The sequence below is a fragment of the Acinetobacter sp. RW6 genome, assembly GCF_041956835.1.
In the GTDB taxonomy this organism is placed as follows: domain Bacteria; phylum Pseudomonadota; class Gammaproteobacteria; order Pseudomonadales; family Moraxellaceae; genus Acinetobacter; species Acinetobacter calcoaceticus.
Window position 1 is genome coordinate 346029 of the sequence record NZ_CP167121.1, and the last position, 230686, is coordinate 576714.

A 230686-nucleotide genomic window follows, 5' to 3' on the forward strand; every position below is an offset into this window, starting at 1 on the left:
AGAAGTTGCTACAGAAGCAACAACTCAGGTAAAAGAGGCAATTACTGAGACTCAAGAGCAAGTCAAAGAAGTTTTAAGCGAGACTCAAGAGAAAATTGAAGCTGAAACTCACGAATTAAATAAGAACATTCAAAATCAATTTGTTCAAATTAAACAAGATATTCTACAGCGTCTGGATGTGATTAAAGCTCAATTTAGTACTTCACAAGAAGGATTGTCTGACCTTAAAAATGCTTTGAAAGCAGAAATTAATGCACTTATTGAAGATTTAACGAAAGTGAGCAAAGAGCTTAAGGGTGATATTAGCCAGATTTCTTTGAAACACAAAGATTCTCTAAGTGAAAGTATTAAGCGTACTAAAAGTAATGCAGTCGAAGCTTGGAATAAAGCACGAGACAATTAATGATCTCTGCTTTGATCCAGCTATAAAAAAGCGAGAATTAATTTCTCGCTTTTTTATTTTTAGAACTGATGTAACCAGTCACGTTTATTATGGAAATCTGCACTTTTTCCACTATGCTGCATTGCATAGTACTGCATACCTTCTTTGGTCTTTAAAACTGTAGTCAAACCTAAATAAAGGTTTGCCCATTTCAAGCGATGCTGTTGCATAAATTGTCCTAAATCAAGACTAACATTTAAGCCATAGTGAGTACGCTTGAGATGATTCAGTTCAATATCGTAAGCAGCAAGGGGAGGTATACTTTCTGGATAGCGATATTCTTCAAACTGATATGACTGCCATGCTTGAGAAGGGGAAAGATTAATTTCCCGATAATAATCTTCACCATGCACGCCAACAAAAATTTCGAAACAAGTTTCTTCCCACAAAAAATCTTGACGAGGATGAGCCGCGACTTCTTGAGGCCAGATAATAAGTTGATTTGGATCACGAATCCAAAAACCGATATTTAAGGTATAGGGTGCTTGCTGTTCAATTGCGCCAACAACGGAAACAGCTTGAAAACGATCAAAAGCTGAAAGTTCGTAACTTGCCATAGTTTGTCAAATTAAATTAGTTTGCTAGATGAGCGTGACGAACAAGATTAGACAAATGCTGGTTTTGTTTAGCTGCCTTTTTGTAAAGCAAAACAATTTTACCAATTTTTTGCACAGCTTGAGCACCTGTTGCTTCTACAATTGCGTCAATTGTTGCAGTACGCGCTTCACGGTCTTCACCAGCAATCTTAACTTTAATAAGCTCATGGTCATTTAAAGCACGAAGCGTTTCTTCGATTACCGCGTCTGTTAAGCCTTGTCCACCAATCATGACAACCGGATTAAGCACATGACCAATTTGACGTAAACGTTTACGTTCATGGATAGATAAAGCGGCCATTAAAAATACCTGATTTTAAAAACGGCTTAGTATAGCAAAAAACTTAAATCCAGATGTACGAAAAACTGTATAAATAATCGATCAACATTATTGGAAAAAAACTGTAAAACTTAGTGAGATTACGCTACATCCGTACTGTAATGAGAGTAATTTTCACGTACAATGAACGATCAGAAGTTTTTTTGATATTTAGTGAGTTATGGCAACACGCATTACAAACCAGAAATTGTCGAAAAGTAGTCGTGTATGGATGAGGGAACATCTTGACGATCCTTTTGTAAAAAAAGCACAAAAGGAAGGATATCGTGCTCGAGCAGCCTATAAACTTCTTGAAATCCAAGAAAAATATAAGTTGATCAAGCCAGGCATGACTGTAGTGGATTTAGGCGCGGCTCCTGGTAGTTGGTCTCAAATCGCTGGGAAACTCGTTGGTAGCAAAGGTTTAGTGGTTGCTTCCGACATTTTGCCTATGGATGCTTTGCCTGATGTCACTTTCTTACAAGGCGACTTTAGAGAAGAAGATGTATTTGAAAAATTGTTAAATATTTTAAATGGGCGACAAGTAGACATTGTAATTTCTGATATGGCCCCCAATACATCAGGTAATAGGGCCGTTGATCAACCTAGACAGATTTACTTATGTGAATTGGCTTTAGATTTTGCTCAAAAGGTTCTGGGTCCTAATGGACAATTTGTTGTTAAAGTGTTCCAGGGCACAGGATTCGATGAGTTTCGTAAACAAGTAGTTGATAGTTTTGATGTGTTAAAGACAGCAAAACCAGCAGCTTCTCGGGCGCGGTCTAAAGAGGTTTTTTTGATTGGACAAGGGCGTAAGAAAGCATTGCAATAAAGTTTACTTGCCAAGCTCCTAAAAATTGTGCATTTTGTACTTTTAGGTTATCTGCAAGCAATACAGTTGCTGCTTTTATGACGATCGGCCAAGATTGGGCATGATCAAATTAGATCGATATGGGAATAAAGCTTTGAGCGATTACTTCAAGAATGCCGTATTGTGGCTAATAATACTTGGTGTTCTGATTTTAATTTTCAGTAATATCAGTGACCGCAATAAGCCTACTGCGATGAAATATTCAGATTTCGTTGCAGCGGTGAATAGTGGCCAAATTAAGCAAGTCACAATTGACGGTTTAAATATTAATGGTGAAAAAACTAACGGATCACAGTTTGAAACTGTTCGTCCGCAAGTTGAAGACACTGAGCTTATGCCAAGCTTAAATAAACAAAATGTTGTTGTAGAGGGAACCGCTCCACAACGTCAAGGCATTTTGATGCAACTTCTCATTGCTAGTTTCCCTGTACTGTTAATCATTTTGTTATTCATGTTCTTTATGCGTAACATGGGTGGTGGTGCAGGCGGAAAGAATGGACCGATGAGTTTTGGTAAATCAAAGGCAAAAATGCTTTCTGAAGACCAGATTAAACTCAATTTTTCTGACGTCGCCGGCTGTGATGAAGCAAAACAAGAAGTTGTTGAAATTGTAGATTTCTTAAAAGACCCTGCAAAATTCAAACGTTTGGGCGCTACTATTCCTCGTGGCGTACTTATGGTTGGCCCGCCGGGTACTGGTAAAACGTTATTAGCTAAAGCAATTGCTGGTGAAGCCAAGGTTCCTTTCTTCAGCATTTCAGGCTCTGACTTTGTAGAAATGTTCGTGGGTGTGGGTGCGTCCCGTGTCCGTGATATGTTTGAGCAAGCGAAGCGTCACGCACCATGTATCATCTTTATTGATGAGATTGATGCAGTAGGTCGTCACCGTGGTTCAGGTACAGGTGGTGGTCATGATGAGCGTGAACAAACCTTAAACCAAATGCTTGTAGAGATGGACGGTTTTGAAGGTAATGAAGGCGTAATTGTTATTGCTGCAACTAACCGTGCTGATGTGCTTGATAAAGCATTATTGCGTCCGGGTCGTTTTGACCGTCAAGTAATGGTTGGTTTACCTGATATTCGTGGTCGTGAGCAAATTCTGAATGTACATTTGAAAAAGTTACCTTCAGTCACGGGTGTGGACATGCAAGTCTTAGCGCGTGGTACACCAGGTTTCTCTGGTGCGCAGTTGGCAAACCTTGTTAACGAAGCTGCATTATTTGCTGCACGTCGTAATAAGAATACTGTTGACATGCATGACTTTGAAGATGCAAAAGACAAAATCTACATGGGTCCAGAGCGTAAGTCGATGGTTCTACGTGAAGAAGAGCGTCGTGCTACTGCTTATCATGAAGCTGGTCATGCAATTGTTGCAGAGATTTTGCCAGGTACAGATCCTGTTCATAAAGTAACAATCATGCCACGTGGTTGGGCTTTGGGTGTAACTTGGCAGTTACCTGAACAAGACCAGATTAGTCATTATAAAGACAAGATGCTAAACGAAATTGCGATTTTGTTTGGTGGTCGTATTGCTGAAGAAGTGTTTATCCAACAGCAATCTACTGGTGCTTCAAATGACTTTGAGCGAGCTACTAAAATGGCGCGTGCAATGGTTACTAAGTACGGTATGTCTGACAAAATGGGCGTAATGGTTTACGAAGACGAAAACCAGAATGGTTTCTTTGGAAATGTAGGTAGTCGTACTATTTCTGAAGCAACTCAACAGTTGGTTGATGAAGAAGTACGCCGTATTCTTGATGAGCAATATAAAGTTGCGCGTAATATCTTGGAAGGTAATAAAGATATTGCACACGCAATGGTAAAAGCTTTGATGGAGTGGGAAACCATTGATCGTGATCAAATTCGTGACATTATGGAAGGTCGTGAACCACAACCACCTAAGGTCTATGTTGCTGAAAATCCAGTGGCTGCATTTGAACCACCAAAAGATGGTCCATCTACACCACCACCATTACCAGCAATGAACTAAACCAGTTAAAAAAAAGAGCCACTATCATGTGGCTCTTTTTTTATGCGTGTATTTCAGACAAAGCCGAAAAGAAATCAACAGTATATCGAGCAGAGACTTGTTAAAATGTTGCCGAATATTAAATTGGAGCTTGTCATGCAGTTAATGCCTTTACCTCAGCAAATCCTACAATGTGGAAAGCTTCAGTTAGATTTATCACAACCTCACGTTATGGGCATTTTAAATGTCACACCAGACTCTTTTAGTGATGGTGGAAAGCATAATCAGTTAGATCAAGCTGTGGCGTATGCATTAAATATGATTGAACAAGGCGCCACAGTTATTGATATTGGCGGAGAATCTACTCGACCAGGTGCATCTGAAGTAAGTGTAGAAGAAGAGGTGCGACGAGTTGTTCCTGTAGTTGAAGCTTTAGCTAAACATGATGTGGTTCTATCGATTGATACAAGTCAGCCTGATGTCATCCGTGCAGCGAAAGAAGCGGGGGCACATATTTGGAATGATGTGCGTGCGCTTACTCGACCAGATGCATTAAAAACAGCAGCAGAGTTAGATATACCTGTAGTGATCATGCATATGCGTGGGGAGCCCACCACAATGAATCAGCTAGATCAATATACGGATGTTACATGGGATGTGATGCAAGAGCTTCAGCAGCGTATTAATGAGGCTCTAGCCGCTGGTGTGAAAAAGCATAATATTATTATTGATCCGGGATTTGGTTTTGCAAAAAATGCACAGCAAAATTTAAAACTATTAAAAGAGTTTTGGAAACTTAATGATATGGGTTATCCAATTTTATCGGGTCTTTCTCGTAAACGTTTTATTGGTGAAGCTTTAAAGGGTGTAGCAGCAGACCAACGCGCAGTAGGAAGCGTTACAGGGCATTTGCTTAGTATTCAGCAAGGAGCATCCATTGTTCGTGCACATGATGTAAAAGCCATGCATGATGCAATTCTCGTTTGGAAAGCGATGGAACAAGCTTGAAGAAACAGGCTTTTATAATCAGATTATGATTAATTAATTGCATGGATTGGATGATTGAGTCAGGGAAAATTGTCGTTATTATTTTGAAAATATGTTATAAGCGGCAGGTTTCTGCTGCTGTGTAAACTTTTGTATGTTCGAAGACTTACTTCTCCCAATGTTTGATGATGAGTATTATCCAGATATTTTAGTCGCTGAACTCAAGCAGTTAATTGAACAATTTGCCAAAAAAGTTCAAAAGTCTGCTTTAGCTGATCAGGATATCTATCGATATGCTCATCAAACTGTTATTGAAATTAATGAAATGAAACCACAGTTCGAAGATCTGGATTCTTCACTAGATGATAGTGCTGCTGACTATATTGCTGAGGCAATGATGATGGTGGCACAGGGTGCAGGATATTTAGATCTTGAGATGGAAGAGCTGGTTGTGAATCGAGAGTGGTGATTACTCTCGATTCTCAATATTTTCAAATGCATCTAATAAATGACAAGATGCCTTTGAATGAATTTCGTTTATTTCTTTAATTTTTAAAACTAAAACACCATTCTCTTGATAATCGGCATCTGCTAATAAACTGATCCAATAGGTTTCTCGTTTTTGTTGTAATGCTTTGAATTTATCTATGATCTGCTCAGGTGCTTTAATTAAGTAATCATCTTTGGTGATAGAGCAGCGTGAAAAGTACCAGTTGTTATCTTTGAAAGAAATAGTGCCGGAAAAAAGATCTGTAGCGTAAACCTTGGATATAGAAAGGATGCTACATAGAAGTAATAATATTCTTATCATAAAATTCATTTTAATTAGGCATAAAAAAACCAGCTTACGCTGGATTCTTTGTAACACCAAATTCAATATTTGAAAATGGTGCCCGGGGCCGGACTCGAACCGGCACGCTTTGTGGGCGGGGGATTTTAAATCCCCTGTGTCTACCTATTTCACCACCCGGGCATGTGCGCAATAATAGATGACAAGACGGCGATTGGCAAGAGAAAATCGGATAGTTTGCTTTATTTTCAATCAGTTCGTGCATGTATTTAAAAAAAAGATCTACTTAAGTCATAATTTCTTCATCAAATTGAGATCAGTTGTTCATCTTATCTACTTAAGTTTAATGCACTCATTGCTTAAAACTTAGGTAGTTGTATGTCAGAGAGAATTTCACGCCGAGAATTAATTCAAAAAAGTCTATTCGGTTTTGGGGCGCTGTCTTTGCCTGTAGCTTTTACGGGTTGTAACGATGGCTCAGACGATGAAAGTGCAGAGGCACAAGCAGATTTTTTACATGGAGTTGCCAGCGGCGACCCTTTGCAAGATAAAGTGATTTTATGGACGCGATTAACACCAGTAGATCTTGGTGCGCGCCTTAAAGTTACGTGGGAAATTGCCACTGATAATCAATTTAAGCAGAATTTAAAGACGGGGATGGTTGAAACGACCAAGACTGACGACTTCACGGTAAAGGTGGATGCAACAGGGCTACAGGCGAATACCATTTATTATTATCGTTTCCGTTTTGGAAATAAAATTTCATCTGTTGGTCAAGCTAAAACATTACCAATAAGTACTAATAAAGTTACTTTTGCCGTATGTTCTTGCTCGAACTATCCGGCAGGTTACTTTTATGTTTACCGTGAAATGGCAAAGCAGAATGTCGATGTCATTATTCATTTAGGTGATTATATTTATGAATATGGGGCAGATGGCTATGCGGCGGAAGATGCAGCAAAACTTGGTCGAACCTTACCAACAGATAATAATAAAGAAATTATCAAACTAGATGATTATCGCAAACGTTATGCACTTTATCGTCAAGATAAAGACTTGCAAGCAGCTCACCAGCGTCATCCTTTTATTGTAATTTGGGATGACCATGAGTTAGCAAATGATACTTGGCGTGATGGGGCTGAAAATCATCAAAGTGATGAAGGGTCTTTTTCTGATCGTAAATTAGCTGCTCTACAAGCTTATTTTGAATGGATGCCTATTCGCCCAGTTTCTAACACAGATCATCTAAATATTTACCGGCAGTTTAATTTTGGTTCATTGGTTGAGCTGACGATGCTGGATACACGTATTATTGCGCGGGATAAACAGCTTGAATATGCTGATTATATGACAGCTGCTGGTTTGAATGCTCAAAAGTTTCAGGCTGACTTAACTGATCCAAAGCGTACTTTAATGGGCTATACACAAAGGGATTGGTTGGTTGATAAATTGAAGCAATCTACAGCAACATGGAATGTGATTGGTCAGCAAGTTCTAATGAGTAAGATGTGGATTCCTGCTGAGTTATTGTTGTCTTTAGGGCAAATTACTTCAGGTGGGGCTTCGGCTGAAACCTTGGCTAAAATGAATGCTCAAATTACAGAGTTAGTCACCTTGAAATTGCGGTTAGAACAGGGCGATCCAACATTAACTGCTCAAGAGAAAGCGCGAGTCACAACAGTAGTGCCATATAACCTTGATGCTTGGGATGGTTATTATGCTGAACGTGAAACTGTATATGAAAACTTAGCTAGTTTAAATAAGAAAGTTATTGTTCTGGCAGGCGATACTCATAATGCATGGGCATCTTATTTGTATAGCCAAAAAGGTCAATATGTTGGGGTTGAGTTGGCGACAAGTTCAGTTTCTTCACCCGGCCTTGAAAAATATTTAAGTATTCCAATAGCTCAACTACAACAATTTGAATTTGCCTTTACTACGCTTATTGATGAATTGGCGTATTGTAATTTAAATCAGCGGGGCTATTTATTGGTTACGCTAGATCAAGCACAGGTGCAGTCGAACTGGATATTTGTAGATTCAATTAAAAATGCAGAATATAAAGTAGATACAAGTCGACAATATCAATTGGTGTTAGATATGAATTTGATACCTGAAAAAGATAAGCAAAAAACCGCTTAGATATATTGGGTAGGGTAAGGGGTGCTAAGCAGCATCCTTTATTTTTTTATAGGCATAAAAAAACCAGCTTACGCTGGATTCTTTATGGCACCATTTTCAATATTAGAAAATGGTGCCCGGGGCCGGACTCGAACCGGCACGCTTTGTGGGCGGGGGATTTTAAATCCCCTGTGTCTACCTATTTCACCACCCGGGCTTTACCAAATTTGGAGGCGGAGGTCGGAATCGAACCGGCGTCCACGGAGTTGCAGTCCGCTGCATGACCACTCTGCCACCCCGCCTACATTTGGTGATGCACATATTAGCAACCTTTACAGAAAAAACAATACTGTTTTTAGTGAAGATGAACATAAAAGCAACATCTAGAATAAAATTGTCCAAATAATCATGTATTATTGGCATATTAAATTCATGTCTACCTTGGAGATGTGCTGTGGCATTGGTTTTAGACGGTCGTGCATTAGCAAAGCAAATTGAAGAAAATTTGTCGGTACGTGTTGAAGCTTTAAAAGCTAAAACAGGTCGTACCCCGATTTTGGCGACTATTTTGGTTGGGGATGATGGCGCATCTGCAACTTATGTACGCATGAAAGGAAATGCCTGCCGTCGAGTAGGGATGGATTCTTTAAAAATTGAATTATCACAAGAAACAACAACAGAACAATTATTAGCAGAAATCGAAAAGCTTAATGCCAATCCAGATGTACACGGTATTCTTCTACAACATCCCGTACCTGCACAGATTGATGAACGCGCATGTTTTGATGCGATTTCGTTAGCTAAAGATGTAGACGGCGTGACTTGCCTCGGTTTTGGTCGTATGGCAATGGGTGAAGCTGCATATGGTTCAGCAACTCCAGCTGGCATTATGACTATTCTAAAAGAGAACAACATTGAAATTGCGGGCAAACATGCAGTTGTGGTTGGTCGTTCAGCAATTTTAGGTAAACCAATGGCAATGATGCTTTTGCAAGCTAATGCAACAGTAACGATTTGTCATTCACGCACACAAAACTTACCTGAGCTTGTGAAACAGGCTGACATTATTGTTGGTGCTGTAGGTAAGGCTGAACTTATTCAAAAAGATTGGATTAAACAAGGTGCAGTGGTTGTCGATGCTGGTTTCCATCCTCGTGATGGCGGTGGTGTAGGCGACATCCAGCTACAAGGTATCGAAGAAATTGCTTCTGCATATACACCAGTACCAGGTGGTGTAGGGCCAATGACAATTACAACTTTGATTCGTCAAACTGTTGAAGCTGCTGAAAAAGCTTTAGGTTAATTTAATTAACGCTAGGCTGTTATTGATATGCGTAACCGTTATCCGCAATTGTTTGAGGCAGGATTACATTAAAATTTAATGTTTCTGCGATGCTATCGAGTGTAGATAGTATTTGTCGAGTTTTGCGGATGACAATGGTTTTGCTTACTTTTCCCGAAAGAAAAGTAGGTCTAACTGAAGGTTATTCTAAAAATTCAAATCATAATGGAATGACTCTGTTATGCCTGTTATAAAAACGAATTAAAAGAAATCTGATGAGCTGCACCTTTCAACTTACCAAAGCCCCTGAACATTTACTTCAAGCCTTGCATGAAGTCATCCCTCATTGTGAATTAATGGTACAACAGTTACCAGAAACACCTATTTCTTTATGGTTGATTCCGCCAGTTTTTCCAACTGATCGCTTAGATGATGAAATTATTCGCCGTATTTGGAATGACACGCCGTACTGGATTTTTTGCTGGGCATCTGGTTTAGCAATGGCGCAGTGGTTACTTGCAGAGCCACATCATGTCAAAGATAAGGTTGTTCTCGATTTTGGTGCAGGCTCTGGTGTTGTTGCAATTGCAGCAAAAATGGCTGGCGCTAAAAGAGTAATTTGTTGTGATATTGATCAAGTTAGTCTTGCAGCCTGCCGTGAAAATGCTTTGTTAAATGATGTTGAGCTGGAATATTTAGACGATTTATATAAAGCAGAGCAAGTTGATATTTTATTGGCTGCTGATGTGCTATATGACCAGTGCAACTGTTTCTTCTTAGATGAGTTTTTAAAGTTTGCGCCAGAAGTCTGGGTCGCAGATAGCCGTGTTAAAAACTTTAGCCATCCTAAATATCAAAAAATTGATGAAAGAAGTGCATCAACATGGCCAGACCTTGATGAAGCTAAAGAATTTAGAAATGTAAGTTTTTATAAGACGCTGTAAAAGAACAGCGTCTTATTTAAATTATGAGCAGGTATAGCGAACGATTTTTAGCGTACTCGGGCGTGCTTCAAGCGCTTGGCGAGTCGCATAATCTTCACCATTGTTTAAGCTTGGTGTATTAGATAAACCAAATGAGGCACGAGTTTCACCCAATTGAACACCATAATGTTCTTGTTGAGCTGGGTTTGAAATCTCATTAATGCTGAGAACTGACAATTTATAAACTTTTTGGGCACCTAATACATTTTGACAAGCACGTTGCAATTTACGTTCATCTAACTGCTGATTAGTGCGGCTAGCCAATGTATAAGCTAAAGTTGCAGAAGTTTTTGTTTGGTTTTCAATCTGATAGCCAGTTGAGCCATTATATTGTCGAGGGGTGGTCTGACAAGCAGTTAAAATAAACATGCTGCTTAATGCCAAACATAAAATACTTCTATTCATCAGTATCATCCTTATATTCTTATCTCTAGTATCTCATAAACACAACGATTGTTGGGGCTTAATCGCACGATTTAAGCTAACATCGGCCGATGATATTAGCGCTTATTGGTAAAATATTAATGTTCTTTAATTTTTGAATGATGCTTAGTATCTTTCATAAAAATATAAATAATGAGTGAAATGAAGATCATAATAGTTACATAAATAAAGTACCAAGATTCATGACCAGCCTCTTTAAAACTCAAAGCAAAGAACTCTGCTGTACCGCCAAACAATGTATTGGCAATCGCGTAGGGTAAAGCTACCCCTAAAGCCCGAATATGAGCAGGGAAAAGTTCAGCTTTAACCACGGCATTAATTGATGTATAGCCCGTTACCATAACTAGACCTGCCAAACATAACCAGAAAGCAGTCCAATAGTTGTGTGTGGTTGCAAGGGTATTAAATAAAATATAAGTAAATAAAACCCCAGTTACACCAAAGGCAATCATCAGTGGTTTACGTCCGATTCGGTCTGACAAAGCACCAGCTACAGGTTGTAAGCACATGAAAATAAATAGCGCTAAAGTGGTAATTTGAGTGGCTTCGGGTTTTGTGAATCCGGAAGTATTCACTAAATATTTTTGTAGGTAAGTGGTGTAAGTATAAAAAGCTAAAGTTCCGCCAGCTGTTAAAAATAATACTGTAAAAGCTTCTTTGGGGTAGTGCTTGAATAAAGCAAACATGCCTGATTGCGGCTGGTCTTTTTCAGCTTGAGCATTTTTAAAAGATTGTGTTTCTAATAAGCCACGACGAATACGGAACACAACAATGGCGAGTAAAGCGCCAATAAAGAATGGAATACGCCATCCCCAATCATGCAACTGTTGTTCGGTTAATACGATTTGTAATATTAAAAGAACACATAGAGCCGTCAATTGTCCGGCAATTAAAGTTACATATTGAAAGCTTGAGAAAAAACCACGTCGATTTCTTTCAGCCATTTCACTTAAATAGGTGGCGCTTGCACCATATTCACCGCCTACACTTAAACCTTGAATTAAACGTGCGACAACTAAAAGTAGTGGAGCGAATACGCCAATGCTTTCATAGGAAGGGGTGACTGCAATGAGTAGAGAGCCGACACACATTAAAGTGACGGAAAGCGTAAGACCTGCTTTACGTCCTTTACGGTCTGAGTAGATTCCCATAATCCATGCACCGATTGGGCGCATCAAGAAACCTACTGCAAAAATTGCAGCAGCTTGAAGAAGCTGAGCGGTTTGACTTCCTTTTGGGAAAAATGCATGAGCAAAATAGAGGGTAAATGCGGCATATACATACCAGTCGTACCATTCGACAAGGTTACCAGCAGAACCACCCAAAATTGATTTTAGGCGAGTTTTTGTATCTAAATGAGGTTGTGGAGTTGTTGCTGTAGAGGGTTGATCAACCATGGGTCGCTCCATGTTTCGCTTGGGTTGAATGCTAAAAAAGAGAGAATTTATTCCGTTTTTACATATTATCCAGAGGAGTATTTCACTTTATTTTTTTTATGTCTGTAAAACAATGTTTATTATTTGAGCAAAGGGATGGGTTGAATATTTATGTGATTTCAAATTAGACAATTCGCATGTTCTTGTAGCTAAATTTTGACTTACTGCACATTATTTTCCCATAAAGATAAGAAAATTGATAAAGAATGGCCAATGTTTAGTTTAAGAAGCAATATATGCGTTAAAAACAATGATATATTCCAAAGAAAATTTTGAATAATGCAGTTAGACATGATGTTTTATCGTCATGAGCTAGTGTGTGTAAATAATGAAAGGGACGTTCAGATGTCAAATTGCCCGAAAAAATATATTGTCGCTTTCGATCAGGGAACAACAAGCTCAAGAGCAATTGTTTTAGATCATGATGCTAACGTTGTAAGTATTGCTCAAAAAGAATTTACCCAGATTTATCCTCAACCAGGTTGGGTGGAGCATGATCCTATGGAAATTTGGGCGACACAAAGTGCGGTATGGGTCGAGGCATTGGCTCAAGCTGGCATTAAGAGTGAGCAAGTTGCAGCAATTGGGATTACAAACCAGCGAGAAACCACAATTGTATGGGATAAGAAAACAGGAAAACCTATTTACAATGCAATTGTTTGGCAAAGCCGTCAAACTACAGAGATATGTAATCAATTACAAAAGGCGGGTTTGCAAGATCACGTCCGTAAAGTGACAGGTTTGGTGATTGACCCTTATTTTTCTGCCACCAAAATAAAATGGATTCTAGACCATGTAGAAGGAAGCCGTGAACGGGCCGAGCGGGGGGAGTTATTATTTGGTACGGTTGATACATGGTTAATCTGGAAGTTAACCAACGGCGCAGCCCATGTCACTGATTTCACCAATGCTTCGCGGACGATGCTGTTTGACATTGAAAAGCTTGAATGGGATGAGAAACTTTTACAAGCTTTAGATATTCCTAAAGCAATGCTACCAGAGGTACGTAGTTCATCTGAAGTTTATGGTTATACACATACAATTAGTGGGCAAGAGGTAGGAATTCCAATTGCAGGTATAGCAGGGGATCAACAAGCTGCACTTTTTGGGCAAATATGTGTAGAGCCTGGGCAAGCAAAAAATACCTATGGCACAGGCTGTTTTCTTTTAATGAACACGGGTAAAAAGATTGTCCGTTCAGAGCATGGCTTACTGACGACGATTGCTTGTGGTGCAAATGGTGAAGTGAACTATGCCTTAGAGGGCGCCGTGTTTAATGGCGGCTCTTGCGTACAGTGGCTTCGTGATGAGCTGAAGGTAATTAAGAACGCTAAAGACTCGGAGCTTTATGCAACACGTGTAAAGGATAGTAATGGCGTATATGTAGTACCTGCCTTTACAGGTTTAGGTGCTCCATATTGGGATCCGACCGCTCGCGGAGCAATTTTTGGACTCACTCGTGGAGCGAGTATAGAGCATATTATTCGTGCAACTTTAGAGTCAATTGCTTACCAGACAAGAGATGTACTTGATGCGATGCAGCAAGATGCAGAAGAAGAGCTTCGAACACTCCGAGTCGATGGTGGAGTAACAGCTAATAATTTCTTAATGCAATTTCAGGCTGATATTTTAGCCACTCCAGTTGAAAGACCCACCATGAAAGAAACAACAGCTTTAGGTGCTGCTTTTCTTGCTGGACTGGCAACGGGTTTTTGGCAAGATTTAAATGAATTAAGGAATAAGTCCGCAATAGAAAAGGTTTTCGAGCCACGTACTAGTCTTGAAGAAACTGAAGTCATGTATAAAGGTTGGTTGAAAGCAGTTCAACGTAGTCAAAATTGGGCAGAAGATTGATTTCTTCTTAAATTAATTAAATAGCAGAGTAATCAATGACGGACTAACCTAGTAGGTATTTAAAATTGATTATTCTACTTTTTTGATTGTTGTTTCATCAATTTGATGTTTTAATTTTTAATAACATAAACAATAAAAAGAAAACGAGAAATGATAGTACAGGCTAATGATTATTCAAAAATATATGATATTGCTGTGATTGGTGGCGGTATTAATGGTGTCGGTATTGCTAATGATGCAGCAGGCCGCGGATTATCCGTATTTTTATGTGAAAAAGACGATTTAGCTAGCCACACCTCATCTGCGAGCAGCAAACTAATTCACGGTGGTTTACGCTATTTAGAACATAAAGAATTTCGGTTAGTCAGAGAAGCTTTAGCAGAGCGTGAAGTCTTGTTGACTAAAGCACCTCATATTATTAAACCAATGCGTTTTATTATGCCTCATCGACCACATTTACGTCCTGCATGGTTAATTCGGGCAGGCCTGTTTTTTTATGATCATTTAGGCAAACGAGAAAAATTATTAGGGTCAAATCTCATTTATTTCAAAGAAGATAGCCCCTTAAAGCCAGCTATAACCCGTGGCTTTGAATATTCTGATTGTACTGTAGATGATGCACGTCTTGTCGTATTAAACGCGTTACAAGCGAAAGAGAATGGGGCTAAAGTTGTAACACGAACACGATGTATTAAGGCTTATAGACAACAAGAGTTGTGGCATCTGGAATTACAAACTGGGGCTGAGCTTTATCAAATACGTGCAAAAGCCTTAGTGAATGCAGCAGGGCCGTGGGTCGAGGAAATTATTAGTGAAAATCTACAATTAACATCGCCATATCAAATTCGGCTTATACAAGGAAGTCATATTGTTGTGCCTAAACTGTATGATTGCCATAAGGCCTTTATTATGCAAAATGAAGATCGACGTATCGTGTTTGCCATTCCTTATTTAGAACAATACACATTAATAGGTACGACAGATCAGGAATATTTGGATGATCCTCAAAAGGTAGAGATTACAGAAGTAGAAATTGATTACCTTTTAGCAGTGACAAATTCACATTTTAAAAAGCAGCTCACCCGCGCAGATATTGTAAGTCAGTTTTCTGGAGTTAGAGCTTTATGTGATGATGAGTCAGATAATCCTTCAGCAGTGACCCGTGACTATACTGTGGCGTTGCAAGTGGAAGATAAAACCACTCCCTTGCTGTCTGTATTTGGTGGAAAGATTACGACTTACCGGAAATTAGCGGAATCAGCTCTGGAACAACTTAGCCCATTTTTCATAGAAATGGGAGAGGAGTGGACCGCAAATGAAGTATTACCTGGTGCAGAGAATTGGACCACACTTGAAGATTTAGTTATAAGGATTCAAAACCAAGTGGAAGGGGTAACTGAGCAGCTTGCTACGCGCTGGGCAAATGCGTATGGCTCTAGAGTTTGGAATATTTTGCATGAGCAAAAAACTCTTGAGCAGTTAGGACAAGATTTTGGTCACGGTTTATTTGAATCTGAAGTTCAGTATTTATGTGAAAATGAATGGGCAAATACGGCAGAAGATATATTGTGGCGTAGAACTAAGCTAGGTTTGGCATTTGATGAAAAACAAGTAAAAAATTTGGAAAGCTATTTGGCTGGACGTCGACAAAAAGATGATGCCGCATAATAAAAAAGATCGCATATAGCGACCTTTTTTATATTTAGCAATTAGAAGCCAGTTTTTACAGCTTCAAGTAAAGCTGTTTGACGTTCTTTTAATGCTTTTGGTAAGCGTTCACCAAGTTTATTGAATAACTCAGTGTGGCTTTCAATTTCAGTAACCCACTGATCTTTATTTTGAGCTGTGATAAGGTCAAATTCTTCTTTAGAGAAATCAGTACCTTCCCAGTTCAAGTCATCGTAAGTTGGAACAAGACCAATTGGTGTTTCAACAGCGTTTGCACGACCTTCACAACGATCAATGATCCACTCAAGAACACGCATGTTTTGACCGAAACCAGGCCATACGAAGTTGCCTTCAGCATCACGACGGAACCAGTTTACGTTGAAGATTTTTGGTAATTTATTACCAGCAGCTTCAGCTTTTGTACTTACTTCTTCACCAAGGCTTAACCAATGATCGAAGTAGTCAGCCATGTTGTAGCCAGCAAATGGAAGCATCGCGAATGGGTCACGACGAACAATACCTTGTTGACCAACAGCAGCAGCAGTGGTTTCTGAACCCATAGTTGCAGCTTTATAAACGCCATCAACCCAATCAAAAGCTTCAGATACTAAAGGAACCGTATCTGCACGGCGACCACCGAAGATAAATGCAGAAATCGGAACACCTGCTGGATTTTCCCAGTCAGCATCGATAGAAGGGCATTGACCAGCAGCAACAGTGAAGCGCGCATTTGGATGAGCAGCTTTTTCACCATTTACATGTGGTTGACCTTTCCAGTTAGTTAAGTTAGTTGGGACTTCTTTAGAAAGACCTTCCCACCATACTTGACCATCATTAGTCACCGCAACGTTTGTATAGATAACGTCTTTGTGAAGAGTTGCCATACAGTTAGGGTTAGTTTTGGTATTTGTACCAGGAGCAACACCAAAGAAGCCAGCTTCTGGATTGATTGCGTATAGACGACCATCTTCACCTGGTTTGATCCAAGCAATATCGTCACCTACAGTCTCAATTTTCCAGCCTTCATAGCCTGCTGGTGGAATTAACATTGCGAAGTTTGTTTTACCACATGCAGATGGGAACGCTGCAGCGATATAGTGTTTTTCACCTTGTGGGTTAGTCACACCAAGAATAAGCATATGTTCAGCTAACCAACCTTGTTCGCGTCCCATAACAGAAGCAATACGAAGTGCTAAACATTTTTTACCAAGTAATGCGTTACCGCCATAACCAGAACCGTAAGACCAGATTTCACGAGTTTCTGGATAATGAACGATGTATTTTTCAGGGTTACAAGGCCATGCAACGTCTTTTTGCCCTTCAGCGAGTGGAGCACCTACGGTATGAATACAAGGAATAAATTCGCCGTCTGTACCTAACACATCGTAAACCGCTTTACCCATACGTGCCATTTTGCGCATGCTAACAGCAACGTAAGGAGAATCAGTTAACTCAATGCCGATATGAGCAATATGGCTTCCAAGTGGACCCATAGAGAAAGGCACAACGTACATTGTACGACCTTCCATTGACCCTTCAAACAAACCATTTAACTTTTCACGCATAACAGCTGGTTCTTCCCAGTTGTTGGTCGCACCAGCATCTTCTTTCTTTTGAGAGCAAATGTAGGTACGATCTTCAACACGCGCAACATCAGATGGATCAGAATTTGCAAGATAAGAACCAGGATGTTTTTCTTGGTTTAATTTCTGCATGGTGCCGTTAGCGATCATCAAGTCGATTAGACGTTGATATTCTTCTTCGCTTCCGTCACACCATTCGATTTTTGCTGGTTTGGTTACGTTTGCAATTTCTTCAACCCATGCGATAAGCTTAGGATGACGAACGAATTCTGGTGCGTTCACTGTGGTCATGGTGAGGCCTATTCAAAATATGTACAACAATGTACAAGTCATTCATTGAGGTACAATGAAAGATCAAATAAAAAAGTGGCTGTATTAAAGCATAAAATCATAAAAAAAATAAGACTAAAGAATAAGAAATAGATATTTTGATTTTTAAATTTTTTTGATTAAAATCATGAGTTTATTGTTTTTTGGTGTATTTTATTCTTTACATTTTTATGTTGTATGTGTGTTATTTATATTATTTATTTATTTTAAAATCAATAACTTGATGTTTAAATTTTTCTTGAGAATTATTATTGATTAAACAAATGATCATCATTCGAAATTTACATAAAGAGACTTTTATTAGGCGATTTTCTATACAAAATATAGGGTAAATCCTCTCTAAGATAATAAAAATGCGGACTTTAAAACCTCTCTCTATCATCTACAACCAGAAATCGGGTTTTCATGCTTCGAAACATGAAGATATGTATGAACAATTAATGACTGTACTCACTGAGTTTGGTTTTGAAATACAAGTTTTTGAATTAGCAGAGGAGGTCACCTTTGATGATTTGATGAATAAAGTCATCCATCGGCATAGTCAAAGTGCAAATTTAGGCGTTGTTGTTGCAGCTGGTGGGGATGGGACGTTAAATGCAGTCGCATCAAAACTTCGACATACCAATATCCCTATGGGAATTTTACCTTTGGGGACTTTTAACTATGTCGCTAAAGTTTTAGATATTCCTTTAGATTTGTTAGAAGCTGCTGAAGTCATCGCTACAGGTACACCACGTTCTGTACATATTGCGACGATTAACGATCATATTTATTTGAACAATGCGAGCTTAGGCCTTTATCCATTGTTTATAAAAAAACGCGAGCTCTACAATAAATACTTAGGTCGTTTGCCTTTACATGCCTATACCTCGGCTTTGGACGTTTTATTAAGAGAAAATAAATCAATGAAACTCTCCGTCACGGTTGATGGTAAGAAATATCCAGTCAAAACACCTCTAATTTTCTTTGGTAATAATCAATTGCAACTATGTGATATGAAACTAAGAATTGCGGATTGTGCTGCACAAGGGCGAGTCGCTGGAGTGGTCATTACAAAAAGTGATAGGCTTAGTTTATTAAGCATGCTATGGCAGTGGATTCAAGGCAAAGTAGAAGAGGCACAAGATGTTTATAGTTTTTGTGCAGACCATGTGATGGTAGATTGTGCAAAAAGATCAAAACTTACCGTGGCTTTAGATGGTGAAATATTAGAGATGAAAACACCATTAAATTTCACTGTAGAAAAGAATGCTTTAAATATTATGGTGCCAAATGTTACTACATCTGTCTGATTTGCATTTTGGAACAGAAATTGAGGCCTGTTTAGATGCGATTCGGCTTTTTTGTACCCAACATAGACCTGAAGTTATTGTTGTGAGTGGAGATATTACTCAGCGTGCCCGATATCAACAGTTTTATAATTGTCGACAATTTTTAGATAGTCTTAATATTCCTTATCTTATTGTACCGGGTAATCACGATATTCCTTTGTATCATGTCTGGAACCGTTTTTTTTCTCCATTTACTCGCTATCAATATTTTTTTGGTCAGCTTGAACCAACATTAGAAACTGAGCATTTTTATATTGTTGGCGTAAATAGTATACGCCGCCGTTATCACACACGTGGGCATATTTCGATTGAACAAATACAAGCTACATATGAGCGATTACAGCAAGGGCCAGCGAATAAAATCAAGTTAGTGGTTTTTCATCAGCCTTTTTATACTCCACCTGATGACGAGCACGGTATTAAAGATTGCCCTGTATTAGGAAAAATGGCACTCGAAAAATGGAGCATGACAGGGCTATTCGGTATGTTACATGGGCATCTACATAAAACTGCTGTATATGATTTGACGCAGATCTATCATTTAGAAATAGATCATCCTATTTATGACATTCATGCAGGAACAGCGACATCTAGCCGTTTGCATTATCATGTTCCGAATAGTTTTAATGTCATTTCAAATGAGGGAAAAATTGATCATTATTGGTTTAATTACGATTTAAAGATTTTTCAATTAATTTAATTTATAAAAATTCTATAAGACATTTAACTTAAGAGTAGATTGATAAAATTTTATCCATTACAATGCCTAAGCTTTAAATTCTATATATGGGGAATAGAAAAACATTCTAAATGTTTTATCATTTTAAAATAATATTAATGGATACATAAAAATTTTTAACTATATAAAAAGCCGTAATTTTTATGCAGCTATAATAGGGGTTTAGTGTTTTATGATCTTTAATAATATTTTATAAAAATGAGTGTCTATTTTACTTAATATTTTAGAAAAACTTAATAATTATTTAAAATTTCATGGTGGAAAAATGGTACAAGTATCATTAATGGCAAATACTGCTTCAAAAAATAATACAGTTGATATTAATGTAGGCCAGACAAAAAATATTGTAGTAGATCCTAAAGAAATCGCAAAAATTGATATAAGCCCAGAAAAAATTGCCTCAATAACAAGAGAGGGAAATAATGCAATTATTCATCTAAAAGATGGAACTGAAATTGTTTTAGAAAACTATTTTATTAGCGAAAATCCGCAAATTCTTTTAAATGAAGGGCAGAGTTATTGGACTGCCAGTTTAGGTGAAGATGCTACCGGACAGACTACTGTTAATTATTTAGAAGTAAAAGATGCACCAAAGTTTATAGACTCATCATCTTCTGTACCTCTCTGGACTGGGGTGGTCAGTGTTTTGGCTGGTGCAGGAACAATTGCTTTATTGTCACGGAAAGATCCTAAAGACACGACCCCTCCTGAGCCAGGTAATTTGATTCTCAAAAATCTTTTGGAGTCAGGTGCCTCAACAATGGACCAGATCACTCAAGATAAAAACTTCAATTTAAAGATTGAAGGGCAGGAAAATGGCAGCCGAGTAACGTATTGGGTCTCTATCGATGAAGGTAAGACTTGGCAGGAAACAACAGTAACTCAAAAAGATTTAGCTGATGGAAGTTATCTTTACAAAGCTGTAGTGACAGACCGAGCTGGAAATGCATCGGAAACCGCTATACAAAAAGTAGTGGTGGATACCACAGCGCCGAAAGCAGGCGAACTGACTTTATCTGATTTGAGCGATACAGGTGTTTCGACAACCGACCAGATTACGCAAGATAAAACTTTTGATTTAAAGATTAACGGACAAGAAGTGAATGGCCAAATCACTTACTGGATATCGAAAGATGAAGGAAAGACTTGGCAGGTAACAACAGCTGATCAAAAAGATTTAGCTGATGGTGTTTACCAATATAAAGCTGTGGTGACAGATCTTGCAGGTAATACATCTGAAACCGCTGTACAAAAAGTAGTTGTGGATACTACAGCACCTCAAGCAGGTGAAGTGACTTTATCTGATTTGTCTGATACAGGTGTTTCAGCAACAGACCAGATCACACAAGATAATAGTTTTACTTTGAAGTTAGCCCAACCGGTTGTTATCGGCGAACAAGCAGCTTTACTAGATCATTATGAAATTTCTAAAGATGACGGAAAGACTTGGCAGGAAACAACAGCTAATCAAAAAGATTTAGCTGATGGTGTTTACCAATATAAAGCTGTGGTGACAGATCTTGCAGGTAATACATCTGAAACCGCTGTACAAAAAGTAGTTGTGGATACTACAGCACCGAAAGCAGGTGAACTAACTTTATCTGATTTGTCTGATACAGGTGTTTCAGCAACAGACCAGATCACACAGGATAATAGTTTTACTTTGAAGTTAGCCCAACCGATTGTTATCGGCGAACAAGCAGCCTTACTAGATCACTATGAAATTTCTAAAGATGACGGAAAGACTTGGCAGGAAACAACAGCTGATCAAAAAGATTTAACGGATGGTGTTTACCAATATAAAGCTGTGGTGACAGACGTTGCAGGGAATACATCAGAAACTGCTGTACAAAAAGTAGTGGTAGATAACTCTTTAAATATTGAAGTAAGTACAGTAACTGTTAAACCAATTACTGAAGATAATAAGATAAGTCTAGTTGAAAAAGATCAGATTATTTCGATAAAACTGGAAATCGATAATCTACCAACAGATTTAAACAGCGCGCTGACTACAGTAAATACTACCTTAAATGATGTTCTTTATAACTTTCATTTTGATGAAGTAATCCAAGAATGGGTTGCCGAAATTCCAGCAGAGCTTCTGTGGTCAGAACAGTTGGAAACTACTATATCAATTGATATTAGCCTTACTGATCAAGCTGGTAATACAGCTATTATTCAACAGGACCATAGTTATAGTGTAGACCATACTCCGAATTCGCCAATACTAGATTCTTTAACTTTCAACAATATAGATGGAGCTATCATTTCAGGTAGTGGTTATAAAGGAAGCAAGATTGATATCTACAATAAAAATGGTGATTGGCTTGCAAGTACAATAACTAATGATGAGGGTAAATTTACTCTACAAGACCTTTCAATTAGTTCAAATGAAGAAGTTTATGCAGTCGCTACTTATAATGGATACAGCAGTGAACACTCATTAATTGGCCTGGTTACTGAAGTTCCAGCTCTTAGTATTTTACGAATTAGTCCAGAAGGTGTAATCAGCGGTTATGCGACTGAAGGTAGCCACTTTATTGTAAAAGATCAGAATGGAAATATTCTGCAAGAGTTTAATTCAATTGCATTTGATAACTCTGGTATTACTCCATTTAGTGTAATGGCATTAGGTGAAGTAAGACCATTTACTTTGTCTCTCGATCAGCCGTTAGAGGAAGGGACTCATATTATTATCTCTACAGATAAAGATAATATTTCAGGCCATCCACAATATATTACCGCAGACTATACCCCTGCAGTATTTTTAGAAAATCCACAATTTGATATCAGTGGTGAAACTTTATCAGTACACGTTAATGAACCTAACAGCTTTATTCGTGCATTTTCTGGAGAAGGTAATTTAATTGCTACAGGTTTTGTAGATGAGCAAGGTTTTGCAAGTTTACCTGTGTTCCAATTTTTAAAAGAAGGCGAATCGGTTACCGTACAAGTAGTGGATAAAAATCAAAATACGAGTGAAACCCTAATTGAAGTTCCAAATTTTGCTTATATTCCACATGTTGAACGTATTACACAAGAAGGTCTAATTTCTGGGGTTGCTGAAGATAATAGTACGGTAATTGTGCGAGATGCTGAGGGTAATGAATTAGGAAAAGTTACATTAGGTGATGATAATAGTGGGAGTGACTTTAGTCATTTTAGCTTGAGTGTAAACCGTCCTTTAATTGATGGAGAGCAAATTTCTGTTCAAATTATTGATAATAAAGGTTTGATGAGCACTGAGCAGAATATCATTGTAGATCTGACTCCTCCACCTGTTCCAACAGATTTAAATTTCAATGATGTTGGTGATCTAGTTTATGGTCATGCAGAACCTTTCTCTGAAATTTTGGTTAAAGATGGACAAGGAAACATTCTTAATAAATGGTTTTGGAATAACTGGACCGACGAGAGTGGAAGTTTCTCGATAGAATTAGGTATGTTTTTAACCAATGCTGAGACAGTTTATGTCACGGCTACAGATGTAAATGGAAATGTAAGTTTAGCTGCTCAGATACAGGCGCCTAACTATGCTTTTGCCCCATATGTAGATAGCTTTACTTCAGACGGAGTGATAAGTGGGCAAGCTGAAAATAATAGTACTCTCATTGTTAAAGATGCCAAAGGTGAAGTCGTAGCTGAAATTAAAGTCGGTGAAGATAACGGCTGGAATGGATCAAGTTATTTTAAACTCCAGCTTGACCGCCCTCTTGTTGATGGTGAGCAGTTGTTCTTATCAATTAAGGATGCTCGTGGACAAGTAAGCACCGATACTGTAATTACCGCTGATACAGTTCCTCCTACACCAGCCAGTAATTTAGTTTTCTCAGAAGATGGTTCATATCTTACGGGTGTAGCAGAACTGAATACTACGATTCAGGTTTTTGATCATAATGGTCAGCCATTGAATATATGGAATAATACCGTTAACTCGGACGGTACATTTACTGTTTTTTTAGGTAGCAATAATTTACATGGAGAGGCATTCACGGTCACTGTTAAAGACCAAGCCGGAAATGTGAGTGAAGCTGTTTCAATTAAAGCTCCACTTGATGATATCGCACCAAATCCAATTAAAAATATTTTACTTGATGCAAACGGTCAAAACTTTACAGCGCAAGCAGAAGCAAATAGTCAGATTGAAGTTTTTGATTCATTAGGTAATCAGATGGGTTGGGGCTCTACAGATAGTGCTGGTAATGCTTCTGGTTCTTTCAATCAAACCTATTTACATGGTGAGGAACTTACTTTTGTTGTCATAGATCGAGTTGGTAACCGAAGTGTCGAATTTAAGCAAAATGCTTTAATTGATACCATTGCACCAAATGCGATTGAAAATATCATCTTTAACGAAAATGGCCAAAGCTTTACAGCTCAGGCAGAAGCTGGAAGCTCTATTGATGTATTAGATCAGGCTGGAAATAAGATTGGTTTTGGCTATACCGATAGCTCAGGTAATGTATCTGGTTATTTTCAGCAAGTTTATTTACATGGTGAGGAACTTACTTTTGTCGTGATAGATCGAGCGGGTAACCGTAGTGCAGAGGTCAAGCAGAGTGCTTTGAATGACGATATCGCGCCAAATCCGATTGAAAATATTGTATTCGATATCAATGGTCAGAACTTTATAGCTCTGGCCGAAGCAAATAGCCAAATTGAAATTAAAAATACCAATGGTGACGTCATAGGTTATGGGTCAGCAGATAGTACAGGCAATGTTTTTGGTTACTTGTATCAGGTCTATTTACATGGCGAAGAGCTCACTTTTGTTGTCGTTGACCGAGCAGGTAACCGCAGTACAGAAGTTAAGCAGAATGCTTTGATTGATGATATTGCACCAAATCCGATTGAAAATATTGTACTCGACTCAAATGGTCAAAACTTTACAGCACAAGCGGAAGCAAATACTCAAGTTGAAGTTAGAAATGCTGCAGGTGAGGTCGTAGGTTCTGGTTATGTAGATGGCGCTGGTAATGTGTCAGGTTATTTATACCAAGTCTATTTACATGGAGAAGAACTCACTTTTATTGTCGTTGACCGAGCTGGTAACCGTAGTGCAGAGATCAAGCAAAACGCTTTAACTGATGATGTTGCACCAAATCCGATTGAAAATATTGTACTTGATGCGAACGGACAGAACTTTACAGCTCAGGCAGAAGCAAATACTCAAATTGAAATCAAAAATGCTGCTGGTGAAGTCATAGGGTATGGTTCAACCGATAGCATGGGCAATGTTTCAGGTTACTTATATCAGGTTCATTTACATGGAGAAGAAATTACTTTTGTTGTAATTGACCGAGCTGGTAACCGCAGTGCAGAGGTTAAACAAAATGCTTTAATTGATGATATTGCTCCGAATGCGATTGAAAACATCATCTTCAATGAAAATGGTCAAAACTTTACAGCGCAAGCAGAAGTAAATACTCAAGTTGAAGTTAAAAATGCTGCGGGTGAGGTTGTAGGTTCAGGTTATGTAGATAGTGCTGGTAATGTCTCAGGATACTTGAATCAAGTTTATTTAAAAGGTGAGGAACTCACTTTTGTTGTGATTGATCAAGCTGGTAATCGTAGCGTTGAAGTAAAACAAACAGCCTTTCTTGATAATACTGCACCGGAAAATGCGACTAATTTAGTATTTAGCGAAGATGGTTCATATCTAACTGGTATGGCTGAACCCAATGCTACGATTCAAATATTTGATCAGAATGGTCAATTAGTAAATCTTTGGAATAATAATGTTAATTGGGATGGAACATTTAGCGTCTCATTAGATACTAATTACTTGCATGGCGAAGAATTTAAGGTGGTTGTAGTAGATCGGGCTGGTAATTTGAGTAGCGCGGTTACTGTAAAAGCGCCACTTGATGATATTGCTCCCGCGGCTGCGAGTAATCTCACGTTCAGTGAAGATGGCTCATCTCTTTCTGGTGTAGCTGAGCTAAATACCTTCATCCAGATTTTTGACCAAAATGGTCAGCAAGTGAATACGTGGAACCATAGCGTAAACGCTGATGGTACATTCAACATTTCTCTAGGTAACTACAATTTACATGGTGAAGAATTTACAGTCATTGTTAAAGACCGAGCTGGAAATGTGAGTGAAGCTGTTTCGGTAAAGGCTCCACTTGATGATGTTGCTCCAAACCAAATTAAAAATATTATTTTTGATGCGAATGGTCAAAATTTTACAGCACAGGCAGAAGCCAATACTCAGGTCGAAGTTAAAAATGCTGCAGGTGAGATTATCGGTTCTGGTTATGTGGATGATGCTGGTAATGTGACAGGTTACTTCTATCAAGTATATTTACATGGAGAAGAATTAACTTTCGTTGTCATAGATAGAGTTGGTAATCGCAGTATCGAATTTAAGCAAAATGCTTTGATGGATACCATTGGACCAAATCCGATTGAAAATATTACCTTTAATGAAAATGGTCAAAGCTTTACAGCGCAGGCGGAAGCAAATAGTTTTATTAGTGTCAAAAATGCCGCAGGTGGGTTTGTCGGTTATGGTGATGTCGATAGTACTGGAAACGTGACAGGTCACTTCAATCAGGTTTATTTAAAAGGTGAGGAACTCACTTTTACCGTTATAGATAGAGCAGGTAATCAAAGTATTGAATTTAAGCAAAATGCTTTAATTGATGATATTGCACCGAATCCGATCGAAAATATTATATTTGATATCAATGGACAGGACTTTACAGCACAAGCAGAAGTAGATAGTCGAATCGAGGTTAAAAATGCTGTCGGTGAAGTGGTAGGTTCTGGTTATGTTGGTATCTTTGGTAATGTATCGGGTTCCTTGAACCAGGTGTATTTACATGGTGAGGAACTTACTTTTGTTGTAATTGACCGGGCTGGTAATCGTAGTGCTGAAGTCAAGCAGAATGCTTTAATTGATGATACTGCACCAAATCCGATTGAAAATATTGTACTTGACTCAAACGGTCAAAACTTTACGGCACAAGCAGAAGCAAATAGCCAAATTGAAATTAAAAATGCCAATGGTGAAATCATAGGTTATGGTTCAGCAACTAGCACAGGCTATGTTTCAGGTTATTTTAATCAAATCTATTTACATGGCGAAGAGCTTACTTTTGTTGTAATTGATCAAGCAAGTAACCGAAGTATTGAGGTTAAACACAATGCTTTAATTGATGATGTCGCACCAGCAGCAGCTACAAATATTACTTTAAGCTCAGATGGATTGCTTTTTGGTGAGGCTGAGCCTAATGCAACTATTGAAATTATTGATCAATATGGTGCAATTATCACAACAACTAATGGCGGATATTATGGAGGCTTTTATCAATGGATCAATCTGAGTCAATATCAAACACAAAATTTAAGTATTGTTGTCAAAGATATAGCTGGTAACCGCAGTGAAGCTGTTCACGAATTAGTGCCAGTATTTACGAACTCACCAATTGCTGCAACAGAGCTAAAATTCGATATAGATAATCATATTTTGACAGGAGTGGCAACAGCGGGAATGACAATTACCGTTACATCCACTAAAGGTCAGAGTATTAGTTGGTTGGGAAACAGTATAGTTAATGAAGATGGTAGTTTTACTATTTCGTTCAATGATTATCATGATTTACAAGGACAGACATTACAAGTTCGAGTTTATGACCAGAATACGAATCAATATAGCCCAATCACTGAAATTATTGCCCCCTTAGATAATATTGCTCCAGTGATTGATAAACTGGTGATTAGTAATTATGGAGATAGTGTTACTGGATGGGTTGATTCAAAAGCAACTATTAAGATAGTAGATATGGATGGGGATGTAAGAGCAGAGTTCCAAACAGATATGTCTGGAAATTTCAATGTTGGTATTTATCCACCATTATTACGTGGAGAGCAGTTATTTATTACGGCTACGGATTTAGCTAAAAATATAAGTACTCCATTTAATATTACTTTTAATGCAGATACTAATGCCCCACCCTCAGCAGATCATGTTGTCGTATCTGAAAATGGTTTGTTTATTGAGGGAAGTGCTGTAACAAATAGTGAGGTGCGGATTTTTGATGTACATAGTAATGCTATTGCCAGTGGTTATGTAGATGAAGTAGGAAACTTTAATATCCAGTTATACCCACCTCAGGCAAGTGGACAGACTTTACGTGTGGTTGTGGAACAAAATGGTTATCAAAGTACATATACAGAAATTATTGCACCCATAGACATAGTTGTACCAAGTGCAGCAACGCAGCTTGTTTTGGAAGATGGAAATATTCTTTCAGGACAGGCAGAAGCCTATTCAACAGTTAATATTTTTGATGTTAATAATAATCAGGTTGGTCAAACTACAGTTAGGATTGATGGAACTTTCTCAATAGAGTTACGGTCTCATTATTGGCATGGTGAAACATTGACGGTAAAAGTAGTTGATGCTAATCAAAATGAGAGTGAGGGTACAACAATTGTTGCTACAAATGATACAACAGCACCGAATGTAGCCACGCAGCTTGCCATTAATGATTGGGGAAATATGTTGGTTGGACATGCTGAAACCAACGTTGCTATTGAAGTCACTTATCATTTTGCTGACCAAGAATCGTATGTAGATATTACTTCAACATGGCCAGATGGAACTTTCTCTCTTTATATATATGACAATGCGACATCATTTGACATTACTGTTATTGATCGTGCAGGAAATCGTAGTGAAACTATCAGCAAAGCGATTACTGATTTACATACGATCACTGTCGATCAGTTTAAAGGTGATTCTGCTGATAATACTTATATAGTTGATCATATAAGTGATTTTGTTCAAGAGTATGGGGTTGCTACTGTTAATGTACTTCAGGATGTCTGGATAGATACAAGTCATTATGAGGAGCAATGGGTAGCTTCCGGTTATACTGATTATATATGGGTAGATACAAGCCATTTTGAGAATGTTTGGATTGACACAAGCTATTCCCAAGATATTTGGATTGATACGAGCTATTATCAAGATACATGGGTCGTTGATGGCGTAATAGACGTCTACATGGACTCAAATGGCATAAATTACTATTCAGATGATGGTTCGTATAATCAATATGTGAATACCTACTATGATTATAATTTAAATCAGTGGCAGTCAGGATATGAACTATCGGGTCCTAATACTCTAGAGGTTGGACATCTTGAACAACAACTCGTTCAAGATGGGCACTATGAATCTCAATGGATTGAACAGGGTTATTATGAGCAACAATATGTGTTTGATGGTCATAATGAAGAGACTTGGGTAGATACGAGCCATTACGAAAACGTGTGGATTCAAAGTGGTTATTCAGAAACACAAATAGTTGGGTCTGAACTTAAAGATACGGATTTTGGTGGGCACGATAAAATAATTAGTTCTGTTAGTTTTAGTCTAGTAGGTAATTCTCAATGGATGACCAATAATGAAACAGGTGAATCAATATTAATTGAAAGCGGTCGTTATGTAGAAGACTTGGAGCTGGTTGGTTCTGCTCATCTAAATGCAACAGGTAATGCTTTAGATAACCTTTTAACAGGTAACTCTGGTAATAACGTTTTGAATGGGCGTGAAGGTAACGATACCTATATGACTAATGATAGTGCTGATACCATCTTGTTCCAATTGCTAAATAGCCAAGATGCGACTGGCGGAAATGGACATGATACGGTGTTAGATTTTACTTTAGGTGATGTAAGAACTGATACTCAAGCTGACAAAATCGATTTAAGTGAACTATTAATTGACTATTCTAAAGATGTGAGCACATTGGCGAAATTTATTAGCGTAGAACAAGACGCTGGAAACACGACTATTAGTCTTGACCGAGATGGTGAAGGTACAATGTTTAGTAGTATTTCATTGATTACTTTGAATCATGTAAATACAACATTGGATGAATTGTTAAATAACCAACAACTTGTTGTTTAATATTGTTATTTTTATTAATAAAAGGGGCTATGAAAATAGTCCCTTTTATTTTGTGCTTTAAATTTAATAAAAACTCTTCACAACCTGTTAAAAAATGATCAAAAAAGAGAAGTTTTTTTTCATGTTCCCCTTGAAGCGTTTTTTTTCATCCCCACAAAAGTGACATCTAAATATTTTGTTATTGCTCTGGATTATGGCAATAACGATTAATCAAAAAGACTTAGTCTGGTGGAGTTAATTATGAGCAACATTCGTCCATTACATGATCGCGTTGTAATTCGTCGCGTAGAAGAAGAAACCAAAACTGCTGGTGGTATTTTACTTCCAGGTTCTGCTGCTGAGAAACCTTCGCAAGGTGAGGTAATTGCAGTAGGTAATGGTCAAATCACTGAAAATGGCGTACGTGCTTTGGATGTTAAAGTTGGTGACAAAGTATTGTTTGGTACTTATGCAGGTACAACAGTGAAAGTAAGTGGTGAAGAACTCTTAATCATGAAAGAGTCAGATATTTTAGCTGTGTTGGAAGGCTAATCAATCCATAACTCAATCCATTATCAGATTCAGTATTTAAAAAGATTCGGAGTTTAATATGTCAGCTAAAGACGTAAAATTTGGTGATTCAGCTCGCTCAAAAATGATTGCAGGCGTAAACGTACTTGCAGATGCTGTTAAAGTGACTTTAGGCCCTAAAGGTCGTAACGTTGTTATTGACCGTTCTTTTGGTGCTCCGCACATTACTAAAGACGGTGTAACTGTTGCTAAAGAAATTTCATTAAAAGACAAGTTTGAAAACATGGGTGCTCAACTTGTTCGTGAAGTTTCTAGCAAAACTAACGACATCGCTGGTGACGGTACAACAACTGCAACAGTACTTGCTCAAGCAATTTTAAATGAAGGGATCAAATCTGTAACTGCAGGTATGAACCCAATGGATTTAAAACGCGGTATCGATATCGCAGTAAGAACTGTAGTTGAAAATATCCGTTCAAATGCAAAACCTGCTGATGATTTTAAAGCGATCGAACAAGTTGGTTCTATCTCTGCAAACTCTGATACTACTGTTGGTAAACTTATCGCTCAAGCGATGGAAAAAGTAGGTAAAGAAGGCGTAATCACTGTAGAAGAAGGTTCTGGCTTTGAAGACGCTTTAGACGTTGTAGAAGGTATGCAGTTTGACCGTGGTTATATCTCTCCGTACTTTGCAAACAAGCAAGATACTTTAACAGCTGAGCTTGAAAACCCGTTCATTCTTCTTGTTGACAAAAAAATCGGTAACATTCGTGAATTGATTTCTGTCTTAGAAGCAGTTGCGAAAACTGGTAAACCACTTCTTATCATCGCTGAAGATGTTGAAGGCGAAGCACTTGCTACGCTTGTTGTAAACAACATGCGCGGCATTATCAAAGTATGTGCTGTTAAAGCTCCTGGCTTTGGTGACCGTCGTAAAGCAATGCTTCAAGACATCGCAATCTTGACTGGTGCAACTGTTATTTCTGAAGAAGTTGGTATGTCTTTAGAACAAGCAACTCTTCAAGATTTAGGTACTGCACACAAAATCACTGTTTCTAAAGAAAACACTGTTCTTGTTGATGGTGCTGGTGATGCAGCTGCAATCGCTGAGCGTGTTCAACAAATCCGTGCTCAAATTGAAGAATCTTCTTCAGAATATGACCGTGAAAAATTACAAGAACGTGTTGCTAAATTAGCAGGCGGTGTTGCTGTAATTAAAATCGGTGCAGCAACTGAAGTTGAAATGAAAGAGAAGAAAGACCGTGTAGACGACGCGCTTCATGCAACTCGTGCAGCAGTTGAAGAAGGTGTAGTCGCTGGTGGTGGTGTTGCGCTAGTACGTGCAGTAAATGCATTAGACGGCTTAAAAGGCATTAACGAAGATCAAACAGCGGGTATCAATATTTTACGCCGTGCGATCGAAGCTCCACTTCGTCAAATCGTTTCAAACGCGGGTGATGAGCCATCTGTAGTGATTAATGCAGTTAAAGCTGGTGAAGGTAACTTCGGTTATAACGCTGCAACTGGCGAATATGGCGATATGTTAGAAATGGGTATTCTTGACCCTGCTAAAGTAACTCGTTCTGCACTTGAACACGCTGCTTCTGTAGCTGGTTTAATGTTAACTACAGAATGTATGATTACTGACATTCCAGAAGATAAACAAGCTGTTCCAGATATGGGCGGTATGGGTGGTATGGGCGGCATGATGTAATAACACATCAACGCTTTAACCTAAAAAAATCCCTGCAAATGCAGGGATTTTTTATTTTTCACGTAATTTTAAGAAATCGTTAAGTTCAATAACTTATATTAAAAACAGGAACAGCAGCTAGAAGTTCCTCTTTGTTACAGCCATGCTTATTTATTTATAAGCATGGTTTTTTTTATCCTAATAAAATGAACAACCATGTAATGGCAATAATAGAAAGTGCGACAAATTGAGCAGCACTTCCCATATCTTTTGCATTTTTAGAAAGCTGATGTTTTTCAAGAGAAACTCGGTCAACCACTGCTTCAATAGCTGAATTGAACAGTTCAACGATCATTGCAAACAAACATACAATAATGAGTAAGACATGTTCACTGCGGGTTACATCAAGAAAAAAACTGACTGGAATTAAAATAAGATTAATAAAAACAATTTGACGGAAAGCTGCCTCATTTTTATACGCTGCTTTAAATCCGGAAATAGAGTAGCCCGTTGCATTTAATATACGCTTAAGACCAGTTTTGCCCTTATAAGGAGAATAGCTATTCATTTACTTATATTTCTGACACATTTCATGCATTATACAATTTGGGTCTTAAAAAATTATTAAATCTTTTTTAAAGATTTTGACTTTATAACTGAATAGAGAAGAAGAGATGAAAAAATTATGTGTAGCTTTGGGTCTTGCATTTTGTAGCATGAATGCAACGTATGCCGAGCAAGCTCCTACCCAACAAGTACCCGGTTATTATCACCATCAATTTGGCAAATATCGTTTAACTTCTTTACTTGATGGCACGATTTATTTAAATCCTAACTTGTTTAAAAACTTAAATCAGACTCAGAAAACTAAAATATTAACTAAATATGCTGCTGTGAATGAGAAGGGTATTCAAACTTCGGTCAATGCATTTTTAGTAGATGATGGCAAAAGTTTGACGCTTGTAGACAGTGGCGCAGCAAGCTGCTTTGGTCCACAGCTTGGCTCGATTGCAAAAAATATTGAATTGGCAGGTTATCAACTGGCAAATGTAAAAACAGTATTGCTCACGCATTTACACCCAGACCATGTATGCGGTATTGCTCAAAATGGAAAAGCTGTATTTCCAAATGCAACCGTTTATGCACATGAACGTGAGGCTGATTATTGGTTAAATCCAGCTTCTGAAAAAACAGTGCCAGCAGATAAAAAAGAAAGCTACTTAGGTACTGTGAAAAATGTAAAAACGGCTCTTGCTCCCTATCAAGCAAAAAAAGCATTTAAGACATTTAAAGATGGTGATGTCATTCAAGGCTTTGAAGTGATCGATACGCGTGGTCATACGCCTGGTCATCACAGCTTTCGCTTAAAGAGTAATGATCAGCAAATCATTTTTGTTGGAGACATCGTTCACTCACATTCTTTGCAGTTTGATGCTCCAAAAACAGGAGTGGATTTTGATGTGAATTCTGAGCAGGCGATTAATACCCGTTTAAAAATGTTCGCTGAAATTTCAAATAAGCAGCAATGGGTCGCAGCACCACATTTACCATTCCCAGGCATTGGTCATGTTTATAAAGTAAATGCTGAGCAATATCAGTGGATTCCTCTATACTTTGATAATGTCGTAGAAAAATAAAAAAACAGGGCATTTATTGCCCTGTTTTTTTATTAGAAACTTTAATTATTTTGTTGCTTTTTCAAAGTTGTTAACAGCTTCACGGCCCAGTGCAGGGTCATCTGTAAAGACGCCATCAACACCTGCTTTGAAATATGCTTCAAACTCTTTTAAAGCACCAGATGGGCAGCGCTCAGCTGGTTTATCTTGACTGCATTTTAAAGGCGCTGGTAAAAAATTATTTTCTGGACGGAAAGTATAAGGATGTACTTTTAAGCCAGCCGTATGTGCATCAGAAATAAATGAAGTCGTTTGAACGGAGCCATTGTCATTAAAGCTCAGAATATAGCCTTTACTTGGTCCTACACCATTTGCATATTTAGCAACGTCTTTTAATCCTTGTGACGTGGCTAAATCGGCATAAGTTTTAGTTTCTCCAGATTCAACAAAGTCAGCTGGTTGAGAGGTTTTAGCATCATATAATTGAATGATTTGTGCGTGTTTAATGGTTTTATGAAGGTCGAGTTGATCTTTTAGATATTTTAAATTGCTGATTTCAAAAGACTGTAAATAGACAGGTGCAATATCACGTGTATATTTATATTTGGCTAATGTTTTAAGAAGGGTATCTTCCATTGCCAGATTATGATTTTTAAAGTAAGTCGGATGTTTAGTTTCAATATATAAACCAATAATTTTTCCAGTTTTTTTATAATTTGCTTCAGCCAGCTCAATCACTTGTTCTAGAGTTGGGACAGGGTAAAGGTCGTTATAAGCTGTGTTTGCCGGTCGGAACTCTGGAATACGCTCACGCGCTTTAAGTTGCTGCAATTCACTTAAAGTGAAGTCTTCTGTAAACCAACCCGTTAAGTCTTTACCATCAATATTTTTTGTTATTTTACGGTCTGCAAACTGGCTTAAGGTACTTACATTGGTTGTGCCGCCAATCTCATTTTCATGGCGAGTAACCAATACACCATCTTTTGTAGACACTAGATCAGGTTCAATAAAATCTGCACCATCGTCTATGGCTTTTTGATATGAAGCTAGGGTGTGTTCTGGACGTAAAGCGCTAGCTCCACGGTGTCCTACTACTAGAATTTTAGGAAGTTGATATTCTGGCGTAGTTGGTGTGTTTTCAGTTTTATCATCGTCATTACAACCAACTAAGCTAATTAAACTTAAGCATAAAATTGCTTTTTTAAACATAATTCTACTCATATTGTTTTAGTCTAAACGAAACTAGTCTCCCGATTGAACTTGACATGATCATGAAGAATTCATGAATTTTTAGTGACACTTGTTAAAACCTTGTTTATGGGTTTGTAGGAAATGCCCATTCTGGCTTTGTTTTTGTCTTAATTGCATTTATTGTGTTAATTCTACTTGTCTTTTATATATCGCTCGTTGATGATCAAGATGCCAAATTGGGTATTGCCACCTGTTAATTGACGACTTAATTCTGAGCAGCCATGCTATCTAAATTTTTTATTCAGCGTCCTATTTTTGCCAGTGTCTTAGCAATTATTGTTATGGCATTTGGTATTTTCTCGGTGCTGAATTTACCCGTAGAACGTTATCCTGATATTGCACCTCCAAAAATTACAGTATCGGCAAGTTATAGTGGGGCAGATGCACAAACGGTTGAGCAAAGTGTTACTCAGATTTTAGAACAGCAAATACAAGGTATTGATCACTTACTTTATTTCAGTTCGACCAGTGATTCATCAGGACGTAGCCGAATTACGATTAGTTTTGATAATGGAACAAATCCTGATACGGCACAGGTGCAAGTACAAAATAGTATTAGTGGCGTCATAAGACGTTTGCCCGATGAAGTGCAACGCCAAGGGGTGACGGTAAGTAAGTCACTCGGCGACACTTTTATGGTGGTAGGTCTATATGACTCTACAGGTAAAGCGGGCAATATTGAGCTATCGGACTATTTAACAACGCACGTGGTAGATGACCTAAACCGTATTGAAGGGGTGGGTGAGTCTGATGTTTTCGGTTCGCAATATGCAATGCGAATCTGGCTAAACCCCGATAAATTAAAACAATATAATTTAATGCCAAGTGATGTTGCCAGTGCAATCACCGCTCAAAATACACAAGTGGCTGCGGGTGCGATTGGTGATTTACCTGTTATTGATGGGCAGTATTTAAATACGAAAGTTACAGCAGGTTCTCGACTAAAAACAGTCGAAGAGTTTAAAAATATTGTAGTGAAATCAAATCAAACAGCGAGCTATGTCTATTTAAAAGATATTGCCAGAGTTGAGTTGGGTGCAGAAAATTATCAGTCTTTTAATACCATTAATGGCTATCCTGCTGCTGGTTTAGGTATTTCGCTATCTTCAGGTGCGAATGCAATTCAAACCTCTAAGCTTATTCATCAAACTCTAGATCAGGTTACAAGCAAGTTACCAGCCGGATATAAAATTGTTTATCCACGAGATAACACGCCGTTTGTTCAAGAGTCGATTAAGGAAGTTGTAAAGACGCTTGTTGAAGCGATTATTTTAGTTATTTTGGTGATGTTCCTATTTTTACAAAGCTGGCGTGCGACACTCATTCCGAGTATTACTGTGCCGGTTGTTATTTTAGGAACTTTTGCTGTCTTATATGTGCTTGGTTTTAGTATTAACACTTTAACTTTATTTGCACTGGTACTCGCCATTGGCTTGTTAGTTGATGATGCCATTGTAGTGGTGGAAAACGTTGAACGGCTCATGCATGAACAGCACTTAACACCGAAAGAAGCAGCCATTGAGTCGATGGGAGAAATTAGTGGGGCTTTAATTGGGATTACATTGGTTTTAACTGCTGTTTTTATTCCAATGTCCTTTTTAGGCGGCTCAATTGGGGTGATTTACCGTCAGTTTTCTATTACTTTAGTTGCCGCTATGGCGTTATCGCTCGTCGTTGCATTAGTCCTAACACCTGCTTTGTGTGCCCTAATTTTAAAACCTAACCCTAAGCCTATGCGTTGGGCGGTTTGGTTTAACCAAAAAATTGATCAACTTAAAAATCAATATATAAAGATCGTACAAACAAGCATTCGTTACAGTAAATCGGTTGTTGTGATTTTTGTGGCTTTGATTGCTGTTTTCGCCCTGTTCTATAGCGGTTTAAAAAGTGGATTTATTCCTAAAGAAGATCAAGGCATTTTAAGTGTTCAAATTAAACTTGTTGATAGTGCCCCAATTTCTCAAAGTCAGAAAATTGGTGAACAAGTTCGTCAATATTTCCTGACTCAAGAAGATAAAAATGTCGACTTGGTTTTAATCCGTTATGGCCGAAATTACTCGGGTACAGGACAGAACTTGGCACAAGGATTTATTGCTTTAAAACCGTGGGATGTGCGTACTGGAAAAGATGATTCGGCAGACGCTATACAAAAGCGTGCGATGAAATATTTTAGCCGTTTTAATAATGCTCAAATCAATGTGACTTTACCTGCTTCAGTCAATGGTTTAGGTCAAACTGATGGCATGGATTTATGGATTCAAGATTTAAATGGGCAGGGTCAAGATTTTCTAGATAGCACCTTCCGTCAGTTGCAAACACAGAGCAAAAGTTACTCAACTTTCGAAAATTTTGATAAGCAATCAACCAACAGTAAAGCAAACCTCAATATCAAGATTGATCAAAAACAAGCATTAGCCAATGGATTAGAGCTACCTGCGATTAATAACACCCTGTCGAGTGCATGGGGTGGAACTTACGTGAATGACTTTATCGATCGTGGTCGTATCAAGCGTGTCATGATTCAAGGTGATGCTGAGTTTAGATCGAAACCGGAAGATTTATATAATTGGTCTGTACGTAATAACCAAAATGAAATGGTGCCTTTTAGTTCATTTGCTAACTTTAGCTGGGGCGGAGCTCCTGAAATCGTAAAACGCTATATGGGATATAGTGCTTTACAGCTACAAGCAGATGTTGCGAGTGGCAGCAGTTCAGGTCAAGCAATGAAAGATGTTGAACAACTCGTAAATCAGCAAAAGGATGTAGGTTTAGCATGGACTGGCTTATCTTTTGAAGAACAGAAGTCGACAAATCAGGCCGTCTGGTTATATTTAATCTCGGCAGGCTTTATTTTCTTATGTTTAGCTGCTTTATATGAAAGCTTGAGCATTCCCGCGGCTGTGATGACATCTATTCCGCTTGGCGTAGGGGGAAGTGTAATTTTCTCTTATATTTTTGGACTACCAAATGACGTGTATTTCCAAATCGCAATGTTAACCACGATTGGCCTATCGTGCAAAAACGCAATTTTGATTGTTGAGTTTGCAGCATTGGCTCAAGAAAAAGGTAAGAATGCAATTCAGGCAGCTTTAGAAGGCGCTAGCTTGCGTTTAAGACCCATTCTAATGACTTCCTTAGCCTTCGGTGCTGGAGTAATCCCTTTGGTCTTTGCTCAAGGCGCAGGGGCTGTGAGTCGCCAAGAAATCGGTATTAGTATTTTAGGTGGTGTTATGTTTGGTACTGTGCTGGTTTTATTCTTTATTCCAGTGATGTACGTGTTACTTCGTTCATTGTTTAGATCGAAAGCTTCTAGTTAAAAGTAAACAATTTTAAAAAGAGGTATTAAATCAAGTATATTAAGTTTAACTTCTCTTCATATATTTGATTTAGATGCCTCAAGAAAAAAAATTAACAGAGCAGCAGGTCATCGCACTAGAACGAGACCTTGCCAAGTTTGCCACCATGATGGACAGCGCAGTGCGTATCCCTTTTACAAAGCAGGGTATTGGTGCTGATGCTGCATTGAGTACGATTCCAATTGCTGGTGATGTTGCTGGTTTCGCGCTGACGTGCTATGCCATATATAAAGCCAAACAGATTGGTGTACCTCAACATAAATTAACTCCAGTCATTAAACTGGCAGTTGTAGATGCTGTAGTGGGCTTTGTTCCAGTTGCAGGAACTATTTTTGATATATTTATACGACCTAGTAGAAAAGCATTAGATGTGGTGCATACGCATATACGCGAAGAATATGCGATTCAAAGTGATATTCATGTCGTTCATCCATATTTACATGAAAAGCTTGAAAAGAAGCAGCAGCACTCAGCCTTCTGGCGTAATCCTGTGGTGAGTTGGTTATGGTTACATATACCCGATTTATTAGGTGCCTTTGTACTGCTTTTAATTGGCTTGGCTGTTTGGTGGGGAGCAAGTTATCTGTGGAGCTTTTATCAATCAATGTCATAAAAATAAAGCCTCCGATTGGAGGCTTTATTTCTTCACGTTAAACGTTTTATGGGCAGTCTAATTGATGTAAAGCTGCTACACGTTGTTCAATTGTTGGGTGGGTTTGGAACAAAGCAGCTAAGCTGAAACCTTGTTCTTTACCTTCCGCAATCGCAAAAGCTTTCATTTCTTTTGGCATTTGATCTGGCATTTCTGTCTCAGCTTGTAGACGTAATAATGCAGAAATCATTGCTTGTTTACCTGCTAAACGCGCACCTGCTTCATCAGCACGGTATTCACGATAACGAGAGAACCACATCACAATCGCCGAAGCGAGAATACCAAAGACAATATCTAATACCATGGTAATGAGGAAATAACCCATACCTGGGGCTTGATCATCTTGACGACCAAAAACATTACGGTCGATAAAATCACCGACTACGCGAGCAAAGAACATAACAAAGGCGTTCACGACACCTTGGATGAGTGCTAGGGTAACCATATCACCATTCGCAACGTGACCAATCTCATGCGCAAGCACAGCACGTAGCTCATCTTTATTCATACGCTCAAGTAGACCGGATGAAACGGCAACTAAAGCATCATTTTTATTCCAGCCTGTTGCAAAGGCATTGGATTGATATGATGGAAAAATACCAACCTCTGGCATATTAATACCAGAACGTTGAGAAAGTTCAGCGACTGTTTGCAATAACCAGCTTTCAGCTTGGTTACGGGGAGCATTCGGGTCGATCAGTTCTGTACCGGTCGTTTTCTTAGCCATCCATTTTGACATGAATAACGAGATTAAAGATCCCACCATACCAAACACAAAACAGATCACTAAAAGGTTGCCTAGATTCAAGCCACCCGCGCCATGGTAACTACCGACACCGAAGAGTGACAAAATAATGCCAGCTACAACCAGTACCGCGAGGTTGGTAAGCAAAAACAAACCAATCCGCATCATTGAGAAAACCCTCTTATAAATAAAATGTTATCTGATTTACAAATTCTAAATCATGCAGCTAATATGCGGGGCTTAGGGGAAAAATTCAAGAAAAAAATAAGGAATTGATACATTCTTTCACGAAGTAGAATGTACCTAAATTTAAAGAATTATTGGCTAAATTCGCCTAAATGGTAAGGATCAGGTAATAGATCTTTACAATTTAAAGCACAGAAATTTGACGGAATAGATCCGTCATTAAAAGTTCTTATTCAATTCGAATATGTGCAATAGCCGTGGCGTTGTTCGTGACATAAGTACCCGTAGGCGCATCAGTAAATGTCCCATTAGATAAAGTCACAATTTGACGAGAAGAGGAATATTTAGGTGCTGGCGCTGCTATTTGAGCTGTTGTGCTTTCCGTTAAATTAGAAGACTGAGAAGAGACTTGCGCTGAAGTATTAGAAGAATTAGTAAAAGATGAAAAACCTGAACCAGATGAATATAAGTTTTGATATCGACTGGTTACACGGCGAACGTAATCTTGTGTTTCGCGAAAAGGTGGAATACCGCCGTATTTATCAACGTTACCTTCACCTGCATTATAAGCAGCAAGTGCCATTTGTGTATTGCCACGAAAACGCTTGAGCAACCAGCTTAAATATTTTGCACCTGCAAAAATATTTTGTTGAGCATCGAAGGCATTGGTCACGTTAAATCGACGTGCAGTCGCAGGCATAAGTTGCATAAGGCCTTGCGCCCCAACTGGAGACCGAGCATTTACATTAAATCCTGACTCGGTATGCATGACGGCCTTAATTAAGCCTTCTGATACGCCGTGTTGCTGTGCAGCCTGTTTAATAATGTGGTCAAAAGCGTTTTTATTTTTATTGTAGCTTGGTAGAACAGAGGCCTCTGAGGCTCCCCAGTTCGTATAACTATGAATATTACTGTCAGGGTAATAGGTTACTTTTACTTTTTTAAGTGATTGATCATAACTTTTCCGATTCGTCAGTAAAGTACTACCATTTTTATCTTGGTAAATATACATCTGACCTGCTGAAGTCGACATTATGCTGACCGAAAAAGTGGTCATCCCCAGTAAACAAGAAAAAAGAAATTGAACCGGTTTTTTCATTTTATGTTATTCACAATTTTAAGATATTCAAAACTTGTCGAAGAGTTTATCAAAAAATATTACAGAAAGAACTTTTGTGTAATTTTTTTTATTTCGACTCTTTCAAAAAATCAAGCTGTTTTGTTCGAATGCTCATCAAAAAAAATTAAAAATTATTTTTAAAATGATTCTATTGACTTGACTAACATATTGATATTTAAAGGTAAAAAACATTGGTTAAAAAATGATCAATTTAAATAAAACCCTTAACAGAAGGTCTAAACAGTTTGTCAAGTACGAAGAAATCCACAATTTTATCCACAGGTTTTGTGGAAAACTGTGGAAAAGTCCAAAAAGTAAGCACTTTGCACAAATTTTGAACGCACTAGTCAAAATAAAGCACGACTTTTGCATCATGCAGGAGCAATGTGACGACTTCAAGAATTGAAACTATTCTTTTGATGCGATTCTCGTCCGAATCATATAAAATTGCGCGGTATTTTTATTTATGGGTATATCTCGTCTATGTACGCGCCAGTTGAGTCTAATCAGGGATTTAATTTTAAGCCTGAACTTCCAACAAGCTCGGCCTATTACCGTTTGCTCAAGAAGCTTCGCCGTCAAGTTGGGCATGCTATTCGTGACTTCAATATGCTTGAAGAGGGCGATAAGGTCATGGTGTGTGTGTCTGGTGGTAAAGACAGTTATACCTTGCTCGATATCATGTTGCAGTTTAAACGTATTGCACCAATCAATTTTGATGTTGTTGCGGTTAACCTTGACCAAAAGCAACCAGGCTTTCCTGAAGATGTCTTACCTCGTTATATGGAAGAAAATAACATTCCATATTACATTTTAGAAAAAGACACCTATACCATTACTAAGCGTTTAACACCGGAAGGTAAAACCTACTGTGCAGTATGTTCGCGTTTACGCCGTGGTTCTTTGTATGGCTTTGCACAAGAAATTGGTGCGACTAAAGTTGCTTTAGGACATCACCGCGATGACATTCTTGCAACGTTCTTCTTAAATCTGTTTCATGGTGGCAGTTTAAAGGCGATGCCTCCAAAGCTTTTATCATCAGATAAGAAGAATATTCTAATTCGTCCATTGGCATATGTTGAAGAAAAAGACATCATCAAATATGCCGAGTTACGTCAGTTCCCAATCATTCCATGTAACCTTTGTGGTTCGCAGGAAAACTTACAGCGTGCCATGCTTAATGACATGCTACGTGATTGGGATAAACAATATCCGAAACGCTTACACAGCATTTTCGGTGCGTTACAAAACGTATCTCCGTCTCAGTTAGCGGACCGTGAATTGTTTGATTTCGAAGCGCTAGATTCTCAGCGCGAGCTGGATTTTAAAGATCCAGAAGAGCTTAAGAATCGCTTAGATGTTGTGAACTTAAGTTTTGCTGCTGAGTAAAACTACTTGATAAGTCAATTAAAGGCACTTTATAAACAAGTGCCTTTAATGTATCAAAATACTAAAAAATGAATGTTCCGTACAAAAAGTCATAGCCCAAAATTTAAATTACATGCTATAACAACGCTCAAGCAGAATTGCTTCACATGATGTTGTCTGGATAGGCAACTAGAGAAATTGAACAAATAAATTTGAGGAAGAATCATGCCTGCATTTTTAACTGAAGATTGGTTTGCTACTGTCGAAAAATTAACTGCTGAAGCAGGGGATCTTAATTTGCCACCCGCTCTTGCGAATTTGGCAATTAATTTAGTAGTTACAGATGCTTCTGGAAATACCGAATTAGCTTTAGATGGGGGTAAAATCAAAAAAGGTTTGTCTTCAAATGCCAAAACAACTTTAAACATGGATGCTGAAACTTTACGTAAAGTATTCTTAGAGTTTGATATGGCTGCTGCTATGCAGGCATTCATGACTGGTAAAATTAAAGTTCAAGGCGATATGTCTCAATTGATGGCTTTGCAAACAGCTAAGCCAAGCCAAGAACAAAAAGATTTGTTCAAAAAAGTGTTAGAGCATACAGCTTAAATTTCAAAGAATTCATATAAAAAGCTTACCTATAGAGGTAAGCTTTTTATTTATACAAACAATGAATTTATCAACTTTTAAACAATAAAAATTAGATATTGATTCGTGTTTGCGCCGTTTTGATATGTTCAAGATAAGCACGAATACGAGTGACATATTGAACCGCTTGCTTATATCGACCATTACGCGCTTTATTACTTTGCAAATAATTGTAGAGATTAACCCACTGATTTGGATCTTTCCCTTGTGCTTGCAAGCGCTTCTGAATCTGGTTTACCGCACCAGGTCCCATATTATAGGCTACAAGTGCATACCAGTTCCGATCAGGGAAGGGAATATCATCATATTCACTTAGCATCTGGTCGTAATACTTCGCGCCACCTTGAATGCTTTGAGCTGGATCACTACGATTGCTCACACCCATTGCTCGAGCAGTGCTATTGGTGAGCATCATTAAGCCACGAACACCTGTGGGAGAAACAGATTCTGGCTTTAAATATGATTCTTGATAACCAATGGCGGCAAGTAAATGCCAGTCAAGATCATATTTAGCTGCACTTTGTTTAAAGCTCGCTTTATAAATCGGTAAACGCGTCGTTAAGTCACGTTGAATGGTTGACCAAGCTTCTGGTTTCACCACATTACGGTTATAGAAAGAAGCAAGTTGCTGAGTCACACCATTTTGCTTACTTTGGCATACAAAGCCACTAGCAGTCTGGGTGAGGGGGTCATCAGCTTGTTTAAACACCCAGCTTAACTCAGAATTTAAACCGTTTTTCTGCAAATTGACTGTGTCACCACAACTTGCAGAAAAGGACATCAAACCTTTGTTCTCGATGGTACTTAAACCAGCGGTCGTCATCGCAAAGTTTGCTTTACCTTGCTGAACCCATCTAAGTGCAGTGGCATTGTCTGCCACGATTTTAAAGTCCAGCTTTACATTAAGGCTTTGTGCATAGTTACGTGCTAAGTCGTAACCAAAACCATGTAAGAACTGATCTTCTTTGAAAACGGTTGTCGGGCTTTCTACCGCAACAACAGTTAGAGTGTTTGTATTTACTACAGTATTGTACTGTAGGGTTTTTCCTGCATTAATACTATGAAATGGAAAAAGCATAGTACTGAGTGCAAGTGCTTTTAACGGGAGAGAAGAAAATAAAGAGTTAAGGCAAAGCCTCGACCCTGAACTTGAATTACTGTGCATGTTGTCTCCGCTACAGATAATTTATGCCCAAAAAGTCAGACAATAAGCTGCCATAACTTTTAAAAGTTGATAAATTCAATAAGGGGTGGGCAGTCATGACGTCATTCAAAATGACATGAAATGAAAAAAACAAACTGTGTAGAAAATCTACATAGTTTTCTAGAAGGTTAAAAAATGCTCAACATTTAATCTGCGCGCATCATAGTATTGAAAAAAAGTATTGTCAAATTTCGTACAATTAAATATTCGATATATCATCATAAACACATGAATTTTTTAAGGAAGAAAATTTATACACTTCTGATATGAGAAAATAGGGTATAAAATGCTACATCTTGTAATTACTATGTTAGTCGCTTGTTAATTTATTCTAAGTAATAATTATATTATTAATCAGAAATTTATTTAAAAATAAAATTGTTAGATGAAGTCAGTTTGAATAGAAAATTTCAGAATTTTATAGTTTTATTGGCTAAATAAAAGATACTTTATTGAAAGTATCTTTTATAAATTTAAAGTATGGGAAATTTTTTAATCTTTAAATTTTCAATAACATTACACCAATTTGATACCCGGCTCCTAAGGACCAGAAGACAATAATATCACCATGTTTAATAAGTGATTTTTTTAATCGGTTGTTATAGGCAAGAAAAAAACTACTTACTCCCGTATAACCATATTTATCTCCAACATATTCAATTTTTTCTGTTTAATTAAATTGTAATATTATTTTTGCAATTTACTAATCAAAAAATCTATAAAGACTCTAGTTCTTTTAGGCAAATGTTTATTAGATGGATAAATGATAGAAAAAGGTCTAGATGATTGAGAAAATTGATTGAGTACTTCTTTTAAACTTCCATTTTCTAAATCTTTTTCCACTAAAAACTTATATGTTTGTAATAATCCAGCAGAGTTTTTAGCTAAAGTTATTGTTGCTAAAATATCATCAGTACACATAAAGCTCCCTTTAGTATTAACCTGAACTATTTTGTTATTAACTTCAAATAGCCAAGGCACTTGTTGTCCTGTGCTAGGAAGTAAAAACTGTATACATTCATGTTTAGATAAATCATGTATGTTTATTGGTATTCCATTTTCTTGCAGATAATGTGGAGTCGCAACAACAATTAAATTTGCATATTCAAGAGGACGAGCAATGAAGTTTGAATCTTTAAGTTCTCTAGCTCTTATGGATATATCAAATTTTTCTTTTATAAAATCAATATTATTATTCCCCACGTGAATTTTAAAGTTAACTAACGGATGAAGTCTTTTAAATTCTGATAAAAGAGGTAAAACGCGATAGTGACCATAAGTAGTGGGCAAACTGATCTTTATAGTCCCTGCTAAAGTTACTTGAGATTGAGTTAATTTAATTTCAATATTATTTAAGCTCTCTATAGCTTGTTTGCATGTTTCATAATATTCCATACCTTCTGCGGTAAGGTTAATTTTTCTGGTTGATCTTTGAAATAATTGTACACCAAGTCTCTTTTCTATTCTGTTTATAGATCTACTTACTGCAGCTGGAGTTAAGCTAGCTGCATATGCTGCTTCTGTGAAATTTCCTTTTTCGACTGTTAAACAAAATAATTCAACGCTACTCAGCATTAAATTGTCAAAGTTTCTCACTATTTATTACCTCGTGTAATAGATGATTTTAATTAAAGTCTATTTATTGTCTCTAAAAATATAACTATCTTGTATATAACATTTTAATTTGATTGTAAAAAATGAAACTATACTACTCACCAGGCGCATGCTCTCTTTCACCACATATAATTATCAAAGAATTAAATTTAGATATAGATTTAATACAAGTTGACCTTTCAACTCATACAACAGGATCCGGAAAGAATTATTTTGAGATCAATTCTAGAGGGCAAGTGCCTCTTCTAGAGTTGGATAATGGGGAAACTATTACAGAAGGTCCTATTATTACTCAATTTCTTGCTGAAAAATCAGATAATAAATCAATTTATCCAGCAAATGGTACTTTAGAACGATATCGAGTACACGAATGGCAAAATTATATAACCTCTGAATTACATAAGTCTTTTGCGCCACTTTTTAATCCTGATTTTGATGAGGAGAGTAAAAAACTACACTCAAAAATTTTATTAAAAAAATATGATTGGATTAATGAAAAGCTTAAAACGCTTAAATTTTTAACTAATGATAATTTTACAATTGCAGATTCCTATTTTTTTACAGTTACGAATTGGGCTAATTTTGTCAATTTAGATTTGAGCCATTTAGAGCATCTGCAAAACTATTTAAAAAGAATCGCTGATAGACCATCTGTGCAAAAAGCGCTCAAAGCAGAAGGTTTAGTGCCGAGTACATAGTTTTAATAATTAAATTTTAGCGACATAAATTGTCGGTTAGTGTGATCCAATTATATCATTTATTATAATATAATTATATTGTTTATTATAATATAATGTGTATAGTTGATCACACTTTTAGTTGGTTGTAATAAATGTATATTTACTAAACAACTAACTAAATAAAATGATAAGTTGTATTTAACTTTATAAAAATACTTTTAAATTCAAATGAATGCCTAATATTTATAACATATGGAGTGTACAGTGTTAAGAAACATTCAGAAATCGACAGAATTATTTCATGAAAATTCAAATTATACGCCAGATGGAGTGAGCTCTCCTATGAGAGCATTTCGTCAAGTTGGTAGTAATCCAATTAGCCTTTCTGCTGGAAAGGGATCTTTAGTTTTTGATATCGATGGAAATGAATATGTAGATTTCTTAAGTTCGTTTGGAGCATGTTTGCTTGGTCATGCACATCCCAAAGTTATTGAAAAAATTACTATGCAAGCCCAAAAGGGAACAGTTTTAGGATTAACATCGCCGTTAGAGCATTTATTGGCAGAAAAAATAGTAAAAAGTACATCAGCTCTCGAACAGATTCGTTTTGTATGTAGCGGAACTGAAGCTGTAATGACCACTGTGCGTATAGCAAAAGCTCATACTGGGCGTGAAAAAATTGTTAAATTCATTGGTTCGTATCATGGTCATTCAGATGTGCTTCTTGCCACACCAGCTACTTGTGGGTTAAAAACAAAAGGTGTAACTAAGGGGATTTCTGAATATTTAGGTAAAGATATTTTATTATGTGAATATAATGATAAAGAACATCTAACTGCATTATTTAGTCAGTTTGGATCTGAAATTGCGGCAGTAATTGTAGAACCATATGCGACAAATATGGGATTTGTCGCGGCCAAAGATGGTTTTCTACATAAAATTAGAGAGCTTTGTACTTCATATAAATCACTATTTATATTCGATGAGGTAGTCACAGGTTTTCGGTTTAATTTTGGTGGCGTTTGCAATTTAATGGATATTGATCCAGACCTAATTACCTTTGGAAAAATTATAGGAGGTGGATTGCCAATCGGTGCATATGGCGGAAAGGCAAAATATATGAGTCACGTTAAAATCGGTGGCGATGTTTTTCAATCTGGTACATTTGCTGGAAATCCAATGACAATGACAGCAGGACTTGCTGCTTTAGAAATTATGGAACAAGATAATTTTTACGAAGAGCTAGAAGAAAAAGGAAAAACTTTAAAAACAAGTATTGAAAATGAATTTGCTAAACATAGTCTTCCATTTATATTTACACACTATAAAGGATTAGGTGGAATCGCATTTAGAAACGATACTGAAAGTATGTCTAATTATGCTGATGTAAAAACTCAACGATATGATATTTACAGCAAGACTCATCAAAAGCTTTTAGATAAAGGTTACTTATTAGCACCATCATTGGAAGAGCCTATTTTTATAAATGCAGCTCATACTCACGAACAATTAATTGGCTTAGCTAAAGCTATTGCAGATTCAATTCATGAGGTTTTTTATGAAGAAGAAGAACGCATTAACTACGCACCTGCAATGTAAATAATTAAGAGTTTTAAAGTGAATACAATGAGTTCATATCAAGAATTTATGAAGACAGTTGAAAAGTGGTATGCATCTGCAACTGTTAAAAATAGTCAACGACATTATGTCCCTTCTGATGCTAAAGATGAATATGTTTATCCTACTTCAAAAGTAATTATCAGTACGCATCCCCTAGTTAAAGCGAAAGGTGATGAAGTGGTAAAGTATGCAATTGCACAAATGGCATACAATTATATGTATGGAATAGGGTTGCTTGAAACTAGATTTGTTATTGATTGCGGTTTGAATATTGCTAATAACCTGATTAAAGGCTTTAGTGAAGCTGATAAATTAGCAGCATTAAGAATAGTCATAGATGAGGGCTATCATGCCCATGTAGCGCTCGATTATATTCTACAAATGAAAGAAATTACGGGTATTGAACCGCTCAATGTTCCTGAAACAAATGGAAATTTATCAGCTGTTAATAGAGCCTTCGAAATCTTACCAAAAGATATTCATTATGATTTTCAACTTATCTCAGTGACATTAGCTGAGCATACTCTTACTAAAGACATGATTAGTATTGGTCGAGATAAAGAAATGTCCAAAACTTTTTCGAGTGTATTAACAGATCATGTTTCTGATGAAGGGGTACATGCTAGTTATTTTGCACGATTAATGAAAGAGCATTGGGCAAGATTAAGCGAAGATACTAAGGATATTATAAGTGAAATGTTACCAAGCTATTTAGATGATTACTTAGCATATGATAGTCATCGTGATTTTGAACGTAGTGTGTTAAAAAATTGTGGACTAAGTGAGATAGAAATAGCAAAAGTAATTGAGGATACGGATCCCATTTTTATTTCTAAATCAGAAGATTATTTTGCTACAACAAAAAGTAATTTAATTAATTTACTAAAAAGATCTGGTTTTTTTGAACATAAAAAACTGAAAGAATCTTTTGAAAAAGCTGAATCACAGAAAATTTTGAAAATTTAATAAGTTTTATTTAGCCAATGCCTTTTCTCAGTCGACTTAATATGTTGGCTTGGGGAGGGCATGTCCAAAAAAACTAAATAATGGAATATAGAAATGTTATTAGATAAACTTTTAGAATATTCAAAGAATATCCCGAATGATTTAGCAGTAGTAGCAAATGATGAGATTCTAACTTATTTTGAGTTGGAGCAAAAATCCTCAATTTTAGCAAGTAATATACTACAGGATAAGTATATAAATGGAGAAAGTCCTAAACAATTATTAATAGGTATTTATGGACAAAGGAATATAGACTCCATTTGCTTAATGTTTGGTATCTTAAAAGCAAACCATGCATATACATTTATTGAAGAAGAAGGAGATATCGTAGAAAATTACAATAAAATAAAATTAATGAATTTAGATGTAGTAATTTGTAATAATATTCATGCTCAAAGTTTAAAAGAAATGGGAGTCTATACAATTTCAAAAGAGAGCATAATAAATAGTAAAATAAATTACCAAATATATGAAAATCAATCACTAGATAATACAGCTTATGTTCTATTTACTTCAGGTTCTACTGGCCAACCTAAAGGAGTAATGGTAACTGCTGGTAATATAAATCATTACTGTATTGCAATACTTGATAAGTTAAATATTACTGAACAATATAATTTTGCATTAGTAAGTACTTTATCTGCTGATTTAGGAAATACTTCACTATTTCTGTCATTGATCACAGGAGGAACATTACACCTATTAAATAGCGAGAATCGAAAGGATCCTTTGCTATTTAAAAAATATTGTGATAATTTTGATATTAATTTTATTAAAATAACGCCATCACATTGGAAAGCTATTTTTAGAAATGATTTGCCAAACTTAGAATATTTGGTGTTTGGTGGAGAATCATTACCTACTAAAATGGTTAAAAATATTATAAGTACAAATAAAGTAAAAAAAATTTATAACCATTATGGACCTACAGAAACGACGATAGGTGTGGCGTTATTACAAATTGATGAATCATCTTTAAAAAATGAAAATGAGCAAGAAACATTACCAATAGGATATATTTTTGGTGAGAATATTGCTTATGTAAAAGATGATAAAGGTGATTATCTAAGAAGAAACTCAATTGGTGAGTTATTGATCTGTGGGCCTTCTGTATCAAAAGGATATAGAATGGATAAAGAAAAAACAGAAGAAAAATTTGTTTATTTAAATCCAAATAATGAATTTGAAAGTGAGCAAGTATTTTATAAAACAGGTGATTTAGTAAGAATTGATGAAAAAAAATGTATTCATTTTTTAGGAAGAATAGATCGCCAAGTTAAAATTAATGGTTATCGTGTCGAATTGGAAAACATTGAAGCCATTCTAAAAAAATTAACTAATGTACGAGATGCTGCTATTTTTTATATTGAGCATTTTCAGAAAAAAATTTTAGTTGCTGCAATTGAAACAGATGAACTAAAAATTTCAATTAAAAATATAAAAGATGAAATGAAAAAGTATGTTCCAGAATATATGATTCCGGGAGTAGTAATCAATTTTAATGAATTTGATGTAACATCAAATGGTAAGAAGGATCTAAATAGTATTCAGACTAAAGTTGTAAATTACCTAAAAGAAATAAAAAGTAACGCAATAAATACTGGTGATGATCTTGAATCATTGATTGAAAAAATATTCAAAGAAAACATTGAATTTATTGATGGAGTTTATGATAGAAATAGTAATTTTTATGATTTAGGTGGAAACTCTTTAGGTGCTATTCAGTTAATTGCTCAGTTACAAGACCTTGGCTATTTTGTAACAGCATTATCATTTTTTAAAGAACCAACGGTAAATGGTCTGGTTAAACTTATTAATAAAGGTTCAGAGAATGAAGAGAAAACACACTATTTAAATGAAAATTTAGAAAAAACAATATTGTCTTCAGCGCAAAATGAATTTTACTCGCAAAAACTGAAAAATCCAAATTTTTATAATCAAAGTATACTTTTAGATTGTGGAGATAGTAAAGTAAATGTTGATTCTTTGTATAAAGCAATCAATAAGTTATTATTAGATAATCCAATATTAACGACAAAATTTTTTGAAAAAAATATGGCAGAATTCCCTCTTAAATCAGAGGGGAAAAACTATTGTGATAATTTAAGTGTTACATATTTAAATGCTATAAGTGATTTTGAGATTCAAGAACATATTAATAGTATTTCAAATTCATTGAATAATAGTATTTCATTGGAGAAAGGGGATTTATTTAAAGCTCATCTTTTTAAATGCGAAGAAAAGCAAGACTTTTTATTAATCGTTTGCCATCATATGGTTGTTGATTTGGTGTCTTGGTATATTATTTGCAGTCAAATTAATAGGAATTATACAAAAATAGAAAATTGTGATTTAAATGAAAATTTTACTCAAAAAATTAACTTTTGGGATTGGACGAAACATGTTGAAAATAATAAATCTAAAGTTGTAGAAGATAGTTGGCTTCAACATACAAATATTAAAAGTAAAATATCTTATAATATAAATGATCCAAAAAATACAGAAGGTAATGCAAGTACTGTTTGGTTGGGTTTCTCAAAAAGTGAAACTAAGGAATTAAAAAATTATTTTTTAGAGAATTTTAAGATTCCTTTACATATTGCGGTACTGTCAGTAATTGTTAAATCATTGAAAAAAAATTATCTGAAATCAAATGAAATTGCAATTGATATTGAAAGTCATGGAAGAGTTACTTTTGATGATTCAATCGATATAAGTCGTGTAATTGGATGGCATACATCCACATTTCCTATATTTGTTGACATTCAGGAGTCATCACATACTACAGATATTTTTAATGAATTAAACAATAAAGTTAAAGAGGTGCCATTTTCTGGTATTGGATATGGATTATCTAATTCAAATGCTGAAAATGAATATAAACCAGTTAGTAGTATCTGTTTTAATTTCTTAGGTAATATTGATTTTTCATCAAAAGGGTTGTTGAAATTTAATCCTAGTTTTTATGAATATGGAGCATCGCGTCATGAAGAAAATAATAGAGGATATGATATTAAAATAACAGGTAAAATTATTCATGATTGCTTGTTGTTAGATACTTCCTTCTCTAATAGTATTGAAAAAAATAAGATTATAAATATCTTGGAAGATGTAAAGGAATATTTTACTTCACTTCTTCAATTGTCGACAAGTCATGCATCAATATTGTATGAAAAAGGAACGAAAACTGGACAATTAAATTATGCTCCAAGAGCATTAATGGATAAGCTTTTTATTGAACAAAAGCGATCATATGAAAGTATATTGATAACTGGAGTGACTGGTTTTATTGGTGCACATGTACTTAAAGAAATTTTAGAAAATACAACTTCTAATTTATATTGTTTACTAAGAGCTACAGATGAAGCTCATAGCTATTCTAAGCTATATTCTACATTTTTACATTATTTCCCTGATTTTTATTTATCCGATTATATTCATCGTTTAGTTTTACTTCGTGGTGATGTGTCGGAAAATAATTTTGGACTAGATGAAAAAGACTATGAAGTAATATCAAATAAAGTTGATGCAATATATCACTTTGCCGCTGATACTAGACTAATTGGTAATGAAGAAGATTTTTCAAAAACAAATTTGAAATCTGTAGAAAATTGTATTGATTTATCTTTAATTAATAAAATAAAAGATATTCATTATATGTCTACATTGGCTGTAAGTGGAGTTAATAGAAATAATGAGTTGGTGGCGTTTACTGAGTTAGATTTAGATATTGGTCAAGAGTTTCAAAATTTTTATGAAGAAACTAAGTTTAACTCTGAGAAGTTGTTAAATAAATTTAAGGATAAAATTAATATATTTATTTATCGAACTGGGAATGTTTCAGGATCAACAACTAATGCAAAGTTTCAAAAAAATGCATGTGATAATCGTCTTATTCAGTTTTTAATTGCATGTTCAAAAATTAAAAAAATCCCTAAAGATTTAGGTGAAAATATAGTTTTATCACAAGTGGATGTAGTTGCAAAAAGTGTCGTAGCTATTTCTTTAAATAAGATTTGTGATCCTGATATTTATCACTTGGAAAGCCCATATTCAATATCTATGAGACGTGTTTTTGAAGCTCTTAAAGAAAATGATTTTGAATTTATTGAACATGATTATTTAAATTTTAATGAATTATTTAAACTATATAAATCCACAAAAGATAAGAATATTGCTCTTGGAGCTTTTTGGGTTAAACGAGGAGGAAGAAATGTTAAGTATCGTAGTGAGCGGACTTTAAAATTGTTGCAGCTTATGAATTTAGAGTTCACTGAAATAAGTGATGAATGGCTAAATTTGTTTTTTGAAAATTTGAGAGAAGATATTTTAAATAATATTCAATCATCAAATGAAAAATTATTATCTTTTAATTAAGGAGCTATGAATGAACGCATTAAATTTAGATTATATTCTTTCTGAGAAAGATGTAGAAAATTATAAAAAAACTGGTTTTCTTTTAATGAAAAATTTTTTTTCAGAAAATTTTATTGAATACTTAAAAGTAAAAGTAAAAGAACAGTTGGAAACACCAACAGATAACTATCAAAAGGGTTTTGATAAATTACGTTATGACTTGTGTAATAATGATGAAGTTATATTAGATTTAATTGGTCAAACAAAATTTAAAGAAATAATGAGTCAACTTCATGAGTGTAATCTTTTCTTTACACAAGGCGTTGGATTTGGTTTAAAAAAACAAGTTAGCAAAGGATTTACATGGCATATTGAGTCACAAAGTTTTGGTTTTAATAGGTCAGAAGATTTTAGTACAACCCTATGGATTCCTTTACATCCTATTAATACGAAAGAACAAAGAGGTGGTATGCGTTACGTTCCAAGAGATGTTATCTCTGGTGAGTTTATGTATGACTTTATTGATCCCGCTGTTTTTCGATGCATGGAAGAGAAAATTAGTCAAGGTGGTATTGAGTTTGAGGATTATGTAAACCTCAGAGATGAGCCATTGAATTCATCAGGTATTGAAAGATTACTAGAATACTATTCTATTGAAGATGACTTTGAATTAGGTGATGCTTTAATTTTTGATAAATATGTAATTCATCGTAGTGTCCCTTTAGATGAAGGTACTTTAGATTGTAGAGATGCATTTTCACTAAGATTTATTGATGCTAATTCAAGATATGATTTAAAACGTGCTCATAGTATTGAAATTCCACGCAACTATTACGGTTATGAAGGTCCTACTAAGTTTCATTTAGAAATTTGTAAAGAGGATAATAGTTTAATTGTGGATAGTAAATATTTTGACGAAGATAGAGAAAAGCGTTTTGTAAATTTATAATAATTTAATTTATGTGCTTGTGGAGAATAATATGAATCAATCACAAATTAATTTTTATGAAAATAAATTAAAATATGAGATAGATTCTTGGGATTTATTTGAAGCGCAAAAGAACAATCAGGATATTGTAATACTAGATATGCGTTCTTTTGAGTCTTATAAAATAGAACATATTGTTGGTGCAATTAGTTTTCCTCATTCTCAGATTTTTGATCATACTACTAATTCCTTATCAAAAGATAAGAACTACGTAGTATATTGTGATGGGATAGGTTGTAATGCTTCTACAACTGGTGCTTTAAAAATGTCGCGTCTTGGATTTAATGTTAAAGAGTTAATTGGTGGATTAAATTGGTGGATAGATCATAACTATCCTACAAATAAAATTAAAGATTTTACAATTGATACTAATTCAAAAGATAGCTGCTCTTGTGAATAATTAGGAAATTATACATGCCATATGTAAATATTAAAATTACTGATACAGCCGTTACAGCTGATGAAAAACACAAACTTATAAAAGGAGTTACTGACCTTTTAAAGGATGTATTAGATAAAGATCCTCAGAAAACCTTTGTGGTTATTGATGAGGTGAATTTAGATAATTGGGGAGTGGCAGGAGTCCCTGTTAGTAAGAGAGTTGGTAAATGAATAAATTTAGTATAATAGATATAATTTAATATTTTTATCTAATAGTTTTTATTTTAAAATTATATATTTGATGATCGGAAGAGGAATAAATGAAATTCCTCTTCTTTTATCAAGTGATTTTTATTATAAAATTTAAATGAATAAAATGTTTTTTGTTGTTTTATATTAATTTTATTTTTGTGTATTTTATTATTAGTGAGGTAAATAGAAATGTTAAAGAGCCTTAATTTTTCTATTTTAAATGCTGGTTTTTTAACTGTTTTGGTAGGTTTTACTAGTTCGGTTGTATTAGTTTTTCAGGCTGCTCATACATTATTAGCAAATACTGAGCAGATTGGGTCTTGGATATTTTCATTGTGTTTGGGTATGGGGTTAGTTGGAATATTTTTATCATGGAAATACAAGGAACCCATTGTTTTAGCATGGTCTACTTCAGGTGCAGCTGTAATTGTAAGTACTAATAATATTACTCTTCAAGAAGGAATAGGAGCTTTTATTGTTTCCGGTATTTTAATAATTTTAAGTGGTTTTAGTGGATGGTTTAGTAGGATCAATACATATATAAGGCCTGCAATTTCATCAAGTATTTTAGCTGGAATTCTATTCCCATTTTGTTTTAATGCATTTCTTGCCTTAAAGTCGAATCCCTTTCTACTATCTTCAATGCTCGTGTTATATGTTTTAGGTAGGAAATTGTTTCCACTTTATTCTGTAACATTAATATTAATTGTTGGCATTATTATTTCTAGTTATCAAAATACATTTAAATTTGATGAGGTTTCCCTAGAGCTTGCTAAGCCAATTATAATGATGCCTGAATTTTCATTTCAAGCAATCATAACTTTGGCTATTCCTTTATTTATTGTAACATTAATATCCCAGAATATACCTGGTTTAGCTGTGTTGAGAAGTGAAGGTTATAAGGCTCCCAGCAATTCATTGGTTGGCTGGACTGGAATAGCTACAACACTTTTAGCTCCATTAGGATGTTATGCACTGAATTTAGCAACAATTACTGCTGCTATATGTTCTGGAAAAGACGCACATCCAGATCCTAATAGAAGATATATTGCAGCTATATTTGCAGGCTTTTTTTATATACTAGTTGGTTTGTTTAGTACGACAATTGGTTATTTACTGTTAGCTTTTCCTAAAGAATTAGTAATTGCCGTAGCAGGTATTGCTTTATTGAGTACATTGGCAAATGCTCTTACAATTTCATTAAATGATAGTGAATATCGAGAAGCTTCTATAGTTGCTTTTTTTGTGACCATTTCAGGTGTAAGTTTTTTTGGAATCAACTCTGTATTATGGGGGTTACTAGCAGGATTAGTGACTGGTTATTTACTTAAAAAAAGGTAACCTTGATTTAAATAAAATAGGATATTTATTATTTGTATATTTTAATAAAAATGAAATTAATATCATCAGGAAATTACTGATAACTTATTTTTGTTATATACCAAATCATTTTACCTTTCGGCGTTTGAACTTGTATTTCATCATCTACGGCTTTACCTAAACAAGCTTTTACCATAGGTGATTGCAAAGAGATATAGTCTTTACGACCGTAAATTTCTTCATCGCCAACAATACGGAATTTTGTAGTTTCACCCTCATCATTTTCTAATTCGACCCATGCTCCAAAGTAGGCTCGGCCATCTTGCTCTGGTCGGTATTCTACTTTTTGGGCAATTTCAAAAAGTTTGGTGAGGTATCTAATCCTACGATCAATTTCACGTAGCTTTCTTTTGTTGTAATGATAATCTGCATTTTCTGAACGATCGCCAAGACTGGCTGCCCATGACACAATTTTAGTAATCTCGGGACGTTCTTTTCTCACTAGATCATTTAGCTCATCTTGTAGTCTTTGATAGCCTTCAGCTGTTAATAGTTTGCGGTTCATCATATGCTCAAACTTTTTTCATCTTCATATAGATAGTTCCGTTAGAAACTACGTCGGTAATTAAAAAACAGTATTAGTAATTGCAAAGGGGAAGATGCTCTGAGTAAAGCGTAAAGCTTCTTATCTTTATGAGTATGTTATCAAAAAGATAGACCAGTATCATATAGTTAAGCGAAGGGGTAATGAGGGTGAAAGACTATTAACAATCTCAAAATACAGATAAGTTTAGGTACAAAAGTATTAATAAGTAGATAAAATTCAAAATTTAAGGTTTTTTTGTTTTTATTTTGAGCATTCGGATAAAAAATTAAATAAAAGGTTTGCCAACTTGGCTTTTTGTTTATATGATAGCGCTCGTTGGAAGCGTGGCAGAGCGGTTTAATGCACCGGTCTTGAAAACCGACGAGGGTGTGAGTCCTCCGTGAGTTCGAATCTCACCGCTTCCGCCAAATTCTTAAAAAGCCCTTGTTAATGACGAGGGCTTTTTTTATGCCTGTTTTTTATTTTCTCGGCTTATATCAATTTTGAATAAAGCTATTTAAATTTTATTGAAATACGTGCCTATATTTTTCCTTATTGTCATTCCAATTTGATTTATAAGTAATAAAAATCGATTGCTCTTTTAATTAAATAACTCACTCCTCAATCTTAAAAGAAAATCTTTAATCTTCATTTAAGTTCAACTCTTTAATTTGTCGCCTAACAATTGATTTCTTTAATAAGTCATAAAAATCCAAACATGACTGTATTTAGGTTAAATCAAAAACTTAAAGAGAGTTATAAAAATGAACCAATGCGTAACAAGCTCGAAAAATATTATTCGTGGTAAATATCACCCTGAGTTTTTACAAGATGAAGTACTGGCCGATATTTTTATTCAAACTGCTCAAAATCTCTCAGATAAAACAGCTTTAATTGAAGCAAATAAAACGCTGAACTATGGAGAGTTATATCAGCAAGCTTTCGTTATGGCGCAACAACTGACTTTAAATGGGGTAAAAGCAGGGAATATTGTTGGGTTATGGCTACCAAGGGGTATTGAGCTTTTAAAAGCACAACTGGCAATTTGTTTGAGTGGTGCAGCGTGGCTTCCTTTTGATATGGATACGCCAGCAGACCGAATTGCAGTTTGTCTTGAAGATGCTGAAGCTGTAGGAATGATTACTACAGATGAATGGTATAAACATTTAGCTGAAGTGCCACAAACCAAATGGACAAACACTGAGCTACAACAGCCTGTTATTAAAGAAGTAAGCTTACCGAAAACTACCCCAGATCAACCTGCCTATATTATTTACACTTCAGGCTCAACTGGAAAGCCCAAGGGTATTGTGATTACCCAGAAAAATATTTGTCACTTTCTGCGTAGTGAAAACAGTATTTTAGGGATTCAAGAGCAGGACAAGGTCTATCAAGGTTTTTCAGTCGCTTTCGATATGTCGTTTGAAGAAATCTGGCTTTCGTATTTGGTTGGGGCAACATTATGGATTGCTCCAAAAAACTTGGTGAGTGACCCTGAACGTTTATGCCAAACATTAAAGCAGGAAAAAATTACAGTATTGCATGCTGTACCAACATTACTGGCTTTATTCCCTGAAGATGTACCTAACTTAAGAATTATTAACTTAGGTGGGGAAATGTGCCCGGATTCACTCGTTGACCGTTGGGCATTACCTCACCATCAAATGTTTAATACCTATGGTCCAACTGAGACTACGGTTACTGCAAGCCTTGAGTCTTTAGAACGTGGTAAACCTGTCACGATTGGGAAACCTTTACCAAACTATGGCATGTTAGTCATTAACGCTGAAAGAGAATTACTGGCTCAAGGTGAAACAGGTGAGCTCTGTATTTTTGGCCCAAGTGTGGCACCAGGCTATTTAGGGCGACCTGATTTAACGGCTGATAAGTTTATTGAAAACCCTTGGGCTATGAGTGCGGATGAAGAGTTACTTTACCGTACTGGTGATTTGGCAAAAATTGATGAATTTGGTCAGGTGCACTGCTTAGGGCGTGCCGATGATCAGGTGAAAATTCGTGGTTTCCGTGTTGAACTCGGTGAGATTGAAGCGGCGCTTTGTGATATTGACGGTATTGGTACAGCAGCGGTAATTTTAAGACAAGAAGATGGAATTGATCAGCTGATTGCTTTTATTGCACCTGAACTTGATGCAAAACAGCCTATCGAAATTAAGCAGCTTCGTCATACTCTAGCTCAACGTTTACCACCATACATGGTGCCGAATCGTTTTGAGATTATTGAAGAAGTACCGCGTTTATTGTCTGGGAAAATTGACCGTAAAGCTTTAAAAGCAAGACCGCTCACTAGTGTAATTGACCGTAGTGAGTCTGACCAGCCGCAAAATCCAGCTGAAGAAATCTTATTTGAAATTTTGACTCGCTTGTTTCCAAACATGCCGATTAAGCTAGATTCGGACTTCTTTGATGATTTAGGTGGGCATTCACTTTTAGCAGCCGTTTTAATTTCAAACCTGCGTGAACATCCTCAATATAGCCATCTTACAATTCAAAGCTTATATCAAGCCCGAAGAGTGGGGGCTATTGCAGCTTTAATGTTGGAGCAATCAGAGCCTACTTTATTTGATAGCCAGATTGGGCAAGACAACCCGCGTAATCAAACTTATAAATGGTTATGTGGTATTGCTCAGTTTGCAACTATTCCCATTTTAATCTCGATTAATATTTTGCAGTGGTTGGCACCATTCTTTACCTATCACTATTTTACAGGTGGAACCCGAGATAGCATCCCGTATGCGATCTTGTTGTCTCTATTGGTCTATGTCAGTGTCATCATTAGCAGTTTTGTACTTTCAATTACTGTAAAACGATTATTAATGTTGGGCATTGGTGCAGGACGTTATCCACTTTGGGGAATGACTTATTTCCGTTGGTGGTTAGCAGACCGTATTAGCAATATTTCACCAGTTTATCTTTTGTCGGGTTCAACTTTACTTAACCTCTATTTAAAAGCACTGGGCGCGAAAATCGGACATGATGTCACGATTAGTTCGGTTCATATTCGCATGCCATCTTTGTTAACTGTTGAAGACGGTGTGAGTATTGGTTCTCAAGTGAATTTAGAAAATGCCAAAGTCGAACATGGTTATTTGGTGTTAGGTTCAATTCACCTTAAACAAGATAGCTATGTGGGTTCGTATACTGTATTAGAAGAAAATACAGTGTTAGAAAAACAAGCTCACGTAAATGCCTTAACTTCAATTGAATATGACACAGTTGTACCAGCCGGAGAAATCTGGGATGGAACACCTGCTAAAAAAATAGGGCATGTCGATGAGCATGCTAAATTGCCTGAGCGTCCTAAATTATCGTTTATTCGTAAGATTGCTGAATATGGATATTATGGTGTTAGTGCTTTAATTATTGCTTGTATCTTCTTTATTCCGATTTTTCCAAGTTTCCTTTTGGTCGATTGGTTAGATGTAAACGTATTTAATATCAACCCAAATAACCACTTCCAAATCGCACTTTATTATTTTGCTTTAGCCATTCCAGCTAGTGCAATGATGATGATGATTACTGCTGTAATTTCTTCTGGGCTACGCAAAATTGTATTACCGAGCCTTGAGACAGGAACCTATGCAGTTCATGGCGGAACTTACTATCGTAAATGGTTTGCGGCTCAAATTTTAGAAACAAGCTTACAAACACTACATGGCCTATTTGCTACCATTTATGCGCCAACATGGTTCCGCATGTTAGGGGCAAAAGTCGGTAAAAATACTGAAATTTCTACAGCAACGGGCGTGATTCCCGAAATGCTGACTCTGGGCGAAGAAAGTTTTATTGCCGATGCGGTAATGTTGGGTGATGAAGAGATCAAAGGCGGTTGGATGTCGTTAAAAGCAACCAAAATCGGAAATCGTAGTTTTGTCGGAAACAGTGCTTATATTGCTGATGGAACTGTCTTACCAGACAATGTCTTAATTGGCGTACAGTCAAAAACACCAGATAACCTTGAAATGTATGATGGTCAAACTTGGTTTGGTTCGCCGCCATTATTATTGCCTGCACGTGAAGCTGCTGAAAAATATCCTGACCATTTAACGTTTAAACCAAGTTTCAAGCGCCGTTTCATGCGTGGTTTTATTGAAGGACTTCGTGTTGTATTGCCAGCCGCACTCGCAATTGGCGTAGGTTATATGATTGTATTAGATGTTATTGATGTTATTAATAACTACGGCATAGCGAAAGGGCTATTAGCATTAACGATTGCAGGGCTGCTCTATGGCGTCGGCTGCTTCATTATTGTTGCATTGATGAAGTGGATCTTGATCGGACGTTATCAACCACGTTCAGCACCAATGTGGACCATGTTTGTATGGTTAAGTGAAGGAATCACCAGCTTATATGAATCGGTTGCGATTCCAAACTTCCTGAATTACTTAAGAGGAACGCCAATGTTGCCATTCTTTTTGCGTATTTTAGGTGTTCGAATTGGTAAAGATGTTTACATGGATACGGCTGATATCACAGAATTTGACTGTGTGAGCATTGGTGATCGTGCTGAGTTTAATAGCTTTTCAGGACCGCAAACTCACTTGTTTGAAGATCGTATTATGAAAATTGGACAAGTGAATGTTGGAAATGATGTGGTCGTAAATTCGCGTAGTATTATTTTATATAACGCAAATGTTAGCCATCATACAGTGTTAGGACCACTAACATTAGTTATGAAAGGTGAAAATATTCCTGCTAAATCTGCTTGGATTGGCTCGCCAGCTGTGCCTTGGGTTCATAAATAATTGAAATTTAATATAACCATCTAATTTAAAAAAGTCCTTGTGAAAACAGGGGCTTTTTTATGCATAGCCTATAAATTAGCGTCATAGTTAGCTTAAATATTGCTAACAAATCCTGAAAATTTCATATAAATCAAATAAGTATATATTTTAATCAAAATTGTTTTATTTATATAATATGTTTTTTATTTTCAGTGCCTTACCGACAACGTGTCTATATATCAAAATCGAACAAGTTATTTGTAGAATATTCACTTATTGATATATGATGAACCCATATTTAGAAACTGATTCAAAACATAATTCTATTGTTCAGCGAGCAAGATCAAGGAAGAAATTAGGCTGAATTCAGGCTTCTAAACCCTTATATATCTGGAAATTATTTCCAGCCAAATATTGCATTTCGACCCAATGGTTGGGAATGTCTCACTTTTTTAGAGTAGGCGTTTCCTATTTTAGGATGTATCTATGAAAAAATTATTTAGTGTCCTGTTCAGCGCATCTGTACTCACACTGACTGCATGTAATAAACAACCTGCACAAACTGAAAATACAGCACCAGCTAAAGACAAAACTGAGTCAGTACGCACAATTAAACTTGTTTCAACAGGTTCAGACACTGACGTATGGAAATATGTTGCAACGCTTCCTGAGACTAAAGAAGCGGGTATTAAACTTGAAGTGACTAATCTGACTGACTACGTTGTGTTAAATACATCTGTAGCAAGTGGTGAGCAAGACGTAAATGCGTTCCAGTCATTTAACTATTTAGCTGCTTACAATGCCTCAAATACAGCTAAAGTTGCTGCTGTTGCGACAACTTACCTAGAGCCAATGGGCCTTTATGCAAATAAAGTTAAAACTGTTGATGAGTTCCCACAAGGCGCTACAATCGCGATTCCAAATGATACTGCTAACGAAGCGCGTGCATTAACATTATTACAGTCTGCTAAACTGATTAAACTTAAACCAGACTTTGACCCTGTAAAAGGGACGACCAATGACATCGCTGAAAATCCTAAAGGTTTAAAATTAAAACCAATTCAAATGACTACAGCAGTTCGTGTTAAAAACGACGTAGATGCAATTGTATTGGGTAACACATTGGCACTTGAAGGCGGTTTAAACGTACTGAAAGATTCTATCTTCCGTGAGCCTATTGACCAGTCTACAAAGCTTTATGTGAACTTATTGGGTGTGGCTGAAGCGAATAAAAATGACCCGATCTATACGAAATTAGGTGAACTTTACCACTTACCTAAAGTACAAAAGTTTGTGAGCGAAAAATTTGCTGGTACAAAAGTTGAAGTGAACAAACCTGTATCTGAGTTTACAGACATCAAATAAGTAATTTTTTAATTAAAATTATTTTCAAAAGCTAAGTCTCGGTAATCGGGGCTTAGCTTTTTCTATGGTATGTTCTGTTTCAGAGTAATGAGCTCTTAACAGATTTAAGAGCCTCTAGAAAACACGCTATTGAGATGCAAATAATGCAATAAATAGATCAAAAGAAATGGCTAAAATATATGAAAATGGGGTTCTTATGATCCAATAATAATTTTAGAGCCATACATAAGCTTATCAATATTAACAAAGGCTTAATTACTCTTGATCCAAATCTTACCGCAAATTTTGCGCCAATCGAAGCCCCAATAAAAGCTCCACCAGCCATTACTAAAGCGATTGGAAAAATGACATATCCTTTAATGATGAAAATAGATAAAGAACCTAGGTTACAAGCCACATTTGCCAATTTTGTATAAGATAAGGCGCTTACTAACTTAAAACCTAATAATAGTACAAATGCAACTATGAAAAATGAACCGACTCCAGGACCAAAAACTCCATCATAAAACCCTAGTAATGGTGCGACTAGAAGTGCAAATAGAAAATAAGGAATAAGTGGTTTTTTATCTACATCGCTTAGTTTTGGTGAAAAAATAAAATATAAGGCAACTAAAATTAAAAGTATTGGAACAATAGTTAAAAGTACATTTTTAGGCATGAGGGTAACTGAAAGTGCCCCTAATATTCCACCTAAAAAAGACATACAAGCTATAGGGATTGCTTTACGCCACTCGATTAGTCCTTTTCTTGCGAAACTAATAGTTGCTGAAAGTGTTGCAGAGGCAGCTTGCAATTTATTGGTTGCTATTGCAGATACAGGAGGAACCCCTGATAAGAGCAATGCAGGTAGAGTGATTAAGCCACCCCCACCTGCAATAGCATCAATAAATCCAGCTACCATAGCCACTAAGCCTAAGATAAGTAGGAGTTCAAAATTCAATTCATTAGCCTTTCACAATAAGAGGATTTTTTTTCAGTACAATATAATCAAGATTTTTTCTATAACCAAATAAACGAACTAATGTTCTCCGGTTATCTTTAATAGTATCTCGGCAATGTAAGCATAAACTATTATTAATAATTAAAACGGTATTAGGATTTAAATTAATAGAATCAACAATACTAGTTTTTCGAACAATTGATTCAAATTTATAAAAAGCATTTTTAATTTTTATAGAGGCATTCTCATTTGGAGTGAATCTATATGAATTGTATTTCATGGCTTTATAACCATATTTATCTACTTCTAGGATAGAAACATTTTCTCCTCCAGATCCTTGGCCCTCATTAAATGTTTCACTTCTTGTGAAATTAAAACTTTCTGTTGTTAAAGCCAGTATCTCTTCAATAGTTAATTGGCTTAACACTCTTGATATTGGAATTAAACTTGTAGGTTCATTTAAGGGATTCCATCTTGCTGTTAAAATTAAGGAAGAAGGAGCTGGTGAATGATTGTTAACAACTTTAGTAACTGTATGGTAAGGCGCTTCGGTGTGCGCAGTTAATTCTATACCTGAATGTGAACTCTTATCAGGATTCTCATTATCAATTTTTGTAGCTCCACCGCCTTTTAAGTTTGCAACAACTCTAACGATTTTACCCACATTATCAATATCAAATGCAAAAGCATCTTCCTCAAGGAGTGCCAATATTATTTGTTCAGAAGACGCTAAGGTTAATATATCTATATCTTTTTCGAGTGTTTCAAGGGGTGGTAGTTGAGTTGATTGAGTAATATCAATTTTACTTCGATCTAGTTTTTTAATATTTAGCCCTTCAAGTACTAGGTAAGGTATTTCTCTATGAATATATTTTTCTATCATACTTTTTTCATATGAATTTAACTTTGTACTTAGTGTTTCCTTAAAAGCCAGAATCCTTTCTTGAACATATAAAGAATCTGGACCTCCTAATAACGCCAACTCATATGACATTTCATTAATTAAATGAGAAATCTCGGAAGAAAGATGAAGGTGATAAGTTTCTAAGTTCTTAACTATTTGATTCATGGCTAGTTTATTGTGATTAAAATTCTGCTACAGACTAGAGTGTCTCTTTTGAGAAATCAATATTTTTTTTAATATTATAAGTTTTTATATTTTTTAATAGATAGTGATCTTTATCTTTCTCAATTATTAAATTAAAGTTAGCTTTTCGCATAGAAATTTTTTTAAATGTTTGGACTATCTCATAGGGAATTGGAGAATACTGAGTCATACCATTAATTTCATAAAATCCTTTTGACTTTCCATCATTCGTTTTTATTCCATCCAATTCTCCATAGAATATTAATACTTCTCTTTTATACGCCATTAAAAAATGCCAAATTGATGATGAATAAAAACTATAAGGTTTAGAAATTTCACTCTTAAATTCATTTCCATAATTTTTGTTTACTGCTTGATCTGAATATATAGCTGGACATAATAAAATTAATTGATCTATTTGAAATTTTTTTGCTAAATTAATTGAAATATAACCACCCAAACTATATCCAATAACAATATCCACCTTTTTTAAGAGACTGTAAAAAGCAATGCTTTCATTTATATTTTGAGATAAAGATGATTTTGTTTTACTCGTACTATTTAACCCACTTAAATTAAATGAAAGCGTTGCAATATTTTCCCTTCTAAGTAGATCTTCTAAAGGACTTAAAGAGCTTAAGTCAGAGTTACCACCATGTATAAGTAAAGCTATTTTTTCTGGAAAACCATCACAATAATTGAATTTGGCTTCTAATTCATAAGTACCAAAATCATGTACAAAGAAGAAAGAGTTTTCATTTTCGAAAGGATTATTGTTTTTTAGCTCATGTGTGGGCTGGTTTGTTACTTTAGAAATGGTATTAGAAAGATATTTATGAGCAATTGATATCTTATCCTGCTTTTGCATGACTTATATTCCTATTAGAAGTGTTAAGGAGTTTAAAGAAGTTGTACAGAACTAAAAGAATATTCTAGAGTGGGATTTAAATTTTTTATTTTTCAGTTTAAGAATATTATTTCCTAGAAAAATAAACTCCTAACATAAGTATAAGAGTAATCAAAACTCCCACGCCTACGCTGATAGTTACTAGTTCTAAATTAAATATCTCTTTCCATAACCCATGTGCTCCCCAATCACCATCTACCCCTCGATTATTAGATTTACGGCCATAGGTAGCTGCTACGCCAAAACCTAAAGTAGAAAACAAGAAACAAGCTAAAGAAAGTTTTAGGGGGTTAAACCTTGAAAATAAAGGGATTAATATTGTTGCAACAATAGTCACAACAACGGCGGTGATGATATGCTTCCAGTTATCCATAACTTCTCATTAAATCTTATTGTTTATAGCATGTAGGAGAAAACATTCTCCTAGACATCGGTATATTTTATCTTGTATCAGTGGCGGAATATATAACAGATGGCTGGATAAAACAAAAACTCTAGAGCATAGAAATAGGAGTATATTTTCCCACAGGAAAATTCCATTTTTATCTGAAAAATTTCTATACATTAAATTTTTACCATACAATCAAAAATCACAATAAAATTAAGGTGAAATAATGAAAAAAAATATATTGATTCTTAGCTTATTAATTATCAGTGTACAGAGCTGGGCCGAGTGTAAAATTGGTGATCTAGAGATTGATCCAAGCGCTTCACAAACACCAGAAGGGACACCAAATCCAAGCAACTATATAACAATAACTGGACAGAAAGTGTTAACTAAGGCATTGGCTAATATAAACATAGGAACACTAATAAAAACTAAATCTGATACTAATATTGCTCAGTCTAATGTTGTTGCTTTTGAATATATTTTCAAGAAACCAATAAATCTAAATTCAAATGAGCTAGCTTCAGGATTTATCACGGGAACAAGTAATTTTGATGGTATCGTTTTTGCCGCTCCAAGTTTTGGAAGTGCGTATGGTTCACAGCAAAATTTATTTATGAGTTCTATTTCTGGAAACATAACCCCAACTCAGACACAAAATGAAGTTTTAGCAAATGAAACAGTGAGAGTTGGGGTTTATTACAATCAAATCACTAAAAAAATTGGTTATATTGTAAATGGAGTTGATAGAGGATACACATGGAGTTATACAACTCCATTAAGCAAAATGAAGTTTGGTATAGCAATTGAACAAGGGTTTTACACTTCCAACTCTAGTGCCCTTGGAAAAGAAATATCATATGAAATAGTATCTGATCATTCGAAACTACAATTTACCTATCCAACAGGCACTACGGATATTTGTGGAACACCTCTTTAAAAGTAAAACACATATCCAAAACTGCCTCACCACTTTAGTGAGGTAGTTTTTATTAATATATTGAATAATCCATGTCTATGTTCAGAATCAGATAAAATAACTTATATACTTTGATTTTCTGCTGATTTGTTTTTTAATAAAATTGAAGCTAAATTTTATTTTCTTGGGCGAGTATAGTACAAAAGTCTGCTAATAAATTACTTCCTATAACTACTTCTTTATTATTTTCATCTATGTATTTTAAACAAAATTTACCCTGTTCTTTATCTAAAGAAGTAGATCCATCTATAATTCCTAAAATTGTACTCGTTGTATCAATAATAGTCTGCTGGATAATTGAAAATAGAATTTTTTGTTCTTTTTCTTCTAGTTTTTTAAATAGATATAAAGCATCTTTCCAATATTGAATTGTATTATCTGGTATATCTTTAGTGTTGAATGTTTCTATGTAAAATTCCATAGCCTCATCAAGAACACTATTTTTAAGTCTATTAATAAAATCTTCAGGTTTCATAATTAATCCTATTTTCTTAAACTAAGTGGGATATCTAGCTTTATTCGTTTCAAAAAGTTCCTGTAGGAATTTATTAGGAATATCAGAATATACTCTATTTTCAATAGTCTGTTTCCATCCTAAATGAATTGAACATCCTAGCTCTAGGCTGTTTCCCCCCCTTTATAAACCCTCATTTAACAATAACTCACTCATTATTTATCCTTACTTTTTAATGATCTAATTTAAAACAAATGTCATTTTGTGTGCTTGACTGAAAAAGGGCAGAGCACTATCCTTTGCCTGCTGGCCTACATTGCCAGTCGGTTTTAGCAGACCGTACTCAAGAGCATTGAAAAAACTCGTTTTTTTAATGTGAACTCGTTCGTCTCCCTTTTGTTGCGGTAGGACGGAAGGGGGACACCTTCGGGTGTGCTGGGTCTTGAGCCAGTCTGCTAACCCCCTTTCGTTCTGCCACCATAATTCCTATTCATGTCTGGCGGAACTCCCAATAAAAAGGAGTTGGCTTTGCACATTCTTAATTTCTTGGCAGCCTTTGCCAAAGTTTATATCGACACGACTTAAACTTTTAAAGCAGTTTGATTACCTAAGGGTTTTCGGGCTTTAAATCGCTTCGTCTAAAAAACTTAATCAACAATAAAACTTGAGATGTGCCACGCACAGTCTTTACGGCTTTGCTATGCCTTTTTTCTCCCTAAAAGGCAGCGGATTTTATATCTCATTTATATACAACAAAAATTTAATTTATAACGGTAAAACTATGCCACATTCAGATCTTCCATTTCGTGCTTTAAGCGTGCTTCATACCTCCCGATTTCTTTTTAATACATACGGGTTTCATAAAGTCGGAGTAGACCGAATTATTGAATCGTCAAAAACGCCTAAAGCCACTTTTTATAATTACTTTCACTCAAAAGAACGTCTTATTGAAATGAGTTTAACCTTTCAAAAAGATGGACTTAAACAAGAGGTCATTTCAATCATCTACGTTCAAAAAGACTTAACCCTGCTTGAAAACCTTCGTAAAATTTACTTTTTACATGCAGATTTAGATGGACTTTACCATTTGCCTTTTAAAGCCATTTTTGAGATTTCAAAAACACATCCCAAGGCGTATCAGGTGGTCGTTGAATATCGAAATTGGTTCATTAATGAAATCTATAATTTACTTTTAACAACCAATGAAAATGCTTCAAAACAAGATGCGCACATGTTTTTGTTTGTGATTGATGGAGCGATGGTTCAACTTCTAGACCCAAATAAGGCAGGGGAAAGGGAGAGATTATTAGATTATTTTCTGATCCAGTTTAAATCGGTGTAGCATGTATTTCTCTTCGCTTTTTTTGTTTAATTCCTCATTTAAAAAGCCCTTTTTATCATAAGGGCTTTTTGTTAGAAAACTATTCTTTATATTGCCATGCTTTTAAAAAGGTTCGGCAAACCTCTTCATTTAACTGTTGTAGTTCTTGTTGGGTTGGGACATTTCCACCTATCAGTGTGGCTGGATATGCATATCCCATAACAGCACCAAGAAAAGCTTTTGTTGCTTCATCTGGATCTTCAATTTTAATCAGACCAGTATTGTTAGCTGTTTCCAGAATTTGGCTTAAAGATCGTTTAATATTTCCTTGAGCACGTTGCTGAATTTTTGGAAGAATTTCAGGCATTTCAACTAAAGCAATAATAAGTAATCTTTGCAGACGAATTACATCAAGATTGTAAAAGTGATTTTGTACAGCTTGTCCAATTTCTAATAGCAGTTGATCTAGTCGCTTATTCTTCAACTCATATTGTTCAATGAATGGCATTACCATTTCTGTTTTTAAATGCTCAAAAACTTCAATAAGTAGGGCCGTTTTGGTCGGGAAATGGTTGTAGAGGGTTTGTCGATTTGTTCCTGCTTTAGTAGCAATCATTTCTAGGCGGACTTCTAATCCATGTTCGAGAAATAATGCACGTGCTGCTGCCACAATAGTAGGGCGAATTCGAGAGGGGCGACCTGGAGATTTTTTTAACATATTGGGGGTTTCTTGCACATCCTATTTATTTACTTTACAGTAAAGTAAATAAATTGTCTATAAGTCTAGGGTGCCAAAATATGTTTGGTTTGGGTTTTTTTTATCATAAGTCCTTGTGGTTATTGCCTTTACTACTTTTTCTTAATGGGTGTGATTCTGATAAGCCTATTACTAAAAATATTCAACAGGTGGGCATTATCACTATAAAGCCAGAAACAATTGAATCTACTTATCAATTGGCTGGAAGAACGGTAGCCTCTGAAATTTCTCAGGTACGTCCACAAGTGAACGGGGTGGTTGTCGAGCAATTGTTTAAAGAAGGGTCTCAAGTCAGCAAGGGGCAGCCACTTTATAAGATTGATTCTTCACTTTATCGAGATAGCGTTGATGAAGCTGCGGGGAACCTTGCACTTGCTAAAGCAACAGTAAATTCGACTCGTCTGCAAGCTGAGCGCTATAAAGAATTAATTAAGGTAAATGGCATTAGTCAGCAAGAACTCGATAATGCTCAAAGTGCATATGAACAAGCGAAGGCGACTGTTGCAGTAAATGAAGCTGTACTAAAAACAGCACGAACCAATTTACGTTATACACAAGTTGCTGCGCCTATTTCAGGACGGATAGGGCGCTCTTCGATTACACGCGGAGCTTTAGTCACTTCTGCTCAAACAGATCCTTTAGCAACGATTCAAAAACTAGATCCAATGTATGTCGATTTGACTCAGTCTAGTGATGAATACATGGCATTGTGTAAACAGCTTACTGAAAATGGAATAAAACCCGCTGAACTTTCAGTTCAGTTACAGCTTAATAACGGGACAGCCTATTCCCAAAAGGGAACCTTCAAGTTTAGTGATATTGCTGTGGATGAAGCTACTGGAAGTGTCACCTTACGTGCTGCATTTTCTAACCCGAATAATGCTTTATTGCCGGGAATGTATGTGCGCGCAGAACTGGAAACTGGTACACGTCCTGAAAGTATATTGATTCCACAAGGTGCACTTTTTCGAGATGCCAATGGGAACGCTCTTGTATGGGTCGTTGGAAAAGATAATAAAGCCGAACAACGAAAAATTACTTTAGGGAATGCCATAGATAATCGTTGGTTAGTGATATCTGGTTTGAGGGCTGGAGATCAGGTCATCGTTGATAGCCTGCAAGGTTTAAATGCTGGTATGACCATTGACCCTACCCCAATTCGCTGAGGATTCCATATGTTGTCGAGTTTTTTTATTGCACGACCTATTTTTGCTTGGGTCCTCTCTATTTGTATTATGGCGTTAGGGACGATTTCTATTTTAACTTTACCCATTGAGCAATATCCTGATATTGCACCACCTGGAGTGAATGTTACAGCGAATTATCCGGGAGCATCGGCCAAAACTGTTGAAGATAGTGTCACCCAGATTTTGGAGCAACAAATTAAAGGGATTGATGGCCTCCTTTATTTTTCATCAAGTAGTAGTTCGGCAGGCCAAGCACGAATAAGTCTTAGTTTTGATCAAAATACCAATCCTGACACTGCTCAGGTTCAAGTGCAAAATGCGGTGAATCAGGCCCTTAGTCGCTTACCCCAAGAGGTTCAGCAACAAGGGATAACAGTAACAAAGTCACAGGGTGATAGCTTATTAGTCTTTGCACTTTATGATGAAAGTGGCGCCAGATCTTCTGTAGATATATCCGATTATATGGTGAGTACACTTCAAGACCCATTAAGTAGGGTAGATGGAGTGGGGGAAATCACCGTATTTGGTGCCCAATACGCAATGCGAATCTGGCTTGATCCGCATAAATTAAATAGCTATGGTTTAATGCCTTCAGATGTTAGAACCGCGATTGAAGCACAAAACACTCAAATTACAGCAGGAGAGTTGGGCGCATTACCCACGCGTGATGGACAGGCTTTAAATGCAACTGTGACGGCATTATCTCGGCTACAAACCGTCAGCCAATTTGAAAATATTATTTTGCGTACACAAACAAATGGTGCGGTCGTATTACTTAAAGATGTTGCCAGAGTCGAGCGGGGTGCTGAAAGTTATCAGACTTCTACACGTCTGAATGGAAAGCCAGCTTCGGGTATGTCTATTCAACTTGCGTCTGGTGCCAATGCATTAGAAACGGCTGAACGAGTTAAAGCTGAAGTTACACGACTAACTGCTGCTATGCCAGCGGGTTTAAAGGTTGCATACCCACGAGACAGTACTCCGTTTGTTGAAGCTTCTGTTAATGGAGTCATTACAACTTTAGCGGAAGCGATTGTTCTGGTCATTATTGTCATGTTCTTATTTTTACAAAGTTGGCGTGCTACCTTAATTCCAGCGATTGCAGTTCCCGTTGTGTTATTGGGGACATTTGGTGTATTGAGTGTGCTTGGGTATAGCATTAATACTTTAACTTTATTTGCGATGGTTTTGGCAATTGGTTTGCTTGTAGATGACGCAATTGTGGTCGTAGAAAATGTTGAACGAGTCATGCACGAGCAAAATCTTGACCCACGGCAAGCCACATTAGTTTCAATGCAAGAAATATCAGGCGCGCTCGTGGGTATTGCAATGGTACTCGCGGCGGTATTTCTACCTATGGCATTTTTTGGCGGTTCGGTCGGGATTATCTATCGTCAGTTTTCGGTAACGCTCGTATCAGCCATGGTACTTTCAGCAATTGTTGCATTAACACTATCGCCCGCTTTATGCGCTACGTTACTTAAGCCTGTGAATGGAAAACATAAGCAGAGAAGATTTTTTACTTGGTTCAACCGTAAAGTCGAACAAGGACAAACTGGGTATCGTAAAAAATTACTCGCGATTTTAAAAAAACCAAAAATATTCATGTTCATATTCTTAGGTATTACTACGCTATTGGCTTGGCAATATACACGCATGAATACGGGTTTTTTACCACAAGAAGACCAAGGTTCAGTTATGGTCCAATTTAGTACCCCAGTAGGCACTACATTATCTGAAACAGAACGTATAGGTAATCAGATATCAGATTATTTTTTGACGAAAGAAAAGGATAATCTCAATGTAATTTTTATGGTCATGGGTAGAAATAATGCGGGCAGTGGGCAAAACGTTGGAATGGCATTTGCCGGACTCAAACATTGGGATGACCGAAAGGGCAGTGAAAATACAGCAGAAGCGATCATCGCTCGTGCAAACGCACATTTTAAATCATTACGTGAAGCACGAGTACAGGTACTTTCACCTGCCGCTGTAAGAGGTCTTGGACAATCAAGTGGTTTTGAACTTTGGTTGCAAGATGCTGAAAATAAAGGACGTGATGCTTTACTCGCTGCACAAAATAATGTGCTTAAAGAAGCAAATGCTGATTCTCAATTAGCAGCAGTTCGTTTGAATAGCCTAGAGGATAAAGCTCAGTTACAGGTTGATATTGATCAAAGAAAAGCGAGCGCTCTTGGGTTAGCTCAAGCAGATATTAGTAATACATTATCCTCTGCTTGGGGCGGATCTTATATTAATGACTTCATTGATAGAGGACGTGTAAAACGCGTTTATTTACAAGGAGATGCTATCTATCGTTCTTTACCTCAAGATATTGGGCAATGGTATGTTCGTGGGGCAACTGGCGAGATGACGCCATTTTCTAGTTTCTCTTCTGTGAAATGGCAAATGGGACCTCAAATGTTGCAACGCTTTAATGGTCTTTCATCTGTGCAAATTCAAGGGGCTGCCGCAACTGGTGAAAGTTCTGGTGGAGCTATGGATAAAATGCAGCAGTTAATTGATAAACAACAAGGCTTTAATCTTCAGTGGAGTGGATTGTCTTATCAAGAAAAGCTAGCGGGTAGTCAAACGATCTGGTTATATTTGGCATCTATTATCTTTATCTTTCTGTGTCTTGCAGCACTTTATGAAAGTTGGTCTATTCCACTTTCAGTGCTACTTGTGATTCCACTAGGGCTTATTGGAGCAGTAATTGCTGCAAGCCTCGCAGGGTATGTCAATGATATCTATTTTCAAGTGGCTATGCTCACAACCATTGGGCTTTCTGCCAAGAATGCTATTTTAATTGTTGAATTTGCGGCAGCTAAGTTAGAGGCTGGTCATACATTAATGGAGGCCATTATTGAAGGTGCGGGTCAGCGATTAAGACCAATTATTATGACCTCTCTTGCCTTTGTTGCTGGCGTTCTGCCTTTGGCTGTGTCCACAGGGGCGGGTGCTGTGAGCCGAAAAGAAATTGGTATAGCAGTGACTGGAGGTATGATTTCAGGAACACTACTTTCTATTTTCTTTGTGCCTTTATTTTTTCTTTTAGTGCGTCGTCTAACGAATAGGTTAAACACTAGACTAGAAAAATGATTCCACAAAAATAAGAATGTCATTAATTAACAGTTAGGCCCTCATGCCATAAATAGCGTGAGGGCCTAAAAGTTTAATAACTTAGAATGTATTTTTAATAATTACATCATCAAAAGGAAGTTTGCCCACACGAGGGTAAGGCTGAGTCGCTGATTTACCAACCGCAATCATTAAACACACCACATGATCTTCAGGTAAGTTAATTAACTTCGCCATCGCATCAAAATCAAAACCATCCATTGGGCAACTGTCTAAACCATGCTCTTGAGCAAGAAGCATTAAGGTCTGAGCAAAAATACCCGCACTACGCATAACTTCGTCACGTTGAGTTTGTGGGCGGTCACGATAATATTGATCAATTGCACCAACCATAATATTTTGAACTTCTGGAGCAGCCCCATCCCACACACGTTTAGCATCAGTTTCCCACGAGCTTACTTTTGCGCATAAAACAATGAGTAAGGATGCTTCAGTCACTTGTGGTTGGTCCCACGCAATAGTACGAATTTTTTGTCTTAGTTCAGCATCTTCAATTACAACAGGGCGCCAGTGCTGCAAATTAAATGCACTTGGTGCATTTGCTAAAACTTCATGTAATAACTGTTGTTTATTTTCTTCAGAGAGTTGAAATGAAGGGTCGAAGCGCTTAATAGCACGACGTTTCTGAATAGCATCAATAACGTTCATAAGACATTCCTATTTGTTGGTTTAACCGTTTTAAAGATTACTGGGTAAATTGTTATGGTTGCTTCAGATTAAACTTAATTAATTTCGCAATATCAATTGTTCTATCGAAAATGAGTTCTGCTGCTTGTTCGCAAGCTTGTTCTAATGTGATTGGACCATTTGTCAGTGAAAAAGCAGCCGTAACGCCGTGTTGATAAAGCGCTTGGTAGCCTTCGCCTAAAGTTCCTGCAATCACAATAACAGGTATATTTTGCATTTTCGCGACTCGACTAACCCCAAAAACTGTTTTGCCATTTAACGTCTGTCGGTCAAATTTGCCTTCACCTGTAATGACCCAATCTGCATTGGAAATTTTACTGGCCAGTTGGTTGAGTTCAGCCACAACTTCGACTCCAGCCTTAAACTCAGCATTTAAATAACTTTTGGCCGCAAAGCCTAAACCTCCAGCCGCACCAGAGCCGGCTTCATCTCTTTTATCGAAACCGAGTAAGTGTGCAGAGACATCGGCAAAGTGGGCAAGAGCTTGATCAAGTAACTGTACTTGAGCAGGGGTAGCACCTTTTTGTGGACCAAAAATATAAGATGCCCCGTTTGGACCGCAGAGTGGATTTGTAACATCGGCAGCCAATAAAAAACGTGTTTGCTGAATACGCGGGTCGAAATGAGTTAAATCAATCTTAGACAATGTTTCTAAAGCGAGGCCGCCATTGGGTAAAACGTGTTGCTCTGAGTCTAATAAACGTGCACCTAAGGCAGTTAATAAACCAGTGCCACCATCGTTGGTTGCACTACCGCCGACTGTTAAAATAATGTCTTTTGCACCTGCGTCTAAAGCATCTAAAATAAGCTGTCCTGTTCCAAATGTTGTGCTCTGGCAGGCATCACGTTCTGACGGTGGCACTAACTGTATGCCGCTTGCTTGTGCCATTTCAATCATGGCTATTTTTTGTTTTTCTAACCATCCCCATTTTGCCTGAACAGGTTTACCTAAGGGCCCAATTACAGTTTTTTCACGCCATTCACCTTTGCAGACTTCTAACACTGCTTCAAGTGTGCCTTCACCCCCATCTGCCATAGGGCATAGAATTGTTTCGGCTTCAGGAAAAACCTCTTGCCATCCTTGAGCAATTGCCTGAGCTACGCCTAAAGCCGACAGGCTGTCTTTAAAAGAGTCTGGCGCAATCACAACTTTCATACGTTCTCTAAATCTGTTTTTTTCAATTAATTTATACTGCTTAAACCAATAAAAACCTACTTAAAATGACGTAAATTTCAGTTCATCACATCATTTCTATTTGTGAAAAATATAAAGTTAATTATGTTTTTATCTGTAAAAAATAGATCTTTCTGAGGTTAAGGTATTGTTATTATTTAATTTAAATTATTTTTTAGATTTGGCTAAATTATTGTAATTATAAAAAATATGGCACATATTATAAGAACGATTGAGCCAGCTTTTAAAATATTGGGAATAGTATAAAAAGCGGACTCTACCCATAAGCTAGACAGCAGATAGCGTAGATATAACCATAATGAAGTTGTGAATTTATTGCATCTGTTGAATGTGTAAAAAGAAATAAGAGGATGACAAAGTGGATAATTCAGAAGAACAAAAGCATATACAAGAAAATAACGGCTTTGCACGAATTGAACCCTACACTCATCCTGCTGGGGGATGGGGGGCACTACTCAGTGTTGCTCGGAATCTAAAGCGACAAGATATTTTAAAAAAAGGTTCGATTACCTTACTCAATATTAATCAGCCTACAGGCTTTGATTGTCCGGGCTGTGCATGGCCTGAAAAGAAAAATGCTCATGCCTTTAATTTCTGTGAAAACGGAGCAAAAGCGGTTGCATTTGAAGCAACTAGTAAAACAGTTACTCCTGAATATTTTGCAGGTCATACAGTCAGTTGGTTATCCGAACAAAGTGATTTTTTTCTTGAAGATTTAGGTCGCTTAACTGACCCAGTTCGCTACGATGCGGCAGCTGATAAATATGTAGCCATTTCATGGGATGAAGCATTTCAGATTATTGCTAAACATCTTCATGCGCTAGACAACCCAGACCAAGCGGCATTTTATACGTCTGGTCGCGCCAGTAACGAAGCGGCATTTCTATATCAACTGTTTGTACGAAGCTTTGGTACAAATAACTTCCCTGATTGTTCGAACATGTGCCATGAAACCACAAGCGTTGGGTTACTTGATTCGATTGGTTTAGGAAAGGGCACAGTCACCCTAGAAGACTTTGATTTAGCCGATGCAATTTTTAGTTTTGGGCATAATCCCGGAACCAATCACCCGCGTATGTTAGGTACTTTGCGTGAAGTGTCTAAACGTGGCGGCAACATTGTTGCGATTAATCCAATTAAAGAGCGAGGATTAGAGCGTTTCCAAGACCCACAAGCACCACTTGAAATGATGACCAATGGCAGTACACCGATTAGCCGTTATTATTTCCAGCCTAAAATTGGTGGTGACTATGCACTGATGTTAGGTATTTTAAAGCACTTAAATGAGTGGGATAAAAAAGCCATTGCCTCAGGAAAACCAAGTGTTTTTGACCGAAACTTTATTGCGGTCAATACCATTGGTTTTGATGAAATGATTGCTGAGGTTGAAAAAACTGAATGGGCAGATATTTATAAACATTCAGGTTTGTCTGCTGAACATTTAGAAAAACTAGCCAAACTCTTTTTAGATTCTGAACGTTCAATTTTTTGTTGGGGAATGGGCATCACTCAGCATCGCCATGGAACAGCCAACGTACATATGTTAGCGAATTTATTGTTGGCACGTGGTCAAATTGGTCGACCGGGTGCAGGCCTATGTCCGGTTCGTGGACACAGTAATGTGCAAGGCGACCGAACCATGGGGATTAATGAACTACCTAGCCCTAAATTACTCGACAACATTGACCGTGTGTTTGGAATTAAATCCCCTAGAAAAAATGGGCATGGTGTCGTCGAAACCATTAAAGCGATGGCTGAAGGCGAGGTCAAAGTCTTTATTGGTCTAGGCGGAAACTTTGCAGTTGCAACCCCTGATACACCGTATACCCAAGAAGCACTTAGAAAGTGTAATTTAACCGTTCATGTTGCCACCAAGTTAAACCGTAGTCATTTGGTGTGTGGTAAAGAGGCACTCATTTTGCCATGTTTAGGCCGTACTGAAATTGATGAACAGCTTCATGGTCCGCAGGCGATTTCAGTCGAAGATTCGATGAGTAATATTCATTTGTCGGCAGGGCGTAATACTCCAATTTCTGAAAATATTTTGTCTGAGCCAGACATTGTGGCAAGAATGGCAGAGGCGGTGTTACCAGACAGCCAAATTAAATGGAAATGGTACATCGAAAGCTATGACCGTATTCGTGATTCAATTGCCGATGTTTTTGATGAATTCCATGATTTTAATTTACGGGTCTATGAACCAGGTGGATTCCACTTAGAACATCCAGCCAATCAGCACATCTGGAATACAAAAAGTGGTAAAGCACAGTTTATGATTACGCCACTTAATGAAGTCTATGGCGATAAAGAAAATCAATATGCTGCTGCCTATACCGAGAGTAAAGTTTATACCTTAATGACGACTCGTTCTCACGATCAGTACAACACGACGCTATATGGTCTTGATGACCGTTACCGTGGGGTCTTTGGTCAACGCCGTGTATTGTTTATGAATCAGGCCGATATTGATGAAGCTGGCTTCGAAGCAAACCAATGGGTCGATATTGAAAGTGTTTTCTCGGATGGCGTTAAACGTATTGTGCAAAGTTTCCGAATTGTGCCTTACAACATTCCACGGGGCAGCTTAGCCGCTTACTATCCGGAAACCAATCCTTTAGTGGCCTTAAGCAGTCATGATAAATATGCCAAGATTCCGGCTTCAAAAAGTGTTCCTGTTATTTTGCATGCCGGTGATGCACCTGAACACTTTAATTTAGCAACAGCAGTTGACCCTGAAGATGCAGATAGAAAAGTAAGCAGCCTTTAAATCAAAGGTGATATTAGAAATGTAATTGAAACAGATGGCGCTTCCGAAAGGCGCCATTCCAATATAAAGGAAATTATTTTGACACCACATTCTTATGGGGTTGAAACATTACAAGTACAGCGGTTTAATAAAACCGAATCTGAAAGTGTTTTAGATAATATTGTTCAAGAGTATCCAATTGCTTTGGTATATAACGGTATTTCTCATGCAGTGATGATGGCAACACCTACCGATGTGAGTCTGTTTGCTAAAGGTTTTAGTCTCTCTGAAGGAATTTTAACGAGCTTAAAAGAGTTGTATGCCATTGAGGTGCATCAAAGTGAATTAGGTATTGAAGTCGAAATGACGATTTCATCTAGAGCATTTGCCACATTAAAAGAACGTAGACGAATGTTAGTCGGGCGTACGGGCTGTGGTTTATGTGGTATTGAAAGTTTAGAGCAGTTTCACCTCGATGTTCCTAAAATTACAACCGAACCTTCTAAAGAATGGCTTGCACAAATTCCAATGGCGATTGCTCATTTAAAGAATCGGCAAGAAATTACTGCTTTAACAGGAGGCGCCCATGCAGCAGCTTGGGTTGTTGACGGCCAAATTGTCGCTTTATTTGAAGATGTGGGACGTCACAATGCTTTAGACAAATTACTCGGTTATTTAGCCCAAGAAAACTATGACACCAGTTCTGGTTTTGTTGTCATGACCAGTCGTGCAAGCTATGAATTAATTCGTAAATGCGCTCAGTTAAATATAGGTTTATTGGCTTCAATTTCAGCTCCAACGAGCATGGCTATTCGGCTGGCAAAAATATCGGGTCTAACTTTGGCTAGTTTTTGTCGTGGTGATGGCTTTGTTTTATATACTGAAGTATGAAGCCTTAAAATAACCATTAAATAAACTCTCATTAAAAGAATGATCAAAAAAATAGAAATTTACATTTCTATTTTTTCTAATTTTAAGCTAGGCATGAGTTTTATACTTTATTATCAGACTTCGGTAGGTTGGAGTGAGTCCCAATGTCTTGGTTGCAGTCTCTAAAAGATTGGGCAAAACATCTAAAAAAACAAATTATTATGCTGTGGTTTGCATCGAAGCACCCGCAAATGCCGTTGTTACCAAAAATTATTGCTGTTGTGGCGGTAGCTTATGCTTTTAGTCCTATTGATTTTATTCCAGATTTTATTCCTGTTTTGGGTTTGCTTGATGAGGCTTTAATTTTACCAATACTCATTTGGTTAGCTGTTCGCTTTACGCCCAAACACGTTATTTTAGAGGCGGAACAACAAGCTGAAGAATGGCTTGAACAACAAGAACGCCGTCCCCAAAATTATTTGGTTGCTGTGTTGATTATTCTAGTTTGGATAACTTTGGCTATGATGGCTTATTTCTATTTTAGCGGTGGTTTATAAGTTCTAAAGGTTCAAGATATAGAGTACTAATTTAAAGGCATTAACATTGTACTTTGCTACAACTCAAAGGATAATAACGTTTTTATAAGCTATGAGTTGCAGACAATGAAAATCGTCGCAGATGAAAATTTGGCATTTACCGATTACTTTTTTTCAGAGTTTGGCGATATTCAACACCATGCAGGGCGTACCTTAACTCATGCAGATGTAAAAGATGCAGAGGCTTTACTGGTTCGTTCGGTAACCGCAGTTAACGAGAGTTTAATTCAAGACACTTTAATAAAATATGTAGGTAGTGCCACAATTGGTACCGATCATTTAGATATTCAAGCTTTAGAAAAACAAGGAATTACGTGGGCAAATGCAGCAGGTTGTAATGCACAGGCGGTTGCTGAATATGTAATTACTGCTTTGCTGCATTTAAATGCCAACCTTTTAGAACAACAAGAAAAATTTACCCTAGGCATTGTAGGGCTCGGAAACGTTGGTAAACGTTTAGCATATATGGCTCAGTTGCTTGGCTGGCGTGTGATTGGCTTTGACCCCTATGTACAGTTAGATTCAATTGAAAATGTAAGCTTAGAAACGCTTTTGAAACAAGCGAATGCAATTTCAACTCATGTGCCTTTAACTAAAAATGTTGAGCATGCAACGTATCATCTTTTTGATGAGCAAGCTTTTGCAGCACTTCAACCTAACACGATTTTAATTAATAGTGCGCGTGGTCCAGTCGTTAAAGAAGCGGCTTTAATCGAAGATATTCAACGTACCAAACGTAAAGTTGTGCTGGATGTATTTGAACATGAGCCAGTCATCTCAGAAGAGCTTATAGACATGTTGGCTTTGGCAACACCGCATATTGCTGGTTATAGCCTCGAAGGGAAGGCCCGTGGTACGCAAATGATTTACGAAGCGTTTTGCCAAAAGTTTGGGTTCGATATAAATAAGCGTTTCGAGACACAGTTGCCTGCGTATGACGACTATTTCTCAGGTAATGACTTTAAAGCTGTGTTAAAGCAAAAATTAACTCAAATTTATGATATTGCTCAAGACGATGCCAACATACGTGCTTGTATTAAAGACGGCAAAGTAGAGCAAAAAGCATTTGATTTATTACGTAAAAATTATCCACTACGTCGGGAATGGGCTGCACATGGGGGGCCGCAGGCATGAGTTTAAGTTATCAACCTAGTTGTTCAATTGATGCCTTAAAAGCACGTGCCAAGCTCTACACCCAAATTCGTCAGTTTTTTGCTGAACGTAATGTCATGGAAGTTGAAACACCGATTGTTTCACAAGCAGGTGTCACCGATGTGCATTTAGCTTCGGTTCAAGCTTTGCGTCATATCAATGGCAAATTGCAAACTCAATATTTACAGACTTCACCTGAGTTTGCCATGAAACGTTTATTGGCGAGTGGTAGCGGACCGATTTATCAGATTTGTAAGGTTTTTCGAGATGATGAACATGGGCGTAAACACAATAGTGAGTTTACGATGCTCGAATGGTACCGCCCGAGTTTTGATCTAAAAGCTTTAATGCATGAAACCGCCAATTTATTGCAAAGCTGCTTGCAGCATCGTTTTGGAGAAGTTCGTCCGTTTATTTTAAGTTACAAGCATGCCTTTCAAGATCGTCTAGACATTAATCCATTACAAGCAACGTTGAAGCAACTTAAAGATACGGCAAATCGTGTGGGCTTAAACCTTGATTTAGGTGACGACCGTTTAGCTTATATCGATTTATTATTCTCGCATTTTGTTGAACCAAGTTTGGGGTTTGATGCACCTGTCTTTTTAACTGACTTTCCACCAGAAATGGCATCTTTGGCAAAGGTAAAACTAGATGAAGATGGGGAAGAGGTTGCTGCCCGTTTTGAGGTTTATATTGAAGGTTTAGAGCTGGCAAATGCCTATGACGAATTGCTTGATGCTGAGGTGTTACGTTCACGCTTTGAAGCAGACAATGCAGAGCGGGCTAAGCAAGGCCTTCATGTCATGCCTTTAGATGAACACCTATTAGCTGCTTTACCTCATATGCCAGAGTGCTCAGGAATTGCTTTAGGTGTAGACCGTCTATTAATGGTTGCAATGGATCAGGTCAAAATTGAAAAAGTCATTACATTTCCCGCAGACATTGCTTAAAAAACTAACAAATAAAAAAGCCACAATATTGTGGCTTTTTTATTTAGAGCTTATTCAATTTAAGCTTGTTGAATACCAGCAACTACCCAGTCTTGCTGAGAGCCAGCAGGTTTAACAAAGTGCCAGATTTCAGTAAATGGTTGTGGCAAGCTGTTTAAATCTTCACTCACGTTACCTGTGAAGCGTACGCTCACAACGTATTGACCATTTTCAGTCGAACTGTCTACAACCATCGCATTAAGATTGCTAAATTCAGCAACGTCTTGATCTTGGTTTTCCATGATGTCGTTATACATAGAAGTATAAAGTTCTGGTGTTAAGTAACGGCGAATTTCTTCAATGTTACTTGCAGTATTCATCGATTGGATGTGGTTAAAACGTTGACGTGCGATACGCAAGAACGCCGCTGGTTCACTACCGTCTGGAAGTTGGTTGCCATTGCTGGTTGTTACACCGCCAAAAGGAGCTTGGGTTGCAGCACCACCAGTCACAGACTGACCAAAGATGTTTGTATTATCCCCAGCATTACGTGGTGTTGCTTGTGGTGCAGCAGAACGGCCAAATGGGTTTTGACCGCCGTTGTTTGGTGCGTAAGGATTATTACCCGCTAATTTTTTTTTTGCGCCCAATTTGCGGAATACAAAAAAGGCTAAAGCTGCTGCAAGTAAAACCCAAATCCAGCCAGGGATACCACCTTTTTTCTCTTCTTGTGCTTGAGCAGCTTGGTCTGTTCCAGCTTGAGTTGCTTGATGTTCAGTTGATGTTGGTTTGTCATCAGCTAAAGCATTTGCTGCAACAGCACCTACGGCAGCACCAGCCACACCAGCTGCAACCATTGACCCCACACCTGGACCAGATCTTTGAGGTGCAGTAGCAGGTTGTTGAGCAGGAGTCACTTGACGAGGTTGTTGATAAGACTGGCTTGAAGTAGTAGAGCGTGCCATACCGTGGCTTTTACCACCACCTGCACGTTTAGCTTCAGCAAGAGGCGAAATTGCTAAAGCAGCCATTAAAATACCGGTAATCAAGCCACGCTGGTGTACTTCCATAGGAAATTCCTGTTTAAAATTAAATTGTAATAGTATTTATGAAGGTATTTGCGCTAAATTTCAACTATAAAAGTATGTTTTTTTATGTCAATTCATCACTAAGTTGCATTGCTTCGGTCAATGCTTCATGCAGGCGGGCAACCGCAATGACTTGCACGCCTGGAATTGCTTTTTGCGGCGCATTACCTCTTGGTAAAATGACATATTTAAAACCATGTTTTGCAGCTTCTTTTAAACGTTCTTGACCATTAGGGACTGGACGAATTTCACCCGAAAGACCAACTTCTCCAAAAACGGCAAGTTGTTGAGGTAAAGCTTTAGTACGTAAACTTGAAGCGCATGCTAACAAAACTGCTAAATCGGAACCTGTTTCGGTAATTTTTAAGCCACCCACAATATTGACATAGACGTCTTGCCCCGTGGTTTGGACACCGCCATGACGATGCATGACAGCAAGGAGCATGTTTAAGCGGTTTTGTTCAAGACCTAATGCGACACGTCGTGGTTGGCCTTGTGCATCGTCAACTAAAGCTTGTACTTCGACCAAAAGAGGACGAGTCCCTTCACGGCTAATCATGACAATTGAACCGGGGATGGCTTCATCATAACGACTCAAGAAAATGGCAGAAGGGTTAGCAACTTCACGTAACCCTTTATCTGTCATGGCAAATACACCCAGTTCATTGACTGCACCAAAACGGTTTTTAACAGCACGAATCATTCGATAGCGTGAGTCGGATTGACCTTCAAAATAAAGTACACAATCCACCATGTGCTCTAAAACACGAGGGCCAGCAAGTGCACCTTCTTTGGTCACATGACCAACAAGAAATAGCGCCGTGCCACTATTTTTTGCATAGCGTGTAAGTAATGCAGCAGATTCACGAATTTGAGAAACACCACCTGGTGCCGATTGAAGTGTTTCGGTGTAAAGCGTCTGAATAGAATCTAAAATAGCCACCGCAGGCTTTTCTTGTTCTAAAACCTCACAAATTCGTTCTACACAAGTTTCGGCCATGGCCTTTAATTTGTCAGTAGGCAAATCAAGACGTTGAGCACGAAGAGCAACCTGAGATAAAGATTCTTCACCCGTAATATAAAGTGCAGAGCTTTTCGCGCTTGCCATGTGGGTCGCTGTCTGTAACAGAATAGTTGATTTACCAATACCAGGGTCACCACCGATCAGTACAACTGAACCAGTAACTAAGCCTCCGCCAAGTACACGATCAAATTCGCTAATCCCTGTCTGTAAGCGGGTTTCATGGGAAACTGAGACTTTATTTAGTGTTGTAATATTGGCAGCTTGGCCTGCATAGCCCCCAGTTTTGGGACGTGCTCGGTGCGCAGTGGTTGGTTCTACTCTGACTTCACTAAGACAATTCCATTCACCACACTCTGAACATTGACCTGCCCATTTAAGGTGGTCAGCACCACATTGTTCGCAACGGTAAACAGTTTTGACTTTGCTCATATTCGACTTCAGCTAAAAACTTCATAATCAGTAAAAACACAGTATAGCAAAAAGCGAAATAGAGAAATTGACTGATGTGGAATACATTTTGCTTAATTTAAAACAACGTAAAAATCAGGTCTTTGTCATGTGTTAAATAATCTAAAAGATTAAGATCGAGCAGGGGTGTTTTTTAATAAACAGATGAAGGACTGAAATGAAATTGAATATTAGAGAAACAATCAAATCGAGTTGTCTTTTTAATTTAAAAATCAGACCAGTTCAAGTCATGTTTTTAGACCGTAAAGTGCGTTGTATTGCTATGGGCTTGTGCGTATTATCAGATTTAATTGTATGTAGCTTGAAATCATCAGCAATACAGATAAAAATCGGTTAGCTGAAAAATTGTCAAAAAATATACATTTAAAAGATACCTGCAAATGGTGCGATATCGTCTTTTTGATTTTAGCTAACGGACTAAAAAAAATTACTGGAGTGTATTGATAAGATGTCGAATCAAAATCTGAGTGAGTCTCATGAACAAGGTGAGCTCCATCGTAGCCTTTCAAATCGGCATTTACAGCTGATCGCGATTGGCGGTGCAATTGGTACGGGATTGTTTATGGGATCAGGCAAAACAATTAGTCTTGCTGGCCCCTCAATCTTATTCATTTACCTGATCATTGGTGTGATGGTGTTTTTTGTCATGCGTGCGCTTGGCGAATTACTTCTTTCAAATTTGGCCTATAAATCATTTATTGATTTTACAACAGATTTAATCGGCCCATGGGCAGGTTATTTTGTAGGCTGGACGTATTGGCTATGCTGGATCACAATTGGTATTGCCGATCTTTCTGCAATTATCTATTACTTACAATTCTTCAATAATGGTCTACCTTTCTCGCCTGTCGAAGGTGCCATGATCAGTGTTGCTGCCATCGTATTCATTATGGGCTTGAACTTGTTAACAGTTCGCTTGTTTGGTGAATTGGAGTTTTGGTTTGCGCTTATTAAGATCCTTGCAATTATTATTTTAATTGCTGTGGGGTTATGGATGATTTTTACGGGCTTTACCTCTACTACAGGTGAAGTTGCATCCTTTACTCATCTTTGGGCCAATGGTGGTTTCTTCCCAACAGGGGTGCATGGTTTCTTGGCAGGCTTCCAGATTGCGATTTTTGCTTTCGTTGGTGTAGAACTAGTCGGAACAACAGCTGCGGAAACTAAAGATCCTGAACGTAATTTGCCTAAAGCAATTAACTCAATTCCAATTCGTATCATTATTTTCTATGTGTTTGCATTAATTATTGTAATGTCAGTAACACCATGGAACAGAATTGATCCAGCCATCAGTCCGTTTGTAAACTTGTTTAGTCAAGCAGGTGTTGCAGCAGCAGCAATCTTGATGAACTTAGTCGTGTTGTCATCAGTGATGTCATCAATGAACAGTGGTGTGTTTTCAACAAGTCGTATGTTATTTGGTCTATCACGTGAAGACCAAGGGCCTAAAGCTTTTGGTAAATTGAACAAACGTGCAGTACCTGCAAATGCATTGTATTTCTCTGCTGCCTGTTTACTGTTAGGCGCCGCTTTACAGTATTTTGTACCAAATACTGTTGAAGCATTTACGCTTGCAACGACGCTTTCAACGATTCTGTTCATTTGCGTATGGTTGTTAATTATTTGGAGTTACATCCGCTATTACACTACGCGTCCTGAGTTACATGCCAAGTCAACATTTAAATTACCGGGTGGTTTATTTACATGTTGGATCACGATTATTTTCTTTGTCGGTATGATTTACGTGTTGTCTTTAGAGCCTGACACATTTAAGGCGCTTAAGGTCAGTCCAATCTGGTTTATTATCTTGCTCATTGGTTATTTCTTCTTCTATAAACCACGCAATAAAAAATAATTAAACTTATTTGGTTATGACTAAACGCTGGCTGAAAAGCTGGCGTTTTTTATGCATATTGTTTTTCTCTTTAAGTTTACTCTTTAGCCGCTTGCATGATCACGGTATACTGCATCGAATTGTTTAAATCAGGTGCTCAGATGCGTCGTGTCATTTGCCTCATCAGTTTATTGAGCAGCAGTGTTTTGCTTAGTGCTTGTGGTCAGTCAGGAGTATTACAACTACCTTCTGATCCAAATTATGACAAACGTGCAAAATACTTGCTCTATCGTAATAAAGAATCAAAACAAGTTGTGCAAAACGATGAAAAGGCTGAACAGTCAGCCGAATCTTCAACAGCTCCAACCCAAACAACATCACCTTAAGCTTTGAAATAAGGACACATTCATGAGTTTCACCCGCATTAATGGAGTATTGCACGCAGAGCAATGTTCTCTGGAGCAGCTTGCGCAGCAATTTGGCACACCGTTGTATGTTTATTCAAAAACAGCTTTTGAAAAACATTATCTAGATATGGATCGTGCTTTTGACTTTATTGATCATCAAATCTGTTTTGCGGTGAAATCTAACTCAAATTTAGCTGTTCTTAATGTATTGGCAAAACTTGGTGCGGGTTTTGATATCGTATCTGGTGGTGAACTTGCACGTGTTTTAAAAGCGGGCGGAGATGCATCTAAAATTGTTTTTTCGGGTTTAGGCAAAACTGAAGTTGATATTGAAACATCATTAAATGCGGGTATTGCCTGCTTTAATGTAGAGTCATATGCAGAACTAGACCGTCTTCAAAAAGTTGCGGCTCGTTTGGGTAAGAAAGCTCCGATTTCTTTACGTGTAAATCCTGATGTAGATGCAAAAACACATCCTTATATTTCAACAGGCCTTAAAGAAAATAAATTTGGTATTCCTAGTGATACCGTTTATGAAACCTACCAATATGCTGCATCTTTACCAAACCTTGAGATTATTGGAATTGACTGCCACATCGGTTCGCAATTAACCGAGACTAAGCCATTTGTTGATGCTTTAGATCGCGTCATGTTAATGATCGATGAATTGAAAAAACTTGGCATCAATCTTAAACATATTGATATTGGTGGCGGTTTAGGCGTTTGTTATAAAGATGAAACACCGCCAAGTGTTGAAGAATATGCCAACTCAATGAAACCTGCTTTAGAAAAGTTAGGTCTCAAAGTTTATATGGAGCCGGGCCGTAGCATTAGTGCGAATGCAGGCGTGCTTTTAACAAAAGTTGATTTGCTCAAGCCAACGAGCCACCGTAACTTTGCCATTATTGATGCTGCAATGAACGATTTGATTCGTCCTGCATTATATGAAGCATGGATGGATATCCAGCCTGTGGTACCAAGTTCAGATACTGAAGAAAAAACTTGGGATCTTGTTGGTGCAATCTGTGAGACAGGTGACTTCATTGGTAAAGATCGTTCATTGGCTTTAAAAGAAAATGACTTGTTAGCTGTTCTCGGTGCTGGTGCTTATGGTTTTGTAATGAGCTCAAATTACAATACACGTGGACGTGCCGCTGAAGTAATGGTATCAGGCGATAAAGCCCATTTGATTCGTGAACGTGAAACAGTTGAATCCCTTTGGGAAAAAGAACGTTTATTGCCTGAGGAGTAAATGAGATGTTATTAGAATTTACTAAAATGCATGGCTTAGGCAATGACTTTATGGTGGTTGATCTGATTAGCCAACGTGCTTATTTAGATACAGAAACAATTCAACGCTTAGCTGACCGTCATTTTGGTATTGGTTTTGATCAGCTATTGATTGTTGAACCACCAGATTTACCAGAAGCGGATTTTAAATATCGTATTTTTAATGCTGATGGTTCTGAAGTTGAACAGTGTGGTAACGGTGTGCGCTGTTTTGCTCGTTTTGTCCATGAGCGTCATTTAACGAGCAAAACCAATATTACTGTTCAAACCAAAGCAGGTATTGTAAAGCCAGAACTTGGGCAAAATGGTTGGGTACGCGTGAATATGGGTTACCCGAAATTTTTACCAAATGAAATTCCATTTGTTGCTGAACAACCGGAAGCTTTATATACACTTGAGTTAGCCAATGACCAAAACATTAGTATTGATGTGGTCAATATGGGCAATCCTCATGCTGTAACTATTGTTCCAGATGTACTCACAGCAGATGTTGCTGGCATTGGCCCACAAGTTGAGTCACATAAACGTTTTCCTGAGCGTGTTAATGCTGGTTTTATGCAAGTAATTGATGAAAACCATGTGCGCCTTCGTGTATTTGAACGTGGTGTAGGTGAAACACTTGCATGTGGTACAGGTGCTTGTGCTGCTGCGGTAAGTGGTATGCGCCGTGGCTTACTTGCTAATTCTGTAGAAGTTGAATTGGCTGGCGGTAAGCTGCAAATCGAATGGCAAGAAGGCGATGTGGTCTGGATGACTGGTCCAACAACCCATGTGTATGATGGGCGTTTGGATTTACGTTATTTCCAAGGCTAATAGCGTTACCTAAATAGAAGCCTCTTTTAATCAACTAAACTGATAAAAGAGGCTTTCTTTTATATGTACAATAATATTTGATTTAACTACTTTATAAGAAATATGAATAATTTAATTTTCCTTCCCGGTGCTTCAGGGAGTACTACATTCTGGCATCCATTAATTGAAAAACTACCTCAGCAGTATCATACAAAAATTATTGGTTATCCGGGCTTTGGAGATACACCAGAATCTGTAGAGGTTAAAAATTTTAAAGACTTAACAAACTATGTTCTTAATCAAATTAATGATGAGTCTGTAATTATTGCTCAATCTATGGGAGGAATTTTTGCTGTTGCCGCAGCGTTGCAAAAACCTCAACTGGTTAAAGGGCTGGTCTTGATTGCAACTTCCGGTGGAATTGATCTCTCTGCATTTAATATTCAAGATTGGCGTGAAGCATATCGCCAAGCATTTTTAAAATATCCAGATTGGTTTGTTACTACCAATATTAACTATGAAGAATTTTTGTCAGATATAAACGTCGAAACTTTACTAATTTGGGGCGACCAAGATTCAGTGAGTCCAGTTGAAGTCGGGACACACTTAAATCAGATATTTAAAAGTTCAACATTGCATATTGTTAAAGGGGGAGATCATCAGTTGGCAGAAAAATATGCAGATGAAGTTGCAATCCAAATAAAAGACTATTTAAAAAAGCTAAAGTAACTCTTTAAGTTATATTAAGCGTGCTAGGTGCCAGCACGCTTTTTAGGTTTACTTTTTGCTCAAAGCCAATTTCAAAGCAAACAACACAAAAATACTGCCTGTAATACGGTCCATATATTTCACAAATTTAGGTTGCTTTAGATAACGTGACAGTGGTTGCATGGCTAAAATTAACAGAGTTGACCATAACATTCCAATTACTACATGAATCATTACAAGCCCCATGACCCAAGTAACAGCTGATGCTTGCGGTGGAATAAATTGGGGAAGAAATGAAATATAAAAAATGCCAACTTTGGGATTAAGTAAGTTACCCAAGAAACCTTTAATGAACCAATTTTGTGAAGTGGGTATATTTGAATTACTCCCTTGCATATCTGCAAGTTGACTACGCGGTTTTAAAATCATATTCAAACCCAGCCATGCAAGATAAGCGGCCCCCATCCATTTCAATATATTAAAAGCTAAATCAGAAGCCATGAGCAAAGCACCCAGACCGCAAGCAACCACAATTCCCCATGCAATACAGCCAAGGCTAATGCCTACTGCTGCTTGGAATGCTTTGGATTTACCTTCAAGTGTAGCAGTACGAATAATTAAAGTCGTATCTAGACCAGGGGTAAGCGTAAGTAAGGTAATTGCAAGTAGATAGGGTATGAGTATGGTGGTCATGGCAGCAAGGTTCCGACAAATACTTGAGCTAAAGTGTAATACATATATAAGGTAGTTAGTTGTTATGCTGTAAGATCTCAATTTTCCTGATCAACTACTTTTTGGTACACTGAAAAAAATAAAATGAGCAAATAAATGGAGAGCAATTTGGATTTTGCATTACAACTGCTCTCAATGTGGTTAAAAGAAAGAAAAATTCAGAACCAGTCTGAGCACACGATTACTGCTTATGAAAGAGATGTTAAAAGCTTTCTTGAGTTTTGTGATCTCAAACAAATTGATTTAAGAAATGTTGAAGCTTCAGATTTAAGGGAATATTTGGCCCAGCGTGTTGAGCAGGATCAGTTAAGTTCAAGCAGTATGCAGCGTCATCTCACTTCAATTCGCCAGTTCATGAAATGGGCTGAACAAGGAAAATATCTAGAAATTAACCCTACAGATGATTTTAAGCTCAAACGTCAGCCTAGACCTTTGCCCGGTATGATCGACATAGAAACAGTTAATCAGATTTTAGATCAACCTATGCCTGAAAAACCGATTGATCAGCAATTGTGGTTACGTGATAAAGCCATGTTGGAGTTACTTTACTCAAGTGGTTTGCGTCTGGCTGAACTGCAAGGTTTAACAATTAAAGATATAGATTTTAATCGGCAACTGGTCCGTATTACGGGTAAAGGAAATAAAACCCGTATTGTACCGTTTGGAAAAAAGGCGAAAGAAAGCCTATTGAATTGGCTAAAAATTTATAAAATCTGGAAAGGCCATTTTGATCAAAATGCTTTTGTTTTTATTTCTCAAAGAGGTGGCGTGTTAACCCCGCGACAAATTGAAAAACGTGTAAAGCTTCAGGCGCAAAGAGCCGGTGTAAATGTGGATTTACATCCTCATTTATTACGCCATTGTTTTGCTAGCCATATGTTATCAAGTAGTGGTGATTTACGCTCAGTGCAAGAAATGTTGGGGCATAGTAATTTGTCTACGACACAAATTTATACGCATATTGATTTTGATCATTTGGCACAAGTCTATGATCGAGCTCACCCAAGAGCACAAAAGAATGAACACTAAAGAACGTTTGATTTTATCACTTGATCAAAATGCATTTAGGCAATGTAGTATTTTTATTGAGACAATTTTGAAGAAATATCAAACTATTATTGATAGGGATTATCAAGGATACTTAAATCACTGTAAACGTGTGGCTGCATGTTGTTTAATATTAAGCCAAGATAGTAGTGAAGACACTATTCGTAAAATAGCGATTGCAGTTGCTTTTCATGATATTGGCATATGGACAAGTAAAACAATTGATTATTTAGAGCCATCCGTCAAAGTGATGTTAAGTTATCTTACTTTGCATCGGTTATTAGATTGGCAAATAGAAATAACATTGATGATTACAGAGCATCATAAATTAACAACGACAAAGTGTTCAGAATATCCATTGGTTGAATATTTTAGACAAGCTGATTATGCAGATTTTTCTATAGGTTTATTGCGTTCAAATATTCCAAGAAGCGAGTTTAAAAAGTTAACGAGTCAATATCCAAATTCTGGATTCCATAAAACGCTAGTTTATTTAGGATTAAAACGTTTTTTACAAAAGCCTTGGAGTCCTTTACCTATGTTTAAATGGTAACTTAATGTTATGTTTTTAATAGAAATATATGCTGAGATATTAAGTGATTAGCAGTAAATGGCTTTTTATTTTGTGTAACATTATTTTATGGATGTTCTTACCTAATTGCCAGTTTTTCAGAGTACCTTAAGTACTTTCATTGGGTGAAAAAATGATGTTTTTGTTGTTTTTCTCCTCACTAGAATTAAAGAGTTTTAAGCTGCCATATTTTTTAAAATATCAAGAAATTCAAGGTTTAAAATTTATTTAGCTGATTTGCTAAATTCATTGAGCGAATAAGCAATTTGAATTAGTGAACTGGGCATTTCATCTTTTTTATAGCAGTAGCGAAAATTGTGACTTGACCGAAATGCCAAACACATTGCAAGATAGGGCACCTAAAAAATTTTAATTGAAGAGTTAATATACTTTTCTCAACATTTACTTTTGCTAGAACAGCCGAGGATTACATGAAGGCTCTTGTTGCTGTAAAACGCGTGGTTGATGCCAACGTCAAAGTTCGTGTTAAGCCGGACAATAGTGGGGTTGACCTAACTAACGTTAAAATGTCAATTAACCCATTTTGTGAAATCGCAGTGGAAGAAGCGGTTCGCTTAAAAGAAAAAGGAACAGTAACAGAAATCGTTGTTGTTTCTGTAGGTCCTAAAGAAGCTCAAGAACAAATCCGTTCTGCAATGGCTTTGGGTGCAGACCGCGGTATTTTAGTTGAAACTACTGATGAAATTGGCGCTTTAGAAGTTGCTAAAATTTTAAAAGGTGTTGTGGACGCTGAAAAACCAGAACTTATCCTTCTTGGTAAACAAGCAATTGATGATGACTCTAACCAAGTAGGTCAAATGCTTGGCGCATTATTAGGTGCGGGCCAAGGTACATTCGCTTCTGAAGTGAAAGTTGATGGCGGCAAAGTACAAGTAACTCGTGAAGTTGACGGTGGTTTACAAACTGTTGAACTGGCACTTCCTGCAATCATTACAACTGACTTGCGTTTGAATGAGCCACGTTATGCAGCTTTGCCTAACATCATGAAAGCTCGTAAGAAGCCACTTGATACTAAATCTCCTGCTGATTATGGCGTTACAGCTGGTACTAAGCTTAAAACTGTTAAAGTTGAAGCTCCAGCAGAACGTAAAGCTGGCGTACAAGTGAAATCTGTAGATGAGCTTGTTGAAAAATTGAAAAATGAAGCGAAAGTGATCTAATACGGAAGGATAAAATCATGAGTATTTTAGTTATCGCTGATCACAACAACCAAGTACTTAACGGTGCTACTTTAAACGTTGTTGCTGCAGCACAAAAAATCGGTGGTGATATTACTGTATTAGTTGCTGGTTCTGGTGCTCAGGCAGTTGCTGATGCTGCTGCTAAAGTTGCTGGTGTAAGCAAGGTTTTACTTGCTGACAACGCAGCTTATGCAAACCAGTTAGCTGAAAACGTAGCTGCTTTAGTTGCTGATTTGGCTAAAGGTTACAAATACGTATTAGCTGCTTCTACAACAACTGGTAAGAACATTCTTCCACGCGTTGCAGCTCTTCTTGATGTAAGCATGATCACAGATATTATTTCTGTTGAATCTGCTAACACATTCAAGCGTCCGATCTATGCAGGTAACGCGATTGCTACTGTTCAATCTGACGAAGCAATCATTGTTGGTACAGTTCGTGGTACAGCATTTGATCCAGTAGCTGCTGAAGGTGGTTCTGCTACCGTTGAAGCAGTAAGTGAAGCGAAAGATGCAGGTATTTCTAATTTTGTATCTGAAGAAATCGTGAAACTTGACCGTCCTGAATTGACAGCTGCTCGCATTGTTGTTTCTGGTGGTCGTGGTGTAGGTTCTGGTGAGAACTACCATAAAGTACTTGATCCATTAGCTGACAAGCTTGGTGCAGCACAAGGTGCTTCACGTGCAGCAGTTGATGCAGGCTTTGTACCTAACGACTTCCAAGTTGGTCAAACTGGTAAAATCGTTGCACCTGATCTTTATGTTGCTGTAGGTATTTCTGGTGCGATCCAGCATTTGGCTGGTATGAAAGATTCTAAAGTTATTGTTGCAATCAACAAAGACGAAGAAGCGCCAATCAACAGTGTTGCTGACTACTGGTTAGTTGGTGATTTGAACACTGTAGTACCAGAGTTGGTAAGCAAGTTGTAATTTACAGCTTGTCACTTATTCGAAAACGCCCTTGTGCTATAAATAGCCAAGGGCGTTTTTATTTAGATCAACATTATGAATATCAATTTTTCTACTTTCGTAGAAGCTCATCAATTGCATCAATCACTTGTGAGATTGGCAAGAGCAGATATGGCGCGAGATTATTTGTGTATTCGATCTAAAAATCAGCATGGCCTGTCAAATATTAAAGTGAACCAGTTACACATGGGCATCATTTTGCATGGTCAACAGCAACTAAATATTCAAACAAAACAAATCAATTTAAGTGCTGGCCAGCTGTATATCGTGAAACCCGATACGATTATTGATGCAGTTAATCTGCCAGATCCAGTGACAGGTGAATATTTAACTATTCTTGTACCCATGTGTGAAGAGGTGATTCAAGCTGCTCAGATGATTTGGGCTAAACCAGTTATAGATAAAACTGGAGCCATATTAAAATTTTCAATCGATGATTTTGCTACACATCTAGCTGAGTGGCAGACGGCTTTGTTTGATAATGATCTGGTGAAAGCCCGTTTATGCATTGCTTCTATACTGGTACAGTTATGCCAACAGCATTATTCAGATGTATTAATTCTGCCTCCACCTAAATTGGCAAAAATAATTCATGACTGGGTAATAGAGAGTCCACAGCACCATTGGCAATCTAGCGAGATTGAAATGCGTTTAGGTTTGAGTAGTGCAACACTTCGCCGCAAACTTAAGCATGAAGAAACATCCTTAAGAGAAACGATTACTCAGGCACGTCTTGCTTATGCACTTGAGCTGTTATATTCAAATAAGTTGCCTATGAAAACTATTGCAGCAAAATCTGGATATCAAACTGTTGCTATTTTTCGTGAACGCTTTATGCAGCGTTATGGTGTAGACCCAACTGTACTAGCTGCCTAATAATTCAATTTGAGCGTTTCTTATCGCTTATTGAGCGATTTGAACAGATAAAAGTCGATAGAGTTAAAGTATTAAAATATTAAGGGCTCTATGATGAAATCATTAAAATCAATTGCGATATTATTGCTAGCAAGCGCCAGTGTTATCACACATGCTCAACAAAATTCCAGCGTTCATCAGGTTGATGGTTATTTTTTACAACCTGTAGGCAATCTCAAAGTAACAGCATTATTTGATGGAGAACTAGGATTACCCCGAAGTGATTTATTGGGTATTTCAGCTGAAAAAGCCAATCAGTTGTTTACAGAAAATTATGTTCCTGTAGATGAACATAATCATATTGTCACAGATTTCTCTGCCTATCTTGTACAAACACCTACACAAAACATTTTAATTGATGCAGGGACTGCAAAATGTTTTGGCCCAACTTTGGGTTTTGTACGTGAAAATTTGAAGAAGGCGGGCGTACAACCTGAACAAATAGATACGATCTTGATTACACATGCTCATCCTGATCATTTATGTGGTATTACCCTCGATGGGAAAATGGCTTATCCAAATGCGAAAGTTTATTTGGCTAAAGAGGATGTGGACTACTGGACATCGACTGTTAATGAAGCAAAAGCCACTGATTTTTTTAAGCCAATATTTAAAATGACCAGAGACGCATTAAAGCCTTATCAGGAGGCTGGCCGATTGATTGCTTTTACTAAAGCTTCTTTTAACGTACCTAATGTTCAACTCATAACGACTCATGGACATACGGAAGGTCATTCATCTTATTTGGTAGATGGACAGAAAGGGCAAAAGTTCTTAGGTTTAGGTGATGTTGTACATTATGCGGCAGTACAATTTTCTTACCCCGAGGCAAGTTATAAACCTGATACTGACTCTAAGCATGCGGTAGCAGTCCGTAAAAGTATTTTTGAGCAAGCCTATAAAAACCAATGGTGGGTGGGGGCGGCACATGTTGCTTTTCCTGGCATAGGACATATTGGTAAAAATTCAAAAGGATATCAGTGGGTTCCTGCTCAATATCGACCTGTAAAATAAAAACTCTAAAATGATTTTTAAAGAAATCAGAAGAATAATAGATTTGACTAAAAGCAAGAATGTTCAAGCTAAATATCGTTGAACCAAGCTAATTAAAAAAGTTTTATTTTTAAGAATAAATAAAAAGTGCTCTCTAGGGAGCACTTTTGTGTTGGTTGTATTTTAGTCGAATTGTGCAGTTTTTAAAAATACATTTAAAAGCAGAAATGTCTAATTTTAACTTGTTAATTCTAATGGAATTTTTATTGTAAAAAAATGCTATTTTCAGATTGTTAAACTCCCAGTTAATGAGCAGTTTGTGCTATAGTATACAGCTATATTTTTTTCGACTTTAGTTCAGTTTTCGGAACTAAATTTTTTGCAAGATCAAGACATATAAGCAGATGGAAATTTCTATCTGTAAGAAGGAGTATGCATGAGCGTATCGGAAATCCGACCGATTGCCATTGAGGATGAACTCAAGCATTCATATTTAGATTACGCGATGAGTGTAATCGTATCTCGTGCATTGCCGGATGTGAGAGACGGTCTAAAACCTGTTCACCGTCGTGTACTATTTGCCATGCACGAATTGGGCAATGACTATAACAAAGCCTACAAGAAATCTGCACGTGTTGTTGGGGACGTAATCGGTAAATATCACCCTCATGGTGACTCAGCTGTTTATGAAACCATTGTACGTATGGCTCAGGACTTTAGCTTACGTTATTTATTGGTAGATGGTCAGGGTAACTTCGGTTCGATTGATGGCGATAGCGCAGCTGCAATGCGTTATACCGAAGTCCGTATGACAAAGTTAGCGCACGAACTTCTTGCAGATCTAGAAAAAGACACTGTTGACTGGGAAGATAACTACGACGGATCTGAGCGTATTCCTCAGGTGGTTCCGACACGTGTTCCAAACTTGCTAATTAATGGTGCTGCCGGTATTGCTGTTGGTATGGCAACAAACATGGCACCACACAACATGACAGAAGTTGTGAATGCATGTTTAGCCTATGCCGACAATCCGAATATCTCGATTGAAGGATTGATGGAATATATTACTGGTCCTGATTTCCCTACAGGCGGTATTATTTACGGTAAATCAGGTATTGTTGATGCATACCGTACAGGTAAAGGCCGACTACACATTCGTGGTAAGTACCATTTCGAAGAAGATGAAAAGACAGGTCGTATAACCATCGTCTTTACTGAAATTCCATATCAAGTTAACAAAGCAAGAGTTATTGAGCGTATTGCCGAGTTAGTTAAAGAGAAAAAACTTGAAGGTATTTCAGAGCTTCGTGATGAGTCTGACAAAGACGGGATGCGTATTGCGATTGACTTGAAACGCGGTGAAAACGCCGAAGTCATTGTAAATAACTTATTCTTGAATACACAGCTTGAAAACTCATTCAGCATCAACATGGTTTGTCTTGATAATGGACAACCAAAATTGATGAATCTGAAAGATATTATTGCGGCATTTATTCGTCACCGCCAAGAAGTAGTGACACGCCGTACCATGTTCGAATTGCGTAAAGCACGTGAACGTGGTCATATCTTGGAAGGCTTAACCGTTGCCTTAGCCAATATTGATGAAATTATCGAAACCATTAAAACTTCTGCTAACCCAGCTGAAGCGCGTGAGCGTTTACTAGCAGGTGAGTGGGCTGGTGGTGGTGTCGTTTCTTTACTCGAAAAAGCTGGTGCTATTTCTGTTCGTCCAGATGAAATCGAAGGTGAAAACCCAGATCGTCCATTTGGCTTATCTGAAGCGATTTATCGTCTATCTCCAACGCAAGTAGGTGCAATTTTAGAGTTGCGTTTACATCGTTTAACGGGTCTTGAGCAAGATAAATTACATGCTGAATATACTGAAATTTTAGGTCAAATTGCTGAACTTACGGCAATTCTTAATGATTTCAATTTATTGATGGCTGTGATTCGTGAAGAATTAGCACAAGTTTTACAACAGTATGGTGATGGACGTCGTACGGAAATTATTGAATCGCGTATTGATTTTAGTCGTGAAGATTTAATTCCAGAAGAACAAGTTGTATTAACGGTTTCACAAACAGGCTACGCAAAAACTCAACCGCTTTCTGACTATCAGGCTCAGCGCCGTGGTGGACGTGGTAAGTCTGCAACTTCAATGAAGAGTGATGACTTTATTCAACATCTAATCGTGGCTTCAAATCATGCGACTGTGTTGTGTTTTACTAACGTAGGTAAAGTATATCGCCTTCGCGTATTTGAAGTGCCTCAAGCATCACGTGGTGCAAAAGGCCGCCCGATTATAAACTTGTTACCTTTAGATGCGAATGAAACAGTAACTGCGATCTTGCCGTTAACCGAGTTCCTAGAAAACCATTACGTATTTATGGCAACAGCTTCAGGTACAGTTAAACGTGTTGATTTGGAGCAATTCTCTAACATTCGTTCAAATGGCTTACGTGCAATTGAACTTAATGAAGAGGATACCTTAATTGGTGTTGCGATTACTGATGGTAATCAGCAAATCATGTTGTTCTCGAATGAAGGTAAGGCAATTCGTTTTGCTGAAACCGATGTGCGTTCAATGGGTCGTACTGCTAAAGGCGTCCGTGGTATGCGCGTTAGCATTGCAAGCAACACTTTAAGTGAAGAAGATGCAGAAATTGAACATGATGAATCTGATGATAATGAAGATTCAGCAGAGTTAAGTGTAGTAAGTCGCATCGTATCGCTTGTTGTTGTTCCTGAAACGGGTGAAGTGCTGTGTGCGAGTGCCAATGGTTATGGTAAACGTACTCCTGTAAATGACTTCCCAACCAAAAAACGTGGTGGTAAGGGTGTTATTGCAATTAAGACAAGTGAACGTAATGGTGAGCTTGTGGGTGCGGTATCTATTGATGAAAGCAAAGAACTGTTGCTTATTTCTGATGGTGGTACATTAGTTCGTACTCGCGCGGCAGAAGTTGCAATGACTGGTCGTAATGCACAAGGTGTACGTCTAATTCGTTTAAGCGAAGAAGAAACCTTGGTGGGTGTTGTGTCTATTGAAGCGGTTGAAGATGAAGAAGAGTTTCTCGAAGGAGAAGTGGATACTTCAGAATTAGATACCGAAGATGCAGTGTCTACGAATGACGATGCATCAGAAGAATAAGTCGTAATTAAATAAAAAAGGAAGCGTAAGCTTCCTTTTTTATTTTATGAAGAAGATTTTTTAACAAGTCGATAATAAGCTAAGCACATTAATAGTAATCCGATTGTCGCAAGAAAAATCAGTTTTGGTATAACCGTGGCTAAAGGAACACCCATCTGGTTAAGTTGCACAAACATTTGTACCCCATGTGTTGATGGTAAACACCATGCAAACCATTGTAACCACTCAGGCATTGCTTGATGAGGCCATGCAGCTCCGGTTAATAAGAATAAAGGTATAGAGCTAAACACAATAATATGTCCAGCACGTTCTGGCATGTCTAAAAGCGGACCGATCAACATGCCTAATCCAATCACACAACTAATAAAAATAGGAACGGCGACTAGCAAACCAGTAAAGTTCCCACCGTGTGGATAGTCATTGAACCATAAGGTAAAACCGAAGAGATAAAAACACCCTAAACAGCCAATGGTAAATATACTTGCAAAAATTCCAGCGAAGCGAACACCTGTAATTTTTTGGTGTTGTTCACGGTAGCTTGCGATTAGCATCGCTAAACCTAACACAATAGTTTGATGGATAATTAAACCTGCAACAGCTGGAAAAATATAACTTCCATATCCTGAAAGCGGGTTAAATAACGGGACTTGATGAATAGAAAGCGCAGGTTGGAAATGTGTGCGCTCTCCAAATCTTTCAATATATTCTTTTAATGTGGCTTCAATGGATGTAGCTAAGCCTAAACCAATTTCTTTAGTTTTTAAAAAGTTTGTTGTGCTTAGATATAAGCCAATTCCGCCTGTTTCTCCTCGACGCAAGCTTTGAGTTAGGTTGCTTGGTAAAAGTAAAATACCATCGGCCTTTTGTTCACGAACCATTTGTTCAGCTTGTAAAAAATTACTTGTAACGGTAACAATATGAACATGCGGGCTATTTGCACTTTGGCCGATTAATTGAGAAGTTAATAGGCTTTGTTCTTCATCAACAATTACAATTGGAATTGATTCAGCACGTTCTGCTTTATAGGCGGTAGGATAAAAAAAGCTATAAAGAATGACCGATAAAATCAGAGTTGTGAAAACCGAGCTATTACTAACAATATCTTTAAATGTTTGCCCATAAGCCTTTAAAAACTCTTTCATGGTGTTGCTCCCCTAATTAATTTTTTAAGCAGTAGAGAACTTAAAAAGAAGTAAATAAGGCAGTAACCCAGAAGTATTAAAAAGGGAGTCATTGAAATGAAAAGTGGGCTACCAATGACCCATTGTTCGGTTTGGAGCTTTGCATAAGGTGTATAAGGGATAATGAGTGACCAAAATTTAGTGAAAATCGGTGCATTATTTAAAGGCAAAGTAACGCCTGCAAAACTTAAAGATGAGCCACCATAGACGGCAATAAAGCCAAAAGTTTTACTTAAATTCTTGGTCGCAAGAATAACGGTGCTGCTAATCAAAGCGTAAGCAAAATAAAGTAAGAACTGTGCGCATAGCAATAAACTTAAGGAACCCGCTACAAACCAGCCACGAATTTCAACTAGCCAAAACATCCATAGCCATGTCCATACACAAAAAATAAGGCTATAAAGCAAATTTTTAGCCAATAAGCCTTGAATAAAATTATCTCGGTTTACCCATTGAGTGAGGGTATTACGTTTTAGTTCTTGTCCAATTGCAAAAGCAACACAGCAGCATAGCAACAGATGCAATACGGCAGGAACCATAAATGGCTCTAAATAAAACTCATAGCTCATGCTCGGGTTGTAAAGCGTTGATACTTTTACATGAGCTGTAGGTACATCTAAATAGGGAATATTATTTGCAAGATAACTTTGGCCTGCATAGTCTGCTAAAGCATTGAGGGTACTTACCAGCATTGCTGAAGAAATCGTATTTCCCACGCTAAAGAAAGACTGGTTAAAAGCAATGCTGATTTGAGCATCTTGCGCTTTCACAAAACGCTTTTCAGCACCGTCTGGAATGAAAACATAACCCCAGATTTTAGTTTCGTTAAGTAATTGTTCCGCTTCAGTAGAACTTGCCGTAATCGTTTTAATATCTACCGTATGATTCAACGAAAGATACTTTTCAATATTGCGGCTGAGTTCACTTTGGTCCTGGTCAATAATGGCAATGGGTAAATGTTCAGCTTTACCTGCGTAAAACATGCTGCTAAACAAAAAAATGATAAAAGCAGGGATAAGTGTCACCATGCACAAATCCCATTTATTGCTTTTTAGATAGTTTAGTTCACGTAATATACTGGCAAACATGCGTTATTTTTCTTCTTTAATTTTAAATAGAACACTCATGCCAACTTTTAAATCTTGCACTGGTTTTTCAGGTACAAGATGAAGTTTAAAGCTACGAATATCATAACCTCCAGTTTGGCGAGTAGTTTTTATAGTGGCAAATTCACCTTCAGCATCAATATTTTTAATTTTAAAAGTCACATTCTGATTCAGTGCAGGAATGAATCCTTCAAGGGTTTTGCTTTTATAAACAGAGGCATATTGATTTTCGCCTACATTTAAACTCACCCATAAATCATCATCTTCTAAAATGCTGACAACAGGTACGCCCATAGCAACTAACTCAGAAGGCTTGCCGTAAGTTTTTGAAACTGTGCCCGAAATAGGAGAGAATAAACGTGTCTCTGCTTCTAGTGCTTTTGCTTCGCCTACAGCTGCTTTTGCAATTTCAACCTGTGCATCTGCTGTAGATTTTTGCTGACTCGTACTACCTCGTTTTGCACGAGCATATTGTTGATAAGAGGCTTCACTTAATTCTTGGGCAGAAGTTTGAGCCGCTAGCATTTCATCTCGTCTTTGGCGTGAAATAACACCTTGTCTATATAAATTTTCACCACGTTGGTAAGTGGTTTTTGCAAGGTTTGCTTGTGCTTTAGTGCTTTGCCAGTTGGCATAGAGAGTATCGATATTTTCTTGCTGAGAACCGCGGTCTACCGTAGATTGAAATGCTAAAGCTGATTGTAAAGCTGCCAAGGCTTGTTGCTTTTTAGCTTCTATTTCTGGGCTAACCAAGCGAACAAGTGGCTGGCCTTTGGAAATTTTCTGGCCTTCTTGCACATAAATTTCTTCAATACGACTTGGAACTTTTGTACTTACGTGAATAGTTTCGGCTTCAACGCGGCCTTGTAGTTCAATAGGTTTAGGCTGATAACTTTTCCACAAACCAAAAATAATTAAACCTAATAGCGCAATAATTACTAAGCCAATAATCAGTTTAAGCTTGGAGTTTTTAGGTGGTTGAGAGTCGCCGTTATTTATGTTTGATTCAGGGGTGTCACTCGCTTGATCGTTTTTTTGAGATTGGTTAATTTCTACCGTATCCGCAGCAAGAGAATCCTGTTCTGAATGAGATGATTCTTGATTCATTTTATACTCCTATTAACGGATATAGTCGGTATGTGGTTGATTAACGTAAGCTTTAAATTGATCAATTGAACCGTGACTTTGCAATAGAGTCGCGAGTGACATGACATATTTATAGGCATTTAAAGCCATTTCAGTTTTTAAAGCACTTAAAGCATTTTGTGCATCAATCACTTGTGTTGCTGTACCCATTCCTTCACGGAAAGAAAGCTCTTGAATACGTAAGTTTTCTTGAGCGGCATTTACGTTTCTTTGTAAGAGTTGATGGCTTTGCTGAGCAGAGTTGAGTTCGTTATATGACTTATTCAGAAGTGCCTCAATTTCTTGCTTGGTACGTTCGGTCATAAGTTCAGAAGCATAACGCTTTAATTCAGCAGCATGGATATTCTTATTTTTATCTACACCAGAGAATAGGTTGTATTTTGCCATTACACCGACAATCCAGTTTTCATTTTCATCAAGAGCATATTCACCAAATGCAAAAAGACTTGGTTTTTTCGCGGCTTGTTGAGCTTGAATATTTACATTAGCCAGTTGAGTATCCATCTGCATTTTTTGTACAAGGCTAGATTTTTGCGAATAACTAGTTAAAAGTGATTCTAGAGTTTGGCTTGGAGTATTATTTACAAATAAGGGTGTACTTAAATCTACATTATTTTGTTGATGTAGAAGATTATTAAGGCTAAAGCGACTGGCATTTAAGTTGGCTTGAGTACTTTGTAAAGTACGTTCCGCATTATTACGCGCGACTTCAAACTGCATGCGTTGCCCTTTACTAATAAACCCTTGTTGTTCGAGTTTTAGCGCATTGCTGTAATGTTTTTGCATAGCATTAAAGTTGAATAAACTACTTGCTACCAGTTGCTGCTGTAATTGAACATTAAAATAACTTTGTACAACTTCAAACCGCTGTACATCTTGTTGCTGTTGACTTGAAAGTTCCGAACGCTGTGCTTGAATGTTGGCTATTTTTTTTGCACTGCTGGTTAAACCACCTGTATATAGGGGCATAACGACCGAAATAGAAGGGCGTACAACCTGATCTTCTATAGTCAGGTTCGCATAGTCGGGAAAGCGATTTATACCATCATGAATGGTTTGATTTGCACCTTCTTGAACTTGTCCCAGCACATCCGATGGAATGACATTGTTCCACTGTGAAAGTTTATCGTTGAACCCCTGACTTAAATCATTCTCAAGCTTTTGTTTAAAAGAGGCGAGGGGTACGTCTGTTTCGCTATGAAAGGCATATGCTCTAACATTTAAATCTACTCGCGGTAACCCGAGTCCTTTTACTGCTTCAGCTTCTAGTTGAGATGCTTGCTGCAAAGCTTGATTAGCTTGAGTGCTATATGAACTCTTCAAAGCTTGTTGTTCTGCTTCAGCATAGCTTAAGCTTTGAGCATATAAATGATTTGTGAAAAAAAGTCCTAAGGCCAAAGCAAGATGCTTGGGTTTAAAGAAAAAGGGGCAAATAGACTGTCTATATCGATGTACTGGCATTTTAAATAACAATTTCTGGCATCCCTTATAGTTTAAATTTCTTGTTATTAAATTCAATTATCATATTGTTTCTTATACATTTGTATAAAAACAAGATAGTTTAAGCTCCCTTTAATTTTTAAATATTATAAAGCCCATATTTTTTACTACATATCAAAGTATGTGAAATCATAATCACAAGTCAAGTTGATCTTTACTCAATGAAAATGTTTTAAACTGATAAAATCACAAATAAAAGCAAAGAAATAAATACAACAATAATTGAAAAAATGATCCTAAATACAGTCCAGCATTGAAATATTTACTTGAGAAGCTGCTGCAAGCTTAAGCAATCTGTGGTTAAATGCCATTTTTATTGTGTTTGACTTTATACAAGGGAAAAATCATGCGCGCGTACAATTTCTGTGCTGGTCCTGCTGCATTACCTACTGCCGTTTTAGAAAAAGCTCAACAAGAAATGTTGGATTGGCATGGTAAAGGTCTATCCATCATGGAAATGAGTCATCGTAGTGCTGACTATGTTGCTATGGCTGAAAAAGCTGAGGCAGATTTACGCAAGTTAATGAATATTCCAGAAAACTATAAAGTACTGTTTTTACAAGGCGGTGCGTCATTACAATTTTCTGCGATTCCTTTAAACCTTTTGGGTAAGAACAATAAAGCTGATTATATTGATACTGGCATCTGGTCTGAAAAAGCGTTGAAAGAAGCAAAACGTTATGGCGACATTAATGTTGTAGACGCTGGTATTAAAGTAGATGGTAAGTTCGCAATTTCTGAACAAAGCGAATGGAACTTGTCTGATGATGCAGCCTATGTACATTATGCCGATAATGAAACGATTGGTGGCTTACAGTTTGCAGGAATTCCTGATGTAAAAGCACCACTCGTTTGTGACTATTCATCAAGCATTTTATCTGCTCCATTAGATGTAACCAAGTTTGGTTTGATCTATGCTGGCGCACAAAAAAATATTGGTCCTGCTGGTTTAACAATTGTCATTATTCGTGATGACTTACTTGATCAAGCTAAACCAGAAATTCCAAGCATCTTGAAATATGGTGACCAAGCGAAAAATGGTTCTATGGTGAATACACCATCAACTTACGCTTGGTACTTGTCTGGTTTGGTATTTGAGTGGTTACTAGAGCAGGGTGGGGTAGATGCTATCCATAAAGTTAACCTTGCAAAAGCTCAGTCATTATATGGTTATATCGACTCAAGCGATTTCTACAATAACCCGATTGCAATTCCAAACCGTTCAATTATGAATGTACCGTTTACCTTGGCAGATGAAGCTTTAGAAAAGCAATTCTTAAAAGAAGCAGAAGCAAACCATTTATTAAACTTAGCTGGACATCGCTCTGTCGGTGGTATGCGTGCAAGTATTTATAATGCCGTACCATTAGAAGGCGTACAGGCTTTAATCAACTTTATGGATGATTTTGCAAAGCGTAATGGTTAAGTAAATCAAAAATAAAGCCCTCAAATGAGGGCTTTATTTTGAATAAATTTTATAAACTAAAAAGGAACTAAACCAAACTGGTGCATGAATATGGCAGCTAAAAACATACCCAATACAAAAAAGCAAAACGCACCAGTATCGACCTTTACGCGCAGGCTACTAGATTGAATGAGGCTGGTAGTTTGTTCGGGTATAATCTTCATTCAATAACCTAATTATTAAAATATTAGTGAAATTCAATTAGTTTCACCCTTTTTAGCACAAATAGTCGCCTGAATCCAGATATTACCGCGAATATATTCGCCAATATTAAAGTTTTTATACAAATCGTTTTTGGTTGCAATGCGCACTAATATGGCAGGAAGATCATCTTCTAAAACCAAAGTAACATCATAAAGGGTATATTCTGCCCCCATAAATGTCATAGAAGTTTTACCAACGATATTACCTTGGAACCATGCTTCATCTTCTTGACCAAGATTTTCACCATATAAATAAGCAACCATTTTAGAAAAATCAACGGTTACAGGTTCTTGATCTTCTGGAGTTTTTGGTTGCCATTCATTAATGAGTTCCTGTAAATTTTCAGGAGCAACTCCATTATGTTCAGTCAAAATCGCATTTAATGCACGGTGATGTTTAATAGAGGCTGGGTCATCAACAACGATTTTTTCGCCTGCTGGAACAGGTTCTAATTCATAAGCCCATGCATTAAATTGAACTTGATAATCTTTAGTTTTGTCATATTGACAAGCGTTAACGCTAAATAAATTATCAAATGCATAAACCGTTGTATCTTTATTTAGTTTTAAGCTTAAAACAGCTTGTGTCGAAGAGTCACAAGTAATGATACGTTCAATTTTCGCATTATATTGATATGGACTTTCAAAACTTGGAAAGGCTGTTTTGAGTGCGCGAGGTTTCTGATTTTCAACCGCAATAATCTGGTTGATTGTAACTTTTTGGTTTTGTGGGCCTTGAATCAACCAAAAAGATTGATCCATATCTTCTTCATGTTCGCATAAGCCCATTGGCATTACGGGTGCATCAAGTGCTAGTCCTAACCATTTTGGTACATCTGTTTCGGGATGGCACGTCAATAGATTCCAATGTTCGCCATGACTACCAAAATTTTGGTCATTTACTTTAATAACTTCTGGACTGTTTTGATTTTTCATAAGCATGATGCTGTTGGGTTCACATTACTTGTTATATTAAATCGAGGGTGTTTGCTATTTTTCAAGTCACCATATGTAAATTCTCTTGTAAAAGCACATATTTAGTCATTGAAAGATAGATATTACTGCTAATTATAAAATAAAAGGTAGATCTGGCTCTTAAAAAACTTAAACACTAAATTAAAAATAAGTTTAATGTTTATTACTATTCACCTTAGAAAAGCATCTGTTAGACTTATATTTTTAATGGAAATAGAGAATAACTTGCTGCCATTTAAGCTATGGGTAGATGCAGATGCTTTACCAAGAATATTACGTGAAGTGATTTTGCGCGCATCAGATCGTTATCAATTAGAAGTCATCTTTGTTGCTAATCAAAATGTTGGGATTACGCCTTCTGTTCGCATCAAGTCAATACAGGTTTTAAGTGGTGCAGATCAGGCCGATAAAGAAATAGTTGATCGTATGATTGAAAATGACATTGTCATTACGCAAGATATTCCACTAGCGGCTCAAGTAATTGAAAAGGGTGGCGTTGCTATTCACCCCCGAGGTGAGGTTTATACAACCGCGAATGTTAAAGCGCGGTTACATCTACGTGATTTCATGGATACGCTTCGTGGCGCAGGAGTACAAACTGGCGGGCCGCCCCCTATTTCAGAGCGGGATAAGCGTGAATTTTCGAGTGCATTAGATCAAACAATTTTAAAGCAAAAACGTAAAATAGCTAAGTGAGCATCGCATGCCATCGCAAACCAATTTGGCTTTAACCTATGCCTTGTTAGTGTTTATATGGGCAACAACTCCATTAGCCATTGTTTGGAGTGTGTCCGATTTACATCTTATGTGGGCATTGTTGTTACGCTTTTTTATTGCATTGCCTTTGGCCGTGACTATATTACTGATTTTAAGAACACCTTTTCCAACTCATCGACAAGCAATTCATAGCTACATTGCCGGATCTTTTAGCTTAATTGGTTCTCAAATTTTCACATATGCTGCTACCCAATATTTAAGTTCAGGCATGATTGCGCTTATGTTTGGTTTAGCTCCCATTATGGCTGGACTAATCGGTCGTTTTGCATTCGGTCAGCAACTTTATAAGTTGCAATGGTTAGGTATGGCTATTGCCGTAAGTGGTTTAGCGATTATTTGCTTGAATGGATCGAATCAGCATGTGCATCCGTTTGGCATAGTTCTCATGCTGATCAGTGTTTTTGTCTATTCTTTCTCAATTTTTTGGGTTAAGAAAGTTAATGCACAAATTCAGCCTATGGCTCAGGCAACGGGATCTATTTTAGTTTCTTCGATTTTGGCAAGTTGTCTTATTCCATTTATTTGGCAATATGCACCAACACATTTACCAGAGGCCAAATCTTTATTTGCCTTAATTTATACGGTATTGATGGCCTCATTAGTCGCCATGTTTTGTTATTTCAAGCTTATACAAAACATTCAGGCAACGACTTTATCTTTAACGACAGTTATTACGCCAATGTTAGCCATGATGATTGGAGCTGCTTTAAATCATGAACAACTTTCGATTATGGTTTTTGTGGGTGCTTTAATTATCCTGTTTGGGCTATTTTTATATTTCTATAAAGACATTCAAGCAAATCGAAATTTTGTCCGACATATTAAGCCTAAATAGGAGAAGATTTGGGTAATTTGTTGAGCTTATTCATTAAATTGTTCTAATTCGTAGCGAAATGCATGATCAAATTGATCTCCCAACTTAAGTAGTAGAAAATAGCGCAGCAATATAATATTAGGATTGTTAAGGAAAGATCAGAACTTACTGATTTTTAAACCTTAATACAGCATCTAACGATATGGCCAAATAGTAGATGTGGATGCGATTTGACATGAGCATCTGCTATTTCCCATCAATCACCTTGGATTTAGAAGGTATGTTTAAACCAATCTCACTGTATATAGGGTTGAGATATACTCGCGCAAGACGCAGTAATCATTTTATTTCTTTTATTGCATTGGTTTCGATGATCGGTTTGACACTAGGTGTCGCTGTGCTGATTACGGTACTTTCTGTGATGAACGGTTTCGATCGAGAACTAAAAAACCGTGTTTTGGGAATGGTTCCGCAAGCGACAGTTTCATCTACACAAATCCTCACGGATTGGCCTGAACTGGTAAAACGAGTTGAACATCATCCACATGTAACTGGGGTTGCACCTTTTACCCAATTGCAAGGTATGTTAACCGCGCAAGGGCAAGTCGCTGGTATTATGGTGACGGGTATTGATCCAAAATATGAAAAGAATGTGTCTATTATTCAAAATCATATTGTTGCAGGTAGCTTAGATTCACTTAAAAAGGGTGAGTTTGGTATTGTCCTTGGTAAAGATATGGCCGATTCATTAGGCTTACGTCTAAATGACAGCGTGACATTGGTTTTACCTGAAGCAACGCCATCTCCAGCGGGTGTGGTGCCTCGTTTCAAACGCTTTAAAGTGGTTGGTATTTTTAGTGTAGGTGCTGAAGTCGACTCTATGGTGGGGTATATCGCCCTATATGATGCGTCAACTCTATTACGCTTACCAGATGGTGCTCAAGGTGTCCGTTTAAAACTAGATGATATTTTTGCCGCGCCAAAAGTTGCGGACGACTTGGTAAAAAGTTTACCAAGTAATTTCTACGCGACGAACTGGACCTATACGCATGGCAATCTGTTTAATGCCATTCAAATGGAAAAAACACTAGTTGGTTTGTTACTTGTACTTATCATTGTGGTTGCAGCATTTAATATCGTTTCGTCTTTAGTGATGGTTGTGACTGATAAAAAATCAGATATTGCCATTTTGCGTACATTAGGGGCGTCACCATCGATGATTACTAAAATATTTATGGTGCAAGGTACTGTCATTGGTGTGATTGGGACAGTTGCGGGTACGGTTTTAGGTGTAATTTTGGCTTTAACCATTAGTGACATCATTTCATGGTTTAACAATGTGTTGGGCCTAAATCTATTTGATGCTTACTTTGTGCATTACCTACCTTCTTATTTAAGATGGCAAGATGTGACGATTATTGTGATTGTGTCTTTACTTTTAAGCTTCTTGGCAACTATCTATCCGGCACTTCGTGCGGCCAAAGTTCAACCTGCCGAGGCACTGCGTTATGAGTAAAATTGTTTTAGAAGCGAAAGAAATATATAAACATTTTGATGATGGTAAATCTAAGGTTGAAGTCATTAAAGGTCTTTCTTTACAAGTTGAAGCAGGGCAGTTTGTTTCGATTGTTGGTGCGAGTGGTTCAGGCAAAAGTACTTTGCTTCATGCACTAGGCGGTCTAGAGCAACCAACGCAAGGACAAGTATTTTTAAATGGTCAGCGTTTTGATAATTTAGGTGAAGCCGAACGTGGTTTTCAACGTAATAAATATCTAGGTTTTGTTTATCAATTTCACCATTTGTTACCTGAGTTTACTGCGCTTGAAAATGTGGCAATGCCTCTTATGCTTCGCCCAGAGAGCCAATACAAATCGGTAAAAGCACAAGCTGAATATTTACTAGATCGAGTGGGTTTATCTCATCGTATGGATCATCAGCCAGGTGAGCTTTCAGGCGGTGAGCGCCAACGTGTCGCTTTGGCTCGTGCTTTGGTCACTCAACCTGCAGTTGTTCTAGCTGATGAACCTACAGGAAACCTAGATCGTAAAACAGCTTTAGGCATTTTTGAATTACTGACCGATCTTAAGAAAGAATTAAATATGGCGATGCTCATTGTGACTCATGATGAGCAGTTGGCGCAGGCAGCAGATTCAATCTTGCATATGGAAGATGGTCTTTGGGTGAGCGGTTCTTAAAAAATTGTCATTAAATCACATTGTTAAAGCCCACTCAGTTGGGCTTTAATTTTGCCCCTAAAAAGATAACGATATGATTTTAAATGTTAAAGCTTATTTTAGTGGGGTGGGTTGTAGGTATTGCATTTATGGGAATAGATCTTCCCCTAATAACGCAATATGGTTGGGCTGGTAAAGTTCTCCTCTTTATCAGCTTTATTTTTTATATTTTTAAGCAGTATATCGTTGTAAATCGACCTATATTAAAAGCAGTTTACTGTTTAGTTTGTGGTCTAAGCCTTTTTGTTATAGGTCATCAATATGCTCAGCATGCTTTAAATGAAAGACTACAACTACGGGAGATGCAACCTGAGTCTTTAAACATTGTTGTGTATATAGATCGAATAAGTGAAGAAAAAGATAATAAGACACAGCAACTCGCTCAGGTTCTAGGGCGGTCATCCCATGTAGTCAATTGGCTATTATATTTAAAAAATGAAAATGAGAAGGCATTGATAGAGGGTCCAAAATTACAATTAGGCCACTACTATCGGATTTCGGGTAAAACCAGACCTGCCCATAGTTACGCAGTATCAGGTGCTTTTGATCAGGAACAATGGTTCATTCAACGAAATATAATGTCAGGTTTCAGTGTTCAGCATATTGAACCTTTAAGCTCTGATGAAATTTATCGGTTGGGTTATCAAAGTCACTTAAAACAGCAACAAAATTTTTTGACTGGACAACAATTAAATATAGAAAAACTACGCCTAAAATTTAGAGTGATGCTAAAAAAAGCTCCCTTACAGAACAAAGGACTGTTATTAGCACTTCTAACAGGAGATGAAAGCCTGTTAAATGAACAGATTAAAAATCAATTTAAGCAGTTAGGAATCTCTCATTTGTTGGCCATTTCAGGGCCTCATGTCCTTATTTTTGCAATCATGTTGTCTTGGGGATTACATCAATTAGTACGACGTTATTATCCTCAGCTTTATTTGTGGCAACCCAAGCAAATATTGACAATGATTTCGTTATGTTTTGGAGTTTTGATTTATACGGCTTTTGTAGGCTTTGAAATTCCAGCCTTAAGAACTTTACTTTCAGTATTTTTATTCGCCTTTTTATTGTTGGTAAAACTACCTGTTAAGCCATTTTCGCTCTTGGTTTTCAGTGCAAGTCTACTTTTACTTTTCGACCCATTTAGTATCTTATCGGCAGGTTTTTGGCTCTCTTATGGTTCTTGTTTTATTTTATTACGCATTTATCAAACTATAGTACAGACTCCAAATCTTTCTTCAATTAGTGTGTTATCTAGAATAATTCTTTTAAGTAAAACCCTCATTGAATCTCAGGGAAAAATATTTATCGCCCTATGTCCTTTAATGCTGATTTTCTTTCAACAAATTTCATGGGTTGCACCTCTCACAAATATTATTGCAGTTCCTTTGCTAGGAGGAATTATTGTTCCTTTGAATATTTTTGCTGCTTGTGTGTGGCTTATTTTTAATTCAATTGGAAATGCACTCTTTCAGATTAATGATATTTTGCTCAGTATAGTGCTGACATGTTTTAGTTTTTTAGAGAAGTTATCTCTACCGTTGCAAGGTTTTAGCCTGACACCACTTGCTTTGTTATGTCTGAGCTGTGCCATTATTATCTTATTTTTACCACGTGGTGTTTTACCGAAATCTTGGGGTCTCATATGTTGTTTACCATTAATCATTCCAAATAAGTCATCCCAGCAAATTCAATTAAATATTATAGATGTAGGCCAAGGCCAATCTATTTTTTTACAATATCCAGAGCAGACATGGTTAATTGATACTGGCGGTTCTTATGATGAGAAGGCTTTTAGTATTGGCCAAAATGTAGTGATTCCATATTTACGTCACAAAGGTATTAAACAATTAGATCATGTCGTGTTATCTCATCTTGACCAAGATCATAGTGGTGCATTTCCTTTTATCGCTCAGGCTTTTCCTATCAAACAAGTCATATCAAATGAGCTATGGGCAGAGAAGGTGAAAGAACCATTTACCTATTGTCATCAAGGGCAAAAATGGCAATATCCCCAGTTAGATATTGAAATACTTTGGCCTAAAGAAAATGATTTAAATTTAGTTCCTTCTAATCAAAATCAATATTCTTGTGTCGTTTATATTCATTTAAAACAAGTAAAGGGTTATCAAAATTATTTAATTATGGGGGATGCTGGATGGGAAGCAGAATATCAATTGATAAAAGAATATCCTGATTTAAAGGTAGATGTTTTGGTATTAGGTCATCATGGTAGTAAACATAGTTCTGCCTATGACTTCTTAGCGACTTTAAATCCCAAGCTTGTTGTTGCCTCTGCCGGTTTTAATAACCGATACGGTCATCCAAGCAAAGAGGTTTTAGCCAGAATACAAGCACTTAATATTCCTTTTAAAACCACAATCGAGCAAGGAACATTAAGTTTTGTATCTCGTAATCATCAAATGGTTTTATACACTCGACGTTTTGAGCGGACTTGGCTTCACAGAACTTTGTGAAGCTTCGGCTTTAAGTCTATCTACAATTTGAAGTGCTTCATTTGGATCAATATTGTAAATATTATCTAAAGCAGGATTTGCCTTAAAACGTTTATAGCTCCAGTGATAGTGTTCTGGATAACGCTGGATGAGTTGTTCAATAGCCTGATGAATGACATAAGTTCCATCATCCGCACTACCTTCGTAGATCTTCTCATCCATAGGTTCAATGTGCATCGTAAAGCCATCATTTTCGTTACGAATTGCGTAAAGAAATAAAGCTTTTGCTTTAGTTTTTTGGATGAGCTTGGCACTTAAATTACTTGAGGCAAGTGGAACGCCAAAATAATTGATCATATCACCACCAACATTTGGCGTATGGTCAGGTAAAATTACGGTGGTTTCACCTTGTTTTAAAGCTTTAAAAATTTGTCTTACACCAGTTTCATCGGTAGGGACCAAATTGGCTTGCTCACGACTACGTGCTTCTCGAACAAAACGGTCTGCATCTACATTTTTTACAGGCTTGTATAAAATTGTCATTGAAGTGAACTGTGAACACCAGGCATTCATGATTTCCCATGTACCAAAATGTGGAACAATTAAAACAACCCCTTTTTTTGCTGCAAGTGCTTCATGAAAGTAATGCTTACCTTCAATATGGTGAATTCTCTCAATATTTGTACTATTTGATGATCCCCAAATACTGAAAAATTCAAAGTATGAGGTTATTTCATTACGAATAGCTTGCTGTGTAATGTCTATTCGCTGCTGTGGCGTTAAATACGGAAGAGTAATTTGTAAGTTAAGTTCTATACTTTTTGATGTTTTAGTAATTTTTAAAGTATTGATTAACCCTGCCAACATACGAGCAAAAAAACGTCCAAATTTAATTGGCTGGCGGCTAAAAGTTTTGAGTAGGTAATAGTTCATGCTTTTTATATCTAATTTGGTCATCTATCGCGGGAAAAAGGAAGCAATAATTAAAAAAAGATAAAATTATTATAAATGAAATCATATTATTTAGACAGTTTTTATCAAATCAACGTATATAATGACATCATTTTAGATTAATTTGGATTGGAATTTTATGTCCGATTGGCCGCCAAAACCACAAAATGAACCTATAATCCCTAAACAAAATGGACCAGAATGGCAAATTCTCGAGAAGGCTGTACTTGCCTCTGTAGAGGAACAGCGTCGAAGTCGCCGTTGGGGTATCTTCTTTAAAACATTAACTTTTATTTATTTGTTATTCATTATTGTACTCATGGGTAAAGGCTGCTCAACCAGTAAAGAAGGATCTGCTGTAAGTAGCAGCAGTGCTCATCTGGCAGTGGTAGATATTATTGGAACTATTGACGCTTCAAGCAATCAATCTGTGAATAGTGAAGACACGAATAAAGCGCTTAAGCGTGCTTTTGAGGCATCAAACAGTAAAGCTGTTGCACTTAATATTAACTCACCTGGCGGTTCTCCAGTTCAGTCTGATGAAATCTGGCAGGAAATTCGTTATTTGAAAAAACAGCATCCTGATAAGAAGGTTTACGCCGTTATTGGTGATATGGGTGCATCGGGTGCATATTATATTGCTTCTGCTGCAGATGAGATTATTGTTAATCCATCGAGTTTAGTGGGCTCAATTGGTGTCATCATGCCTAACTATGGGATTACTGGTTTAGCTCAGAAACTTGGTATCGAAGATCGCACTTTAACAGCAGGAACGAATAAAGACATTTTAAGTATGACAAAACCGATTGATCCTGCACAAAAGCAGCACATTCAATCAGTGCTTGATAATGTTCATACTCACTTTATTACTGCAGTTAAAGAAGGACGTGGAAAGCGTTTGAAATCGAATGATCCAGCTATTTTTTCTGGTTTGTTCTGGACTGGTGACCAAGCAATCCAGTTAGGTGTTGCTGACCGTTCAGGTAACATTACGAGCTTGATGCGTGAGCTAAACCTTGATAATAAAGTTGACTACACAATTGAGCGTAACCCATTACAATCAATTTTAGGTCGTATGGGTGCACAAATAGGGCAAGGGGTAAGTGAATCTATTGCTCAAGAAGTGCAGACTCGTCAAAGCGCAAAATTACAATAAAATCTGTTTTAGGATAGCGGTATGTCAATGAAACCAGTTATACACTTTGCTCATGCGAATGGCGTACCCTCAAAAGTGTATCAAAAACTGTTTGACCAGTTGAAAGGGGAATATGACATTATTTATGTTCCCCTGATTGGTCCTGATAAGCGTTATCCTGTGACTAACCATTGGCCTTCTTTGGTTGATCAGGTGATTGATAGTATTGTGCGGCAGGCGAAAGGACGTAAAGTCATTGGACTTGGACATTCTCTTGGTTCAGTTTTAACTTTGATGGCATCTTTTCAGCGACCTGAACTCTTTTCTCAAGTGATTATGTTAGATCCACCTCTTATTTTAGGGCGATATTCATTTGCTTTTCATATGGCAAAATTATTTCGTCCCAAATTAGTTGATGCGATGACACCAGCAGGCTTATCTGCACGTCGTCGTGAACATTGGGAATCGAGAGAACAGGCGGCCGAATTGCTGCGTCCTAAAGGCTTCTATAAAGATTTTGATGAAGATTGTTTTCAAGCTTACATTGACTATGCTTTAAAAGAAGACTCGGTCCGCGGTGGTGTTACTTTAACTATTTCCCGTGAAGATGAAGTTGCAATTTTCCGTAAAAATCCTTCTTGGTGGTGGCTACCTATGCCAAAACCTAAGATGCCCGTACATTTAGTGGTGGGGGAAAAAAGTGATTTCTTAAAAAGAGGCTTTCCTCAAATGGCAAAGCGAAAAATGGGAATCCCATTTACTGTAGTTGAAGGGGGACATATGTTCCCTCTAGAACATCCTATTGATACAGTGAACTCTATAAAGAAATTGATTCATACTCAGCCAAATTAATTTTTAAAATTATAAAAAAAGGACATGCTAGCATGTCCTTTTTTTATTTTTGCTTTTAAGTAAAATGCTTTACCAATTTGCAAAACGAATAGGGTGCTTAAGAACTTGATCACGGAAATAAGCTTGGCCATTTTTCCATGTAAGTTGACCGTTACATATCCACTCTGCTACTTGTGGGTAGATAAAGTGCTCAAGTGTATGTACTCGATCTGCTAATGATGCGGCAGTATCATGTTCTTTAACTGAAATAGCGGATTGGGCAATTGATTGACCAGAATCCAGTTCAGCCGTTACAAAGTGTACGGTACAACCATGTAAACGATCACCTGTGTTTAAAACACGTTGATGAGTGTTCACGCCTTTGTAAGCTGGAAGAAGTGAGGGATGTATGTTCAGCATTTTCCCTTGCCATTTATTGACAAAGGTGGGAGTTAAAATTCGCATGAAGCCGGCTAAAATAACTACATCCACTTGCCAAGCCAACAGTTGTTGATGCATTGCTTCATCAAATACTTCACGAGTTGGAAAGTCTTTATGGGAAATGACTGCCGTAGCAATATTGGCTTTTTGAGCACGCTCTAGGGCATAAGCATCTGCTTTATTAGACAGTACACCTACAATTTGCCCTGATAGATTTGCATCTATCAAGGCTTGTAAATTACTGCCGTTCCCAGAGACTAGAACAGCAATTTTTATCATGCAAAGATCACACGAATTTTTTCGTCTGCACCTTCCACTGATTCAGCATTTTCTTGGATGTGTCCGATTTTCCAAGCTTTTTCACCTTGAGCATTAAGCACTTCAATTGCTTTTTCTGCATCATTTGCATCAACAGCAATGACCATACCTACGCCACAGTTAAACGTACGGTACATTTCAAAGCGTTCTACATTGCCTTCGCGTTGTAGAAGTTGGAATAATTCAGACCATTCCCAAGAAGCTTCATCAATGACAGCTTGTGCGCCATTTGGTAATACACGAGGTAAGTTACCTGGCAAACCGCCACCAGTGATGTGTGCCATAGCATGTACATCAACTTGTTTGCATAGCTCAAGAACTGGTTTTACATAGATACGAGTTGGCTCCATTGCTACATCAGCAAGAGGACGGCCATCAATCGTTTGAGTTAAATCAACATTTTTAACGTCTAAAATTTTACGTAATAATGAATAACCATTTGAGTGGGCACCACTTGATGCAACACCAATAAGCACATCACCAGACTTTACTTTAGAGCCATCAATAATTTTACTTTGCTCAACAACACCAACAGCAAAACCAGCAAGATCGTAATCTTCACCTTCATACATGCCTGGCATTTCTGCGGTTTCCCCACCTACAAGTGCGCAACCTGCAAGCTCACAACCTTTACCAATACCAGTAACAACATTTGCAGCAACGTCAACATTTAAGTGACCAGTTGCATAATAATCAAGGAAGAATAATGGTTCTGCACCACAAACTAAAAGGTCGTTTACACACATAGCCACAAGATCTTGGCCGATTGTGTCATGACGATTAAGATTAAGTGCCAAACGTAATTTAGTTCCTACACCATCGGTTCCAGAAACTAAAACAGGCTCTTCATAACCTTTAGGAATTTTGCATAGTGCACCAAAGCCACCAAGTCCGCCCATTACTTCAGGACGACTTGTACGTTTAGCGACTGACTTGATACGATCGACCAGTGCGTCGCCCGCTTCAATGTCGACACCCGCATCTTTATAGCTTAAACCGGTATTTGGGGTAGAAGTTGAGTTGCTCATAAATGAAGTCTCCGCATTGGCGGCAGATTATAACCTGAATATACGAAACTCTTATGTTATTTATGCTCGAAAATGCTATCTTTAATAAAAATATTTTTTCATTTATAACGATTAAATCAAAAAAGGCTAGATTTTATGCAAGATCGTATACTGCGCCGTATTTTTTTACTCGCAGGTATTGTATTGCTGGTATGGGTATTGTACTTACTCAAGCCTGTAGTCATTCCTTTTATCGGCGCTTTTTTCCTGGCTTATTTATTCAGTCCACTTGTTGATGTTCTGGTAAAAATCAAATTGCCTCGCTGGTTAGCAATTAGCGTGGTGTTTATAGGAATAGGTGTAACTCTAACCATCGCTTTGTGGTATTTGGTTCCTCTAATCTGGAAACAATTGGTTTATGCCCGAGATAGTATTCCAGCTGGTATTCACTGGATTAACGCCACCTTTTTGCCTTGGGTATCTTCAACTTTTAATCTCCAGGCAATGGAAATTGACACAGAGCAGATGTCAAAAGCTGTGATGGAATATGTTCAAACCAATTATAGTGCCGATAGTATTCAGTCAGTGTTATTAAAATTGGCCCAGTCTGGTTTGAATTTTATTCAGATTGGTGGAACAGTTGTTTTAATTCCAATTATTGCTTTTTATTTTTTACTAGACTGGGATCGTATGTTACAGAACTTACGTCGTCTCATTCCACGTCAATATGAAGCAACTACCTTGCAAATCGTTGGTGAATGTCATAGCGTTTTAGGGGCATTTGTTAAAGGTCAGTTTCTCGTCATGCTGTTGCTAGGCATAGTATATGCGGTTGGTTTGCAGCTCATTGGTTTGGAAGTTGGTCTTATTATTGGTATGGTGGCTGGCCTTGCCAGTATTATTCCTTATTTAGGATTTGCAGTAGGTATTATTGCAGCGGTTATCGCAAGCTTGTTCCAGTTCGGATTGGACTGGATGCATTTATTACTCGTTGGTGTAGTTTTTATGATTGGCCAAGCGGTAGAGGGCTATATTCTACAGCCATTCTTACTGGGCGATAAAATTGGTCTATCTCCTGTAGCAGTTGTCTTTGCAGTATTAGCAGGTGCACAACTTGCAGGTTTCTTGGGAATGTTAATTGCATTGCCTGTTGCGGCTGTTATTGTAGTGTTGTTGAAACATTTAAGAGATAACTATGAAAAAAGCTCACTTTATGCTTCACCGTCTACGTTCGTCATACAACAAGGTGATATTAAGCAAATTCATGTAGAAACCGAAAGCACTAAGCTTGATCTTGAGGTTAAAACACAGCAAGATACAGATAAACTGAAACCATCTGACCAGAAATAATTTCAAGGTTAATTCGATATATGCGTCAACTCCAACTGGATATAGAACCTCAACTTGATGCCCGAATCAGTGATTTCTCGGGACCAAGTTGGGGGAATGTAGTCGATGCTGTGCGTCAACTACATGCTGGTCTGGTCAGTAGGTTTTATATCTACGGTGGGGCAGGGACAGGTAAGAGTCATTTACTTTCGGCAATTTGTGACTCTTATTTAGAAATAGGCAAATCTGCGATTAAAGTTTCTTTGCTTGAACTCCTTGATGCTCCTATCGAAGCAATTACTTCTTTAGAGCATTATGACCTTGTTGCTCTGGATGATATTGAATCGATTAGTGGTGTTCCTCATTGGCAAAAAGCTGTCTTTCATTTAATGAATAATCACGAAGGGCAGTTGGTATTTTCTTCGCGTGTAGCGCCTATCGAATTAAAGTTGGAATTACCAGATTTACAGTCACGACTTACCCAAGCTGTCAGTGTTAAAGTGCCGAGTGGAAGTTTATATGCGGACCGCTATGCTTTGGTGACATCTGTAATGTCTAGACGTGGTATTCATTTTGATCAGCAAATTGTTGACTATTTATTGATGCATGGTCCTCACCAAGCCTCTCTTTTACTACAGACAGTTGCCCAATTAGAAAAATTGCTCAAAGGCGAAAAAACAAAACTTTCGAATGCAACTTTAAGGCAAATTTATGCTTTGATTGATGAATATCAACAATAGAAATTCTTTCGTTTTGGCTTATTGCTTTGTCTAAACTTATAAAAACCTATTAAAAATAGAGTCTCTGGCACAAGATTTCTAATTTCAAAACACTTGCTTGCATATCTTTTCAAATCTCTTTCTAATTTTTAATGGTTCACATTTTTGTATTTAAAAAAGTTTTTTAAATGTATGAAGCTTTTTGTAATCTGGTTCAAAAATGACTCTATAGACCGACCAAAATGTCTTGAGAAATTCTACTTGCTGTGACAAAGTACGCACAAAGGATGCGATTGCAAAAGCGGAAATTTTGCAATTTTGACAAAAAAAATGAAAAAAAGATGTAAGGAGATGGGTATGCTCAAACGGAGCATTGCTTTTGCTTTATTGGCTGTTGCTGGACAGGCTTATTCTGCCGATATTCAAGTTACAACTACAGTTGATGAAGACGTCGATAATAAAGTCTGTTCATTACGCGAGGCTGTAGAACTGATAAATAAGCGTAATTCAAGTGATTCTACCGTTGTTGCTTCTGTAAAAGATGGTTATCGCGGGTGTGGAAGTAAAGACGCCTCTTCAAATATTATTTTGCAGCGTGATAAAGAATATACCCTAAATAAAAGTATAAAGATTTCTGCGGCTTTAACTATTAGTACAGCAAAGAATGATTCTACTCTGGTTGAGGAAGGAGCACCCAATTCTCATAATGCAACTATTAAAATGATAGGTACGGATCAATTATTCCGTATAGATGATGATAGTGTTGAAAAAGCCTCTTTTACAGTTTCATTTATTGATGTCAATTTAAAAGGTGCTGGCTCAAAAAGTGCAGTCCCTCAGGGTAACGGCGGATTAATTTATAATCATGAACAATTGGTTATTCAAAATTCGCGTTTAATGGATGGGTATGCAACAAGTGGTGGAGCAATTTATAACGCTGGTAATTTATCGAATACTACAAAAACAGCAGGTTCGGTAATGATTACTAATAGCCTGATGCAGAATAATAAAGCGAGTCAGGGGGGAGTTTTATATAGTGATATGCCACTTTATTATATCAGTCGCTCTGTAGTGCGTGATAATGAGGTAACGGCAGCAGATGGCGCATTGTTCCACGCACAAACTAAATTTGCAGATGAAAGTACAGGGGGGTATTTAACTTCTCGTGTTATTGGTTTGAGTAATAGTACGATTTTCCATAATAAAGGTAGTTTTATTGGCAATGTCCGAGATGGGATGGTGATCAATAACATTACAATGATTAAAAACGTGGGTGGGCTATTTTTTGATGCTCCACAAGGAAAAGCTTCCGTTTCTAATAGTATATTAGTAGGCAATACAACAAACTGTCAGACATCTGCAACAGATAAAACGATTGTACAGAGCAATTTGGTGACTGCGGAATGTAACCGTAATGCTTCAGCAACACTTCCTAACATTATTTATTCAGCCAGTGAAAAACTAATTGCAGGGAATGCAGATGAAGGAACCTGCGATGTACCACCTGCAGATGGATTGCTTTGTCCTTATTCAACACCAAGTGATAGTTTCTTAGGTTTTTTTAAACCCCGAATTCTTGATAAATATACAAGCCTCTCACAGTCATTGTTAATTAACAAAGGTCGTTTATATAGTGATGGAACTTCTGTCGGTTTAGCAAGTTGTGAAAAACAAGACCAACGTGGAAAAAATCGAAGTGCTTATGATGAGCTATGCGATTTAGGTTCAATTGAATTAATAATTAACCGTGATGATATTAGTACGCATGGTCAAGATATTAAATATGGAGAAATTGCCAAATTTAATATTGCTGATGTTGTAGGTGATGGTGAATTAGTCTCTCCACAAACATGCGAAAAAATGTTTGGAAAAAGAACAGATGGTAAAGCATGGCAACCAGGCTGTATGAAAGTGGTTCAAACAAGCACATCATCTAAAGGAACTTTGTCGATTGATACACAAGGAAACTTAACTTACGTTCCAAATGGTAACTGGCATGGGGCAGATGTTTTTAATCTCTTGGTCGTCACAACAACAACACGTTTTAATGACGCTGCAGATGTTTATTTAACAGTTGCAGTTCAAATTGTACAAGATCCACCGTCGGGAATAGAAGATAAATCAGTGAGTACTGGTGGAGGAAGCGTTGGTGGTGGTTTAATTTTAGGTTTATTTGGCTTAATTGCTTTGCGACGTTTAAAGTCATAATCAAGGATGATAAGGCTATGAAAAATTATAAAAAGGCTTTTTTAGCATTAGCTGTGCTTGCTGCAATGCCATTATTTGCAGATACCACTAATGGAAGAATTGATGTTACAACTTTTGCCGATGAAGATGGTGACAATACCAATGCCTGTTCATTGCGTGAAGCGATAAAGACTGCTGAGTTGCGTAAGTCTTATGGTGGCTGTACAGTTATTGATACACGTGAGACTACACAGAAATCTATTCAGCTTAAAGCAGGAACTTATAGTTTAACCAAGGAGTTAGTTCCTAATGCCAATATTGCTATTTTTGGTGCTGACCCCGTAGATTGGCAGAAGAAAAGTGTTTTAACTAATGATTATCCTGCACAGCTTGCATTACAAACGTATATTGATGCTCAAGGTAAATCACGTATTTTCAATACAACTACCTATAAGCAACCCTTAAGCTTAAATAATGTCATTCTCGCAAATGGCGTTACAACTGGTCAGGGTGGGGCGATTTATGCCGGTGCTGATATTGCTTTACAAAATAGCCAGATTTTATCATCACGAGCAACAGGTGGTGGAGCAATTTATTTAGCTTCACCTAATATTACTTTGTCAGTAAATCATTCATTACTGAAAGGTAATAGCGCAACACAAGGCAGTGTTTTATCAATGGGGTGTTTTAGTGACACCGTCTATGCGCCACGTACCATTACCCTTACATCAAACAGTATTGTGAATAATGGTAATACAGCTTCAACAAGTACATTTGAGTTTTGTGGTAAACCTAGTGCGACATTGTCAGTTAATACTATTGCAAAAAATATAGCGAATAGTACTAATGGTAGTATTATTAAGTTTACTGGTGATACCAATAACCCAGTCAATACATCAAGTATTTTAAGCTCGAGCAGTAGTCTAGTACTTTTAAATAATACAATTGTTGAAAACAACGCGAATAGTACTTTCCTTTACGACAAACTGGGCACAAAAAAGCTTAGTTTTAACGTACTGGCTTATAATACTGGAAGTTATGCTTGTAAATATCTTTTAGGCGCGGCAGCAGAGCAAAAGAGTGTAGGTTTAACGCTGAGCTTCAATGCCCTTGACTGGACGTCTACGATAGCAAAATGTGATGTACCAAAAGAATCTCTGCCAGATGGTCACACGAATATTAACATCAGTACACAATCATTTAGCAGTTTATTAAGCCCACAGGATGCAACGGCTGATACAGGCTGGTTACCTATTTATTATCCAAAAGAGATTACTGACCCTCAGCAAATAGATTTAATTGATGTTGATAAAGATGGTAAAGGAAGCTGTGCTACAGCTGACCAACGCGGTTTAAATCGTTTGACAGATGGCACATCATATTACCAATCAGGAAGTCGTAATAGCTGTGATATTGGTTCTGTGGAGTTAATGAAATTAACAGCAGGTGATTTAGAGGATGTTAGTAATATTTCATTAACAACTTTAATTGATACTTATCAAAAAAATTATGATTTATTTGATAAGTATATTAAGGATCCTAAGACGCCTTCTAACTTTATTACTTATTATAAAGTACGTTTAGCAGAGTTTAAAAACCTGATTGATACAACCAAGGCAAATCTTAAATATCGTGCTATATATCTTGATTTAAAGAGCTATGATTTACCTTTGCCGGCCGAAGATGCTAATCATGTGTTGAAGTTCTTCAATACAACTGACTATCGTATTACAACAGAGGCATTGGGTATTGGGTCACTTGATGACAAATATGATGAACAACAAGTTAAAGACTTGTCTGATGAAGATAAGGTATTCTGTGAGTGGAATAGTGCTTTACAGCAAATTGTTTTTTATCGCAAAGACGATACGGTGACTCAAGCTGGTACCTATGCTTATTGCAAATATACAATTACAACAGCCGATAATAAACTAAGCTCAAGCGGTTTGATAAAAGCTCGTTTTAATAATATTGAACCAGTTTCTGGCGATGGAACAATTACATTTAAATATCTTGCAAATGAAACTATTCCTTTAAATTTGCTTAAATATGCGAATGATGATGGTGATGGACCTATAAAGACGCTTTTAAAATCTAGACCCCAATTCTGGGTAAATGAAGACGGTGTAGAGTTGCCAATTTATTTACCAAGCAAAACATCGAAAGATGGTATTTTTAAAGTAGTTAAGGCTGATCGAGAAGGGCCATGTCCGAAAACTGACAAAGATAAAACTTGTTATGGTGGGAATATCTATATTCAGGCAAATAACGTCTTTAACGTTTTCAATGATTCATTAAGCTATAACGTTTATGATGCTGATGGTAAAATTTCACCTAAAGCTGGCACAATTAACCTTGTAAGTACTGCAACTACCACAGACGATACACGTGGCGGAGGCGGTGGTGGTAGCTTAGGAATTTTGTCTTTAGCATCTTTACTGAGTTTAGTCGTCTATAGACGCTACCGTAAATAAACTATATAAAATAAAAAGCCTCCAATTGGAGGCTTTTTATATAAAATTATTTAAGGCATTAAATCTACTACATACGAATTTTACAGAGTTGTATTTAATGTTCTAAATACTTGTTCATATACTCTTCACGAATAGCTGTTCTTTCTTCACCATTTGCTTTAAGCATACGCTGACGTAAATCATTACGCTCTTGTGTACTCATTTTTTGCCATGCTTCACGCATTTTTTCTTTTTCAGCATCGGGGAGCTGAGTAAACCAGTCCATACGTTGCTGTAGGTTCGTACTTTGATTCGCTGGTAACTCTTTTAAGCTCTGGTAACGTTTAATAACTGCACGTTGTTCCTCTTCAGAAAGGGCATTCCATGTATCATCAACTTGTGTATTGGCATCTTTAGAAAAAATCCAAAATCGTTCAAAACCTGCAAAACTGGTTTGCAAGAAACTTAATGAACAAAGGATAAGAGCTAATTTTTTAGCTGCCATGTTGTACTTTATCCTCACCCAAGACCATTAGCATTTCTAAATCTTCCACCATTTGTGGGGATAATTTAGGATTTACAATCACTTGATTTTGCGGCTTATCAACAATATCTGCTGAATTAGGTAAAATTACAAAACCTGTGATCGCTGCTGCAAGTGCAAAACCAGACATTTTCCAGACACTATAAAAAGAGGCTGGTTTTTGTTGAATATGGTCAAGCACATGATTCATGACCACTGTTTTATTTTTATGGTGATGTGCCAAACTATCAAGTTTAGACGTCACCTTTTTAGTGAAATCATCATGATTCATCAGAACCTCCCAAGGGATTTAAATGGGCCAAGTACTCTCTAAGTCCCTGAATTGCTCGGTGATAATGGGTTTTTACACTACCTTCGGTACAGTTCATGATCTGAGCTGTTGTGTGTGTGTCAAAACCTTCCCATGCACGTAACATAAATGCCTGTTGTTGACGAACTGGTAGCTTTGAAATCGCTTCTCGAATTTCTTCGATAGTCACTGCTTGATCGAGAAAATCCGCAGGATTAATGGCTTTTTCATCAACTACATCAATAATTTCGTCGTCGTCATTGTCCAGACTAACTTTTTTGAAGAATGAAAATGGGTTTGCTCTACGAGATTCTTTGCGGCGCCAATCCTGAAGTTTGTTGTTTAAAATCGTATAAAACAGGGGATACCATTCTTCAGTACTTTTATCGGCATAAGATTTGTGTAAAGCAATAAATGCTTCTTGAACCAAATCCATTGCAATACCTTGCTGACCTTGGGTAGCACTCTCCATCATCACCAAAGCACGACCAGTTACATCTTGCATGAAAACTTTCAGGCGTTGCTCTGCCGTGCTTGCATGAGCACTAGATGCTTCCGATCGAGACTTTTTCGGTGCTAAATCCATGGAGATGGAAAATCCTGTCATTGGACATACCCACCTTATCTTCAATATATCTCTTATATAACGTTGAAAAGAGGTGGGAGGTTGACAACAATCGGCTATTTTTTACTAGTGTAATTGATTTTTTTCACAAATATGTGAGATGTAAAATAAATTAACGTTTTATTGGCGTTGACGAACCATCTCAAAAAAACAAATAGATCCTGCAATTGCTACGTTTAATGACTCTTGTCCACCTGGTTGAGGAATAGTCACTGATTGTGAGTGATCTAATGCGTAATCACTAGCACCTTGACCTTCGTTTCCTAAAATCCATACACAGGGTTTTGAAAGATCTTGTGAATAGAGGCTTGTTGAGTGATGAGAGCTCGTAACAAAAACTGGAATTTGAAATTTTGGAAGAATATCTGTGAGTTGGAAGTTTTCAAAACAATGTAAGCTAAAATGAGCTCCCATACCTGCTCTTAAAACTCGTGGAGACCAAAGTGATGCAGAGCCTTGTGTGCAAATGATTTGTTTAATATTTGCTGCTGCTGCTGAACGTAGTAAGGTGCCTACGTTACCTGGATCTTGGATGTTTTCTAAAATCAGGGTATCTACGTTGTAATCGATTGTTGATGAAGTTTTAGGCAGATCGATAATAGCCAAACAAGGAAGACTCGTACCTAATGTACTCAAATCTCTATATAAAACTTCACTAATAACAAAGATATGACCTTGATGCAGTTCGATTATTTCTTTTAAATCTGCGTGTTCTAATGCTTGTTCTGTCGTAAATAAAGAGAAAAGCTTCTTCTGTTGCTGTAGCCAAGCTAAACAAAGATGGGTACCTTCAAGGACTGTTTGCTGGTGTTTTTTTCGGGCGTTACTAAGTTCGATTAATCCACGCAAATGTTTAATTTTTGCATTGTCTTTTGATTCTAAAAAAATAACAGCCATAAGGAAATATCCAACAAAAGGGCACCATCATACTATGATGCCCTAAGTAATTAAAATTATTAATGATAACTTGTTACGCGTTCAACTTCATTTTTAGAACCAATAATCACAGGAACTCGTTGATGAAGTTCTGTTGGTTCAATGTCTAAAATGCGAACACGGCCTGTAGTTGATGCACCACCAGCTTGTTCAATGAGCATACTCATTGGATTTGCTTCATACATTAAACGTAAGCGACCCGCTTTTTTCGGATCTTTTAAGTCATATGGATAAAGGAAAATACCACTGCGGCATAAAATACGGTGAATATCACCCACCATACATGCTACCCAGCGCATGTTGAAATCTTTTTCACGAATAGAGTTTTTACCTGCAAGTAATTCATCAATATATTGTTTTACAGGATCTTCCCAATGACGTTGATTAGAAGCGTTAATTGCAAACTCTTGAGTATCTGCTGCAACTTGAACGTTGTCAGTAGTGAGCAAGAATGTTTGAGTTTCTGGGTCTAAAGTAAAGAATGCTACGCCATTTCCAACTGTCAAAGCCATCATGGTTGATGGGCCATAAAGTACATAACCAGCAGCAACTTGCTGTGTACCAGCTTGCATGAAATCTTCTGCTTGTGTTACCGCATTTTTTGCCGGCAGAATAGAGAAAATTGTACCTACACACATATTAATATCGATGTTACTTGAACCATCTAATGGGTCAAACAAAACTAGATATTTACCATTTTCTTGGGCTGGTGTGAATTCATCAAGCTCTTCAGAAGCAAGACCACCTACTTGTGGATGAACTTTTAATGCATCGATTAAATAGTCATTAGAAATCACATCAAGTTTTTTCTGTGTTTCACCTTGAACATTTTCATTACCAGCACTTCCTAAAATACCAGCGAGCGCACCTTTTTGTAAGGCTAGATCGATAGTTTTACAGGTTGTGGCGATAGTATCGATGACTTGAGCCAACTCCGGTGTTAGATTCCCTTTTTGTTGTTCTAAAAATTGGGACAAGGTGAGGTTGGACATAGAAAATAGCTCCTGTGCTTCAAGCATCAAAATGAGTCAGATAAATACGTGGCATATTCTAGATGAGAATGTCACAAAATAAAAATTATCTTACTTTATTTGTGTTGGATTTATGCTTACAACCCCCATTTTAAGTGGTATGTTGATTATATAACAACGGACTGTATATTTTAGGAGAATCGAAATGACAACAAAGAAGTTTGATGCGACCCCAACGGCAGGTGAACCAATCAATCTAGATGAAATTTCGAAAGAGAATGTTCAGGATGCTTGGAAAGATTATGAGGCAAAACCTGAATATAAAGATTTTAATAAGCATGATTTGATTGAATCGATGCAACATTCTGAAGAAGAAAAGAAATCTTCCTAAGTTTTGTTGTTATAAAAAAACGCTCATAAAAATATGAGCGTTTTTTTATGCGTATTCTTTATTTTAATAAAGGGGGTACTGCTTCGTAATTAATTTCAACGCGGCGGTTTTCTTTCCACGCAGATTCATCATGTCCTGCATTAACAGGAGCTTCTTTACCATAACTTACAGCTTCAAGTTGCTGTGGGTTGACGCCATTGGTAATTAAGTAACTTTGTACAGCTTTAGCACGACGCTCACCTAACGCCATATTGTACTCACGTGTACCACGTTCATCTGTATGACCAGTTAAAGCAACTTTTGAATTTGCATTTGCCATAAGAAATTGTGCGTGAGCTTGGAGAGTTTGATAGTCTTCAGTAGATAAGTCACTGCTGTCATAATCAAAATGAACAACGCGTTTAGCCAAAGCAGCTTTATTTGCCTCAGTTACACCTTTAGATGAAGCACCAGCTAAATTTTGAGCATTTAATGCCGCATCTTCACTTAAACCAGAAGTGTTTACCGTACTTGGATTTGTACCAGTTGTTGTAGTCGCTGCCGGTTTGCGGCTAGCACAACCTGTCATCACAAGTGCTACGCTAAGAAAGGGTAAGGCTAAATATTTGATTGATTTCATGATCATCTCCATCAATGGAATTAAAAGTTATTTTGGTGCCCAAGCCGGTTCACGTACTTCACCTTGTTCACTCGGTAAATTCATACGGAAACGTCCATCAGTAGACATAATAGACAACAAGCCACGGTTGCCTTCACGAGTTGCGTAGACCACCATTTGCCCATTTGGTGAGAAACTTGGTGACTCATCTAAACTGGTTGGGGTAAGAATATTGGTGATGCCAGTATTAATGTCCTGAATTGCAACTTTATAACTGCTGCCACTTGGGCGATGAACAAGAGCAATCTTTTTGCCATCTGCACTCAGAGTTCCACGTGCATTAAATGAACCTTTAAACGTTAGACGTTTTACTGAGCCATCAGCAAAGGTATAACGATAGATTTGGGCAGAACCACCACGGTCAGAAGTGAAAATAAACGATTTTCCATCTGGTGTATAACGTGCTTCAGTATCAATTGCCGAGTCGTTCGTCATACGTTTGACTTGGCGAGTTGATAAATCCATTTGATAGATTTCAGGGTTGCCATTCATAGATGCTGTAAATAGCATTGATTGGCCATCAGGTGAAAAACTCGGTGCGCCATTTAGACCTTTGAAACTAGTAAGAACTTCACGTGTGCCTGTAGATAAATCTTGTAAATAAATTGCTGGACGTTTGGTTTCAAACGAAACATAAGCAATTTTCTTGGCGTCAGGTGTCCATGCTGGAGAAAGAATTGGATCACGAGATGACAAAACAGTTTTTGGTTGTTCACCATCCGTATCTGCAATTTGTAAAGTATAACGTTCTGCAGGAGTTGCCGGATTTCTGAGTACATAAGCAATACGGCCACTAAAATCACCCGGAATGCCTGTAAGTGCCTGATAAATAGCATCACTTACCATATGGCCAGCTTGACGTATGCGTGAAGCTGGTACATTTAAAAGTTCATTTAAAATGTATTGCTGCTTTTGTACATCATAAAGTTGGTAATGAACTTCAAAACCCGTAGCTGTTTGTTTAATTTGTCCAGTAACTACATATGGAATTCCGGCAGCTTGCCAGTCAGAAGCTTGAATCTGATTGATTGCAGCATTAGCAGGTAAATTTTTAGATGAGCTTGTAAAGCGTCCAGAACGGTTTAAGTCAGTTTCAACAATAGGAGAGAGCCCATTGTCATTGTTAAACGGGACAATAGCAATTTTAGGTGCCTGATCTGGTGCTTTAGCAATTTCCAGATATAACTGGGCAAAAGCAGTTGTAGAAGCTAGGGGGCTTAATGCGGTGATCAATGCTAAAGATAGCAGGTGTTTGCGGCTCGTATTCATAAGTTTAAAGTCATAGCTGGTATTTTTGTGACTGTTGATTTTGTAGCATAGTTACATGCCTTAAACTATTTAAAGCATGTAACTCTTTCAAAATTATTGCGCTCTAAATGTAGAGTTAACACTTCTTGCTTCGCGCCTTGCATCTGGGTCTGATGGCATAGGATATGGCGCAGAGGCTTGAATTGCTGCCTTAATACTTGCATCTAAAGCATCATCTCCGCTTGAACGCGTGATTACAATTGAATTGACACTTCCAGAATCTGAGAGGGTAAAACGAACACCAACTGTTTTACCACTACTGCCTGTCGGAACATCCCAAGAGCGTCGAATTTTTTGCTCAAAATCACGTCTAGCTGAAGAAGCAACTTTTTTAGCCTCAGCTTTCTTTTGAGCTGCCTCTTCTTGTGCTTTTTGAGCAGATGCAGCTTTTGCTTCAGCCTCTGCTTCAGCTTTACGTTTAGCATCGTCAGCAGCTTTTTGTTGTTTGGCTTTTGCATCTGCTTCGGCTTTGCGTTTAGCGTCGTCATTGGCTTTTTGCTGTTTAGCTTTTGCATCGGCATCAGCTTTACGTTTGGCATCTTCATTGGCTTTTTGCTGTTTAGCTTTAGCATCTGCTTCGGCTTTGCGCTTAGCGTCGTCATTGGCTTTTTGCTGTTTGGCTTTTGCATCGGCGTCAGCTTTACGTTTAGCATCTTCATTTGCTTTTTGCTGCTTAGCTTTTGCATCGGCGTCAGCTTTACGCTTAGCATCTTCATTTAATTTTTGCTGCTTAGCTTTTGCATCAGTCTCAGCTTTACGTTTAGCATCGTCATTAGCCTTTTGCTGTTTAGCTTTAGCATCATTTTCAGCTTTACGTTTAGCGTCGTCATTAGCTTTTTGCTGCTTGGCTCTTGCCTCAGCGTCAGCTTTACGTTTAGCTTCTTGCTGTGCTAAAAGTTTAGCGTTTTCAGACTTTTGAGCCTCACGTTTCAGCTTTGCATCGGTCTCAGCTTTACGCTTAGCCTCTTCAGCGACTTTTTGTCTAGCCTTAGCATCTGCTTCAGCTTTCGCACTTTGTTCGGCTTTGCGTTTTTGTTCAGCTTCCGCTCTTGCTTTAGCTTCAGTTTGACGTTTAGCTTCAGCCTGCTGCTTTTGTGCTTCCTCTACACGTTGCTGCTCTGTTGCTTGTTTAGCTTTCGCCGCTTCCTCAGCCTTGCGTTTTTGTTCAGCTAATTTTGCTTGTTGTGCCTGTTCAGCTTTTTGCTTTTCAGCAGCGAGCTGCTGTGCAGTCGGAGGAGGGGGCACTGCTGGAAGATTTTGAGGAAGAGTTTCATCCACAATAGGGCTTAACACCTCTTTTGCTTCATTTGTAGCAGTTGTCTCTTGTTCAATTTCTTTCGCTAAAGGCGGGGGTAAATCTTCTGGCTTAACTAAAATAGTTGTTAGCTTTTTTGGCTGTTCAGGTGGTTTACTCAAGCCTAAAAAAAGCAAGCCAACAATGGCAATTGCATGAACTCCAATTGTAAAGCTCAATGCAATCGCATTTTGTTTAAAGTGTGGCTTTTGATTTTTATTCATAGCTTATTTTAAAGGCTCTGTCAGAAGGCCAACTTGAGTTAAACCTGCTTCTTGTAAACTTGCCATCAGTGATACGACCTCTCCATAAGGACGAGATTTATCACCATTGACTAAAACTGTGAGTTGTTTATTTTCTTGTTCAGCTTGTTTTTGAGCATCGCTTAAAACTTCTTCAAGTTTTTCACGAGATAATGGCTCATTATCTTTGTAATCTTCATACTGAAGATAAATATTGCCATCTTTACCAATCGTCACCATAGCTGGCATATCTTTTGATTCGATTGGATGGTTATTTGCTTGAGGTAAATCGACTTTAATACCACTAGTAATCATGGGAGCAGTCACCATGAAAATAACCAAAAGTACGAGCATGACGTCAATATAGGGTACGACGTTCATGTCACTTTTTAGTGGTTTTTTTATGCGCTCAAAGCGCCCTGAACGCTGAATTGCCATTATGCATCTTCCTGTGATGAACCCACAGACTGACGTTGCAATAAAGCAATCATCTCTTCAGCAAATAAAGCACGATCAGAGTAAACACTTTCGCTTTTAGACGTGAAATGGTTAAAAGCCAATACAGCAGGAATTGCAGCAAATAAACCAATTGCGGTTGCAATAAGTGCTTCGGCAATACCTGGCGCAACAGTTGCCAGAGTAACTTGATCAACAGCGGCTAAACCGATAAAGGCATTCATAATGCCCCAAACAGTACCGAATAAACCGATATAAGGAGCTACAGAACCGATACTTGCTAAACTACCTAAGCCATATTCTAGGTGGCTCTGATCACGACTCAAACCTACACGTAAAATACGTTCAGTTCCTTCAATTGTTTGTGAAACAGGGGCCTGACGTTTTTTGAGTTTAAAAAATTCACTTAACCCTTGATAAAAAATATCTTCAAGACCTGAGCGTTTTGAGTTGAGTTGAGCATTGTTGTAAAGCGTATTGAGTTCAGCACCAGACCAGAACATTTTCTGGAAATGTTCATCTTCTTGATGTGCTTTTTTATAACTCATATGTAACTTGGCAATCAGATACCAACTAAAGATTGATGCTAATAATAAAATTAGCATGACCAACTGAACGACTGGACTTGCCTGTAAAATAAGGTCAGAAATATGCAGGGTTGATTCAATGTTTGTTGCCATAGTTACATATGCCGGTTGTTTTTTTAGTCTTGTTCCAATTCTTTACGAATAAGATCACGTATTTCTTCTGGAAGACGACGAGCTATCAGTTCTTTACTTAAACATGCCAACTCAACCTCGCCAGAAGCAAGCAAGATTTCACCACGATAAATATTTTGTTGCAACACAAATGACGCAGCTTTACATGAAACTACACGTGCTGTAACAGTAATTAAATCATCCATTAAAATAGGACGCATATATTTTACGTCAATTTTGTGTACGACAAAGTTGTAGTCTTTTTGATGCCAGTAATGATCAACGCCAGAAGCACGGAGCCATTCAGTACGGGTGCGTTCCATATAGCGAATGTGGTTGGCATGGTAAACAATACCACCTGCGTCCGTATCTTCAATATAAACACGAATGTTGAATTCAAAATGATTCGCCATGAGAGGATTCCGTTTTAGTTCACTATAGAGCTTTGCATTTAAAATATGACTGCTGAATAAAACATCAATTTTATTCGAAGCCACGTATATGCTTTAAATACGGGGCAGTTTAGCAGATTGCATACTAAGTCCTATGGCACAACCTTTCAATTGCGATTGCTGTATTTCTAGTCTAAAAACGGTACATCTTATGGCTAGCATGCTTTTAAATTATGACGGTTTCCATGTGGTTTGAACTTGTTTTGATATATTCGGATAATCTAATACGAACCTTATATGTAACTCGGTCCCTATTTTTAAAGCCTTGTCATCTACAATAAAATAAGGATTATGATTTGGTGCAGCCTGACTTACCTCTTGATTTTTTGGTGTAGCTCCTAAGAAAACAAAGAATGAAGGCATCAGTTTGCCATAATATGCAAAATCTTCACTTGCACTCGCATTATGATCTAAAACATGTAATTTTGAATCTCCAGCAACTTTGGCTAAAGTTGGCTGAATAAGTTGAGTAAGGGTTTTATCATTCATGGTCACTGGTGCATAAGGTGCAATTTCAACTTTAGCAGTTACATCATTGGCTTGAGCGTTATGCTCTATCATGACCGGTAAACTTTTTAAGATATTCGCCCGTATCTTTTCGTTATTAGAGCGAATGGTCCCGATCATATTGACTTGTTCAGGAATAATATTTCCTGCTGTACCACCTTGAATATTGCCGATACTGACTACACCCATACCTTCAGTCAGATCTGTTCTTCGGCTAATAAGACTTTGTAAATTATTAATCATCAGTGCAGATGCATAAATTGGATCTTTGCCTAACCATGGGGTAGAGCCATGGACCTGTTTGCCATTGACCTGAATACGTAAGTGATCTGCACTATTTAAAATGGCCCCATCTTTATAGTAAAGATGACCACTTTTCATGCCTGCCATGACATGCATTCCAAAAATAGCTTCTGGCTTATAGTCTTTAAATGCGCCGTCTGCGATCATTTTTCTAGAACCGATTTGATCGCCATGAGTAAAGTTATCTATATCTGCACCACCTTCTTCAGCAGGTTGGAAAACAAAAACAACTGTGCCCGATATTTTATCTTTATTAGCAGCCAGAATTTTTGCTGCGCCTAATAACATTGCAGTGTGTGCATCATGTCCACAAGCATGCATCACATAAGTTTCTTTGCCTTGATAAATTGCTTTTTGTTTACTTGCAAAGGGTAGGCCGCTTTTTTCTTCCATCGGCAGAGCATCCATATCAGCTCGAAGTGCGATGATAGGCCCGGGTTTGTCGCCTTTTAAAATGCCGATTACACCAGTTTTTGCATAACCAGTTTTGACCTGAACGCCATAAGATTTCAATTCTTTTTGAACAAGGGCAGATGTTTTAAATTCCATATTGCCCAGTTCAGGATGTTGGTGAATGTTTTGTCTTAACTGAATAATCTGATTTTCATTTTGTTGAGCAGCATCGTTGACCCAATCTGCTAGGCTTAGTTGACTCATGAGGGCGAGTGGCAAAAATAAAGCGGCTTTCTTATACATGTCCTTATCCTAAAAATATTATTGTTCATAAGCTTTAATAGCTAGATTTCTTATAATGCAGTTTTTAAAAATATTAAAAAATCAATAAGGTATAAAGAAAGACTTAAAAGGTATCGAGTTGCTAATTGATTGATAAGACAATTATTATTTTATTTAAAAAGGAATAGTGTGATTAAAGAAGGAAGAGAAAGTTCTCTTCCTTTGGTTAATTTTTAGGCTCAGGTGGCGTTAGCCCAAACTGTAAATAAGATTGATTGGTAGCAATACGACCTCGAGCAGTACGCATCACATAACCTTGTTGAATCAAATAAGGTTCAAGAACGTCTTCAAGTGTGCCACTATCTTCAGCCATTGCTGCTGCAAGTGCTTCAACTCCAGCAGGACCACCATCAAAACGCTCTAGTAGCATGCTCAAATAACGTCGGTCTAGGGTGTCTAAGCCTGCCTTATCAACATTGAGCATATCAAGAGCACGTTGCGCCATGTCATGGGTTACTTCACCTGTACCTTTCACTTGTGCATAGTCACGCACACGTCGTAATAGACGATTGGCAATACGAGGTGTTCCACGTGCACGACGTGCAACTTCTTCTGCACCTTCAACTGTAATTGGCACATTCATTAAGTTGGCAGAGCGCGACACAATATGAGTGAGGTCTTCTACAGAGTAAAACTCAAGACGTTGTACAATACCGAAACGGTCACGTAGTGGTGAGGTAAGCAAGCCCGCGCGTGTTGTAGCCGCGACAAGTGTAAACGGGGGTAAATCTAGTTTAATTGAACGAGCAGCAGGGCCTTCACCAATCATGATATCTAATTGGTAATCTTCCATCGCTGGATAGAGAATTTCTTCAATAACTGGAGAAAGACGGTGAATTTCGTCAATGAACAAGACATCGCCTTCTTCAAGGTTGGTAAGCATTGCAGCTAAGTCGCCCGCACGCTCCAAAACTGGCCCCGAAGTAGATTTAAGATTACCGCCCATTTCACGCGCAATAATGTTGGCAAGTGTGGTTTTACCCAAGCCGGGTGGACCAAAAATCAGCGTGTGATCGAGTGCTTCACCACGACCGCGAGCAGCGCCAATGAAAATTTCCATTTGTTCGCGTACTACAGGTTGCCCAATATAGTCGGCAAGTGAAGTTGGTCGAATCGCCCGATCAAAATGATCTTCTGGTTTTTCTGCTCCACTGATTAAACGGTCTTGCATAAGTGTTTTACTTCATCATTGATTTTAGAGCAGCGCGAATAATATCGGCTGATTCGGTGTAATCGGCTTTAACAGCAGCAACAGCTTTTTGTGCCTCAAGTGGCTTGTAACCTAAAGATTGCAAAGCTGCTTCTGCTTCTGCCACAGGTGAGTTTGCAGCAAACTGAATTTGAGGTAGGGTAGCTGAAGAGGAAGTTCCTTGAGCCAACGTTTTGAAACGATCACGAAGTTCAATCATTAAACGTTCAGCAGTTTTTTTGCCAACACCCGGAACTTTGACCAACGTGTTGATATCGTCATGTTCAATCGTGTGTACTAGTAACTCAACGCTTAACGTCGATAGAATCCCTAATGCCATTTTCGGGCCGACACCATTTACTTTTAATAAGGTGCGGAAAATTATTTTTTCTTGAGCATCACTGAAACCGTAAAGCTGTTGAGCATCTTCACGGACAACCAAATGCGTCCATAACGTAACTTTTTGGCCTTTTTGTAATTGGCAAAATGTTGAAAGTGGCGTATCAATTTCATAACCCACACCATTTACATTCAGTAAGACAGTAGGGGCTTCTAGGGCAAACACTTCGCCAATTAAACATCCGATCATAGAGTAGTTTCACTTATTCATAACTGTAAATCTGGTCGTTCTAACATTCATTGAAAACGACACAGGTTTTATTTCTTTCTATATCAAGCCAGCTTAAAACAAGCCAATTTTATTACCTTGTAACTCTTGAGCCAAGCTATAAGCCTGATGATCTGAGAACTTACTGATAATATCGAGTACTTGCATAATATTACTGTAGTGATTATTGCTAAAGTTAGCACCATACAGATTAAGGATAGACATTAAACGTTGTTCTTTAAAGCTCAAAGATTTATGTGGCGTGGTCAAAGGTACAAATGCATCCAAAATTGTTTGCAAACTTTGATGCGCAATAATTTCTAAACCAGACTTTTGTGGATGTTCAAAAATTTTATCACGTGCCAAATTTTTGGCTGTTTCGATACCAATTGCAATATCGGGTGAGCAATATTGTAAAAGGTTGCCTTTAAGCTGACCGGTAATAATTTCATAATGATGTTTAGCAAAAGCTGTGGTGACTTCATCCACAAGCCGTTTCATAACACGACCACGTAATGCTGAAATCTTTTGTTGCCACGTACTGTCTGGGTGTGACAATTCTTCAGGCTGACCATAATCGGCAATAAGGTTTAAGAAAATTGGCTCAACTTCTTGGTAACTCAGCATATTTAAGATAATGCCATCTTCTAAGTCAATTAATGCATAGCAAATGTCGTCAGCGGCTTCTAACAAGTAGGTCAATGGGTGACGACAATAATGATATTCACCTAACTGAATAAGCCCGAGTTGTTCAGCAATCTGTTTTAAAATTTCTTTTTCAGACTGATAACAACCAAACTTTGCTCGTTGATGGGAAGGGCGATCACCTTGTGAAGCAATGGTTTTTGAAAGCCATGGATACTTTAAATAAGCCCCTAAGGTTGCATAGGTTAAGCGCATCCCGCCATCATTTGGATGATAATCAATGCGACTTAACAAACGTAATCCTTGAGCATTACCCTCAAACTGACGAACATCGGCTTCTTCTTCGGGGCTTAGTTTCTTCAAAAAATCATCATGTGAGGCATCATCGAACCACTCACGAATTGCATATTCACCCGCATGTCCGAAAGGTGGGTTACCAATATCATGAGCTAGACAGGCTGCTTGAATAATTGCACCGACATCGGCAGGAGAAATCCAGACGGGTAATTCATTTTTTATTTTTTCTGCTGCGAGCATGCCCATTGAGCGGCCAATACAGGAAACCTCAAGTGAGTGAGTTAGGCGAGTGTGAATGCCATCATGCTGTGCGAGTGGGTGAACTTGCGTCTTACGGTTTAGCTGACGAAAACTTTGAGAAAATATAATGCGGTCATAATCTTTATGGAATGGGCTACGAGCCAGTTCTGTACTGCTTTTTTTACTACCTAAACGAACTGCAGAAAGCAGCTCTAACCAACGCATTTGTTCCATTTATCATTATTCAAAACTGTAAAACCTGATCATGCCAAAAAAAAGTTAAAAGCACTAGCTTGGTGCGACATAGTTTGTCTTAGTTCAGGTTTTATTATGTTATTGAATAAACATGAAACAATTTATTTTTAGCTAGAATGCCTAAAAAAATGATTTTGAACAAAAAACTAATCACTTCTTGCAGAATTAGGTTACAGAATACTGATTCTACATCTAGCTGATTTTAGCAAGAAGCAGTAGAATATGCGCTCTCTCTAAAGTCACATTGCGGTAAGGTTCACAAGACCTGCCCGTGGAGCCAAAATCAACATGTTTATCGTGGCCGGTGCAGCAGCACATTCTTCTTTTAAGAAAGCTCAACTATTAACACGTTTATCGTCAATTAGTTCTGTTCAATCTTTTGACAGCCAATGGGTCTATTTGTTTGATCAAGCGCTCAACGAGCAGCAACATCAATCTGCTTTGCAATTATTGAATGACGGTGAGTCTTTTGAACTTCGTCAATCTGCAAGTGATGAGATTCAGATTTTAGTTACACCACGTGTGGGTACTATTTCACCTTGGTCTTCTAAAGCAACTGATATTTTCAAAAACTGTAATACGCCAGTGCATCGTTTAGAACGTGGCCTTTTATTTACGTTAAAAGGTGTTTCTGAACTTTCTAATGAAGTTAAACAAGTACTTCATGACCGTATGACAGAAACAGTTTTTGCTCAAATTGATGATGCAAAAGCATTATTCTCAGAAACGGCACCAAAACCATTAAATTCAATTGATATCTTAGGTCAAGGCAAAGAAGCTTTGGTTAAGGCGAATAATGAGTTCGGTTTTGCGTTATCTGAACAAGAAATTGATTACCTAACCGAGGCATTCGGTAAGCTGGGTCGTAATCCAAATGACATCGAGTTGATGATGTTTGCACAGGCAAACTCTGAGCACTGTCGTCATAAAATCTTTGGATCTGAATGGACAATTGATGGTGAAAAACAACCATTATCATTGTTCCAGATGATTAAAAACACTTATAAAGAATCTCCAACTGATGTGTTATCGGCATACAAAGATAATGCTTCAGTGATTGTAGGTTATGACACGATGCGTTTTTATCCGAAAGCGGATGAAAACGGTCACTTCGTTTATAAATATAAGAGCCAAGCTGCTCATATTTTAATGAAGGTTGAAACCCACAACCACCCAACAGCAATTTCTCCATTTGCTGGTGCTGCAACTGGTTCAGGCGGTGAAATCCGTGATGAGGGTGCAACAGGCCGTGGTGGTAAACCAAAAGCGGGTTTAACAGGTTTTACAGTTTCGAACTTAAACATTCCTGGTTTTGAACAACCTTGGGAAGAAAACTACGGTAAACCTTCACGTATGGCATCGCCATTACAAATCATGATTGAAGGTCCATTAGGTGGCGCGGCATTTAACAATGAATTCGGCCGTCCTGCTTTAAATGGTTATTTCCGTACTTTCGAACAGAATGTAAATGGTGAAGTGAAAGGCTTCCACAAGCCAATTATGATTGCTGGTGGTTACGGTAATATCCGTCCTGACCATGTAGAAAAAGATGCGATTCAACCAGGTGATTTACTCATTGTATTGGGTGGCCCTGCAATGTTAATCGGTCTTGGTGGTGGTGCTGCATCTTCTGTAGATAGCGGTACAATGGGTGAAAGCCTTGATTTCGCATCTGTACAACGTGAAAACCCAGAAATGGAACGTCGTTGTCAAGAAGTGATTGATACTTGCTGGCGTTTAGAAGACTTCAACCCAATCGTTTCTGTACACGACGTTGGTGCTGGTGGTCTATCAAATGCTATGCCTGAACTTGTGAATGATCATGAGTTAGGTGCTGTACTTAATCTTCGTAAGATTCCTTCATTAGAGCCGGGCATGAGCCCAATGGAAATCTGGTCAAATGAAGCACAAGAACGTTATGTTCTCGCAATTCGTCCAGAATCTTTGGATCAGTTCGAAGCAATCTGTGCCCGTGAACGTTGCCCATTTGCTGTGTTAGGTGAAGCAACTGAAGCACGTCACTTAACAGTTGAAGATCCATTGTTCCAAAATGATGCAGTTGATATCCCAATGCAAGTAATGCTTGGTGGTACACCACGTATGCAACGTTCTTATGAAACTATTGAACGTAGTGGTGATGATTTCGACGCTTCAAAAGTTGATTTGAAAGATGCGATTTTCCGCGTATTGAAAAACCCTACAGTTGCGTCTAAATCATTCTTGATTACCATTGGCGATCGTTCAATTACAGGTATGGTTGCACGTGACCAAATGGTTGGTCGTTGGCAGGTTCCTGTTGCAGATGCAGCAGTAACGACAACAAGTTTGCAAGGTTTCACTGGTGAAGCAATGGCAATGGGCGAACGTCCGCCAGTTGCATTGTTAAATCCAGCGGCATCTGCTCGTTTGGCAGTTGCTGAAGCAATTACCAATATTGCATGTGCGAACATTGAACAAATTAGTGATATCAAACTTTCTGCAAACTGGATGGCTGCTGCTGGTCAAAAAGGCGAAGACCAAGCATTGTTTGAAGGCGTGAAAGCGATTGGTATGGAAATGTGTCCTGCTTTAGGAATTGCGATTCCAGTAGGTAAAGACTCACTTTCAATGCGCACAACTTGGAATGACGACGGTGAAGATAAAGCTGTAACTTCTCCAATGACAGGTGTAATCACTGCGTTTGCTCCTGTGACTGATGTTCGTAAGACCTTAACACCTGAACTTAAAAATCTAGAAGATTCAGTACTTGTACGTATTGATTTATCTAAAGGTCAGTTCCGTTTAGGCGGTTCGATTCTTGCGCAAGTATATAAAGCAATTGGTTCAATCACTCCTGACGTTGATAGTTTTGATGATTTCAAAGCGTTCTTTGCTTTAATCCAAGACTGGAACAACCGTGGCTTGATTCAGGCTTACCATGACATCGGTGATGGTGGTTTATTAGCCTCTGTAGCTGAAATGATGTTTGCCGCGCGTTTAGGTGTTGCATTAGAAGACCAAACTCAAGCAAGTTTGTTTGCAGAAGAAATTGGTGCAGTACTTCAAATCAAAGCAACTGATTGGGAAGCTTTACAAGCAGAAATTGCTGCTTCTAGCTTGAAAGATGCAATTGCTGTAGTTGGTTGCGTAAACAACACAGATCAATTATCTGTAAATGGCTTAACTTTAGATCGTGCTGAATTACAACAAGCTTGGTCTGAGGTATCTCATCAGATCCAACGTCTACGTGATAACGTAGAAACTGCTGATCAGGAATTTTCATTAATTACTGATAATGCGCACCAAGGTTTGATTGCTAAACCAACATTCGACTTGAATGAACCTGTTGAAGCGCCGTTTATCAACACACGTCGCCCAAATATGGCAATCTTGCGTGAGCAAGGTGTAAACGGTCATATTGAAATGGCAGCAGCTTTTGACAAAGTTGGCTTTAATACGATTGACGTACACATGAGCGATTTACTTGCTGGTCGTGTAAGCCTAAGTGATTTCGAAGGTTTAGTGACTTGTGGTGGTTTCTCTTACGGCGACGTAATGGGCGCTGGCGGTGGCTGGGCAAAATCAGTTCTGTTCAACGCTAAATTACGTGATCAGTTTGAACAATTTTTCCATCGCGACGAAACGTTCAGCTTAGGTATCTGTAATGGTTGCCAAATGTTGTCACAATTAGCGCCACTTATTCCAGGTGCTGAACACTGGCCACGTTTCCACCGCAATATGTCAGAAGTTTTTGAAGCTCGTAGCGTAAACGTTCGTGTTGAAAAATCTGTTTCTGTATTGCTTGATGGTATGGAAGGTTCAATCTTACCGATTGCTGTTGCACATGGTGAAGGTCGTGCAGTTGTAAGTGAAACTGATCTTGCAAGCTTAAATGTAGGTAACCAAGTGGCATTACGTTATGTTGACAGCCTTGGTAACCCAACTCAGCACTATCCATTGAACCCGAATGGCTCACCTGAAGCAATTACTGGTGTGACTTCTAAAGACGGTCGTGCAACGATTATGATGCCACACCCTGAGCGTACTTTCCGTGCGCTTCAGCATTCTTGGAAACCAGAAGAGTGGACTGAAGACGGTGCATGGTTACGTATGTTCCGTAATGCACGTAAGTTTATTGGTTAATGTAACGATTGAAATAAGCCACCGTAAGGTGGCTTATTTATGTGTAATAGAATATTAAAAATAGTGGAGAAGAAAAATGAAATCAAAAATCCATTTCCGTGAGTTTGCTTTGCTCATGGCATTACTTATGTCGATTGTTTCTTTTTCTATTGATGCAGTTTTACCTGCTTTAGGTGAGATTGGACGTATTTTTGAATTAAAAAATAATAACCAGTCGCAATGGGTCATCATTGGTATTTTTTCTGGAATGACAATCGGACAGCTGATTGCGGGACCGTTATCCGATGCTATTGGACGCAAACGGATTTTATTCACAGGAATTATTATTTATTTTCTGGGAAGTTTATTGTGCTTTTCCACACAAAGTTTTGAATGGTTCTTAGTCGGGCGCTTTATTCAAGGTATCGGTGTTTCAGGGCCTTATGTTGCCTCTATTTCAATCGTTAGAGATAAATACAGCGGAGCTCAAATGGCTCGCATCATGTCTTTAATTATGATGGTGTTTATGGTTGCTCCAGCAATTGCACCGAGTTTAGGACAACTCATTATTTATTTCTTTGGTTGGCGTGAAATCTTTGTTTTATATATGGTCTATGCCACAGTTGTGGGAGCATGGGTCGCTTTACGACTAGAAGAGACTTTACTTCCCGAAAATCGTTTACCTATGCGTATAAAAGCATTTAAGGAAGGCTTTAAAGAGGTCGTAAGTAATAAAACCACCATGAGCTATCTATTGTGTGCTGGCTTCTGTTTTGGTGGATTTATTGGTTATTTAGGAACTTCACAGCAAATATTTATGCAGCAGTTTGGTAAAACAGGGCAAGAGTTTAGTGCTTACTTTGCTGTACTTGCGGGTGTGATGGGAATCGCATCATTTACAAACTCTAAAATTGTCATGAAGTTTGGTATGCGTCCAATCTGTATTTATGGCTTTCTTGGACTGTGCTTAATTTCTTTGATTTTCTTGTTGATTCAACTTGCGGGTGTAACGGTATCATTTTGGATGTTTATGCTTTATGCCTGCATTTTGTTTTTATTGTTTGGAACCCTCTTTGGTAATTTAAATGCGATTGCAATGGAACCGATGGGACATGTTGCTGGAATGGCATCGGCTATTATTGGTGCAGCTTCCTCTGTACTGTCACTTATTCTTGCTTCTATCATTGGGCAGTTATATAACGGTACATTAGTTCCAATGACCTGTGGTTTTGTGATTTTGTGTGGTTTAGCTTTTGCTATGACAATATATGAGAATAGATATTTAAAGAAATCGGATGCTTAAAATTATAAAGATGAAGATAGATTACTGAATTTTAAACTTTTCTTCAGACTAAGAGTTGCATATGGATGAGTGCTGTTCTTTTAAGCGTTTTAGACAACTTATGAGACTATAGACATAGAGCTATTTATCCCCGTATGCTTGGTTCGAGGTTGGTTCAATTTTTGCTTTCTCTGTAACAACGATAAAAATCGGAGATCAAAATGATGAAAAACAAATATCACATAAGAACGTTTTATAAAAAAGATAAGGGCTGGCACTGGTTCGGTTTAGCGCTTGCCATTCAAATCTTATTTATTGGAGTAAATTATTTAGCAATGATGAGCTGACTTTGCTTCTAAAGCTTTCTTAACGGTATGATCTAAACCTTGTTCATAAAAGTTTTGAGTCATTCTTGTTATGTTAAAGCTGATTTATTACGTACCTGAGTCACATCTTGAGTTAACTAAACAAGCCATTTTCTCTGCTGGTGCAGGTGGTATCGGTAATTATGAACACTGCGCATGGCAAGTAAAAGGAATAGGGCAGTTTAAGCCAGTTAAGGGAGCTGATCCTTATATCGGGCAGCTAGATGAACTTGAACAAGTTGATGAGTGGCGTGTTGAAACAATTGTGCTTGAAGAAAAAGCAAATGCGGTAGCGAAAGCATTAAAGGCAAGCCATCCTTATGAAGAGCCTGCCTTTGAGTTTATTCAAATCATAGAAATTGATTTTAATTAAACTGAGAGAAATCTGGTTTACGTTTTTGCATAAATGCTTGAACAGCCTCTAGCATTTCCGGTGAGCGCACACGTTGCATAAAGATTTCAGCTTCATGATCAACACATTCGATAATCTGTTCTAAATTATGCTTCATGAGTGCTTTGGTTTGTTTCAATGATGCAAGAGGCAAGGCCGTTAATTGTTGAGCAGTTTGTTGAGCTGAAACATAAGCATCTTCAACCACTTCATTAACTAAACCTGCTTGCACCGCAGTTTCTGCATTAAACTTTTTCGCAGTAAATAGAAGCTCAGCTGCTTTATGGTAGCCAGCTTGTTGAACCAGTAATTGACTTGCGCCACCTTCAGGAGAAAGACCTAGGCTTACAAATGGAATTTGGAAAAGAGCGGTGTTGTCAGCGAAAACCAGATCTGCATGCAATAAAATTGTAACGCCAATACCAATTGCAACGCCTTTTACCGCAATGATAAGTGGTTTTGATAATTTGGCAGCGGCTTTAAGTAAAACGAATGGTGGGACTTCTCCTGCTGGGCCGATGTTAGGATTTTGTACAAAACCCATAAAATCTTTCATGTCATTGCCAGCTGTAAAATCTTGTTCTACACCGCGTAGAACGACTACTCTAACTTCTTTATTGAGATCGGCTTCATTCAGTGCTTTGGCAATCCATAAATAAAGTTCGCCGTACAATGCATTTTTTGCATCTGGGCGATTTATGGCTAAGGTGAGTACGCCACCTTCTAAATTTGCGTTTAAATGTTGATGAGGTTGTTGAATACAGCTAAGTGTCATCGTACTATCCTTGCTTTAAACCACGTTGTTAATTTTTAGGTTCTCATTATGGCGCATATTTTTTGTAATGAGCGTTACTGATGAGTTCATAAAAAGTGAAAATCTAATTATGTATAAATTTGACTATCTCGTTTTTATAGGTCGCTTTCAACCATTTCATTTGGCTCATATGCAGACAATTGAAATTGCCTTACAGCAAAGCCACTATGTGGTTTTGGCATTAGGCTCTGCGCAAATGGAACGTAATATTAAAAATCCATTTCTTGCGATTGAACGAGAGCAAATGATTTTATCTAATTTCTCATTAGATGAGCAAAAGCGTATTAAATTTGTGCATGTGGTTGATGTTTATAATGATGAAAAATGGGTGAAACAAGTCAAATCTTTAGTGAATGGTGTGATTGAACCGAACTCAAAAGTAGGTTTGATTGGACATTTTAAAGATGAGTCTTCTTATTATTTAAAACTTTTCCCTGAATGGATTATGGTTGAACTCGATAGTTTAAAAGATTCTATTTCAGCTACTCCGATGCGTGAGGCTTATTATCGTGGTGAAATCCAAACTGAATTTTTTCCTGTAGGAACCATTCAGTTTTTGGATGAATTTCAAAAAACACGTGTTTATCAGCAATTGCAGAAACGATTTGAAGAGGACGATCTCTCTAATCTAGATGAGTTTGAATAAGAGCATATAGCTTAAGCATCTGCCCAAAAGATAATTCGGTTGGAAAACGGATCGGTGATACTGAGTTCAAGTGTTTCCCAATCTGTTTTTTCAACCTGAGGTTTGGCGAACTTATAATCTTTTTGACTCAATTCGCTATGCAACTCATAAATAGGTTCCCAATAAATGCGGATTGCGCTATGTGGGCTTGCATCTCCAAAATGCTCAGATAAATGAATAACGCAATCATCTTTGGAAATTTGTAGATATAACGGAAAGTTATCTTCAAATTGATGTTGCCAATCAAGTTGAAAACCTAAGAATTCAAGATAAAATGATTGGGCCAAATCAACATCAAAAATTCTTAAAATTGGGGTGATTGAACCTGATTGCATCATTTTTTCCTTTTAACGTGTACCAAATTGTTGAGTCCAATAGCTCTTTTGCTTTACAGACTGATCAGAAGCACAAGCGATTGCGTAAGTTGTAAATTTGGGATTCATTAGATTACTACAATGTAGGGGACTCGGCAGCCATTTAGACATAACTTCACTCAAAGTTTTCTGGCCACTAGCGACATTTTCACCATTGGCTTTACCGAGAGTATTATAGCGTTTTAAACGTGCTTTTAAGTCTAGTCCTGTTGAACTCACATGTCCGAGAAAGTTATGTTTTGCCATATCTTCACTATGAGAAAGTGCACCTTTATATAAATTATTATTCCAACTCAGCGGTTTAGCAGCAAGGAAAAATTGTTGACCACACTGGCGTGATTGTTGGCGGATCTGGTTAATTGTATTAAGTATGGCTTGTTGATAAGCCGGATTCTGTAAATCTTGGCAGCTTATTTCATTGGAATTTTTCTGAATTTGAGCAATTGGTGGGGTGGTGCCAGTTGGCATTGGTAATGTATTTGCACTACATGCGCAGATAAAAAGAGTCAAAGGCAGTAAAGAGTAATTTTTGAGTAGACTCATGTGAACGCCTTAAAATAATTATTCTAATGTTTTTATCATACGCCAAAGTAAAATTATTGAGCAATTCTTTGCAATAAAAAAGCGAGTTCGATACCCGCTTTTTTATTGCATACGTTTATTAAGCCGATTGAAGGGCTTTTAGGTCTTCAAGTACTTGTTCAGCATGTCCTGCTGCTTTGACTTTACGGTAGCTTTTAACTAAGGTTTTGTTATGGAAAATGAAAGTAGAGCGTTCAATTCCCATAACTTTTTTGCCATACATATTTTTTTCTTTAATAACATCAAAATGATTACAAAGTACTTCTTCTTTGTCGCTAATGAGGTCAATCGTGAGCGCTTGTTTTTCAGTGAAGTTTTGATGTGCCTTTACCGAGTCGCGTGAAACACCGAAAATACGTGTACCCAAAGCTTCAAATTGGTCTTTTAAACAAGAGAAACCGACTGCTTGTGTTGTACATCCAGGGGTTGAATCTTTTGGGTAGAAATAAATGATTAACCATTCATTTTCGACCTCGGCCAAGTTCACTTCACCGTGGGTAGTAGGGAAAACCTGATTTGGTAATTGAATATTCTCAGTCATTTCTCATCCTTCAAAAAGCTAAATTTGATCTAATTCAAGTGGTAAAAAAGCATATTCTTCATGATAAACAATATCGAGCTTTCTTACAGGAATTGGTTTGTTAAAAATTGGACCGTCAATCACAGTTGTATGAAATTCACCGCCTTCACCACATGGATCAATACCGCGATTCTCAAGTTCTTGGATATATTCTAAGGTTAAAGTTTTCCCTAGATCTCCAATTTTCATGCCTAGTTTTAAGTTCACTGTCACAATGACACTACGGAAACCAAGATTGATAAACTCTTCAACAACCTCACGATGTGGACGTAGCCAAAGAGGCATGCCTAATTTGAGTCCTACTTGTTGAGTGATCCGATCATGCCAACACTCATGTTCAGGCATATCAAGGTCACCTGTAACGAGTACCTCGGCACCTTGTTGTTTTGCATGAGTTAGTAATTCAATAAATTTAGCTTCATAGTCATTCCAACTTGATGAGGTCATAAATACGGGTAGGCCGATTGCTTTAGCTTGTGCTTGAATAATATCAAGTGGCATAGCATGTGAACGAGAGCGCTGGCCTTGTTCTTCCAGCATGACGATGAGTCCACTAACCGTACCAGTTTGCATTGAATGGTAGAGTGCAAGGGAGCTGTCTTTACCCCCACTAAATGAGACAATAGACTGTTTGTTAATTGCGTTGGTTTTCCATTGTTCTTGCATGATTTATTTCAAATGAATTGGTCAAGATCGATTTTATTTTAACAGAGCTACAAAAAAGCCTGCATAAATGCAGGCTTAATTTGGAATAACAAAAGCTTATTTTTTAGGAGCTTGTTGTTGAGCTGCTTTCATAGCATCTTCAGTTAATTTTTCAAGCTTAGTTGTTAACTGAGGACCGAAACATGCTTTAAGATCACGGTTTTGTTGTTGTACAAATCCTAGAGAGCTTGGGCTTTTCTTCGCATTGATTGCACTTTGGATTTCCCATTTTTGTGCTTCAGTTACTTTACCTTGTGCTTCAACTTGGCAGCTACAGAATTTGCTAACTTCAGATGAACTTAGTTTGCCGCCTTTAGCTGTTTGATCTTTACAAACGTTAACTAATGCACCTTTAACGTTAGTACTTTTATATGCTGCTTGTACTGGGTTTTCCGCAGCATGTGCTGCACCAGCCATAAGAGCAACAGTTGAAAACAAAGATGAAAGAATAAGATTTGATTTTAACAACTTCATAAATTTTACCTACTTATTACGGTATATAGCGTGTTGGGTCGGCAACACCGGCCTCGATAAAGCCTTCTTTACGCAAACGGCAACTGTCACATTTACCACACGCACGTCCTTGAGCATCTGCTTGGTAGCAAGATACCGTTTGACTATAGTCTACGCCATGTTCAATCCCTAAACGTATAATATTCGCTTTGGATAAATGTAACAGGGGTGTTTCAAATTTAAGTGGTTTTCCTTCCACGCCAGCTTTTGTTGCTAAACGTGCCATATTGGCAAAAGCGTCAATAAATTCAGGGCGACAATCAGGATATCCTGAATAATCAACGGCATTGATACCAATAACAATCGCTTCAGCATTGAATACTTCTGCTGCTGCTAAGGCATATGAAAGAAAAATTGTGTTACGTGCTGGTACATAAGTTACAGGAATACCTTCTTGTAACTGTTCTGGTACGGCAATGTTGTGGTCTGTAAGTGCAGATCCACCTAAATTAGCCAAATCAATATTAATTACACGATGTTCAACACCTGCACGTTGAGTTAATGCTTTTGCTGCATCGAGTTCAGTGGTTGAGCGTTGACCATACATAAAACTAATAGCAATACATTCATAGCGTGCTTGTGCCCAAGCTAGGCAAGTGGTTGAGTCTAAGCCGCCTGAAAGTAAAACAATGGCACGAGGGCGCATATTTTTCTCCATATTCGGAATGATTTATTTTATTGAGTGATTAGCGACCTGATTCGTCATTCCACAGCAGTTTATGTAACTGAAGTTGGAAACGAACGGGTAATTTATCATCCAGTATCCACTGTGCCAGATCACGTGCTAGACGTGGCAGGCCAACAGCACCTTTTTCAACTGCAAAGGCAGGGGAGAACCAAACGGTACTGACTTTTTTATGCAGTTGATATTTTTCAACTTGTTGCTTTGACCATTCATAATCTTCGCGGTTACAAATGACGAATTTAATTTGGTCATGCGCAGTCAAATGATCAAGATTGCTGATGAGGTTACGATGTTCCTCACCAGAAGTTGGAGTTTTTAAATCGAGAACTTTAGAAACACGCGAATCTACTTTTGAGACATCGAGCGCGCCACTGGTTTCTAAAGAAACATCAAAGCCAGCTTCACATAGACGTTGTAATAAAATCAAACAGTTTGGCTGTGCAAGTGGCTCACCACCAGTTACACAAATATAAGGTGTTTGAAATTGTGTAGCTGTTTCAATGATATGCTCAAGTGAAAAACGTTCACCACCTTCAAAAGAATAAGTGGTATCACAATAGCTACAACGTAATGGACAGCCCGTTAGACGAATAAATACAGTCGGTAGGCCAGAGGCATTTGCTTCACCCTGCAACGAGTAAAAAATCTCGGTAATGCGTAAACCGGACGCAGGGTCTGAGACAGGAATTGCAGAGGAACGTAAGGAAGCCATTCTAGAAATACCACACTATATAAAAAATAAAATCTCTACGATCAGTGTTGACCGTAGAGATGTTTGATCAAACTGAAATTAGTCAGCGCGTAACAAATCGTTCAAACTTGTTTTTGCACGTGTTTGTGCATCAACTTTTTTCACAATAATTGCAGCATATAAGCTGTATTTACCATCAGCAGACGGCAAGCTACCTGCTACAACAACTGAACCTGCTGGAACGCGACCATAATGGATTTCGCCAGTTGCGCGGTCATAAATTTTAGTCGATTGACCAATGAAAACGCCCATTGAAATTACTGAGCCTTCTTCAACAATAACGCCTTCAACGATTTCTGAACGCGCACCGATAAAGCAGTTGTCTTCAATAATGGTTGGGTTAGCTTGTAATGGTTCTAAAACACCACCGATACCTACACCACCAGACAAGTGAACATTTTTACCGATTTGGGCACATGAACCTACAGTTGCCCATGTATCAACCATTGTGCCTTCATCTACGTAAGCGCCGATGTTGACATAAGATGGCATTAACACTACGTTTTTAGCTTGGAAGCTACCACGACGTGCTACAGCAGGAGGAACAACCCGAACACCTGCTGCTTTAAATTGTTCTTCAGTCCAACCAGAGAATTTAGTTTCAACTTTGTCGTAGAAACGAAGATCACATGACTCGATTGGTTTATTGTCATTGAGTTTAAATGATAATAAAACAGCTTTTTTTAACCATTGGTGAACAACCCATTCACCATTGATTTTTTCAGCAACTCGAAGTGTACCGTTATCTAAACCAGCAATTGCTTCTTCAACAGCTTGGCGAATTTCGCTTGGGCAATCTGCTGCAGTAAGGTTTGCGCGGTCTTCAAATGCTTGCTCAATGATCGTAGAAAGCTGAGACATGATCTTCCTTCCATAAAAAATTTTAAAGATTTTACACTAATTTGTGACAAGAATCTTTGAAAAAACGTGTTACGTTTAATTGCTGCTATAAATGGGTTAAATGAAATTAAGCTTATTAGATAATCAAGTGTTTTTTACACAAAAATGATTAGAAAATAAAAATTTAACTCAATTTGTATCAAAAAATAACAGAAATCTAGCATTTTTTGTATAAAAAAGAATCTAAGCTGTCTTTATTATGATTTCAGTCACAAGATGAATAAATTAAAAACAGAGCCTTTTTGAGGAGAAAACCATGAAAGTATTACGTGTATTAGTAACAACTACTGCTTTATTCGCTGCTGGAGCAGCAATGGCAGATGAAGCAGTTGTTCATGACAGCTATGCATTTGACAAAAACCAATTAATTCCTGTGGGGGCGCGTGCTGAGGTAGGTACAACTGGTTACGGCGGTGCTTTATTGTGGCAAGCAAACCCATATGTAGGTTTGGCACTTGGTTATAATGGTGGTGACATTTCTTGGCGAGATGACTTATCAATTAATGGTACGAAATATGACGTTGATATGGATAATAACAACGTTTATTTGAATGCTGAAATTCGTCCTTGGGGTGCAAGCACTAACCGTTGGGCTCAAGGCTTATATGTAGCAGCTGGTGCAGCATACCTTGATAATGATTATGATTTAAGCAAACGTTCACAAGACGGTACTATTAAAGTAAATGGTAATAATTATAACTTTAATGGTTCAGTTGATGGTAAATTAAGTTATAAAAATGATATTGCCCCTTATGTAGGTTTGGGTTTTGCACCTAAGATCAATAAGAACTGGGGTGTATTTGGTGAGGTTGGTGCATATTACACAGGTAACCCAAGTGTAAATCTTAAATCAAATGGTACATTTGTTAATGTTAACGGTGCTGACTTTGATAAAGACTTACGTGCAGAAGAAAATAAAATCGCGAATGACGATAAATACCAATGGTTACCAGTTGGTAAAGTTGGTGTGAACTTCTTCTGGTAATAAATACAAAAAAAACGAGCTTCGGCTCGTTTTTTTTTGCTTCTAATAAAATAAAAGAGCTAAAAAGCTCTTTTATTTATTTTTGAATCTTTATTCATCTGGATAAGCAATTTTCTTAAGGGCTTTAATATCGGCATCAGGTGAGCATAAAGAAATAAACTCGTAACCATAACCGCGTAATAGATGACCTTTACGAACCGCAATCCATGTTGTATTGACACCAAAAATATCAGTTTTAGTTTGTTTTAAACGATGATCACGCTCTGTGTCGTAAGCTACGGCATTAACAATTCCGACTCCCATGCCCAATTCGACATAAGTCTTGATAACATCCGCATCAAGAGCTGACATTACGATATCTGCATCAAGGTGAGCTTCTTCAAAGGCTTTGTCAATTTTAGATCGACCAGTAAAGCCGCCATGATAAGTAATGAGTGGATAGTCCGCTAAAAGTTCAAGCGTAATCTTGTCTGCCTTCACTAAAGGGTGATTTTGCGGTGTGATAATACTGTGTTGCCATTGATAGTAAGGAATACTTGCTAGATTTTCTTCAGTCGTTAAAGACTCTGTAGCAATTCCAATATCAGCCTCACCTTGTAAGAGCATTTCTGAAATTTCAACAGGGCTGGCTTGTTGTAAAATCAAATGAACTTTAGGAAATAACTTCTTAAATTGATTGACGATTGGAGGCAGTACATAACGTGCCTGAGTATGGGTCGTCGCAATCGTTAATGTCCCTTCATCAACTTTATTAAAGTCTTCCGCAAGACGTTTAATATTTTCAGCATCAACTAACATGCGTTCAACGATGCCAAGAAGAGATTGTCCTGGTTCGGTTAAACCTAAAAGACGTTTACCTTTTCGTATAAAAAGTTGTACACCTAGCTCATCTTCTAAATCTTTAATATGTTTACTTACACCCGATTGAGACGTGTAGAGCGCAGCTGATGCTTCGGTTAAGTTAAAGTTTTGGCGTACAGTTTCTCGGATAATTCTTAATTGTTGAAAGTTCATTCACACTTTTCCTTACCAAATATATTTCTTAAGCAACTTGATCTGCAAATAAGTGCAGTTGAGATGCACTTATCCAAACGGTTTGATTCGGTTTAAACGCATGTAATTTTGCAGCTTCATTGCTTAGAGCAATCTCAATTAAACGTCCATTACGGTCTTGTAATTCCGCCACAACTTTTCCAGCAATCCAGATTTCACGTACAAAAGTCGCTTCAATAGTATTAGCCTGCGGTTGCGAGTGAATATGTAACTCATCTGGACGGGCAAAAGCAATCACTTTTCCTTGAGGCGCCTCAACTAACGTTGGTAATTGAATACGGTCATTGCCAATACGGATAATACCGCCTGTGTTTTCACCTTCAAAACGATTTGCTTGACCTAAGAAATCAAATACAAATGGTGTTGATGGTTTTTCATAAACTTCACGAGGTGAACCAATCTGCTCTACATTACCTTTATTCATTACAATAATCTGATCGGCAACTTCAAGTGCTTCTTCTTGATCGTGGGTTACGAAAATTGAAGTAATATGCAATTCATCATGTAAGTTGCGTAACCAGCGGCGTAATTCCTTACGAACTTTGGCATCTAGCGCACCAAATGGTTCATCAAGTAATAATACTCGTGGCTCTACTGCCAAGGCGCGAGCTAAAGCAATACGTTGACGTTGTCCGCCCGAAAGCTGAGCAGGGTAGCGGTCTGCCAAAAATCCAAGTTGAACTAGATCAAGTAAACGAGTCACACGTTTTTTAATTTCAGCTTCTGAAGGACGTGTTGCACGTGGACGAACACGTAAACCAAAGGCAATATTGTCAAATACCGTCATGTGACGGAATAAAGCATAGTGCTGAAATACAAAGCCGACCTGACGCTCACGCACATGTACATTGGTTGCATCTTCGCCTTCAAGTAACACTTGACCGCCATCAGCCGACTCTAGGCCCGCAATAATACGAAGTAGGGTTGTTTTACCGCAACCAGATGGGCCGAGTAGGGCAACCAGTTCACCTTCAGGAAAATCTAGGGAAATATTTTTAAGCGCATGGAATGCACCAAAGTGTTTTTCAATATTTTTAACTTGAATACTCATGATTTCATTCCTTACGAATCAGTTGAATGTGGTTCTGGTTTGTCTTGATGTAGTTCTAACCACGTTTTCAATACCAGTGTTAATAGGGCTAAGAAAGCAAGTAATGAGGACACGGCAAATGCTGCGCTAAAGGTGTACTCGTTATATAAAATTTCGACATGAAGTGGGAGGGTATTGGTTTCACCACGGATGTGGCCAGAAACTACAGATACTGCGCCGAACTCACCCATTGCACGGGCATTACATAGAATCACGCCGTAAATTAAACCCCATTTAATGTTTGGTAGAGTGACCTTCCAAAAGGTTTGCCATCCTGATGCACCGAGTACAATCGCTGCTTCTTCTTCTTCAGTTCCTTGAGCCTCCATGAGTGGAATTAACTCACGTGCGACAAATGGAACAGTAATAAAGATGGTTGCTAAAACAATTGCAGGTACGGCATATAAAACCTTAATGTCATGATCCATTAACCAACCGCCAAACCAGCCTTGCGCACCAAAAATCAACACAATCATTAAACCTGCAATAACAGGTGAAACCGAAAAAGGCATATCAATGATGGTGGTTAAAATTGCCTTACCTCTAAACTGGAACTTAGAGACAGCCCATGCAGCGCCAACACCAAATATCACGTTAATTGGTACAGCAATTGCTGCGGTTAATAAGGTCAATTTCACTGCCGAGAGCGTGTCTGGATCAATCAACGCTTGAACATAGACCTCAAGTCCTTGTTTAAATGCTTCTACAAAAACCAGAATGAGGGGCAACATCAAGCAGCTTAAGAAAAAAATTAGAGCCACGGTAATGAGCGTGTAACGTACCCAAGTTGGTTCACGTGTCGCATCTCGTGATTGCAATTTAAACGCGAGTGCATTGCTGTCAGTATGTAGGTTCATGTGACATTTCTCCCTGTACGACGGTTTGCCCACGCTTGAAGTAAATTAATGGCAAATAAAATGATGAAAGAGAGAACTAACATGACCGCAGCAATCGTTGTTGCACCTGCATAATCATATTCTTCAAGACGTGAAATGATCATGAGTGGAGCAATTTCTGTTTTAAACGGCTGGTTACCCGCAATAAAAATAACTGAACCATATTCACCCACACCGCGGGCAAATGCTAAAGCAAAACCTGTGAACAGAGCTGGTAGTAATATCGGTAAAATAATTTTAGTAATTGTCTGCCAGCGATTTGCGCCAAGTGCTGAAGCTGCTTCTTCAAGCTCAGTTTCGATATCACTGAGTACTGGTTGAACTGTTCTTACAATGAATGGAATGCCAATGAATACCAATGCCAACGTAATACCGATTGGGCTATATGCAACCTGAATGCCTAGGGGCTCTAGATATTGACCAATCCAGCCAGTAGGTGCATAGAGTGAGGTAAGTGCAATACCTGCAACTGCAGTTGGAAGAGCAAAAGGTAGATCGACTAATGCATCAACCAGACGTTTCCCCGGGAAGTTGTAACGTACAAGGCACCAAGCCAGAAGTAAGCCAAACACAACATTAATAAATGCTGCTATTAAAGCTGAACTAAAACTGAGTTGAAGCGATTTTAAAATACGTTCAGACGTTAAAATTTCCCATAATCCGTCCCATCCAATTCCAAATGATTTGATAAAGACTGCGGCTAATGGAATAAGCACAATAAAAGACACATAGGCGAGGGTGAAGCCCAAAGATAGACCAAACCCAGGCAGCACTCGGGATCGCTGCGACATGATATTTCCTCAAAGAGAAAAGCCTGCTGAAATCAGTAAGCGAATAAATAAAGATAAACGGTGCGATATAAAGATGGGTATTAAGCAAATTTCAAAGAGAAATGAGTTTTTACCGGGTCGATAGATGAGTGACTACACATCGAATCTTCTGGAATCAGATAATTCAGCAAATCTGGAAATGGTCCAAAACCTGAAGCAACATTAATATGGCCGACTTCACCAAGATTAACTGGATTTAATTTCCACGACTTAGCAAGTTGTAAAGCATCAAAAAAGCCGAGCCAAGGATCATTTTCACTAATGAGCAGAGATGTTGGGACATCAATTTTTAACTGATGAAAATATGCTTTGTAGTCGGTCAAACTATGGCGGGCAAAACCAGCTTCCCCAAAGCGTGCTGGATTTGCTGGAGCAACCAAAATAAGTTTCTTAACTTGGCTCTTTAACTCTGGATATTCAGCTAAAGCGGCAACACTGGTTAAGCAACCAAAACTATGCGCAACAATTTGTACAGGAGCTTGCGCTACTTGAACTGTTTTAACGAATTGTTCAACCCATTCACTTAATACTGGTCTATCCCAGTTTTTTTGCTCAACACGAGAACTAGACACGAGTTGACGCTGCAACCAAGATTGCCAATGCTGATGTTCACTTCCACCTACACCCGGAACAATTACAGTGTGAATCATGTCTGTTCTCCTTATCTTTAGTACAAAGAATTACTTCTCTGTACTATTGATTTTCACGATTTGATCGAAAACACCACCATTGTCAAAGTGTTGTTTTTGTACCTTCGTCCAACCACCAAATTCTTTGTCGATGGTTACAAGCTTCAATGGCTTAAATACATTGCTGTATTTCTTAAGAACGGCTGCATTACGTGGACGGTAGAAGTTACGTGCTGCAATTTCTTGGCCAGCTGGTGAATACAGGTAGTTGAGGTAACCTTTTGCAATCGTGAGATTGCCTTTTTTAGTCGCATTCTTTTCAACAATTGCAACTGGAGGCTCAGCTAAGATCGAAAGAGAAGGGGTAATAATTTCAAATTTGCCCGGCTGTTCGCGAAGCGCTAAATGTGCTTCATTTTCCCAAGCCAGTAACACATCACCAATGCCACGTTCAGCAAAAGTAGTGGTTGCGCCACGAGCACCCGAGTCTAGGACTTTAGTATGTTTATAAATTTGACGAACATACTCTTGTGCTTTTGCATCATTACCACTTGGTTGATGTTTTGCCCAAGCCCAAGCTGCAAGATAATTCCAACGAGCGCCACCAGAAGTTTTTGGGTTTGGTGTAATAATTTCTACGCCTGGTTTAATTAAATCAGCCCAGTCTTTAATTTGTTTAGGGTTACCCTTACGCACTAAAAACACAATTGTTGAGGTGTATGGGGTTGAGTTTTGTGGCAGTTTTTTCTGCCAGTCCGTTGGGAGTAATTTTGCTTTTTCAGCAATTTCATCGATATCTGCTGCAAGTGCTAATGTCACTACATCTGCATTTAAGCCATCGATAACAGCACGTGCCTGTTTACCAGAACCACCGTGTGATTGTTTAAACTCAATATCTTGACCAGTACGTTGTTTCCAGTAAGTACCGAACTGTTTATTGAAATCTGTATATAACTCACGAGTAGGGTCGTAAGAGACGTTTAAAAATTCTTGAGCTGCAAATGATGAAACTGAAAGAAGTGCAGCAATAACCCCGACTTTTAACTGAGAAAAACGCATGAGATAATCCCTCAAAAAATATGAAATGTTCAAAACATGAACGCAGAATAGCGCTAGTCTTTATTCTAAAAAAATAATAAAAAACGAATTTAATATGAAAAAAATAGAAATAGTAAAAACAGATAAGTTATTCTTAAATCTTGATATACAACAAGTTTCAAAAGTAGATACGAAATCGGTATAATTTTTTAAAATCAGTCATTTATTATTTAAATGAAAGGTGTTGTATTGTTGGATCGTTTTAAGCAAAGGGTGGATTAAACATGTGGTGTTTTAAAAATGGTCAACCTGTTGAAACCATTCCTTTACTAGATCGAGCATTTCATTATGGAGATGGGTGCTTCACCACAATTCATGTTTTTCAAAACCAGATTGAGCTTAAAGAAAGACATTGGGAACGCCTAAAACTTGCATGTCAAAAACTGTCTTTAACTGCAGATTTTGAATTGATAGAACAGAGTTTGCAGCAACTACAAAAGCAGCATCTTGTGCTCAATGGCACTTTAAAAATTGTGATTAGTCGTGGGATAGGTGACCGTGGTTATAGTTTGCCAAAGCATAATGCTGATATTTATATCTGGTTTTATCCGAAAGCCTTAGAGCCATTTCAGCCGGACTTTATTCAGTGTGGCGTTTTAAATCAAGCCTTAGGTTTAACTATGCCAAGCTTAGTTGGGCTTAAATCTTTAAACCGCCTTGAACAGGTATTGCTAAAAAAAGAAGCAGATCAACTAGGGTGGGCTGAAGCATTAGTTACTGATGTACAAGGTTATATTGTTGAAGGGGTCAGCAGTAATTGTTTTATTCGTTTAAATGATAGATGGATTACTCCTGAACTTCGCTATAATGGCGTCCACGGTGTAATGCGGGCGGAAATTTTAGCGCGTATGCAGCACCATGGAATTGCCTGTGAAGTACGTATAATTGAGCTAGATGAAGTATCTGAAATACAAAGTCTATTCTTTTGTAATGCTTTACATCCTATGCGAGTGGTCACTCATTTAGGAGAGAAAACGTTAGAAACACAGGCATGCATAGATTTATTTCATCTCCTTAACTTAAATCAGATTCATTAATATGCCGAAGCCACCTGTGAATGCGAAAGCAAAAAACGCCAAGAAAAATAACAAAAAACAAGCTCCAAAATTTTCTAAGCGATTGGTTCTAATTGGCCTGTTTATTGTTTTAATTTCTACTTTTGCCATTTTATGGTCGAGTCTATTTAAAGCTTATCCAATTGAAGGCAAAAAACAGATGTTATCCATTACATCTGGTGAAACCTATTCTGGTTTTATTGATCGGTTGGCGAAAGAGGGCAAAGTTAGCTTTCCAGTGGTATTAAAGCTTTATCAGAAATTTATGATTCATGACAGCATGAAAGCTGGTGTGTATGAAATTGAACAGGGTATGAGTGTAAGAGAAGTATTAGAGATGTTATCTGACGCTGATAATGCTCAGATGAACCGTGTTTTGGTGATTGAAGGTACAACTTTTAAGCAGCTTATTACTGCACTCAAAAATGATAAAAATGTAAAAAATACAATATTAGATTTACCTGATGATCAGCTTATGAAGGCGCTTGGGATTCCTTACGATCATCCAGAAGGCTTGTTCGCGCCGAATACTTATTTCTTTGCCAAAGGCGAGACTGACAAGAAAATTCTTACCGATTTATATCATCGTCAAATGAAAGCTCTAGACGTAGCTTGGGCAAATCGTGCACCGAATTTACCTTATAAAGATAAATATGAAGCATTAATTATGGCTTCTATTGTTGAGAAAGAAACAAGTTTAGATAGTGAACTTACACAAGTTTCTGGGGTTTTTGTCCGCCGTTTAAAAATTGGTATGCGTTTACAAACGGATCCAACAGTTATTTACGGTATGGGCAATAACTATAAGGGAAACATTACCCGAGAAGACCTGCGTACCCCAACAGCATATAATACCTATACTATTAATGGCTTACCGCCAACTCCAATTGCTTTGCCAAGCCAAAAAGCAATTGAAGCTGCATTGCATCCAGATGATTCAAACAACATCTATTTTGTAGCAACTGGCAATGGTGGGCATAAATTTACGGCAAGCTTGCAAGCGCATAATCAAGCGGTGCAAGACTATTTATCCGTGTTGAGATCGAAGAAATAAGGAAAAGAGATGTTTATTAGCTTTGAAGGCACGGAAGGTGTAGGTAAAACTACGCTTATTCGAAAAATTCATCAGCATTTTGAAGAGCAAGGCAAACAAGTTGTTTTAACGCGAGAGCCAGGTGGTACTCCGCTAGCTGAACAGATACGTTCTATGCTTTTGGCAGTGAATCATGATGAAAACATGAGTCATGATACCGAGCTATTACTCATTTATGCGGCACGTGCCCAGCACTTACAACAGGTCATTTTGCCTGCTTTAGAATCTAACAAAATTGTTTTAAGTGATCGTTTTACCGATGCAAGTTTTGCTTATCAATGTTCTGGTCGTGGTTTAAGCCAAGATAAGTTACAGCTTTTAAATCAGAACTTTGTTTCACGCATGCCAGAAGTGACTTTCTGGTTAGATGCCCCGATTGAACTCGGGATGGATCGTGCGCGTGAACGTGGAGCTTTAGACCGTTTTGAACAAGAAAAGTTAAGTTTCTTTACTAAGGTTCGTGAAGGTTATGAAACCTTATGGAAAGCTGAACCGGAACGGATTAAGCGTTTAGATGCTACACAAAGTCCTGATCAGGTGTTTGAGCAAGCTTTGCAATATTTAGGATAAAAATTGATTGGCCACTCTTATTTTTATGAGAGTGGTTAAAAATGATGACAATTCTGGTTTGAATCGTCATAGAAAATATCTGTTATTTTCTTATGCTATCTTACATATGATTTATAGATTGAAGAATAACAAGGATGAAAAGCTCAAAAGAAGAAATCGTGGAATTTCTTGAAAAAGAATTTCCGCCAAGTCTTGAACATTGCACTATTGAATCAGTCACGCCCAAAGCTGCGGTTGTTTATTATCATGTCGATCAAAGACATCAACGTCCCGGTGGCACCATATCAGGTCCAACCATGATGACTTTGGCTGATTTTGCTTTATATATTGCTATCTTAGGTGAAATCGGAATTATTGGTTTAGCTGTGACCACCAACTTTAATATTAACTTTTTACGCAAACCTGCGGGTGATCAAGACTTACGCAGTGAGTGTAAGCTCATGAAAGTAGGAAAGAGTCTGGTTGTGGGGGAAGTCTGGATTTATTCAGTCGGTTTGGATGAACCTGTTGCACATGTAACCGCGACTTACTCAATTCCACCTAAATCATAAATATCAAACCAAATAAAAAGCACAGCCTGAACTGTGCTTTTTTTTGTTTTATAAGAATTACAGCTCTGTATTAACCAATGGCTGTTCTACTGCAAAGTTTGGAGGTGTTAAAACAGTTTTACGAATTTCGCTCGAGGTTTCAGGATAATCGAGTGTGTAATGTAGACCACGTGATTCTTTACGTTGCATCGCACAACGGACAATCATTTCAGATACGAGAACAAGATTACGCAGTTCAATCAGGTTCTTGCTAACACGATAGTCTTGATAATATTCGGTAATTTCACGCTTTAACATTTCAATACGGTGTAAAGCACGTTCTAAACGTTTTGTGGTTCTTACAATACCAACGTAGTTCCACATCGTAGAACGTAACTCATCCCAGTTTTGTAAAATCACGACATCTTCATCTGGATTGGTGACTTGAGAGTCATCCCAACTTGGTACTTCTGGTAGTTTTAAATCTTTATCAAATTTATTTTCGATGTCTTTTGCTGCACTCATGCCATAGACGAAGCATTCAAGTAATGAGTTACTCGCCATACGGTTTGCACCATGTAAACCGGTATAAGACGTTTCCCCAATAGCATATAAGCCTTCAATATCGGTCTGGCTATTTGAGTCAACCACAACACCACCACAGGTGTAATGAGCTGCCGGCACCACTGGAATCATATCTTTGGTAATGTCGATGCCCAATTCAAGCAATCGCGCATAAAGTGTAGGGAAGTGTTCTTTAATAAACTCTGGTGATTTGTGCGTGATGTCTAACCACACATGGCGAATACCTAAGCGTTTGATTTCATGGTCAATGGTACGTGCCACAATATCGCGTGGAGCCAGTTCTGCACGATCGTCAAAACGCAGCATGAAACGTTCGCCATCTGGCAAGCGTAAATAAGCACCTTCACCACGCATTGCTTCGGTAATTAGAAATGAGCGAGCTTGGGGGTGATAGAGACAAGTTGGATGGAACTGATTAAATTCCATATTCGCAACACGACAACCTGCACGGTAAGCCATGGCAATACCATCACCAGTGGCAATATCTGGATTAGATGTGTAGAGGTAAGCTTTCATTGCACCGCCGCAAGCAAGCGCGGTAAATGGTGCAAGGAAGGTATGAACCTTTTCTGTGTTTTCATCTAATGCATATAAACCAATAGCACGGTTCGCTTGGTCAACATGTCCTAATTTTTGCGAAGTAATTAAATCAATCGCAATATAGTTTTCAAAAATAGTAATATTTTTACGTTCTTTGGCGCGTTCAACCAAAGTCGTTGAAATGGCTTTGCCTGTTGCATCAGCAGAATGGATAATGCGACGCTGTGAATGACCGCCTTCGCGGGTTAAATGAAGTTGTTCATCTTCATCTAAGGTAAATTGCACGCCTTGCTTTAAAAGAAAATCTACAGAAGGGCGACCACCTTCTACGGTATGTTGTACCGCATCCATTTCACATAAATGAGCACCTGCAATCATAGTGTCATTAATGTGCTGTTGAATAGAGTCAGTCTCATCAAGAACAGCAGCAACTCCACCTTGAGCGTAGAAGGTACTTGCTTCGGTTAAAGCAGCTTTGGCTAAAACTGCAATATTAAAATGATTTGGTAACGATAAAGCCAGACTTAAACCAGCGCCGCCGCTGCCCACAATAATCACGTCAAAGTGGTGAATTGTCTGTAAATTAGGCATGTCCATTCGCAACAATCTAAAACGTCCGCTAATGACACCCCTTTTTATCTAAAAAGGCAAGAGCTTAAGCGCTCTAACTCAGAGAAAAATTGCAATTGGCTTAAAAAGTTGCAATGCGTAAAATAATCATTGTGATGATGCCTTACAAATAAACATATTGTTACGCACAACCCCAAGGCGTTGTGATACAACAGTTTTATTCTTATTCTCGTAGACCAATTGTGGGTGAGCACCGAATGAAAACTCGCTATTTACAACAAGGAATGTATGCAGCGGTATTTACAGTTGCTGCTGTTCAAGCAAATGCTACTGTTGATTTTTCAAACCTCGTTGAACAAGTTAGTCCAGCCGTGGTGAGTGTAAACGTCGTAAAGAAAATGACTCAGGATGAATTGTTGCAGCAGCAAGTTCCTGAAATTTTAAAACGTTTCTTTGGAAATCAGGTCATCATTCCGCAGCAACAAGGTCCACAAGAAAAAACCGCATACGGTAGTGCATTTTTTATTAGTAAAGATGGTTATTTACTGACAAATCATCATGTTATTGAAAATGCCTCACGCATCAGTATCACTTTAAATGATCGTCGTGAAATTGATGCAACGGTGGTAGGTAGTGATGAGCGTACAGACGTTGCATTATTAAAGGTGACCGGAAATAGCTATCCAGCTTTACGAGTAGGAAACGTTGACCGCTTACGAGTGGGAGAGCCAGTTTTAGCAATTGGTTCGCCGTTTGGTTTTGACTATTCAGCTTCGGCAGGTATTGTCAGTGCTAAATCACGAAATATGAGTGGTGAAACGTCGGTGCCATTTATTCAAACTGACGTTGCGCTAAACCCAGGTAACTCTGGTGGTCCATTGTTTAACCAAAATGGTGAAGTGGTCGGTGTAAACTCTCGAATATTTAGTGGTACTGGCGGCTATATGGGCTTGTCTTTCTCTATACCGATTGACGTAGCTATGGATGTAGCCGAACAGCTTAAAACTAAAGGTAAGGTAACGCGCTCTTATCTTGGTGTGATGATGCAAGACATTGACCGAAACCTTGCTGATGCTTACAAGTTACCAAAACCTGAAGGTGCTTTAATTACTCAAATTTCTCCGAACTCGCCTGCACAAAAAGCAGGCTTGCGAGCTGGAGATGTGATTTTGAAATATAACGGTAATCCGGTATCACGCACCAGTGAGTTACTCTATGCATTAAACAAAGTACAGCCGAATCAAACAGTTCAGTTTGAAGTATTACGCGATGATAAAACTCGTAATATTTCTGCAACTTTGACGACTGCTCCAGATGAAACACCTGCGACAGGTGCACAAAGTGCTGTATCTAAAGGTCCAGTTCTAGGAATGAGCATTCGTGATTTGGCTGAACCAGAAAAAAGTGCTTTAAGTGTAAAGGGCGGCATCTATGTACAAGATGTTCGTCGTGGCGGTTTGGCATCATTGTCAAATATCATTCCGGGTGATGTGATTGTTCAAGTCAACAATAACCAGATTTTAAATAGTCAGGATTTTGCAAAAGTTGTTTCTAACTTACAAAAAAATACGGTAGCACGTGTTGCAATTATTCGTCAGGGACAACGCGCAATGCTTGGTTTACGTATTCAGTAAACTAAAAAAGAAACAATGAGCCACCCTAAACATGGGTGGTTTTTTGTTATTTATCTTGAGCGTATAGTGATATCTACCTACACTTATTTCAGTTTAAAAGTTAATAAATAAGAGTGTGAACATTCGTGAGTAGTATTTTTGATTTACATATTCAGGTACAGCCACATCATATTGATGCGTTAGGACATGTGAATAATGTGATGTATGTACAGTGGATGCAGGATGTAGCTGCTGCTCATGTTGAAACGTTAGGAGTAGGGGTCACTAAATACCTCGAGTTAAAACATGCAATGGTCGCGGTTGAGCATCATGTGCAATATCGTAAAGCTGCATTTGAAGGCGAACAAATTGTATTACGCACATGGTTGGATGATATCAACGCTCTTTATTCTTTCCGCCAGTATGTATTTTTCCGTCCATCCGATCAGGCTGTATTATTTGTTGGAAATACAAAATGGGCATGTATTGAAATTGCCACAGGACGCCCAAAACGAATGTCTCCAACTTTTACCCATGCATACAAGCCGCTTGATTCAAGCATAAATCCTTATGATTTTACTGTTTCTTATACATGAGGTTGCTCAAGAAGGAATTGGGCTACATTGGCCTTATTAAAAACATAAGTACAAAGCTCATGATTATTTTGGATACTTTAAAATATCCATCTGTTATAATCGCACGCAATTAATTTAACTGCTTTGGCTGTGTATTAAAACAAGCTACATAGCACTCTATATTTTCTCAAGGTAACCCATGGCGCAAGCTAAAAAATCCGTCGATATCAAAAATATACGAAATTTCTCGATTATTGCTCACATTGACCATGGTAAGTCTACATTGGCTGACCGCTTTATTCAGATGTGTGGTGGTCTACAAGATCGTGAAATGCAAGCCCAAGTCTTAGACTCAATGGAGCTTGAGCGTGAACGTGGGATTACCATTAAAGCCGCTTCTGTCACGCTGTATTACACTCATCCGAATGGTCAAGAATATCAACTTAACTTTATTGATACTCCTGGACACGTAGACTTCTCGTATGAAGTTTCTCGTTCATTAGCTGCATGTGAAGGTGCACTCTTGGTTGTAGATGCTGCACAAGGTGTAGAAGCACAATCAGTTGCAAACTGTTATACCGCAATTGAACAAGGTCTCGAAGTTCTTCCTATTTTAAATAAAATTGATTTACCACAGGCAGAACCTGAACGTGTAATTCATGAAATTGAAGAAATCATCGGGATTGAAGCGACAGATGCACCGACTTGTTCAGCAAAAACTGGTTTGGGTGTTGAAGGTGTTTTAGAACGTTTAGTCGATGTTATTCCAGCGCCTGAAGGCGATCGTGATGCTCCATTGCAAGCATTAATTATCGACTCATGGTTTGATAACTACTTAGGTGTAGTTTCTCTTGTACGTATTAAACAAGGTCGTATCCGTAAGGGCGACAAAATGTTGGTTAAATCGACAGGACAAACTCATCCGGTAACTTCAGTGGGTGTATTTAATCCTAAGCATACTGAAACAGATATTCTTGAAGCTGGTGAAGTAGGTTTTGTTATTGCGGGTATTAAAGATATTTTTGGTGCACCAGTAGGTGACACTATTACCCTTGCTGCTACACCTGATGTTGCAATTTTACCAGGTTTTAAAAAGGTTAAACCGCAGGTTTATGCTGGTCTTTTCCCGATTGATGCGAGTGACTTTGAGCCATTCCGTGAAGCGTTACAAAAATTGCAGATCAATGACTCGGCTTTATTCTTTGAACCAGAAAGCTCAGATGCATTAGGTTTTGGTTTCCGTTGTGGCTTCTTAGGAATGCTACACATGGAGATTGTACAAGAGCGTTTAGAACGTGAGTATGACCTTGATCTCATCAGTTCTGCACCTACCGTAATTTATGAAGCATTAACCAAGAAGGGCGAAACGATTTATATCGATAGTCCATCAAAAATGCCAGATGGATCTACTGTAGAAGATTTGCGTGAGCCGATCGCAGAATGTCATATCCTTGTTCCTCAAGAGTACTTAGGGAATGTAATGACCCTATGTATTGAACGCCGTGGTGTTCAAAAAGATATGAAATTCTTGGGTAATCAAGTTTCTATTACCTTTGAAATCCCGATGGCTGAAGTCGTTATGGATTTCTTTGATAAATTAAAATCATGTTCTCGTGGTTTTGCATCGCTAGACTATAACTTTGTGCGTTTCGAAAGTTCAGCTTTAGTTAAGGTTGATGTATTAATTAATAGTGACAAGGTTGATGCCTTGGCTATGATTTGTCACCGTAATGACGCGCGTCATCGTGGTATTGCATTGGTTGAGAAAATGAAAGATTTGATTCCTCGCCAAATGTACGACGTTGCTATTCAAGCGGCTATCGGTGCACAAATTATTGCTCGTTCTACTGTAAAAGCAATGCGTAAAAACGTATTAGCGAAATGTTATGGTGGTGACGTTTCACGTAAGAAAAAACTACTTTCTAAACAAAAAGAGGGTAAGAAACGTATGAAACAAGTGGGAAGTGTTGAAATTCCACAAGAAGCGTTCTTGGCTGTATTGAAAGTAGAAAGATAAGAAATGAGGGGGGAGAAGTAAGATATTACTTTTCCCCCACTTTAAGACAAGCAGCTAGGCTGCGAGTGAGGTCGTGTGGATTTTGATTTTAATTTAATTCTTGTTCCAGTTACGCTGATTCTATTTGCAGTGTGGTTGTTAGATAAATTTGTATTCAAACAGCGTGCAAATAAAGGGCGCGGGAACGAAAATTTTGTTATTACATGGGCCTATGACTTTTGGCCAGTTTTAGCTGTAGTGCTTGTGCTTCGTTCATTTCTTTATGAACCATTTAATATTCCATCAGACTCTATGGTACCTACCCTAGAAACTGGTGATTTTATTCTGGTGAATAAATTTGATTATGGTGTGCGTTTACCTATCGTCAATAAGAAAATTATTGAGGTGGGAGAACCAAAGCGTGGTGATGTGATTGTGTTCCGTTATCCACCTCAACCTACCATTAGCTATATTAAACGTGTAATCGGTTTGCCGGGTGATCATCTTGTTTATGATCATGGACAATTGATTATTAACGGACAAAAAGTACCGAAAGTATTAACACAGTTTAGTCGCGAAAAAGATGTGTTAGATACCCCAACGTCTATTTATCATAAAGAGACAGTAGGTGAACACACCTTTACGATGCGTGAGCTTGAAGGCGTAAATGTGGCGCGTCAAGCACCGTTTATCAACTATGTTGAAAATGGTAAATATGCAAACCAAGACGGTTTATATTGGGAAGTGACTGTTCCAAAAGGACATTACTTTGCAATGGGAGATAACCGTGATCAAAGTGCAGACAGTCGTTTCTGGGGCTTCGTTCCTGAAGAAAATTTAACAGGGCGAGCATTCTATGTCTGGATGCATAAAGAACCGGGTTTACATCTTCCTAACTTTGGCCGAAATGGAAAAATAGATTAAAAACAACCATTAGGAAAAAAAGAAATGCGTAAGGCACAACAAGGTACTTCGTATTTAGCAATTTTATTTGGGGTGGTTATATTTGCAGTTGCAGTAAAAGCTGTACTTGCAGTTTGGCCAGCATATTGGGATGATCGATTGATTAATAGTCAAATAGAAGAGCTTTTACAAGAAAGCTCTTCTGAGATCACACCACAGAAGTTTGTGACGCAAATGGATCAGCGACTGGAAATGAACAATATTCGTGATCTCCACTTTAAAGAGATTGCGCAAGTGTTTAATCAGTCTGGTCTGACAGTCAAAAAGAAATATGAAGTAAGAAAACCTTTCTTATCAAATATTGATTTAGTTTTAACATTTGAGAAGAGTTTTGATAAAACATCAGTTCAAACTAAGTGATCCTCGCTTATTGAGTCGCATCGGATATCAATTCAAGCAGCTTGAGTTGTTACAGTTAGCTTTGACTCATCGTTCGGTGAGTCATAAATACAATTACGAGCGCTTGGAATTTTTAGGCGATTCATTATTAGGCATGATTGTTGCCAATTATCTATATCATGCCTATCCAAATGAAAACGAAGGTCGCCTAACGCGTATGCGAGCGACTTTAGTCCGTCAGGAAGCTTTAGGTAAGATTGCAACCGATTTGCAACTTAGTCGGTGTTTAATATTAAGTACGGGTGAGTTGAAATCTGGTGGTCATCATCGTGAGTCAATATTAGCTGACACGGTAGAAGCCATTATTGGTGCAATTTATATTGATAGTGGTGATCTCAACTTACTTACAGATATTGTGCTAAAATGGTATGTACCCTATTTAGACCATATTGAACCTACGGATCAACTTAAAGACCCGAAATCACGTTTACAAGAGTATCTACAAGCACGTAAAAAACCTCTCCCTGTTTACGAGGTTGTAGATATTCAGGGTGATGCACCTCACCAGCACTTTAAAGTTGAATGTTTGATAGATGGTTTATCAAAGATTTATGGTGAGGGTTCAAGTCGTCGTTTTGCCGAGCAGGCAGCAGCGGCGGAAATTTTAAAGTTATTGGAGCAATAACCTGCATGTCGATGCATTCTGATCAAATCAATCCAGATTCAAATGATAACCAAGATCCTAATAATCTGATTGATCAATTTTTTAGTTCCAAAGGCGTAACAATTCCTTCGGATTTTAAGAGCGGATTTGTGGCGATTGTAGGACGTCCAAATGTGGGTAAATCTACCCTCATGAACCATTTATTAGGTCAAAAGCTCTCGATTACTTCGCGTAAACCTCAAACAACACGTCATAAAATTATTGGTATTGATTCGCGTGAAAAAATGCAGGCGGTATATGTAGATACCCCAGGTATGCATAAAAAAGAAGTACGCGCTATTAATAAAATGATGAACCGTGCAGCTCATTCTGCATTACGTGACGTCAATTTGGTCTTATTTGTTATTGATGCTTATAAGTGGACCCCAAATGATGACTTAGTACTTGAAAAACTCAAGAATGCTGAAATGCCAGTTATTTTGGTGATTAACAAGGCTGATACTTTTGAAGATAAAAGAGATATTCTTCCTTTAATTCAAGAGCGTGCCAAGCTTATGAATTTTGCCGAGATTGTTCCTGTATCTGCATTACGCGGAGCAAATCTTGAACACTTGAGTGAAACGATTGAGAAGTATCTTCCTTATCAAGCACCTTTGTATTCATTTGATCAGATTACTGACCGTTCTGAACGCTTTTTAGCTAGCGAAATTATTCGTGAAAAAATCATGCGTCAGTTAGGTGAAGAGCTTCCTTATGATTTAACAGTACAAATTGAATCTTTCAAAACGGAAGAGGCTGCTGTTAATGAGAAAACTGGTCGCTTAAAACCAGCTTGTACCTATATTGATGCAACGATTTTTGTAGATCGTGCCGGCCAAAAAGCGATTGTGATTGGTGAAAAAGGTGCCAAGCTTAAAACAATCGGTATGGACGCTCGAAAAGACATGGAAAAGATGTTTGAGCAAAAAATTATGCTTACACTTTGGGTAAAAGTGAAGGGTGGCTGGTCTGATGATGAGCGTGCCTTAAAAAGCTTAGGATATAGTGATATCTAAAGGATAAGGATACTGGTATGAAAACAATTACATCATTGGTCGCTATAATTGGATGTACATTGATGTTACAAGGTTGTGTATATAAGCTTGTAACCGTACCAGTAGGTATCGCTTATAAAACTACAAAAGGTGTTGTCAAAGGTACAGCGGCTGTTGTAGGTGCGGTGATTCCTGATGGTGATGATGACAAAAAAGAAAAAGAATCTGAGGAATAGTTTCTTTTTATGATGCGCAATGAAGTCCTCCATGGATATATGATTCATCACCGTAAGTACCGTGAAAAAAGTCATATTGTGCATCTTTTTACTCAGGAGTATGGGCGAGTCGATGGTATTTTAAGACAGACTCCGCCCCCTCAGTATCAACCTATCCGATTGCAAGCAACTGGTAAAAGTGAGCTGAAGAACTTTACTAAGTTAGAAATATTAAATCAGCCTGTTTTCTTTTTTGGTGACGCCTTTTTTGCCGGATTTTATTTAAGTGAAATCATTCTTCGGCTATGCCCACTTGAAGAGGCAATGCCTCAATCTTTTGAGCAATATCAGTTAACTCTATTGCAGTTACAGCAGCTCGCTTCTACTGATCAACCCGATCTTTTTTTAAGACAGATATTACGCCAGTTCGAACATGTGCTTTTGCCTGAACTTGGGTACGCACTTGATTTTTCAATTGATACTCAGCAGCAGCCAATACAGGCTCATCAGTTCTATCAATTTCAAGTGACCGAAGGTTTTGCTCTTGTTGCGCAGGCGAGTCGTTCCTCTTTGTCAGGAAAAGCGATTTTGTCTATGGTGGATTATGAGCAAGGGCAGGATTTTTCTCACGAACAATTACAATTATTAGGTAAACTATACCGTCAAATGATTACATCGCTTTTAGGAGATCGTCCCCTAAAAAGTCGACAATTGTGGATTCAAAATACTCAAACTCAATCGTAATTAGGATTTTTTTATGGCTGCATTGCTTGGTGTAAACATAGACCATGTTGCTACTTTAAGACAGGCGCGCGGTACTACTTACCCAGACCCTGTAGAAGCTGCTCTTATTTGTGAACAAGCTGGTGCAGAGGGGATTACCTTGCATTTGCGTGAAGACCGTCGCCATATTCAGGATGATGACGTACGTCGTATGCGACCATTACTAAAAACACGCATGAATCTAGAGTTGGCTGTTACTGATGAAATGGTCGAGTTTGCGAAAGAAATTCAGCCACAGCATGTATGCTTCGTTCCTGAAAGACGCCAAGAAGTAACAACTGAAGGTGGTTTGGATGTAGTAGGTAACTTTGAAAAAGTTAAAGCTGCAACTCAGACCTTAGCCGCTATTGGTTGCGACGTATCATTATTTATTGATGCTGATCTAGCTCAAATTGATGCAGCAGTTGCATGTGGCGCACCTACGATTGAGTTGCACACGGGTGCATATGCAGATGCGGCAACGGAGCAAGACCAACAGGCTGAGTTGGCACGTATTATTAAAGGTGTTGAATACGCAGCTTCAAAAGGTTTGGTGGTAAATGCGGGTCACGGACTTAACCTTAAAAATATTGCTCCAATTGCTGCTATCTCACAAATTCATGAATTAAATATTGGGCACTCAATTATTGCTGAGAGCATTTTTGTAGGTCTTGTTCAAGCTGTCAAAGATATGAAAGCAGCAATTCAGGTGGCAGGATAATTGGTTATGTCGAGTATCAATTACGATGAACTAATGCAACCTGTTTTGGCCTTTTTAGGATGTCAAACTCCAAAGGCATGGCTAGATGAGGCGGTCAATAATTTAGATATCTTGATGCAAGATCATGCTAATTGCGAAAAAAAAGCAGCTAGTACAGCAATGAACTTAATGTTCCGCTATAGCTTTTTCCCTGATTTGCAAGTGAAGCTTGCACAACTGGTACGGGAAGAAATGCTCCATTATGAACAAGTGCTTGAGCTAATGGCCAAGCGTGGTCAGAAATGGGATGGCTTAAGTGCAGGGCGCTATGCAGGTGGATTGCGTAAAGAAATTCGTACTTATGAGCCGGAAGCTTTAATTGATGTACTTGTGGTAGGTGCTTTTGTTGAGGCTCGCTCATGCGAACGTTTTCATGCACTTGCCCCACGTGTAGATGAAGAGTTGGGACGCTATTATCGCTATTTGCTTAAGTCAGAGTCTCGTCATTTTGAAGACTATTTGGCACTTGCACTTGATGTTGCAAAAACTGCAAAAATGAAAAATCCTAAAGAGGATATTCAGCAGCGCATTGAGCATATTCGTGAGGTTGAAAAGAACCTGATTTTAACGCCTGACGATACCTTTCGTTTTCACAGCGGCGTACCTGCATAATCAAAAAAGTTTATCTTCCTAGGTAAACTTTTTTTATTTTAACTCTTTAATTTTTAATTATTTTTATAATCTATTTTAGTTTGGGATATGCTGTTTTGATTCTTTTACCGTTTTCATAAGTCATATTTATATAATTCATTTCCTTAAATATTGTTATCCATAATTAAATTTTTTAGAAAATTCTTTTATTTTTGAAAGTAATAACGAATATTATGTAAATATAAAGATAGGTTTGTTCATAATCGGTTCAACTAAAGTAGTCGAATATTTTAAGGATATAAGAATGTTAGCATTAGTTACAGGCGCTTCTGCGGGTTTTGGTTATAGTATTTCAAAAAAACTGATTGAGTTAGGTTATAAGGTTATTGGATGTGGAAGACGGGCAGAAAAGCTAAAAGAATTACAACAAGAGCTTGGTGAAAAATTCTATCCACTCGTATTTGATATGACAGATACAGTAGAAAATATAAATAAAGCATTGGTTGATTTACCAACCGAATTCCAAATCAGTCAAATTGATTTATTAGTTAATAATGCCGGATTAGCATTAGGGCTGGAGCCAGCGGATAAATCAGATTTGGATGATTGGTACACCATGGTAGATACCAATATTAAAGGATTGATTACCGTTACGCGGTTAATTTTACCGAATATGGTGAAGAAAAAGTCAGGTTTAATCATCAATATGGGATCAATTGCAGGTACATACCCATATCCGGGTGGTAATGTGTATGGGGCAACCAAAGCATTTGTAGAGCAATTTAGTTTAAATCTTCGAGCTGATCTTTCTGGTACTGGTATTCGAATAACTAATATTGAGCCAGGTCTTTGTGGTGGTACAGAATTTTCTTTGGTGCGCTTCAAGGGCGATCAGGAAAAGGTAAATAGTCTATATGATAAAAAGAACCCAATCTTGCCTGAAGATATTGCAAATACGGTAGCGTGGGTCGCATCACAGCCTTCACATATTAATATTAACCGTATTGAAATGATGCCGACTTCTCAGTCCTTTAATCCCCTAAAAGTTGTTGAAGTAGAATAATAAGTTTAAAAATGACCTAAGAAGAGGATTGAAAGTGATATCTCTTTTTGATTTGGATTAGGTCATTGAATGAAACTAGTAGATTAATCATTAAATCCTCTACGTCATGATAGGGGATTTTTTATAGTTATTGATAAATTTATGGCAAAAAAAAGCCCGCTTTAATGCTGCGGGCTTTTTAGTATTTGGCTCTCCCACCTGGGCTCGAACCAGGGACCTGCGGATTAACAGTCCGTCGCTCTACCGACTGAGCTATGGGAGAATCTGCATGCGATTATAAGGAGATTTTGAGAAGGGTCAAGTGAAAATCGCTATGTTGCCTTCATTTTTGTGTTGTATGCTTTTTATTTGATCAGTTGGAAGGTGTTGGAGTAAATTACTTGCACTTTAAAAATTCAATTGCTAGATTTAAACAAGAACAAGTGTTTGGAGAAATCCAAACAGTGTGGATTTAAACCAACTTGCCAGCACTAAAATGGCTAAATCGGAGATAAGTATGAAAACACTTACTATTGCTTCTATTTTTTCTAATTTTGATTTTTATCAACGCAATTATCTCAATATTTTAAGTCGACCAGACTCTTATTACACACCTGTAAAGGGTGCGTCGATTGATGCTTATCCTTTTAAAAAGCAGGATTTGTATTTAGGTGATTTATTGCAGCTTTGGTTTAGTTCTAAATGGAATGTGCATAGTTCACTAAAAGTTTTAAAAAGTTCAAAAGTATTAGATCAATCTAAACCCCTATATATTTTTCAATTAGAAGGGGAGTTACTGCTGGGTAAAAATAAAGTTCTAGCTTGGTCTACTGAACATCAGGAAGTTATAGAACTTCAACTTAAAAATATTTGGGCACCTTATATAGTGGTGCAAACTTGTGATCGTCCAGATAATCCAGATTACTCAATAAAAAAGGCAGCGGTGTAAGGCTGCCTCTTATGACTATGGGCGAATAATCATGCAGGTTGCTGTTGCATAGGCATACAGTTTACCTTCCTCATCAATAATTTTACCCTCGGAAATACCCAAATTTTTGCTTATGTTAATGACTTTACCTGTTGCAATTAAAGGATGGTTTTTTGGAATTGGACGACACATTTTTACATTGAGGTCGATAGTTCCATAGCCTACGCCAGCAGGTAGCATGGTGTGTACGGCACAGCCAGTCACAGAGTCTAAAACTGTAGCAGCAAAGCCCCCATGTACGCCGCCTAGCGGATTTAGATGATTATGATCTGCTTGGGCTTTGAATGTAACAGAACCTTCTGAAATTTCAGTAGGTTGCATGGGTATAGTTTTACTAATACTTGCTGCTGGAATATGGCCATCAATCATCGCTTGTAAAAATTCAAGACCAGTCATTTCCATGGGATTTTTCATTTTTGAGTCCTTTAATTTTGTAAGTTCTTAAATGGAACTTAGATTTAAATTATGATGTAAAAGTACTATTGTCAAGTTAGAAAAATGGAGTGATAAGTTCAGTTATAGTTTATAAACTTGTAAATTTTAATTAGACAGAATATTTTATGAAATTAAAAATATAAAACTTATCAATGGGAAATAATAATGAACGGTCAATGTTTATGTGGTAATACTACATTTGAGGTAGAGCTAAAAAATCATGATGTCCATGTTTGCCATTGTGCGATGTGCCGCCGACAAACCAGTGGTGTTATTATGACGATTGATGTTGTACAAGGCAGTCTAAAGTTTATTCAACAAGAGCATCTGAGTATTTTTAACTCTTCCGAATGGGGAGAAAGAGGTTTTTGCAACGCTTGTGGAACTACAATTTTTTGGAGAACTAAGGATCAAGGCTACTGCAACATTAATGCATTTTCTTTAGATGAACCTGTAAATGACTTAAAGTTAGATCTGGAAATTTTTATTGATTCAAAACCTAGTTTTTATGCTTTTAAAAATAATACAAAAAAAATGACTGAAGCTGAGGTCGAGGCTTTATTTAATTCTGCTGAGTCATAAATAGTAGCTAAGAATAAAATTTTTAATTTTCTATTCATAAAAAAAGAGGCCTCAACTTGAAGTTGAGGCCTCTTTTTAAAATTACAAATTACTTAGCTGTTTTTTCAGCTTCAATAGAAGCGATAGCAGCATCTACGCCTTCAATTGAGTCAGCAGCTTTTTTGATACGCGCTAACGCATCAACGAGTACTTCATCAGCAGTTGCATATGAAATACGCATAAAACCGCCTAAACCAAATGCATCACCAGGAACTACTGCTACGCCAGTCTCTTCTAGTAACCATTCAGAGAATTCTGTGCAAGATTTTAAGCCTTTTGCGCGAATAAGAGGGCGAATGTTTGCATAGGCATAGAAAGCACCGTCAGCAGGCAAGCAAGAAATCCCTTTGATTTCATTCAAGCCATTTACAACTAAGTCATGACGGCGTTTGAACGCTTTAATCATTGGTTGAAGTACGTCTTGAGGACCATTCAACGCAGCTTCAGCAGCAACTTGTGAAATTGAAGTTGGGTTTGAAGTTGATTGAGACTGGATTTTTTTCATTGCGCCAATGATTTTTGCTGGGCCGGCTGCATAGCCAATACGCCAACCTGTCATCGCATATGCTTTAGAAACACCATTTAAAACAATCGTGCGGTCATATAAATCTGGAGCAACAGTTGCGATGTTGTAGAACTCATCTTCCCAACGAATTGGTTCATACATATCGTCAGATGCAACAAACACTTGTGGATGGCGACGTAATACTTCAGCTAAAGCTTCTAATTCAGTTTTGCTATAGATCATACCTGTCGGGTTAGATGGGCTGTTTAATACAACTAAACGAGTGTTAGGAGTAATAGCCGCTTCTAATTGTTCAGGAGTAATTTTGAAACGTTGGTCTTCACCACATTTCACAATGACTGGAGTACCTTCAGCAATAATAACCATATCTGGGTAGCTTACCCAGAAAGGTGCTGGAATGATAACTTCATCACCTTTGTTTAATAGAGCAAGAGCTAAGTTAAAGAAGCTTTGCTTACCACCACATGAAACCAAAATCTGATTCGCTTGATAATCAAGATTATTATCACGTTTAAACTTAGCAATAATTGCTTTTTTTAACCCAGGAGTACCATCTACAGCCGTATATTTGGTGAAACCATTATTAATCGCTTCAATTGCAGCATCTTTGATGTGTTGAGGGGTATCAAAGTCTGGTTCGCCAGCACCTAAACCAATCACATTCTTGCCAGCAGCTTTAAGTTCAGCAGCTTTGTTGGTTACAGCAAGTGTAGGGGACGGTTTGATAGCATTGACACGATCAGAAAGACGTACGTCCACGGCAATATTCCTCTTATGGGATTAAAAAATAAAAAGCATACTATCTTATCGCAAAAATTAAGTAATTTGCGGATGTGAACCTTTTCAGATGTAAAAAAGTTTAGTTTAGTAATCACCTTAAGCAATATTTATTCAATTGAAGCTTTTTTAGAAAGAAATGAGAAAATCATTTATAATAGGTCGCAATCGAAATTTCGAGAATGAATCATGACTGAGCAACAGCCAAAACAGAAAAAGGCTTTGGTGAAATTGCCATTCCCAATGCCGAATGATAGCAATGAAGCCGACGACGCGGTACACAACCAAGTGCGTCCAAAACCAGAGCAATACGCAGATAGAACGTGGATGCCTCCGCGTGGTACTCGTCGTTCTATGGGAAAACGCTAATCTCGAAAACAGGCAATATGCCTGTTTTTTTATTGATTAAATAAAATTTCCTGATAATAGCTTTTTTTCTTTTGATACATGTGATGGTCAGCTCGCTTTAACATGTCCTCAATTTGTTCATTTGCTTGAGTTGTTGCATGTCCAATTGCAATGCTAATTGGGTGGCTTGAATAATATTGATTGTCGATATTAAAAAGTTCTTGAATAGTTTGAAGCATAATTAGAACATTCGCCTCATCTGCCCCCGGCATTAAAATCACGAATTCATCGCCACCTATTCTAGAAGCCGTATATGCTGTATTTAAAATGGCCTGACTTAAAATATTTCCGACGCGGCGCAATAAGCCATCCCCAATATCATGACCAAACTGATCATTTGTTTCTTTTAATCCATTCATATCTAAGAAAATTGAAGAAACAGGTCGAATAATGCTTCGGTTTAAACGGTTAAGTTCTTCTGTAAAAAAAGCGCGATTATATAGTTTGGTCAGAACATCGTGTTGCCCCAAATATTCAAGATAGTTTTCCGCTTTTTTTCGTGCGGTAATATCGGTAAGTGCAACCTGCACCAGTCCCCAAGTGTCTTCATAACCAGGAAAAACGGTAAATTGAAGTAAGACATTTCTTATTTGCCCATCTAAGGCATAGTTAATCGCTTCACGCTTATGATGAATATTACCTTGCCATAATTCGATGAGTTGTTCCCGAAAGGTTTCAATCATCTCTTCAGCAAAAATCTTATGTGTATTTCTTAAAAGGGTCGACTTATCAGAAGCTTTAAATAAATCAAGAGTTGCCTGATTAACATCTAAAATCAGAATATCTTCTACACACTGACGGACAAATTCAGGATGGACATCTAGAAAAGTTCTAAAATCTTCAATACCTAATAACCTGAGTTGATCAATTCTATTTTTTATACGGCTGAAATCTTCGACCCAAAGAGAAGTGGGTGAATAGATAAACATAGACTCAGCTAATCGACGATTTTTTGCTTCCTCACGAAGTGCATTTTGATAGGGCGTAATGTCTTCGGTGGTAATTAATACACGCTCAAAGGTCGATTCAGAGCCGGGTAAAATAGAACCTCTTAGCTGAACATCAATACGTTTGCCTGATAAGGTGTAATTTACAGTCGTACTTGAAAAGTGAGTTTTACCATTCCATAGTTCTTCCAGTTCATGAATATGTGATTCGAACATTTCTTTTTTAAAAATAAGATTTAAATTCGAATATAGCTCTTCGTGAGTTCTTGCTTCAAAAAGTTCTAATGTTTTTTGATTAACACGAACAATTTTAATTTTATGTGCACATTCACTGATTAAGTTTTTATTTTGACTTAAAAATTCATGGAGGTTTTCAATACCTTGATTTCTCCATAAATCAAATTGTTGTTTAACTTCACTGAAATCCTCAATCCACATTGGAATTGGGCTAAGGTCAAAAATTGAAGAATCTAAAGTTTCCATATGTTTCTTTAAGTATTCAGTTTGCCTTAAAGTATAATGAGAAAAATTAGAATTTGGGAAGCTAAAGAACTTAAATCTATTAGAATAATTAAAAATATAAAGATTAAATGTAAGTGAAAATAAAATAATGAGAAAGCAGATATTATCTGCTTAACTCATAAATTTATAAGAAAAATTAACGATTAATGGGGTGATCAATATTCTTTTCACCACGCCAGAGTTTGATAAAGTCTTGCTCATCAAAATCATAAAGTTCCATGAGTGCAACCACAGCACTTACAAAAATCATGGCGCCCTCAGAGTTTCCGTGCAGGTCGAAAATTTTACCATTGAGCTTACCTAAAATATCACTCAGCTCATGATCACGGCCTCGGCCATAACGATCCCGAGGGTATAGCTCTTCATTTAAAACAATAAGAGCAATCGCTTTTTCGGCACTTGATAAATCTGTTTTATCTAAGGCTTCTTCAAAAGATTCACTTCCATGATTAAAGTAAAAAATAACCTCATCATTAATGAAACTTTTTACCATCTTTTGAGTCAATGTCGGAAATTCAGAAACCGCATTATCTTCAACATAAGGTTTAAAAGATTCTGGAAAGATAACGTTGTGATGGATATCTTTAAACAGTGGTGCAATTTCAGAAACTTTATAACCTGCGATGCCACAACCTAAAGCCGTGACAAAATATTTCATTTTAGGATGATTTTTTGCATATATTTTAAAATCTTCAACATAGTGCTCAATTTGTGAAAGAGGCATTTGTTGAATATGTTCATTTAGGGTGGGAATTGCAAAGCTTTGACCAGCCCAGCCGCGACCTACACCTTCAACTGCTCCGAAGTGTTGACTGGCAACGCGTGCTGCACCGCTACCGTGCTGTCCAGCAAGGTTACTTCCAAATACAAAAACTGTATCTTCGGGAAGTTCGGTTACAATACTTTCATCATGATATTGATAGGTCATGGTTATGCTTTTTATTTAATGGATAGCTTCATGTTGCAACTGATTATGGTATTGGTCAAGTGTTAAGATGCTTAATCTTTTACATTGAATTTCCAACTCAATTTGCACTTTAAATTAAGATAAAAATCCCCATTAATGGGGGAGACGTTAAATTCAATTTTTTCATAAAGAGAGATAACTTTGAACGAAAATCAACCTTTCGATCTGGTCACTCATTATCAGCCAGCAGGTGATCAGCCACAGGCAATTGAAAAGCTGGTCAATGGTATCGAGCATGGTTTTCGTAATCAGTTATTGCTAGGGGTAACGGGCTCAGGTAAAACCTATACCATGGCAAATGTAATCGCCCAAACACAGCGACCTACAATTGTGATGGCTCATAACAAAACTTTGGCTGCCCAGCTTTATGGTGAGTTTAAATCTTTCTTCCCCAATAATGCGGTCGAATATTTTGTAAGTTATTACGATTACTACCAACCAGAAGCTTATGTTCCATCTTCGGATACGTTTATTGAAAAAGATTCAGCCATTAATGATCACATTGACCAGATGCGGTTATCAGCAACACGAGCTTTATTAGAACGTCGTGATGCAATTATTGTGGCATCGGTTTCTGCAATTTATGGTTTGGGTGACCCGAATGCTTATATGCAAATGTTGCTGCATGTGGTTGAGGGCGACCGAGTAAGTCGAGATGAAATCATCCGCCGATTGGTTGAAATGCAATATACGCGCAATGAACTTGAATTTTTACGTGGTACTTATCGTATTCGCGGCGAAATTATTGATATTTTCCCAGCGGAATCTGATCAACATGCGATTCGTATTGAACTATTTGATGATGAGGTCGATTCAATCCGTTGGTTTGACCCGCTAACTGGTAAAATGGTTCGTAAAGTTTCTCGGATAACGATTTATCCGAAAAGCCACTATGTGACACCAAAAGATCATTTGACCCGTGCTATCGATACAATTAAAGATGAATTACAAGATCAGCTTAAATTCTTCCGTGAACATGACAAATTGCTTGAAGCACAGCGTATTGAACAACGGACACGTTACGATCTGGAAATGATGCAGCAGTTGGGTTATACCAATGGTATCGAAAACTATTCGCGTCATTTGTCTGGGCGTCCGTCTGGTGAAGCACCGCCGACTTTATTCGACTATATTCCAGAAGATGCTTTGCTCATTATTGACGAATCACACGTTACTGTTCCGCAAATTGGAGCGATGTATAAAGGTGACCGGTCACGTAAAGAAAACTTAGTGAATTATGGGTTCCGTTTGCCAAGTGCGCTTGATAACCGTCCGATGAAATTTGAAGAGTGGGAGCGTATTGTACCGACGACAATTTTTGTAAGTGCAACACCTGCTAAATATGAATTAGAAAAGTCAGACCAAATCGTTGAACAGGTGGTACGTCCAACAGGTCTAATCGATCCTGAAATTGAGATTCGCCCTGTCTTAACCCAAGTAGATGATGTTCTTTCTGAAATTAATATTCGTAAAAACTTGAATGAACGGGTATTAATTACCACTTTAACAAAGCGTATGGCAGAAGACCTGACTTCTTATTTAAAAGAATATGGCGTTAAGGTCGCTTATCTCCACTCAGATATTGATACGGTTGAACGCGTCAAAATTATTCATGAACTACGTACTGGTGTATTTGATGTTTTAGTCGGCATTAACCTGCTACGTGAAGGTCTGGATATGCCTGAAGTTTCTTTGGTTGCTATTTTAGATGCAGATAAAGAGGGTTTCTTACGTTCGGAACGTTCACTCATTCAGACGATTGGTCGTGCTGCGCGTAATGTGAAAGGTAAAGCAATTTTATATGCTGACCGAATTACCGATTCTATGCAAAAAGCAATAGATGAAACTGATCGTCGTAGAGCCAAACAAATTGAATTTAATGAGCTGCATGGTATTACACCACGCAGTGCTGTTCGTCAGGTCATCAAAGAAATTGACTCGGGTGAGGTACTTTCAGACGACGAGATTGATGAAAAAGTACTTGAACAAGCACAAGCATTGAGTGCAGATGAAAGACATATTCTTTCAGATCCTAAACTGTTTAGTAAGCATATTACTAAGCTTGAAAAAGATATGTTAAAGGCCTCGAAAGATTTGCAGTTCGAGCAAGCAGCGCGGATACGTGATGAAATCATTCGATTAAAAGCGCAGATGTTGCAATAAACGAATACATAACGCTACATAATGTGTTTAAAAAACAAGCTACTGTAGATGTTTGAGTTCTTTTGTATTCACAACTAATCGTTGAGGGCAACAATGGCATTTCGAAATAATGTTCCGCAAGCCAGTTGGCGTTTGGCTAAAATTGCGTTGGGCGGTGTTGTTTTGGCTAGTTTAGCTGTTGGAACGTATGTCTATGCTCAGCCGAAACATTTGCAAACCGTTTATAAAGTTGAACTGGACCGATATTTAGGTGTCTGGTATGAAGTCGCCCGTAAGCCTGCTTTTTTTCAAAAAAAATGTGCTTACAACGTATCTGCAACTTATACCTTAAATGAAAATGGAAATGTGGTTGTAGATAATCGCTGTTATGATAATAGAAAACAATTACAGCAATCTATTGGTGAAGCCTTTGTCGTAAATCCGCCATATAACACGAAATTGAAGGTGAGTTTCTTACCAGAAGCTGTGAGATGGATTCCAGTCATTCGTGGAGATTACTGGATTTTAAAAATAGATGAAGACTATCAAACTGTTTTAGTGGGAGAACCTTCTCGTAAATATCTTTGGGTGTTATCAAGAACACCTCATCCTGAACAAGAAGTGGTTGATGAATATCTAAATTATGCAAAAACATTAGGTTTTGATATTCGCGATATTATTCATACAGAACATAAAGAATAGCTGTAGATGTCTGATTAATAAAAAACCATGTTTTTACATGGTTTTTTCTTTTTTATAGTGGATAAATCAAGTATTGTGGTGAGCTGTTTTTACTAAAGTCTAAGAGGGTGATGATGTTTAAGGGCGTGAGCTTGTCTGTCATGGCATCTATCACTTTTGGTGTACTTTATTTTTATACTCAATTGTTAAGTCAGCTTGATAGTGAACAGACTTTTGGATGGCGGATTATTGCAACACTACCAGTTCTCACTTTGTTTATGTGGTGGAGCGGTGATTTAGGATATATAAAAAATATCTACCAGCGTATTTTGGCAAAGCCGTCTTTATTATTGTTATTAATCACAACCTCCATTTTAACTTCAGTACAACTTTGGCTGTTTTTATGGGGGCCTATGCATGGGCGTGGCTTACAAGTATCTTTAGGCTACTTTCTATTGCCGCTTGTTCTTGTCTTGGCTGGAAGTGTGCTGTATGGCGAAAAAATATCAAAATTTCAATGGGTCGCAATTATTCTTGCAGTCATTGGAGTCGGCCATGAGATCTGGCGTTTAGGAAGTATTGCTTGGGAAACTGCACTGGTTGCAGTTGGTTATTCGGCCTATTTTTTATTACGTAAGACCATTAAAACAGACAATTTAGGCGGTTTTTGGTGGGACTTAGTCATTATTCTACCGATTGCAATTTATTTAACTCATACAGGTTTACTCCCTTATAGCAAATTTATAGACCAACCGAGTCTTGCTTTGGTCATTGTTGGGCTTGGAATTTTAAGTGCTATTGGTTTAGGAAGTTATATTCTGGCAAGTCGCTTTTTACCATTAGTCGTGTTTGGACTTTTAGGATATTTGGAACCTGTATTACTTGCTTTAGCTTCTTTAGTTCTAGGGGAGAGTATTGGCCAAGAAGAATGGTTCACTTATATTCCGATCTGGTGTGCAGTATTTGTACTCGTTTTAGAAGGTGCAGTTCACCTTTATCAGCAACGTCAAAAAGCCAAAAATTTGCAACTTAACATCGCGAAATATCAAAAAAGATTAAAAAATGATGAGTTTGATTAGAGGCTCAGAATCTAAAAAGTAAGAAAAAGCAAAAATTTAGCTGCTTTAAACAATAAAATAATAAAAAATAATTATAGGTATTTTATGAATTTATGATGAATTTTAGGAAAATCTAATCACTATCGTCAGCTTTTGATTCATTCTTGCCAATAATTCCATTACAATTACGGGGTTTAAAAAATCACGCCTAGATATAATTAATTAGAGGACGTATCTGTGAGCAAAGACACTATCATCGCCCTGCATGCTGAACACCAAGGCCGTTGGAAAAACCGTGAAGAAATCGCGGAACGTATGATTGCATTAATCGGACAATTATACCGTGAAAAAAATATTGTCGTATCTGTTTACGGTCGCTCTTTAATTAACCGTTCTGTTATCCAAATTTTGAAAACTCACCGTCGTACACGTGTTGTAGACGTTGAGCTTTCTGTTGTAAATACATTCCCAATTTTAGAAGCTTTAGCTAAGCTTGAAAATATTGGTTCTGCAGAAGTTGATATCGGTAAACTTGCTGTTGAATATAAAGAAAAAGGCGGTGATGTTGATGCTTTTGTTGCTCAAGCAGTTGAGTCAATCAAAGGTAGCGCAACTTCTGAACAACCTAAAGATGTCGTTCTTTATGGTTTTGGTCGTATTGGCCGTATCTTGGCTCGTTTAATTATTAGCCAATCAGGTCTGGGTCGTGGTTTAAGCCTTAAAGCAATTGTTGTGCGTAAATCTTCTGATGGCGATTTAGCAAAACGTGCTTCTTTACTTCGTCGTGACTCTATTCACGGTACTTTCGCTGGCACAATCGCTGTTGATGAAGAAAACGAAGCAATCATTGCTAATGGTAACTTCATTAAAGTGATTTATGCGTCTAGCCCAAGTGAAGTTGACTATACTGAATACGGTATTTCAAATGCACTTTTAATCGACAATACTGGTAAATGGCGTGATGCTGAAGGTCTAAGCCAACACTTGAAATGCCCAGGCGTTGCACGTGTTGTATTGACTGCACCAAGTAAAGGCGAAATGAAAAACGTTGTATTTGGCGTAAACAATACCGACATCTTAGATGAAGACAAAATCATCTCTGCTGCAAGTTGTACAACAAATGCAATTACTCCAATTCTTAAAGTATTGGATGACAAATATAAAGTTCTTAATGGTCATGTTGAAACTGTTCACTCATTTACAAATGACCAGAACTTGATCGACAACTACCATAAAGCAGATCGTCGTGGTCGTGCTGCTACTTTAAACATGGTAATTACAGAAACTGGCGCAGCTAAAGCAGTTGCTAAAGCATTACCTGCATTAAAAGGTAAGTTAACTGGTAACTCTGTACGTGTTCCTACACCAAACGTATCTCTTGCTATCTTGAACTTAACGCTTGATAAAGAAATTGATCGCGAAGAAGTGAACGAATACATTCGTCAAATTTCAATTAACTCTAGCCTTCAAGGTCAAATTGGTTATACCAACTCGACTGAAGTTGTATCGAGTGACTTTATCGGTTCTCGTACTGCTGGTGTATATGACGCTCAAGCAACGATTACTTCTGGTAACCGTTTAACTGCTTATGTTTGGTACGATAACGAAGTAGGTTATAGCTGTCAGGTATTACGTATCGCTGAACAAATGTGCGGCGTAAGCTACAAAAAAATTCCTGCAGAATTGAATGCTTAAGATCATTTAACGATCTATAAAAGATTTTCACAAAAAGACCCAGTTTAGACTGGGTTTTTTTACAACCGTACAAAATATATGCTGACTATTTTTTGTAAATAAATGAGAATACGAATTAAGGAAAAAAAGAAAATAGTAAGGGATTGGAATTGTCGCAGTTTAAACGTTTGTTGGTCGTTTTTATATTCATCATTATTGCCAATTTATGTGGTGTACTCATTGCAATATGGGTGTTTAAGCATTTTAATATTTATATTCCACTGAAGAATCAGGCAGTTGCTATTGACTTGCAAGAACCTCTACAGGTTAAGGTTAAAGTACAAGATGCTTTAAATGTGGATGTAAAAGGGCGGGTAAATGCCAGTATTCCAATTGATGAGCAATTGAATATTCCATTAACACAAACGTTAACTCCGCGTGTTTATTTCGATAATATGGTGCCGATTAGCACAACAATTCCTGTCAAAGAAGTATTAAAAGTTGAGCAAAATTTACCAATTGATACGAAGGTTCAAGTCAGAGTTTTGGGGCGTGATATTACCTTACCGTTAAAGGGATCAATTCCATTAAAACTTGATGTTCCGATTGATATTAATGTTCCACTTGAGCAAAAGGTTCATTTGAAATTTGATGCGCCAGTGCGGACAGTATTAAAAGAAAATTTACATATTCCTCTAAAAGCAAGATTAGATACAAATATTCCAATTGAGGGTAATTTGAGTGTACCTGTTAAAACAGCGCTAAATGCTTCAGTTGATGTTAAAAACACATTGCCTGTGAAGATCGCAAATGGTGAGTTAAAAATTCCTCTGTCCAGTATGCGATTAAATCGGGTATTAGGTTCAGAAACATCACAGACGACAGCTGATCAATAGGGTGGATGGTAATGTTTCGTTCACTCAAGAGTATGCTCATCAGTTTCATTTTAATGATGATACTTGCCGCTGTTATGTTTTGGGTATATCTCAATATTCAGGCGAATGTAGTGGTTTCGGCTCATAACGCAGATATTAGTTTACCTGACTCTTTAGAAACAAAGATTCAAGTTGGCAACACTTTGCAAGTCCAATCTATTGGTAAACTTGATACAACATTGGATATAGACCGCCAACTGACTCTACCGCTGAAAGGGAAATATTTAGCAGATATCAGTTTTGCTGTAGAGACACCCGTTACAGTCAATGTTGATTACACAACGACTCTAAAAATTGATCAGGTTATGCCTCTTGAAACAACTACAGATTTGATCTATCAAAATAAGTTGTTACCTAAATTTCCACTTAAACTTGATATTCCCATAAAGTTAGATGTGCCTTTTCAGTTAAAGCGTAGTTATACCATTCCGATTAAAATTGTTTTTGATGGTCCTGTTTATTTTGAATTTGATGAGCCAGTAAATTTATCGGTTAAACATCAGTTTAAACCAAGTCTACAAGTGAATGACCCTATGGAAATGGGGAATGTCTCTTCATTTAATGCCATTATGTATAATTCGATTCCAAAAACAAAAGCAAATCTTGATATGCAAATGACCTTACCTCTACGGAATGTTCATCCTTAAAAATTAAATAGTCATCCTGCATTTTATTTTCAATATAAGCTGTATTTGTGGATCTAAAATGCTTCTGATGACTTAAATATAAAAACAGATCGTTATAAATAGGAATTGTCCCATTTTATATTCGAGAATTTTATTAAAATATGGCAGAATAGGCGGTTTTAGAGTTTTTAGAGGATTGGCAGATGCGCTTTGTTGATGAAGCAGTCATTACCGTAGAGGCTGGCGACGGTGGCAATGGCGTAGCCAGTTTTCGCCGTGAAAAATTTGTCCCATTTGGTGGCCCAGATGGTGGTGATGGCGGACGTGGTGGAAGTATCTATATTCAAGCTGATGATGATACGAGTACGCTAGTCGATTACCGTTACACACGTAAGTTCCGTGCTGAGCGCGGAAAGAATGGTGCAGGTGCTAACTGTACCGGACGTGGTGGTGAAGATGTGGTTTTAAAAGTACCTGTTGGTACAACAATTGTTGATACAGATTCAGGCGATATTATTGGCGATTTGGTTGAAGACGGCCAAAGAATTCTGGTTGCAGGTGGTGGTGATGGTGGTTTGGGGAATACCCACTTTAAATCATCAACTAACCGTGCTCCGCGTAAATGTACGACTGGTATAAAAGGTGAATTTCGTGAAATTCGCCTTGAATTAAAAGTATTGGCAGATGTTGGTTTATTGGGCATGCCAAATGCTGGTAAATCAACCTTTATTCGTGCTGTAAGTGCTGCAAAACCAAAAGTGGCAGACTATCCGTTTACAACCATGGTTCCAAACCTAGGTGTTGTAGATGCTGACCGTCATCGTTCATTTGTAATGGCCGATATTCCTGGGTTGATTGAAGGTGCAGCAGAAGGTGCAGGTTTGGGAATTCGTTTCCTTAAACATCTGGCACGTACGCGTATCCTTTTACACATTATTGATGTGCAGCCAATTGATGGTTCAGATCCGGCACATAATGCAAAAGCAATTATGAACGAGTTAGTTAAGTTTTCACCTACTTTGGCTAAACTACCAGTTGTTTTAGTACTGAATAAACTTGATCAGATTGCTGAAGAAAGTCGTGAAGAGTGGTGTCAGCATATTCTAGATGAACTAGAGTGGACTGGACCTGTCTTTAAGACATCAGGCTTATTAAGTGAAGGAACGAAAGAGGTTGTGTATTACCTCATGGATCAGCTTGAACAACAACGTGAACGCGAAGTTGAAGATCCTGAATATGCAGCAGAAGTAAAAGCTTTCCGTGAACAACTAGAAGTTGAAACACGTGAACAAACCATTGCGGCAAAAGAAGCATATCGCGCTATGCGTCGAGCACAACGTCTTGAAGGCATGTTAGGCGATGATGATGATTTTGACGATGATGAAGACGACAATGATGTAGAAAGCGTCTACGTTCGTGACTAGAAAACCGAGGAAAACATGATAGAAGTGGTCGATGGGCAACGTCAGCTCAGTGAGTGTAAACGAATCGTTGTTAAAATCGGATCATCTTTACTCACAGCCAATGGGCAAGGTTTAGATTTGGATGCTATTTCGCATTGGGCGAAACAGATTGCAGATCTACACAATGCCGGACACGAAATTATTTTAGTGTCTTCTGGAGCTGTGGCAGAAGGTATGGTTCGTATGAAGCTTGCGAGTCGACCCACCGATCTACCCAGTCTACAAGCCTGTGCTGCGATTGGGCAGATGGGTTTAATTCATACTTGGTCTAGTGTGCTTGAAGAACATGGTATTCGTACTGCTCAGGTTTTACTGACACATGATGATCTAGCGGATCGCCGTCGTTATTTAAACTCATGTGATGCTTTGCAAAACTTGATTGATTGGCGTGTGATTCCGGTCATTAATGAAAATGATACGGTATCTACCGATGAGATCCGTTTTGGTGATAACGATACTCTAGCTGCGATGGTTGCAGGACAGGTTCATGCAGAATTGCTGATCATTTTAACGGATCAGCAGGGTATGTTTGACTCAGACCCACGTCATAACCCTAATGCTAAACTACTCTCTACTGTTCGTGCCATGGACGATGTTTTATTCGAAATGGCTGGCGGTGGCGGTGTGCTTGGCAGAGGTGGTATGGTGACTAAAGTTCGTGCCGCACGTTTAGCTGCTAAGTCGGGTTGTCCAACGCTCATCGCAAGTGGTGAAAGTGATAATGTCTTGTCACGTGCGATGGCGGGTGAAATGCTAGGTACGTTGTTTACGACAGATAAAGACCGTATGACTGCTCATCAACAGTGGCTCGCTGCTCATTTACAGACAGCAGGCCGTCTTGTAATTGATGATGGTGCTGTTGAAGCGATTAAATTGAAACATCGCAGTTTACTCCCTGTTGGGGTTAAAACTGTTGAAGGACATTTTGATCGTGGTGATGTGGTTGAATGTGTCGATAAACAAGGTAAACGTATTGCAGTGGGACGAGTGAATTTTAGCTCGCGATCTGCTGAAATTATTAAAGGTTTAGCCTCTGATAAGGTTTATCAAGTGCTTGGTGAAGCCCGTTCACTTGAAATGATTCATCGTGATCATATGGCAATTTATTAAGTTATGTTTAAATAAAAAAGCTCGCTTTATGCGAGCTTTTTTTCTGGCGTTAAACGAGGTAGAACACGATCTTCACCCACCATGTACGGATGTGTGGCGAGACTCAACATGTCTAGGTCTTCTGAGCTATTACCGTAAGCATAAATTTGATGATAATGCTGTAGCGTATATTGCTGATGTACTCTTAATTTCTTTTGTTCACTACTACAATCTGGGGTGGAGTAGTAACCCGTCACCATGCCGTTTTTAATTTGAGTTTCAGTACAAATTAATTCGATATTTAGTAACTTGCACAGTGGGGCAAGGTAGACATCAATTGAAGCCGAAACCAGTACCACCCGATCACCACGTAACTGGTGGTGTTGCAACTGTGCGAAAAGTTCAGGTGAGAGCGCAGAGACTAGCTCTTGTGCGTACTCTTCACCTAATCTTTGCAGTTCAATTGCGGAGGTATCTTTGAACATGCTGCGAAATAACTTGGCGCGCATAGCATGGGCTGGATAAAAGTTAAGATAGTAGGCTTGAATCCATGGCAGAATTTTCAAGCCTTGCTTAACAATGTGGCGCTTAGATAAAGCATAAAAGATGAACCCTGTAAAACTGTCTTTGCTACACAAGGTTCCATCAAAATCGAACAGGGCGAGACTCTTTATAGTCTTATTCGTTTCGCTCGTTGCATACATGATTCATATCGTCCGTTTACGCGGGTTGCATACCAGTTGGTATTATAGTCACGACTTAATTTTGGCCCAGAAATAACGACTTGCGGCATAATTGCATAGATAGGCTCTTTACCTGTCTTCGTTTTATAAAGTTTAGTCAGGGCAATATAGGTTTGTGTACTTTCAAACTTTTTCTCTTTTTCTAATTTAAGATCATCACGAATTTGTCTGGCCGTAACTAATACATTATTTTTTGCAAATACAGTAATGAGTTCTTTTTCTGACTGGCTCTGAGTTGGGCGTGGATCACCATCTTTTGTGTAAAGAAGTAGATCGCCATCAAGACTGATTTCTGTATCTGTTAGGTCCTTTAGCATGCTTTGAAAAGCAGCATTACGGCTAGAATACATGCCTGAGTTATAGTCTGCAAATCGATAAATGGCTTTATCATAATTAGCTGGATACACCATTAAACGATGTATGCCATAATATAAACCGCCATATTCCGTATATAAGTCATCACGAAGTGCAGCGGTACTCATACTTGAGCGTTTATTGGCTTTCGCATAATTAATATGGACTTGCATAGAACCCAAGGTCGTAATAGGGTTCATTTTCTCGCCAATATCTTGACCAACCAATTTTGCTGCACCCGTTAATGCGCTCACATGGTAATGCTTAGCCATAAAATCGAAAATTTCTCGATAAAGTAAATCGAGGTCTTTCTCGGTTTTAACTTTACGCATTTGGCTCATATAGTTGTTATCAGGAGAAGGCTGAGTTTTTAGCACTTCTTCAAAATAACCAGCAATTGTTCCACCAATGGTTTTGCCAAGCTTATCTTCAAATTTTTCATTTAAACGCGTACTAACTTCTTCAACTGCTTTTTGACCTAATCCTGGCACTTGAGGGTTGGCGACAAAGTTAGATTCTTGATCTACTACTGCCACAATACTACAGACATTTTTCTTGGTTTTAGGAATATCCAAGTCTTTCATAATGTCGTCAATATCTTTAGCCCATGATTCACGGTCATGTACACGCGATGGAATTAGACGTTTAATCTGTTTGTTTTCTAGTTCAGGCTCATCATTGTTTGACCACCAAGCTTTATCACCACAAGCAGCTAAACTCATGCACACGGCAGCCATACCGAATGATTTTAATAAAAAACGGGAAGACAACGGTTTGTTCATGGCGAGGAAAGCACCTGCATAAAAAGATGAGCCGATTAAGCGGATGAAGTATACTATGTTGATCATCAATTGTATGAATATATATGTATATTGGTCCCTATCAACTGTCAAATAATTTAATCGTTGCTCCTATGGCGGGGGTCACTGATCGTCCATTTAGAACGCTCTGCAAGTATTTTGGCGCAGGCCATGCAGTCAGTGAAATGATGACTGCCGATAAGACTTTGCAGATGAGCAAAAAAAGCCTCTACCGTGCAAATTTTGATGGGGAACTTGCTCCAATCTCTGCACAAATTGCCGGTTCTGATCCTGAGCAGTTAGCTGAGGCTGCACGTCATCAAGTGGCAAATGGCGCCCAAATTGTTGATATTAATATGGGATGTCCTGCCAAAAAAGTATGTAATAAACTCGCAGGTTCAGCTTTATTACAAGATGAAGATTTGGTGGCACGAATTCTTGATATGGTAGTCGCTGCTGTTGATGTTCCTGTTACATTGAAAACCCGATTGGGATTTTTAAATGGTCAAGAAAATATTTTAAGGGTAGCAAAAAGGGCAGAAGAGGCAGGAATTGCTGCACTCGCCTTACATGGTCGTACACGTGAAGATATGTATTTAAATACAGCGCGGTATGATTTGATAAAACATGTCAAAGAATTAATCAATATTCCACTTATTGCAAATGGGGATATTGATAGCCCTGAAAAAGCAAAATATGTACTCGATTACACTGGTGCAGATGCCATTATGATTGGTCGTGCTGCTCAAGGCCGACCATGGATTTTTCGTGAAATTGCTCATTATTTGAAAACTGGAGAGCATTTAGCGGCACCTAATATTGAAGAGGTGAAGCATGTGTTACTTGGGCATTTATCAGAACTTTATCAATTTTATGGTGAATATTCAGGATGCCGTATTGCCCGTAAACACATTGCTTGGTACACAAAAGGATTACGTTCAAGTAACGAATTCCGCCAAAATATGTATAAAGTTGAAAGTACAGCCGAGCAAGCAATAGTGGTCGAAAACTATTTTAATCAGTTATTGGCTCAGGGTGATTTGATGAGCGATGTGCAAGTCGAGCACATTAATTTATTGCAAACTCATTAAATAAAAAAGCCAGTATCTTCACTGGCTTTTTAAGGTCTTACTCATCTTCTAATATTTCTACTACTAACTGATTAATTAGATCAGCAGCATCTAGTTCTCTTATTTGAGATACATTACTACCAGCCCAAAAAGCACCATATCCATAGTCTTGATGTTTGCTTGCAATCGCATTTAATTGCTTCGCTAAGTCATAGGTATATGGATATTCTGGTTGAGGAGGGCGATTTGGTAAATCAATTTGTGTATGCCAGTGGTTCAATAGACCACGGGCTGGACGGCCAGAAAGACTCGCACTAATTTGTGTTACTGGTTCATTAAATAAAGCTTTACGATATTCAGTAGATGCATTGGATGATCGACATTGTACAAAAGCGGTCCCGAGCTGAACAGCCGCAGCTCCTAAGCTCAACATATGGCGCGCTTGTGCTCCATTCATAATCCCACCAGCAGCTACGACAGGCAACTTACAGTGTTTTACAATAAGCTGGACTAAATCGCTGGTTTTGATGGCTGCATCAAAGGTTTTATTAAAGATTCCACGATGACCACCTGCTTCAATACCTTGAGCAATAATAATATCTATGCCAGCAGCTTCAATAGCTTGTGCTTCAACTAAATTGGTAGCAGAAACCATTGTTAAAATTCCTGCATTTTTTAAAGCCTGAATTTGATGGGAATGGGGAATGCCAAAATGGAAACTAACAGCTTTAGGTTTTGTTTCTAATACAACATTTAAAAAGTCATCATTATCAAGAAAACTTGGATAAATGCAGTTCAAATTTTGAGGAGGTTGCTCACCAAACTTTTCAAATTGTGGACGTAAATATTCAATCCATTGTGCTGATGTTTGCAGATTAAGTTGCTCTGGTTGATGGCAGAAAAAATTAACCTGAAAAGATTTCTCTGTAAGTGTTTGGGTTTTTAAAATCTGTTCGCACGCACTTTGCGCCGTGTTTGCTCCGAGTCCTAATGACCCAAGTCCACCTTGATTAGAAACTTCCGCGGCAAGTTCGGGGGTAGATACACCTGCCATGGGAGCAAGAAAAATTGGATGTTTAATTTCAAGTTGTTGTAACAGGGGCATTTTATTCACCTCATTTCTTTATGTTCACCATAACGTGGAATTTGAATCAAGAGCAAATAATATTGGCTATTTAGTTTTTAAATATTTGATTATTGAACGTTCATAAGTTCTATTTTTTAAAGTGGAGTAACATTAAATAATGAGCCAATCCAACTTGAAAAAGCCATTGCTAGAATACCCCACAATGTAATGCGTAAACTGCCTTTAAGTTTAGATGTGCCAGCAAAATAACTTGAAAGGGCACCTAAGATAGCTAAAGCAATAATCCCTGTAACGAGAACACTTTGCATAATTAAATGTTCAGGAGTAAATAAGATTGCGAGCATCGGAAAAAAAGCGCCAAAAGAAAACGATGCGGCGGATGAAAGAGCGGCTTGAACTGGGTTTGCAGCCGTATTTTCATGAATACCAATTTCATCACGGGCATGCGCACCTAAAGCATCATGTGTTGTGAGCTGTATCGCAACCTCTTTTGCTAATTCACTTGAAAGCCCTCTAGAGATATAAATTTGAGTTAACTCATCTAATTCTTTCTGAGGATATTTTTTTAATTCTTTTTCTTCAATTGCTAAATCTGATTTTTCAATATCTTCTTGAGATTTAACGGAAATATATTCTCCGGCAGCCATTGAGGTTGCACCAGAAATTAATCCGGCAATACATGTAATTAATAGAGTGTGTGAGTTGGCTCCACTAGCTGCCATGCCCATAATTAAGCTAGTGACGGAAATAATTCCATCATTGGCCCCTAATACGGAAGCTCTTAACCAGCCTGAACGGTGAATAGCATGATGTTCTACATGATGTGGAAAAGCCATAATTTTTCCTTATAAATTCTTTATAGATGCTATGAAGTTTTACAATTTATTGATCAAAAAATATGTCATTATTATAGAGAGTTTAGCGATAAGACAGAATAGATCAATAATAAAAACGGAGACTAAATTATTTATATAAAACATCGTTAACCTAAATTAACGATGTAACTCATTATTTTTAATTATGATATTTATTGATCATTTAAAAAATTGACCCCTAATAACTCTAATTTACTGTAGAGGTGGAAATGAAAAATAGCAAAACAATAAAATCTCTAACTCGTTCCTTTATCTTTATCGGTTCGCTTTGTCCAACTTTAGGCTTCTTAACTATTGAAACTACATTTGCCCAAGAAATCGTTAATCAGGAATATAAACCCGGTAACCCGATTTATGATAAATGGGACCAATTTTATAAAATTGAGAAGACTCAACCTGAAAATGCGGAGAAGTTATTATTAGAACTCGGAGAGATGACACCACAAGATATTAAGGTATGGAAAAGCTTAACCTATTTACAGATTAGATTAGGTAAACAAGACGCCGCTTTGCAAAGTCTAAGAAAAGCAGAGGCATTAGATCCAGCAGATGACACTTTAAAATTACAAGAAGCCTATCTACTCAATTCGCAAAAAAATAATAAAGAAGCTTTGGTAGTTTTCAAGGAGCTTACACAATCTAAAGATGCTGATATTGCCAATAAAGCGACACAGGCAGTAAAAAACCTGAGCGGGGGGGAAGTGAAAACTTACTTCCGTGATGTTTATTTTGCGCCTTCATATGAGTCACGTTATGACGATGTAATTTTCCCACTTAAAGCCCGTTACGGTAAAAACTTTGATAATGGTCGAGCACAAGTGTATGGATTTTTAAACTTAAACCGTGACACTCAATCTCAAGGCGGGGTACGTCCTGAAATTATTGATGAAAACGCAGTGACGCTAGGGATAGGCGCTAATTATCAACCTTGGACTTCAATCCCTATACGTGCATATCTAGAAGTTGGCGGAAGTTACGATCTGATTGACCGTAATAGAGATAAATTTCGTGAAAGTGTAGTGGGTGGCGTTACGGGTTACCAAGAGTGGAATTCTCAAAATAATTGTAATAATTCACTTTGCTTTAATGATTACTTCACCGACTTGTATGGTAACGCGGCAACTTATTCTAGAGAAGATTATAACGTTATTGGGGATTTACGATTACGTACGGGCTTAAATGTATATAAGGGTGAGAATGGAACTGTCCAAGCTTATGTGAAATTGCATGGCTTAGCCGATAGTAAAGATGAATATTACAATAATTTATTCGAATATGGCCCCGGTATTTCGTGGCAGCCTTTTAATTATCAACCTATAAAATTACGTGTTGAACGACTATATGGCAATTACTTTAAAGATGTGCCAATAGATACGAAAGATCATTACAACAATACGCGAGTAGAACTCGTTTTTTATAAGGAATTCTAAAATGAAGAAAATTTTTATATCTATTGTATTTGGCACCCGTCCAGAATTAATCAAACTTGCCCCTGTTATTTTATTGGCAAAACAAGATTCACGTTTTCAAGTTGAGGTTATTTTTACGGGGCAGCATGATGAGTTGGTAAGGGATGCGATAGATTTCTTTGGGGTTGAAATTGATCATCGTCTTAAAATTATGAATGCGGGACAAAGTCTAAATCAGTTATTAATACATGGTTTAAGCCAAATTGAACAGGTATATACAGATGGACAAAAAAGAGATGCAATTGTTATCCAAGGGGATACAACGACTGTTTTAGCGGCAGGTTTAGTCGCGTTCTCTATGAAAGTACCTGTTGCGCATGTCGAAGCGGGTTTACGTTCTTATGATTTAGATCATCCTTTTCCTGAAGAAGGGAACCGTCAGTTAGTTTCCCGTATTACAAAATGGCATTTTGCCCCAACTGAGCAATCAAAGAGAAATCTACTCAATGAACAAATTTCGCCAGAACTGATTACTGTTACAGGCAATACAGTTGTAGATGCTGTGTATTTAGGGCGCAAATTAATTTCTGAAAAATCTGGTTTGAAGAACCAGCTTGAACCTTATGGAATTCAATTAAAGCAAGATGACAAAGTTGTGCTTATTACGGCTCATCGCCGTGAAAACTTTGGTGAAGGAATTCAAAACATTTGTAATGCAGTTGAGCATTTAGCAAAGGGGTATCCTGACTTACATTTTATTTGGCCAGTTCATTTAAACCCTGCCGTGCATGATGTTGTACATAATAAGTTTAAAAATCATCCCCAAATTCATCTTGTTAAACCATTAGACTATCCAAGTTTATTAGCAGTCATAGACCGATCTACATTTATTTTGACCGATTCGGGTGGCTTGCAAGAAGAGAGCCCATCATTTAATAAGCCCGTTTTAATCTTGCGAGACACCACAGAACGGCCTGAAGTTGTTGAAGTGGGGGCAGGTGTTTTGGTCGGGACCAACCAACAAAGAATTATTGAGGAAGCCGAAAAGTTACTCACCGACCAACAGCACTATGAAAAAATGGCGCATGTAGAAAATCCATTTGGTGATGGGCAAGCTGCTCGGCGTATTCTTGACCAAATTGCACAATCTTATGAATTAGCATAATTATGAGTTAAAGATTTATTCTCACTTATGGAGGTGCTCTTACCACCATAAGTGAGGCGATACCACAAGCTCACAATATTGACGCACCAACGGTTCATATAGTGAGGACCATCAAAAATATAGACAGTTTTTCCTTCATATGCTTTCAGTTGAGAAATAATTTCCCAAGGATAGGCAGCTCTAAATTGTCCATTTTTTTTAACTCTAAAAGCTTCTAGCACTATAATGACTTTATCTTTTCCAAGCTTTTGTTCAAGTTGCTCTAAAATATGTTTGGCTTGCTGAGGGGACCTTACACCTACGCCAACCCCATCTTGGAAGAAAACACCGTTATGTTCCGGTAACCAGCTTTTAACCCATAAATCATAATGTTCGGGTTCGCTTTCACCACTATAAATACTAACCCAGACTGGTACTGGAAGTTTAGTTAAAACTTCACCTAAAGCACTTACTCTTAACCAAGTTGGATCTGCTTCCACGGGAAAATAATAACCTTTAGGAACCGTTTTTTGCTCTTTTATAATTTCGGCAGATTTTTCGCCTAACTCAGTTACATTTGCTCGAGCTTTAGGTTCATTATATTCACCTGCTAAACCCAAGATTAGATTTTTAGCCCACGGCTCTTGTTTAATTTTTTCTAAATTAATTGCTTTTTCCCATTGAGGAAAGTTTGATTCTTTCCACCATGATTTAGACTCAACAACAGACCACTGAGGGACAAATGTGTTAACACCCAAATAGTGCCAGTTTCCCTCTGGTGGGGTCGTGTTATTGTCAGGTTGCCAAAAAATTCCTTCAATATGTGGGGCTTGTCCTTGATGTCTGAACAACCCCGCACCAGCCATAACACTACATATAATTAAAATAATAAAAGCAGCTATTTTAATTGGTATCTGTTTTTTCATTATTTCGTCTTAACCAGTACCACAAGAAGATAATTATTATCATAATTGCAGAGATAATCACAACTAATAAGAAGAAAGAAGATTGTTGGACTAAAGGCGCTTTTTGATTTCCGACAATGAGTTTTTGTAAAACATAAATATTTCCATTTTCTGAAACCAACATTTTTGTCACGTTATTTGGAATTTTATGTTGTATTTTCTCCCAAAGATGCATAAAGCTTTGTGCACCACCTTCTGAGTCGGTAATAACATCAAAACGGTTATTGTTATAACTCACAATAAAACCATTAACAGCAGCAGGTGCATAAATAATATCTTGATGCATTAATACCTGTTGTCGATAAATATCTTTATTCACACGGACATTTATGGATTGAGGTGCATTTGGTGAGAAACGTACAAGGTTTAGCGGAATAGGAGAGTCTGTTAACAACATTTTTTTAGCAACTTGGCCCAGAATAATAGCAATATTTAAAGCGCCAGATTGGTCATCAATGGCAATGGTCGGAGTGGTGGCCAGAGTCATAGAAATTGCAGCTACTCCATTTTTGAGTTTATGTGGGAGTTTTACTGTCGATTTGGCCGTATCAATCCAGAGTGAACCATGAGCATTAGGTAAACACTGAGAATTGGCGATCACTGAGTTTTCAAGTTTTAGGCTGAAATTGGTTGTATTTGAAATCGCTTTTGCAAAAATATTGAATTGTCGATTTACCGGGTCTGAAGCAAGGTCAGCTGTTTTCATACTTCCTGCTAACCCACCATCAAGCCAGGCTGTAATATTTGAACCTTGTAATAAACCACTTTGAATACGAAGAGCGATCTGTCCTTGCAAAATATCAGTGGGTTGCCATACAGCAGGGAAATCAAGAAATAAGTTTTTTTCAGCATGGTTCAATCTGAAATCTTCAATGCCTAAGTCTGCAAGTGTATTAATTTTCTTAAATTGGGCCCAAGCTGGGTTTGAAATAGTCGTTGGAAAAATCGCACTTCCTGTATTAAGTTGTTGCACATAAGAGGGATTAATTAATCCATTTATAGCAGCAGTGAGTTCTTGTGGTGTGTGATAAGTAATTGAAAGAGTCGGCACACCTTCTGCTGGTTTAGCAATTTGTACTAAGGCTCCATTTTTAAGCGGACTAGATGAATGAATAACTTCAATAATAAAATTTGTTTCAGGGTTTAAGTTGGTTTGACCTGAATCAACCCATTCAATTGGCGTTATTGAGGTCCATGAACTTGCTAATCTAGCCAGCATGGAAGCTTCTACAATCTCTTTACGGTTATATTTTAAAATACCAACAAATGGAGTAGGCCGTCTCGCTTGTGGATTAGCTAAAGCATCTGGTAAGTCTTTCAAACGGTATTCATTACGAATAGGCGTAAAATCGAGTTGAGAATTACTTAAATAAGTTAAGTGATCAATATCTTCAGAACAAAAAGAATCCTTAGTTTGATTCAGAGTGGTGGGTTTCGCATATTGCTGAATAATAAAATCTAAACGATGAAAGCCACTCTGACTTGCTGGGATATCAAATTTGAATTGACCGTCCCCACTCAGCGTAGTGTTATAAATGAGTTTATCATCATATTTTACGAGTAAAGTTGTTTCACTTTCAGTGGAATAATCACTTGAAAACTGAATGTTTTGCCACTGAGCACCTTTTCCAATATAGAAAAAATGGGGCTCGACCGTATATTTAGTGGAGGTACTAATATCGTCTAGTTCCCATGTGTTTGCATAACTAGAAGCCACAAACATGAAACTGGTGCTGGCAAGGAGTGCTTGAACCATTTTGTAGAAATTAGAAGAGTATTTCATTTTTTTTTCTCCTTGCTACGTTCCGTTTTGTACCATTGAAGGGAGTTGCCCTGTATTTTATTTTTAAGCATGTCATATGCCGCTTTAAATACAATAAATAGAAATATTTGTGAGTAAGTTACATAAGATAAAACAGAGTAAAAATAGAGTTCTGGTTTGGCCCTTTCTAAAGATAGGGTAAACCACATTTGTGCAACGTACAGGCAAAACGAGAGGCCCCACAATAATGTGAACGGACCAGGAACCGAAATACCTGCAATACCGAGTAACCCAAGGGCTAAAGTAATATGACTCCAGAGTAATGCGGGTACGAAAAGTACGTAGCACATAATGTTATTCAGAATTTCAATTCCGATAGGAAAAGGTGTTCTTAACGCTACAGGTAAATATTTACGAGTCACATAAAAATTACCTTGAGTCCAACGTGAGCGCTGTTTAATAAATACACTCAAAGATGGTGGATCTTGCTGCCAACCAATTGCGTAGGGTACCCATTTAATTCTTTTTTGGCCGATAAAAATCCGGAAGCTCATTTCAGTGTCATCGACCAATGATTTCTCATCAAAACCACCTAAGGTTTCTAATGCATCACGCCAAATGACATAGTTGGTACCCATCAATGTGGATAGTTGGAAACGTTGCCAGCGGCCGCCTTGAAAAATCCATTGGAAAAAGATGAACTCAATGGCAATAAAGCGAGTCAAAATACTATCTTGCCAATTACGGGTTCTTACTTTGCCATTTACAGCAACTAATTTTTTATCAGCAATTAGCGTTTGAGCTAAGAGACGGACACAATCAGGCTCAGGTGTACTATCTGCATCATAAACAACAATGAGTTCACCTTTGGCATGGGGTAAGCCATTATTAAGCGTTCTAGATTTACCTTTGCCTCCCATTCCTTTAGGAACATTGACAATTTTTATGCAAGGATAAATTTGCGCTAGATTTTCGGCAATTTCTAAGGTGTTATCTTTAGAACCATCATTAATGAGCAAGACTTCATATGCTTCGGCTGGATAATCCTGCTGAGCGATTGCATGTAAAGTATCTTCAATTACTACGCCTTCATTATAGGCAGGAATCAAAACACTCAAAACAGGCCATTTATCTGGCACAGGCAGGTTCTGCAACTCTTTTTCTGCTGTTTTTGAATATTTCCAAGCCTGATAACTTAACCAGGCCCAAAATGCTTGAGGAATCCAGATTCCTAAAAAACCAAATAGGAAGAGAATATCAATGGGGGCCATTTGATTTAACCCTCCTAATAATAGACGAGATGAGCAATAACAATAAAATCAGCCCAACTACCAAAGAGATCCATGAAATATAGCTGCCGAAGGTACCAAGAAGGTCAGGATAGGTACTAGTTAAAATCAAATCGAGTGGTACTACGACTGTGCTTAAAGCAATAAAGATGTATCCAATAAAACTAGTTTTTACATGTTCAGGCGTACTTATGTAATTGATATGATTAAATCGCCATGATATTCCGAGCTGAGGATATCGAATATTTGTGGTTGGTAAATCAGCAGGAGGATTGATAATAATTTCATAACCCGAAACATGACCATCAAAACTTTTAGCCGAATAAAATAAGTGCTGTTTTTGTCTAATCTCTCTAGAGGGCAGGGGAAGTATCGAAGGATTGAACTGAACAATATAGCTGCCCGCAGTTTGGGAAATTAGGTTTTCATCCCAACCTGTAGAAACAAACGCAGCCATTGGTCGTAATCCAATTGCGGTCGAAAATGTCGCTTTTGCTGCAAAATATTTAGGCTGTTCTGGTTTGAAAAGTACAATCGGAATTGCACCTTGGGTGACAGCTTCTTTTAATAAGAAATAATGAGAAAAGCTAAAAACCTCATCTGGTAATATGATGCCGGGCTTTATACCTGTATGAATAAGCCTTTGAAAACTATCCGAACTGATCTGGTCAATTGTAAAGACAGGCCACCATGTGTCCTGTGATGGGAAAAACATGGAAAGGTCATTAATACGCTGAACTTCAGTTTTTGTTTGTTCAGCTTTAATTTCACAATGATAATATTGACGATAGAACTGCTGCAAAGTGCCATCTGGATATTGGCTAGATGCAATAATAATTCCACAAATATTAAGAAGATTAGACATTAAGTAATCTCCTCTTCAGGTGGAATCTGAATAACTTTATATTCGACCTCAAGCCGCAAAGTCATAATTTCTTTTAGCTTTTTAATAAATTCAGGTTCTTCCTCAGTTTTTTGCTTGCGAATAACAATACTGTATATCGTTTCTAGATCATCATCAGCAAACTGGAAAACAATTTCTTGGGGATGATGCTGACTCAAAATTTTAATCATTTCATTTTGAGTGGTTTTCCATACATCATCGCCTAGCATTTCTTTAATTAAGCTTCGGTTGAGAATTCTAATTTCAAAGACTTCATAGTCTTGTATGTGATGATGATCAAGAAGTTTAAAGAAACTACGTTGAAAATACTTGAGTGCGCTAAGCGGGAAAATATCACGGCGATAATTTCGATCATAACTCTGTATATCACGATATTTTTGAACGTTAATTTCAATATTGTGGCGTACAGCACTAAGAAAAAGTGGAATAAGGGGAATAATAAAAAGTAAAAGGAGCTGACGTTCAATATGTGTTTGCGCCCCTAGGTCGAGTAGAAAATATACTGCAACGCCTACGAAAGCGATTAAACCAACAATTAAAGATGCGCCGACTTCTAAAAAAGCACCAGAAATTAAAAGAATAAGAATAAAAATCCAGCTTCCTCTAAAGCTTACAGGCAACCACTCATATGCCACCATTCCCATAAAGAGGTGAGCTGCAATAATCCATAAAACGAGTGTTCTACCTGGGTTCTTTTGTTGCATGCGAGCTCTGGCTACCTTTTTTTGTAATGTTAATTTTTATACTTTTCTAATGAACTGTGATGTTTTTTGAATTTATTGTTGTGTTTGTCCTTTTATAAATCCCTTTATAATCATTTTTAGAGTAAAGTCACAATATAGTCAAATTTCTCGTTTTTTTTTAATCAAAAATAAACACAAAAGACAGAAGTGGCGTCTAAAGATTCTTGAATGTTTCAATTGCGTTGATACGCGTTTCTTTTAAATCAACAATTGGCTTTGGATAATTCAATTGAAGATTAGTTTTGGTTGAGTAGGGTTCATGAATCATTTTATTGTCTAGATGAGCTAATTCATCCACCCATTGACGAATATAATCTCCATTTGGGTCAAATTTCTTAGATTGAGCAATAGGGTTAAAAATTCTGAAATAGGGTACAGCATCAGTTCCTGTGGATGCACACCATTGCCAGCCACCATTATTCGCAGCTAAATCACCATCGATTAAGTGTTCCATAAACCATTGTTCACCAACTCGCCAATCGATGAGTAGGTTTTTACACAAAAACATAGCGGTAATCATGCGGACACGATTATGCATCCATCCTGTTTTTTGTAGCTGGCGCATGCCCGCATCAATAATCGGTATGCCTGTTTGACCATTTTGCCATGCGACCAAATGCTCTTGATTATTTTCCCACTTAATATTTTGAGTATTTTTCTTAAAAGGATAGTGTTTAGAGACGTGCGGAAAATCAAATAAAATATGTTGATAAAATTCACGCCAAAGAAGCTCATCTAACCATGTTTGCTGGCCTTCATTTGATAGATGAAAGTTGCCATGTTCGGCTCGAAAAAGGGCTTGTAAACATTGGCGGATAGATAAAATTCCAAGATTTAAATACGGAGAAAGTTGGCTAGTTCCTTTTACATTTGGAAAGTCACGTTCTAATTTATAATGAGATAAATGATCCTCAATAAATAAATCGAGCTGCTCCAGAGCAAAATCTTCTCCAGTAGGCCATAAATCTTGTTGTTCTTTCGAAATTGATGGGTCAAAAAAAGCTTCAACATCTTCTAGACCTAAATTTTTTATATTTGAAAAAGACTGCGGATAGGCATTTTGCTTTTCAGGAATTGGATAGCACTGGGGCAAACCACTTATATCTAGTTTTGAATAACACGCTTTTTTGAATGCACTGAAAACTTGATACGGTTGCTGTGACTGATTGCGAATGGAACGTAAAGGGAAAATCGTACGGTCATGAAATAAAAAAAGCTCTTTACTCTGCTGATTTAAAGCTTGTTGTACAGTTTTATCTCTTTTCAACTCATTCACACCTACTTCTATATTCGAGTAAACATTTTCGATATTGAGTTGTTGAACGAGTTTAGAAATATAGTCTGCAATATCTTTCCAGTAGGGAATGACTTGAATGATAAGTGGAATATTAAGCTGTTCTAATTCTTTTTTGAGTTGTTGAAGCTGGTGTAAATAGAAATTAATTTTTATAGGCGCATCGTGATGTATTTTCCATTGCTCAGGCGACAGAGTAATTAACCCAATCGAAGGGCCTTGTTGGCAGGCATGCCATAACGCAGCATGATCCCGAACTCTCAAATCCTGACGAAACCAAATAAGCTGATTTACGTTTGACATGAAAGATACCCTTATAAAGTTGAGTGAGTTAGAGGTTTGTTATCCAGATATTATATAAAAATAAATACATAAAAAAAGCAAAGCCGAAGCTTTGCTCTTATCATCTTTAAAGATGAATTAGTGGTGATGACCACCAGCACCGTGTACGTGACCGTGATCTAATTCTTCTTCAGAAGCTTCACGGATTTCTACGATTTCAACTTCAAAAGTTAAATCTTGACCAGCAAGTGGGAAGTTAGCATCAACAACAATGTTGTCACCTTCAACCGCTTTAACAGTTACGATCTGTACGCCGTCGTCTGTTTGCGCTTGGAATTGCATACCAGGTTGAATGTTCTCAACACCTTGGAACATTTGAGCTGGAACTTCTTGAACTAGGTCTGGGTTGTATTCGCCATAACCTTCAGCTGCTGGTACGTTAACAGTAAATTTTTCACCAACAGTTTTACCTGTTAATGCATTTTCTAAACCAGGAATGATATTGCCTGCACCGTGCAAATAGGCAAGTGGTTCACCTTGAGATTGATCAAGTGTTTCACCCTCAGCGTTTGTTAATTTGTAGTGGAATGAAACCACGTGGTTATTTGCAATAGCAGTCATGTTTTTGATCCATTCAATCAATTAAAGCGTACATCATAAAGTGAAAAATAAATTTTGTAGACTACAAAATTTGAATCTTTAACACTTTTATATAATGCGTTTTTATCTAAATAGGGATGAACTTAAAAAATTCAACTCAATATAGTTTAATTTTTGGACGTACACGTCTTGTAAGTAAATCTTTCATTGTGAGTAGTCCAGCCTGTGTGTACCCGTGAATCGTTGCTTGATGTAAACGATATAAAGATACGTACATTGTTTTGGCAATATATCCTTGCACACTTACATCGCCAAGTAATTCTCCAACGGCTTTATTACGGCTTAAAGATACAAGCGAACCTTTGTCGTTAAAGGTAAACATGGGTTGTGATCGGCCATTAAGTCGAGCAGCCATAGCATCGACTAAAAAGCTCGCTTGTTGGCTTGCAACTTGAGCACGCGGGCCAAGTGGAGGATGTCTTGCATCAAGTTGGCAACGGGCGCAATCACCAAAAGCAAATACATTTGGGTCGGAATAGGTTTGTAATGTTGCGTAGACCATCAGGCGGTTAATATTGTCGCGTTCAAAATCAGTAAAGCTTTCTAAAACTTTTGGTGCTTTTACACCAGCAGCCCAGACGGTAATATCACTTTTTAATTGATCACCATTACTAAAATAGATGGAATGCTCATCAATTTTTTCAACGCGATGTTTGGTTAAAACTTCAATGCCCATTTTTTTGAGCTGTTTTGCACTATGCTCAGCTGTTTTTTCGCTGAGGGCAGGTAAAATGCGCTCAGAGGCTTCAATGAGTGTGATTTTAACTTGGTTGGGATGAATCTTTTTTAAACCATATCGATAAAAGTTTTTAGTGGTTTCAATTAACTCGGCAGCAAGTTCTACACCTGTTGCACCAGCACCCACAATCCCAATATTTAAAGTCCGCTGATTTGGTTGATTTTGAGCTTCAATATAAAGATGTAATAAATCTTGCTGGAAAATATCGGCTTGTTTTCTGCTGTCGAGGAAATGGCAGTTTTCACGTACGCCTGCCGTATGAAAGTCATTTGACACAGAACCAAGCGCTAAAATAAGCGTGTCGTAACTCAATTGCTGAATATTGGTATTTTGTTCTTTAGAAACCTGAGGGGGAATTAAATCAATTAATTTTTTATCTTTGTTAACCCCAACTAATGTTCCTAATACAAACTCATAGTGATGCTTTTCTGCATGTGCAAAATAGTTAGTTTGTTCTTCGTGTGGATTTAAAGAACCAGCAGCAATTTCATGAAGCAAAGGTTTCCAGATATGCGTTAGGTTTTGGTCAATTAACGTAATCTTCGCTTTATGAGTTTTCCCAAAAGTTTCACCGAGTTGTGTCGCAAGCTCTAAGCCACCAGCACCACCACCAACAATTACAATATGATGTAAGTTTTGGGTCATTTTTATCACCTAATTATTTTTCTATAAAAAAAGATGGCTGAATTATGCCATCTTTTATTTATAAAATTTATTGTGCATCTGTGCACAATTTGATGTTTTTAGTGCGAATCTAAAGGGTAAAGTTTTGCAGTACTATGTTCACTCGATGAAAAAATAGAGAAGAGGCTAGAAAACCACATCATGATTCTTTGGAAAATATTGGCTTCTTCAATATGTACGTTATCTTCAATTTGAAGACTACGGATCAGCTGGTTGTTTTGATAAATAGATACTGTTGCCAAACTCATGACTTTCATTAATGGTGCAGTTAATTGTTTTTCATTTAGTTCAATATTTACATGTGTTTGAGTCTTTTCAAGTGGAGCAATCACTTTTGGTTGTAGATTGCTATCAAGTACTTGAATGCGTTGAGTCACATTGTCAAAAGTATTTAAGTCAATTGGTGCTGGGTCTGCATATAGCGACGTCGTTACAATCGTCGGTTGCTTTGTTGCAACCTTAAACATTTTTAAAGTCGATTTTACAACAGGCAGTTCGGCAATTAATTTCTGCTCAGGAATAATGACTTCATCGCGTGTATAGGCATAAGCAAGGTTCATTAACTTATCTGCAATCTCAGCTCGTTTTACCGCACTTGGTGTACCTAAAACGATTACTAGTAAACGTCTTTGAGCTAAGTCAGATGAAAATGAAGGGCGAGACGCCGTTAATGCCAAATTATAACCAGCTGCCTTAGTATAACCAGTTTTTAGACCGTCAACAGATGGGTCATATTTCAGTGCAAGGTTTGTTGCATGATGGAAGCGTTGGTTGTAGCTAAAGCTTGGCATTTTTGAATAATGTAAATATTCGGGAGTTTGTTTAATTAAAGCCTGACCTAATAAGCTTAAATCATGAGCCGTAGTGTAATGATCAGGCATGGTAATTCCGGGAGGATTACTAAAATGAGTATCTTTCATGCCTAAAGCTTGAGCTTCCTGATTCATACGTTGTACAAAGTGAGGCACATCACCAGAAATTTTTTCAGCTAAAGTCACGGCTGCATCATTCGCAGACATCACAATTAAACCTGCCAATAACTGATCAACTGAAATTTGTTCACCAGCTTTAAGATACATTTGTGATTCATCCCACTGCACTACACTTACTACCGGTGTTGCAGTAATGATTTCTTCTTTTTTCAGCTTTCCAGCTTTAATCTCTTTTAAAGCAATATAAGCAACCATCATTTTGGTTAAAGATGCTGGTGCACGTTGCACATGGCTATTATGCTCGGCAATAATTTGACCCGATTGAGTATCTACAATAGTCCATGCGGCGGCTTCAACACTTTCAGGTGCAATATTGAGTAACGCAGCATTGGTTAGGGTAGTGCAGAAAATACTGAAGAGGGTAAAAAGAGATAGAAAAAATTTCACGGATGACCTTAACTTTTACTGGCAAATACGGGACACAGATGCACAGCATGCTATGCCTTTTTTTTATGGAAGGCTAGTGGGAATTGTTGCCAAAAAATACATGTACGCAAGACGATACAAAAAAGTGATAATCTAATGTGAAGCCGTTCTTATTTTAAATTGAAGAATTTATGTTGCATTATCAAATTGAGTTCGATGATTACAAACAACACCTTGTTCACGTGACAATTCGTTTTTTAGCCAATCCGAATCAGGAACTTTGGCTGCCAACGTGGATTCCGGGTAGTTATCTAATTCGAGAGTTCTCAAAACATATTGAATCCGTTAAAGCTTATGATGAAGCTGGACGTATGCTGGACATTAAAAAAACGAGCAAGAATCGCTGGCGTTTATTTAATACAGATCACGAATTAATGACGATTGAATATGATGTCTATGCATATGATTTGTCTGTACGTGGTGCATATGTAGACCAGACGCGTCTATATATTAATCCGGCGTGTGTATGTTTGGCTTTAGATGGACAGGAGCAGTCTGCTTGTGAAGTCGAAGTTTTCTTGCCAGATGAGTTAAAGCATTTTCAGTTAGCAACTGGCTTAGCTTCAAAAAGTCTAGTCAAAGGGCGCTTTACTTTAAAAGCCGATCATTATGATCAATTGATTGATAGTCCATTTGAATTGGCTGATCAAACACGTTTTAGCTTTGAAACACATGGTATTGAACATGAGTTCGTGATTTCTGGTTCGCACACGACCAATATTGATCGCTTAAAAGCTGATATTGAAAAGATTTGTGCAGCTGAAATAAATATGTTTGGTTCGGCGCCATTTAAAAACTATACCTTTATGACGATGGCAACAGGGAATAGTTATGGTGGATTAGAACATTGCAATAGTACAAGTCTGATTACGCCACGCGACGATTTGCCAAAATCGAATGAACCAACTGAACCTTCTAAAGATTACCAACGCTTTTTAGGCTTATGTAGTCATGAATATTTTCATTCATGGTTAGTAAAGTTTATCCGTCCTGAAAACTTTGCAAATTATAATTTGCATCAAGAAGGCTACACCTCTTTACTTTGGATATTTGAAGGCTTTACTTCATATTATGATGACCTGATTTTATTGCGTAGCGGTGTAATTTCTCAGAAGTCTTATCTTGATTTACTCAAAGCACAAATTGATCGCTATTTGCAAAACCCAGGTCGTTTTGTTCAAACAGTTGCGGAATCAAGTTTTGATGCTTGGATCAAATTTTATCGTCAAGATGAAAACTCAAATAATGCGGGTACCAGTTATTACAATAAAGGTGCTTTGGTTGCATTGTGCCTAGATTTAGGTTTACGCCTACGTGGTTCTAGTCTTGATGCTTTAATGCGTCGGTTATATGAAAATACTCAAAATGGTATGCAAGTAAATGAGCGAACCATTTTTGATTTATGTAAAGAACTGACGGGTGATAACTGGATTGAACAAATTAATCATCTGATTAACACGACTGATGAATTACCGCTTGATCAGTTGCTTCCTGAATTTGGCTTAAGCTATAGAGTTAAAACTGACAAGTCTTTGCCATTAGGCTTGAAACTTGTCGATAAGCCAGAAGGCGTGCTTGTACAAAGTGCTCGCCGTGAGAGTGCTGGAGCAAAAGCAGGTATTTCTGCCAATGATGTGATTATTGCAATTGATGGTTTAAAAGCATCCACTAAGCTTATCGAGAAGTATGCAAAACAGGGTGGTACTTATACTGTATTTGCTTTCCGTCGTGATGAGTTAATATCTTTTGAAGTCGATTGCGCTACAACTGATTTAACCGAAGTTGAACTTGTCGTTGAAGATCAAGCTAAAACTGAAAAATGGTTAAAAGCATAGATTGAAGCTAAATAGTTTATAAAAAACCGATGTTTTGCACATCGGTTTTTACTTTTAAGTACGTCCAAATGGTGAAATCTGTTTTACCTTTGAGTTTATTTTGAATGAAAAGTATAATAATTGTCAGAACACTGAAAGATATCTCATGTAATTTAATGATGTTTAATGCCTGAAAAGTGATCGGAATGTGTATATTACAATGACTTAGATATTAGAAAATTATCTATATATTTTAATTATGTATTATTTCGCTACGAAATGTCGTTATCACTGGATATTTCGTTGACTGAAAGGCAATGAGAGTCGATACTCTCAGGGTTTTATTTAAGCATATCGGTTCGTAGGCACTGGGCCAAAAGCTCGGTCCTCAACACTCAATCAAACGGAAGGGGCTATATATGGCTGGTGAAAAGTCAACTATTATTTACACACTGACTGACGAGGCGCCACTATTGGCGACCTATTCGCTACTGCCGATCATTGAGACCTTTACTAAGCCAGCTGGCATCGAGATTATTAAAAGTGACATCTCTGTAGCTGCACGTGTGCTCGCAGAATTCGCTGAATACCTAAGTGAAGAGCAAAAGGTATCCGACAACCTTGCAGAGCTAGGTCGTCTTACACAAGATCCAGATACTAACATTATCAAACTCCCGAATATCAGTGCGTCTGTTGCGCAATTAACTGCATGTATCAAAGAGCTTCAATCAAAAGGTTATGCAATTCCTGATTATCCGGAAAATCCTGCAACCGAAGAAGAAAAATCAATCAAAGCTCGTTATGGCAAGTGCCTTGGTTCAGCAGTAAACCCTGTCCTTCGTGAAGGTAACTCTGACCGTCGTGCTCCAGCAGCAGTTAAAAATTACGCAAAAAAACACCCTCATTCAATGAGCGAGTGGAAACAGTGGTCACAAACTCACGTTTCACATATGGAAGAAGGTGACTTCTACCATGGTGAAAAATCAATGACACTTGATCGCGCACGTAACGTGAAAATGGAACTTATCACGAACAGTGGTAAGAGCATTGTTCTTAAGCCAAAAGTTGCGCTACAAGACGGCGAAATCATTGATTCAATGTTCATGAGCAAGAAAGCACTTTGTGATTTCTATGAAAAAGAACTTGATGATTGTAAAGAAGCGGGTATTTTGTTCTCTTTACACGTAAAAGCGACAATGATGAAAGTTTCACACCCGATTGTTTTCGGTCACTGTGTGAAAATCTATTATAAAGAAGCTTTCGAAAAACACGGTAAGTTATTTGACGAATTAGGTATTAACGTTAATAACGGTATGGCTGGGTTGTACGAGAAAATCGAAACTCTTCCAACGTCGTTACGTGAAGAAATCATTGAAGATTTACATGCTTGTCAAGAACATCGTCCTGCACTTGCAATGGTAGACTCAGCAAAAGGCATCACAAACTTCCACTCACCAAACGACATCATCGTTGACGCTTCTATGCCAGCTATGATCCGTGCTGGTGGTAAAATGTGGGGTGCTGATGGTAAGCAATATGATGCTAAAGCTGTTATGCCTGAATCAACATTTGCCCGTATTTACCAAGAAATGATCAACTTCTGTAAGTGGCATGGTAACTTCGATCCGAAGACTATGGGTACTGTACCGAACGTTGGTTTGATGGCTCAAAAAGCTGAAGAATACGGTTCTCACGACAAGACTTTTGAAATTTCAGAAGCTGGTATTGCAAACATTACCGATCTTGATACTGGTGAAGTGTTATTGACTCAAAATGTTGAAGAAGGCGATATCTGGCGTATGTGTCAGGTTAAAGATGCTCCGATTCGTGACTGGGTAAAACTTGCAGTAACTCGTGCACGTAACTCAGGCATGCCTGCGATCTTCTGGCTTGACCCGTACCGTCCACACGAAAATGAATTGATCAAGAAAGTACAAAAGTACTTAAAAGATCATGACACGAATGGCTTGGATATTGAGATCATGTCTCAAGTTCGTGCAATGCGTTACACACTTGAGCGTGTAGTACGTGGTCTAGATACTATTTCTGTGACTGGTAACATCTTACGTGACTACTTAACTGACTTGTTCCCAATTATGGAACTTGGTACTTCTGCGAAAATGTTGTCTATCGTTCCGCTTATGGCGGGTGGTGGTATGTATGAAACTGGTGCGGGTGGTTCAGCGCCAAAACACGTACAGCAACTTGTTGAAGAAAACCACTTGCGTTGGGATTCGCTTGGTGAGTTCCTTGCTTTAGCAGCGTCTTTAGAAGAGATGGGTATTAAAGAAAATAATGCTCGTGCTAAGTTACTTGCGAAGACTCTTGATGAAGCGACTGACAAGTTACTTGACAATGGTAAGTCACCATCACGCCGTACGGGTGAGATTGACAACCGTGGTAGCCATTTCTACTTATCACTTTACTGGGCTCAAGCGCTTGCTGCACAGGACGAAGATGCTGAGTTGAAAGCTAAATTTGCTCCTCTTGCAAAAACTTTAGCTGAAGAAGAACCGAAGATTGTTGCTGAACTTGCTCAAGTGCAAGGTAAACCAGCTGACATCGGTGGTTACTATGCAATTGATAAAGCAAAAGTAGATGCTGTAATGCGTCCAAGTGCTACATTTAATGCAGCTCTTGCAACTGTTGAGGCTTAATTACTAATCCGTTAGTAAATAGCTCAAAAGCCGATGTTTATACATCGGCTTTTTTTATTTTTAGAAAAATAACAGGCATTAAAAAAGCCCACTGATGTGAGCTTTTAAAAGTTTAAATCTTATCGATCATTGCGGCCACGACCACGGGGTGCTTTAGCATTTGGACGAGTTGTACCATTGGTTTTACGACGAGGTTTTTCACCTTCATCCATTTGCCAAATACGTTTTGTACCAGACTTTTTCGTAGAACCGTCTTTATTCTTACGAACCATTGGTTTACCGCCAGTACCACCTGGTTTTTTCACGTATGAACGTGAACGATAAGGTTCTTCAGCTGGAACATCTTTAAAATCAGGGTAAAGCAAAGGCTCAATTTCTTTAACATCACCAGGTTTTAAACCGAGTTGAACTAAATCAATTGAACCAATTTTCGTACGAATTAAACGTAAAGTTGGAAAACCTACCGCAGAAGTCATACGACGAACTTGACGGTTACGGCCTTCGCAAATTGAAATTTCGATCCAAGATGTTGGAATGTTTGCACGAAAACGTACAGGCGGGTTACGTTCCCATAACCATTCTGGTTCACTTACTTTAATGGCTGTAGCAGGAAGCGTCATACCATCATTAAGTTCTACACCTTTACGAAGCTGCTCAAGCGCTTCTTCAGTTACATCGCCATCAACTTGAACTAAATACGTTTTGTATTTTTTATTTGCAGGGTTAGTAATGAACTGATTCAGACCACCATGATCAGTTAAAAAAACTAAACCCTCAGAGTCCATATCAAGACGGCCTGCCAAACGCAAAGTCGGGTCATCAACAAAGTCAGAGACGGTCATATGCGCTTCGTCTTTACGAAACTGGGAGAGAACGTCATATGGTTTGTTGAGAATGACAATTTTCATAAAAAATGACTTCTTCTTTCAAATAACTAGAGAAAACATTGAGGTTTATTTAAGTGAGAAATCTTATTATTTCTCATATAAATCCCAAAAATGATTAATTTCAATTAAGCTATTATGCGTTAAGAAGAGTTGAAAGTATTGTGTATCGATAATTATTTTTAGTTAATTAAGTATTATAAAAGGGAGAATTCACATAATGGGTTATCAGAAGATCGTGGTTCCTGCAGATGGCGACAAAATTAAAGTAAATGCAGACCTGTCACTGAATGTACCAAATCATCCAATTATTCCTTTCATTGAGGGCGATGGTATTGGTGTGGATATTACACCAACCATGAAAGCAGTCGTAGATGCTGCTATTTTAAAAGCTTACGGTGGTAAGCGTTCAATCGAATGGATGGAAGTGTATTGCGGTGAAAAAGCCAATAAAATTTATGGCAGCTATATGCCAGAAGAAACTTTTGAAGCACTTCGTGAGTTCGTTGTCTCAATCAAAGGTCCTTTAACGACACCAGTTGGCGGTGGTATTCGATCATTAAACGTAGCCTTACGCCAAGAATTAGATTTATATGTTTGCGTACGTCCAGTGCGTTGGTTTGAAGGTGTTCCTTCACCAGTTCAACATCCTGAATTAACGGACATGGTCATTTTCCGTGAGAATTCGGAAGATATCTATGCAGGGATTGAATGGAAAGCCGATTCTGAAGAAGCTAAGAAAGTCATTAGATTCCTTCAAGAAGAAATGGGTGTGACAAAAATCCGTTTCCCAGAAGGCTGTGGTATTGGAATTAAACCTGTATCGAAAGAAGGTTCACAACGTTTAGTACGCAAAGCCATTCAGTTTGCAATCGAAAATGATAAACCTTCGGTGACGCTTGTTCACAAGGGTAATATCATGAAATACACCGAAGGGGCGTTCAAAGAGTGGGGCTATGAGCTGGCTCTAGATCGTTTTGGTGGAGAACTGATTGATGGCGGTCCATGGGTTAAAATTAAAAACCCAAGAACTGGCAAAGATATCATTATTAAAGATGTGATTGCAGATGCGTTTTTACAACAAATTTTAATGCGCCCAGCTGATTACTCTGTTATTGCAACGCTTAATTTAAATGGTGACTATATTTCCGATGCGCTGGCAGCAGAAGTAGGCGGCATTGGTATTGCACCGGGTGCAAATATTGGTGGTGCAATTGCAGTTTATGAAGCAACTCACGGCACTGCGCCTAAATATGCTGGTCAAGATAAAGTAAACCCAGGTTCTATCATTTTGTCTGCGGAAATGATGCTACGTGATATGGGCTGGACAGAAGCTGCTGATCTGATCATTAATGGGATTTCGGGAGCGATTGCCGCTAAGACCGTAACTTACGATTTTGAGCGTTTAATGCCGGGTGCCACCTTGTTGCGTTGTTCTGAATTTGGTGATGCGATTATAAAACATATGGGAGAGTAATCTTCTATTAAAAAAGCCCTCGGTTGAGGGCTTAATGTTTTTATGAATTACTCATTAAAAAAATCCATCTGGCAATTCCGCTTCAGGAATAACGCCTAACTCAACGAGTGCGATCGAATTCTCTTGAACTACTTTCTTCAATTCGTCTGTTTCATCTGCCCATTTTTCATCAAACACAAGAATAGTACCAGTGTTGTATTTGTTTTCTACTTCAACCTTTTTATAAAGATGCGGTAAGTAATCTTCTGCAATCTTAACAGGCACGTAGCAAACCGCAGTCGTCTCAAGCCTATGTGGAAATACGTTTATATCCCCAAAGAAATAAGTATTTAGGTAAATATAATCATAATGAGCATATTTAAGTAACACCTGAAATAACTGAATAACTTGATCAGTATTTAAAACCTTTTTAAATATCATCATTAAGCCAAACGAATCATATCTTAGACTCGCAAATTGACTGCTTTCTTCTAACCCATTCCATAATCCAAAACTTTCAAAATGATCTGAATCTCTAAGATTAAAAAGATACTTATGAGCCGCTTCAGAAGGGAATGGGTAATCTAAAGGTGCTTTGGTAGTATTTTCATCAGAATTGTTTACATACCAGTTCGCAAAAATTGGGTCAATTACAGAAATTTCTTTAATCATCAGCTCTAAAGTTTCTAATTGAGCTGTAATTTCATTTGCAGTTGATCCAAGTCTTTTTGATATGCGTGTACTAAAGAAAAACTCTCTCATTCTGAAATCCTATTTTTATAAAGGCATAAATATCGTGGTCACGATTCTATTGCTAATCGTATCGAAATGTCTTTTAGCTTCTTGTTCATAGAAGTACCAAGTCAACTTTGAAGTTTTAAGGCTGCTCTGTACCACTTTTTGACTACGGGCTTCTTTCACTAACTTGTCAAAAACCCCAATTTTAATAAAGTCCTTCATTTTGGGGTCAAGAAATTGAGCATATCTGCCTTTTGCTTCGACCAGAATACATTCCATCGGCCATAAACCATCAAATGAAACACCGTTTACAAGCCATTCTTGGATGTCTGTGGTTTCCTTTTTATTACCTGGCACAAGATAAGGTGCTGAAGCTCTGAAAGTTAAAGGGTAACTTGATAGGTTTGCGATTTTGAGCTGATATTCAGTATTAATTTCATTACCCATTGGACGTTTTAACTGGTGTTTAACCCCTAATTGATAGGGTTCACATTTATTACAGCGCTCTTGCTTAGTTCTATCTTTGCTGACTTCTTTTGCTAAGACAACTGCAGCCATCCCTTTTGCTGCTTCAGTCGCAATGACTCTGCCACCTTGAACCCCGATAACTTCACCTGCGGCAGGGGCAGCAGTTCTTGCGCCAGCTGTAGCAAGTCCACGAAATAGTAAACCCCACATGTTAGTTATCCCTCAATTCGTAAAATTTTAAAACCGATAAAAGATCTTTACCGTGAATATTGGAGCCATATAAGAAATCTTGCATTTGGGGATCTTCAAGCACACCTTTTCTCATGATTGTATTCCACACAATCAACTGACAAATGACTTCGTTGTCCGTCAATAAAAGCGATATCAATAAATCAAAGCTCTTGTATATCTCAGGCTTCAGTTGATCGTAATTTACTGAATAGGCTCTGAAAGAATCCTTTTTATCTACTAAGTATTGATAAATTTTTTCACAGAGTTCTTCTCTATCTTTTACTTTTTCAAGGCTATCAATCTGATTTTTATCTAACTTAATCATTGTATTTCAACTCATAGCTTAATTCGTTGAGCATAAAAGATAGGAACTCAAAACCTTCAAGCAATTGCTTTTTTTGTTCACTGGTAAAGATGAGAGAGAGGCGGTTTAACACACGGGGATCATAATATCTAAGAATACCTATGCCACCGTCATCGAGTTCAATATAGAGCTTTTCAAGTAGCTTATTTTTCAATTGCTTAATATCTAGTTTGCTCTTAATCAAAATCATTGAATCCTTTGATTTCATGAGTTTAATTTGGCTTTCTACTTGCTTTAGGTTTAACTGGCTTAAATCAAACAATATAGGCCCATATTGGTAGGCTTCTTCTTCATATGTACCTTGAAATAAGTAAAAGCAGTCGCCGTACGTATCTTCAATATTTGATATATGACCATGGTCAATCTGTGCGCCGTCCACCAGTAAAAATAATTGACCATCTTTATGATTATTCGCAATAAAACTTTCTAAATTTTGATTCTTAAAACTCATCTTCTTACAATCCCTGCACCCTCTTTAGCTGCTTTCATAAGACATTCAACACAAATAGGTTGGGGAAGGGCAATCTGAGGCATTTGTACTTGAGCACCCGGCTTAAAAAGGTGCTGACCAGCCTTAACTTCAAATTTAGAAGGGGTAATAATTTTTATACCACTTGCATTGATAATAATCTGGGAACCACCAGCCATGATTTACCTATTATTTTATAAAAAAGATTTAAAATTAAACTATAATCTGCATAATAATAGTATTTAAATGTGATTAATTCTACCTTCTTTATGACTTTTATTGTTGCAATTCAATTAAACGATAGCATTATCGTAGCTTCTGATAATAAGAAAATTACACTTAACCCCGAAGGTTCTTTCAATATATCTACAAAAAATATTTCAAAACTCTTTCCTTCGAAAAATGGAATAATCACAGGTACGGGTGAGTATTATGTCATTAGTCGTACTGTCAGTATTTTCAATAATTTAGATGGTCTATTACCTCAATACTTACCTGATTGTTTAGATATTTCGAGAAGATTAAGAGAGTGTGAGATTGGTAAAGATTATTTCCAAGTTGCTAACACTAAACTCATGTATTCAACATATACCGAGACAGGTGCACAGCTTTATCGTGTTGAAGCTTTTAATCCGGATGATAAATATCAAGTCACGGCGGCTGAACCCATGGATGTAACAATATGGTTATTTAATCCATCTATAGAAACGATTGCTGTTAATTTGCAAGAATTATATGAAGATTTAAAAGATAGATCATTTTTTAAAAATAATAATGAATGGATTAAATATTATATCGAGCGACTTGCACCAATTTTTAAAAAGCAAAGTCAGCAGGATTGGTTAATGAGTCAAAGCTTTGATATATTTTTTCAAACCAAAGATGGCTTTATTTATGACCAAATACCAAACATATAGATTGTTAAGTATTTATTTACTGTCAAATTTTTTTTACATTTAATATATTTAGTTTATTGACAGCCGTTTAACCAATCATTATTCTTCACATTCTGGCCACATTGCCAGGCAGTCTTGACGGTCTGCTTATTAAGTCCCGCATCAGAGCTTTCTTCATCTGAGGAATTGTTTTGTGTGGTGTGCACCCGTTCCCTCCCGTAGCGGTAGGACGGGAGAGGGACACCTTCGGGTGTGCTAGTTTGACTTAATACTAGTCCGTCAACCTTCTTCCGTTCTGCCACCATAATTTATTATCTGGGCAGAATCCAATTGTACGTATTGGAGGTTGTCATGTTCCTTAAATTTTATTTATTGGTCACTTTGACCAAAATACCTATTCCTCTTCACGTTTATTATTTTCTTTAAAGTTTTAATCTTTTACAGGTTTTAATTTTTTAGATTATTACGTTTAAAAATTATATTTAGTATTTATGTTCGAGATACATTTGGTAATATAATCTTGAGGGTATTTTACACCTCTATTTTATTCTCCTTAAATATTGTAAAAAATATAACTCGATATTTAAAAATAACAATGATTGGAATAATAATTTATGCTTGATTTAAAATTGGGTGGGAAAGCAAGAAAATTGCTTGAAACTTCTAGCTTGTTGTTTAGTCAATATGGTTTTACTAATGTTGGTGTCGATACTATAGTTAGAGAATCAAAAATAGCTAAAATGACTTTATATCAATATTTTGAATCTAAAGAAAAATTGGTTGAAATATGTTTGGTGTTACATAAAAGCCAATTAATGGAGAGGATAGAGCTTATTATAGATCAGACAAATCATTTAAGTATTTTTGATAAACTTAAGGAAATTTTTTATTTGCATGTCGATTTGAAAGGTCCATATCTTTTAATTTTTAAAGCAATTGTAGAGATTAAATTAGCCTATCCAGTTGCTTATGATGTTGTGAAGAAATATAGGACATGGCTTGTAAATACGATTTATCAGCTCATGTCTGAACATAAAAAAATGGTGACTCATCAAGATGCTCATTTGTTTTTATTTATTATTGATGGTGCGATGACTCAGTTGTTAAGTCCTAATCATATTGATGATAGAGAAAGCCTGTTTGATTATTATCTTTTAACAGTTTTTGCATTCTATAATAAGGCTTAAACATTAAATAAACGAAAAATCCCCTTATTTATTGGGGCTTTTTTTATTGCAAAAATTCAGGGTGCTTAGTGGTCTTCGTGATGCCGACTTTCTTTTGATAACTCTGATCTAGGGCCTGAATAAAAAGAACAAAGGCAATTAAAAATAGCGGGAAGAACAGAGATTTCATGATTCGGTTTCTCCGAGAGTTGAGATGTAAGTAGGACGTACAGGAAGTAAAAGGCAAACTGCGAAGAGTAGAACGATTCCACCCAGAAGAAAGAGATGTGCATAAGACCAATGCAAATGATGCAAAGTACTAATGACGACACCACCTAAAAGCTGAGTGCTAGCAAACCCAATCGTGGCAAGGCTCCATAGCTTTTGATAACGCTGTTCGTAAATCTGTAGCAGACTATAAGAGCTAATAAACACCGTTGCGGGAGTAAGTAATCCTGTAAGAAGGGACGATAAAGCAAGCAAGGAAGTGGTCTGGGAAAAGAAAGGTAAAACAACAGCTAGACAGTAAATGGCATATAACCATTTAATGGTGTGTAAATATCCTATTATTCTGCTTAAGCAATAAGCGACAAATGCACCAATGAAGCTTCCTGCTCCATAGAGAATCCAAAATAAATTCCTTTGCTCTAATGAAAAATGCAAAGTTCCAGATAAATAATCCATCCAGAATAGAGAGTGAGGAATATAAGCAAAGGCACTGCACATATAGGCAATAATAATGACAAGACCTAAACGTGATTTTTGTGAGGCTTGCAGGTTGGTAGAATGAGGCTTAATCATCTGAGCAGTATTACGACTTAATAATTGATAAAGCAGTACGCTTCCTAATATGGAGATGCCCGCAAAAATATCCCAAACATAATGCACGGGTATATTTTTAAGTACAGGGATAATAATGGTGGCAGATAACACACCTACGCCAATCCCGCTAAATCCTAAAAAATTAACTTTTAATCTTTGCGTGGTGGGAATGTATTTCATGGCAAAGCTCGGGGCTAAAATCATAAGTAAGCCGCCAGCAATACCAGAAACCGTACGCCAGAAAATGAACCATGCCAGAGGCATATCCATGAATGAGCAGCATAGGAGGCTAAGGCTACCGGCAATAGTTGAGAGTACGATCATGGATGGGATGTACTTTTCTTTAATACTCAATAACGCCAATAAGGCACCAATGAGATATCCCAATAAATTTGCACTCCCTAAGAAGCTGGCAAAATCATGGGTCCAGTGATATTGCTCAATCATGATGGGCATGAGCGCAGTATAGGAAAATCTGAAGACTCCAATACCCAAACAAGTTGCCAAAAAGACAAGTAAGCTCATTCGATAAAACGTAGACATGAGAAGACTCTCAATTTTTTTATTATTAAAAGCTAGTTTTGTGATCATTAAAAATGATTTAATAAGATTGTAGTTATCTTATTTTGAGATAGTGTAATGTTATTAAAGTCATTAGAGTTTTTCTTGGCGGTCGCAGAGAGTGGAAGTTTTTCATTGGCTGCACAAAAAATGTATACGGTTCAATCGAATATCACGAGCCATATAAAAAAACTTGAAGAAGAGTTGGGGGTGATTTTATTAAATCGCCATAACCCAGTGACGTTAACCAATGCAGGACAACAGCTACATAGTTATGCTGTTCAAATGCTTGCACTACACCATAAAGCTAAAAAAATCTTTCAAGAAGGTGGAATTGATCCTGCTGAATCAATCCGACTTGGAAGTATGGAGACCACTGCTGCGATACGTTTGCCACAGTTACTCAATCAATGTATGAAGCAATATCCTACTTTACCCATTGAGCTCCAAACTCATCCGACACGTTATTTATTAAATGCTGTACATCAGGGTGAATTGGACTGTGCTTTTGTAGCATCTAAACATCCCATTCCTGAGTTATATAGTTTTCCAGTGTGGCATGAAGAGCTGGTTCTGGTTTGCCCTAAGCAACAAGAGAGCTTTCCAGACATGGCAACCCTTGCAAAAACAAGGTTTATAGCATTTCGACAAGGTTGTTCATATCGACATGCCATAGAGCTTTTCTTGAATGACTTTAGTATTCCACCTTCGCAAATTATGGAAATGGGTAGCCTTGATGGAATTGTAAGCTGTGTAGAATTGGGTGTTGGTTTTGCTTTATTACCTAAGTCTTATCTGGCAAAAGTTGCGGATAAAGTGTCCGTCAATTGTTTTGCACTAAATACGGAGTCTGCTTTTTTCACTACATATTTAGTTGCCCAGTTACCCGAAACATGGGGAACCAATTTAAAGCAATTTATTTATTTTATTGAGCAACAATTTGAATTAAAGGTTGCTTAGGTGGAGGCTGATTTTTATACATAAATATCTTACGTAATTTATAAATTAAAAGTGATATATATGTATTTAAAAGTCATTTTATATTCTCACGCAGGTTTGTAATCATCTTGATGCTATAAAATTGTTGAAAAGGGTAGTTTATATAGGCCGGCTATGGTCAAATATGCCCCCTTGAAAGATGACACAAGCAATAATTTGGAGTTTGGGAATGAATATACCCTTAATCATCAATATTGTGGTTTTTGTCGGGTTAATATTTTTACTCGCCCAAACACGTAAAACGGACTGGAGCTTATCAAAAAAAGTTCTGGCTGGCTTAATTCTAGGTGTGGTGTTTGGCTTAGGACTACATTTGATTTATGGCGGTGGCCATCCGATTCTTGCTGAATCTATTAGCTGGTTTAATATCGTTGGAAATGGCTATGTAAAACTTTTACAAATGGTCGTCATGCCTTTGGTATTTGTGTCTATTTTGGGAGCGGTTGCAAAATTACACCAAGCATCGTCTTTAGGTAAAATCAGTTTTTACACGATTGGTACTTTACTATTTACAACGCTGATTGCTGCACTCGTAGGGGTATTTGTTACTAACCTGTTTGGCTTAACGGCAAAAGGCTTGGTGCAAGGTGCTGCTGAAACTGCACGCTTAACTGCCATTAATACAGATTATGTAGGCAAAGTTACCGATTTAAGTGTGCCGCAATTTATTCTTTCCTTTATTCCAAGTAATCCATTTGCTGAATTAACTGGTGCCAACCCAACTTCAATTATTAGTGTGGTTATCTTTGCCGTGTTCTTAGGTATAGCAGCACTCAACCTAATGAAAGATGATGAAGAAAAAGGTCAGCGTATTTTAACTGCAATCCAGACTTTACAGTCTTGGGTAATGAAGCTTGTTCGTCTGGTAATGACGCTTACACCTTATGGTGTTTTTGCACTCATGACCAAAGTTGTGGCAAGTTCTAACGTAGCAGATATCTTAAACTTAGGTGGTTTCTTGGTGGCGTCTTATTTAGGCTTGGCGATTATGTTTGTCGTACATGCCATTATTTTGACGCTTACAGGTGTTTCTCCACTTAAATTCTTTAAGAAAGTTGCTCCAGTTTTAACGTTTGCATTTACCAGCCGTTCAAGCGCTGCAAGCATTCCACTGAGTATCGAAGCACAAACTCGCCGTTTAGGTATTCCTGAATCTATTGCAAGTTTCTCTGCTTCATTTGGTGCGACAATTGGCCAAAATGGTTGTGCTGGTTTATATCCAGCAATGCTAGCGGTAATGGTAGCGCCAACAATGGGAATTAACACGCTAGACCCAATGTGGATTGCATCGTTAGTCGGTATTGTGACCTTAAGTTCAATTGGTGTGGCTGGTGTTGGCGGTGGTGCAACTTTCGCTGCACTGATCGTACTTCCTGCAATGGGCTTACCTGTAACTTTGGTTGCGCTTCTTATTTCAATTGAACCATTAATTGATATGGGACGTACTGCGCTAAATGTAAATGGTTCAATGACTGCGGGTGTTGTTACCAGTCAATTTATGGGCCAGACAGATAAAGAAATATTAAACAGTGAAGATGAAATTGAACTAACACATCACTAATAAACTGTAAGAGACGACTCAATCTCATTGGATTGGGTCGTTTTTTTATGTGTGAATGATTGCTGTAATGCTAATTTTTAAAAATCTGTGTCTGTTTATATTTAAAAAAATTGAAGACAATGAGTTAATTTAAAAGAGTTGAATATCATGAAAATGTATCAAGTCGATGCTTTTACAAAAGAGTTATTTCGTGGAAATCCCGCTGCTGTGGTTGTTGAAAAAGAATGGCTAGATGCAGATTTAATGCAGAAGATAGCATTTGAAAATAACTTGTCTGAAACTGCTTTTGTAAAAATCATAGACTCTGAAAATTATGAAATCCGTTGGTTTACTCCAACAGTTGAAGCTGATTTTTGTGGGCATGCCACTCTTGCTAGTGCTTTTGTAATATTTAAAGATTTTACTAAGAAAAAGACGATTAATTTTCATGTACGAAACTTAGGTCTTTTTGTGGTTCATCAAGATGAAGACGGCAAAATTAGAATGAATTTTCCAATTTGTAAAGCTCATCAAGTTGAAGATTATCCAGCCATTTTACGTCAAGCTTTAAGCAAACCTTTTAAAGCGGTTTATCAAAATCCTTATGCCTATGTCATTGAATATGAATCAGTTCAAGATGTATTAGATGAACAGCCCGACATGAATTTGCTAAAAAAATTAGGTAAGTTACGTACTGCTGTTACAGCAAATGATGTGGATGTTGCAATAACATCAAAAGCCGACCAGCAATATGATTGTGTCTCTCGCTATTTTGCACCTGTCGCGGGCATCGATGAAGACCCGGTTACAGGTTCAATTCATACGGCAATAGCGCCGTTATGGGCAGAAAAGCTTGGGAAAAATAATATTTTGGCTTATCAGGCTTCTAGTCGTGGAGGCATTTTATATTGCAATGTTCTGTCTGAAGAACGTATTGAAATTTCAGGATATGGGAAACTTTATATGCAAGCTGAAATTTTTCTTTAAAATATAAGGCCGTTTAAATAAACGGCTTTTTTTTCAAAACTTTACTATTAATGTCAGCTTAAATTTCCTACTATAGTCCCACAACTATTGATTTTTTATTATTCAAATTAATTGGTATTTATATGTTTATGCAGTTTAAACAACTGACTCTCTCCCTATGTATCCTTAGTTTAAGTGCTGCGTCTTGGGCACAAACCACACTAGTAAAAAGCAAGCAAAATATTGAGGAATATAAATTAGATAACGGTTTTCGGATTGTACTTGCACCGAATGACAAAGAAAATAAAATCTTTATTAATACCATTTATTTAACAGGTTCATTAAATGATCCGCAAGGCAAAAGCGGCTTAGCTCATTTGCTTGAGCACTTGGCTTTTAAGGGAACAAAGAATGTTAAAGGGGAAGAATTCCAGCGTCGTTTAGATCAATATACTTTGATGACGAACGCAAGCACAGATTATTATTCGACCAAGTATACCAATATCGTTCGTCCGGAAAAGACTGCACTCAATGAAGTGTTGTACCTTGAATCTGAACGTATGGATAAATTGGTTCTACAAGAAAAATTTGTTCCTTCTGAAATTGAAATCGTAAAACGCGAACGTGAAGTTCGTATGGATCAGCCTTTTGCTGTTTTAATGGACCAAATGTGGAAATCGGCTTATGGCAATCAATATTTAGGTCGTTTACCGATTGGTGATTTGCCTGAGCTTAAATCTATTAAAATGCCTGAGCTAGACCGCTTTTATCGTAGCTGGTATGCACCGAACAATGCCGTCATGGTCATTTCAGGTAAGTTTGATAAAACAGATGTATTAAAAACAATTGATCAATATTTTAGTCCAATCGCGGCACGAGAGGTTCCAAAACCTGTACAGATTCCTGTACTCGACTCTACAAAAATAAAAAATCGTCAGTTCGTGGTGAAAAAGGGGAGCGATCTCGCTAAATTCCATATCTATATGAATGGTAAAAATACCAAAATTCAGCCGACACTCGCTTTAGCTCCTTTGTTATATACCATGCAACCAAGTGGTCATTTATATCAGAACATGGTTGAAACAGGCATTACCACAAATGTTGATGCGAGTACGTGGTTAGACCAAGATTTTAATGTGGTGTTTCTGGGTGCCATTTATGCGCCAAGTAATGATCCTAAGAAAGTTGAAAGCTCTTTGCTATCGGGTATTGAAAAAGGGAAGCCTTTTACTGAAGTTGAATTAAATCGTGTTAAAAGTTTAATGAAAACCCAAGGTGACTTAATCACTAAAGATGCTGTGGCACTTGGGTCGCGTTTAAGTGATTACACGGTCGCTGGTGGGCAATGGGATCAATATTTTAAAGATCTAGATTCGGTAAAAAACGTTAAGCTAGATGAAGTAAATCAAACTTTAAAACAGTTCCTTGTTGCTGAGCATCGTATTGACGGTGATATTTTGCCAACACCTGAAGATCAGAAGAAAGCTCAACAACAAAACTCAAAAGATGCGCCTAAAACCTTAGATCAGGTGGAAGCAAAGGCAGAACCTTTAAAAGACCCGAAAGCCTATCAACAAGAAGTTACTGAGTTTTTAAAAACTTCAAAACAGTATGTAGAAAGTAATGAGAAAAAGATTATCCGTGGAAAGCTGAAAAATGGAATGAAGTATGCTTTATTCCCAGTTGAAACACGTGATGATCGTACTTATGCCACAATTACGATGGATTTCGGAACAGAGAAATCTTTATTTAATAAAGGTACGGTAGTCGATTTAACCTCATATTTATTGCTTCGTGGTTCCGATAAATATAGCTTGCAAGATATTGCCGATAAGTCGATTGATGCAGGCGGCGCGGCGTATGCAAGTGCCGATGGCAATGGCATGACCATTAATATTCAGTCTAAATCAGAAAAATTTGATGAATTCTTTAAGTTTGCTCTTGATGTGATGAAAAATCCAAAATTTGAGCAATCTCAATTTGATTTGATTAAATCGCAGAGTTTATCAAGTCTTGATCGTCCTTATACCGAACCAGATGTAGTCGCTGGCTTAACACTTTCACGTTTGCTTGAAGAATATCAACCGGGTGATTTGCGTTATCACTTTGAACCAGAACTGGCAAAACAACAATTGAAAAATGCCACTCAAGAACAAGTGAAAGAGTTGTATGAGCGTTTCTTTGCAATGAACCATGCTCAAATTGCCATTACAGGTAAATTTGATGCGAAAAAAATGCAGAAATTACTTAATCAGGAATTTGGTCGTTGGAATGGTAAACAACCTTATCAAAAAATCTTGATTAATCATGTCGATTTTCCAGCACAGCAAGTTCATGTTTTATCTGAGCAGCGCGAATTTGGTAGCTACCAAAGCGTACTTTCACTGCCCGTCGGGAAAAACCATCCAGATGCATCTGCTTTAATTTTACTTAACTATATTTTAGGTGAGTCTCAAATTTCATCACGTTTGGCTCAAGAGCTTCGTGAGAAAAATGCACTAGTTTATGGTTTTGGAAGTGGTTTACAGCTTGATCGTGACACTAACGTTGGGGCCTTAAGCATTAGCGCAAATTACACTTCGGGTCGCTCAGCGCAGGTTTCTGCATCAATACATAAGGTGTTGAATGACTTGTTGAAAAATGGTGTGACTGAGCAAGAGCTTGAAGCTGCAAAAGCAGATATCATGAAGAAACGCGTTACGGCATTAGAAGATGAACGTAATATTCATGGAATGTTAAATCTTCAGCTTGAGTCTGGTAAAACATTACAAGACCGTGTTCGACATGACCAAGAGTTAACTAAACTGACTGTTGCAGACGTAAATGCAGCAATTAAAAAATATATTAAACCTGAGCATTTAGTCGAGGTTATGGCTGACCAATATGGTCAGGCAGCAAAAAAATAAAGTCTTCTTTATAAATAAAAAGCCACTCAATCGTGGCTTTTTATTTGGGTATTTAAATCATATCAATGATCATGTTTATGCGCGTGAAAATCTTCATTTTTACGGAAACGTAAATAATTTTCGAATTGTTCACAGTACTCATCAAAGTTATCTTCAAGCATCATTTGAAATTGTTGCACAAGATAAGACATGACTTGATCTTTAGCATCACGCATTTCATCACCATCTTTAAAATTATTTGCTGCTACCCATGTGTTAAAACGGGCGCTTGCAAACAACATTGCTGCACTCACTTGACCACGCAGCTCGGCTGGATCTGGTTTTTCACCTTTTGGCGGGCGACAAAAATCATTCGCTTGTTTGATAAATTCATCCGCACGCTCAAAGAAAACCGCATTTAAAGCTTCTTCTTCAGTAACATCTGTTGCATTGATCTTTTGAGACATGACTTATTCCCGCAAAAATAGAGCTGCTTATTATAGGCAAAGCCTTGCGGAAACAAAACCTTTGCCTTAGTCTGTAAATAGCCTAAGTATCGGGAGGTTTAATATGCAAGATGCAATTGCTATTCAAAGTTTAAAAACGGATATCGCTTTATTACGACAGCATATTTTCCCGCCTCAATATTTAGAACATGTGGAAGGGCTGCCGATCTATTATGGTTTACAACAAGAAGTCGAAATCTATTACCAACAATGGCAAGGCCTCATTGAAAGGGCACAAGAACTTTTTCAATCCTTTATGGAAGATGAATTACCAGATGCCACTCATTTGCCAAGTCATTTAAATTTACCGTTGTTCTTTTTTCATGTAGACCGAATTCGGATTAATAAAACACGTGCGAAAGAGTCTAAAACTTTCCGCGGCGTTGCAAGTCTTATTGAAAAATGTGGGCAGTTCGAAACAGACCAGATTTTTACGATGCAAGAATGGTTGCAGAGTGACGATACTGCTGCACTGGTGGCTCATCGTGAGTTTATCGATTTAAGAACCTATGTATTTCAGCACGGGCAAAGTGAATATACCCGTTCGCGTTTTTATACTAATGGTATTGTGTTAGGTGTTGAACCGCATTTTAAATTGGTCGATGCCCGTGATAAGCCAAGAAAACAACGTAGTGATAGCTATAATGACCCGTTAGCAGATAACGGTGTATGGAAAGTATTTGGTAAGTACCGATAAAAAGTCGCTGCACGTTTACAGCGACTTTTCATAAATTACCAGAAAGTTTCAGCCTGACTAAAAGTTTGTAAAGCTTTGGCGGACCGCTTTTGTAAGTGAGGCTGTTTGGCTTTTACCCAGCCTAATGCAAACCAGAAAGACGAGTCATTTTCGACAGCTTTATTGAAAATACCTTCAGCAATAAATAAATCGTTATATTGACCTAAAGTATTTTGTACAGGTTGTAGCTGTTTTAAATATTGCTGTACTTTTTTGTCAGAATAAAGACTTGAAATAAACTCAACACAATAACGTAACTGCTTAGCTGTCTTGCGTATTTTGTGCTGCTGGGTGACTTCAAGCTCAGAGAAATGTTCAGCATTGCTGATCACTTTATGATGTAGCTTATCTAAACTCTTTTTAATATGTTTTTTTAACCCACCTGATTTGGACTTTGAGTCTTCTTCCGAGTAGGCGAATGCTAATAATTCTAGTAATAGTTTAATCGTTTCCGAAGAGGTAAAGAGTATTGAGAGCTCTTTTAATGGCTGTGCCGAAACGGGTAGTAAAAGCTCAGGTGAACCGTGTTGCTTAATGATTGGTAACACTTCGGTGCGAATAGCATCTTCATCACGAGTGTCTCCAAGCTGACGGAAAAGCTCAGCAATCTGTTCTTCCCAAAGAGGATTTACCTCGTTTGACCAGCTAGAAAAATGTTTAAGTGCGCTACGTAAACGGCGCAAACTTACACGTGCCTGATGAATATGTTCAGCTTCGGCAACGCCATCGGCAATTGCAGCCATATTGGGTAAAAATTGTCCTAAACAGTTTTCTACAATCTTTTTGAGGGCCTGTTCAGCAGTAATATCTTTATTTAATGTCAGGGCTTTGGCATGAACAGCGGGTGAGGCAGCTTGCCCCAGCGCTAATAAATTACCACGCTCGGCTTTACTTCTTACATCGAGCCAAAGGGTATAACGATTAATCCATTGCTGTGCAAACTGAATAAGTGTTTTCACTGCGCCTTGTTTAAGTTCAAATTCAACTTCGCAAATTATGCTTTGAGCAGTTGCAGTTTTTACTACACCGTCATCAAGGCAAACTTCAATCGCTGTATTGTCTGCTTCAAAGACATGATAAGTACGTTGTACATCAGTCTCAAATTGCAAACTTAATTTTTTAGCTTCTTTACCTAGGGCTGTATTAAGTAAATCAGTCACTATTTTATTGTCTTGATATAACTCAAGGTTTAAATCAGGTTCTTGGTCACATTTGCCTAAAAAAATTTCTTCTTCAACGCGGTGTAAATGGCTTTGACCAGCAGCTTTAAAGGTTTGAACCCAAAGATCATTTTCTTTACGCAAGCGTAGCGCCATGCCATTTTTTGCAAGCAATCGATCGGGGGTGTCGTAATATTTTGCCTGTAGATGAATCTGCTGTGCTTTATGCTTTTTTAAGTATTGTTGAACAGATTTTTTCTTCGATTCAGGTAACTGAAACTTAAGCTCAACTTCAACCATAATGTATCTCCCTGAATCAGTTATTTAAACTATCTTGAATGAGTATAATAGCTTAGTACTAAAAGTAATGGTTTTGATAGAGAAAGTTACAATCAAACATATGACGCCAAGCTTTTATTTAGGTGTACAATCAGGTGATGTTTTGATCAAATAAAAATCAGGAAGATGATCGTGAATGCACCCATAAACTTTAACCATGAAGCTCAGCCAGAGTTTGAATTACCGATTAAAAACTATCAGGAATTTTATCGTTTTTACTTAACTGAACACCGTAACATCATGAGCAGACGCTTACATGTGGTGGGTAGTAGCATTGGCATATACTTTTTTTCTAAAGCCATTCGTAAAAAACAAGCCAAATATGTACTCTATGGTTTGGTAGCGGGTTACGCAAACGCTTGGGTTGGACATTTTGTGTTTGAAAAAAATAAACCTGCGAGTTTTAAGCAACCTTTCTATAGCTTTATTTCTGATTGGCGAATGTTGTCGGATGTTGCACGTGGTCGTTTGAGTTTGACTGATCGCAAACACGATAAAATTCCAAGTTAATTTTTTATTTCTATTCTTAATAAACCGATTGGTACTGGTAAGCCCACATCAATCGGTACTTATGATGACCTATAAATCCGTTATACTAGCGAAGTTTTTAAAAGCAAGAGTAGAGTATGCGCGGTTTATATCTCATTACCAACGATGACCCAATCCAATTATTATTAGAAAAACTAGATGTCGCGCTCGCAACTAAACAGGTTGCAATTTTACAGTACCGCCGTAAAAAAATAGAAAAATCCAACCAACCTGCTGAAGTTGAACAGATCAAACTTTTATGTGAAAAATATCAGGTTCCTTTTGTGATTAATGATGACCTAGAACTGGCTGCTCAGTTTGGTTTAGGTGTGCATTTAGGGCAAAGTGACGGTGAAATTACAGATGCAAAATCTCAGTTACCACATAATGTCATTATTGGTCGTACTTGCTTGAACTCTCTAGAGCTTGCCCAAAAGGCGATTGCAGATGGAGCGACTTATATTGCATTTGGTGCTGTCTATGCGACCTCTACAAAACCTGAAGCAGGTAATGTTGGCATAGAAGTGATTAAGCAGGCAGCAGCTCAATATGATCTACCGATTTGTGCTATTGGCGGCTTAACTGTTGAAAACTCAAAACCTGTGATTGAGGCTGGGGCTGACCTGTGTGCAGTCATTAGTGATATATTAGGCCGATCAACTGCTGAAATTCCTGCCCGTGTACAGGCGTGGGCACAATTATTTTCTTAAGCTTTCAAAATTATTTTTTAGATATTTAAGACGAGCATTTCCATGAGTTTATCTCCAAAGCAAGAACAGTTATTTAAACAAGCCAGCAAACACATTCCAGGTGGTGTGAACTCTCCGGTACGTGCCTTTAATGGCGTTGGGGGAACACCTGTTTTCATCGAGAAAGCGAAAGGTGCATATTTGTGGGATGTAGATGGTAAGCGCTATGTTGACTATGTTGGTTCTTGGGGACCGATGATTTTGGGTCATGCTCATCCAGAAATTATTAAGGCAGTTCAAACAGCCGCAGAAGATGGTTTAAGTTTTGGTGCGCCGACCGTACACGAAACAACGTTGGCAGATATTATCTGTGAAATCATGCCATCAATTGAATTGGTGCGTATGACTAACTCTGGCACAGAAGCGACCATGACGGCTATTCGTTTAGCACGTGGTTATACGGGTCGTGACAAAATTGTGAAGTTTGAAGGTTGCTACCATGGCCACTCAGACTCACTTTTAGTAAAAGCAGGTTCAGGTTTACTCACTTTAGGTGAAGGTGAACCGACTTCGAAAGGTGTTCCTGTTGATTTTGCTA

Annotated in this window: 204 protein-coding genes, 5 tRNA genes and 3 pseudogenes (2 of these 212 only partly in view); 115 read left to right on the forward strand and 97 right to left on the reverse strand. The window is 37.7% G+C overall.

From position 1 onward, the window contains the following. Window positions 1-403, forward strand: the 3' portion of a protein-coding gene (locus tag ACB088_RS01580; protein ID WP_056481669.1) for a hypothetical protein. It extends 185 nt beyond the left edge of the window; the window shows 403 of its 588 coding nt (coding positions 186-588); its start codon lies off the left edge, out of view; the stop codon is at window positions 401-403. Window positions 404-462: 59 nt separating this feature from the next. Here ACB088_RS01580 and ACB088_RS01585 read toward each other — a convergent pair whose 3' ends face one another. After that, window positions 463-999 (reverse strand): DOMON-like domain-containing protein, encoded by a 537-nt coding sequence (locus tag ACB088_RS01585; protein ID WP_003650074.1) that lies wholly within the window; start codon window positions 997-999, stop codon window positions 463-465. Window positions 1000-1015: 16 nt separating this feature from the next. Continuing rightward, window positions 1016-1339: a ribosome assembly RNA-binding protein YhbY gene (yhbY, locus tag ACB088_RS01590; RefSeq protein ID WP_003650075.1), complete on the reverse strand. Its 324-nt coding sequence runs from the start codon at window positions 1337-1339 to the stop codon at window positions 1016-1018. Between the two features lie 199 nt (window positions 1340-1538). Between yhbY and rlmE the strand changes: the two genes are divergently transcribed. The 4 genes from rlmE to ACB088_RS01610 all read left to right on the forward strand — a co-directional run bounded on the left by rlmE (window position 1539) and on the right by ACB088_RS01610 (window position 5653). Beyond that, entirely contained in the window at window positions 1539-2189 is a 651-nt protein-coding gene (gene rlmE / locus ACB088_RS01595; RefSeq protein ID WP_005038716.1) for a 23S rRNA (uridine(2552)-2'-O)-methyltransferase RlmE, read from the forward strand. A 133-nt stretch (window positions 2190-2322) separates the two neighbouring features. Continuing rightward, complete coding sequence (gene ftsH / locus ACB088_RS01600) at window positions 2323-4218, forward strand: ATP-dependent zinc metalloprotease FtsH (protein ID WP_003650077.1); 1896 nt, start codon at window positions 2323-2325, stop codon at window positions 4216-4218. Window positions 4219-4353: 135 nt separating this feature from the next. Further along, on the forward strand, window positions 4354-5205 hold the full coding sequence (folP, locus tag ACB088_RS01605) for a dihydropteroate synthase (RefSeq protein WP_375037816.1): 852 nt from the start codon (window positions 4354-4356) through the stop codon (window positions 5203-5205). Window positions 5206-5338: 133 nt separating this feature from the next. Further along, window positions 5339-5653 (forward strand): DUF5713 family protein, encoded by a 315-nt coding sequence (locus ACB088_RS01610; protein WP_003650079.1) that lies wholly within the window; start codon window positions 5339-5341, stop codon window positions 5651-5653. On the opposite strand, the gene ACB088_RS01615 is transcribed toward ACB088_RS01610, so the two are convergent. Together ACB088_RS01615 and ACB088_RS01620 are read right to left on the reverse strand one after the other, a co-directional pair. Next, window positions 5654-5995, reverse strand: coding sequence for a hypothetical protein (locus ACB088_RS01615; RefSeq protein WP_215901092.1), 342 nt, complete (start codon window positions 5993-5995; stop codon window positions 5654-5656). 76 nt (window positions 5996-6071) lie between these two features. Further along, a tRNA-Leu gene (locus tag ACB088_RS01620) sits at window positions 6072-6157 on the reverse strand. A 195-nt stretch (window positions 6158-6352) separates the two neighbouring features. On the opposite strand from ACB088_RS01620, the gene ACB088_RS01625 reads away from it, so the two are divergent. Further along, the gene (locus tag ACB088_RS01625; RefSeq protein WP_375037817.1) at window positions 6353-8116 is read left to right on the forward strand and encodes an alkaline phosphatase D family protein; all 1764 of its coding nucleotides are present in this window, start codon (window positions 6353-6355) and stop codon (window positions 8114-8116) included. Between the two features lie 110 nt (window positions 8117-8226). Here the strand turns inward: ACB088_RS01625 and ACB088_RS01630 are convergent. Beyond that, window positions 8227-8312, reverse strand: a tRNA-Leu gene (locus tag ACB088_RS01630). Between the two features lie 11 nt (window positions 8313-8323). Next, window positions 8324-8397 (reverse strand) — tRNA-Cys (locus tag ACB088_RS01635). A gap of 152 nt (window positions 8398-8549) precedes the next feature. Between ACB088_RS01635 and folD the strand changes: the two genes are divergently transcribed. Together folD and ACB088_RS01645 are read left to right on the forward strand one after the other, a co-directional pair. Further along, window positions 8550-9398: a bifunctional methylenetetrahydrofolate dehydrogenase/methenyltetrahydrofolate cyclohydrolase FolD gene (folD, locus tag ACB088_RS01640; RefSeq protein WP_003650084.1), complete on the forward strand. Its 849-nt coding sequence runs from the start codon at window positions 8550-8552 to the stop codon at window positions 9396-9398. Between the two features lie 254 nt (window positions 9399-9652). After that, window positions 9653-10321, forward strand: a complete 669-nt coding sequence (locus ACB088_RS01645; RefSeq protein ID WP_375037818.1) for a methyltransferase — start codon at window positions 9653-9655, stop codon at window positions 10319-10321. Between the two features lie 21 nt (window positions 10322-10342). Here ACB088_RS01645 and ACB088_RS01650 read toward each other — a convergent pair whose 3' ends face one another. Beyond that, window positions 10343-10765: a hypothetical protein gene (locus ACB088_RS01650; RefSeq protein WP_375037819.1), complete on the reverse strand. Its 423-nt coding sequence runs from the start codon at window positions 10763-10765 to the stop codon at window positions 10343-10345. Between the two features lie 116 nt (window positions 10766-10881). After that, window positions 10882-12213 (reverse strand): MFS transporter, encoded by a 1332-nt coding sequence (locus ACB088_RS01655; RefSeq protein ID WP_003650090.1) that lies wholly within the window; start codon window positions 12211-12213, stop codon window positions 10882-10884. 372 nt (window positions 12214-12585) lie between these two features. On the opposite strand from ACB088_RS01655, the gene glpK reads away from it, so the two are divergent. Both glpK and glpD read left to right on the forward strand, forming a co-directional pair. Further along, window positions 12586-14094, forward strand: a complete 1509-nt coding sequence (gene glpK, locus ACB088_RS01660) for a glycerol kinase GlpK (protein ID WP_375037820.1) — start codon at window positions 12586-12588, stop codon at window positions 14092-14094. A 150-nt stretch (window positions 14095-14244) separates the two neighbouring features. Next, a complete protein-coding gene (gene glpD, locus ACB088_RS01665) occupies window positions 14245-15762 on the forward strand; it encodes a glycerol-3-phosphate dehydrogenase (protein WP_375037821.1) in 1518 nt (505 codons plus the stop codon). A 41-nt stretch (window positions 15763-15803) separates the two neighbouring features. On the opposite strand, the gene ACB088_RS01670 is transcribed toward glpD, so the two are convergent. Continuing rightward, complete coding sequence (locus tag ACB088_RS01670) at window positions 15804-17636, reverse strand: phosphoenolpyruvate carboxykinase (GTP) (protein ID WP_133747205.1); 1833 nt, start codon at window positions 17634-17636, stop codon at window positions 15804-15806. Between the two features lie 392 nt (window positions 17637-18028). On the opposite strand from ACB088_RS01670, the gene ACB088_RS01675 reads away from it, so the two are divergent. The 5 genes from ACB088_RS01675 to groL all read left to right on the forward strand — a co-directional run bounded on the left by ACB088_RS01675 (window position 18029) and on the right by groL (window position 31894). Next, complete coding sequence (locus tag ACB088_RS01675; RefSeq protein WP_307011277.1) at window positions 18029-18967, forward strand: diacylglycerol kinase family protein; 939 nt, start codon at window positions 18029-18031, stop codon at window positions 18965-18967. Continuing rightward, window positions 18948-19706 (forward strand): metallophosphoesterase family protein, encoded by a 759-nt coding sequence (locus ACB088_RS01680; protein WP_375037822.1) that lies wholly within the window; start codon window positions 18948-18950, stop codon window positions 19704-19706. The genes ACB088_RS01675 and ACB088_RS01680 overlap by 20 nt, the downstream gene beginning before the upstream one ends. A gap of 304 nt (window positions 19707-20010) precedes the next feature. Then, window positions 20011-29670: an Ig-like domain-containing protein gene (locus ACB088_RS01685; protein WP_375037823.1), complete on the forward strand. Its 9660-nt coding sequence runs from the start codon at window positions 20011-20013 to the stop codon at window positions 29668-29670. 240 nt (window positions 29671-29910) lie between these two features. Next, window positions 29911-30201 carry a co-chaperone GroES gene (gene groES, locus ACB088_RS01690; protein WP_002120604.1) on the forward strand — a complete coding sequence of 97 codons (291 nt, stop codon included), beginning with the start codon at window positions 29911-29913 and terminating at the stop codon, window positions 30199-30201. Window positions 30202-30259: 58 nt separating this feature from the next. Then, window positions 30260-31894: a chaperonin GroEL gene (gene groL / locus ACB088_RS01695; protein WP_375037824.1), complete on the forward strand. Its 1635-nt coding sequence runs from the start codon at window positions 30260-30262 to the stop codon at window positions 31892-31894. A 172-nt stretch (window positions 31895-32066) separates the two neighbouring features. Here groL and ACB088_RS01700 read toward each other — a convergent pair whose 3' ends face one another. Next, window positions 32067-32441 carry a diacylglycerol kinase gene (locus ACB088_RS01700; protein WP_056481643.1) on the reverse strand — a complete coding sequence of 125 codons (375 nt, stop codon included), beginning with the start codon at window positions 32439-32441 and terminating at the stop codon, window positions 32067-32069. 106 nt (window positions 32442-32547) lie between these two features. Here ACB088_RS01700 and ACB088_RS01705 point away from each other — a divergent pair, with 106 nt between their 5' ends. Continuing rightward, window positions 32548-33510 carry an MBL fold metallo-hydrolase gene (locus tag ACB088_RS01705; protein WP_375037825.1) on the forward strand — a complete coding sequence of 321 codons (963 nt, stop codon included), beginning with the start codon at window positions 32548-32550 and terminating at the stop codon, window positions 33508-33510. Window positions 33511-33555: 45 nt separating this feature from the next. On the opposite strand, the gene ACB088_RS01710 is transcribed toward ACB088_RS01705, so the two are convergent. Next, the gene (locus tag ACB088_RS01710; protein WP_375037826.1) at window positions 33556-34698 is read right to left on the reverse strand and encodes a glycerophosphodiester phosphodiesterase; all 1143 of its coding nucleotides are present in this window, start codon (window positions 34696-34698) and stop codon (window positions 33556-33558) included. Window positions 34699-34961: 263 nt separating this feature from the next. Here ACB088_RS01710 and ACB088_RS01715 point away from each other — a divergent pair, with 263 nt between their 5' ends. Together ACB088_RS01715 and ACB088_RS01720 are read left to right on the forward strand one after the other, a co-directional pair. After that, the gene (locus tag ACB088_RS01715; protein ID WP_375037827.1) at window positions 34962-38057 is read left to right on the forward strand and encodes a multidrug efflux RND transporter permease subunit; all 3096 of its coding nucleotides are present in this window, start codon (window positions 34962-34964) and stop codon (window positions 38055-38057) included. A 73-nt stretch (window positions 38058-38130) separates the two neighbouring features. Beyond that, window positions 38131-38709 (forward strand): DUF4112 domain-containing protein, encoded by a 579-nt coding sequence (locus tag ACB088_RS01720; RefSeq protein ID WP_092709460.1) that lies wholly within the window; start codon window positions 38131-38133, stop codon window positions 38707-38709. A gap of 46 nt (window positions 38710-38755) precedes the next feature. Here ACB088_RS01720 and htpX read toward each other — a convergent pair whose 3' ends face one another. Together htpX and ACB088_RS01730 are read right to left on the reverse strand one after the other, a co-directional pair. Continuing rightward, window positions 38756-39661, reverse strand: coding sequence for a protease HtpX (htpX, locus tag ACB088_RS01725; RefSeq protein ID WP_250375253.1), 906 nt, complete (start codon window positions 39659-39661; stop codon window positions 38756-38758). 247 nt (window positions 39662-39908) lie between these two features. Continuing rightward, window positions 39909-40778, reverse strand: coding sequence for a lytic transglycosylase domain-containing protein (locus ACB088_RS01730; protein WP_375037828.1), 870 nt, complete (start codon window positions 40776-40778; stop codon window positions 39909-39911). A 504-nt stretch (window positions 40779-41282) separates the two neighbouring features. Here ACB088_RS01730 and ttcA point away from each other — a divergent pair. Next, window positions 41283-42188, forward strand: a complete 906-nt coding sequence (ttcA, locus tag ACB088_RS01735) for a tRNA 2-thiocytidine(32) synthetase TtcA (RefSeq protein WP_004643831.1) — start codon at window positions 41283-41285, stop codon at window positions 42186-42188. A 204-nt stretch (window positions 42189-42392) separates the two neighbouring features. Next, the gene (locus tag ACB088_RS01740; protein WP_017387812.1) at window positions 42393-42776 is read left to right on the forward strand and encodes an SCP2 sterol-binding domain-containing protein; all 384 of its coding nucleotides are present in this window, start codon (window positions 42393-42395) and stop codon (window positions 42774-42776) included. 91 nt (window positions 42777-42867) lie between these two features. Here the strand turns inward: ACB088_RS01740 and ACB088_RS01745 are convergent, their stop codons facing one another. From ACB088_RS01745 to ACB088_RS01755, 3 genes are all read right to left on the reverse strand, one after another. Further along, entirely contained in the window at window positions 42868-43980 is a 1113-nt protein-coding gene (locus tag ACB088_RS01745) for a transglycosylase SLT domain-containing protein (protein WP_375037829.1), read from the reverse strand. A gap of 538 nt (window positions 43981-44518) precedes the next feature. Beyond that, window positions 44519-44680 (reverse strand): 3-oxoacyl-[acyl-carrier-protein] synthase III C-terminal domain-containing protein, encoded by a 162-nt coding sequence (locus ACB088_RS01750; protein ID WP_375038760.1) that lies wholly within the window; start codon window positions 44678-44680, stop codon window positions 44519-44521. A gap of 26 nt (window positions 44681-44706) precedes the next feature. Beyond that, window positions 44707-45615: a LysR family transcriptional regulator gene (locus tag ACB088_RS01755; protein WP_375037830.1), complete on the reverse strand. Its 909-nt coding sequence runs from the start codon at window positions 45613-45615 to the stop codon at window positions 44707-44709. Between the two features lie 101 nt (window positions 45616-45716). Between ACB088_RS01755 and gstA the strand changes: the two genes are divergently transcribed. The 8 genes from gstA (at window position 45717) to ACB088_RS01795 (ending at window position 56256) form a co-directional block, all read left to right on the forward strand. Beyond that, window positions 45717-46331, forward strand: coding sequence for a glutathione transferase GstA (gene gstA, locus ACB088_RS01760; protein WP_375037831.1), 615 nt, complete (start codon window positions 45717-45719; stop codon window positions 46329-46331). 246 nt (window positions 46332-46577) lie between these two features. Further along, window positions 46578-47912: an aspartate aminotransferase family protein gene (locus tag ACB088_RS01765; protein WP_375037832.1), complete on the forward strand. Its 1335-nt coding sequence runs from the start codon at window positions 46578-46580 to the stop codon at window positions 47910-47912. Between the two features lie 27 nt (window positions 47913-47939). Next, on the forward strand, window positions 47940-48899 hold the full coding sequence (locus ACB088_RS01770) for a diiron oxygenase (protein WP_375037833.1): 960 nt from the start codon (window positions 47940-47942) through the stop codon (window positions 48897-48899). 93 nt (window positions 48900-48992) lie between these two features. After that, complete coding sequence (locus tag ACB088_RS01775) at window positions 48993-53315, forward strand: AMP-binding protein (RefSeq protein WP_375037834.1); 4323 nt, start codon at window positions 48993-48995, stop codon at window positions 53313-53315. Between the two features lie 10 nt (window positions 53316-53325). Next, window positions 53326-54243 carry a hypothetical protein gene (locus tag ACB088_RS01780; RefSeq protein ID WP_375037835.1) on the forward strand — a complete coding sequence of 306 codons (918 nt, stop codon included), beginning with the start codon at window positions 53326-53328 and terminating at the stop codon, window positions 54241-54243. Between the two features lie 31 nt (window positions 54244-54274). Beyond that, window positions 54275-54682 (forward strand): rhodanese-like domain-containing protein, encoded by a 408-nt coding sequence (locus ACB088_RS01785; RefSeq protein ID WP_375037836.1) that lies wholly within the window; start codon window positions 54275-54277, stop codon window positions 54680-54682. A gap of 14 nt (window positions 54683-54696) precedes the next feature. Further along, window positions 54697-54894, forward strand: a complete 198-nt coding sequence (locus ACB088_RS01790; RefSeq protein WP_375037837.1) for a 4-oxalocrotonate tautomerase family protein — start codon at window positions 54697-54699, stop codon at window positions 54892-54894. 210 nt (window positions 54895-55104) lie between these two features. Continuing rightward, window positions 55105-56256 carry a benzoate/H(+) symporter BenE family transporter gene (locus tag ACB088_RS01795; RefSeq protein ID WP_375037838.1) on the forward strand — a complete coding sequence of 384 codons (1152 nt, stop codon included), beginning with the start codon at window positions 55105-55107 and terminating at the stop codon, window positions 56254-56256. 73 nt (window positions 56257-56329) lie between these two features. On the opposite strand, the gene greB is transcribed toward ACB088_RS01795, so the two are convergent. After that, a complete protein-coding gene (gene greB / locus ACB088_RS01800) occupies window positions 56330-56800 on the reverse strand; it encodes a transcription elongation factor GreB (RefSeq protein WP_375037839.1) in 471 nt (156 codons plus the stop codon). A gap of 359 nt (window positions 56801-57159) precedes the next feature. Here greB and ACB088_RS01805 point away from each other — a divergent pair. The 3 genes from ACB088_RS01805 to ACB088_RS01815 all read left to right on the forward strand — a co-directional run bounded on the left by ACB088_RS01805 (window position 57160) and on the right by ACB088_RS01815 (window position 62928). Beyond that, window positions 57160-57249, forward strand: a tRNA-Ser gene (locus ACB088_RS01805). Between the two features lie 336 nt (window positions 57250-57585). Then, window positions 57586-61584 carry a delta-poly-L-ornithine synthetase PosA gene (gene posA, locus ACB088_RS01810; RefSeq protein WP_375037840.1) on the forward strand — a complete coding sequence of 1333 codons (3999 nt, stop codon included), beginning with the start codon at window positions 57586-57588 and terminating at the stop codon, window positions 61582-61584. 465 nt (window positions 61585-62049) lie between these two features. Then, window positions 62050-62928: a MetQ/NlpA family ABC transporter substrate-binding protein gene (locus ACB088_RS01815; RefSeq protein WP_017391793.1), complete on the forward strand. Its 879-nt coding sequence runs from the start codon at window positions 62050-62052 to the stop codon at window positions 62926-62928. Between the two features lie 157 nt (window positions 62929-63085). On the opposite strand, the gene ACB088_RS01820 is transcribed toward ACB088_RS01815, so the two are convergent. From ACB088_RS01820 to ACB088_RS01835, 4 genes are all read right to left on the reverse strand, one after another. Beyond that, window positions 63086-63829 (reverse strand): TSUP family transporter, encoded by a 744-nt coding sequence (locus ACB088_RS01820; RefSeq protein WP_005045700.1) that lies wholly within the window; start codon window positions 63827-63829, stop codon window positions 63086-63088. Window positions 63830-63872: 43 nt separating this feature from the next. Further along, window positions 63873-64937, reverse strand: coding sequence for a hypothetical protein (locus ACB088_RS01825; RefSeq protein ID WP_375037841.1), 1065 nt, complete (start codon window positions 64935-64937; stop codon window positions 63873-63875). Window positions 64938-64971: 34 nt separating this feature from the next. After that, window positions 64972-65823 (reverse strand): YqiA/YcfP family alpha/beta fold hydrolase, encoded by an 852-nt coding sequence (locus ACB088_RS01830; protein WP_375037842.1) that lies wholly within the window; start codon window positions 65821-65823, stop codon window positions 64972-64974. 106 nt (window positions 65824-65929) lie between these two features. Beyond that, complete coding sequence (locus ACB088_RS01835) at window positions 65930-66235, reverse strand: hypothetical protein (protein ID WP_003650141.1); 306 nt, start codon at window positions 66233-66235, stop codon at window positions 65930-65932. 241 nt (window positions 66236-66476) lie between these two features. Between ACB088_RS01835 and ACB088_RS01840 the strand changes: the two genes are divergently transcribed. Further along, a complete protein-coding gene (locus ACB088_RS01840) occupies window positions 66477-67190 on the forward strand; it encodes a DUF4882 family protein (protein WP_375037843.1) in 714 nt (237 codons plus the stop codon). Between the two features lie 148 nt (window positions 67191-67338). On the opposite strand, the gene ACB088_RS01845 is transcribed toward ACB088_RS01840, so the two are convergent. Then, window positions 67339-67704, reverse strand: coding sequence for a hypothetical protein (locus ACB088_RS01845; protein WP_375037844.1), 366 nt, complete (start codon window positions 67702-67704; stop codon window positions 67339-67341). Between the two features lie 760 nt (window positions 67705-68464). Here ACB088_RS01845 and ACB088_RS01850 point away from each other — a divergent pair. Beyond that, on the forward strand, window positions 68465-69025 hold the full coding sequence (locus ACB088_RS01850; RefSeq protein WP_375037845.1) for a TetR/AcrR family transcriptional regulator: 561 nt from the start codon (window positions 68465-68467) through the stop codon (window positions 69023-69025). A 79-nt stretch (window positions 69026-69104) separates the two neighbouring features. On the opposite strand, the gene ACB088_RS01855 is transcribed toward ACB088_RS01850, so the two are convergent. Beyond that, a complete protein-coding gene (locus ACB088_RS01855; RefSeq protein ID WP_375037846.1) occupies window positions 69105-69722 on the reverse strand; it encodes a TetR/AcrR family transcriptional regulator in 618 nt (205 codons plus the stop codon). A gap of 80 nt (window positions 69723-69802) precedes the next feature. On the opposite strand from ACB088_RS01855, the gene adeD reads away from it, so the two are divergent. Beyond that, a complete protein-coding gene (gene adeD, locus ACB088_RS01860) occupies window positions 69803-70927 on the forward strand; it encodes a multidrug efflux RND transporter periplasmic adaptor subunit AdeD (RefSeq protein WP_375037847.1) in 1125 nt (374 codons plus the stop codon). A gap of 9 nt (window positions 70928-70936) precedes the next feature. Beyond that, window positions 70937-74050, forward strand: coding sequence for a multidrug efflux RND transporter permease subunit AdeE (gene adeE, locus ACB088_RS01865; protein WP_375037848.1), 3114 nt, complete (start codon window positions 70937-70939; stop codon window positions 74048-74050). A gap of 81 nt (window positions 74051-74131) precedes the next feature. On the opposite strand, the gene ACB088_RS01870 is transcribed toward adeE, so the two are convergent. Both ACB088_RS01870 and ACB088_RS01875 read right to left on the reverse strand, forming a co-directional pair. Continuing rightward, window positions 74132-74737 (reverse strand): nitroreductase family protein, encoded by a 606-nt coding sequence (locus ACB088_RS01870; RefSeq protein ID WP_199964795.1) that lies wholly within the window; start codon window positions 74735-74737, stop codon window positions 74132-74134. Between the two features lie 52 nt (window positions 74738-74789). Beyond that, on the reverse strand, window positions 74790-75932 hold the full coding sequence (locus tag ACB088_RS01875; RefSeq protein ID WP_375037849.1) for a glycerate kinase: 1143 nt from the start codon (window positions 75930-75932) through the stop codon (window positions 74790-74792). Window positions 75933-76329: 397 nt separating this feature from the next. Here ACB088_RS01875 and ACB088_RS01880 point away from each other — a divergent pair, with 397 nt between their 5' ends. The 5 genes from ACB088_RS01880 (at window position 76330) to epmA (ending at window position 82288) form a co-directional block, all read left to right on the forward strand. After that, window positions 76330-78738, forward strand: coding sequence for an FdhF/YdeP family oxidoreductase (locus ACB088_RS01880; protein ID WP_375037850.1), 2409 nt, complete (start codon window positions 76330-76332; stop codon window positions 78736-78738). A 78-nt stretch (window positions 78739-78816) separates the two neighbouring features. Further along, window positions 78817-79608, forward strand: coding sequence for a formate dehydrogenase accessory sulfurtransferase FdhD (fdhD, locus tag ACB088_RS01885; RefSeq protein ID WP_375037851.1), 792 nt, complete (start codon window positions 78817-78819; stop codon window positions 79606-79608). 143 nt (window positions 79609-79751) lie between these two features. Next, window positions 79752-80144, forward strand: a complete 393-nt coding sequence (locus tag ACB088_RS01890; protein ID WP_375037852.1) for a YkvA family protein — start codon at window positions 79752-79754, stop codon at window positions 80142-80144. A 105-nt stretch (window positions 80145-80249) separates the two neighbouring features. Continuing rightward, window positions 80250-81317 (forward strand): 4-phosphoerythronate dehydrogenase, encoded by a 1068-nt coding sequence (locus ACB088_RS01895; RefSeq protein WP_375037853.1) that lies wholly within the window; start codon window positions 80250-80252, stop codon window positions 81315-81317. Then, the gene (epmA, locus tag ACB088_RS01900) at window positions 81314-82288 is read left to right on the forward strand and encodes an EF-P lysine aminoacylase EpmA (RefSeq protein WP_375037854.1); all 975 of its coding nucleotides are present in this window, start codon (window positions 81314-81316) and stop codon (window positions 82286-82288) included. The genes ACB088_RS01895 and epmA overlap by 4 nt, the downstream gene beginning before the upstream one ends. 59 nt (window positions 82289-82347) lie before the next feature. On the opposite strand, the gene ACB088_RS01905 is transcribed toward epmA, so the two are convergent. Continuing rightward, complete coding sequence (locus ACB088_RS01905) at window positions 82348-83337, reverse strand: Tim44 domain-containing protein (protein WP_375037855.1); 990 nt, start codon at window positions 83335-83337, stop codon at window positions 82348-82350. Between the two features lie 82 nt (window positions 83338-83419). Then, on the reverse strand, window positions 83420-84808 hold the full coding sequence (radA, locus tag ACB088_RS01910) for a DNA repair protein RadA (protein ID WP_092709518.1): 1389 nt from the start codon (window positions 84806-84808) through the stop codon (window positions 83420-83422). A 487-nt stretch (window positions 84809-85295) separates the two neighbouring features. Here radA and ACB088_RS01915 point away from each other — a divergent pair, with 487 nt between their 5' ends. From ACB088_RS01915 to ACB088_RS01935, 5 genes are all read left to right on the forward strand, one after another. Next, complete coding sequence (locus ACB088_RS01915) at window positions 85296-86702, forward strand: amino acid permease (RefSeq protein ID WP_004643801.1); 1407 nt, start codon at window positions 85296-85298, stop codon at window positions 86700-86702. Window positions 86703-86842: 140 nt separating this feature from the next. Beyond that, window positions 86843-87067: a lipoprotein gene (locus tag ACB088_RS01920; protein WP_307011327.1), complete on the forward strand. Its 225-nt coding sequence runs from the start codon at window positions 86843-86845 to the stop codon at window positions 87065-87067. Window positions 87068-87089: 22 nt separating this feature from the next. Beyond that, the gene (gene lysA / locus ACB088_RS01925) at window positions 87090-88340 is read left to right on the forward strand and encodes a diaminopimelate decarboxylase (protein ID WP_004643799.1); all 1251 of its coding nucleotides are present in this window, start codon (window positions 87090-87092) and stop codon (window positions 88338-88340) included. A 5-nt stretch (window positions 88341-88345) separates the two neighbouring features. After that, complete coding sequence (gene dapF / locus ACB088_RS01930; protein ID WP_003650169.1) at window positions 88346-89191, forward strand: diaminopimelate epimerase; 846 nt, start codon at window positions 88346-88348, stop codon at window positions 89189-89191. Between the two features lie 102 nt (window positions 89192-89293). Next, window positions 89294-89899: an alpha/beta fold hydrolase gene (locus ACB088_RS01935; RefSeq protein ID WP_375037856.1), complete on the forward strand. Its 606-nt coding sequence runs from the start codon at window positions 89294-89296 to the stop codon at window positions 89897-89899. 48 nt (window positions 89900-89947) lie between these two features. On the opposite strand, the gene ACB088_RS01940 is transcribed toward ACB088_RS01935, so the two are convergent. Next, window positions 89948-90571 (reverse strand): LysE family translocator, encoded by a 624-nt coding sequence (locus ACB088_RS01940; protein ID WP_005038808.1) that lies wholly within the window; start codon window positions 90569-90571, stop codon window positions 89948-89950. Window positions 90572-90745: 174 nt separating this feature from the next. On the opposite strand from ACB088_RS01940, the gene xerA reads away from it, so the two are divergent. From xerA to gyrA, 7 genes are all read left to right on the forward strand, one after another. Further along, entirely contained in the window at window positions 90746-91639 is an 894-nt protein-coding gene (gene xerA, locus ACB088_RS01945; RefSeq protein ID WP_080595434.1) for a site-specific tyrosine recombinase/integron integrase, read from the forward strand. Continuing rightward, window positions 91629-92210 (forward strand): phosphohydrolase, encoded by a 582-nt coding sequence (locus ACB088_RS01950; protein WP_375037857.1) that lies wholly within the window; start codon window positions 91629-91631, stop codon window positions 92208-92210. Before xerA ends, ACB088_RS01950 begins: the two co-directional genes overlap by 11 nt. Before the next feature lie 449 nt (window positions 92211-92659). Continuing rightward, window positions 92660-93409: an electron transfer flavoprotein subunit beta/FixA family protein gene (locus tag ACB088_RS01955; protein WP_133747167.1), complete on the forward strand. Its 750-nt coding sequence runs from the start codon at window positions 92660-92662 to the stop codon at window positions 93407-93409. A 17-nt stretch (window positions 93410-93426) separates the two neighbouring features. Continuing rightward, the gene (locus tag ACB088_RS01960) at window positions 93427-94359 is read left to right on the forward strand and encodes an electron transfer flavoprotein subunit alpha/FixB family protein (RefSeq protein ID WP_004643792.1); all 933 of its coding nucleotides are present in this window, start codon (window positions 93427-93429) and stop codon (window positions 94357-94359) included. Window positions 94360-94434: 75 nt separating this feature from the next. After that, window positions 94435-95274 (forward strand): helix-turn-helix domain-containing protein, encoded by an 840-nt coding sequence (locus tag ACB088_RS01965; protein ID WP_375037858.1) that lies wholly within the window; start codon window positions 94435-94437, stop codon window positions 95272-95274. 93 nt (window positions 95275-95367) lie between these two features. Beyond that, window positions 95368-96327 carry an MBL fold metallo-hydrolase gene (locus tag ACB088_RS01970; protein ID WP_375037859.1) on the forward strand — a complete coding sequence of 320 codons (960 nt, stop codon included), beginning with the start codon at window positions 95368-95370 and terminating at the stop codon, window positions 96325-96327. A 415-nt stretch (window positions 96328-96742) separates the two neighbouring features. After that, the gene (gene gyrA, locus ACB088_RS01975; protein WP_375037860.1) at window positions 96743-99457 is read left to right on the forward strand and encodes a DNA gyrase subunit A; all 2715 of its coding nucleotides are present in this window, start codon (window positions 96743-96745) and stop codon (window positions 99455-99457) included. 44 nt (window positions 99458-99501) lie between these two features. Here gyrA and ACB088_RS01980 read toward each other — a convergent pair whose 3' ends face one another. Genes ACB088_RS01980 through ACB088_RS01995 form a run of 4 tightly spaced genes read right to left on the reverse strand, consistent with a single transcriptional unit; the run spans window position 99502 to window position 104351 of the window. Further along, entirely contained in the window at window positions 99502-100599 is a 1098-nt protein-coding gene (locus ACB088_RS01980; RefSeq protein WP_375037861.1) for an ABC transporter permease, read from the reverse strand. Then, window positions 100596-101726 carry an ABC transporter permease gene (locus tag ACB088_RS01985; RefSeq protein ID WP_375037862.1) on the reverse strand — a complete coding sequence of 377 codons (1131 nt, stop codon included), beginning with the start codon at window positions 101724-101726 and terminating at the stop codon, window positions 100596-100598. Before ACB088_RS01985 ends, ACB088_RS01980 begins: the two co-directional genes overlap by 4 nt. Before the next feature lie 3 nt (window positions 101727-101729). Beyond that, window positions 101730-102851 (reverse strand): HlyD family secretion protein, encoded by a 1122-nt coding sequence (locus tag ACB088_RS01990; protein WP_375037863.1) that lies wholly within the window; start codon window positions 102849-102851, stop codon window positions 101730-101732. Window positions 102852-102863: 12 nt separating this feature from the next. Then, window positions 102864-104351, reverse strand: a complete 1488-nt coding sequence (locus tag ACB088_RS01995) for a TolC family protein (protein ID WP_133747158.1) — start codon at window positions 104349-104351, stop codon at window positions 102864-102866. A gap of 385 nt (window positions 104352-104736) precedes the next feature. On the opposite strand from ACB088_RS01995, the gene serC reads away from it, so the two are divergent. After that, a complete protein-coding gene (gene serC / locus ACB088_RS02000) occupies window positions 104737-105816 on the forward strand; it encodes a 3-phosphoserine/phosphohydroxythreonine transaminase (protein WP_017387847.1) in 1080 nt (359 codons plus the stop codon). 56 nt (window positions 105817-105872) lie between these two features. On the opposite strand, the gene ACB088_RS02005 is transcribed toward serC, so the two are convergent. Beyond that, window positions 105873-106019 carry a hypothetical protein gene (locus ACB088_RS02005; RefSeq protein WP_005038822.1) on the reverse strand — a complete coding sequence of 49 codons (147 nt, stop codon included), beginning with the start codon at window positions 106017-106019 and terminating at the stop codon, window positions 105873-105875. A 33-nt stretch (window positions 106020-106052) separates the two neighbouring features. Then, the gene (locus tag ACB088_RS02010; RefSeq protein WP_375037864.1) at window positions 106053-106994 is read right to left on the reverse strand and encodes a hypothetical protein; all 942 of its coding nucleotides are present in this window, start codon (window positions 106992-106994) and stop codon (window positions 106053-106055) included. Window positions 106995-107240: 246 nt separating this feature from the next. On the opposite strand from ACB088_RS02010, the gene ACB088_RS02015 reads away from it, so the two are divergent. Together ACB088_RS02015 and ACB088_RS02020 are read left to right on the forward strand one after the other, a co-directional pair. Next, a complete protein-coding gene (locus ACB088_RS02015) occupies window positions 107241-107729 on the forward strand; it encodes a YaiI/YqxD family protein (protein WP_017387849.1) in 489 nt (162 codons plus the stop codon). Between the two features lie 7 nt (window positions 107730-107736). Beyond that, window positions 107737-108645 carry a DMT family transporter gene (locus ACB088_RS02020; RefSeq protein ID WP_003650193.1) on the forward strand — a complete coding sequence of 303 codons (909 nt, stop codon included), beginning with the start codon at window positions 107737-107739 and terminating at the stop codon, window positions 108643-108645. A 29-nt stretch (window positions 108646-108674) separates the two neighbouring features. Here the strand turns inward: ACB088_RS02020 and ACB088_RS02025 are convergent. Continuing rightward, window positions 108675-108755, reverse strand: a pseudogene (locus ACB088_RS02025) (PilZ domain-containing protein); the annotation flags it as partial. A gap of 149 nt (window positions 108756-108904) precedes the next feature. Between ACB088_RS02025 and ACB088_RS02030 the strand changes: the two are divergent. The 3 genes from ACB088_RS02030 (at window position 108905) to ACB088_RS02040 (ending at window position 113335) form a co-directional block, all read left to right on the forward strand. Continuing rightward, the gene (locus ACB088_RS02030; RefSeq protein WP_056481535.1) at window positions 108905-110140 is read left to right on the forward strand and encodes a lipoprotein-releasing ABC transporter permease subunit; all 1236 of its coding nucleotides are present in this window, start codon (window positions 108905-108907) and stop codon (window positions 110138-110140) included. Continuing rightward, window positions 110133-110819, forward strand: a complete 687-nt coding sequence (gene lolD, locus ACB088_RS02035) for a lipoprotein-releasing ABC transporter ATP-binding protein LolD (RefSeq protein WP_375037865.1) — start codon at window positions 110133-110135, stop codon at window positions 110817-110819. The genes ACB088_RS02030 and lolD overlap by 8 nt, the downstream gene beginning before the upstream one ends. An 83-nt stretch (window positions 110820-110902) precedes the next feature. Beyond that, window positions 110903-113335 (forward strand): DNA internalization-related competence protein ComEC/Rec2, encoded by a 2433-nt coding sequence (locus tag ACB088_RS02040; RefSeq protein ID WP_375037866.1) that lies wholly within the window; start codon window positions 110903-110905, stop codon window positions 113333-113335. On the opposite strand, the gene ACB088_RS02045 is transcribed toward ACB088_RS02040, so the two are convergent. Then, a complete protein-coding gene (locus ACB088_RS02045) occupies window positions 113288-114271 on the reverse strand; it encodes a lysophospholipid acyltransferase family protein (protein WP_375037867.1) in 984 nt (327 codons plus the stop codon). The two genes, ACB088_RS02040 and ACB088_RS02045, sit on opposite strands and share 48 nt — an antisense overlap. A 133-nt stretch (window positions 114272-114404) precedes the next feature. Here ACB088_RS02045 and sppA point away from each other — a divergent pair, with 133 nt between their 5' ends. Both sppA and ACB088_RS02055 read left to right on the forward strand, forming a co-directional pair. Next, window positions 114405-115421: a signal peptide peptidase SppA gene (sppA, locus tag ACB088_RS02050; protein ID WP_005038834.1), complete on the forward strand. Its 1017-nt coding sequence runs from the start codon at window positions 114405-114407 to the stop codon at window positions 115419-115421. Between the two features lie 21 nt (window positions 115422-115442). Continuing rightward, the gene (locus tag ACB088_RS02055) at window positions 115443-116252 is read left to right on the forward strand and encodes an alpha/beta fold hydrolase (protein WP_375037868.1); all 810 of its coding nucleotides are present in this window, start codon (window positions 115443-115445) and stop codon (window positions 116250-116252) included. 69 nt (window positions 116253-116321) lie between these two features. Here the strand turns inward: ACB088_RS02055 and purN are convergent, their stop codons facing one another. Both purN and purM read right to left on the reverse strand, forming a co-directional pair. After that, window positions 116322-116951 carry a phosphoribosylglycinamide formyltransferase gene (gene purN, locus ACB088_RS02060; RefSeq protein WP_092706577.1) on the reverse strand — a complete coding sequence of 210 codons (630 nt, stop codon included), beginning with the start codon at window positions 116949-116951 and terminating at the stop codon, window positions 116322-116324. Beyond that, window positions 116948-118018 carry a phosphoribosylformylglycinamidine cyclo-ligase gene (purM, locus tag ACB088_RS02065; RefSeq protein ID WP_004643711.1) on the reverse strand — a complete coding sequence of 357 codons (1071 nt, stop codon included), beginning with the start codon at window positions 118016-118018 and terminating at the stop codon, window positions 116948-116950. The genes purN and purM overlap by 4 nt, the downstream gene beginning before the upstream one ends. A gap of 135 nt (window positions 118019-118153) precedes the next feature. Here purM and cxpE point away from each other — a divergent pair, with 135 nt between their 5' ends. The 4 genes from cxpE to ACB088_RS02085 all read left to right on the forward strand — a co-directional run bounded on the left by cxpE (window position 118154) and on the right by ACB088_RS02085 (window position 124706). Continuing rightward, window positions 118154-119347: a chloramphenicol efflux transporter CxpE gene (gene cxpE / locus ACB088_RS02070; protein WP_375037869.1), complete on the forward strand. Its 1194-nt coding sequence runs from the start codon at window positions 118154-118156 to the stop codon at window positions 119345-119347. 20 nt (window positions 119348-119367) lie between these two features. Beyond that, window positions 119368-120066: a DnaA regulatory inactivator Hda gene (hda, locus tag ACB088_RS02075; protein ID WP_307011366.1), complete on the forward strand. Its 699-nt coding sequence runs from the start codon at window positions 119368-119370 to the stop codon at window positions 120064-120066. Between the two features lie 330 nt (window positions 120067-120396). Next, on the forward strand, window positions 120397-122253 hold the full coding sequence (gene rbtA, locus ACB088_RS02080) for a rhombotarget A (protein ID WP_375037870.1): 1857 nt from the start codon (window positions 120397-120399) through the stop codon (window positions 122251-122253). A 17-nt stretch (window positions 122254-122270) separates the two neighbouring features. Then, window positions 122271-124706 (forward strand): CSLREA domain-containing protein, encoded by a 2436-nt coding sequence (locus tag ACB088_RS02085; RefSeq protein ID WP_375037871.1) that lies wholly within the window; start codon window positions 122271-122273, stop codon window positions 124704-124706. Window positions 124707-124800: 94 nt separating this feature from the next. On the opposite strand, the gene ACB088_RS02090 is transcribed toward ACB088_RS02085, so the two are convergent. From ACB088_RS02090 to ACB088_RS02110, 5 genes are all read right to left on the reverse strand, one after another. After that, window positions 124801-125190: a DUF3106 domain-containing protein gene (locus ACB088_RS02090; protein ID WP_004790640.1), complete on the reverse strand. Its 390-nt coding sequence runs from the start codon at window positions 125188-125190 to the stop codon at window positions 124801-124803. After that, window positions 125180-125500, reverse strand: coding sequence for a hypothetical protein (locus ACB088_RS02095; protein WP_004643705.1), 321 nt, complete (start codon window positions 125498-125500; stop codon window positions 125180-125182). The genes ACB088_RS02090 and ACB088_RS02095 overlap by 11 nt, the downstream gene beginning before the upstream one ends. Beyond that, on the reverse strand, window positions 125490-126104 hold the full coding sequence (locus ACB088_RS02100; protein WP_092706569.1) for an RNA polymerase sigma factor: 615 nt from the start codon (window positions 126102-126104) through the stop codon (window positions 125490-125492). Before ACB088_RS02100 ends, ACB088_RS02095 begins: the two co-directional genes overlap by 11 nt. 159 nt (window positions 126105-126263) lie before the next feature. Beyond that, on the reverse strand, window positions 126264-127040 hold the full coding sequence (locus ACB088_RS02105) for a TrmH family RNA methyltransferase (protein WP_375037872.1): 777 nt from the start codon (window positions 127038-127040) through the stop codon (window positions 126264-126266). A gap of 59 nt (window positions 127041-127099) precedes the next feature. Continuing rightward, window positions 127100-128071 carry a class 1 fructose-bisphosphatase gene (locus ACB088_RS02110; RefSeq protein ID WP_375037873.1) on the reverse strand — a complete coding sequence of 324 codons (972 nt, stop codon included), beginning with the start codon at window positions 128069-128071 and terminating at the stop codon, window positions 127100-127102. A 184-nt stretch (window positions 128072-128255) separates the two neighbouring features. On the opposite strand from ACB088_RS02110, the gene ACB088_RS02115 reads away from it, so the two are divergent. Continuing rightward, a complete protein-coding gene (locus ACB088_RS02115; protein WP_003650227.1) occupies window positions 128256-128441 on the forward strand; it encodes an NF038105 family protein in 186 nt (61 codons plus the stop codon). Between the two features lie 58 nt (window positions 128442-128499). Here the strand turns inward: ACB088_RS02115 and pal are convergent, their stop codons facing one another. The 10 genes from pal to ACB088_RS02165 all read right to left on the reverse strand — a co-directional run bounded on the left by pal (window position 128500) and on the right by ACB088_RS02165 (window position 138306). After that, entirely contained in the window at window positions 128500-129060 is a 561-nt protein-coding gene (pal, locus tag ACB088_RS02120; protein WP_009393712.1) for a peptidoglycan-associated lipoprotein Pal, read from the reverse strand. 27 nt (window positions 129061-129087) lie between these two features. Further along, entirely contained in the window at window positions 129088-130368 is a 1281-nt protein-coding gene (tolB, locus tag ACB088_RS02125; RefSeq protein WP_004643698.1) for a Tol-Pal system beta propeller repeat protein TolB, read from the reverse strand. A gap of 93 nt (window positions 130369-130461) precedes the next feature. Next, a complete protein-coding gene (gene tolA / locus ACB088_RS02130; protein WP_375037874.1) occupies window positions 130462-131925 on the reverse strand; it encodes a cell envelope integrity protein TolA in 1464 nt (487 codons plus the stop codon). A gap of 3 nt (window positions 131926-131928) precedes the next feature. Then, window positions 131929-132381, reverse strand: a complete 453-nt coding sequence (gene tolR, locus ACB088_RS02135) for a protein TolR (RefSeq protein WP_005067772.1) — start codon at window positions 132379-132381, stop codon at window positions 131929-131931. Further along, complete coding sequence (tolQ, locus tag ACB088_RS02140; protein WP_003650232.1) at window positions 132381-133079, reverse strand: protein TolQ; 699 nt, start codon at window positions 133077-133079, stop codon at window positions 132381-132383. Before tolQ ends, tolR begins: the two co-directional genes overlap by 1 nt. A gap of 23 nt (window positions 133080-133102) precedes the next feature. Beyond that, window positions 133103-133510, reverse strand: coding sequence for a tol-pal system-associated acyl-CoA thioesterase (gene ybgC / locus ACB088_RS02145; RefSeq protein WP_004643695.1), 408 nt, complete (start codon window positions 133508-133510; stop codon window positions 133103-133105). A gap of 210 nt (window positions 133511-133720) precedes the next feature. After that, on the reverse strand, window positions 133721-135055 hold the full coding sequence (locus tag ACB088_RS02150) for a M20 family metallopeptidase (protein WP_375037875.1): 1335 nt from the start codon (window positions 135053-135055) through the stop codon (window positions 133721-133723). A 205-nt stretch (window positions 135056-135260) separates the two neighbouring features. Then, window positions 135261-136265, reverse strand: coding sequence for a Holliday junction branch migration DNA helicase RuvB (ruvB, locus tag ACB088_RS02155; protein WP_004643694.1), 1005 nt, complete (start codon window positions 136263-136265; stop codon window positions 135261-135263). 7 nt (window positions 136266-136272) lie between these two features. Beyond that, complete coding sequence (ruvA, locus tag ACB088_RS02160; protein WP_092706557.1) at window positions 136273-136872, reverse strand: Holliday junction branch migration protein RuvA; 600 nt, start codon at window positions 136870-136872, stop codon at window positions 136273-136275. Window positions 136873-136965: 93 nt separating this feature from the next. Continuing rightward, a complete protein-coding gene (locus ACB088_RS02165) occupies window positions 136966-138306 on the reverse strand; it encodes a deoxyguanosinetriphosphate triphosphohydrolase (protein WP_003650236.1) in 1341 nt (446 codons plus the stop codon). Between the two features lie 309 nt (window positions 138307-138615). Here ACB088_RS02165 and purL point away from each other — a divergent pair, with 309 nt between their 5' ends. From purL to ACB088_RS02185, 4 genes are all read left to right on the forward strand, one after another. Then, a complete protein-coding gene (gene purL / locus ACB088_RS02170; protein WP_375037876.1) occupies window positions 138616-142449 on the forward strand; it encodes a phosphoribosylformylglycinamidine synthase in 3834 nt (1277 codons plus the stop codon). 76 nt (window positions 142450-142525) lie between these two features. Beyond that, window positions 142526-143731 carry a multidrug effflux MFS transporter gene (locus ACB088_RS02175; protein ID WP_375037877.1) on the forward strand — a complete coding sequence of 402 codons (1206 nt, stop codon included), beginning with the start codon at window positions 142526-142528 and terminating at the stop codon, window positions 143729-143731. 200 nt (window positions 143732-143931) lie between these two features. After that, complete coding sequence (locus ACB088_RS02180; protein ID WP_375037878.1) at window positions 143932-144057, forward strand: KGW motif small protein; 126 nt, start codon at window positions 143932-143934, stop codon at window positions 144055-144057. 70 nt (window positions 144058-144127) lie between these two features. Beyond that, window positions 144128-144448: an NGG1p interacting factor NIF3 gene (locus tag ACB088_RS02185; protein ID WP_375037879.1), complete on the forward strand. Its 321-nt coding sequence runs from the start codon at window positions 144128-144130 to the stop codon at window positions 144446-144448. Here ACB088_RS02185 and ACB088_RS02190 read toward each other — a convergent pair. Next, entirely contained in the window at window positions 144441-145241 is an 801-nt protein-coding gene (locus ACB088_RS02190) for an enoyl-CoA hydratase-related protein (RefSeq protein ID WP_003650247.1), read from the reverse strand. The genes ACB088_RS02185 and ACB088_RS02190 overlap by 8 nt on opposite strands. 109 nt (window positions 145242-145350) lie before the next feature. Between ACB088_RS02190 and ACB088_RS02195 the strand changes: the two genes are divergently transcribed. Further along, the gene (locus ACB088_RS02195; protein ID WP_375037880.1) at window positions 145351-145926 is read left to right on the forward strand and encodes a nicotinate-nicotinamide nucleotide adenylyltransferase; all 576 of its coding nucleotides are present in this window, start codon (window positions 145351-145353) and stop codon (window positions 145924-145926) included. A gap of 11 nt (window positions 145927-145937) precedes the next feature. Here ACB088_RS02195 and ACB088_RS02200 read toward each other — a convergent pair whose 3' ends face one another. The 8 genes from ACB088_RS02200 to dapD all read right to left on the reverse strand — a co-directional run bounded on the left by ACB088_RS02200 (window position 145938) and on the right by dapD (window position 151016). Next, window positions 145938-146300, reverse strand: coding sequence for a glyoxalase superfamily protein (locus ACB088_RS02200; RefSeq protein WP_004643686.1), 363 nt, complete (start codon window positions 146298-146300; stop codon window positions 145938-145940). Window positions 146301-146312: 12 nt separating this feature from the next. Further along, entirely contained in the window at window positions 146313-146882 is a 570-nt protein-coding gene (locus ACB088_RS02205; protein WP_375037881.1) for a CAP domain-containing protein, read from the reverse strand. Between the two features lie 118 nt (window positions 146883-147000). After that, entirely contained in the window at window positions 147001-147462 is a 462-nt protein-coding gene (locus tag ACB088_RS02210) for a peroxiredoxin (RefSeq protein WP_017387864.1), read from the reverse strand. An 18-nt stretch (window positions 147463-147480) separates the two neighbouring features. Beyond that, a complete protein-coding gene (locus ACB088_RS02215) occupies window positions 147481-148167 on the reverse strand; it encodes a diphthine--ammonia ligase (RefSeq protein ID WP_375037882.1) in 687 nt (228 codons plus the stop codon). 96 nt (window positions 148168-148263) lie between these two features. After that, window positions 148264-148680 (reverse strand): hypothetical protein, encoded by a 417-nt coding sequence (locus ACB088_RS02220; RefSeq protein ID WP_003650267.1) that lies wholly within the window; start codon window positions 148678-148680, stop codon window positions 148264-148266. 16 nt (window positions 148681-148696) lie between these two features. Further along, window positions 148697-149365 carry a 7-cyano-7-deazaguanine synthase QueC gene (gene queC / locus ACB088_RS02225; RefSeq protein WP_004643680.1) on the reverse strand — a complete coding sequence of 223 codons (669 nt, stop codon included), beginning with the start codon at window positions 149363-149365 and terminating at the stop codon, window positions 148697-148699. Between the two features lie 40 nt (window positions 149366-149405). Continuing rightward, window positions 149406-150116, reverse strand: coding sequence for a 7-carboxy-7-deazaguanine synthase QueE (gene queE, locus ACB088_RS02230; RefSeq protein WP_017387867.1), 711 nt, complete (start codon window positions 150114-150116; stop codon window positions 149406-149408). Between the two features lie 78 nt (window positions 150117-150194). Then, on the reverse strand, window positions 150195-151016 hold the full coding sequence (gene dapD, locus ACB088_RS02235; RefSeq protein WP_004643678.1) for a 2,3,4,5-tetrahydropyridine-2,6-dicarboxylate N-succinyltransferase: 822 nt from the start codon (window positions 151014-151016) through the stop codon (window positions 150195-150197). Between the two features lie 295 nt (window positions 151017-151311). Here dapD and carO point away from each other — a divergent pair, with 295 nt between their 5' ends. Further along, window positions 151312-152040: an ornithine uptake porin CarO type 4 gene (gene carO / locus ACB088_RS02240; protein WP_375037883.1), complete on the forward strand. Its 729-nt coding sequence runs from the start codon at window positions 151312-151314 to the stop codon at window positions 152038-152040. 90 nt (window positions 152041-152130) lie between these two features. On the opposite strand, the gene ACB088_RS02245 is transcribed toward carO, so the two are convergent. The 6 genes from ACB088_RS02245 to ACB088_RS02270 form a co-directional block, all read right to left on the reverse strand. Further along, complete coding sequence (locus ACB088_RS02245) at window positions 152131-153054, reverse strand: CysB family HTH-type transcriptional regulator (protein ID WP_003650277.1); 924 nt, start codon at window positions 153052-153054, stop codon at window positions 152131-152133. Between the two features lie 28 nt (window positions 153055-153082). Next, complete coding sequence (locus ACB088_RS02250; protein ID WP_375037884.1) at window positions 153083-154144, reverse strand: sulfate/molybdate ABC transporter ATP-binding protein; 1062 nt, start codon at window positions 154142-154144, stop codon at window positions 153083-153085. A gap of 11 nt (window positions 154145-154155) precedes the next feature. Continuing rightward, window positions 154156-155040, reverse strand: a complete 885-nt coding sequence (cysW, locus tag ACB088_RS02255) for a sulfate ABC transporter permease subunit CysW (protein WP_375037885.1) — start codon at window positions 155038-155040, stop codon at window positions 154156-154158. Next, window positions 155037-155870: a sulfate ABC transporter permease subunit CysT gene (cysT, locus tag ACB088_RS02260; protein ID WP_003650283.1), complete on the reverse strand. Its 834-nt coding sequence runs from the start codon at window positions 155868-155870 to the stop codon at window positions 155037-155039. The genes cysW and cysT overlap by 4 nt, the downstream gene beginning before the upstream one ends. An 80-nt stretch (window positions 155871-155950) precedes the next feature. Next, window positions 155951-156559, reverse strand: a complete 609-nt coding sequence (locus ACB088_RS02265; protein ID WP_056481452.1) for an alpha/beta hydrolase — start codon at window positions 156557-156559, stop codon at window positions 155951-155953. Between the two features lie 30 nt (window positions 156560-156589). Then, window positions 156590-157597: a sulfate ABC transporter substrate-binding protein gene (locus ACB088_RS02270; protein ID WP_375037886.1), complete on the reverse strand. Its 1008-nt coding sequence runs from the start codon at window positions 157595-157597 to the stop codon at window positions 156590-156592. A 263-nt stretch (window positions 157598-157860) separates the two neighbouring features. Here ACB088_RS02270 and pabC point away from each other — a divergent pair, with 263 nt between their 5' ends. The 4 genes from pabC (at window position 157861) to ACB088_RS02290 (ending at window position 160905) form a co-directional block, all read left to right on the forward strand. Then, on the forward strand, window positions 157861-158673 hold the full coding sequence (pabC, locus tag ACB088_RS02275) for an aminodeoxychorismate lyase (RefSeq protein ID WP_375037887.1): 813 nt from the start codon (window positions 157861-157863) through the stop codon (window positions 158671-158673). A gap of 1 nt (window position 158674) precedes the next feature. After that, window positions 158675-159745, forward strand: coding sequence for an endolytic transglycosylase MltG (mltG, locus tag ACB088_RS02280; protein ID WP_375037888.1), 1071 nt, complete (start codon window positions 158675-158677; stop codon window positions 159743-159745). 9 nt (window positions 159746-159754) lie between these two features. Beyond that, window positions 159755-160354 (forward strand): dTMP kinase, encoded by a 600-nt coding sequence (tmk, locus tag ACB088_RS02285; protein ID WP_375037889.1) that lies wholly within the window; start codon window positions 159755-159757, stop codon window positions 160352-160354. 134 nt (window positions 160355-160488) lie between these two features. Then, the gene (locus ACB088_RS02290) at window positions 160489-160905 is read left to right on the forward strand and encodes a PaaI family thioesterase (protein WP_375037890.1); all 417 of its coding nucleotides are present in this window, start codon (window positions 160489-160491) and stop codon (window positions 160903-160905) included. Between the two features lie 57 nt (window positions 160906-160962). On the opposite strand, the gene nadB is transcribed toward ACB088_RS02290, so the two are convergent. Continuing rightward, window positions 160963-162606 carry an L-aspartate oxidase gene (gene nadB / locus ACB088_RS02295; RefSeq protein ID WP_056481442.1) on the reverse strand — a complete coding sequence of 548 codons (1644 nt, stop codon included), beginning with the start codon at window positions 162604-162606 and terminating at the stop codon, window positions 160963-160965. A gap of 230 nt (window positions 162607-162836) precedes the next feature. On the opposite strand from nadB, the gene ACB088_RS02300 reads away from it, so the two are divergent. The 12 genes from ACB088_RS02300 to ACB088_RS02355 all read left to right on the forward strand — a co-directional run bounded on the left by ACB088_RS02300 (window position 162837) and on the right by ACB088_RS02355 (window position 173154). Then, complete coding sequence (locus ACB088_RS02300) at window positions 162837-164213, forward strand: Do family serine endopeptidase (RefSeq protein WP_045429606.1); 1377 nt, start codon at window positions 162837-162839, stop codon at window positions 164211-164213. Between the two features lie 125 nt (window positions 164214-164338). Continuing rightward, a complete protein-coding gene (locus ACB088_RS02305; protein WP_045429619.1) occupies window positions 164339-164788 on the forward strand; it encodes a thioesterase family protein in 450 nt (149 codons plus the stop codon). Between the two features lie 178 nt (window positions 164789-164966). Further along, complete coding sequence (gene lepA, locus ACB088_RS02310; RefSeq protein WP_003650302.1) at window positions 164967-166784, forward strand: translation elongation factor 4; 1818 nt, start codon at window positions 164967-164969, stop codon at window positions 166782-166784. Between the two features lie 75 nt (window positions 166785-166859). After that, window positions 166860-167687, forward strand: coding sequence for a signal peptidase I (gene lepB / locus ACB088_RS02315; RefSeq protein ID WP_375037891.1), 828 nt, complete (start codon window positions 166860-166862; stop codon window positions 167685-167687). Window positions 167688-167711: 24 nt separating this feature from the next. Beyond that, the gene (locus ACB088_RS02320) at window positions 167712-168086 is read left to right on the forward strand and encodes a DUF4845 domain-containing protein (protein WP_375037892.1); all 375 of its coding nucleotides are present in this window, start codon (window positions 167712-167714) and stop codon (window positions 168084-168086) included. Next, a complete protein-coding gene (rnc, locus tag ACB088_RS02325; RefSeq protein ID WP_004643662.1) occupies window positions 168058-168750 on the forward strand; it encodes a ribonuclease III in 693 nt (230 codons plus the stop codon). The genes ACB088_RS02320 and rnc overlap by 29 nt, the downstream gene beginning before the upstream one ends. Before the next feature lie 11 nt (window positions 168751-168761). Continuing rightward, window positions 168762-169784, forward strand: a complete 1023-nt coding sequence (gene era, locus ACB088_RS02330) for a GTPase Era (RefSeq protein WP_080028321.1) — start codon at window positions 168762-168764, stop codon at window positions 169782-169784. Between the two features lie 17 nt (window positions 169785-169801). After that, the gene (locus tag ACB088_RS02335) at window positions 169802-169999 is read left to right on the forward strand and encodes an NF038104 family lipoprotein (protein ID WP_004643661.1); all 198 of its coding nucleotides are present in this window, start codon (window positions 169802-169804) and stop codon (window positions 169997-169999) included. A 9-nt stretch (window positions 170000-170008) separates the two neighbouring features. Next, on the forward strand, window positions 170009-170722 hold the full coding sequence (locus tag ACB088_RS02340; RefSeq protein ID WP_151743904.1) for a DNA repair protein RecO: 714 nt from the start codon (window positions 170009-170011) through the stop codon (window positions 170720-170722). A 13-nt stretch (window positions 170723-170735) separates the two neighbouring features. Further along, window positions 170736-171461 (forward strand): pyridoxine 5'-phosphate synthase, encoded by a 726-nt coding sequence (gene pdxJ, locus ACB088_RS02345; protein WP_003650315.1) that lies wholly within the window; start codon window positions 170736-170738, stop codon window positions 171459-171461. Between the two features lie 6 nt (window positions 171462-171467). After that, window positions 171468-172112 carry a tRNA-(ms[2]io[6]A)-hydroxylase gene (locus ACB088_RS02350; RefSeq protein WP_133747124.1) on the forward strand — a complete coding sequence of 215 codons (645 nt, stop codon included), beginning with the start codon at window positions 171468-171470 and terminating at the stop codon, window positions 172110-172112. Window positions 172113-172395: 283 nt separating this feature from the next. After that, window positions 172396-173154, forward strand: a complete 759-nt coding sequence (locus ACB088_RS02355) for an SDR family oxidoreductase (protein ID WP_375037893.1) — start codon at window positions 172396-172398, stop codon at window positions 173152-173154. Window positions 173155-173340: 186 nt separating this feature from the next. Here the strand turns inward: ACB088_RS02355 and ACB088_RS02360 are convergent. Next, a tRNA-Asn gene (locus ACB088_RS02360) sits at window positions 173341-173416 on the reverse strand. A gap of 52 nt (window positions 173417-173468) precedes the next feature. Here ACB088_RS02360 and ACB088_RS02365 point away from each other — a divergent pair. Together ACB088_RS02365 and ACB088_RS02370 are read left to right on the forward strand one after the other, a co-directional pair. Further along, a pseudogene (locus ACB088_RS02365) lies at window positions 173469-173609 on the forward strand (hypothetical protein); the annotation flags it as partial. 41 nt (window positions 173610-173650) lie between these two features. Next, window positions 173651-174082 (forward strand): hypothetical protein, encoded by a 432-nt coding sequence (locus ACB088_RS02370; RefSeq protein WP_375037894.1) that lies wholly within the window; start codon window positions 173651-173653, stop codon window positions 174080-174082. Between the two features lie 15 nt (window positions 174083-174097). Here the strand turns inward: ACB088_RS02370 and ACB088_RS02375 are convergent, their stop codons facing one another. Then, entirely contained in the window at window positions 174098-174535 is a 438-nt protein-coding gene (locus ACB088_RS02375; RefSeq protein ID WP_005045861.1) for a PaaI family thioesterase, read from the reverse strand. Window positions 174536-174721: 186 nt separating this feature from the next. Between ACB088_RS02375 and ACB088_RS02380 the strand changes: the two genes are divergently transcribed. Further along, the gene (locus ACB088_RS02380) at window positions 174722-175138 is read left to right on the forward strand and encodes a GFA family protein (protein ID WP_375037895.1); all 417 of its coding nucleotides are present in this window, start codon (window positions 174722-174724) and stop codon (window positions 175136-175138) included. An 88-nt stretch (window positions 175139-175226) separates the two neighbouring features. On the opposite strand, the gene ACB088_RS02385 is transcribed toward ACB088_RS02380, so the two are convergent. Then, window positions 175227-176462 carry a pyridoxal phosphate-dependent aminotransferase gene (locus ACB088_RS02385; RefSeq protein WP_375037896.1) on the reverse strand — a complete coding sequence of 412 codons (1236 nt, stop codon included), beginning with the start codon at window positions 176460-176462 and terminating at the stop codon, window positions 175227-175229. A 207-nt stretch (window positions 176463-176669) separates the two neighbouring features. Between ACB088_RS02385 and ACB088_RS02390 the strand changes: the two genes are divergently transcribed. Then, window positions 176670-176849 (forward strand): hypothetical protein, encoded by a 180-nt coding sequence (locus tag ACB088_RS02390; protein WP_005038911.1) that lies wholly within the window; start codon window positions 176670-176672, stop codon window positions 176847-176849. Window positions 176850-176881: 32 nt separating this feature from the next. On the opposite strand, the pseudogene ACB088_RS02395 reads toward ACB088_RS02390, so the two are convergent. Continuing rightward, window positions 176882-178318, reverse strand: a pseudogene (locus tag ACB088_RS02395) (diguanylate cyclase domain-containing protein); the annotation flags it as partial. Window positions 178319-178493: 175 nt separating this feature from the next. Continuing rightward, complete coding sequence (locus ACB088_RS02400) at window positions 178494-179285, reverse strand: hypothetical protein (protein WP_005045867.1); 792 nt, start codon at window positions 179283-179285, stop codon at window positions 178494-178496. A 180-nt stretch (window positions 179286-179465) separates the two neighbouring features. Between ACB088_RS02400 and uvrB the strand changes: the two genes are divergently transcribed. From uvrB to proB, 8 genes are all read left to right on the forward strand, one after another. Continuing rightward, window positions 179466-181487 (forward strand): excinuclease ABC subunit UvrB, encoded by a 2022-nt coding sequence (uvrB, locus tag ACB088_RS02405; RefSeq protein WP_003650334.1) that lies wholly within the window; start codon window positions 179466-179468, stop codon window positions 181485-181487. A 93-nt stretch (window positions 181488-181580) separates the two neighbouring features. Beyond that, entirely contained in the window at window positions 181581-182168 is a 588-nt protein-coding gene (locus tag ACB088_RS02410) for a lipocalin family protein (RefSeq protein ID WP_375037897.1), read from the forward strand. 110 nt (window positions 182169-182278) lie between these two features. Next, the gene (gene rarD, locus ACB088_RS02415; RefSeq protein WP_080027583.1) at window positions 182279-183226 is read left to right on the forward strand and encodes an EamA family transporter RarD; all 948 of its coding nucleotides are present in this window, start codon (window positions 182279-182281) and stop codon (window positions 183224-183226) included. A gap of 216 nt (window positions 183227-183442) precedes the next feature. Then, window positions 183443-184900 (forward strand): glyceraldehyde-3-phosphate dehydrogenase, encoded by a 1458-nt coding sequence (locus ACB088_RS02420; protein ID WP_003650341.1) that lies wholly within the window; start codon window positions 183443-183445, stop codon window positions 184898-184900. Window positions 184901-185049: 149 nt separating this feature from the next. Continuing rightward, complete coding sequence (locus ACB088_RS02425; RefSeq protein WP_004643644.1) at window positions 185050-185775, forward strand: hypothetical protein; 726 nt, start codon at window positions 185050-185052, stop codon at window positions 185773-185775. Window positions 185776-185786: 11 nt separating this feature from the next. Further along, window positions 185787-186461 (forward strand): hypothetical protein, encoded by a 675-nt coding sequence (locus ACB088_RS02430; RefSeq protein ID WP_213074614.1) that lies wholly within the window; start codon window positions 185787-185789, stop codon window positions 186459-186461. Window positions 186462-186643: 182 nt separating this feature from the next. Next, entirely contained in the window at window positions 186644-187864 is a 1221-nt protein-coding gene (gene cgtA, locus ACB088_RS02435; protein ID WP_003650347.1) for an Obg family GTPase CgtA, read from the forward strand. A gap of 15 nt (window positions 187865-187879) precedes the next feature. Further along, window positions 187880-189013 (forward strand): glutamate 5-kinase, encoded by a 1134-nt coding sequence (proB, locus tag ACB088_RS02440; protein ID WP_375037898.1) that lies wholly within the window; start codon window positions 187880-187882, stop codon window positions 189011-189013. Between the two features lie 26 nt (window positions 189014-189039). Here proB and ACB088_RS02445 read toward each other — a convergent pair whose 3' ends face one another. Both ACB088_RS02445 and ACB088_RS02450 read right to left on the reverse strand, forming a co-directional pair. Continuing rightward, complete coding sequence (locus ACB088_RS02445; protein ID WP_375037899.1) at window positions 189040-189696, reverse strand: HAD-IB family hydrolase; 657 nt, start codon at window positions 189694-189696, stop codon at window positions 189040-189042. After that, window positions 189663-190871 carry a DUF1615 domain-containing protein gene (locus ACB088_RS02450; RefSeq protein WP_375037900.1) on the reverse strand — a complete coding sequence of 403 codons (1209 nt, stop codon included), beginning with the start codon at window positions 190869-190871 and terminating at the stop codon, window positions 189663-189665. Before ACB088_RS02450 ends, ACB088_RS02445 begins: the two co-directional genes overlap by 34 nt. A gap of 83 nt (window positions 190872-190954) precedes the next feature. Between ACB088_RS02450 and dusB the strand changes: the two genes are divergently transcribed. Further along, a complete protein-coding gene (gene dusB / locus ACB088_RS02455) occupies window positions 190955-191980 on the forward strand; it encodes a tRNA dihydrouridine synthase DusB (protein ID WP_375037901.1) in 1026 nt (341 codons plus the stop codon). 37 nt (window positions 191981-192017) lie between these two features. Here dusB and ACB088_RS02460 read toward each other — a convergent pair whose 3' ends face one another. Further along, a complete protein-coding gene (locus ACB088_RS02460) occupies window positions 192018-193064 on the reverse strand; it encodes an NAD(P)H-dependent flavin oxidoreductase (RefSeq protein ID WP_375037902.1) in 1047 nt (348 codons plus the stop codon). A 116-nt stretch (window positions 193065-193180) separates the two neighbouring features. After that, complete coding sequence (locus tag ACB088_RS02465; RefSeq protein ID WP_133747112.1) at window positions 193181-193882, reverse strand: VIT family protein; 702 nt, start codon at window positions 193880-193882, stop codon at window positions 193181-193183. Window positions 193883-194130: 248 nt separating this feature from the next. Here ACB088_RS02465 and ACB088_RS02470 point away from each other — a divergent pair, with 248 nt between their 5' ends. Then, on the forward strand, window positions 194131-195351 hold the full coding sequence (locus ACB088_RS02470; protein ID WP_375037903.1) for a tetratricopeptide repeat protein: 1221 nt from the start codon (window positions 194131-194133) through the stop codon (window positions 195349-195351). A 1-nt stretch (window position 195352) separates the two neighbouring features. Continuing rightward, entirely contained in the window at window positions 195353-196495 is a 1143-nt protein-coding gene (gene wecB, locus ACB088_RS02475) for a non-hydrolyzing UDP-N-acetylglucosamine 2-epimerase (protein ID WP_375037904.1), read from the forward strand. Here wecB and ACB088_RS02480 read toward each other — a convergent pair. From ACB088_RS02480 to ACB088_RS02520, 9 genes are all read right to left on the reverse strand, one after another. After that, window positions 196480-197400: a hypothetical protein gene (locus ACB088_RS02480; protein WP_209734157.1), complete on the reverse strand. Its 921-nt coding sequence runs from the start codon at window positions 197398-197400 to the stop codon at window positions 196480-196482. The genes wecB and ACB088_RS02480 overlap by 16 nt on opposite strands. Beyond that, window positions 197378-199222: a hypothetical protein gene (locus ACB088_RS02485; RefSeq protein ID WP_375037905.1), complete on the reverse strand. Its 1845-nt coding sequence runs from the start codon at window positions 199220-199222 to the stop codon at window positions 197378-197380. Before ACB088_RS02485 ends, ACB088_RS02480 begins: the two co-directional genes overlap by 23 nt. Next, window positions 199219-200472: a glycosyltransferase family 2 protein gene (locus tag ACB088_RS02490; RefSeq protein ID WP_133747108.1), complete on the reverse strand. Its 1254-nt coding sequence runs from the start codon at window positions 200470-200472 to the stop codon at window positions 199219-199221. The genes ACB088_RS02485 and ACB088_RS02490 overlap by 4 nt, the downstream gene beginning before the upstream one ends. Next, on the reverse strand, window positions 200459-201355 hold the full coding sequence (locus ACB088_RS02495; protein WP_375037906.1) for a hypothetical protein: 897 nt from the start codon (window positions 201353-201355) through the stop codon (window positions 200459-200461). The genes ACB088_RS02490 and ACB088_RS02495 overlap by 14 nt, the downstream gene beginning before the upstream one ends. After that, window positions 201355-202098 (reverse strand): hypothetical protein, encoded by a 744-nt coding sequence (locus ACB088_RS02500; RefSeq protein WP_004643626.1) that lies wholly within the window; start codon window positions 202096-202098, stop codon window positions 201355-201357. The genes ACB088_RS02495 and ACB088_RS02500 overlap by 1 nt, the downstream gene beginning before the upstream one ends. A 193-nt stretch (window positions 202099-202291) precedes the next feature. Continuing rightward, a complete protein-coding gene (locus ACB088_RS02505; protein ID WP_375037907.1) occupies window positions 202292-203734 on the reverse strand; it encodes a cryptochrome/photolyase family protein in 1443 nt (480 codons plus the stop codon). A gap of 117 nt (window positions 203735-203851) precedes the next feature. After that, window positions 203852-204334: a peptidylprolyl isomerase gene (locus ACB088_RS02510; protein WP_003650377.1), complete on the reverse strand. Its 483-nt coding sequence runs from the start codon at window positions 204332-204334 to the stop codon at window positions 203852-203854. Between the two features lie 136 nt (window positions 204335-204470). Beyond that, on the reverse strand, window positions 204471-205757 hold the full coding sequence (locus ACB088_RS02515) for an NAD(P)/FAD-dependent oxidoreductase (protein ID WP_375037908.1): 1287 nt from the start codon (window positions 205755-205757) through the stop codon (window positions 204471-204473). Between the two features lie 98 nt (window positions 205758-205855). Beyond that, window positions 205856-207175: a D-alanyl-D-alanine carboxypeptidase PBP6B gene (locus ACB088_RS02520; RefSeq protein WP_375037909.1), complete on the reverse strand. Its 1320-nt coding sequence runs from the start codon at window positions 207173-207175 to the stop codon at window positions 205856-205858. A 170-nt stretch (window positions 207176-207345) separates the two neighbouring features. Between ACB088_RS02520 and ACB088_RS02525 the strand changes: the two genes are divergently transcribed. Together ACB088_RS02525 and ACB088_RS02530 are read left to right on the forward strand one after the other, a co-directional pair. After that, on the forward strand, window positions 207346-209049 hold the full coding sequence (locus ACB088_RS02525) for a M61 family metallopeptidase (protein WP_375037910.1): 1704 nt from the start codon (window positions 207346-207348) through the stop codon (window positions 209047-209049). A gap of 398 nt (window positions 209050-209447) precedes the next feature. Continuing rightward, the gene (locus ACB088_RS02530) at window positions 209448-211685 is read left to right on the forward strand and encodes an NADP-dependent isocitrate dehydrogenase (RefSeq protein ID WP_017391874.1); all 2238 of its coding nucleotides are present in this window, start codon (window positions 209448-209450) and stop codon (window positions 211683-211685) included. 119 nt (window positions 211686-211804) lie between these two features. Here ACB088_RS02530 and ACB088_RS02535 read toward each other — a convergent pair whose 3' ends face one another. After that, window positions 211805-212593 carry an rRNA large subunit pseudouridine synthase E gene (locus ACB088_RS02535; protein WP_003650388.1) on the reverse strand — a complete coding sequence of 263 codons (789 nt, stop codon included), beginning with the start codon at window positions 212591-212593 and terminating at the stop codon, window positions 211805-211807. 196 nt (window positions 212594-212789) lie between these two features. Between ACB088_RS02535 and icd the strand changes: the two genes are divergently transcribed. Beyond that, window positions 212790-214046, forward strand: a complete 1257-nt coding sequence (icd, locus tag ACB088_RS02540; protein ID WP_375037911.1) for an NADP-dependent isocitrate dehydrogenase — start codon at window positions 212790-212792, stop codon at window positions 214044-214046. 54 nt (window positions 214047-214100) lie between these two features. Here the strand turns inward: icd and ACB088_RS02545 are convergent, their stop codons facing one another. Genes ACB088_RS02545 through ACB088_RS02565 form a run of 5 tightly spaced genes read right to left on the reverse strand, consistent with a single transcriptional unit; the run spans window position 214101 to window position 216474 of the window. Beyond that, window positions 214101-214787 (reverse strand): hypothetical protein, encoded by a 687-nt coding sequence (locus ACB088_RS02545; protein WP_375037912.1) that lies wholly within the window; start codon window positions 214785-214787, stop codon window positions 214101-214103. Window positions 214788-214802: 15 nt separating this feature from the next. After that, window positions 214803-215441, reverse strand: a complete 639-nt coding sequence (locus tag ACB088_RS02550; protein ID WP_375037913.1) for a Tox-REase-5 domain-containing protein — start codon at window positions 215439-215441, stop codon at window positions 214803-214805. Between the two features lies 1 nt (window position 215442). Then, window positions 215443-215787, reverse strand: a complete 345-nt coding sequence (locus ACB088_RS02555; RefSeq protein WP_375037914.1) for a hypothetical protein — start codon at window positions 215785-215787, stop codon at window positions 215443-215445. After that, window positions 215780-216277, reverse strand: a complete 498-nt coding sequence (locus ACB088_RS02560) for a DUF4123 domain-containing protein (protein ID WP_375037916.1) — start codon at window positions 216275-216277, stop codon at window positions 215780-215782. Before ACB088_RS02560 ends, ACB088_RS02555 begins: the two co-directional genes overlap by 8 nt. Continuing rightward, window positions 216274-216474 carry a hypothetical protein gene (locus ACB088_RS02565; RefSeq protein WP_375038826.1) on the reverse strand — a complete coding sequence of 67 codons (201 nt, stop codon included), beginning with the start codon at window positions 216472-216474 and terminating at the stop codon, window positions 216274-216276. Before ACB088_RS02565 ends, ACB088_RS02560 begins: the two co-directional genes overlap by 4 nt. 90 nt (window positions 216475-216564) lie before the next feature. Between ACB088_RS02565 and ACB088_RS02570 the strand changes: the two genes are divergently transcribed. Next, window positions 216565-217212, forward strand: a complete 648-nt coding sequence (locus ACB088_RS02570) for a hypothetical protein (RefSeq protein ID WP_375038763.1) — start codon at window positions 216565-216567, stop codon at window positions 217210-217212. A gap of 593 nt (window positions 217213-217805) precedes the next feature. Next, entirely contained in the window at window positions 217806-218378 is a 573-nt protein-coding gene (locus ACB088_RS02575) for a TetR/AcrR family transcriptional regulator (protein ID WP_375037917.1), read from the forward strand. A 43-nt stretch (window positions 218379-218421) separates the two neighbouring features. Here ACB088_RS02575 and ACB088_RS02580 read toward each other — a convergent pair whose 3' ends face one another. Next, window positions 218422-218547 carry a hypothetical protein gene (locus tag ACB088_RS02580; RefSeq protein WP_004643619.1) on the reverse strand — a complete coding sequence of 42 codons (126 nt, stop codon included), beginning with the start codon at window positions 218545-218547 and terminating at the stop codon, window positions 218422-218424. Further along, a complete protein-coding gene (locus tag ACB088_RS02585; protein ID WP_375037918.1) occupies window positions 218544-219770 on the reverse strand; it encodes a YbfB/YjiJ family MFS transporter in 1227 nt (408 codons plus the stop codon). Before ACB088_RS02585 ends, ACB088_RS02580 begins: the two co-directional genes overlap by 4 nt. 48 nt (window positions 219771-219818) lie before the next feature. On the opposite strand from ACB088_RS02585, the gene ACB088_RS02590 reads away from it, so the two are divergent. The 4 genes from ACB088_RS02590 to ACB088_RS02605 all read left to right on the forward strand — a co-directional run bounded on the left by ACB088_RS02590 (window position 219819) and on the right by ACB088_RS02605 (window position 226151). Beyond that, window positions 219819-220700, forward strand: a complete 882-nt coding sequence (locus ACB088_RS02590; protein ID WP_375037919.1) for a LysR family transcriptional regulator — start codon at window positions 219819-219821, stop codon at window positions 220698-220700. Between the two features lie 208 nt (window positions 220701-220908). Then, window positions 220909-222300 (forward strand): L-cystine transporter, encoded by a 1392-nt coding sequence (locus tag ACB088_RS02595; protein WP_004643616.1) that lies wholly within the window; start codon window positions 220909-220911, stop codon window positions 222298-222300. Between the two features lie 147 nt (window positions 222301-222447). After that, on the forward strand, window positions 222448-223266 hold the full coding sequence (locus ACB088_RS02600; protein ID WP_375037920.1) for a PhzF family phenazine biosynthesis protein: 819 nt from the start codon (window positions 222448-222450) through the stop codon (window positions 223264-223266). Between the two features lie 122 nt (window positions 223267-223388). After that, window positions 223389-226151, forward strand: a complete 2763-nt coding sequence (locus tag ACB088_RS02605; RefSeq protein WP_375037921.1) for a M16 family metallopeptidase — start codon at window positions 223389-223391, stop codon at window positions 226149-226151. 62 nt (window positions 226152-226213) lie between these two features. Here ACB088_RS02605 and ACB088_RS02610 read toward each other — a convergent pair whose 3' ends face one another. Continuing rightward, a complete protein-coding gene (locus ACB088_RS02610) occupies window positions 226214-226597 on the reverse strand; it encodes a DUF3144 domain-containing protein (RefSeq protein ID WP_004643612.1) in 384 nt (127 codons plus the stop codon). 103 nt (window positions 226598-226700) lie between these two features. Between ACB088_RS02610 and ACB088_RS02615 the strand changes: the two genes are divergently transcribed. Beyond that, window positions 226701-227333: a hypothetical protein gene (locus tag ACB088_RS02615; protein ID WP_375037922.1), complete on the forward strand. Its 633-nt coding sequence runs from the start codon at window positions 226701-226703 to the stop codon at window positions 227331-227333. A gap of 35 nt (window positions 227334-227368) precedes the next feature. On the opposite strand, the gene ACB088_RS02620 is transcribed toward ACB088_RS02615, so the two are convergent. Continuing rightward, a complete protein-coding gene (locus tag ACB088_RS02620; protein ID WP_375037923.1) occupies window positions 227369-228832 on the reverse strand; it encodes a CHAD domain-containing protein in 1464 nt (487 codons plus the stop codon). Between the two features lie 165 nt (window positions 228833-228997). On the opposite strand from ACB088_RS02620, the gene ACB088_RS02625 reads away from it, so the two are divergent. The 3 genes from ACB088_RS02625 to hemL form a co-directional block, all read left to right on the forward strand. Then, window positions 228998-229381 carry a DUF962 domain-containing protein gene (locus ACB088_RS02625; RefSeq protein WP_017390055.1) on the forward strand — a complete coding sequence of 128 codons (384 nt, stop codon included), beginning with the start codon at window positions 228998-229000 and terminating at the stop codon, window positions 229379-229381. A 116-nt stretch (window positions 229382-229497) separates the two neighbouring features. After that, window positions 229498-230109 (forward strand): thiamine phosphate synthase, encoded by a 612-nt coding sequence (gene thiE, locus ACB088_RS02630; RefSeq protein ID WP_375037924.1) that lies wholly within the window; start codon window positions 229498-229500, stop codon window positions 230107-230109. 42 nt (window positions 230110-230151) lie between these two features. Continuing rightward, a protein-coding gene (hemL, locus tag ACB088_RS02635) for a glutamate-1-semialdehyde 2,1-aminomutase (RefSeq protein WP_375037925.1) crosses the window boundary here: on the forward strand, window positions 230152-230686 show its beginning. Its footprint extends 764 nt past the window's final position; 535 of the gene's 1299 nt are visible here — the first part of the coding sequence; its start codon is at window positions 230152-230154; its stop codon lies off the right edge, out of view.

Bases quoted from the DNA above. Each gene is read 5' to 3' on its own strand.
- ACB088_RS01585 (WP_003650074.1), bottom strand. From the start codon at position 999: ATGGCAAGTTACGAACTTTCAGCTTTTGATCGTTTTCAAGCTGTTTCC.
- yhbY (WP_003650075.1), bottom strand. From the start codon at position 1,339: ATGGCCGCTTTATCTATCCATGAACGTAAACGTTTACGTCAAATTGGT.
- rlmE (WP_005038716.1), top strand. From the start codon at position 1,539: ATGGCAACACGCATTACAAACCAGAAATTGTCGAAAAGTAGTCGTGTA.
- folP (WP_375037816.1), top strand. From the start codon at position 4,354: ATGCAGTTAATGCCTTTACCTCAGCAAATCCTACAATGTGGAAAGCTT.
- ACB088_RS01610 (WP_003650079.1), top strand. From the start codon at position 5,339: ATGTTCGAAGACTTACTTCTCCCAATGTTTGATGATGAGTATTATCCA.
- ACB088_RS01615 (WP_215901092.1), bottom strand. From the start codon at position 5,995: ATGATAAGAATATTATTACTTCTATGTAGCATCCTTTCTATATCCAAG.
- ACB088_RS01625 (WP_375037817.1), top strand. From the start codon at position 6,353: ATGTCAGAGAGAATTTCACGCCGAGAATTAATTCAAAAAAGTCTATTC.
- ACB088_RS01645 (WP_375037818.1), top strand. From the start codon at position 9,653: ATGAGCTGCACCTTTCAACTTACCAAAGCCCCTGAACATTTACTTCAA.
- ACB088_RS01650 (WP_375037819.1), bottom strand. From the start codon at position 10,765: ATGAATAGAAGTATTTTATGTTTGGCATTAAGCAGCATGTTTATTTTA.
- ACB088_RS01655 (WP_003650090.1), bottom strand. From the start codon at position 12,213: ATGGAGCGACCCATGGTTGATCAACCCTCTACAGCAACAACTCCACAA.
- glpK (WP_375037820.1), top strand. From the start codon at position 12,586: ATGTCAAATTGCCCGAAAAAATATATTGTCGCTTTCGATCAGGGAACA.
- glpD (WP_375037821.1), top strand. From the start codon at position 14,245: ATGATAGTACAGGCTAATGATTATTCAAAAATATATGATATTGCTGTG.
- ACB088_RS01670 (WP_133747205.1), bottom strand. From the start codon at position 17,636: ATGACCACAGTGAACGCACCAGAATTCGTTCGTCATCCTAAGCTTATC.
- ACB088_RS01675 (WP_307011277.1), top strand. From the start codon at position 18,029: ATGCGGACTTTAAAACCTCTCTCTATCATCTACAACCAGAAATCGGGT.
- ACB088_RS01680 (WP_375037822.1), top strand. From the start codon at position 18,948: ATGTTACTACATCTGTCTGATTTGCATTTTGGAACAGAAATTGAGGCC.
- ACB088_RS01685 (WP_375037823.1), top strand. From the start codon at position 20,011: ATGGTACAAGTATCATTAATGGCAAATACTGCTTCAAAAAATAATACA.
- groES (WP_002120604.1), top strand. From the start codon at position 29,911: ATGAGCAACATTCGTCCATTACATGATCGCGTTGTAATTCGTCGCGTA.
- groL (WP_375037824.1), top strand. From the start codon at position 30,260: ATGTCAGCTAAAGACGTAAAATTTGGTGATTCAGCTCGCTCAAAAATG.
- ACB088_RS01700 (WP_056481643.1), bottom strand. From the start codon at position 32,441: ATGAATAGCTATTCTCCTTATAAGGGCAAAACTGGTCTTAAGCGTATA.
- ACB088_RS01705 (WP_375037825.1), top strand. From the start codon at position 32,548: ATGAAAAAATTATGTGTAGCTTTGGGTCTTGCATTTTGTAGCATGAAT.
- ACB088_RS01710 (WP_375037826.1), bottom strand. From the start codon at position 34,698: ATGTTTAAAAAAGCAATTTTATGCTTAAGTTTAATTAGCTTAGTTGGT.
- ACB088_RS01715 (WP_375037827.1), top strand. From the start codon at position 34,962: ATGCTATCTAAATTTTTTATTCAGCGTCCTATTTTTGCCAGTGTCTTA.
- ACB088_RS01720 (WP_092709460.1), top strand. From the start codon at position 38,131: ATGCCTCAAGAAAAAAAATTAACAGAGCAGCAGGTCATCGCACTAGAA.
- htpX (WP_250375253.1), bottom strand. From the start codon at position 39,661: ATGATGCGGATTGGTTTGTTTTTGCTTACCAACCTCGCGGTACTGGTT.
- ACB088_RS01730 (WP_375037828.1), bottom strand. From the start codon at position 40,778: ATGAAAAAACCGGTTCAATTTCTTTTTTCTTGTTTACTGGGGATGACC.
- ttcA (WP_004643831.1), top strand. From the start codon at position 41,283: ATGTACGCGCCAGTTGAGTCTAATCAGGGATTTAATTTTAAGCCTGAA.
- ACB088_RS01740 (WP_017387812.1), top strand. From the start codon at position 42,393: ATGCCTGCATTTTTAACTGAAGATTGGTTTGCTACTGTCGAAAAATTA.
- ACB088_RS01745 (WP_375037829.1), bottom strand. From the start codon at position 43,980: ATGCACAGTAATTCAAGTTCAGGGTCGAGGCTTTGCCTTAACTCTTTA.
- gstA (WP_375037831.1), top strand. From the start codon at position 45,717: ATGAAACTATACTACTCACCAGGCGCATGCTCTCTTTCACCACATATA.
- ACB088_RS01770 (WP_375037833.1), top strand. From the start codon at position 47,940: ATGAGTTCATATCAAGAATTTATGAAGACAGTTGAAAAGTGGTATGCA.
- ACB088_RS01775 (WP_375037834.1), top strand. From the start codon at position 48,993: ATGTTATTAGATAAACTTTTAGAATATTCAAAGAATATCCCGAATGAT.
- ACB088_RS01780 (WP_375037835.1), top strand. From the start codon at position 53,326: ATGAACGCATTAAATTTAGATTATATTCTTTCTGAGAAAGATGTAGAA.
- ACB088_RS01785 (WP_375037836.1), top strand. From the start codon at position 54,275: ATGAATCAATCACAAATTAATTTTTATGAAAATAAATTAAAATATGAG.
- ACB088_RS01790 (WP_375037837.1), top strand. From the start codon at position 54,697: ATGCCATATGTAAATATTAAAATTACTGATACAGCCGTTACAGCTGAT.
- ACB088_RS01795 (WP_375037838.1), top strand. From the start codon at position 55,105: ATGTTAAAGAGCCTTAATTTTTCTATTTTAAATGCTGGTTTTTTAACT.
- greB (WP_375037839.1), bottom strand. From the start codon at position 56,800: ATGAACCGCAAACTATTAACAGCTGAAGGCTATCAAAGACTACAAGAT.
- posA (WP_375037840.1), top strand. From the start codon at position 57,586: ATGAACCAATGCGTAACAAGCTCGAAAAATATTATTCGTGGTAAATAT.
- ACB088_RS01815 (WP_017391793.1), top strand. From the start codon at position 62,050: ATGAAAAAATTATTTAGTGTCCTGTTCAGCGCATCTGTACTCACACTG.
- ACB088_RS01820 (WP_005045700.1), bottom strand. From the start codon at position 63,829: ATGGTAGCTGGATTTATTGATGCTATTGCAGGTGGGGGTGGCTTAATC.
- ACB088_RS01825 (WP_375037841.1), bottom strand. From the start codon at position 64,937: ATGAATCAAATAGTTAAGAACTTAGAAACTTATCACCTTCATCTTTCT.
- ACB088_RS01830 (WP_375037842.1), bottom strand. From the start codon at position 65,823: ATGCAAAAGCAGGATAAGATATCAATTGCTCATAAATATCTTTCTAAT.
- ACB088_RS01835 (WP_003650141.1), bottom strand. From the start codon at position 66,235: ATGGATAACTGGAAGCATATCATCACCGCCGTTGTTGTGACTATTGTT.
- ACB088_RS01840 (WP_375037843.1), top strand. From the start codon at position 66,477: ATGAAAAAAAATATATTGATTCTTAGCTTATTAATTATCAGTGTACAG.
- ACB088_RS01845 (WP_375037844.1), bottom strand. From the start codon at position 67,704: ATGAAACCTGAAGATTTTATTAATAGACTTAAAAATAGTGTTCTTGAT.
- ACB088_RS01850 (WP_375037845.1), top strand. From the start codon at position 68,465: ATGCCACATTCAGATCTTCCATTTCGTGCTTTAAGCGTGCTTCATACC.
- ACB088_RS01855 (WP_375037846.1), bottom strand. From the start codon at position 69,722: ATGTTAAAAAAATCTCCAGGTCGCCCCTCTCGAATTCGCCCTACTATT.
- adeD (WP_375037847.1), top strand. From the start codon at position 69,803: ATGTTTGGTTTGGGTTTTTTTTATCATAAGTCCTTGTGGTTATTGCCT.
- adeE (WP_375037848.1), top strand. From the start codon at position 70,937: ATGTTGTCGAGTTTTTTTATTGCACGACCTATTTTTGCTTGGGTCCTC.
- ACB088_RS01870 (WP_199964795.1), bottom strand. From the start codon at position 74,737: ATGAACGTTATTGATGCTATTCAGAAACGTCGTGCTATTAAGCGCTTC.
- ACB088_RS01875 (WP_375037849.1), bottom strand. From the start codon at position 75,932: ATGAAAGTTGTGATTGCGCCAGACTCTTTTAAAGACAGCCTGTCGGCT.
- ACB088_RS01890 (WP_375037852.1), top strand. From the start codon at position 79,752: ATGTCTTGGTTGCAGTCTCTAAAAGATTGGGCAAAACATCTAAAAAAA.
- ACB088_RS01895 (WP_375037853.1), top strand. From the start codon at position 80,250: ATGAAAATCGTCGCAGATGAAAATTTGGCATTTACCGATTACTTTTTT.
- epmA (WP_375037854.1), top strand. From the start codon at position 81,314: ATGAGTTTAAGTTATCAACCTAGTTGTTCAATTGATGCCTTAAAAGCA.
- ACB088_RS01905 (WP_375037855.1), bottom strand. From the start codon at position 83,337: ATGGAAGTACACCAGCGTGGCTTGATTACCGGTATTTTAATGGCTGCT.
- radA (WP_092709518.1), bottom strand. From the start codon at position 84,808: ATGAGCAAAGTCAAAACTGTTTACCGTTGCGAACAATGTGGTGCTGAC.
- ACB088_RS01915 (WP_004643801.1), top strand. From the start codon at position 85,296: ATGTCGAATCAAAATCTGAGTGAGTCTCATGAACAAGGTGAGCTCCAT.
- ACB088_RS01920 (WP_307011327.1), top strand. From the start codon at position 86,843: ATGCGTCGTGTCATTTGCCTCATCAGTTTATTGAGCAGCAGTGTTTTG.
- lysA (WP_004643799.1), top strand. From the start codon at position 87,090: ATGAGTTTCACCCGCATTAATGGAGTATTGCACGCAGAGCAATGTTCT.
- dapF (WP_003650169.1), top strand. From the start codon at position 88,346: ATGTTATTAGAATTTACTAAAATGCATGGCTTAGGCAATGACTTTATG.
- ACB088_RS01935 (WP_375037856.1), top strand. From the start codon at position 89,294: ATGAATAATTTAATTTTCCTTCCCGGTGCTTCAGGGAGTACTACATTC.
- ACB088_RS01940 (WP_005038808.1), bottom strand. From the start codon at position 90,571: ATGACCACCATACTCATACCCTATCTACTTGCAATTACCTTACTTACG.
- xerA (WP_080595434.1), top strand. From the start codon at position 90,746: ATGTGGTTAAAAGAAAGAAAAATTCAGAACCAGTCTGAGCACACGATT.
- ACB088_RS01950 (WP_375037857.1), top strand. From the start codon at position 91,629: ATGAACACTAAAGAACGTTTGATTTTATCACTTGATCAAAATGCATTT.
- ACB088_RS01955 (WP_133747167.1), top strand. From the start codon at position 92,660: ATGAAGGCTCTTGTTGCTGTAAAACGCGTGGTTGATGCCAACGTCAAA.
- ACB088_RS01960 (WP_004643792.1), top strand. From the start codon at position 93,427: ATGAGTATTTTAGTTATCGCTGATCACAACAACCAAGTACTTAACGGT.
- ACB088_RS01965 (WP_375037858.1), top strand. From the start codon at position 94,435: ATGAATATCAATTTTTCTACTTTCGTAGAAGCTCATCAATTGCATCAA.
- ACB088_RS01970 (WP_375037859.1), top strand. From the start codon at position 95,368: ATGAAATCATTAAAATCAATTGCGATATTATTGCTAGCAAGCGCCAGT.
- gyrA (WP_375037860.1), top strand. From the start codon at position 96,743: ATGAGCGTATCGGAAATCCGACCGATTGCCATTGAGGATGAACTCAAG.
- ACB088_RS01980 (WP_375037861.1), bottom strand. From the start codon at position 100,599: ATGAAAGAGTTTTTAAAGGCTTATGGGCAAACATTTAAAGATATTGTT.
- ACB088_RS01985 (WP_375037862.1), bottom strand. From the start codon at position 101,726: ATGTTTGCCAGTATATTACGTGAACTAAACTATCTAAAAAGCAATAAA.
- ACB088_RS01990 (WP_375037863.1), bottom strand. From the start codon at position 102,851: ATGAATCAAGAATCATCTCATTCAGAACAGGATTCTCTTGCTGCGGAT.
- ACB088_RS01995 (WP_133747158.1), bottom strand. From the start codon at position 104,351: ATGCCAGTACATCGATATAGACAGTCTATTTGCCCCTTTTTCTTTAAA.
- serC (WP_017387847.1), top strand. From the start codon at position 104,737: ATGCGCGCGTACAATTTCTGTGCTGGTCCTGCTGCATTACCTACTGCC.
- ACB088_RS02005 (WP_005038822.1), bottom strand. From the start codon at position 106,019: ATGAAGATTATACCCGAACAAACTACCAGCCTCATTCAATCTAGTAGC.
- ACB088_RS02010 (WP_375037864.1), bottom strand. From the start codon at position 106,994: ATGAAAAATCAAAACAGTCCAGAAGTTATTAAAGTAAATGACCAAAAT.
- ACB088_RS02015 (WP_017387849.1), top strand. From the start codon at position 107,241: ATGGAAATAGAGAATAACTTGCTGCCATTTAAGCTATGGGTAGATGCA.
- ACB088_RS02020 (WP_003650193.1), top strand. From the start codon at position 107,737: ATGCCATCGCAAACCAATTTGGCTTTAACCTATGCCTTGTTAGTGTTT.
- ACB088_RS02030 (WP_056481535.1), top strand. From the start codon at position 108,905: ATGTTTAAACCAATCTCACTGTATATAGGGTTGAGATATACTCGCGCA.
- lolD (WP_375037865.1), top strand. From the start codon at position 110,133: ATGAGTAAAATTGTTTTAGAAGCGAAAGAAATATATAAACATTTTGAT.
- ACB088_RS02040 (WP_375037866.1), top strand. From the start codon at position 110,903: ATGTTAAAGCTTATTTTAGTGGGGTGGGTTGTAGGTATTGCATTTATG.
- ACB088_RS02045 (WP_375037867.1), bottom strand. From the start codon at position 114,271: ATGACCAAATTAGATATAAAAAGCATGAACTATTACCTACTCAAAACT.
- sppA (WP_005038834.1), top strand. From the start codon at position 114,405: ATGTCCGATTGGCCGCCAAAACCACAAAATGAACCTATAATCCCTAAA.
- ACB088_RS02055 (WP_375037868.1), top strand. From the start codon at position 115,443: ATGTCAATGAAACCAGTTATACACTTTGCTCATGCGAATGGCGTACCC.
- purN (WP_092706577.1), bottom strand. From the start codon at position 116,951: ATGATAAAAATTGCTGTTCTAGTCTCTGGGAACGGCAGTAATTTACAA.
- purM (WP_004643711.1), bottom strand. From the start codon at position 118,018: ATGAGCAACTCAACTTCTACCCCAAATACCGGTTTAAGCTATAAAGAT.
- cxpE (WP_375037869.1), top strand. From the start codon at position 118,154: ATGCAAGATCGTATACTGCGCCGTATTTTTTTACTCGCAGGTATTGTA.
- hda (WP_307011366.1), top strand. From the start codon at position 119,368: ATGCGTCAACTCCAACTGGATATAGAACCTCAACTTGATGCCCGAATC.
- rbtA (WP_375037870.1), top strand. From the start codon at position 120,397: ATGGGTATGCTCAAACGGAGCATTGCTTTTGCTTTATTGGCTGTTGCT.
- ACB088_RS02085 (WP_375037871.1), top strand. From the start codon at position 122,271: ATGAAAAATTATAAAAAGGCTTTTTTAGCATTAGCTGTGCTTGCTGCA.
- ACB088_RS02090 (WP_004790640.1), bottom strand. From the start codon at position 125,190: ATGGCAGCTAAAAAATTAGCTCTTATCCTTTGTTCATTAAGTTTCTTG.
- ACB088_RS02095 (WP_004643705.1), bottom strand. From the start codon at position 125,500: ATGAATCATGATGATTTCACTAAAAAGGTGACGTCTAAACTTGATAGT.
- ACB088_RS02100 (WP_092706569.1), bottom strand. From the start codon at position 126,104: ATGGATTTAGCACCGAAAAAGTCTCGATCGGAAGCATCTAGTGCTCAT.
- ACB088_RS02105 (WP_375037872.1), bottom strand. From the start codon at position 127,040: ATGGCTGTTATTTTTTTAGAATCAAAAGACAATGCAAAAATTAAACAT.
- ACB088_RS02110 (WP_375037873.1), bottom strand. From the start codon at position 128,071: ATGTCCAACCTCACCTTGTCCCAATTTTTAGAACAACAAAAAGGGAAT.
- ACB088_RS02115 (WP_003650227.1), top strand. From the start codon at position 128,256: ATGACAACAAAGAAGTTTGATGCGACCCCAACGGCAGGTGAACCAATC.
- pal (WP_009393712.1), bottom strand. From the start codon at position 129,060: ATGAAATCAATCAAATATTTAGCCTTACCCTTTCTTAGCGTAGCACTT.
- tolB (WP_004643698.1), bottom strand. From the start codon at position 130,368: ATGAATACGAGCCGCAAACACCTGCTATCTTTAGCATTGATCACCGCA.
- tolA (WP_375037874.1), bottom strand. From the start codon at position 131,925: ATGAATAAAAATCAAAAGCCACACTTTAAACAAAATGCGATTGCATTG.
- tolR (WP_005067772.1), bottom strand. From the start codon at position 132,381: ATGGCAATTCAGCGTTCAGGGCGCTTTGAGCGCATAAAAAAACCACTA.
- tolQ (WP_003650232.1), bottom strand. From the start codon at position 133,079: ATGGCAACAAACATTGAATCAACCCTGCATATTTCTGACCTTATTTTA.
- ybgC (WP_004643695.1), bottom strand. From the start codon at position 133,510: ATGGCGAATCATTTTGAATTCAACATTCGTGTTTATATTGAAGATACG.
- ACB088_RS02150 (WP_375037875.1), bottom strand. From the start codon at position 135,055: ATGTATAAGAAAGCCGCTTTATTTTTGCCACTCGCCCTCATGAGTCAA.
- ruvB (WP_004643694.1), bottom strand. From the start codon at position 136,265: ATGCAAGACCGTTTAATCAGTGGAGCAGAAAAACCAGAAGATCATTTT.
- ruvA (WP_092706557.1), bottom strand. From the start codon at position 136,872: ATGATCGGATGTTTAATTGGCGAAGTGTTTGCCCTAGAAGCCCCTACT.
- ACB088_RS02165 (WP_003650236.1), bottom strand. From the start codon at position 138,306: ATGGAACAAATGCGTTGGTTAGAGCTGCTTTCTGCAGTTCGTTTAGGT.
- purL (WP_375037876.1), top strand. From the start codon at position 138,616: ATGTTTATCGTGGCCGGTGCAGCAGCACATTCTTCTTTTAAGAAAGCT.
- ACB088_RS02175 (WP_375037877.1), top strand. From the start codon at position 142,526: ATGAAATCAAAAATCCATTTCCGTGAGTTTGCTTTGCTCATGGCATTA.
- ACB088_RS02180 (WP_375037878.1), top strand. From the start codon at position 143,932: ATGATGAAAAACAAATATCACATAAGAACGTTTTATAAAAAAGATAAG.
- ACB088_RS02185 (WP_375037879.1), top strand. From the start codon at position 144,128: ATGTTAAAGCTGATTTATTACGTACCTGAGTCACATCTTGAGTTAACT.
- ACB088_RS02190 (WP_003650247.1), bottom strand. From the start codon at position 145,241: ATGACACTTAGCTGTATTCAACAACCTCATCAACATTTAAACGCAAAT.
- ACB088_RS02195 (WP_375037880.1), top strand. From the start codon at position 145,351: ATGTATAAATTTGACTATCTCGTTTTTATAGGTCGCTTTCAACCATTT.
- ACB088_RS02200 (WP_004643686.1), bottom strand. From the start codon at position 146,300: ATGCAATCAGGTTCAATCACCCCAATTTTAAGAATTTTTGATGTTGAT.
- ACB088_RS02205 (WP_375037881.1), bottom strand. From the start codon at position 146,882: ATGAGTCTACTCAAAAATTACTCTTTACTGCCTTTGACTCTTTTTATC.
- ACB088_RS02210 (WP_017387864.1), bottom strand. From the start codon at position 147,462: ATGACTGAGAATATTCAATTACCAAATCAGGTTTTCCCTACTACCCAC.
- ACB088_RS02215 (WP_375037882.1), bottom strand. From the start codon at position 148,167: ATGCAAGAACAATGGAAAACCAACGCAATTAACAAACAGTCTATTGTC.
- ACB088_RS02220 (WP_003650267.1), bottom strand. From the start codon at position 148,680: ATGAAGTTGTTAAAATCAAATCTTATTCTTTCATCTTTGTTTTCAACT.
- queC (WP_004643680.1), bottom strand. From the start codon at position 149,365: ATGCGCCCTCGTGCCATTGTTTTACTTTCAGGCGGCTTAGACTCAACC.
- queE (WP_017387867.1), bottom strand. From the start codon at position 150,116: ATGGCTTCCTTACGTTCCTCTGCAATTCCTGTCTCAGACCCTGCGTCC.
- dapD (WP_004643678.1), bottom strand. From the start codon at position 151,016: ATGTCTCAGCTTTCTACGATCATTGAGCAAGCATTTGAAGACCGCGCA.
- carO (WP_375037883.1), top strand. From the start codon at position 151,312: ATGAAAGTATTACGTGTATTAGTAACAACTACTGCTTTATTCGCTGCT.
- ACB088_RS02245 (WP_003650277.1), bottom strand. From the start codon at position 153,054: ATGAACTTTCAACAATTAAGAATTATCCGAGAAACTGTACGCCAAAAC.
- ACB088_RS02250 (WP_375037884.1), bottom strand. From the start codon at position 154,144: ATGAGTATTCAAGTTAAAAATATTGAAAAACACTTTGGTGCATTCCAT.
- cysW (WP_375037885.1), bottom strand. From the start codon at position 155,040: ATGAACCTACATACTGACAGCAATGCACTCGCGTTTAAATTGCAATCA.
- cysT (WP_003650283.1), bottom strand. From the start codon at position 155,870: ATGTCGCAGCGATCCCGAGTGCTGCCTGGGTTTGGTCTATCTTTGGGC.
- ACB088_RS02265 (WP_056481452.1), bottom strand. From the start codon at position 156,559: ATGATTCACACTGTAATTGTTCCGGGTGTAGGTGGAAGTGAACATCAG.
- ACB088_RS02270 (WP_375037886.1), bottom strand. From the start codon at position 157,597: ATGCGTTTTTCTCAGTTAAAAGTCGGGGTTATTGCTGCACTTCTTTCA.
- pabC (WP_375037887.1), top strand. From the start codon at position 157,861: ATGTGGTGTTTTAAAAATGGTCAACCTGTTGAAACCATTCCTTTACTA.
- mltG (WP_375037888.1), top strand. From the start codon at position 158,675: ATGCCGAAGCCACCTGTGAATGCGAAAGCAAAAAACGCCAAGAAAAAT.
- tmk (WP_375037889.1), top strand. From the start codon at position 159,755: ATGTTTATTAGCTTTGAAGGCACGGAAGGTGTAGGTAAAACTACGCTT.
- ACB088_RS02290 (WP_375037890.1), top strand. From the start codon at position 160,489: ATGAAAAGCTCAAAAGAAGAAATCGTGGAATTTCTTGAAAAAGAATTT.
- nadB (WP_056481442.1), bottom strand. From the start codon at position 162,606: ATGGACATGCCTAATTTACAGACAATTCACCACTTTGACGTGATTATT.
- ACB088_RS02300 (WP_045429606.1), top strand. From the start codon at position 162,837: ATGAAAACTCGCTATTTACAACAAGGAATGTATGCAGCGGTATTTACA.
- lepA (WP_003650302.1), top strand. From the start codon at position 164,967: ATGGCGCAAGCTAAAAAATCCGTCGATATCAAAAATATACGAAATTTC.
- ACB088_RS02320 (WP_375037892.1), top strand. From the start codon at position 167,712: ATGCGTAAGGCACAACAAGGTACTTCGTATTTAGCAATTTTATTTGGG.
- era (WP_080028321.1), top strand. From the start codon at position 168,762: ATGCATTCTGATCAAATCAATCCAGATTCAAATGATAACCAAGATCCT.
- ACB088_RS02335 (WP_004643661.1), top strand. From the start codon at position 169,802: ATGAAAACAATTACATCATTGGTCGCTATAATTGGATGTACATTGATG.
- ACB088_RS02340 (WP_151743904.1), top strand. From the start codon at position 170,009: ATGATGCGCAATGAAGTCCTCCATGGATATATGATTCATCACCGTAAG.
- pdxJ (WP_003650315.1), top strand. From the start codon at position 170,736: ATGGCTGCATTGCTTGGTGTAAACATAGACCATGTTGCTACTTTAAGA.
- ACB088_RS02350 (WP_133747124.1), top strand. From the start codon at position 171,468: ATGTCGAGTATCAATTACGATGAACTAATGCAACCTGTTTTGGCCTTT.
- ACB088_RS02355 (WP_375037893.1), top strand. From the start codon at position 172,396: ATGTTAGCATTAGTTACAGGCGCTTCTGCGGGTTTTGGTTATAGTATT.
- ACB088_RS02370 (WP_375037894.1), top strand. From the start codon at position 173,651: ATGAAAACACTTACTATTGCTTCTATTTTTTCTAATTTTGATTTTTAT.
- ACB088_RS02375 (WP_005045861.1), bottom strand. From the start codon at position 174,535: ATGAAAAATCCCATGGAAATGACTGGTCTTGAATTTTTACAAGCGATG.
- ACB088_RS02380 (WP_375037895.1), top strand. From the start codon at position 174,722: ATGAACGGTCAATGTTTATGTGGTAATACTACATTTGAGGTAGAGCTA.
- ACB088_RS02390 (WP_005038911.1), top strand. From the start codon at position 176,670: ATGACTGAGCAACAGCCAAAACAGAAAAAGGCTTTGGTGAAATTGCCA.
- ACB088_RS02400 (WP_005045867.1), bottom strand. From the start codon at position 179,285: ATGACCTATCAATATCATGATGAAAGTATTGTAACCGAACTTCCCGAA.
- ACB088_RS02410 (WP_375037897.1), top strand. From the start codon at position 181,581: ATGGCATTTCGAAATAATGTTCCGCAAGCCAGTTGGCGTTTGGCTAAA.
- rarD (WP_080027583.1), top strand. From the start codon at position 182,279: ATGATGTTTAAGGGCGTGAGCTTGTCTGTCATGGCATCTATCACTTTT.
- ACB088_RS02430 (WP_213074614.1), top strand. From the start codon at position 185,787: ATGTTTCGTTCACTCAAGAGTATGCTCATCAGTTTCATTTTAATGATG.
- cgtA (WP_003650347.1), top strand. From the start codon at position 186,644: ATGCGCTTTGTTGATGAAGCAGTCATTACCGTAGAGGCTGGCGACGGT.
- proB (WP_375037898.1), top strand. From the start codon at position 187,880: ATGATAGAAGTGGTCGATGGGCAACGTCAGCTCAGTGAGTGTAAACGA.
- ACB088_RS02445 (WP_375037899.1), bottom strand. From the start codon at position 189,696: ATGTATGCAACGAGCGAAACGAATAAGACTATAAAGAGTCTCGCCCTG.
- ACB088_RS02450 (WP_375037900.1), bottom strand. From the start codon at position 190,871: ATGAACAAACCGTTGTCTTCCCGTTTTTTATTAAAATCATTCGGTATG.
- dusB (WP_375037901.1), top strand. From the start codon at position 190,955: ATGTATATTGGTCCCTATCAACTGTCAAATAATTTAATCGTTGCTCCT.
- ACB088_RS02460 (WP_375037902.1), bottom strand. From the start codon at position 193,064: ATGCCCCTGTTACAACAACTTGAAATTAAACATCCAATTTTTCTTGCT.
- ACB088_RS02465 (WP_133747112.1), bottom strand. From the start codon at position 193,882: ATGGCTTTTCCACATCATGTAGAACATCATGCTATTCACCGTTCAGGC.
- ACB088_RS02470 (WP_375037903.1), top strand. From the start codon at position 194,131: ATGAAAAATAGCAAAACAATAAAATCTCTAACTCGTTCCTTTATCTTT.
- wecB (WP_375037904.1), top strand. From the start codon at position 195,353: ATGAAGAAAATTTTTATATCTATTGTATTTGGCACCCGTCCAGAATTA.
- ACB088_RS02480 (WP_209734157.1), bottom strand. From the start codon at position 197,400: ATGAAAAAACAGATACCAATTAAAATAGCTGCTTTTATTATTTTAATT.
- ACB088_RS02485 (WP_375037905.1), bottom strand. From the start codon at position 199,222: ATGAAATACTCTTCTAATTTCTACAAAATGGTTCAAGCACTCCTTGCC.
- ACB088_RS02490 (WP_133747108.1), bottom strand. From the start codon at position 200,472: ATGGCCCCCATTGATATTCTCTTCCTATTTGGTTTTTTAGGAATCTGG.
- ACB088_RS02495 (WP_375037906.1), bottom strand. From the start codon at position 201,355: ATGTCTAATCTTCTTAATATTTGTGGAATTATTATTGCATCTAGCCAA.
- ACB088_RS02500 (WP_004643626.1), bottom strand. From the start codon at position 202,098: ATGCAACAAAAGAACCCAGGTAGAACACTCGTTTTATGGATTATTGCA.
- ACB088_RS02505 (WP_375037907.1), bottom strand. From the start codon at position 203,734: ATGTCAAACGTAAATCAGCTTATTTGGTTTCGTCAGGATTTGAGAGTT.
- ACB088_RS02510 (WP_003650377.1), bottom strand. From the start codon at position 204,334: ATGACTGCTATTGCAAATAACCACGTGGTTTCATTCCACTACAAATTA.
- ACB088_RS02515 (WP_375037908.1), bottom strand. From the start codon at position 205,757: ATGACCCAAAACTTACATCATATTGTAATTGTTGGTGGTGGTGCTGGT.
- ACB088_RS02525 (WP_375037910.1), top strand. From the start codon at position 207,346: ATGTTGCATTATCAAATTGAGTTCGATGATTACAAACAACACCTTGTT.
- ACB088_RS02530 (WP_017391874.1), top strand. From the start codon at position 209,448: ATGGCTGGTGAAAAGTCAACTATTATTTACACACTGACTGACGAGGCG.
- ACB088_RS02535 (WP_003650388.1), bottom strand. From the start codon at position 212,593: ATGAAAATTGTCATTCTCAACAAACCATATGACGTTCTCTCCCAGTTT.
- icd (WP_375037911.1), top strand. From the start codon at position 212,790: ATGGGTTATCAGAAGATCGTGGTTCCTGCAGATGGCGACAAAATTAAA.
- ACB088_RS02545 (WP_375037912.1), bottom strand. From the start codon at position 214,787: ATGAGAGAGTTTTTCTTTAGTACACGCATATCAAAAAGACTTGGATCA.
- ACB088_RS02550 (WP_375037913.1), bottom strand. From the start codon at position 215,441: ATGTGGGGTTTACTATTTCGTGGACTTGCTACAGCTGGCGCAAGAACT.
- ACB088_RS02555 (WP_375037914.1), bottom strand. From the start codon at position 215,787: ATGATTAAGTTAGATAAAAATCAGATTGATAGCCTTGAAAAAGTAAAA.
- ACB088_RS02560 (WP_375037916.1), bottom strand. From the start codon at position 216,277: ATGAGTTTTAAGAATCAAAATTTAGAAAGTTTTATTGCGAATAATCAT.
- ACB088_RS02565 (WP_375038826.1), bottom strand. From the start codon at position 216,474: ATGGCTGGTGGTTCCCAGATTATTATCAATGCAAGTGGTATAAAAATT.
- ACB088_RS02570 (WP_375038763.1), top strand. From the start codon at position 216,565: ATGACTTTTATTGTTGCAATTCAATTAAACGATAGCATTATCGTAGCT.
- ACB088_RS02575 (WP_375037917.1), top strand. From the start codon at position 217,806: ATGCTTGATTTAAAATTGGGTGGGAAAGCAAGAAAATTGCTTGAAACT.
- ACB088_RS02580 (WP_004643619.1), bottom strand. From the start codon at position 218,547: ATGAAATCTCTGTTCTTCCCGCTATTTTTAATTGCCTTTGTTCTTTTT.
- ACB088_RS02585 (WP_375037918.1), bottom strand. From the start codon at position 219,770: ATGATCACAAAACTAGCTTTTAATAATAAAAAAATTGAGAGTCTTCTC.
- ACB088_RS02590 (WP_375037919.1), top strand. From the start codon at position 219,819: ATGTTATTAAAGTCATTAGAGTTTTTCTTGGCGGTCGCAGAGAGTGGA.
- ACB088_RS02595 (WP_004643616.1), top strand. From the start codon at position 220,909: ATGAATATACCCTTAATCATCAATATTGTGGTTTTTGTCGGGTTAATA.
- ACB088_RS02600 (WP_375037920.1), top strand. From the start codon at position 222,448: ATGAAAATGTATCAAGTCGATGCTTTTACAAAAGAGTTATTTCGTGGA.
- ACB088_RS02605 (WP_375037921.1), top strand. From the start codon at position 223,389: ATGTTTATGCAGTTTAAACAACTGACTCTCTCCCTATGTATCCTTAGT.
- ACB088_RS02610 (WP_004643612.1), bottom strand. From the start codon at position 226,597: ATGTCTCAAAAGATCAATGCAACAGATGTTACTGAAGAAGAAGCTTTA.
- ACB088_RS02615 (WP_375037922.1), top strand. From the start codon at position 226,701: ATGCAAGATGCAATTGCTATTCAAAGTTTAAAAACGGATATCGCTTTA.
- ACB088_RS02620 (WP_375037923.1), bottom strand. From the start codon at position 228,832: ATGGTTGAAGTTGAGCTTAAGTTTCAGTTACCTGAATCGAAGAAAAAA.
- ACB088_RS02625 (WP_017390055.1), top strand. From the start codon at position 228,998: ATGATCGTGAATGCACCCATAAACTTTAACCATGAAGCTCAGCCAGAG.
- thiE (WP_375037924.1), top strand. From the start codon at position 229,498: ATGCGCGGTTTATATCTCATTACCAACGATGACCCAATCCAATTATTA.